This is a genomic window from Nocardioides gilvus (assembly GCF_003194605.1).
Taxonomy (GTDB): domain Bacteria; phylum Actinomycetota; class Actinomycetes; order Propionibacteriales; family Nocardioidaceae; genus Nocardioides; species Nocardioides gilvus.
The window spans coordinates 230687-459084 of record NZ_QHKY01000001.1 but is presented as its reverse complement, the minus strand read 5'-3'; the positions used below and the strand labels follow the sequence as shown (position 1 = coordinate 459084).

At 68.7% G+C, this 228398-nt stretch carries 218 protein-coding genes, 3 tRNA genes and 1 pseudogene (2 of these 222 running past the window's edge); 156 read left to right on the top strand and 66 right to left on the bottom strand.

All coding sequences use genetic code 11. The features are described from left to right. The 5 genes from tig to DNK52_RS02115 all read left to right on the top strand — a co-directional run. Window positions 1–1099: the 3' portion of a trigger factor gene (gene tig, locus DNK52_RS02135; protein ID WP_110239067.1), read on the top strand. 275 nt of this gene lie to the left of the window's left edge; 1099 of the gene's 1374 nt are visible here — the last part of the coding sequence; the start codon falls outside the window, past its left edge; it ends in the stop codon at window positions 1097–1099. 190 nt (window positions 1100–1289) lie between these two features. Beyond that, window positions 1290–1907 carry an ATP-dependent Clp protease proteolytic subunit gene (locus DNK52_RS02130; RefSeq protein ID WP_110239923.1) on the top strand — a complete coding sequence of 206 codons (618 nt, stop codon included), beginning with the start codon at window positions 1290–1292 and terminating at the stop codon, window positions 1905–1907. 4 nt (window positions 1908–1911) lie between these two features. After that, entirely contained in the window at window positions 1912–2520 is a 609-nt protein-coding gene (locus DNK52_RS02125) for an ATP-dependent Clp protease proteolytic subunit (RefSeq protein WP_110239065.1), read from the top strand. Window positions 2521–2674: 154 nt separating this feature from the next. Then, entirely contained in the window at window positions 2675–3946 is a 1272-nt protein-coding gene (gene clpX / locus DNK52_RS02120) for an ATP-dependent Clp protease ATP-binding subunit ClpX (RefSeq protein WP_110239063.1), read from the top strand. Between the two features lie 140 nt (window positions 3947–4086). Continuing rightward, window positions 4087–4851, top strand: coding sequence for a hypothetical protein (locus DNK52_RS02115; RefSeq protein WP_110239061.1), 765 nt, complete (start codon window positions 4087–4089; stop codon window positions 4849–4851). Window positions 4852–4971: 120 nt separating this feature from the next. Here the strand turns inward: DNK52_RS02115 and valS are convergent, their stop codons facing one another. The 3 genes from valS to DNK52_RS16085 form a co-directional block, all read right to left on the bottom strand. Beyond that, window positions 4972–7587, bottom strand: coding sequence for a valine--tRNA ligase (gene valS, locus DNK52_RS02110; RefSeq protein WP_110239059.1), 2616 nt, complete (start codon window positions 7585–7587; stop codon window positions 4972–4974). Between the two features lie 10 nt (window positions 7588–7597). Continuing rightward, entirely contained in the window at window positions 7598–8887 is a 1290-nt protein-coding gene (locus DNK52_RS02105; protein ID WP_162598557.1) for a M48 family metalloprotease, read from the bottom strand. Window positions 8888–9057: 170 nt separating this feature from the next. Then, window positions 9058–10170, bottom strand: coding sequence for a hypothetical protein (locus DNK52_RS16085; RefSeq protein WP_204163334.1), 1113 nt, complete (start codon window positions 10168–10170; stop codon window positions 9058–9060). A 147-nt stretch (window positions 10171–10317) separates the two neighbouring features. Here DNK52_RS16085 and DNK52_RS02095 point away from each other — a divergent pair, with 147 nt between their 5' ends. Beyond that, entirely contained in the window at window positions 10318–11715 is a 1398-nt protein-coding gene (locus DNK52_RS02095; protein ID WP_110239055.1) for a bifunctional folylpolyglutamate synthase/dihydrofolate synthase, read from the top strand. Next, complete coding sequence (locus DNK52_RS02090) at window positions 11715–12173, top strand: DUF4233 domain-containing protein (protein ID WP_239455328.1); 459 nt, start codon at window positions 11715–11717, stop codon at window positions 12171–12173. Before DNK52_RS02095 ends, DNK52_RS02090 begins: the two co-directional genes overlap by 1 nt. A gap of 31 nt (window positions 12174–12204) precedes the next feature. Here DNK52_RS02090 and pdxR read toward each other — a convergent pair whose 3' ends face one another. Beyond that, window positions 12205–13551, bottom strand: coding sequence for a MocR-like pyridoxine biosynthesis transcription factor PdxR (pdxR, locus tag DNK52_RS02085; RefSeq protein ID WP_110239053.1), 1347 nt, complete (start codon window positions 13549–13551; stop codon window positions 12205–12207). A gap of 104 nt (window positions 13552–13655) precedes the next feature. Here pdxR and DNK52_RS02080 point away from each other — a divergent pair, with 104 nt between their 5' ends. The 8 genes from DNK52_RS02080 to rodA all read left to right on the top strand — a co-directional run bounded on the left by DNK52_RS02080 (window position 13656) and on the right by rodA (window position 21334). Continuing rightward, window positions 13656–14252 carry a pyridoxamine 5'-phosphate oxidase family protein gene (locus tag DNK52_RS02080; protein WP_110239051.1) on the top strand — a complete coding sequence of 199 codons (597 nt, stop codon included), beginning with the start codon at window positions 13656–13658 and terminating at the stop codon, window positions 14250–14252. Between the two features lie 9 nt (window positions 14253–14261). Then, on the top strand, window positions 14262–14669 hold the full coding sequence (gene ndk / locus DNK52_RS02075; protein WP_110239048.1) for a nucleoside-diphosphate kinase: 408 nt from the start codon (window positions 14262–14264) through the stop codon (window positions 14667–14669). A 14-nt stretch (window positions 14670–14683) separates the two neighbouring features. Further along, window positions 14684–15400: a hypothetical protein gene (locus tag DNK52_RS02070; protein ID WP_110239046.1), complete on the top strand. Its 717-nt coding sequence runs from the start codon at window positions 14684–14686 to the stop codon at window positions 15398–15400. Between the two features lie 127 nt (window positions 15401–15527). After that, complete coding sequence (locus tag DNK52_RS02065; protein WP_110239044.1) at window positions 15528–16556, top strand: rod shape-determining protein; 1029 nt, start codon at window positions 15528–15530, stop codon at window positions 16554–16556. Then, window positions 16556–17479, top strand: a complete 924-nt coding sequence (mreC, locus tag DNK52_RS02060; protein ID WP_110239042.1) for a rod shape-determining protein MreC — start codon at window positions 16556–16558, stop codon at window positions 17477–17479. Before DNK52_RS02065 ends, mreC begins: the two co-directional genes overlap by 1 nt. Beyond that, window positions 17476–17997: a rod shape-determining protein MreD gene (gene mreD, locus DNK52_RS02055; RefSeq protein ID WP_110239040.1), complete on the top strand. Its 522-nt coding sequence runs from the start codon at window positions 17476–17478 to the stop codon at window positions 17995–17997. The genes mreC and mreD overlap by 4 nt, the downstream gene beginning before the upstream one ends. Then, complete coding sequence (gene mrdA / locus DNK52_RS02050; RefSeq protein ID WP_110239038.1) at window positions 17997–20150, top strand: penicillin-binding protein 2; 2154 nt, start codon at window positions 17997–17999, stop codon at window positions 20148–20150. The genes mreD and mrdA overlap by 1 nt, the downstream gene beginning before the upstream one ends. Then, the gene (rodA, locus tag DNK52_RS02045) at window positions 20150–21334 is read left to right on the top strand and encodes a rod shape-determining protein RodA (protein WP_110239036.1); all 1185 of its coding nucleotides are present in this window, start codon (window positions 20150–20152) and stop codon (window positions 21332–21334) included. The genes mrdA and rodA overlap by 1 nt, the downstream gene beginning before the upstream one ends. On the opposite strand, the gene DNK52_RS02040 is transcribed toward rodA, so the two are convergent. Beyond that, a complete protein-coding gene (locus DNK52_RS02040) occupies window positions 21335–23386 on the bottom strand; it encodes a sensor histidine kinase (RefSeq protein WP_162598556.1) in 2052 nt (683 codons plus the stop codon). A gap of 137 nt (window positions 23387–23523) precedes the next feature. Between DNK52_RS02040 and DNK52_RS02035 the strand changes: the two genes are divergently transcribed. Both DNK52_RS02035 and DNK52_RS02030 read left to right on the top strand, forming a co-directional pair. After that, window positions 23524–25521, top strand: coding sequence for a TIGR03960 family B12-binding radical SAM protein (locus tag DNK52_RS02035; protein WP_110239032.1), 1998 nt, complete (start codon window positions 23524–23526; stop codon window positions 25519–25521). 60 nt (window positions 25522–25581) lie between these two features. Then, window positions 25582–25755 carry a hypothetical protein gene (locus tag DNK52_RS02030; RefSeq protein ID WP_162598555.1) on the top strand — a complete coding sequence of 58 codons (174 nt, stop codon included), beginning with the start codon at window positions 25582–25584 and terminating at the stop codon, window positions 25753–25755. Window positions 25756–25758: 3 nt separating this feature from the next. Here the strand turns inward: DNK52_RS02030 and DNK52_RS02025 are convergent, their stop codons facing one another. Beyond that, window positions 25759–26949, bottom strand: coding sequence for an MFS transporter (locus DNK52_RS02025; RefSeq protein WP_239455326.1), 1191 nt, complete (start codon window positions 26947–26949; stop codon window positions 25759–25761). Between the two features lie 42 nt (window positions 26950–26991). On the opposite strand from DNK52_RS02025, the gene DNK52_RS02020 reads away from it, so the two are divergent. From DNK52_RS02020 to DNK52_RS01965, 11 genes and pseudogenes are all read left to right on the top strand, one after another. Then, window positions 26992–28191 (top strand): winged helix DNA-binding domain-containing protein, encoded by a 1200-nt coding sequence (locus DNK52_RS02020; protein ID WP_110239028.1) that lies wholly within the window; start codon window positions 26992–26994, stop codon window positions 28189–28191. A gap of 69 nt (window positions 28192–28260) precedes the next feature. Continuing rightward, window positions 28261–28986 carry a TIGR03936 family radical SAM-associated protein gene (locus DNK52_RS02015; protein WP_110239026.1) on the top strand — a complete coding sequence of 242 codons (726 nt, stop codon included), beginning with the start codon at window positions 28261–28263 and terminating at the stop codon, window positions 28984–28986. Window positions 28987–30103: 1117 nt separating this feature from the next. Continuing rightward, window positions 30104–32008 (top strand): annotated as a pseudogene (locus tag DNK52_RS16490) (Rne/Rng family ribonuclease); the annotation flags it as partial. 949 nt (window positions 32009–32957) lie between these two features. Then, entirely contained in the window at window positions 32958–33260 is a 303-nt protein-coding gene (gene rplU, locus DNK52_RS02005; RefSeq protein WP_110239022.1) for a 50S ribosomal protein L21, read from the top strand. Between the two features lie 41 nt (window positions 33261–33301). Further along, on the top strand, window positions 33302–33556 hold the full coding sequence (gene rpmA / locus DNK52_RS02000) for a 50S ribosomal protein L27 (RefSeq protein WP_110239020.1): 255 nt from the start codon (window positions 33302–33304) through the stop codon (window positions 33554–33556). A gap of 89 nt (window positions 33557–33645) precedes the next feature. Beyond that, on the top strand, window positions 33646–35181 hold the full coding sequence (gene obgE, locus DNK52_RS01995) for a GTPase ObgE (RefSeq protein WP_110239018.1): 1536 nt from the start codon (window positions 33646–33648) through the stop codon (window positions 35179–35181). Beyond that, window positions 35178–36305, top strand: coding sequence for a glutamate 5-kinase (proB, locus tag DNK52_RS01990; RefSeq protein WP_110239016.1), 1128 nt, complete (start codon window positions 35178–35180; stop codon window positions 36303–36305). The genes obgE and proB overlap by 4 nt, the downstream gene beginning before the upstream one ends. A 94-nt stretch (window positions 36306–36399) precedes the next feature. Then, window positions 36400–37593 carry a cysteine desulfurase family protein gene (locus DNK52_RS01985; protein ID WP_110239014.1) on the top strand — a complete coding sequence of 398 codons (1194 nt, stop codon included), beginning with the start codon at window positions 36400–36402 and terminating at the stop codon, window positions 37591–37593. Then, window positions 37590–38687 carry a tRNA 2-thiouridine(34) synthase MnmA gene (gene mnmA / locus DNK52_RS01980; protein WP_204163333.1) on the top strand — a complete coding sequence of 366 codons (1098 nt, stop codon included), beginning with the start codon at window positions 37590–37592 and terminating at the stop codon, window positions 38685–38687. Before DNK52_RS01985 ends, mnmA begins: the two co-directional genes overlap by 4 nt. After that, window positions 38684–39703, top strand: coding sequence for a uroporphyrinogen decarboxylase/cobalamine-independent methonine synthase family protein (locus DNK52_RS01975; RefSeq protein WP_239455325.1), 1020 nt, complete (start codon window positions 38684–38686; stop codon window positions 39701–39703). Before mnmA ends, DNK52_RS01975 begins: the two co-directional genes overlap by 4 nt. 1404 nt (window positions 39704–41107) lie before the next feature. Continuing rightward, entirely contained in the window at window positions 41108–41536 is a 429-nt protein-coding gene (locus tag DNK52_RS01965) for a GNAT family N-acetyltransferase (protein ID WP_110239010.1), read from the top strand. Between the two features lie 4 nt (window positions 41537–41540). Here DNK52_RS01965 and DNK52_RS01960 read toward each other — a convergent pair whose 3' ends face one another. From DNK52_RS01960 to DNK52_RS01940, 5 genes are all read right to left on the bottom strand, one after another. Beyond that, window positions 41541–42014 carry an SRPBCC domain-containing protein gene (locus DNK52_RS01960; RefSeq protein ID WP_110239008.1) on the bottom strand — a complete coding sequence of 158 codons (474 nt, stop codon included), beginning with the start codon at window positions 42012–42014 and terminating at the stop codon, window positions 41541–41543. Continuing rightward, complete coding sequence (locus tag DNK52_RS01955) at window positions 42011–42673, bottom strand: dihydrofolate reductase family protein (protein ID WP_110239006.1); 663 nt, start codon at window positions 42671–42673, stop codon at window positions 42011–42013. The genes DNK52_RS01960 and DNK52_RS01955 overlap by 4 nt, the downstream gene beginning before the upstream one ends. Continuing rightward, window positions 42673–43005, bottom strand: coding sequence for an ArsR/SmtB family transcription factor (locus DNK52_RS01950; protein ID WP_110239004.1), 333 nt, complete (start codon window positions 43003–43005; stop codon window positions 42673–42675). The genes DNK52_RS01955 and DNK52_RS01950 overlap by 1 nt, the downstream gene beginning before the upstream one ends. Before the next feature lie 104 nt (window positions 43006–43109). Next, window positions 43110–43247 carry a hypothetical protein gene (locus DNK52_RS15940; protein WP_162598554.1) on the bottom strand — a complete coding sequence of 46 codons (138 nt, stop codon included), beginning with the start codon at window positions 43245–43247 and terminating at the stop codon, window positions 43110–43112. Window positions 43248–43866: 619 nt separating this feature from the next. Next, the gene (locus DNK52_RS01940; RefSeq protein ID WP_162598553.1) at window positions 43867–44271 is read right to left on the bottom strand and encodes a DUF1330 domain-containing protein; all 405 of its coding nucleotides are present in this window, start codon (window positions 44269–44271) and stop codon (window positions 43867–43869) included. Between the two features lie 214 nt (window positions 44272–44485). On the opposite strand from DNK52_RS01940, the gene DNK52_RS01935 reads away from it, so the two are divergent. After that, a complete protein-coding gene (locus tag DNK52_RS01935; RefSeq protein WP_110238998.1) occupies window positions 44486–44995 on the top strand; it encodes a hypothetical protein in 510 nt (169 codons plus the stop codon). Between the two features lie 71 nt (window positions 44996–45066). Next, window positions 45067–46797, top strand: a complete 1731-nt coding sequence (locus DNK52_RS01930; RefSeq protein ID WP_110238996.1) for a DEAD/DEAH box helicase — start codon at window positions 45067–45069, stop codon at window positions 46795–46797. A 28-nt stretch (window positions 46798–46825) separates the two neighbouring features. Here the strand turns inward: DNK52_RS01930 and DNK52_RS01925 are convergent, their stop codons facing one another. Beyond that, a complete protein-coding gene (locus tag DNK52_RS01925) occupies window positions 46826–48526 on the bottom strand; it encodes an MFS transporter (RefSeq protein ID WP_110238994.1) in 1701 nt (566 codons plus the stop codon). A gap of 146 nt (window positions 48527–48672) precedes the next feature. Here DNK52_RS01925 and ligA point away from each other — a divergent pair, with 146 nt between their 5' ends. Together ligA and DNK52_RS01915 are read left to right on the top strand one after the other, a co-directional pair. Beyond that, a complete protein-coding gene (gene ligA, locus DNK52_RS01920; RefSeq protein WP_110238992.1) occupies window positions 48673–50817 on the top strand; it encodes an NAD-dependent DNA ligase LigA in 2145 nt (714 codons plus the stop codon). A gap of 63 nt (window positions 50818–50880) precedes the next feature. Beyond that, the gene (locus tag DNK52_RS01915; protein ID WP_110238990.1) at window positions 50881–51348 is read left to right on the top strand and encodes a GNAT family N-acetyltransferase; all 468 of its coding nucleotides are present in this window, start codon (window positions 50881–50883) and stop codon (window positions 51346–51348) included. A 21-nt stretch (window positions 51349–51369) separates the two neighbouring features. On the opposite strand, the gene DNK52_RS01910 is transcribed toward DNK52_RS01915, so the two are convergent. Next, the gene (locus tag DNK52_RS01910) at window positions 51370–52308 is read right to left on the bottom strand and encodes an SGNH/GDSL hydrolase family protein (RefSeq protein WP_110238988.1); all 939 of its coding nucleotides are present in this window, start codon (window positions 52306–52308) and stop codon (window positions 51370–51372) included. A gap of 150 nt (window positions 52309–52458) precedes the next feature. On the opposite strand from DNK52_RS01910, the gene gatC reads away from it, so the two are divergent. The 8 genes from gatC to DNK52_RS01870 all read left to right on the top strand — a co-directional run bounded on the left by gatC (window position 52459) and on the right by DNK52_RS01870 (window position 62284). Next, the gene (gene gatC, locus DNK52_RS01905) at window positions 52459–52758 is read left to right on the top strand and encodes an Asp-tRNA(Asn)/Glu-tRNA(Gln) amidotransferase subunit GatC (RefSeq protein WP_110238986.1); all 300 of its coding nucleotides are present in this window, start codon (window positions 52459–52461) and stop codon (window positions 52756–52758) included. Further along, window positions 52755–54284 carry an Asp-tRNA(Asn)/Glu-tRNA(Gln) amidotransferase subunit GatA gene (gene gatA, locus DNK52_RS01900; protein WP_110238984.1) on the top strand — a complete coding sequence of 510 codons (1530 nt, stop codon included), beginning with the start codon at window positions 52755–52757 and terminating at the stop codon, window positions 54282–54284. Before gatC ends, gatA begins: the two co-directional genes overlap by 4 nt. Next, complete coding sequence (gene gatB, locus DNK52_RS01895) at window positions 54281–55792, top strand: Asp-tRNA(Asn)/Glu-tRNA(Gln) amidotransferase subunit GatB (RefSeq protein ID WP_110238983.1); 1512 nt, start codon at window positions 54281–54283, stop codon at window positions 55790–55792. The genes gatA and gatB overlap by 4 nt, the downstream gene beginning before the upstream one ends. Before the next feature lie 349 nt (window positions 55793–56141). After that, complete coding sequence (locus DNK52_RS01890) at window positions 56142–57755, top strand: prenyltransferase/squalene oxidase repeat-containing protein (RefSeq protein ID WP_110238981.1); 1614 nt, start codon at window positions 56142–56144, stop codon at window positions 57753–57755. Further along, window positions 57752–58648 carry a hypothetical protein gene (locus DNK52_RS01885; RefSeq protein WP_110238979.1) on the top strand — a complete coding sequence of 299 codons (897 nt, stop codon included), beginning with the start codon at window positions 57752–57754 and terminating at the stop codon, window positions 58646–58648. The genes DNK52_RS01890 and DNK52_RS01885 overlap by 4 nt, the downstream gene beginning before the upstream one ends. Window positions 58649–58665: 17 nt before the next feature. Then, entirely contained in the window at window positions 58666–59826 is a 1161-nt protein-coding gene (locus tag DNK52_RS01880; RefSeq protein WP_110238978.1) for an energy-coupling factor transporter transmembrane component T, read from the top strand. Then, window positions 59823–61442, top strand: coding sequence for an ABC transporter ATP-binding protein (locus tag DNK52_RS01875; RefSeq protein ID WP_110238976.1), 1620 nt, complete (start codon window positions 59823–59825; stop codon window positions 61440–61442). Before DNK52_RS01880 ends, DNK52_RS01875 begins: the two co-directional genes overlap by 4 nt. Beyond that, window positions 61439–62284: an ECF transporter S component gene (locus tag DNK52_RS01870; protein ID WP_110238975.1), complete on the top strand. Its 846-nt coding sequence runs from the start codon at window positions 61439–61441 to the stop codon at window positions 62282–62284. The genes DNK52_RS01875 and DNK52_RS01870 overlap by 4 nt, the downstream gene beginning before the upstream one ends. Here the strand turns inward: DNK52_RS01870 and DNK52_RS01865 are convergent. Then, on the bottom strand, window positions 62231–63523 hold the full coding sequence (locus DNK52_RS01865; RefSeq protein WP_110238973.1) for a PQQ-dependent sugar dehydrogenase: 1293 nt from the start codon (window positions 63521–63523) through the stop codon (window positions 62231–62233). The genes DNK52_RS01870 and DNK52_RS01865 overlap by 54 nt on opposite strands. A gap of 299 nt (window positions 63524–63822) precedes the next feature. Between DNK52_RS01865 and DNK52_RS01860 the strand changes: the two genes are divergently transcribed. From DNK52_RS01860 to DNK52_RS01830, 7 genes are all read left to right on the top strand, one after another. Continuing rightward, a complete protein-coding gene (locus DNK52_RS01860; protein ID WP_110238971.1) occupies window positions 63823–64815 on the top strand; it encodes an ATP-binding cassette domain-containing protein in 993 nt (330 codons plus the stop codon). Further along, on the top strand, window positions 64812–65648 hold the full coding sequence (locus DNK52_RS01855; RefSeq protein WP_110238969.1) for an ABC transporter permease: 837 nt from the start codon (window positions 64812–64814) through the stop codon (window positions 65646–65648). The genes DNK52_RS01860 and DNK52_RS01855 overlap by 4 nt, the downstream gene beginning before the upstream one ends. Before the next feature lie 27 nt (window positions 65649–65675). Next, complete coding sequence (locus tag DNK52_RS01850) at window positions 65676–66698, top strand: LLM class flavin-dependent oxidoreductase (protein WP_110238967.1); 1023 nt, start codon at window positions 65676–65678, stop codon at window positions 66696–66698. A gap of 65 nt (window positions 66699–66763) precedes the next feature. Beyond that, on the top strand, window positions 66764–68440 hold the full coding sequence (gene ilvD / locus DNK52_RS01845; RefSeq protein ID WP_110238965.1) for a dihydroxy-acid dehydratase: 1677 nt from the start codon (window positions 66764–66766) through the stop codon (window positions 68438–68440). 9 nt (window positions 68441–68449) lie between these two features. Continuing rightward, window positions 68450–69007, top strand: coding sequence for a pyridoxamine 5'-phosphate oxidase family protein (locus DNK52_RS01840; RefSeq protein WP_110238963.1), 558 nt, complete (start codon window positions 68450–68452; stop codon window positions 69005–69007). Window positions 69008–69037: 30 nt separating this feature from the next. Beyond that, the gene (locus DNK52_RS01835; protein WP_110238961.1) at window positions 69038–70033 is read left to right on the top strand and encodes a hypothetical protein; all 996 of its coding nucleotides are present in this window, start codon (window positions 69038–69040) and stop codon (window positions 70031–70033) included. Window positions 70034–70144: 111 nt separating this feature from the next. Continuing rightward, window positions 70145–71164, top strand: coding sequence for a S66 family peptidase (locus DNK52_RS01830; RefSeq protein ID WP_110238959.1), 1020 nt, complete (start codon window positions 70145–70147; stop codon window positions 71162–71164). 37 nt (window positions 71165–71201) lie between these two features. Here the strand turns inward: DNK52_RS01830 and DNK52_RS01825 are convergent, their stop codons facing one another. Further along, window positions 71202–72029 (bottom strand): class I SAM-dependent methyltransferase, encoded by an 828-nt coding sequence (locus DNK52_RS01825; protein ID WP_110238957.1) that lies wholly within the window; start codon window positions 72027–72029, stop codon window positions 71202–71204. A 320-nt stretch (window positions 72030–72349) separates the two neighbouring features. On the opposite strand from DNK52_RS01825, the gene DNK52_RS01820 reads away from it, so the two are divergent. From DNK52_RS01820 to ilvC, 3 genes are all read left to right on the top strand, one after another. Continuing rightward, entirely contained in the window at window positions 72350–74113 is a 1764-nt protein-coding gene (locus DNK52_RS01820) for an acetolactate synthase large subunit (RefSeq protein ID WP_239455399.1), read from the top strand. Further along, window positions 74113–74658: an acetolactate synthase small subunit gene (ilvN, locus tag DNK52_RS01815; protein ID WP_110238953.1), complete on the top strand. Its 546-nt coding sequence runs from the start codon at window positions 74113–74115 to the stop codon at window positions 74656–74658. Before DNK52_RS01820 ends, ilvN begins: the two co-directional genes overlap by 1 nt. Before the next feature lie 98 nt (window positions 74659–74756). Further along, window positions 74757–75782: a ketol-acid reductoisomerase gene (gene ilvC, locus DNK52_RS01810; protein ID WP_110238951.1), complete on the top strand. Its 1026-nt coding sequence runs from the start codon at window positions 74757–74759 to the stop codon at window positions 75780–75782. 126 nt (window positions 75783–75908) lie between these two features. Here the strand turns inward: ilvC and DNK52_RS01805 are convergent, their stop codons facing one another. Both DNK52_RS01805 and DNK52_RS01800 read right to left on the bottom strand, forming a co-directional pair. Beyond that, a complete protein-coding gene (locus DNK52_RS01805) occupies window positions 75909–76766 on the bottom strand; it encodes an ABC transporter permease subunit (RefSeq protein ID WP_110238949.1) in 858 nt (285 codons plus the stop codon). Next, complete coding sequence (locus DNK52_RS01800; RefSeq protein WP_204163332.1) at window positions 76763–77662, bottom strand: ABC transporter ATP-binding protein; 900 nt, start codon at window positions 77660–77662, stop codon at window positions 76763–76765. Before DNK52_RS01800 ends, DNK52_RS01805 begins: the two co-directional genes overlap by 4 nt. Window positions 77663–77813: 151 nt before the next feature. On the opposite strand from DNK52_RS01800, the gene DNK52_RS01795 reads away from it, so the two are divergent. The 4 genes from DNK52_RS01795 to yczE all read left to right on the top strand — a co-directional run bounded on the left by DNK52_RS01795 (window position 77814) and on the right by yczE (window position 82187). Next, the gene (locus DNK52_RS01795) at window positions 77814–78581 is read left to right on the top strand and encodes a DsbA family oxidoreductase (RefSeq protein WP_110238945.1); all 768 of its coding nucleotides are present in this window, start codon (window positions 77814–77816) and stop codon (window positions 78579–78581) included. Between the two features lie 25 nt (window positions 78582–78606). Beyond that, window positions 78607–79719 carry a hypothetical protein gene (locus DNK52_RS01790; protein WP_110238943.1) on the top strand — a complete coding sequence of 371 codons (1113 nt, stop codon included), beginning with the start codon at window positions 78607–78609 and terminating at the stop codon, window positions 79717–79719. A 93-nt stretch (window positions 79720–79812) separates the two neighbouring features. Continuing rightward, window positions 79813–81399, top strand: a complete 1587-nt coding sequence (gene serA / locus DNK52_RS01785; RefSeq protein ID WP_110238941.1) for a phosphoglycerate dehydrogenase — start codon at window positions 79813–79815, stop codon at window positions 81397–81399. Window positions 81400–81506: 107 nt separating this feature from the next. Beyond that, window positions 81507–82187: a membrane protein YczE gene (gene yczE / locus DNK52_RS01780; protein WP_239455323.1), complete on the top strand. Its 681-nt coding sequence runs from the start codon at window positions 81507–81509 to the stop codon at window positions 82185–82187. On the opposite strand, the gene DNK52_RS01775 is transcribed toward yczE, so the two are convergent. Further along, complete coding sequence (locus DNK52_RS01775) at window positions 82168–82734, bottom strand: O-methyltransferase (RefSeq protein ID WP_110238939.1); 567 nt, start codon at window positions 82732–82734, stop codon at window positions 82168–82170. The genes yczE and DNK52_RS01775 overlap by 20 nt on opposite strands. Before the next feature lie 578 nt (window positions 82735–83312). On the opposite strand from DNK52_RS01775, the gene DNK52_RS16405 reads away from it, so the two are divergent. From DNK52_RS16405 to DNK52_RS01755, 5 genes are read left to right on the top strand one after another with little or no spacing between them, the layout of a single operon-like run. After that, window positions 83313–83441: a hypothetical protein gene (locus DNK52_RS16405; RefSeq protein WP_275426126.1), complete on the top strand. Its 129-nt coding sequence runs from the start codon at window positions 83313–83315 to the stop codon at window positions 83439–83441. An 11-nt stretch (window positions 83442–83452) separates the two neighbouring features. Beyond that, window positions 83453–84511: a 3-isopropylmalate dehydrogenase gene (locus tag DNK52_RS01770; protein ID WP_110238937.1), complete on the top strand. Its 1059-nt coding sequence runs from the start codon at window positions 83453–83455 to the stop codon at window positions 84509–84511. 9 nt (window positions 84512–84520) lie between these two features. Beyond that, entirely contained in the window at window positions 84521–85594 is a 1074-nt protein-coding gene (locus DNK52_RS01765) for a branched-chain amino acid aminotransferase (protein ID WP_110238935.1), read from the top strand. Window positions 85595–85616: 22 nt separating this feature from the next. After that, a complete protein-coding gene (locus DNK52_RS01760) occupies window positions 85617–87461 on the top strand; it encodes a serine/threonine-protein kinase (RefSeq protein ID WP_162598552.1) in 1845 nt (614 codons plus the stop codon). Window positions 87462–87485: 24 nt separating this feature from the next. Beyond that, window positions 87486–88862 (top strand): amidase, encoded by a 1377-nt coding sequence (locus tag DNK52_RS01755; RefSeq protein ID WP_239455398.1) that lies wholly within the window; start codon window positions 87486–87488, stop codon window positions 88860–88862. Window positions 88863–88907: 45 nt separating this feature from the next. Here DNK52_RS01755 and DNK52_RS01750 read toward each other — a convergent pair whose 3' ends face one another. The 3 genes from DNK52_RS01750 to DNK52_RS01740 are packed head-to-tail and all read right to left on the bottom strand — an operon-like array spanning window position 88908 to window position 90882. Next, window positions 88908–89528: a CbiQ family ECF transporter T component gene (locus tag DNK52_RS01750; protein WP_110238930.1), complete on the bottom strand. Its 621-nt coding sequence runs from the start codon at window positions 89526–89528 to the stop codon at window positions 88908–88910. Window positions 89529–89536: 8 nt separating this feature from the next. Next, entirely contained in the window at window positions 89537–90226 is a 690-nt protein-coding gene (locus DNK52_RS01745) for an energy-coupling factor ABC transporter ATP-binding protein (protein WP_110238928.1), read from the bottom strand. Then, window positions 90223–90882: a biotin transporter BioY gene (locus DNK52_RS01740; protein ID WP_204163331.1), complete on the bottom strand. Its 660-nt coding sequence runs from the start codon at window positions 90880–90882 to the stop codon at window positions 90223–90225. Before DNK52_RS01740 ends, DNK52_RS01745 begins: the two co-directional genes overlap by 4 nt. Window positions 90883–91023: 141 nt before the next feature. Between DNK52_RS01740 and DNK52_RS01735 the strand changes: the two genes are divergently transcribed. Continuing rightward, on the top strand, window positions 91024–91599 hold the full coding sequence (locus DNK52_RS01735; protein ID WP_110238926.1) for a TetR/AcrR family transcriptional regulator C-terminal domain-containing protein: 576 nt from the start codon (window positions 91024–91026) through the stop codon (window positions 91597–91599). Window positions 91600–91627: 28 nt separating this feature from the next. Here DNK52_RS01735 and DNK52_RS01730 read toward each other — a convergent pair whose 3' ends face one another. Together DNK52_RS01730 and DNK52_RS01725 are read right to left on the bottom strand one after the other, a co-directional pair. Continuing rightward, on the bottom strand, window positions 91628–92233 hold the full coding sequence (locus DNK52_RS01730; protein WP_110239916.1) for a pentapeptide repeat-containing protein: 606 nt from the start codon (window positions 92231–92233) through the stop codon (window positions 91628–91630). Continuing rightward, a complete protein-coding gene (locus tag DNK52_RS01725; RefSeq protein WP_110238924.1) occupies window positions 92230–92790 on the bottom strand; it encodes a 2'-5' RNA ligase family protein in 561 nt (186 codons plus the stop codon). The genes DNK52_RS01730 and DNK52_RS01725 overlap by 4 nt, the downstream gene beginning before the upstream one ends. A 117-nt stretch (window positions 92791–92907) precedes the next feature. Here DNK52_RS01725 and DNK52_RS01720 point away from each other — a divergent pair, with 117 nt between their 5' ends. Next, window positions 92908–94347: a CAP domain-containing protein gene (locus tag DNK52_RS01720; RefSeq protein ID WP_110238912.1), complete on the top strand. Its 1440-nt coding sequence runs from the start codon at window positions 92908–92910 to the stop codon at window positions 94345–94347. Between the two features lie 87 nt (window positions 94348–94434). On the opposite strand, the gene DNK52_RS01715 is transcribed toward DNK52_RS01720, so the two are convergent. Beyond that, window positions 94435–95316: a 3-methyladenine DNA glycosylase gene (locus DNK52_RS01715; protein WP_110238910.1), complete on the bottom strand. Its 882-nt coding sequence runs from the start codon at window positions 95314–95316 to the stop codon at window positions 94435–94437. A 71-nt stretch (window positions 95317–95387) separates the two neighbouring features. On the opposite strand from DNK52_RS01715, the gene DNK52_RS01710 reads away from it, so the two are divergent. The 8 genes from DNK52_RS01710 (at window position 95388) to DNK52_RS01675 (ending at window position 101350) form a co-directional block, all read left to right on the top strand. After that, entirely contained in the window at window positions 95388–96197 is an 810-nt protein-coding gene (locus DNK52_RS01710; RefSeq protein ID WP_110238908.1) for a fumarylacetoacetate hydrolase family protein, read from the top strand. Then, window positions 96197–97660 carry a glutamate--tRNA ligase gene (gltX, locus tag DNK52_RS01705; RefSeq protein ID WP_110238906.1) on the top strand — a complete coding sequence of 488 codons (1464 nt, stop codon included), beginning with the start codon at window positions 96197–96199 and terminating at the stop codon, window positions 97658–97660. Before DNK52_RS01710 ends, gltX begins: the two co-directional genes overlap by 1 nt. Further along, window positions 97644–98642, top strand: a complete 999-nt coding sequence (locus tag DNK52_RS01700) for a CPBP family intramembrane glutamic endopeptidase (RefSeq protein WP_110238904.1) — start codon at window positions 97644–97646, stop codon at window positions 98640–98642. The genes gltX and DNK52_RS01700 overlap by 17 nt, the downstream gene beginning before the upstream one ends. A gap of 34 nt (window positions 98643–98676) precedes the next feature. After that, a tRNA-Gln gene (locus tag DNK52_RS01695) sits at window positions 98677–98748 on the top strand. 91 nt (window positions 98749–98839) lie between these two features. Then, window positions 98840–98912, top strand: a tRNA-Glu gene (locus tag DNK52_RS01690). Window positions 98913–99124: 212 nt separating this feature from the next. Next, window positions 99125–99197: transfer RNA gene (locus DNK52_RS01685), tRNA-Glu, on the top strand. A gap of 130 nt (window positions 99198–99327) precedes the next feature. Next, complete coding sequence (locus DNK52_RS01680; RefSeq protein WP_110238902.1) at window positions 99328–100854, top strand: DNA-3-methyladenine glycosylase 2; 1527 nt, start codon at window positions 99328–99330, stop codon at window positions 100852–100854. Between the two features lies 1 nt (window position 100855). After that, complete coding sequence (locus tag DNK52_RS01675; protein WP_110238900.1) at window positions 100856–101350, top strand: methylated-DNA--[protein]-cysteine S-methyltransferase; 495 nt, start codon at window positions 100856–100858, stop codon at window positions 101348–101350. 14 nt (window positions 101351–101364) lie between these two features. Here the strand turns inward: DNK52_RS01675 and DNK52_RS01670 are convergent, their stop codons facing one another. Next, window positions 101365–102087, bottom strand: coding sequence for an IclR family transcriptional regulator (locus DNK52_RS01670; RefSeq protein WP_110238898.1), 723 nt, complete (start codon window positions 102085–102087; stop codon window positions 101365–101367). A 93-nt stretch (window positions 102088–102180) separates the two neighbouring features. Between DNK52_RS01670 and leuC the strand changes: the two genes are divergently transcribed. Beyond that, window positions 102181–103593: a 3-isopropylmalate dehydratase large subunit gene (leuC, locus tag DNK52_RS01665; RefSeq protein WP_110238896.1), complete on the top strand. Its 1413-nt coding sequence runs from the start codon at window positions 102181–102183 to the stop codon at window positions 103591–103593. Between the two features lie 13 nt (window positions 103594–103606). Beyond that, a complete protein-coding gene (leuD, locus tag DNK52_RS01660) occupies window positions 103607–104200 on the top strand; it encodes a 3-isopropylmalate dehydratase small subunit (protein WP_110238893.1) in 594 nt (197 codons plus the stop codon). A gap of 75 nt (window positions 104201–104275) precedes the next feature. Here the strand turns inward: leuD and cofC are convergent, their stop codons facing one another. Further along, window positions 104276–104923 (bottom strand): 2-phospho-L-lactate guanylyltransferase, encoded by a 648-nt coding sequence (gene cofC / locus DNK52_RS01655; RefSeq protein ID WP_110239915.1) that lies wholly within the window; start codon window positions 104921–104923, stop codon window positions 104276–104278. Window positions 104924–104942: 19 nt separating this feature from the next. On the opposite strand from cofC, the gene DNK52_RS01650 reads away from it, so the two are divergent. Together DNK52_RS01650 and DNK52_RS01645 are read left to right on the top strand one after the other, a co-directional pair. Next, a complete protein-coding gene (locus tag DNK52_RS01650) occupies window positions 104943–105791 on the top strand; it encodes a lysophospholipid acyltransferase family protein (RefSeq protein WP_239455322.1) in 849 nt (282 codons plus the stop codon). Further along, window positions 105788–106789, top strand: coding sequence for an NAD(P)H-dependent glycerol-3-phosphate dehydrogenase (locus DNK52_RS01645; RefSeq protein ID WP_110238891.1), 1002 nt, complete (start codon window positions 105788–105790; stop codon window positions 106787–106789). The genes DNK52_RS01650 and DNK52_RS01645 overlap by 4 nt, the downstream gene beginning before the upstream one ends. An 18-nt stretch (window positions 106790–106807) precedes the next feature. On the opposite strand, the gene DNK52_RS01640 is transcribed toward DNK52_RS01645, so the two are convergent. Beyond that, window positions 106808–107920 (bottom strand): trans-sulfuration enzyme family protein, encoded by a 1113-nt coding sequence (locus DNK52_RS01640; RefSeq protein ID WP_110238889.1) that lies wholly within the window; start codon window positions 107918–107920, stop codon window positions 106808–106810. Window positions 107921–107952: 32 nt separating this feature from the next. Here DNK52_RS01640 and DNK52_RS01635 point away from each other — a divergent pair, with 32 nt between their 5' ends. Then, complete coding sequence (locus tag DNK52_RS01635; protein WP_110238888.1) at window positions 107953–109071, top strand: D-alanine--D-alanine ligase family protein; 1119 nt, start codon at window positions 107953–107955, stop codon at window positions 109069–109071. Window positions 109072–109095: 24 nt separating this feature from the next. Here the strand turns inward: DNK52_RS01635 and DNK52_RS01630 are convergent, their stop codons facing one another. Both DNK52_RS01630 and DNK52_RS01625 read right to left on the bottom strand, forming a co-directional pair. Then, the gene (locus tag DNK52_RS01630; protein WP_162598551.1) at window positions 109096–109608 is read right to left on the bottom strand and encodes a DUF3515 domain-containing protein; all 513 of its coding nucleotides are present in this window, start codon (window positions 109606–109608) and stop codon (window positions 109096–109098) included. Between the two features lie 2 nt (window positions 109609–109610). Then, entirely contained in the window at window positions 109611–109844 is a 234-nt protein-coding gene (locus DNK52_RS01625; RefSeq protein ID WP_110238885.1) for an Lrp/AsnC ligand binding domain-containing protein, read from the bottom strand. Between the two features lie 119 nt (window positions 109845–109963). Between DNK52_RS01625 and DNK52_RS01620 the strand changes: the two genes are divergently transcribed. The 20 genes from DNK52_RS01620 (at window position 109964) to DNK52_RS01525 (ending at window position 133019) form a co-directional block, all read left to right on the top strand. Continuing rightward, window positions 109964–110914, top strand: a complete 951-nt coding sequence (locus tag DNK52_RS01620; protein ID WP_110238883.1) for a thiamine-phosphate kinase — start codon at window positions 109964–109966, stop codon at window positions 110912–110914. A 180-nt stretch (window positions 110915–111094) separates the two neighbouring features. After that, entirely contained in the window at window positions 111095–111280 is a 186-nt protein-coding gene (gene rpmB / locus DNK52_RS01615) for a 50S ribosomal protein L28 (protein ID WP_110238881.1), read from the top strand. A 133-nt stretch (window positions 111281–111413) separates the two neighbouring features. Beyond that, window positions 111414–113057, top strand: coding sequence for a DAK2 domain-containing protein (locus DNK52_RS01610; protein ID WP_110238879.1), 1644 nt, complete (start codon window positions 111414–111416; stop codon window positions 113055–113057). Window positions 113058–113061: 4 nt separating this feature from the next. Continuing rightward, window positions 113062–115314 carry an ATP-dependent DNA helicase RecG gene (locus DNK52_RS01605; RefSeq protein ID WP_204163329.1) on the top strand — a complete coding sequence of 751 codons (2253 nt, stop codon included), beginning with the start codon at window positions 113062–113064 and terminating at the stop codon, window positions 115312–115314. Next, entirely contained in the window at window positions 115311–115904 is a 594-nt protein-coding gene (gene rsmD, locus DNK52_RS01600) for a 16S rRNA (guanine(966)-N(2))-methyltransferase RsmD (protein ID WP_110238877.1), read from the top strand. The genes DNK52_RS01605 and rsmD overlap by 4 nt, the downstream gene beginning before the upstream one ends. Before the next feature lie 13 nt (window positions 115905–115917). After that, window positions 115918–116409: a pantetheine-phosphate adenylyltransferase gene (gene coaD, locus DNK52_RS01595; RefSeq protein WP_110238875.1), complete on the top strand. Its 492-nt coding sequence runs from the start codon at window positions 115918–115920 to the stop codon at window positions 116407–116409. An 81-nt stretch (window positions 116410–116490) separates the two neighbouring features. Beyond that, window positions 116491–117045 (top strand): YceD family protein, encoded by a 555-nt coding sequence (locus DNK52_RS01590; RefSeq protein ID WP_110238873.1) that lies wholly within the window; start codon window positions 116491–116493, stop codon window positions 117043–117045. A gap of 64 nt (window positions 117046–117109) precedes the next feature. Beyond that, complete coding sequence (gene rpmF, locus DNK52_RS01585; RefSeq protein WP_110238871.1) at window positions 117110–117295, top strand: 50S ribosomal protein L32; 186 nt, start codon at window positions 117110–117112, stop codon at window positions 117293–117295. A 68-nt stretch (window positions 117296–117363) separates the two neighbouring features. After that, window positions 117364–118044, top strand: a complete 681-nt coding sequence (rnc, locus tag DNK52_RS01580; protein WP_239455321.1) for a ribonuclease III — start codon at window positions 117364–117366, stop codon at window positions 118042–118044. Between the two features lie 5 nt (window positions 118045–118049). After that, window positions 118050–118898: a bifunctional DNA-formamidopyrimidine glycosylase/DNA-(apurinic or apyrimidinic site) lyase gene (gene mutM, locus DNK52_RS01575; RefSeq protein WP_110238867.1), complete on the top strand. Its 849-nt coding sequence runs from the start codon at window positions 118050–118052 to the stop codon at window positions 118896–118898. Between the two features lie 120 nt (window positions 118899–119018). Next, a complete protein-coding gene (locus DNK52_RS01570) occupies window positions 119019–119222 on the top strand; it encodes a hypothetical protein (RefSeq protein WP_110238865.1) in 204 nt (67 codons plus the stop codon). 68 nt (window positions 119223–119290) lie between these two features. Continuing rightward, on the top strand, window positions 119291–122833 hold the full coding sequence (gene smc, locus DNK52_RS01565) for a chromosome segregation protein SMC (protein ID WP_110238863.1): 3543 nt from the start codon (window positions 119291–119293) through the stop codon (window positions 122831–122833). Between the two features lie 150 nt (window positions 122834–122983). After that, window positions 122984–123154, top strand: coding sequence for a hypothetical protein (locus tag DNK52_RS01560; protein ID WP_162598550.1), 171 nt, complete (start codon window positions 122984–122986; stop codon window positions 123152–123154). Between the two features lie 21 nt (window positions 123155–123175). Then, window positions 123176–124342, top strand: coding sequence for a signal recognition particle-docking protein FtsY (gene ftsY / locus DNK52_RS01555; RefSeq protein WP_110239912.1), 1167 nt, complete (start codon window positions 123176–123178; stop codon window positions 124340–124342). Between the two features lie 15 nt (window positions 124343–124357). Further along, the gene (locus DNK52_RS01550) at window positions 124358–126766 is read left to right on the top strand and encodes a glycosyltransferase family protein (RefSeq protein WP_162598549.1); all 2409 of its coding nucleotides are present in this window, start codon (window positions 124358–124360) and stop codon (window positions 126764–126766) included. Between the two features lie 155 nt (window positions 126767–126921). Continuing rightward, entirely contained in the window at window positions 126922–128241 is a 1320-nt protein-coding gene (locus DNK52_RS01545; protein WP_110238857.1) for an ammonium transporter, read from the top strand. Next, window positions 128238–128576, top strand: coding sequence for a P-II family nitrogen regulator (locus DNK52_RS01540; protein ID WP_110238855.1), 339 nt, complete (start codon window positions 128238–128240; stop codon window positions 128574–128576). Before DNK52_RS01545 ends, DNK52_RS01540 begins: the two co-directional genes overlap by 4 nt. A gap of 175 nt (window positions 128577–128751) precedes the next feature. Beyond that, the gene (locus tag DNK52_RS01535) at window positions 128752–130980 is read left to right on the top strand and encodes a [protein-PII] uridylyltransferase (RefSeq protein WP_162598548.1); all 2229 of its coding nucleotides are present in this window, start codon (window positions 128752–128754) and stop codon (window positions 130978–130980) included. A gap of 85 nt (window positions 130981–131065) precedes the next feature. Beyond that, window positions 131066–132628 (top strand): signal recognition particle protein, encoded by a 1563-nt coding sequence (gene ffh, locus DNK52_RS01530; RefSeq protein WP_110238852.1) that lies wholly within the window; start codon window positions 131066–131068, stop codon window positions 132626–132628. 13 nt (window positions 132629–132641) lie between these two features. Next, entirely contained in the window at window positions 132642–133019 is a 378-nt protein-coding gene (locus tag DNK52_RS01525; RefSeq protein ID WP_239455320.1) for a PIN domain-containing protein, read from the top strand. 5 nt (window positions 133020–133024) lie between these two features. On the opposite strand, the gene DNK52_RS01520 is transcribed toward DNK52_RS01525, so the two are convergent. Next, window positions 133025–133585: a GtrA family protein gene (locus tag DNK52_RS01520; protein WP_239455319.1), complete on the bottom strand. Its 561-nt coding sequence runs from the start codon at window positions 133583–133585 to the stop codon at window positions 133025–133027. Between the two features lie 38 nt (window positions 133586–133623). On the opposite strand from DNK52_RS01520, the gene DNK52_RS01515 reads away from it, so the two are divergent. From DNK52_RS01515 to DNK52_RS01450, 14 genes are all read left to right on the top strand, one after another. After that, window positions 133624–134694, top strand: coding sequence for an amidohydrolase family protein (locus DNK52_RS01515; RefSeq protein ID WP_110238850.1), 1071 nt, complete (start codon window positions 133624–133626; stop codon window positions 134692–134694). Between the two features lie 192 nt (window positions 134695–134886). Further along, window positions 134887–135408, top strand: a complete 522-nt coding sequence (gene rpsP, locus DNK52_RS01510) for a 30S ribosomal protein S16 (protein WP_110238848.1) — start codon at window positions 134887–134889, stop codon at window positions 135406–135408. A gap of 2 nt (window positions 135409–135410) precedes the next feature. Beyond that, window positions 135411–135653: an RNA-binding protein gene (locus DNK52_RS01505; protein WP_110238846.1), complete on the top strand. Its 243-nt coding sequence runs from the start codon at window positions 135411–135413 to the stop codon at window positions 135651–135653. Between the two features lie 166 nt (window positions 135654–135819). Beyond that, complete coding sequence (locus DNK52_RS01500) at window positions 135820–137517, top strand: ABC1 kinase family protein (protein WP_110238844.1); 1698 nt, start codon at window positions 135820–135822, stop codon at window positions 137515–137517. Window positions 137518–137575: 58 nt separating this feature from the next. Continuing rightward, complete coding sequence (gene rimM / locus DNK52_RS01495; RefSeq protein ID WP_204163328.1) at window positions 137576–138148, top strand: ribosome maturation factor RimM; 573 nt, start codon at window positions 137576–137578, stop codon at window positions 138146–138148. Between the two features lie 4 nt (window positions 138149–138152). After that, window positions 138153–139319: a tRNA (guanosine(37)-N1)-methyltransferase TrmD gene (gene trmD, locus DNK52_RS01490; RefSeq protein ID WP_110238842.1), complete on the top strand. Its 1167-nt coding sequence runs from the start codon at window positions 138153–138155 to the stop codon at window positions 139317–139319. A 183-nt stretch (window positions 139320–139502) separates the two neighbouring features. Next, window positions 139503–139853, top strand: coding sequence for a 50S ribosomal protein L19 (rplS, locus tag DNK52_RS01485; RefSeq protein WP_110238840.1), 351 nt, complete (start codon window positions 139503–139505; stop codon window positions 139851–139853). Between the two features lie 37 nt (window positions 139854–139890). Beyond that, the gene (gene lepB / locus DNK52_RS01480) at window positions 139891–140715 is read left to right on the top strand and encodes a signal peptidase I (RefSeq protein WP_239455318.1); all 825 of its coding nucleotides are present in this window, start codon (window positions 139891–139893) and stop codon (window positions 140713–140715) included. 3 nt (window positions 140716–140718) lie between these two features. Further along, on the top strand, window positions 140719–141477 hold the full coding sequence (locus DNK52_RS01475; RefSeq protein ID WP_239455317.1) for a ribonuclease HII: 759 nt from the start codon (window positions 140719–140721) through the stop codon (window positions 141475–141477). Beyond that, a complete protein-coding gene (locus DNK52_RS01470) occupies window positions 141474–141782 on the top strand; it encodes a DUF2469 domain-containing protein (protein ID WP_110238836.1) in 309 nt (102 codons plus the stop codon). The genes DNK52_RS01475 and DNK52_RS01470 overlap by 4 nt, the downstream gene beginning before the upstream one ends. A 170-nt stretch (window positions 141783–141952) precedes the next feature. Continuing rightward, window positions 141953–142315: a YraN family protein gene (locus DNK52_RS01465; RefSeq protein ID WP_110239907.1), complete on the top strand. Its 363-nt coding sequence runs from the start codon at window positions 141953–141955 to the stop codon at window positions 142313–142315. After that, window positions 142315–143892 (top strand): YifB family Mg chelatase-like AAA ATPase, encoded by a 1578-nt coding sequence (locus DNK52_RS01460; protein WP_239455316.1) that lies wholly within the window; start codon window positions 142315–142317, stop codon window positions 143890–143892. The genes DNK52_RS01465 and DNK52_RS01460 overlap by 1 nt, the downstream gene beginning before the upstream one ends. Beyond that, complete coding sequence (dprA, locus tag DNK52_RS01455; protein WP_239455315.1) at window positions 143889–145046, top strand: DNA-processing protein DprA; 1158 nt, start codon at window positions 143889–143891, stop codon at window positions 145044–145046. The genes DNK52_RS01460 and dprA overlap by 4 nt, the downstream gene beginning before the upstream one ends. 170 nt (window positions 145047–145216) lie before the next feature. Further along, window positions 145217–146116 (top strand): tyrosine recombinase XerC, encoded by a 900-nt coding sequence (locus tag DNK52_RS01450; RefSeq protein ID WP_110239905.1) that lies wholly within the window; start codon window positions 145217–145219, stop codon window positions 146114–146116. Here the strand turns inward: DNK52_RS01450 and DNK52_RS01445 are convergent. Continuing rightward, on the bottom strand, window positions 146079–146729 hold the full coding sequence (locus DNK52_RS01445) for a murein hydrolase activator EnvC family protein (protein ID WP_110238834.1): 651 nt from the start codon (window positions 146727–146729) through the stop codon (window positions 146079–146081). The two genes, DNK52_RS01450 and DNK52_RS01445, sit on opposite strands and share 38 nt — an antisense overlap. Window positions 146730–147143: 414 nt before the next feature. Between DNK52_RS01445 and rpsB the strand changes: the two genes are divergently transcribed. The 7 genes from rpsB to rlmN all read left to right on the top strand — a co-directional run bounded on the left by rpsB (window position 147144) and on the right by rlmN (window position 152960). Beyond that, the gene (rpsB, locus tag DNK52_RS01440; protein WP_110238832.1) at window positions 147144–148109 is read left to right on the top strand and encodes a 30S ribosomal protein S2; all 966 of its coding nucleotides are present in this window, start codon (window positions 147144–147146) and stop codon (window positions 148107–148109) included. Between the two features lie 41 nt (window positions 148110–148150). Further along, window positions 148151–148963 (top strand): translation elongation factor Ts, encoded by an 813-nt coding sequence (gene tsf / locus DNK52_RS01435; RefSeq protein WP_110238830.1) that lies wholly within the window; start codon window positions 148151–148153, stop codon window positions 148961–148963. 123 nt (window positions 148964–149086) lie between these two features. After that, window positions 149087–149803, top strand: coding sequence for a UMP kinase (gene pyrH / locus DNK52_RS01430; protein WP_204163327.1), 717 nt, complete (start codon window positions 149087–149089; stop codon window positions 149801–149803). A gap of 103 nt (window positions 149804–149906) precedes the next feature. Continuing rightward, window positions 149907–150461, top strand: coding sequence for a ribosome recycling factor (gene frr / locus DNK52_RS01425; protein ID WP_204163380.1), 555 nt, complete (start codon window positions 149907–149909; stop codon window positions 150459–150461). Window positions 150462–150473: 12 nt separating this feature from the next. Continuing rightward, window positions 150474–151349, top strand: coding sequence for a phosphatidate cytidylyltransferase (locus DNK52_RS01420; RefSeq protein WP_110238824.1), 876 nt, complete (start codon window positions 150474–150476; stop codon window positions 151347–151349). 77 nt (window positions 151350–151426) lie between these two features. Then, window positions 151427–151795 (top strand): hypothetical protein, encoded by a 369-nt coding sequence (locus DNK52_RS01415; protein WP_239455314.1) that lies wholly within the window; start codon window positions 151427–151429, stop codon window positions 151793–151795. Between the two features lie 40 nt (window positions 151796–151835). Further along, complete coding sequence (gene rlmN / locus DNK52_RS01410) at window positions 151836–152960, top strand: dual-specificity RNA methyltransferase RlmN (RefSeq protein WP_110238822.1); 1125 nt, start codon at window positions 151836–151838, stop codon at window positions 152958–152960. On the opposite strand, the gene DNK52_RS01405 is transcribed toward rlmN, so the two are convergent. Continuing rightward, entirely contained in the window at window positions 152954–154033 is a 1080-nt protein-coding gene (locus DNK52_RS01405) for an LOG family protein (RefSeq protein WP_110238820.1), read from the bottom strand. The two genes, rlmN and DNK52_RS01405, sit on opposite strands and share 7 nt — an antisense overlap. A gap of 78 nt (window positions 154034–154111) precedes the next feature. Here DNK52_RS01405 and DNK52_RS01400 point away from each other — a divergent pair, with 78 nt between their 5' ends. After that, on the top strand, window positions 154112–155557 hold the full coding sequence (locus tag DNK52_RS01400) for a M1 family metallopeptidase (RefSeq protein WP_110238818.1): 1446 nt from the start codon (window positions 154112–154114) through the stop codon (window positions 155555–155557). 79 nt (window positions 155558–155636) lie between these two features. Next, window positions 155637–157520: a propionyl-CoA synthetase gene (locus DNK52_RS01395; protein WP_110238816.1), complete on the top strand. Its 1884-nt coding sequence runs from the start codon at window positions 155637–155639 to the stop codon at window positions 157518–157520. Window positions 157521–157594: 74 nt separating this feature from the next. Here DNK52_RS01395 and metZ read toward each other — a convergent pair whose 3' ends face one another. After that, window positions 157595–158791 carry an O-succinylhomoserine sulfhydrylase gene (gene metZ, locus DNK52_RS01390; protein WP_110238814.1) on the bottom strand — a complete coding sequence of 399 codons (1197 nt, stop codon included), beginning with the start codon at window positions 158789–158791 and terminating at the stop codon, window positions 157595–157597. Window positions 158792–158878: 87 nt separating this feature from the next. Between metZ and DNK52_RS01385 the strand changes: the two genes are divergently transcribed. From DNK52_RS01385 to DNK52_RS01365, 5 genes are read left to right on the top strand one after another with little or no spacing between them, the layout of a single operon-like run. Further along, window positions 158879–160009 carry a 1-deoxy-D-xylulose-5-phosphate reductoisomerase gene (locus DNK52_RS01385; RefSeq protein ID WP_239455313.1) on the top strand — a complete coding sequence of 377 codons (1131 nt, stop codon included), beginning with the start codon at window positions 158879–158881 and terminating at the stop codon, window positions 160007–160009. Further along, entirely contained in the window at window positions 160006–161355 is a 1350-nt protein-coding gene (locus DNK52_RS01380) for a M50 family metallopeptidase (RefSeq protein WP_110238812.1), read from the top strand. Before DNK52_RS01385 ends, DNK52_RS01380 begins: the two co-directional genes overlap by 4 nt. A 59-nt stretch (window positions 161356–161414) precedes the next feature. After that, entirely contained in the window at window positions 161415–162566 is a 1152-nt protein-coding gene (ispG, locus tag DNK52_RS01375) for a flavodoxin-dependent (E)-4-hydroxy-3-methylbut-2-enyl-diphosphate synthase (protein ID WP_110238810.1), read from the top strand. A gap of 11 nt (window positions 162567–162577) precedes the next feature. Continuing rightward, window positions 162578–163405: a GNAT family N-acetyltransferase gene (locus DNK52_RS01370; RefSeq protein WP_239455312.1), complete on the top strand. Its 828-nt coding sequence runs from the start codon at window positions 162578–162580 to the stop codon at window positions 163403–163405. A 47-nt stretch (window positions 163406–163452) separates the two neighbouring features. After that, entirely contained in the window at window positions 163453–165222 is a 1770-nt protein-coding gene (locus DNK52_RS01365; RefSeq protein WP_110238805.1) for a proline--tRNA ligase, read from the top strand. Window positions 165223–165466: 244 nt separating this feature from the next. Here DNK52_RS01365 and DNK52_RS01360 read toward each other — a convergent pair whose 3' ends face one another. Next, window positions 165467–165892, bottom strand: a complete 426-nt coding sequence (locus DNK52_RS01360; protein WP_110238803.1) for a DUF4439 domain-containing protein — start codon at window positions 165890–165892, stop codon at window positions 165467–165469. Beyond that, on the bottom strand, window positions 165889–166419 hold the full coding sequence (locus DNK52_RS01355; RefSeq protein WP_110238799.1) for a hypothetical protein: 531 nt from the start codon (window positions 166417–166419) through the stop codon (window positions 165889–165891). Before DNK52_RS01355 ends, DNK52_RS01360 begins: the two co-directional genes overlap by 4 nt. A 90-nt stretch (window positions 166420–166509) precedes the next feature. Between DNK52_RS01355 and rimP the strand changes: the two genes are divergently transcribed. From rimP to DNK52_RS01305, 10 genes are all read left to right on the top strand, one after another. Continuing rightward, window positions 166510–167034, top strand: a complete 525-nt coding sequence (rimP, locus tag DNK52_RS01350) for a ribosome maturation factor RimP (RefSeq protein ID WP_110238796.1) — start codon at window positions 166510–166512, stop codon at window positions 167032–167034. Continuing rightward, on the top strand, window positions 167034–168005 hold the full coding sequence (gene nusA, locus DNK52_RS01345; RefSeq protein WP_110238793.1) for a transcription termination factor NusA: 972 nt from the start codon (window positions 167034–167036) through the stop codon (window positions 168003–168005). Before rimP ends, nusA begins: the two co-directional genes overlap by 1 nt. Window positions 168006–168116: 111 nt before the next feature. Then, on the top strand, window positions 168117–168464 hold the full coding sequence (locus DNK52_RS01340; protein WP_110238790.1) for a YlxR family protein: 348 nt from the start codon (window positions 168117–168119) through the stop codon (window positions 168462–168464). Between the two features lie 94 nt (window positions 168465–168558). Further along, on the top strand, window positions 168559–171444 hold the full coding sequence (gene infB / locus DNK52_RS01335; RefSeq protein WP_110238788.1) for a translation initiation factor IF-2: 2886 nt from the start codon (window positions 168559–168561) through the stop codon (window positions 171442–171444). A gap of 68 nt (window positions 171445–171512) precedes the next feature. After that, window positions 171513–171998: a 30S ribosome-binding factor RbfA gene (gene rbfA, locus DNK52_RS01330; protein WP_110238786.1), complete on the top strand. Its 486-nt coding sequence runs from the start codon at window positions 171513–171515 to the stop codon at window positions 171996–171998. Continuing rightward, window positions 171995–172879 (top strand): tRNA pseudouridine(55) synthase TruB, encoded by an 885-nt coding sequence (gene truB / locus DNK52_RS01325; protein WP_110238784.1) that lies wholly within the window; start codon window positions 171995–171997, stop codon window positions 172877–172879. The genes rbfA and truB overlap by 4 nt, the downstream gene beginning before the upstream one ends. Before the next feature lie 91 nt (window positions 172880–172970). Continuing rightward, complete coding sequence (locus DNK52_RS01320; protein WP_275426125.1) at window positions 172971–173906, top strand: bifunctional riboflavin kinase/FAD synthetase; 936 nt, start codon at window positions 172971–172973, stop codon at window positions 173904–173906. A 253-nt stretch (window positions 173907–174159) separates the two neighbouring features. Next, window positions 174160–174435 carry a 30S ribosomal protein S15 gene (rpsO, locus tag DNK52_RS01315; protein ID WP_110238780.1) on the top strand — a complete coding sequence of 92 codons (276 nt, stop codon included), beginning with the start codon at window positions 174160–174162 and terminating at the stop codon, window positions 174433–174435. Between the two features lie 283 nt (window positions 174436–174718). Then, window positions 174719–176935, top strand: a complete 2217-nt coding sequence (locus DNK52_RS01310) for a polyribonucleotide nucleotidyltransferase (protein ID WP_110238778.1) — start codon at window positions 174719–174721, stop codon at window positions 176933–176935. Window positions 176936–177009: 74 nt separating this feature from the next. Further along, a complete protein-coding gene (locus tag DNK52_RS01305) occupies window positions 177010–178308 on the top strand; it encodes a M16 family metallopeptidase (protein ID WP_239455310.1) in 1299 nt (432 codons plus the stop codon). 22 nt (window positions 178309–178330) lie between these two features. On the opposite strand, the gene DNK52_RS01300 is transcribed toward DNK52_RS01305, so the two are convergent. From DNK52_RS01300 to DNK52_RS01290, 3 genes are all read right to left on the bottom strand, one after another. Next, on the bottom strand, window positions 178331–178867 hold the full coding sequence (locus tag DNK52_RS01300) for a hypothetical protein (RefSeq protein WP_110238774.1): 537 nt from the start codon (window positions 178865–178867) through the stop codon (window positions 178331–178333). Beyond that, on the bottom strand, window positions 178864–179523 hold the full coding sequence (locus tag DNK52_RS01295) for a transposase (RefSeq protein ID WP_204163326.1): 660 nt from the start codon (window positions 179521–179523) through the stop codon (window positions 178864–178866). Before DNK52_RS01295 ends, DNK52_RS01300 begins: the two co-directional genes overlap by 4 nt. Window positions 179524–179591: 68 nt before the next feature. Continuing rightward, the gene (locus DNK52_RS01290; RefSeq protein WP_110238772.1) at window positions 179592–180107 is read right to left on the bottom strand and encodes a class I SAM-dependent methyltransferase; all 516 of its coding nucleotides are present in this window, start codon (window positions 180105–180107) and stop codon (window positions 179592–179594) included. Window positions 180108–180197: 90 nt separating this feature from the next. On the opposite strand from DNK52_RS01290, the gene dapB reads away from it, so the two are divergent. Continuing rightward, the gene (gene dapB, locus DNK52_RS01285; protein ID WP_110239902.1) at window positions 180198–180956 is read left to right on the top strand and encodes a 4-hydroxy-tetrahydrodipicolinate reductase; all 759 of its coding nucleotides are present in this window, start codon (window positions 180198–180200) and stop codon (window positions 180954–180956) included. Window positions 180957–181021: 65 nt separating this feature from the next. Here dapB and DNK52_RS01280 read toward each other — a convergent pair whose 3' ends face one another. The 3 genes from DNK52_RS01280 to DNK52_RS01270 form a co-directional block, all read right to left on the bottom strand. Beyond that, the gene (locus DNK52_RS01280; protein WP_110238770.1) at window positions 181022–181228 is read right to left on the bottom strand and encodes a hypothetical protein; all 207 of its coding nucleotides are present in this window, start codon (window positions 181226–181228) and stop codon (window positions 181022–181024) included. A gap of 88 nt (window positions 181229–181316) precedes the next feature. Further along, window positions 181317–181868: a GNAT family N-acetyltransferase gene (locus tag DNK52_RS01275; protein ID WP_110238768.1), complete on the bottom strand. Its 552-nt coding sequence runs from the start codon at window positions 181866–181868 to the stop codon at window positions 181317–181319. A 35-nt stretch (window positions 181869–181903) separates the two neighbouring features. Next, on the bottom strand, window positions 181904–182506 hold the full coding sequence (locus DNK52_RS01270; protein ID WP_110238766.1) for a DUF3043 domain-containing protein: 603 nt from the start codon (window positions 182504–182506) through the stop codon (window positions 181904–181906). Between the two features lie 210 nt (window positions 182507–182716). Here DNK52_RS01270 and DNK52_RS01265 point away from each other — a divergent pair, with 210 nt between their 5' ends. Genes DNK52_RS01265 through nadA form a run of 6 tightly spaced genes read left to right on the top strand, consistent with a single transcriptional unit; the run spans window position 182717 to window position 187601 of the window. Next, window positions 182717–183496, top strand: a complete 780-nt coding sequence (locus DNK52_RS01265) for a PspA/IM30 family protein (RefSeq protein ID WP_110238764.1) — start codon at window positions 182717–182719, stop codon at window positions 183494–183496. Beyond that, complete coding sequence (gene pspAA, locus DNK52_RS01260; protein ID WP_110238762.1) at window positions 183496–183774, top strand: PspA-associated protein PspAA; 279 nt, start codon at window positions 183496–183498, stop codon at window positions 183772–183774. Before DNK52_RS01265 ends, pspAA begins: the two co-directional genes overlap by 1 nt. A 4-nt stretch (window positions 183775–183778) precedes the next feature. Further along, the gene (gene htpX / locus DNK52_RS01255; protein ID WP_110238760.1) at window positions 183779–184684 is read left to right on the top strand and encodes a zinc metalloprotease HtpX; all 906 of its coding nucleotides are present in this window, start codon (window positions 183779–183781) and stop codon (window positions 184682–184684) included. A 7-nt stretch (window positions 184685–184691) separates the two neighbouring features. Further along, window positions 184692–185267, top strand: a complete 576-nt coding sequence (gene pspAB, locus DNK52_RS01250) for a PspA-associated protein PspAB (RefSeq protein ID WP_110238758.1) — start codon at window positions 184692–184694, stop codon at window positions 185265–185267. After that, complete coding sequence (locus tag DNK52_RS01245; protein WP_110238756.1) at window positions 185264–186370, top strand: sensor histidine kinase; 1107 nt, start codon at window positions 185264–185266, stop codon at window positions 186368–186370. The genes pspAB and DNK52_RS01245 overlap by 4 nt, the downstream gene beginning before the upstream one ends. A 58-nt stretch (window positions 186371–186428) precedes the next feature. Beyond that, the gene (gene nadA / locus DNK52_RS01240) at window positions 186429–187601 is read left to right on the top strand and encodes a quinolinate synthase NadA (protein ID WP_110238754.1); all 1173 of its coding nucleotides are present in this window, start codon (window positions 186429–186431) and stop codon (window positions 187599–187601) included. A 26-nt stretch (window positions 187602–187627) separates the two neighbouring features. On the opposite strand, the gene DNK52_RS01235 is transcribed toward nadA, so the two are convergent. Together DNK52_RS01235 and DNK52_RS01230 are read right to left on the bottom strand one after the other, a co-directional pair. Next, entirely contained in the window at window positions 187628–188524 is an 897-nt protein-coding gene (locus DNK52_RS01235) for a GNAT family N-acetyltransferase (protein ID WP_110238752.1), read from the bottom strand. A 12-nt stretch (window positions 188525–188536) separates the two neighbouring features. Beyond that, window positions 188537–189031, bottom strand: a complete 495-nt coding sequence (locus tag DNK52_RS01230) for an SRPBCC family protein (protein WP_110238750.1) — start codon at window positions 189029–189031, stop codon at window positions 188537–188539. A 96-nt stretch (window positions 189032–189127) separates the two neighbouring features. On the opposite strand from DNK52_RS01230, the gene DNK52_RS01225 reads away from it, so the two are divergent. Both DNK52_RS01225 and erpA read left to right on the top strand, forming a co-directional pair. Continuing rightward, a complete protein-coding gene (locus DNK52_RS01225; protein ID WP_110238747.1) occupies window positions 189128–190216 on the top strand; it encodes a glycerate kinase family protein in 1089 nt (362 codons plus the stop codon). A gap of 110 nt (window positions 190217–190326) precedes the next feature. After that, complete coding sequence (gene erpA, locus DNK52_RS01220; protein ID WP_110238745.1) at window positions 190327–190689, top strand: iron-sulfur cluster insertion protein ErpA; 363 nt, start codon at window positions 190327–190329, stop codon at window positions 190687–190689. A gap of 90 nt (window positions 190690–190779) precedes the next feature. Here the strand turns inward: erpA and DNK52_RS01215 are convergent, their stop codons facing one another. Then, window positions 190780–191019 carry a hypothetical protein gene (locus tag DNK52_RS01215; protein ID WP_110238743.1) on the bottom strand — a complete coding sequence of 80 codons (240 nt, stop codon included), beginning with the start codon at window positions 191017–191019 and terminating at the stop codon, window positions 190780–190782. A gap of 64 nt (window positions 191020–191083) precedes the next feature. On the opposite strand from DNK52_RS01215, the gene DNK52_RS01210 reads away from it, so the two are divergent. Beyond that, on the top strand, window positions 191084–192067 hold the full coding sequence (locus DNK52_RS01210; protein WP_110238741.1) for a carbohydrate kinase family protein: 984 nt from the start codon (window positions 191084–191086) through the stop codon (window positions 192065–192067). Window positions 192068–192091: 24 nt separating this feature from the next. Here the strand turns inward: DNK52_RS01210 and DNK52_RS01205 are convergent, their stop codons facing one another. Together DNK52_RS01205 and DNK52_RS01200 are read right to left on the bottom strand one after the other, a co-directional pair. Then, window positions 192092–192340, bottom strand: a complete 249-nt coding sequence (locus DNK52_RS01205) for a sulfurtransferase TusA family protein (protein ID WP_239455309.1) — start codon at window positions 192338–192340, stop codon at window positions 192092–192094. Continuing rightward, window positions 192337–193479: a cysteine desulfurase family protein gene (locus tag DNK52_RS01200; RefSeq protein ID WP_239455308.1), complete on the bottom strand. Its 1143-nt coding sequence runs from the start codon at window positions 193477–193479 to the stop codon at window positions 192337–192339. The genes DNK52_RS01205 and DNK52_RS01200 overlap by 4 nt, the downstream gene beginning before the upstream one ends. 186 nt (window positions 193480–193665) lie before the next feature. Between DNK52_RS01200 and ctaC the strand changes: the two genes are divergently transcribed. From ctaC to DNK52_RS01185, 3 genes are read left to right on the top strand one after another with little or no spacing between them, the layout of a single operon-like run. After that, complete coding sequence (gene ctaC / locus DNK52_RS01195; RefSeq protein WP_239455307.1) at window positions 193666–194541, top strand: aa3-type cytochrome oxidase subunit II; 876 nt, start codon at window positions 193666–193668, stop codon at window positions 194539–194541. Next, window positions 194538–196232 (top strand): aa3-type cytochrome oxidase subunit I, encoded by a 1695-nt coding sequence (gene ctaD / locus DNK52_RS01190; RefSeq protein WP_110238737.1) that lies wholly within the window; start codon window positions 194538–194540, stop codon window positions 196230–196232. Before ctaC ends, ctaD begins: the two co-directional genes overlap by 4 nt. Then, window positions 196229–196627: a cytochrome c oxidase subunit 4 gene (locus DNK52_RS01185; RefSeq protein ID WP_110238735.1), complete on the top strand. Its 399-nt coding sequence runs from the start codon at window positions 196229–196231 to the stop codon at window positions 196625–196627. Before ctaD ends, DNK52_RS01185 begins: the two co-directional genes overlap by 4 nt. Before the next feature lie 87 nt (window positions 196628–196714). Here the strand turns inward: DNK52_RS01185 and DNK52_RS01180 are convergent, their stop codons facing one another. The 6 genes from DNK52_RS01180 to ctaE all read right to left on the bottom strand — a co-directional run bounded on the left by DNK52_RS01180 (window position 196715) and on the right by ctaE (window position 202631). Continuing rightward, window positions 196715–197743, bottom strand: a complete 1029-nt coding sequence (locus DNK52_RS01180; RefSeq protein WP_110238733.1) for an LLM class flavin-dependent oxidoreductase — start codon at window positions 197741–197743, stop codon at window positions 196715–196717. 68 nt (window positions 197744–197811) lie between these two features. Next, a complete protein-coding gene (locus DNK52_RS01175; protein WP_110238732.1) occupies window positions 197812–198162 on the bottom strand; it encodes a tetratricopeptide repeat protein in 351 nt (116 codons plus the stop codon). 151 nt (window positions 198163–198313) lie between these two features. Continuing rightward, window positions 198314–200011: a cytochrome bc1 complex cytochrome b subunit gene (gene qcrB / locus DNK52_RS01170; protein ID WP_420812328.1), complete on the bottom strand. Its 1698-nt coding sequence runs from the start codon at window positions 200009–200011 to the stop codon at window positions 198314–198316. Beyond that, window positions 200008–201078 (bottom strand): cytochrome bc1 complex Rieske iron-sulfur subunit, encoded by a 1071-nt coding sequence (gene qcrA, locus DNK52_RS01165; protein WP_110238731.1) that lies wholly within the window; start codon window positions 201076–201078, stop codon window positions 200008–200010. The genes qcrB and qcrA overlap by 4 nt, the downstream gene beginning before the upstream one ends. Continuing rightward, complete coding sequence (gene qcrC / locus DNK52_RS01160; protein WP_110238730.1) at window positions 201075–201947, bottom strand: cytochrome bc1 complex diheme cytochrome c subunit; 873 nt, start codon at window positions 201945–201947, stop codon at window positions 201075–201077. Before qcrC ends, qcrA begins: the two co-directional genes overlap by 4 nt. 33 nt (window positions 201948–201980) lie before the next feature. Next, window positions 201981–202631 (bottom strand): aa3-type cytochrome oxidase subunit III, encoded by a 651-nt coding sequence (gene ctaE, locus DNK52_RS01155; RefSeq protein ID WP_110238729.1) that lies wholly within the window; start codon window positions 202629–202631, stop codon window positions 201981–201983. Window positions 202632–202787: 156 nt separating this feature from the next. On the opposite strand from ctaE, the gene DNK52_RS01150 reads away from it, so the two are divergent. Beyond that, complete coding sequence (locus tag DNK52_RS01150; RefSeq protein WP_110238728.1) at window positions 202788–203210, top strand: Rv3143 family two-component system response regulator; 423 nt, start codon at window positions 202788–202790, stop codon at window positions 203208–203210. A gap of 6 nt (window positions 203211–203216) precedes the next feature. Further along, a complete protein-coding gene (gene trpD, locus DNK52_RS01145) occupies window positions 203217–204245 on the top strand; it encodes an anthranilate phosphoribosyltransferase (protein ID WP_110238727.1) in 1029 nt (342 codons plus the stop codon). Between the two features lie 92 nt (window positions 204246–204337). Here the strand turns inward: trpD and DNK52_RS01140 are convergent, their stop codons facing one another. After that, complete coding sequence (locus DNK52_RS01140) at window positions 204338–208081, bottom strand: fibronectin type III domain-containing protein (protein ID WP_162598547.1); 3744 nt, start codon at window positions 208079–208081, stop codon at window positions 204338–204340. Window positions 208082–208263: 182 nt separating this feature from the next. On the opposite strand from DNK52_RS01140, the gene DNK52_RS01135 reads away from it, so the two are divergent. Next, window positions 208264–208542, top strand: coding sequence for an Lrp/AsnC family transcriptional regulator (locus tag DNK52_RS01135; RefSeq protein ID WP_110238725.1), 279 nt, complete (start codon window positions 208264–208266; stop codon window positions 208540–208542). A 3-nt stretch (window positions 208543–208545) separates the two neighbouring features. Here DNK52_RS01135 and DNK52_RS01130 read toward each other — a convergent pair whose 3' ends face one another. Further along, the gene (locus DNK52_RS01130; RefSeq protein WP_110238724.1) at window positions 208546–210351 is read right to left on the bottom strand and encodes a DEDD exonuclease domain-containing protein; all 1806 of its coding nucleotides are present in this window, start codon (window positions 210349–210351) and stop codon (window positions 208546–208548) included. Between the two features lie 91 nt (window positions 210352–210442). Here DNK52_RS01130 and DNK52_RS01125 point away from each other — a divergent pair, with 91 nt between their 5' ends. From DNK52_RS01125 to DNK52_RS01110, 4 genes are all read left to right on the top strand, one after another. Next, on the top strand, window positions 210443–211720 hold the full coding sequence (locus DNK52_RS01125) for an NYN domain-containing protein (RefSeq protein WP_110238723.1): 1278 nt from the start codon (window positions 210443–210445) through the stop codon (window positions 211718–211720). An 88-nt stretch (window positions 211721–211808) separates the two neighbouring features. After that, the gene (locus tag DNK52_RS01120) at window positions 211809–212015 is read left to right on the top strand and encodes a hypothetical protein (protein WP_110238722.1); all 207 of its coding nucleotides are present in this window, start codon (window positions 211809–211811) and stop codon (window positions 212013–212015) included. Window positions 212016–212090: 75 nt separating this feature from the next. Continuing rightward, window positions 212091–213107 carry a C40 family peptidase gene (locus tag DNK52_RS01115; RefSeq protein ID WP_110238721.1) on the top strand — a complete coding sequence of 339 codons (1017 nt, stop codon included), beginning with the start codon at window positions 212091–212093 and terminating at the stop codon, window positions 213105–213107. Window positions 213108–213202: 95 nt separating this feature from the next. Beyond that, entirely contained in the window at window positions 213203–214381 is a 1179-nt protein-coding gene (locus DNK52_RS01110) for a M48 family metalloprotease (protein WP_239455305.1), read from the top strand. On the opposite strand, the gene DNK52_RS01105 is transcribed toward DNK52_RS01110, so the two are convergent. The 10 genes from DNK52_RS01105 to DNK52_RS01060 all read right to left on the bottom strand — a co-directional run bounded on the left by DNK52_RS01105 (window position 214362) and on the right by DNK52_RS01060 (window position 224721). Then, complete coding sequence (locus tag DNK52_RS01105; RefSeq protein ID WP_110238719.1) at window positions 214362–214571, bottom strand: Flp family type IVb pilin; 210 nt, start codon at window positions 214569–214571, stop codon at window positions 214362–214364. The genes DNK52_RS01110 and DNK52_RS01105 overlap by 20 nt on opposite strands. A 79-nt stretch (window positions 214572–214650) precedes the next feature. Beyond that, complete coding sequence (locus DNK52_RS01100) at window positions 214651–214845, bottom strand: Flp family type IVb pilin (RefSeq protein WP_110238718.1); 195 nt, start codon at window positions 214843–214845, stop codon at window positions 214651–214653. Window positions 214846–215005: 160 nt separating this feature from the next. Then, window positions 215006–215683 (bottom strand): response regulator transcription factor, encoded by a 678-nt coding sequence (locus tag DNK52_RS01095; protein ID WP_110238717.1) that lies wholly within the window; start codon window positions 215681–215683, stop codon window positions 215006–215008. Between the two features lie 11 nt (window positions 215684–215694). After that, a complete protein-coding gene (locus DNK52_RS01090) occupies window positions 215695–217281 on the bottom strand; it encodes a sensor histidine kinase (protein WP_110238716.1) in 1587 nt (528 codons plus the stop codon). Next, window positions 217281–218213 carry a type II secretion system F family protein gene (locus DNK52_RS01085; protein WP_110238715.1) on the bottom strand — a complete coding sequence of 311 codons (933 nt, stop codon included), beginning with the start codon at window positions 218211–218213 and terminating at the stop codon, window positions 217281–217283. Before DNK52_RS01085 ends, DNK52_RS01090 begins: the two co-directional genes overlap by 1 nt. A gap of 1 nt (window position 218214) precedes the next feature. Then, a complete protein-coding gene (locus DNK52_RS01080) occupies window positions 218215–219222 on the bottom strand; it encodes a type II secretion system F family protein (protein ID WP_110238714.1) in 1008 nt (335 codons plus the stop codon). After that, window positions 219222–220781: a TadA family conjugal transfer-associated ATPase gene (locus DNK52_RS01075; RefSeq protein WP_110238713.1), complete on the bottom strand. Its 1560-nt coding sequence runs from the start codon at window positions 220779–220781 to the stop codon at window positions 219222–219224. Before DNK52_RS01075 ends, DNK52_RS01080 begins: the two co-directional genes overlap by 1 nt. A 4-nt stretch (window positions 220782–220785) precedes the next feature. Next, the gene (locus DNK52_RS01070) at window positions 220786–222024 is read right to left on the bottom strand and encodes a CpaE/TadZ family protein (protein WP_110238712.1); all 1239 of its coding nucleotides are present in this window, start codon (window positions 222022–222024) and stop codon (window positions 220786–220788) included. Between the two features lie 9 nt (window positions 222025–222033). After that, the gene (gene cpaB, locus DNK52_RS01065; RefSeq protein WP_110238711.1) at window positions 222034–222774 is read right to left on the bottom strand and encodes a Flp pilus assembly protein CpaB; all 741 of its coding nucleotides are present in this window, start codon (window positions 222772–222774) and stop codon (window positions 222034–222036) included. Window positions 222775–222930: 156 nt separating this feature from the next. Further along, window positions 222931–224721 carry an AMP-dependent synthetase/ligase gene (locus DNK52_RS01060; RefSeq protein ID WP_110238710.1) on the bottom strand — a complete coding sequence of 597 codons (1791 nt, stop codon included), beginning with the start codon at window positions 224719–224721 and terminating at the stop codon, window positions 222931–222933. A 135-nt stretch (window positions 224722–224856) separates the two neighbouring features. On the opposite strand from DNK52_RS01060, the gene DNK52_RS01055 reads away from it, so the two are divergent. From DNK52_RS01055 to DNK52_RS01045, 4 genes are read left to right on the top strand one after another with little or no spacing between them, the layout of a single operon-like run. Next, window positions 224857–225294, top strand: a complete 438-nt coding sequence (locus DNK52_RS01055) for an SRPBCC family protein (RefSeq protein WP_110238709.1) — start codon at window positions 224857–224859, stop codon at window positions 225292–225294. Window positions 225295–225313: 19 nt separating this feature from the next. Further along, a complete protein-coding gene (locus DNK52_RS01050) occupies window positions 225314–226483 on the top strand; it encodes an ArsA family ATPase (RefSeq protein WP_110238708.1) in 1170 nt (389 codons plus the stop codon). Next, the gene (locus tag DNK52_RS16225; protein ID WP_239455304.1) at window positions 226480–226968 is read left to right on the top strand and encodes a hypothetical protein; all 489 of its coding nucleotides are present in this window, start codon (window positions 226480–226482) and stop codon (window positions 226966–226968) included. Before DNK52_RS01050 ends, DNK52_RS16225 begins: the two co-directional genes overlap by 4 nt. Further along, window positions 226965–227888, top strand: coding sequence for an ROK family protein (locus DNK52_RS01045; RefSeq protein WP_239455303.1), 924 nt, complete (start codon window positions 226965–226967; stop codon window positions 227886–227888). Before DNK52_RS16225 ends, DNK52_RS01045 begins: the two co-directional genes overlap by 4 nt. 3 nt (window positions 227889–227891) lie before the next feature. Here DNK52_RS01045 and DNK52_RS01040 read toward each other — a convergent pair whose 3' ends face one another. Together DNK52_RS01040 and DNK52_RS01035 are read right to left on the bottom strand one after the other, a co-directional pair. Then, window positions 227892–228338, bottom strand: a complete 447-nt coding sequence (locus tag DNK52_RS01040) for a hypothetical protein (RefSeq protein ID WP_110238706.1) — start codon at window positions 228336–228338, stop codon at window positions 227892–227894. Further along, on the bottom strand, window positions 228335–228398 hold the 3' portion of the coding sequence (locus tag DNK52_RS01035) for an alpha/beta hydrolase (protein WP_110238705.1). Its footprint extends 731 nt past the window's final position; only the last 64 of its 795 coding nucleotides appear in the window; its start codon lies off the right edge, out of view; it ends in the stop codon at window positions 228335–228337. The genes DNK52_RS01040 and DNK52_RS01035 overlap by 4 nt, the downstream gene beginning before the upstream one ends.

Genomic DNA, 228398 nt, shown 5'->3' with positions numbered 1-228398 from the left:
GATCGAGGTCACCAAGATCGAGGACAACGACCTCATCGAGTTCACCGCCGAGGTCGACGTCAAGCCGAAGTTCGAGGTTCCGTCCTACGACAACCTCGAGGCCGAGGTCGAGGACATCGTCGTGACCGACGCCGATGTCGAGGAGCAGGTCGAGGCGCTGCGTGAGCGTTTCGGCACGCTGGTCGACGTCGAGCGTGCAGCCGCTGACGGCGACTTCGTCACCATCGACCTGCGCGCAGCCGTCGACGGCGAGACCGTCGAAGGTGGCGAGGTCTCCGGCATGTCCTACAAGGTCGGTCGCGGCGGCATGCTCGACGGACTCGACGAGAACCTCGTCGGCATGTCTGCCGGCGACGAGAAGACGTTCGCCTCGCAGCTCGTCGGTGGCGACCTGGTCGGTGAGGACGTCGAGGTGACCGTCGCCGTCTCCGGCGTCCAGGAGCAGCAGCTGCCCGAGGTCGACGACGAGTTCGCCCAGATGGCCTCCGAGTTCGACACCGCCGAGGAGCTCACCGCCGACGTGCGCGAGCGCCTGGGCCGGGGCAAGCGCCTCGAGCAGGCGGCTGCCGCGCGTGACGCCGTCCTCGAGGTCCTCCTGGAGAAGGTCTCCATCCCGCTGCCCGAGACGATGGTCACCGACGAGCTCAACGCCCGCCGTCAGAGCGTCGAGCAGCAGATCATGATGGCCGGTCTCACCATGGAGCAGTACCTCGAGCAGGAGAGCCAGACCTCCGAGGAGTTCGAGGCTGACCTCGAGCGCCGGGTGAGCGACGCGATCACCGCCCAGTTCATCCTGGACGAGGTCGCCAAGACCGAGGAGATCGGTGTCGACCAGAACGACCTCTCGCAGCACATGGTGATGCGTGCCCAGCAGTCCGGTCAGGACCCGCAGGAGTTCGCCAACCACATGTTCGAGCACAACCACATCCCCGAGATGGTCCAGGAGATCCTGCGCGGCAAGGCGCTGGCCCAGATCGTGGAGGCCGCTGTCGTCAAGGATGCCTCCGGCAACGTGGTCGACCTGAAGAACCTTCGCCCCGACGGCACCATCGGTGAGCCCACCGAGGACGCCGTCGAGGACGCTGCCGACGAAGACTGAGGAGTTCGGGTCAGCCCGGCTCTCGTCGAGAGAACCCCCACCGTCCCCCTCGGGACGTGGGGGTTCTCCCATTTCCGTACGAGTGGCGGGTGGCTGTGCGCTGTGGGCGAACAGGCGGTGTCTTCCCGTGGAAGTGTCGGTCCTTCGGGCTAGTGTCATCGACGTGAACCTGAACTCCAGTGCATCCCAGATGGCGCCGCAGATGAACGGTGGCGGTTCCTACGGGCTCGACGACCACATCTACCAGCGCCTCCTCAAGGAGCGGATCCTCTTCCTCGGGTCCGAGGTCCGTGACCAGAACGCGAACGCGATCTGCGCGGCCCTGCTCCTCCTCTCCGCGGAGGACCCCGAGGCCGACATCTTCCTGCACATCAACAGCCCTGGTGGCTCTGTCGATGCGGGCATGGCGATCTACGACACCATGAACTACATCCCCAACGACGTCGCAACCGTCGGGATGGGCCTGGCGGCCTCGATGGGCCAGTTCCTGCTGTGCGCCGGCACGAAGGGAAAGCGCTACGCGCTCCCACACGCCCGCATCATGATGCACCAGCCCTCCTCGGGCATGGGCGGCTCTGCCTCGGACATCAAGATCCAGGCCCAGCAGTCCCTGCACATCAAGAAGGTGCTTCTCGACCTGATCTCCGAGCACACCGGCCAGCCGGTCGAGCAGGTCATCGCCGACGCCGACCGCGACCGCTGGTTCACCGCTGACCAGGCCCTGGAGTACGGCCTCGTCGACAAGGTGATCGCCAGCGCCCGCGACGCGGCCGACGAGGGTCGCCCGGCCCGCAACAAGAAGGACTGACCTGATGAACTACTACATCCCGCAGTGGGAAGAGCGCACGTCCTACGGGGTCCGCCGCATCGACCCCTACGCGAAGCTCTTCGAGGAGCGGATCATCTTCCTCGGGTCCCCGATCTCCGACGACGTGGCCAACGCCGTGATGGCGCAGCTGCTGTGCCTGGAGACGATCAACCCCGACCAGGACATCTCGATCTACATCAACTCGCCCGGTGGCTCCTTCACGGCACTCACCGCGATCTACGACACGATGCAGTTCATCAAGCCCGACGTCCAGACCGTGTGCCTGGGTCAGGCGGCCTCCGCAGCGGCGATCCTGCTCGCGGCCGGCACGCCCGGCAAGCGTCTGGCTCTGCCCAACAGCCGGATCCTGATCCACCAGCCCTACACCGAGGGCACCTTCGGCCAGACCTCGGACATCGAGATCCAGGCCAACGAGATCCTGCGGATGCGTGAGTTGCTGGAGAAGATGATCTCCGAGCACAGCGGCAAGGACATCGAGACGGTGAGCCGCGACATCGAGCGCGACAAGATCCTCACCGCGCAGCAGGCCGTCGACTACGGATTGATCGACGCGATCCTGCAGAACCGCAACGCCCTGCCGGTCCTCGGCTGACACAGCACGACGCAAGGTCAACCACGCGCAGGGTCCTCCCGGCGCATGAAGGTCCCCGTGTCCCGCCTCCGCCTGAGGCGGGACGGGGTACCTTCGAAGCAGTTGTTCAGCACGACGCCGGGTTCCACCGGCCAACCTGGAGGAATGATCACTCGTGGCTCGTATCGGTGACGGAGGCGACCTGCTGAAGTGCAACTTCTGTGGGAAGAGCCAGAAGCAGGTCAAGAAATTGATCGCCGGGCCCAACGTCTACATCTGTGACGAGTGCATCGAGCTGTGCAACGAGATCATCGAGGAGGAGTTGGCCGAAGGCAGTGAGCTGGGCCTCCAGGAGTTGCCCAAGCCGCGCGAGATCTTCGAGTTCCTCAACTCCTACGTGATCGGCCAGGAGCAGGCCAAGAAGTCGCTCGCGGTCGCGGTCTACAACCACTACAAGCGCATCCAGTCGATGGCCGCCCCCGGCACGAAGCAGAAGGACGACGCGGTCGAGGTGGCCAAGTCCAACATCCTCGTCATCGGCCCCACCGGGTGTGGCAAGACCTACCTGGCGCAGACCCTGGCCCGGATGCTGAACGTGCCGTTCGCCATCGCCGACGCCACGGCGCTGACCGAGGCGGGCTACGTCGGCGAGGACGTCGAGAACATCCTGCTCAAGCTCATCCAGGCCGCTGACTACGACGTCAAGAAGGCCGAGACCGGCATCATCTACATCGACGAGATCGACAAGGTGGCCCGCAAGGCGGAGAACCCGTCGATCACGCGCGACGTCTCGGGTGAGGGCGTCCAGCAGGCACTGTTGAAGATGCTGGAGGGCACGACTGCTTCGGTGCCCCCGCAGGGTGGCCGCAAGCACCCGCATCAGGAGTTCATCCAGATCGACACCACGAACATCCTCTTCATCGTGGGTGGCGCCTTCGCGGGCCTCGAGCACATCGTGGAGCAGCGGGTGGGCAAGAAGTCACTCGGCTTCACGGCCGAGGTGCGCGGCCAGGCCGAACGCGAGGCGGAGGAGTTGCTCTCCCTCGTCCGACCCGAGGACCTGACCAAGTTCGGTCTGATCCCTGAGTTCATCGGGCGCCTGCCCCTGATCGCTGCCGTGAACAAGCTCGACAACGACGCCCTGGTCCAGATCCTCACCGAGCCCCGCAACGCCCTGATCAAGCAGTACCAGCGGCTCTTCGAGATCGACGGGGTCGAGCTCGAGTTCACCGAGGAGGCGATCACCTCGATCGCGGACAAGGCGCTCGAGCGCGCGACCGGCGCCCGTGGCCTGCGAGCCATCATCGAAGAGGTGCTGCTCCACGTCATGTACGAGGTGCCCTCACGTGGCGACATCGCGAAGGTCATCGTCACCCGCGAATCGGTCGACGAGGGCGAGGCCCCGATGCTGATGCCTCGTGAGCCTGAGAAGAAGAAGAGCGCCTGACCCAGGCGCTCTCGAGTGGCGACGGGGGAGCCCGGAGCCTGGAAGACAGCCGATTTCTCCGTTCGCCAGCACAGCGTGCCGGGTGAGGGAACAATGGGCCGAGAACAGTATTCATCTCGGGTGAGAAAGCCGGCACTTCCATGAGCACCGAGCACAAGCGTCCGCTGTACGCCTTCGCGATTCTCGCCCTGGCGTGCGCTCTCTTCGTGGGCAACGGGCTTCGCAGCGACGCCATCGGTGGTGTGCTCCGCGCAGACGACCGTGTGGCCGCCATCCTGTCGGTCCTGCCTGCTGCGGAGAAGAAGGTCACCTCGGTGCCCACACCGTCCGAGGCCGACACGCCGAGCGTGCGCATGGTCGTGGCGAGCTCGGCCAGCGCATCCACGCCCGAGGTCGCTCCGGCTCAGCGCGTGATCGCCACCGCCGAGGTCGCCCGCGCCAAGGCGGCCGAGCACAAGAAGACATCGCGGGACGCTGTGACCAAGCCGCAGCCCAGGCCGAACGGCCACGCCGGGCGCCACGGCCACGGGGCCAAGCACGACCGGGCCAAGCACGACCGGGCCAAGCACGACCACCGGGGCCAGGGTGCCGCCCAGGTCCACTCGACCGGCAGGTCCAAGGGCCATGCTCGCGGGCAGGGCGGGTCGCACGGCAAGAGGTCCCGCGACGCCCACGGCCCCCGCGCCCAGGGGCACCGCAGTGACCGTGGTCAGCAGCACCGGCCGCGCCAGAGCAGCCAGCAGGGTCGAAGCGGGGAGAAGAAGCAGCACGGCAGAAGCGGGCAGGGCCACGACTCCCGCCAGGACCGAGGCGCCCACGGTCAGGGCAGCAAGCAGACCGGCAAGAACCAGGGCCATCGTGGGGGACGAGGCAGCTCCGCCTCCCACTCGCGGCACCGCGTCTGACCCAGTCACCGGGAGGGCGCGTCAGCTCCTGGACCGAGCCACAGGCAGTAAGAAGGGCACGGGCCCCACCACAGAGGTGAGGCCCGTGCCCTTGTCGCGTTCAGCGTCGGGGGAGCGTCTTCACCCGGGAACGGGAGCCAACTCGGCCTCGATGACCAACTCGCCTGCTCCGTCCGTGACCGTGAAGATGAGCTCGCCGGTGATCTTGCCGGCCCGCTTCAGGTCGTCAGCGGCGCACTCGGCACCCTGGACCAGCCCGGCCGGGCCGGAGATCTCGACGCGGGTCAGCTCGTGGCGCATGGAGACCTTCGCCTTGGACTTCGCGCCGCGGATGCCGCCCAGCGCCGCCGCGACTCCCACGAGGGCGTCCGAGGAGGTTGCAGCAGCGGAGCCGAGGTCAGTCCCGACCGGCCAGGCGGCCGTGTGGATCGACCCCTCGTTCCACCACGACCAGACCTCTTCGGTCACGTAGGGCAGGAAGGGGGCGAGCAGGCGCAGCTGGACGTCCAGGGCCTGGGCGAGTGCAGCTCGCGCCGACTCCGTGGGCAGTCCGCCGTCCTCGGCGTACGCCCGCTCCTTGACCAGCTCCACGTAGTCGTCGCAGAACTCCCAGAAGAAGCGCTCGGAGACCTCCAACGCGGTCGTGTAGTCGTAGACCTCGAAGGCGTCGGTCGCCGCGCGCACCGTCTCGGCGAGGCGGCCCATGAGCGCGCAGTCCACCGGCTCGGAGATGGCGACCGGGTTGGGATCGACGGCACCCACGTTGCTGAGCACGAACTTCGCGACGTTGAGCACCTTCATCGCGAGCCGGCGACCCACCTTCATCTGGGTCTCGTCGAACGGTGAGTCCATCCCGGGGCGAGCCATCGCCGCGCGCCAGCGCACGGCGTCCGCACCGAACTTGTCGAGGATCTCGTTGGGCACGACGACGTTGCCTTTCGACTTCGACATCTTCTTGCGGTCAGGGTCGACCACGAAGCCCGAGATCAAGGCGTGCGACCACGGGACGACGCCGTTCTCGTGGTGGGCGCGGACGACGCGGGAGAAGAGCCACGTACGGATGATGTCGTGGGCCTGGGTGGCCAGGTCCATCGGGAAGACGCGCTCGAACAGGTCGTTGTCGCTCTCCCACTGGCCTGCGATGTGCGGGGTCAGCGAGGAGGTGGCCCAGGTGTCCATCACGTCCGGGTCGCCGATGAAGCCGCCGGGCTTGCCCCGCTGCTCCTCGGTGTACTCGCCCGGGGCGTGGGTCGACGGGTCGATCGGGAGCTGGTCCTCGCTGGGGAGCAACGGGTGGTCGTAGTCGGGCTCGCCGTCGGCGTCGAGGGCGTACCAGACCGGGAAGGGGATGCCGAAGAAGCGCTGACGGCTCACGAGCCAGTCACCGTTGAGGCCGCCGACCCAGTTGTCGTAGCGGTGCTTCATGTGCTCGGGCACCCAGGTGATCTTCCGGCCCTCGCCGACCAGCTCGTCGCGCAGGTCGGCGTCCCGGCCGCCGTTGCGGATGTACCACTGGCGGGTGGAGACGATCTCGAGGGGCTTGTCACCCTTCTCGAAGAAGTTGGCCATCCGCTCGGTCGGCTTCGGGTCGCCGTCCAGGTCGCCGCTCTCGCGCAGCTTGGCCACCATCGCCTCGCGGGCCGAGAAGGGCGTCTTGCCGGCGAGGTCGGCGTACTGGGCCGAGGCCTGCTCGCTGGCGAGCCACTCCGGGGTGTCACGGGAGAAGCGGCCGTCGCGACCGATGACCGTACGCACCGGCAGCTGCAACTCGCGCCACCACAGGACGTCGGTGAGGTCACCGAAGGTGCAGCACATCGCGATGCCCGCGCCCTTGTCCGGCTCGGCCGCCGGGTGGGCCAGGACCGGCACCTCGACCCCGAAGACCGGTGAGGTGACGGTGGTGCCGAAGAGGTGGGCGTACCGCTCGTCGTCGGGGTGCGCGATCAGGGCGACGACGGAGCCGATGAGCTCGGGACGGGTGGTCTCGATGTGGATCGGTGATCCGTCAGGCAGGTGGAAGGCCACCCGGTGGTAGGCGCCGGGGTAGGAGCGGGCCTCGAGCTCGGCCTGGGCGACGGCGGTCTGGAAGGTGACGTCCCAGAGGGTGGGGGCCTCCTGCAGGTAGGCCTCGCCCCGCGCGAAGTTGCGCAGGAACGCCCGCTGGCTCACGACCTGGGCCCGGGGGCCGATGGTCGTGTAGGTGGTGTTCCAGTCGACCGAGAGGCCGAGGGTGCGCCACAGGTCCTCGAAGACCTTCTCGTCCTCCTCGACCAGACGCTCGCAGAGCTCGACGAAGTTGGGCCGGCTGATCGGGATCTGCTTCTTCGCGTCCGGCTTCTCCGGAGGCGTGAAGTCGGCGTCGTACGGCAGGCTCGGGTCGCAGCGGACGCCGAAGTAGTTCTGCACGCGTCGCTCGGTCGGCAGACCGTTGTCGTCCCATCCCATGGGGTAGAAGACGGACTTGCCCTTCATCCGCTGGTAGCGGGCGACGACGTCGGTGTGGGTGTAGGAGAAGACGTGACCGACGTGGAGCGATCCGGAGACCGTCGGGGGCGGGGTGTCGATCGAGTAGACGTTCTCGCGGGGCTGTGTGCGGTCGAAGGCGTACGTGTCGTCAGCCTTCCACTGCCCTGACCACTTCTCCTCCAGACCTTCCAGTGCCGGCTTGTCCGGTACGACGACGGTGCGCCCAGCAGGCGGCGTCGTGGACGGGTCGGGAAGTTGGTTGTCAGTCATGCCCCGAAGTCTAGGAGGCGCCTGCTCCCTGCAGGAAACCAGTTCCGGGTGCCTTGCGTGGACCCTTCGTGGTGAGGAAGGTCTGCAGCGCCCGGTCCTCGGCCGTGCCCTCGTCGGTCGGGACCCAGGTCGGCGCGACCTTGTAGTCGCGCAGGATGTCGCGCAGGAAGGGCACCACCGTCCTGTCGTCCACGATCTGACGCGCGACGCCGGTCAGGTCCAGGGCGCCTTCGGTCGGGCTGATCAGGTCGATCATGCCTCCCCAGGAGCAGGTCAGCTCACCGGCGCCGTGGGACGCGAAGGCATCGCCGAGCAGACCGGTGAGCAGGAAGACGCAGTCCTCCTGCTCGGCTCCACCACGGGACCGCAGGGCGTTGGCCACCCGGGCGGTGAACTCGCCACGTTCGATCAGGGTGAGCATCTCGTCGATGGAGGTGATCGTCGGGCTGGCTGCGCGGAAGAGGATGATCGAGGCGGCGCGGGCTCGGCGGTGGGCCCAGCGCGACATCGCCTCCTCCCAGTACAGCTCCGAGGTGCCCGGCGGGAGGCCAGCCTCGGCGACCCGGTCGAAGAGACCGTCCGGGTCCGTCAGCAGGAAGAGCGCAGGGTCGCCGGCCTGGGGATGCTGCGGGTCGTGGGGTCGTTCGCCCAGCTCCGCGTGGTCCGCGATCTCTCCACCCCGCTCCATCAGGAGCTCGGCGAGGCCGAGGTAGACCGGTCGGGGGACCAGATTGTCCGTGAGGTCGGGGAGGACGAACTCGTCGATCCACCACTGGGTGGCGATGGCGATGGCGTCCTCGAGTCGACTGCGCGAGGGGCCATTCGAGCTGCCGCCGGAGTGGGTGTGGGCCGACTCGCCGCGGAGCTTGGCCGACAGACGCCCTCGGCGTCGGGACTGCCTCGAGTTGGGGCGGGGCGCGGTCTTCTCGCCGCGTGCCTCCAGCCGCTCGGAGAGCGAACGGGCCACCACTTCGCCCAGGTCACCCTGGTCGAGGGCCAGCAGGAGGGGGACGCCGATGTCGATCGAGAACGGGTCCTCGTGGGTCTCGACGTGGGCCTGGCCGACGACGCGAATCGCGTCGGGCATGCCGGAGCCGACCTCCAGTGAGATCTGACGCACGAACTGCCACAGTTCAGGCTGCTCGAGCGGGCTCACCACGGTGGCGCCGTCGAGCATGGAGGAGGCGTCCGCGGTGTAGACGTCCTGCCAGAGCGAGGTGAGCCAGGCGTCACCGGAACCGGCACCACGCTGACCGGGATTCGAAGGACCTTCGGTGAAGTCGAGGTTGCCCACTGACATGTTCACGCGCCTTCCAGGAGCAGGCGATTTCTCGGGACCTTCCCGAGAATTCGATGGTAGGTGCCGGGGCCCGGCGTGTCCGGTGGACTGAGGAAGTCGTCGCGGTCGACGGGCCTGCCACGCTGCGCCCCACACCGAGATGTGGGGCGCAGCACGTTCCGGCGACAGGTTCAGCGCTTGACGCGCACCTTCACCGACCGGCTGATCGATGTGTGGGCAGTGCCCTTCTTCGGGGTGAAGGTGACCTTGATCTGGTGGCTCCCGACCTTGAGCGTGCGGGACAGGGAGACCCGGAACGACTTCGGCCCCTTGACCTTGATCCGGGCGACGGTGCGCTTGCCGACCTTCACCACGACGGTGCCCCGCGGCGCGAGGGTGCTCTTCTTCGCACGCTTGAGGGAGACCTTCACGGTGGCGGGTGCCTTGCGGAACTTCTGGGTCTTCTTGGTCAACGACACCTTGAGCACCGGGGACTGCTTGGCGCTGGGGACGGGCGCCGGGATCTGTGTGGGAGTCGGTACGGGAGTCGGCGTCACGGTCGGCGTGGGTACGGGCGTGGGCGTCACGGTCGGCGTGGGTACGGGCGTGGGCGTCACGGTCGGCGTGGGTACGGGCGTGGGCGTCACGGTCGGCGTCGGTACGGGCGTCGGGGTCACTGTCGGCGTCGGCGTCGGCGTGGGCACCGGGGTCACGGTCGGCGTCGGCGTCGGCGTCGGCGTCGGCGTCACGGTCGGGGTCGGCGTCGGAAGTGGGGCACTCGGGTCCGTCACCGGCACCGTGATCGTCACCGGCGCATCCAGCGTGCAGTTGATCGGCACCTTGAACGCGGAGTAGTCCACCGTGAGGGTCAACGCGCCCAGCGCGAGCTGCAGGGACGTGGCCGGGGTGTTCAGGGTCGCGGTCAGGACCGGCAGGTCGACCGGCGTGTCAGGCAGGAACGACACCGTGCCGCCCCCGGTCAGGGCCGTCGACGTGCCGTTCGCGGTCGCCCTGAGATCAGTCGAGAGCCCGACGTTCTCCAAGGGATCGTCCAGCGCGAGGACCGGCTTCCCCATCGACATCTCGACCTTGACCGTCGATCCGGTCCGTAGCGCGGTGACCCCGGCGTCCAACGCCATCGGGAACGGCTCGGCATCGGGCAGCAGCCAGAAGTTGACCTTGCACGTGTACGCCGCCTGCAGCGGCGTGCTGGCCGGCTGCGCGATGGCGGTGCCTGCCGTGGGCACGAGCAGGGCGCCCACCAGGGCGGTGCTGGACAGAAGTACGGCGCGACGAAGACTCACGGCAAAGGGCTCCTCAGGGCGGGCTGCAAGAGCGAAAGTCTCCGTCCGGTCACTGTCTCGGCGCAGCGACTCGGCTGTTTGTCCCAAATGTTGGGTATGAGTGGGCGATATGGGGGTCCGGGGCCCAGCGCCTAGACTTCAGGAGCGATGAGCCACACTCCTGATGCCCCTGAGGGCCCCCGTCTTGCACAGACCTTCGACGAGGTCACTGACGCGTTGCTGTCCCGTTGGCCGGAGACCCGCCTCGAGCCTTCCCTGGACCGGATCCAGGCCTTCACCGACCTGCTCGGAGACCCTCAGCGGGCCTACCAGGTCATTCACCTGACCGGCACCAACGGCAAGACCTCCACCGCCCGCATGGTCGACGCCCTGTTGCGCGCGCTCGACCTGCGTACGGGCCGCTTCACCAGCCCGCACGTGGAGAAGATGAGCGAGCGGATCTCCATCGACGGCGAACCCCTCAGCGACGAGGCCTTCGTCGACGCCTTCAACGACATCGCTCCCTACACGCACCTGGTCGACCAGATGCAGGAGCACCCGCTCTCGTTCTTCGAGACCGTCGTCGGGATGGCGTACGCAGCCTTCGCCGACGCCCCGGTCGACGTCGCGGTGGTCGAGGTCGGGATGGGCGGGTCGTGGGACGCCACCAACGTCGTCGAGGCCCAGGTCTCGGTGATCGGGCCGATCTCCGTGGACCACTCCCAGTACTTGGGCGACACCGTCCTCGACATCGCTGCCGAGAAGGCCGGCATCATCAAGCCGGGCGGCCGGACCGTGATCGCCCAGCAGAGCCCCGAGGTCACCGAGCTGCTGGTGGCGCGCGCAGCCGAGGTGGGGTCGCAGGTCGTGCGCGAGGGCGAGGACTTCGGCGTCATCTCCCGGGTCCCCGGCATCGGTGGCCAGCTGGTGTCGTTGCAGGGTCTGCGGTCGCGGTTCGATGACCTCTTCCTGCCCCTGCACGGTGCCCACCAGGCCCAGAACGCCGTGGTTGCGCTGGCCGCGGTCGAGGCGCTGATCGGCGACGAGCCGCTCGACGAGGAGATCGTCCGTGCGGCGTTCGCGGAGTTCACCTCTCCCGGCCGGCTTGAGGTCATCCGTCGCTCTCCGACGATCGTGCTCGACGCCGCGCACAACCCGCACGGGGCCGCGGCCACGGCGGCGGCCATCGAGGACTCGTTCTCCTTCAGCCCGCTGATCGGCGTGATCGGGGTGATGGGGGACAAGGACTTCGAAGGGCTGCTCGTCGAGTTCGAGCCGCACATGGAGCACCTCATCGTCACCCAGAACTCCACGCCGCGCTCCATGTCGGCCGCCTCGTTGGGCGAGGTCGCCAAGGGAGTCTTCGGTGAGGAGCGGGTCACGGTCGTCCCCGACCTGGCTGACGCGATCGACCGTGCGGCTGCCCTGGCCGAGGCCGGGGAGGCCTTCGGCAACCCCCTGGGCTCCGGTGCCGTGCTGGTCACCGGTTCAGTGGTGACGGTCGGCGAGGCGCGCGTGATGCTGCGCCGGATCGGACGCGACCGCACGATGAAGGGCGAGAAGTGATGTCCGGAGACCTGTCGGACACCCCTGGGGCGGAAGCCTCGGAGCACCAGGAGACTCGCGAGGAGACCCCCGAGGAGATCGTGGCCCGGGAGACGGCGAAGTCCCCTCGGCGGGCGATGTGCGCCGCTGTCCTGACGCTGCAGTCCGTGGCGCTCGGACTGACCACCCCCGTCATGATCACCGTGGCCGGAGTGCCGCGGACCACCGCGCTCGTGGTGGGTCTCGGCCTCGCCGTCCTGGCGCTGCTGACCGCCGGCCTGTTGCGCAAGTCCTGGGGCTACCACATCGGGTCGGCCATCCAGGTGGCCTCGATCGGTCTCGGCTTCGTCATCGACCTGATGTTCGTGGTCGGAGGGGTCTTCGCCCTGTTGTGGTTCGGAGCCGTCTACCTCGGTCGCAAGATCGAGCGCGAGAAGTCGGCCGCCTGGCACGCCTGGCTCGCGGAGCAGCAGGCCTGAGCCTTCTCGTAGGGGTGCAGTCCACCCCGGCTCATTCGGCCAGGGCCGCGGCGAGCACCCTCAGGGCGGTGTCGAGCTGCGCGTCGGTCGGTCCGCCGAACCCCACCACCAACCCGCTGAGTCGGGCACTGCGGCAGTAGGTGCTGAGCAGGTTCACGCGGTAGCCGGCCTCCTCGGCCCTCCGGTGCACGCGCACTGCCCGCGCCTCGTCCATCAGCCAGGTGGAGTACATCCCCGCCACCGGACCCGCGAGTTGGGCGTGCGGCGAGAGGGCCTCGACCACGCGCGGCGCCCGCTCTGCGTACGCCCGTCGTGCGGCCCGCACGACGGCGTCGACGTGCCCTTCACCCAGCAGCGTCGTGAAGGCGTGCTGGACCGGCCACGGAGCCGTGTCGTGGGTCAGCGAGCGGTAGGCGTCGAGGGCTTCGCGCAGGTGGGCCGGGACGACCATCCAGCCCAGACGGAGCGAGGGCAGCACCGACTTGGACGCGGTGCCGAGAAGAGCGACGCGTTCGCGGTCGAGCGCAGCCAGGGCCGGGACGGGTGCGACGTCGTAGCGGAACTCGGAGTCGTAGTCGTCCTCGATCACCAACGCGTCCGCCCGGCGAGCGGCCTCGAGGAGGGCGAGGCGGTCCTCGGCAGGCATCACCCGGCCGAGAGGGTGCTGGTGGGCCGGGGTGACGTACGCCGCGGCGCACCCGCCCAGGTCTGTGACGGGGGCCAGCGCGGGCAGGTCGACGATCTCTCGTCCGGTCTCCAGGACGGTGGCGGCCGCTGCTCGGTAGCCCGGGTCCTCGAGCGCCACCGGGGTGCGGGGGACGACGGCCAGCAGGTGTCGGAAGCCAGCGGTGGTGCCCGAGGTGATGAGCACCTCATCGGGGTCCACCTGGAGTCCGCGCGTACGACTGATCCGCTCGGCCAGCGCAGTTCGCAGGGCCGGGAGGCCGCGCGGGTCGTCGTAGCCGCGAGGAGGAGTGGCGGCCGAGACCTCGCGCCAGGCACGGCGCCATCCGGCCATCTCGTGGCCGGGCGCCTGGTGCGGCGACCACGGCGTGCCGGCGTCCAGCATGACCAGAGGTGCCGGAGCGCTGGCAGGGGGTCTGGCGCGCGGCCGGACACTAGGCGTGTGGGCTCCGCCGCTGACCCAGCTCCCCGATCCCCGACGAGCCTCGAGCCACCCTTCGGCCCGCAGCTGGTCCCACGCCTGTTCGACGGTGCCACGCGCCAGACCCAGCTCGCGGGCCAGCGCGCGACTGCTGGGCAGGCGGGTCTCCGGGAGCAGGGTCCCCTCGAGCACCAGACGACGTACGTGGTCGGCCAGTTGCACTGCCAGGGGTCGCGGATCGCTTCGGTCAACGGAGACGGGGAGGGTGCTCATCTGACTCCTGACGCTGACCGGCCTGACGCTGACCCCTCCAACCCACGGCGCGGACCACCGGGACCCGGCTCAGCCTCCGCACGGTCACCGAGCGCGCGCGGTTCATGGCCCTGATGCGAGATGGGTTGGTTGCCCACGTGGGCGTCGACATGGGCAGCCACCCGGTCGTCCTGCCGAGCGCGTACGCCGTCGACCCGGACGGCCCCGACGAGGGCGGGACCCTCTATCTGCACGGGTCGGTCGGTGCGGGCTGGATCCGGGCCGGGCGGAACACGACGCTCTGCGTCACTGTGACCGAGCTGGACGGTCTCGTGGTAGCCAGGTCGCCCTTCCACCACTCGATGAACTACCGCTCGGCGGTGGTGATCGGGACCGCGCGTGTGGTCAGCGACGAAGCTGAACGCGACCATGCGCTGGCCCTGATCATCGACCACATGATCCCCGGGCGAGCGGCCACCCTGCGGGCGAGCACCCGCAAGGAGTTGGCCGCGACCGAGGTGCTGGCGATGGGTCTGGTCGAGGCCTCGATGAAGGAGCGGCAGGGTGGGCCGGGGGACGACCCGGAGGACGTGGCGGCGGGGGGATGGGCGGGCCACGTCCCGTTGCGGCGAATCGCGGGGGTTCCGTTGACGGCCCACGACGCCGAGGGGGAGATCCCCGTCGAGGTGGCCGACCGAGCCCGGGCGTTGGGGGCTGGCTAGTCTGGCTCCATGACCCAGCGCACTCTCGTCCTGTTGAAGCCCGACGCCGTCAAGCGCGGTCTGGTCGGTCAGATCCTCGCTCGTTTCGAGGCCAAGGGACTGCGGGTGGTCGCGCTCGAGCAGCGCACCATCGACGCGGCCCAGGCCGACGCCCACTACGCCGAGCACGTGGAGCGCGACTTCTACCCGCCGCTGCGCGACTTTGTGACCTCCGGCCCGCTGGTGGCCGTGGTGCTCGAGGGCGACGAGGCCATCGACGTGGTCCGCGCGATCAACGGGGCCACCGACGGACGCAAGGCGGCGCCCGGCACGATCCGCGGCGACCTGTCGCTCTCCAACCGCGAGAATCTGGTGCACGGCTCCGACGGCCCGGAGTCGGCGGTGCGCGAGATCGCGCTCTGGTTCCCGAACCTCTGAGCAGGAGCTCACCCATGGCCGAGCACCTCGAAGAGGCACCTCTCGCCGAGCGGGTGGCGGCGTGGCTGGAGGAGCTCGGGCTCGACGAGTACCTGGCCGAGGCCGGCCTGCCCACCTTCGTACGTGACAAGGACGGTCGCGTGCTGTGGCACGAGGTCGGCGGCCAGGAGCCGCTCAGCCCCGAGCGCCTCGAGCTGCTGAGCACGGCCCTGCGCAGCCAGGGCGACGAGCCGCAGCACGCCGTGCCCGTCCCGCTGGTCCTGCTGGCCCGCAAGGCTCGCCTGCGCGCCGCGCTCAGCGCGGCCCAGGCTCCGGGCTACGACCGGGTGGCCGCCCTGCGCGGCGCCACGGTCAACGCCACCCGGTTCGCGGTGCACAAGGCCAAGGCAGCGGGGGAGCTGCTGCTCGTCGTGGCCGGGGAGCGCGTCCTGCTGCCGGACTTCCAGTTCGACGCCTCCGGCGAGGTGCGAGCCGAGCTGCGTCCTGTCCTGGCTCCCTTGCTCAACGCCGGGATGGATCCCTGGGACGCCTGGATCTGGCTCACCCAGCCCGCCGGACTGCTCGGCGGGGACGTCCCGGAACGGCTGGCGGCCGACCCCGAGGAGGCGTCGCTGGTCGCGCACGCGGCCGTACGTCTGGCCGAACGCGTCGCCGCCTCGCCCAGGCCCGCACCCCGACCGAAGCCTGCGCCGCTGCCCTCCAAGGGCTGTGGCTGCGGGGGCCACCACTGACCTGACGACTCGCCGCGGGCAGCGGTCGCGTGTCCTGCCCGATTCTCGGGCTCTGGCTCCCTAGGCTGGTTCAGTCGCGCCTGCGCGGCGCATCCTCCAGCGAGAACGACCAGCGAAGGCACCGCACATGGCGAACAGTGTCATCGGCCGGGACATGGCCGTGGACCTCGGAACGGCCAACACGCTGGTCTACGTCCGCGGCCGGGGCATCGTGCTCGACGAGCCCAGCGTGGTGGCGATGAACACCGAGACCGGTGAGGTGCTCGCGGTGGGCCACGAGGCCAAGCGGATGATCGGTCGTACGCCCGACTCCATCACCGCGATCCGCCCGTTGAAGGACGGCGTGATTGCCGACTTCGACGCCACCGAGCAGATGCTGCGGTACTTCATCCAGCAGGTCCACCGGCGTCGCTACTTCGCCAAGCCCCGGATGGTCATCTGCGTGCCCAGCGGCATCACCGCCGTCGAGCAGCGAGCGGTGAAGGAGGCGGCCTACTCCGCCGGCGCCCGTCGGGTCTACGTCGTTGAGGAGCCCATGGCGGCCGCGATCGGCGCCGGTCTCCCGGTGCACGAGGCGACCGGCAACATGGTGGTCGACGTGGGTGGCGGCACCACCGAGGTGGCCGTGATCTCGCTCGGCGGGATCGTGACCAGCCTGAGCGTGCGCACCGCCGGCGACGACCTCGACCACGCGATCATCTCGTGGATGAAGAAGGAGCACTCCCTGATGCTCGGGGAGCGCACCGCCGAAGAGGTCAAGATGACCCTGGGCTCGGCCTTCCCGCTGCCCGACGAGCCCGAGGCCGAGATCCGCGGACGCGACATGGTCTCCGGCCTACCGCGCACGGTCACCGTCTCGACCGCAGACGTACGCCACGCCCTCGAGGAGCAGGTGCAGGACATCGTCGACGCGGTCCGGATGACGCTCGACCAGACGCCGCCCGAGCTGGCCGGCGACATCATGGACCGCGGCATCGTGCTCACCGGAGGAGGCGCCCTGCTGCGCGGCCTCGACGAGCGCCTGCGCCACGAGACCGGTATGCCGGTCCACGTCGCCGAGCACCCGCTCGAGTCGGTGGCCTTCGGCGCCGGTCGGTGCGTCGAGGAGTTCGAGGCGCTCCAGCAGGTGTTGGTCTCCGACCGTCGGAGGTATTGATGGCCGCGCGTTTCGTCGGCGAGAAGCGGTGGCGCGGGTTCGAGCAGCGCCAGCAACCTCCGCGCTCGACCCTGATCGCCCTTGTCCTGGCCTCCGCCACCTTGATGGTCCTCGACCAGCAGACCGGTGACAGTTCCCCGCTCGAGCCTGTCCGCTCCGTCGTGGGTGAGGCCTTCGCGCCGGTGGAGGCAGTGACCTCCACCGCAGTACGCCCGTTCACGGCCGTCCCGACCTGGTTCCGGAGCAAGTCCGACCTGCGCCGTGAGATCAGTGACCTGGAGGCGGAGAACGCTTCCTTGCGCGCCACCGTGGCCACGTCTGCCTTCGACGCCAACACGTTGGCCGAGTTCGAGTCGCTCACCGCTGCTGCCTCGGACCTGGGCCGCGCCCTGGTCCCGGCCCGGGTGATCGGCCACGGCGCAGCCCAGTCCTTCAGCCGCACCGTGACGATCGACGCCGGCAGCAGTGCGGGGTTGGCCCCCGACATGACCGTGGTCAACAGCGACGGCCTGGTCGGGCGGGTGCTGCGGGTGACCCCCAACACCGCGACGGTGCTCCTGATCCTCGACCCGGAGTCGGTGGTGGGTGGTCGGATCGGTGAGTCCATGGAGGTCGGTTTCCTCAAGGGCCACGGCATCCTCGGTCGCGAGGGCCGACTCGACCTCGAGCTGCTCGACCAGAAGCTCGTCCCCGCCAAGGGGGACACCGTGGTGACCTGGGGCAGCGACGGTGCCGGTCCGTACGTGCCCGGCATCCCGGTCGGTCAGGTCTCCGACGTCTTCGCCAGCGTCCGCGAGCAGAGCCACCGCGCGGTCATCGTGCCTTTCGTGAACTTCTCCGCCCTCGACGTCGTGGGGGTCGTGGTCGCGGCCGACACCACCTCGGACCGCGCGCTGGTGCGGGCCGATGGGAAGATCGGATGAACGCGCTGCGCGCCCTGGTGGGCCTGGTCGCCGTGGTCGTGGCCCTGGGTCTGCAGACCTCCCTCTTCCCGCACCTGGCCTGGAACGGCGTCGTCCCCAACCTCGTGCTGCTCGTCGTGGTCGCCGCGGCCCTGACCCGTGGGCCCCAGTTCGCGGTGCTGCTCGGTTTCACCGCCGGCGTGCTGATGGACCTGGTCCCACCGGCCGACCATCTCGCCGGTCGCTGGGCGCTCGCCCTGGTCGTGGTGGCCTGGATCGCCGGTCGGATGCGTTCCGAGACGCGACCCTCCGTCCCGATGGTGGTGGCGACGGTCGCTGCCTCCTCGTTCGTCGGGACCTCGGTCTTCGCGCTCACCGGCCTGCTCCTGCGTGACCCGGCCATCGGGGTCACCGAGATGCTCGGAGTGATCGCCGTGGCCCTGGTCTGGGACCTGGTCCTGACTCCGGTCGTGCTGCCGCTGATGATGCGCCTCTTCGACGGCATCCCTGAGCGCGGCGCCGAGCGGGTGCGGATCTGATGGCCGTCTCCGGTGCCGAGCGCAGTCGCCTGCGGATCCTCGTGCTGCAGGCGCTCGTGCTGGCGCTCTTCGCCACCCTCTTCGTACGTCTGTGGACCCTCCAGGTGGTCAGCGCGGACGACTACCGGGCCAAGGCCGCGGACCAGTCGGTGCGTGACGTCGTCGTGCAGCCGCAGCGCGGACTGGTGGTTGACGCGATGGGCCGGCCGCTGGTGGCCAACCGGCTCTCCTGGGTGGTCGCGGTGGACCGCTCGGTGCTGGCCAAACTGACCGAGTCCGAGCGCGAGGCCCTGGTGACCCGCGTCGCCGCGGCCGTCGACCTGAAGCCGGCGCGCGTGGAGAAGGTCCTGCTGGACTGCGGGGACGACGGGGCCGAGACCGGCACCTGCTGGAACGGTTCGCCCTTCCAGGCCGTGCCGGTGGCCACCGACGTCGACCAGGCGGTCGCGCTGCGGATCCTCGAACAGCCCGAGGACTACCCGGGTGTGGTGGTGGAGCAGCAGAACGTCCGGTCCTATCCGGCACCGTTCGGGGTCAACCTCGCGCACGTGCTCGGCTACATGAGCCCGATCACCGAGGAGGAGTTCGACGGCGCGCAGGAGAAGGACGACCGGTCCCTCAACGGCGCCTCGGTCGTCGGTCGCGCGGGGGTCGAGCGCCAGTACGACGAGTGGCTCCGCGGGATGCCGGGTTATCGCCGGGTCGCAGTCGACTCGATGGGCCGGGTGCTCGGCGACGACAGCGAGATCGCCAGCACCCCCGGGGACACCCTGGTGACCTCCATCGACGCCAAGGTGCAGTCGGTGGTGGAGAAGGAGCTGGCCCGCTCGATCCGGACCCAACGAGGGGTGGTCGACAAGGTCACCGGCCGCAAGTACGAGGCCGACTCCGGCGCTGCGATCGTGCTGGACGCGAAGAACGGCCGCGTCGTCGCCATGGCGAGCCAACCGACGTACGACCCCGAGGTCTGGGTGGACGGCATCTCGTCCTCGGAGCTGAGCCGCCTCTACTCGGAGAAGGCCGGCACCCCGCTCCTGGCTCGCGCGACGCAGGGCCAGTTCGCGCCCGGCTCGACGTGGAAGCCCTTCATGACGGCGGCCGCACTGCGCAACGGCTACAGCACCGAGAGCCGGTTGCCCTGCGGCTCCGGCTACCAGGTCGGCAACCGCACCTTCAAGAACTTCGAGTCCGGCGCCTACGGCGTCATCGGCTTCGACAAGGCACTTGAGGTCTCCTGCAACACCTTCTTCTACCGGATCGGGCACGACTTCTGGAAGAAGTACGGCTCCGACGTCGCTGACGTCGAGGCGCGCGACCCGCTCGTCGAAGGAGCCAAGAAGTTCGGCTTCGGCTCCGAGACCGGCATAGACCTGCCCGGTGAGGCGTCTGGGCGGATCGCCGACCGCGCCTGGAAGCGCTCCTACTACGAGGCGCAGAAGGACTACTACTGCGAGATCGCCGACCGGCCGAAGAGCGCCAAGACCTCTGACTTCCTGTACCGCTTCTCCCGCGAGTTCTGCGTGGAGGGTTTCGCCTACCGTGCCGGTGACGCGGTCAACTTCTCCATCGGGCAGGGCGACACGATGGTCACCCCGCTGCAGCTCGCCCGGGCGTACGGAGCGCTGGCCAACAACGGCATCCTGTGGGAGCCGCGCATCGGCAAGGCGATCGTCAGCCCTGAGGGCAAGGTGCTGGCCGAGATCGAGCCCAGCAAGGCGGGTCAGGTCAAGCTCACCAAGAAGCAGCTCTCCTACATCGACTCCTCGCTCAAGGGCGTCTCCCGGGTCGGCACCATGAGCTGGAAACTCGGCGGCTTCCCGTTGGACGAGGTGACGATCCGGTCGAAGACCGGCTCGGCGGAGGTCTTCGGCAAGCAGACCACTGGCTGGGTGGCCTCCTACAGCGAGGACTACGTGGTCGTCATGATGATCAGCCAGGGCGGGACGGGGTCGGGCTCCACGGGTGACTCGATCCGCACGATCTGGGAGAACCTCTACGGCATCAAGGGGTCCGAGGTCGTGCGGTCCAAGGCAGCCATCCCCGGCGCGCTGCCGCCGTCGGCGCTGCCGACCTTCTCCGACGACGGCTCCATCCTCCCCCCGGTCGCCGCAGCCAGGCGTACGAAGAGTTCACCCACCTCGGGAGGCAACTGATGATGCCGACCACCCGCACGCGTGGCCTGCGCGCCCCGGGCCTCGACTGGGTGCTGATGGTGGCGGTCCTCGGGCTGCTGGTCATCGGCACGCTCGTGGTCTGGTCGACCACGGCGTCGCGGGAGAACCTCACCGGCGGTGACTCCACCTCGTACCTGCGCAAGCAGATGGTCAACGTCGCGATCGGGGCCGTGCTGATGGTCCTGGTGATGGCGTGTGACCACCGCTGGGTGCGGATCCTGGCGCCCGCGGTCTACCTGGCCTCCGTCGTGGGACTGGTGCTGGTGCTCGTGATGGGCACGGAGACCAACGGCTCGAAGTCCTGGATCCGGATCCTGGGGATGTCGATCCAGCCCTCGGAGTTCGCGAAGCTGGCGGTGGTGATCGGCATCGCGCTGCTGGTGGCCGAGCGCACCGAGGGCAACTGGCGTCGCCCCGTCGGCTCCTCCGACGTCCTCGCCATCCTGCTGATCGCCGCGGTGCCGGCAGCGCTCATCATGTTGCAGCCCGACCTCGGCACCATGCTCGTCCTCAGCGCCACCGTGTTCGGCGCCCTGGCCATCTCGGGTGCCTCACGCCGGTGGCTCGGAGGCCTCGTCGTGGGGGCGGTGGCGGCTGCCACGGTGGCCGTCACGGCGGGCGTGCTGAAGCCGTACCAGCTCGACCGCTTCATGGCGTTCACCGATCCCGGCCTCGATCCTCTCGGTGCCGGCTACAACACCGAGCAGGCCAGGATCGCGGTCGGCAACGGCGGCCTCTTCGGCCAAGGTCTCTTCGACGGATCCCAGACCCAGTCGGGCTTCGTCCCTGAGCAGCACACCGACTTCATCTTCACTGCCGTCGGGGAGGAGTTGGGCATGGTGGGCGCCGGCCTCGTCATCGCCCTGACCGCGGCCGTGGTCTGGCGCGCGCTCTCCATCGCCCAGCAGACCGAGGACATGTTCGGTCGGGTGGCGGCTGCCGGCATCGCCTGCTGGTTCGGTTTCCAGGCGTTCCAGAACATCGGCATGTGCCTGGGCATCATGCCCGTGACCGGTGTCCCGTTGCCCTTCGTGTCGTACGGCGGTTCCTCGGTCTTCGCGGGGATGCTCGCGATCGGACTGCTGCAGAACATCCACCTGCGCTCGTCGACCGCGTTGCCCACGCGATTCCTGTCGGCTTCGCGCACCCTCGTGACTCGCTGACTACCCCGCGGCGACGGTGCGGGGCGACCTGATCCTGGCGCCCGTCTCGGCAGCCGGCAGGGTGAACGTGAACGTGGCTCCGCCGTACTCGTTGGTGGCAGCGCTGATCTGACCGCCGTGCCGCTCCACCAAACGACGGCAGAAGGCGAGCCCGATCCCGAAGCCGTCGAGCTTCTGGGCGGCCCCCGCGGCGCGGTGGTACTCGTCGAAGATCAACTCCTCCTCACCCGGCGGCAACCCGATGCCGCGGTCGATCACCTCGACCCGGATCCAGCCGGGCTCGGCCAGTGAGGACCTGACCTCGATGTTCGGGGTCTCGCCGGGGTGTACGAACTTGGAGGCGTTGCCGATGAGGTTGGCGAAGACCTGACGCACCAGGCCGAGGTCGGCCCGCACGTCGTGGAAGGTGTTGAGCGTGAAGATGTGGGGCCCGCTCTCGGCGACCGCGGCGGCGGTGGCCCGCAACGGGACCGACAACGGGAACTCGGTCGACGCCAGGGTGCCCTCACGCTGGACGGTGTAGTCGAGCCAGTTGCTGATCACTTCTCGCATTCGCCTGTTGCTGGTCTGTGCTCGCGTGAGCAGCACCCCGGCCTTCTCCTGGTCGCCGGCCTCCAGCGTCTCCTGCGCCATCTCGAGCCAGCCCTCGAGGCTGGTCAGCGGCGTACGCAGGTCGTGGGCCACGATCCCGGCGAAGCCGCTCAGCTCCTGGAGGCGGTTCTGGTGGTCGGTGATGTCGGAGAGGCAGACGATCCATCCGTCACGGTGGTCGTCGCTGAGCGGGGTCACGGTCTGTCGCAGGGTCAGCGAGGAGCCGGCGACGGAGAAGGTGAGGAACTGGGCGGCGAGCAGTTCCCGATCGGTCAGCGCAGAGCCGTCAACCTTGGTCATCGAGAAGTACTCGGTCCAGGAGGGCGGCTTCTCGTCGGGGAACGCCCTGCCGAGCAGTTGCACCGATGCGGCGTTGTGCAAGCGCACCCCCAGGTCCCGATCGAGGACGACGAAGCCGTCCGGCATCGACTCGAACATGTTGCGCTGGATCTCGATCTGCCGGCGGGCCAGGTGGCGCTCGGCCTCGAGGTCCTGCACGAGCTGGTCCCGACGCTGGTTGAGCTGGGCCAGGAGCAGCGAGACGATGATCAGGGTGGAGACCAGCAGGTCCATCACGACTCCGAGGGGGATCGGGCCGATCGGGGCGTCGAGGGTGTTGAGGGTCGGTGAGAAGAGGATGCTGACCAGCCCGACGAGGATGCCGAAGGTGCTGGTCGTCCAGAGCCGGTAGGACATCGCCACGTAGAGGATCGGCAGGACGCTCAGCCAGGCCATCGTGACCGTGCCGGTGGTGTAGACCCACGCCAGCAGGGCGACCGAGGTGAGCCAGAGCAGGAAGACCTTTCCCCACGGCTGGTTCAGGTCAGCCGGCTGCCAGGTGGAGAAGGTGATCAGGATCGTGGCGCCGCCGACGGTCGTGGTGACGAATACGTGCGAGAGCCACTGCAGGGCGAGCGCGCTGCCGACCGCGCCGAGGTGGAGGCCGGGCGCGGCGCCGATGAGCAGCGAGACGAGGCCGCTGAGGGTGGCGGCGAACCCGAGCGCCGCGATGTCGCGGGAGTCGGTCGGCGCCCATTCCCTTGCCCACTGGTTGCGCCAGGCGCCCACTTCCGGGAGGTGCGGATGTCGCGGGCTGTCGAGGAGGCGGGTGCGGGCCCACCGGTAGCCGAGAGCCATGACGTACGCCTGGATCGGCACCCCCACGGCGGTGCGTACGCAGTCGACGAGGGAGGCCTCCATGCTGAAGGCCGTCACGAACCCGATCGCCGAGATCGCGGCGACCGTCGCCGCGGTGCGCAGCGAGGCCGACGGGTGGAGCCCTGCGGGCCAGTCGAGGGTGAGCCAGACGAAGGAGATGGGGGCGAGGAGCCAGATGTGTGGCAGCTCTCCTGCAACGCCGAGCAGGGATGCGCCAGCACCGGAGGCCCCCATGAATCCTGCGGCTGTCCACCACAGGATCTGGTACCCCCGGTCAGGGCCTGCATTGGCTCCACCTGACACGCCGTACTCCTCCCGGGCCACTGCCCGCCTCAACGGCGGCCATTCTAGGCCGGGCCCCCGCTCGGGCTGCGGTCAATGCGTACTTCCGACGTAGGCTTTACTCTCGTCCCGCTCTCTAGCTCGTGAGGTTCTCCTCCATGTCTGCCGCCACCGTTCACGCCGGCTCCGACGCCTCGGTCTTCCATCTGCTCGAGCCCCGGCTGCCGTCGGTCTCCAAGCCGATCCAGTACGTCGGCGGCGAGCTGAACTCGGTCGTCAAGGAGTGGGATTGTGGCGCTGCGTCCGAGCAGGGCGAGACCGTCCGGTGGGCGTTGATGTACCCCGACGCCTACGAGGTCGGTCTTCCCAACCAGGGCGTACAGATCCTGTACGAGGTGCTCAACGAGCGCGACTGGATCCTCGCCGAGCGCACGTACGCCGTGTGGCCCGACATGGAGGCCGTCATGCGCGAGGACGGGATCGGCCAGTTCACGGTCGACGGTCACCGTCTGGTGCGCAACTTCGACGTCTTCGGCCTGAGCTTCTCCACCGAGCTCGGCTACACCAACATGCTCAACGCCCTCGACCTGGCCGGCATCGCGATGCATGCCGTGGACCGCGGCGAGGACGAGCCGATCGTGCTGGCCGGTGGCCACGCCGCCTTCAACCCCGAGCCGATCGCCGACTTCATCGACGCCGCCGTCCTGGGCGACGGCGAGGAGGTCGTGCTGAAGATCTCCGAGGTCGTGCGGGAGTGGAAGAGGGACAAAGCAGGTCCCGGAGGCTCTGCCATCAACAGGGACGAACTCCTGCGCCGCCTCGCCGTCAGCGGCGGCGTCTACGTGCCCAAGTTCTACGACGTCACCTATGCCGCCGACGGCACCATCGAGGCCGTCGTGCCGAACCGTCCCGGCATCCCGTTCCGGGTGCGCAAGCACACCCTGATGGACCTCGACGCCTGGCCCTACCCGGCCGCCCCGCTGGTGCCGCTGGCCGAGACCGTGCACGAGCGCTTCAGCGTGGAGATCTTCCGCGGTTGCACCCGCGGCTGCCGTTTCTGCCAGGCCGGCATGATCACCCGTCCGGTCCGCGAGCGTTCGATCACCACGATCGGTGCCATGGTCGAGAACGGCATCCGCAAGTCCGGCTTCGAGGAAGTGGGCCTGCTCTCGCTCTCGAGCGCGGACCACAGCGAGATCGGCGAGGTCGCCAAGGACCTGGCCGACCGTTACGAGGGCTCCAACGTGTCGCTCTCGCTGCCCTCGACCCGCGTCGACGCCTTCAACATCTCGCTGGCCAACGAGTTCTCCCGCAACGGTCGCCGCTCGGGCCTGACGTTCGCCCCCGAGGGCGGCAGCGAGCGGATGCGCAAGGTGATCAACAAGATGGTCACCGAGGAGGACCTGATCGCCACGGTCGCCGCGGCCTACTCGCACGGCTGGCGCCAGGTGAAGCTCTACTTCATGGTCGGCCTGCCGACGGAGACCGACGAGGACGTCCTCCAGGTCGCCGACCTGGCACGTCGCGTCATCCAGAAGGGCCGCGAGGTCTCGGGCCGCAACGACGTGCGTTGCACCGTCTCGATCGGTGGGTTCGTGCCCAAGGCACACACCCCCTTCCAGTGGGCCGCGCAGCTCGACCACGAGACCACGGACGCTCGGCTCAAGAAGCTGCGCGACATCGTGCGCGACGACAAGAAGTACGGCCGGGCGATCGGTTTCCGCTACCACGACGGCAAGCCCGGCACCATCGAAGGACTGCTCTCCCGCGGCGACCGCCGGGTCGGCCGGGTCCTCGAGCAGGTCTGGCGTGACGGTGGCCGCTTCGACGGGTGGAGCGAGCACTTCTCGTACGACCGGTGGGAGAACGCGGCCGCCCAGGCGCTGGCCGGCACCGGCGTCGACCTCGACTGGTACACCACCCGCGAGCGCACCTATGACGAGGTCATGCCCTGGGACCACCTCGACTCCGGTCTGGACAAGGACTGGCTGTGGGGTGACTGGGAGGACGCGCTCGCGGTCGCCGAAGGGGCCGACGTCGAGATTGAGGACTGTCGCTGGACTCCCTGCTACGACTGTGGCGTGTGCCCGGAGATGAACACCGAGATCCAGATCGGCCCCACGGGCCAGCGTCTCCTGCCGCTCAGCGTGGTCTGAGTGACACCTGAGCGGGGCGATCAGCTTTCGCCTGCCTCGCAGAGCTCTGCGGGGGGCCTCATGGTCGGCTGTCTCGCTATCCTTGCTCTGCTCCTAGGGGCGGCGGCTCTGGTCGTGGGTGCCCTGCTCGCGCTGCGTTTCGGCGCGCCTGCGTGGGCCGTGGCGCTGGGCGGGATCGCCCTGCTTGTCGCGGGCTTCATCTGGTTGCAGAGGTCCGCCGCGCGCAATCGCTGAGTCTCAGCGACGGTCGAGCTGGTCCTCGAGGTAGGTCGGCCGACCGACGTACAGACCGAGCGCGAAGAGCGGCACCAACAGTCCCAGCAGGAGCACCAGCGGCCAGGTCCAGCCGTTGCTGGCGCTGTGCACCAGGCCGATGACGAAGGGGCCGGGCGCGGCGATCAGATAGCCCACCGACTGGGTGAAGCCCGACAGGGCGGCGGTGCCCGCTGCCGTACGGGCGCGCAGGCTGATCATCACCAGGATGATCGGGAAGGTCGTCCCGCCCGCTCCGAGCAGGATGGCCCAGAGCACCCCCCACTGCTCCGGGGCCACGAGCAGACCGACGAAGGCCACCGGATAACAGGCCATCACCGCCACCATCAGGATCCGCTGGTCGCGGATCCTGGCGATCGCCGCCGGGAGCACGAAGGAGAGCGGGATGCCGACGGCTGCGATGACGCCGACGAGCATGCCCGCCTGGGTGGCCGTGTAGCCGTTGTCGCGCCAGAGCTGTGCGAACCAACCGAACATCGTGTACGCGATCGCCGACTGCACGCCGAAGTAGGCCGCCAGCGCCCAGCCGAGCCGGGTGCCGGCGACCTGGCCGAAGGTGATCGTCCGGGTCCCCGCCTCGGGGCGCTTGTCGTGGGCCACCAGGGCAAACCACGGCAACGCCGCCAGCAGCGCCACCACGGCCCACGTGCCCAGGCCCCAGCGCCAGGTGCCGAGGGCGTCCGAGATCGGCACGGTCGTGGTGAAGGCCAGGGTGAGTCCGACGGCCATCGAGGTCGTGTAGAGCGCGGTGGCCGTGCCGATCCGGTCCGGGAAGTGGAGCTTGACCAACGAGGGTGCCAGGACGTTGGCGCAGGCCATGCCGGAGACCGCGACGAAGGTCCAGAGCAGGAAGCGCCCGCCGGAGTCGGTGAGTGCGCGCGCCGTCAGGCCCAGCACGACCGCGCCCAGGGAGAGCAACGTGACACGGTGCATGCCGATCTTGCGGGCCAGCCACGGAGCGGCTGCGCCGACGAGGGCGAAGGCCACCACCGGCAATGTGGTGAGGATGCTCGTGGTGGCCGGAGACAGGTCGAGCCCGCGGCGTACTTCCTCCAGCACCGGCCCCACGCTCACGGCAGCCGGGCGCAGGTTGAGGGCCAGGAGAGCGAGGCCGACCAGCAGCAGTGTGCGGCGACCCGCAGCGGGAGAGGGCATTGCCTGAGTTTCTCAGGTGCGCCTTCCTGACATGCTGGGCGGGTGCGACACATCAGCGACACCGAACGCCGCGTCCGACTGGCTCGCCGGCACGGGATCGCCCCGACCTGGCGACTCGGCGACGTCGAGTCAGCCACCCGAGCGATGACCGTGCTGCACGCCACCGAGGCGCCCTCTGTCTTCCTGTCGCTCTTCGCTCGGGTCGACCGCCTCGAGGTGGGAGACGTCGAGAAGGCCTTCTTCGTCGAGTGGACCGTCGTGCGACAGCTCGCCATGCGCCGGACCCTCTTCGTCTTCCCCCGTGATCTCCTGCCGGCGGCGCTGGGCAGCGCCTCCGCGCGTACGGCGGCTCAGGAGCGGCGCGCGCTGCTGAAGTACGTCGCGGCCAGTGGCATCACCACGGACCCCGACGAGTGGTGGACCCGGACCAGCGAACTGTTGCTCCAGCACCTGGCAGAGGGCGGCCCGGTGACCGCCGCGGAGGTGGCAGGGCTCGATCCCCGCTTCGAGGGACGGATCACCGTCGGCACGGGCAGGTGGACCACGGAGGTCCCCCTCGGGCCGAGGCTCCTGACTCTGCTCGGTGCGGAGGGCCGGGTCGTGCGCGCCGGCAACAGGGGCCACTGGCGCCAGGCGCGTCCGACCTGGGGAGTCACCGAGCAGGTGCTGGGGGAGCCGGTGACCCCGCTCGACTCCCACGACGGCTACCGCGAACTCGTACGCCGGTGGCTCGCCACCTTCGGTCCCGGCACCGAGGCAGACATCGTGTGGTGGCTGGGTGCCACCAAGACCGTCGTACGCCGCGCGCTCGCCGAGCTCGACGCAACGCAGGTCTCGCTCGACGCCGGCGACGTCGGGTGGGTACTTCCCGACGACGTCGAACCGCCCGCAGACCCAGACGAAGAACCCTGGGCGGCGCTGCTGCCCGTGCTCGACCCGACCACCATGGGCTGGAAGCAGCGCGACTTCTACCTGGACCCCGACGACAAGGCGTACCTCTTCGACACCAACGGAAATGCGGGCACGACGGCCTGGTGGAACGGAAGGATCGTGGGCTGCTGGGTCCAGGACGACGACGCTCGGGTCCGGGTCGTCCTGCGCCCCGGTCGCGCGGAGGAGATTGGTCCCGGCGGGGTCGCGGCGCTGGACGTCGAGTCGGAGCGGCTCACCGACTGGCTCGACGGTGTGGTGATCTCCAGTGTCTACAAGTCGCAGCAGATGAAGTCGGCCACACTTCCCTGACCTGCTGTCGCGGCCCTCGAGCAGCCGAGCGAATCGGTGGCGACGCAGTGTGGGGGCTAACGTCTGTCCGTGCGCAAACAGCCCGAGCAGCAGGCCCCGCCCGTCCAGCGACTCCGTGTCCGGTACGCCAAGCGAGGCCGGCTCCGCTTCACCAGCCACCGTGACTTCAGTCGAGCCTTCGAGCGCGCCATCTTCCGGGCGGGTCTCCCGATGGCCTACTCCTCGGGCTTCAACCCCCACCCCCGGATCTCGTACGCCGGGGCTGCGCCGACCGGCTCCGCCTCGGAGGCCGAGTACCTGGAGATCGGGCTGGCGAAGGTCCTCGACCCGGCCGACGTCCATGTGACGCTGGACGAGTCGTTGCCCACCGGGCTCGACGTGCTCGAGGTCGTGGAATCACCGGGCGGTTCGCTCTCCGACCTCCTCGAGGCCAGTCGCTGGGAGATCACGCTCCAGGGGGCCGGTGACCTGTCGGCGCTGGTCGAGACCTTCCTGGCCACCGAGACGGTCGAGGTCCAGCGGATGACGAAGAAGGGCCTGCGGGTCTTCGACGCCCGGGCCGCAGTGCTGGGGATGGAGGTGCGCGTGGACGGCGACACCACCGTCCTCGACGTGGTCCTGGAGCACGTGGTCCCGGCCGTGCGCCCCGACGACGTCCTGTCCGCGCTCGCTGCGGTCGGGGTGTACCCGATCGACGTGGTGCCGTTGCTCACCCGTGTCCAGCAGGGGCCGCTGGACCGGGAGAACGCCCTGGTGCGCGACCCGCTGTCCGACCCGCTGTCCGGGCAGTCATAGGGACGATCGCGAGCCCATGTGCCAGAATGACGCTTGGTCCCACTGGGTGACGCAAGTTACTGGGTGAGACTCGACGACGTTCTCGCCGTTCTGATCCGTCAGGCCGGCACGAAGCTTGAAGGTCGTCACCAGACCGCGACGCGGCCCGGGGAGTCAGTGACAGTGGCCCTCCGAATGAGACGCCGGGCAACCGGAAGACCACTAGGGCGAGCGACCGCGGCAGGTGGCCGACGTCCATTCTTCGACGCGCACGCGGGGGAAGTCGCCGCCACCGAAGGCTTTGCGTCTGGATTCTGAGCACCCGGATCCCGGCGTCCTACACACACCGGTGCTGCGCACCGGCTGAGGAGCGCACATGCTCGACGAAACCAACCCTGCAGACTCCGCGGACACCACGGCGGAAGGTTCCACGGCGGACGCTGCGGTCGACACCGCTGCAGCCGCGCCGGCCAAGAGGGCCGCTGCCAAGAAGGCTCCCGCCAAGAAGGCCGCTGCCAAGAAGGCCCCGGCGAAGAGGGCGGCTGCGAAGAAGACTGCTGCCGCGGCCGAGGTGCCGCAGGCTGCAGTGGACGCCCTGGCCGAGGCCACGTCCGCGCCCGAGGCCACCGCAGAGGCCGTCCCGGCGAAGCCGGCTGTGACGCGACGCACCCGCAAGGCCCCTGCGAAGAAGACGGCCCCGGCCACCGAATCTCCGGCCACCGAGTCCCCGGTCAGCGAGCCGACCGAGGCCGTGGAGACCACCGCCGCCGAGGCGCCGGAGGCCGACGCCGCGCCGGCGAAGAAGACCGCTGCGAAGCGCGCACCGGCCAAGAGGACCGCTGCGAAGAAGGCGCCGGCCAAGAAGGCCGCTGCGAAGAAGACTGCTGCTCCCGAGGTCCCCGAGGCCGCGGTGGACGCCCTCGCCGACGCCACCTCTGCGCCCGAGGCGACCAACGACTCCGGCACTCTCCCGCTCTTCCAGGCCCCCGAGGCCGTCAAGAAGGCCCCGGCACGCCGCACGCGCAAGCGAGCTGCTGCTGCTCCCGTGGAGGAGTTGCCGGTCGAGGAGGAGAAGACCCCGATCCAGCTCGCCGAGGAGGCCGCCCTCGCCGCAGCTGCCGCTGAGGTCGCCGACGACGTCGCGCCCGTGGAGACCACCGAGTCGAGGGAGTCGACCTCCCCGGACGCCGCCGAGGACGACTCCGAGGGTGACGACGAGGACGACTCCGAGGACGGCACGCCGACCCGCCGCCGCCGTCGCCGTGGCGGTCGCCGCCGTCGCAGGTCCGGTGACTCCAACGGCCAGGGCAGCGACGACTCCTCCGATGGCGACTCCGACAACGCCGACGGTTCCCAGGACGCGGATGCGAGCGCCGAGAGCGCCGAGAGCACCGACAGCACCGGCCAGGACGGTTCGGACAACTCCGACAGCTCCGAGGGGGAGTCGGGCTCGTCGAGCTCACGTCGCCGTCGCCGTCGTCGCCGCTCGGGCGACAACGACGCCGAGACCCAGGACCCGGAGAACACCGTCGTACGCGTCCGCAAGCCGCGCAGCGCCGAGGACCAGATCACGTCCCTGGCCGGTTCCACGCGTCTGGAGGCGAAGAAGCAGCGTCGTCGCGAGGGCCGCGAGGCTGGTCGCCGTCGCGCGCCGATCGTCAGTGAGGCCGAGTTCCTGGCCCGTCGCGAGGCCGTCGAGCGTGTGATGGTCGTGCGTCAGCGCAAGGACCTGACCCAGATCGCCGTCCTCGAGGACAAGGTCCTCGTCGAGCACTACGTGGCCCGTGAGTCCCAGACCTCCCTGATCGGCAACGTCTACCTCGGTCGCGTGCAGAACGTCCTGCCCTCGATGGAGGCCGCCTTCGTCGACATCGGCAAGGGCCGCAACGCCGTCCTGTACGCCGGTGAGGTCAACTGGTCCTCGCTCGGCCACAAGGAGGGTCAGGCCCGCAAGATCGAGTCCGTCCTGAGCCCGGGACAGCCCGTCCTGGTCCAGGTCAGCAAGGACCCGATCGGTCACAAGGGTGCCCGCCTGACCAGTCAGATCAGCCTGGCCGGCCGCTTCCTGGTCTACGTGCCGGACGGCACCACCAGCGGCATCTCCCGCAAGTTGCCCGACACCGAGCGCAGCCGCCTCAAGGCTCTCCTCAAGGAGATCGTGCCGGACTCGGCGGGCGTCATCGTGCGCACCGCTGCCGAGGGTGCGAGCGAGGAGGAGCTCACCCAGGACGTCGAGCGCCTCAAGGCCCGCTGGGAGGACATCGAGGCCAAGGGTCGCGGCAACGCGCCGCAGCTGCTCTATGGCGAGCCCGACCTGACGTTGAAGGTCGTGCGTGACCTCTTCACCGAGGACTTCACCAAGCTCGTCATCGAAGGTGACGAGGCCTGGGAGACGGTTTCCAACTACGTCGAGCACGTCGCGCCCGACCTGGCCGAGCGTCTCGAGCGCTACGCCCCGGCCGACAACGCCTCGGCCCAGCAGGGTGACAGCTTCGCGGTCTACCGCATCGACGAGCAGATCGCCAAGGGTCTGGACCGCAAGGTGTGGCTGCCCTCGGGTGGTTCGTTGGTCATCGACCGCACCGAGGCCATGACCGTGGTCGACGTCAACACCGGCAAGTTCACCGGCTCCGGGGGCAACCTCGAGGAGACGGTCACCAAGAACAACCTCGAGGCCGCCGAGGAGATCGTCCGCCAGCTCCGGCTGCGCGACATCGGCGGCATCATCGTCGTCGACTTCATCGACATGGTCCTGGAGTCCAACCGCGACCTCGTCGTGCGCCGCATGGTCGAGTGCCTGGGCCGTGACCGTACGCGTCACCAGGTCGCCGAGGTGACCTCGCTGGGTCTGGTGCAGATGACGCGCAAGCGCATCGGTACCGGTCTCCTGGAGTCGTTCTCCAGCGACTGCGAGCACTGCCAGGGTCGAGGCGTCATCACGCACTCCCACCCGATCGAGGCGAAGCAGGGCGGTGACGACGACGGACGCCGTGGCGGTCGCCGCGGCCGTGGCCGAGGGGACTCGAAGAGCGACAACACCGGTGGCAACGCGGGCAATGACCGCAGCGCGGGCAACGACCGCAACGCGGGCAACGACCGCAACGCCGGCAACGACCGCAGCGCCGGGAACGAAGGCTCCTCCGACGACCAGCGTTCGCAGAAGTCCGAGCAGCGTGACGACAGCGGCAACCGGGGTTCGCAGAAGTCCGAGCAGCGCGACGAGAACGACAACCAGCGTTCGCGCCGAAGCCGAGGCCGTGGGGGACAGGGCAACGCTGCCCAGAAGCTCGAGTCCACCGAGACGACTGAGTCTGCCGAGACGACCGAGTCTTCCGGGGCCCCCGAGGTCGTCGCGACCGAGTCGACTCCGGCACCCGAGCCGCGTACGTCCGTCGAGACGCCCGCGGTCGAGGCCCCCGCAGCCGCACCCGAGGCGCCCGTGGACACCAAGCCCCGCGTGGTGACCCGCAGCCGTCGCCGGGGTGCTTCGCGTCCCGTCACCGAGACCTCCTCGGAGGTCGCGGCGATCGTCGTGGAGCCGTCTGTTGCGGCTCCTGCGGTGGTGACCGAGGCTCCCGAGGCGCCTGAGGCTCCCGTGGCAGCCCAGGCAGCCCCTGAGGCCATCCGGCCCAAGGTCGTGACCCGTACGCGTGGCCGCGCCGCCTCCCGCCCGGTGGGTCCGCCCGCCGGTGAGGCGACCGGTGTGGAGTCCTCTGAGGGCACCGACGCGGCCGGAGAGCCGATTGTTGAGCACGTCCCGGTGAAGAAGAAGGGGGCGCGCAAGCGCTGAACCGGCGCCGGTGCGCCTGCCGTTTTGCGCAGTCGCACCGGTCCCCGTAGTATTGCCCATCGGTGTCCCGTACACCTCTCTGCGTACTTGCGCTGGCTGCTGAAGTCCTTTCGTGACGACATGGTCTGTGCGCGGCGCGGGTGCCCTGAGTTTTGAAGTTGTTGACTGGACTGTTCAAGTCCGACGAGGAGAGTGAGTCGCGGTGTACGCGATCGTGCGCAGTGGCAGCAAGCAGCAGAAGGTTGTTGTTGGCGATGTCATCGAGATCGACAAGGTCGAGACCGCCGTTGGCGAGTCCGTCACCCTTCCCGTCGTGATGGTGGTGGACGGCGAGTCCGTCACCGCCACCGGTCTGGACAAGGCTGCGGTCACCGTCGAGGTGCTCGGCCGGACCAAGGGTCCCAAGATCATCATCCAGAAGTACAAGAACAAGACCGGCTACAAGAAGCGCCAGGGTCACCGCCAGAAGTACACCCAGGTCAAGGTCACCGACATCTCCATCTGAGTTGCGGCGACGCTCTCGACGATCCACGAAGGACTGAACTCATGGCACACAAGAAGGGTGCGGCCTCCACCAAGAACGGCCGCGACTCCAACTCCCAGCGCCTCGGCGTGAAGCGTTACGGCGGCCAGGCCGTCGGTGCAGGCGAGATCATCGTCCGCCAGCGTGGCACCCACTTCCACCCGGGCAGCGGCGTCGGCCGCGGCGGTGACGACACCCTGTTCGCGCTGATTGCTGGCGCGGTGGAGTTCGGCACCAAGCGTGGTCGCAAGGTCGTCAACATCGTCCCCGGCGAGTGACCTGACGCTTCACAGCTAGACATCATGCGAAGGGCGTCCCTGTCATTGGGACGCCCTTCGTGCTTTTCATCATCTCTCCAGGAGCATTCATGGCCGTCCCCACTTTCGTCGACCGCGTGACGCTGCACGTCAGCGCCGGTCGAGGCGGGCACGGTGTCGCTTCCGTCCACCGTGAGAAGTTCAAGCCTCTCGGCGGTCCTGACGGCGGCAACGGTGGTCAGGGCGGATCGGTGATCCTGCGCGTCGACCCCGACGTCACGACGCTGATCGACTACCACCACAGCTCCAAGCGCGCGGCCGACAACGGCGCCGGGGGAGCGGGCGACCACCGCAACGGCGCCCACGGCTCCGACCTGGTGCTCCCGGTCCCCGACGGCACCGTGGTGACCGACATGCAGGGCAACGTGCTCGCCGACCTCGTGGGTCCGGGCACGGAGATGGTCATCGCCCAGGGCGGTCGCGGAGGGCTCGGCAATGCCGCCCTCGCGTCGTCCAAGCGCAAAGCCCCCGGTTTCGCACTGCTCGGTGAGCCCGGCGAGGAGCTCGAGATCGGTCTCGAGCTCAAGGTGGTCGCCGACATCGGTCTGGTGGGCTACCCCAGCGCCGGCAAGTCGTCGCTGATCGCCGCGATCTCCCGGGCCAAGCCCAAGATCGCCAACTACCCCTTCACCACCTTGGTCCCCAACCTCGGCGTGGTCCGTGGTGGTGACACCGTCTTCACCGTCGCCGACGTGCCCGGTCTGATCGAGGGCGCTGCCGACGGCCGCGGTCTGGGCCACGACTTCCTGCGCCACATCGAGCGTTGCGCGGCCCTGGTGCACGTGGTCGACACCGCCTCCATCGAGCCCGGTCGCAACCCGGTCGACGACCTGGACGCGATGGAGCACGAGCTGCAGCGCTACGGCGGTCTCGAGGACCGGCCCCGCCTGGTGGCGCTCAACAAGATCGACGTGCCCGACGGTGCCGACATCGCCGAGATGGTGATCGATGAGTTGCGCGGGCGTGGGCTCAAGGTGTTCCCGATCTCGGCAATGTCCGGTGAGGGCACGCGCGAGCTGATCTTCGCCATGGCCGAGCTCGTCGAGGCCACCCGGGTCGAGAAGCCCGTCGTCGAGGCGACCCGCATCGTGCTGCGTCCCAAGGCTGCCGGCAAGAACGCAGACTTCGAGATCACCCGCGACGGTGACGGCTGGCGTGTCCGTGGCGAGAAGCCCGAGCGTTGGATCCGCCAGACCGACTTCAGCAACGAAGAGGCCGTGGGCTTCCTGGCCGACCGTCTCGACCGGCTCGGGGTCGAGGTGGCGCTGATGCGCAAGGGCGCCGTCGAGGGCGACGCCGTCTACATCGGTCACCCCAACAACTCGGTGGTCTTCGACTACAAGCCCAGCATCGAGACCGGTGTCGAGATGCTCGGTCGTCGTGGCGAGGACACCCGGCTGCGTGAGGACCGTCCCGCGGCCCAGCGTCGCCGTGACATCCAGGACTCCATGCCCGAGCGCAGCGACAACGAGACCCGCGCCGACGTGGCCCGTCGTCTCGACAAGCCCGAGAAGTACGGCCCTCTGGCCTACGAGATCGGCTCGAAGGACGACCCCGACTGGGCGCAGGACGACCCCGACGCATGAGCGTGGACGCCCACGACCTCCGCGAAGCCGTACTGAACGCGAAGCGGATCGTCGTCAAGATCGGATCCTCGTCGCTGGCCACGGGTGGCGGCGCGCTGGAGCCCGGCCGCATCGCCGACCTGGTCGACGTCCTGGCCGGCGTACGGGAGCGGGGCACCGAGGTCGTCCTGGTCTCCTCGGGTGCGATCGCTGCCGGGTTGTCCCCGCTCGGCCTGGACCGACGTCCCCGCGGGCTCGCCCTGCAGCAGGCGGCGGCGTCGGTGGGTCAAGGACTACTGGCCCACCACTACCAGCAGGAGTTCGGCCGGCACTCCATCACCACCGGCCAGGTGCTGATGACCGTCGACGACGTGATCCGGCGTGCCAGCTATCGCAACGCCCACCAGACGTTCGACGCCCTCCTGGGTCTCGGCGTGGTGCCGGTGGTCAACGAGAACGACACGGTCGCCACCTCCGAGATCCGCTTCGGTGACAACGACCGCCTGGCTGCGCTGGTGGCCCACCTGGTGCACGCCGATCTGCTGGTGCTGCTCTCCGACGTCGACGCCTTGTACGACGGACCCCCCAGTCGCCCGGGAGCCCGCCGGTTGGCCGAGGTCCGCTCCGAGAGCGACCTCGAGGGCATCGAGATCGGTTCGGTCGGTTCAGCCGTCGGCACCGGCGGCATGGTCACCAAGATCGAGGCGGCCAGGATCGCGACGGGTGCCGGCATCCCCGTGGTCCTCACCTCGGCCGCCCAGGCCAGTGCCGCCCTCGCCGGGGAGCAGGTTGGGACCTTCTTCCACGTCACCGGACGCCGCCGTCCGATCCGGCACCTGTGGCTGGCCCACGCCACCGAGGGCAAGGGGAGCCTGAGCCTGGACGCCGGCGCCGTACGCGCTGTCGTCGAGCGGGGCGCCTCCCTGCTGGCGGCCGGCGTGACCGACGTCGACGGTGCCTTCGTCGCGGGCGACCCGATCGACCTGGTCGGTCCCGACGGCACGGTGGTGGCGCGCGGACTGGTCAGCTTCGACGCGGTCGAGATCCCCGGGCTGCTGGGCCGGTCGACCCCTGAGCTGAAGGAAGAGTTCGGCGATGTCTACGACCGGGCACTGGTGCACCGTGACGACCTCGTTCTCCTCTGAGACGGTTCTGGCGCGTAGTGCCACGCGGTGTGGCGCAATCGGTCTCCGCCACGCTTCTCGCAGGCGACGGTCCCTCCCGTAGGCTGGCCAGGACATGAACAGTTCGACCCCGCCCAGGATCTACCTCGACCACGCTGCGACCACGCCCATGCTGCCCGTCGCCGTGGAGGCGATGACGCGCCAGATGGCCGAGGTCGGCAACGCGAGTTCGCTGCACGGTTCGGGCCGTCGCGCGCGCCGGGTGGTCGAGGAGAGTCGTGAGGCGATCGCCGCAGCGATCGGGTGTCGTCCCGGTGAGGTCATCTTCACCTCCGGCGGCACCGAGTCCGACAACGTCGCCCTCAAGGGTGTGCTGTGGGCGCGCCAGGCCCAGGATTCGCGGCGCACGCGCATCCTCACCTCCGCCGTCGAGCACCACGCCGTCCTCGACCCGCTGGAGTGGCTGGCCAAGCAGGGCCAGGCCGAGGTCGAGCTCATCGCCGTCGACGAGCTGGGACGCCTCGACGTGGAGGCGCTGCGTGAGTCCATCGAGCGGGACCCGGGCTCGGTTGCCCTGATCTCGCTGATGTGGGCCAACAACGAGGTCGGCACCCTGCAGCCCGTCACCGAGGTGGTGGCGCTCGCCGAGGCGCACGGCATCCCGGTGCACACCGACGCCGTCCAGGCCGTCGGCGCGGTCCCGGTGGACTTCGCGGCCTCGGGTGTCGACGCGCTGACCTTCACCGGCCACAAGCTGGGGGGCCCGTACGGCATCGGCGCCCTGGTGGCGCGTCGTGAGCTCCGCGTCGTACCCCTGCTGCACGGCGGGGGCCAGGAGCGTGGCATCCGCAGCGGCACCTTGAACCCGCCCGCCATCGCCGGTTACGCCGCCGCGGTGCAGGCGGCCGTCGCCGGCCAGGCCGAGCACGCGGCCCGGATCTCGGCCCTGCGTGACGAACTCGTACGCCGGGTGGTCGAGGTCGTCCCTGACGCCCACCTGCACGGTGACCCCGCTGCGCGGCTGCCCGGCAACGCCCACATCGGTTTCCCCGGCTGCGAGGGCGACTCGTTGCTGATGCTCCTCGACGCCCAGGGCATCGAGTGCTCGACCGGCTCCGCCTGCTCGGCCGGGGTCCCGCAGCCCTCCCACGTGTTGTTGGCGATGGGGTGCGACCCGGCCCAGGCCCGCCACTCCTTGCGTTTTTCGCTCGGTCACCCGACCACCGCCGCCGATGTGGACGCGGTGGTGGCCGCGATCGGTCCCGCCGTCGAGCGCGCTCGTCTGGCCAACCGGAAGGCTGTCCTGTGAAGGTCCTCGCTGCGATGTCCGGGGGAGTGGACTCCGCCGTGGCTGCCGCGCGCGCCGCCGAGGCCGGCCACGACGTGACCGGCGTCCACCTGGCGTTGTCGCGCAACCCTGCGTCGTACCGCAGCGGTGCTCGTGGCTGCTGCACGATCGAGGACAGCAACGACGCGCGCCGGGCCGCCGACATCATCGGCATCCCGTTCTACGTGTGGGACATGTCGGACGAGTTCCACGAAGGCGTCGTCGAGGACTTCATGGACGAATACGCCGCCGGCCGCACTCCCAACCCGTGCCTGCGCTGCAACGAGAAGATCAAGTTCGCCGCCGTCCTCGACCGGGCGTTGGCGCTCGGCTTCGACGCCGTCGCGACCGGCCACTACGCCCAGCTGCGCACCGGTGACGACGGCCTGATCGAGATGCACCGCGCGGTTGACCACGGCAAGGACCAGTCGTACGTGCTCGGGGTGCTCACCCAGGAGCAGCTGGCTCACTCGTACTTCCCGCTCGGGGACTCCATCAAGCCCGACGTACGCCTCGAGGCGGAGCGCCGCGGTCTGCTGGTCGCCGACAAGCCCGACAGCCACGACATCTGCTTCGTCGCCGACGGTGACACCGCCGGTTGGCTGAAGGAGAAGCTCGGCGACCGGGCCCCCAACCACTCCGGCGAGATCATCGACGACGAGACCGGCGAGGTCCTCGGCGAGCACGAGGGCACGTACGGCTTCACGATCGGTCAGCGCAAGGGCCTGCGGATCGGGCGCCCTGCGGCGGACGGCAAGCCCCGCTTCGTGCTCGACATAGAGCCGGTCGCCGGCACCGTACGCGTCGGCTCACGGTCGCGGCTGGCCGTCGACGGACTCCTGGGCGACCGGGCCCGCTGGTGCGGCACCGTCCCCGAACGACTCGAGGGCACCGTGCAGTTGCGGGCCCACGGCGCCGAGCACCGCGCCGTGGTCGTGACCGACGGCTCCAGCGTCACCGTCGAGCTGCTCGACCCGGCCGAGGGCATCGCCCCCGGTCAGGCGGTCGTGATCTACGAGGGCACCCGCGTGGTCGGCTCCGCCACGATCACCGAGACCCGACGGGTCACCGCGTGACGTTGGCGACCGGCATCGGCTCGATGCCCGGGGGAGCGCCGCTCGGCCAGGAGGCCGACAACGCCCGTGCCTACACCGAGGCGGTCAAGGTCGTGCTCGGCCAGCTCGACCAGGGCGCCCACCTGCCTGAGATGCCGGGGCGTGGCGCGATCGCCGACATGGTGGGACGCAGCCTCGCCGTCGTCAGCGGTCTGGCCGCTGATCTGCAGCCCGCCGGATGGCGGCTCACCGGTGGTGGCGTCGGCATCGACCAGCGTCGCGCGCGTTCACTGCTCGCCCAGGATCTCGACACCGTCGAGGAGTTGGCCCAGGACTACGACGGCACCTTCAAGGTGCAGGTCGCCGGTCCGTGGACGCTGGCTGCGACCGTGGAGAAGCCGCGCGGCGACAAGGTCCTCTCCGACCACGGGGCCCGTCGCGACCTGGCCCAGGGCTTGGCCGAAGGGTTGCGCGACCACGTCGCTGACGTACGCCGCCGCCTGCCCTCCGCGGCCCGACTCGTCGTTCAGATCGACGAACCCGCGCTGCCCGCGGTGATGCAGGCGAAGGTCCCCACCGCGAGCGGCTTCAGCCGCCACCGCCGCGTCGACCCGCCCGAGGCCTCCGCGCTGCTGGCCCACGTGCTGAGTGCGATCACCGAGGCCGGCGCAGAGGCGTGGGTGCACTCCTGCGCCGAGGACGTGCCCTGGGACCTGGTCAGTGATGCTGGCGCAACCGGACTCCTGTTTGACCTCGACCGAGCGGGCGCCGCCGCGATCGACCACCTCGCCACCCATCTAGAGGGCGGGGGAGTGCTAGGACTGGGCGTCGTGCCGAGCACGGACCCAACGAGCGAGATCAGCGACAAGACCGTCACCGAGCGGGTGCTTCGTTGGCTCGACATGCTCGGCTTCGATGCCGAGGAGTACGCCGGTCAGCTTGTGGTCACGCCGGCCTGTGGGTTGGCGGGGGCGAGTGATGTGTGGGCGCGGCGGGCTTTGGAGTTGGCGGGGGCGACGGCGCGGCATCTGTCGTAGTTGCCGCGCCGCCGTGCGGAGTGGTTGGTCAGGCGCTGCGGCTTCCAGCGCAGGCATCCGCAATGACCATCGACGCCCCCGCTCCAAGCAGACACACCATCAGGGGGTTGAGGCCGTCCCTGCCATCCACGAGGTCGAACACCGCGATAAGTGTGGCAACTACCAACAACAGGTAGCCAATGCTCAAGGTGCTACGCATGTTTACGCTCTCCAGCCTCTGAGGTCAGTTGTAGTTACTGTACTTGGCCGACTTGGTTAACTCGAGTTTGGGTGCGTCCTTTTGGTAGTTGAGACTGAAGATTCCGAGAGAGACGGAGGCCGACCATCCACCTGATCCCTTTAAATTGTGAACATGGTGGAAGCTGCCCGCCTTGGCTCCGCCACATTTCTTCTTCCCGACCTTCTTCATGTGGATCCATGCCAAGCCCATATCGGTTTGGAGTCGGAAGTCCTTGGCTCTGTCGTGGACATTTCAGACAGATTTCTGGTGTGTGGACCACTTGAGGCTGTGGAGTTTGGTCTTTCTTCCCTGAGAGTCTTGCGTGATGAGGCCCGTAGCTGCATTCCGCCAACACCTGGACTTGAACCCTTTGATTGCCATACCGGCGGCGTCATATGGGGCGCCGGCGCCGATTATATCGTCGCGATAGTTCCAACGGCCATAGAAGGCGACGAACTTCTTGCCCTTCTTCGTCCAACTTGCCCAAGAACTTGACACTGTGAAGAGATCTGCCGGCAGTGGCTTTGCGTAGCGATTATTCGCAGCCACTTGAGAGGCGTGAAAAGGTCTGACCTTGACGTTTTGGGCGCCAGACGACTCAAGGGCTAATTTGATTTCAGAACGCGTCGGAACGGCCGACCATTCGATCGTGCGGGCGGAAGTTGACTGGAGGACCTTCTTATCATCTGCTCGCGCATCCTCAGGGACCGTCACGGATAGTGACACCCCTGTCAAAGTCAATAGTGCCAACACTGCGGCGATGGCAGTGATTCCTTTGAATCTCCGAGATTTTATCTGGCAAACGTAGAACCACGGCACCGTCATATTGCGTCATGTCAAGCCGTGAGATCCACAGGATTCGTATGCTCGTGCTGATAACGGGAGATTTGCCCCCTACGACCCAGCCCCGAAACGACCGACGCGCTCTGGTCCAGGCAGTTCGAGTTCGGGGCATCGGCCGACGTGATCGTCGAGCCTGCTGCGGGGGCGGCGCCTCTGCGTGACGCCGACGAGCCCGGCGTGGGCAAGACCCGTTCGGCCAGCTCGACCAAGGCGCCCACCCGCCCGAGATGCCGGGCCGCGGCGCGATCACCGACATGGTTGGGCGCGGCCTCGCCGTCGTGAGCGGTCTGGCCGCCGACCTGCAGCCGGCGGGCCCTCCCGGCAAATGACATGGTTCATGCGTGATCACCACTCTCACGACCGACGCCCTCGACGCTTGTGTCGCCCTCTATGTGGACACCTTCAACAGGCCACCGTGGAACGAATCCTGGAGTGTCGAAGATGCTGCGCAGCGGCTCGGCGATTTCCTCGCCACGCCTCGTGCCCACGGCGTCTGCTCGTGGGATTCCGACGGCACACTGGTCGGGTTCGCGGTGGGGCATCTGGAACGCTCAGGAGCCGAGGATCACTTCTTGCTCAAAGAGATGTGCGTTGACACAGGCGCGCAACGCAGGGGGCACGGCACCAGGCTCCTTGAGGCTCTCGCCGAGCAGCTGGGAGCCGTGCAGCACTGGTATCTCCTGACTGCGCGGGACAGCGACGCGTCAGCCTTCTATGAAAGGAACGGCTTCCGCCCCGCCGGGCGGATGGGCGTCTTCGTGCGCCCGTGACCGATCATGCGACCCACTGCCTGAAGTGATCGGCCAACGCGTCGAGCAGACCCCGGCTACCGGCTTCCCGTCCGGGCCCGTCGGCCCAGAACTGGTCGAGGAAGACGCCGTGCTCGGAGTGGGTGAACCTGGTGCCCATCTCGGTCGGCTCGAACTCGAAGGACGCCACCGACGTGGACATGTGGGTCCCGTCGAGCCACATGTCGTACGTCGTCACGATGCGGGTCTGCTCCACGATGTCGGTGTAGGTGGCTTCGTAGCGCGACACCGGACCCTCGTGGAATGCCCCTACCGCGATGTCGCGGCCACCCACACGGAAGTCGAACTTCCACTCGCCGGGCTCAAAGCCGTCGCCGTCGTGGAACCAAGCCAACTTCTGGTCCTCGTTGGCGAAGGCGTTCCAGACCTGGGCCACAGGAACGGCGTAGTCACGGGTCAGGGTGAACCCGGAGTGGGCGAGTCGGCGTTCGGTCGTCATCGGCGAGAACCGTCCTGTCGCGTGAAGGTGACGTGAATGGTGCCGCTTTCGGCCACTTCGCTGCGCACCTCGTGGGTGAGCTCGAGGCCACGCAAGTCATCCCAGAGTTGGGTGCCGCGCCCCAGCACGATCGGGGCGATCGCGGCGTGCAGGTCGTCGACCAGACCTGCGCGCAGGAACGCCCGGCCCGTACTCACGCCGCCCCCGATGCGTACGTCCAGGCCACCTGCGGCCTTCGTCGCCTCGGCGAGCACGTCCTCGACCGGGGCGCTGCGGAAGTGGAACGTCGTGCCGCCCTGCATCTCCAGGGCCGGCCGCGGCGCAGTGTGAGTCAGGACGTAGACCGGGCAGTGGAACGGGGGCTCCTCGCCCCACCAACCCTTCCAGTCGGGGTCGTCGGGGAAGGTGTGGAAGCCGAACATGGCGGCACCGAGGATCTCGGCGCCGACGCCTTCGAAGTACGTGGCCGCGTACGAGTCGTCCACGCCGGTCGTGCCCGCTCCAGTGGTGTCGCCGAAGGTCCGTTCGCGCACGGTGCGGGTGGCGATGTAGGAGGCCATGAGTCGGTCCCAGTCCTCACCCATCGGTTGCTCCGGGCTCTGGCCGCCGGAGGTGAATCCGTCGAGCGAGATGTTCAGATCGAGTCGAACGCGCGTCATCAAGTGTCCTTCGTGCGGGTCAGGTGGATGCCGAGTCGATCGGCTTGGTGTTCTGCAGGCGTCCGTTGCTGCCCCAGCCACAGATGCAGAACGTCGAGCGAGCCCGGGCGCAGGCTGGCCGTGCGGACGCGTCCCTGCTTCTCGGACATGACCACGCCCGCCTCCTCGAGGACCCGCAGGTGCTGCAGCAGCGATGGCAGGGTCATCGAGAACGGCTCGGCGAGGTCGGACACCACCGCCGGGCCTTTGGCGAGGCGCTCCACGACCGCTCGTCGGGTCGGATCCGCGAGGGCACGGAGGACGGCATCGACTTCGTCGAGATACTTAGGCATTTGCCTAAGTATCTCCATGGGGATGCGACCCGGTCAACCGTTCCGCGTGATCAATCCAGTACGAAGGTGCAGGTGTCGATCACGGCAGCGCAGACGGCCCGACGTCAGCGCTCAGGCTTGAAGGTGCCCGCCCGGATCTGGGCTGCAATGGCCAGGGCCGTGGATCGCCCTTCCTCGAAGTCGCGGACGGGGACGTCATGGATGTCCTCGCTCTTCTTGCCGACGACTCGATAGACGATCACGATCGCCTCTCTGACGGGATCGGGCTCGCGTTGAACACGTGCCAACACCCAATTGATCGCCCTGAGTGCAGGACCTGGTCTGCCGCCCAACGGCGTCCCGATGAAGACGCGACTCACAGCCCCGAACATGGGGACCACATCGACGGAATATGCGGCGCCGCTGGGGTCGCTCGCCAGACACGAGAAGGACTCGAACTCTGCGTCCTCTGATTCGGTCACGGGCACATGTTTGCACGGGCAGAAGGCGATTCGGTGAGCATCGCGCTTCTGGTCGCCGCGGCCAACGTCCCGAGACAGACAACACCACGTCCATGGCGACTCCGTTGTGCAGGAGGGACTCGATGTCACCCTTCTGCAAGAGCCTCTCCCTCAGAGCGCCCGGGCGAGCCGACTCCGTTCGAGATGGCGACGCGGATAGCGTCCGGGGATGGCCACCTCTCGCCGATCCGGCACCCGCCGCCGCAGCACATGGCGCGGCAGCGCAACGCGCCCGGCGCAGCGCCCACTGCCGGCCGCCGGTGCGGCGGAGCGGCTCTGGGTCCTCGGCGCGACGTCGCGGGGTGGGCGGGCAGCCTACGCGCCTGACTGGGGCGAATTCCGCAAGGAGCGGGGTGACCGGTCAGCGGGAGGTCGGGATGAGGCGGGAGTCGACCAGCGCGGCCGTACGGTGCGCAGCCGCCTCCACGTATGCCGGCTGGTTGATCATTGACCGGAAGGCCGCCGGGTTCGGGTATCGCACGGTGAGCATCGCGTCCCACTGCTCGCCATCGGGTCCGATGAACGTGGGTTTGCACATCCTGAAATGCTCGACCGAGCCGCCGATCGCCTCGAGCGAGGCATGCGCTGTCTTGGTGTACCGCCGGTACGCCTCGGCCCCGGAGATCGGTGCTTCGGGGGCCAGGTCCGGTCGGCCCGAGTAGTCGGCGATGTCGCGGAACCGCACCAGGTTGAGCATGACGACCGAGCGGTCGGCGTCCAACTCTCTCAGCGCCCCGAACTGCGCAGCGTGGGCTCGACACTGCAACGCTCCGAAGGCGGTAGGTCTGTGGTCATGGGCGCACACGTTAGCGCTGTTCGAGTCCTCGTGGGGGCTCGCCCGAGGCGAGCCAGGAGGCCGGCTGTTCCTCCTAGCTGACGAGCCGGGCGTCGGGCAAGACGATCTCCGCGGGCTGCATCAGATGAGTTCAGGCTTTCGGAAACCGGTCCACGACCCGCGCTCCTACTACAGACTTCGTCGCATGCATGACATCGCTCTGACCCATCGGTGGGTGGCAGACGCCGCCGCGGCCCGCCGCGCCTCGAGAGCCTGGCTCGGACACATCGTGCGGGACCGTCGTCTGTGGGTGGCCGGCGTCGTTGTCGAGTTGGGCGTCTTTGGTTGGTACATGTGGGAGTTCTCCGACTTGGTTCTGCCGCTCCGGGTGGCCTTCTGCCTCGTTGCCGCACTGGTGATGACGCTGACGATCTTTGGGATCGTGCTGGGTGGGACCTATGTGCTGAGCCGCGTGAGGCTGCGAACCGTGCTCGCGCCGGGTGTGGTCCTCGAGTCGGGCTTCGGTGATGGCTCCGTGGCGATGCGTTCGCCGGACGCCGAGTCGATACTGTCCACGAGCGGGATCGTGCGGGTGGCCACCCATCGCGAATGGGTGTTCGTGACGCACAAGGGCAGCGCCCTGAGCATCTGGCCGGCAGAGTTGTTTCCGCCAGCCGAGGTGAGCCGTGTGCGCCGGGAGATCGCGTCCCGCTGACGCATCCGTTGGCGCGAGTCACTGTGGCGAGCCAACCCTGTTCGCGACCCGACCCCGGATAGCGTCCTCGAGTGGCCACCTCCCGCCGTCCCAGTGCTCGCCGGGGCAGTTCGTCGTCCCGCGGTGGCAAGCGCCAGAGCGTACGGCCACTGCCTGAGGCTGGCTCGGGGGAGCGGCTCTGGGTGCTCGACGTGCCGTACGGCACCCAGGTCGACGGCGCCACCTGGCACTCCGCGGTCAAGACCCATCTGTACGTCGGTCCCACGCTGCCCGATCACCTCGCTCCCTACCCGCCGGGGCCGTACACGCTCGGTCGGTTCGTCGAGAACACACTCAACCCCGACGACCCGACGCCCAACCCCGAGGCGACCGACGCGCTCGAGCCCCGGCAGATCCAGTTCGAGGCTGCCGACGCGATTGCCGAGCGCGCCGCAGCTGGCGGACGTCTGTTCCTCCTGGCCGACGAACCCGGCGTGGGCAAGACGATCTCGGCGGTCCTGGGGGCGACGGCGGTGGGCGACCTCCGCGGCGCCAAGCGCGTGCTCGTCGTGGCCGACCGCCCCGCCGCGATCACCATCGGCCACTGGTGCCGCACGATTACTGCGCTCGGCGGCGGCGGTCTGGACTGGGTCGTCATCACCTGGGACCGACTCGAGAAGGTCAAGGACCACACCTGGGACGTCATCATCGCCGACGAGGCGCACGCGCTGCGGCGGACGACGACCAAGCGTTGGAAGCTGTGGGCGAAGATCTCCGGGCACGGAAAACCCCACGACAAGGCGCCGTTCGTCATCGCGACGACCGCGACGCCCGGACACACGCCCCTGGAGCTGCCGTACCTCGCGCCTGCCTACGCGCAGGTGCTGGATGAGCCGATGAAGGAGTGGACCTCGGCGACCCAACCCGGCCCTGCGTTCGCCAGCGCGCTCGAGCGCCACGGCGTCGAGGTCGAGCACGGTCGCTACGGCGCGACCTGGACCACCGATCCGGCGCGACGCGCCTCCGACCTCAAACTGGTCCGCGGCTGGCTGACCGACGTACGCCCGCCCGCGATGTTGCACCGCGCCGCACCTTGGGGGCCGGTGCCGATCTCCGGGATGCCAGTGACGCTCACGCCAACCGAGCGGGCCGCGTACGAAGCCGAGTGGGGAGAGTTCTGTCGCGAGATGGACATCGCCCGACGCGGCCGCAACACCGCCAAGGGTCGGGCTGCGCTGCTGCGGTTCCGGCAGAAGGCCGGGCTGATCCGGGTCGACTCGACGGTCGACTGGATCGCCCAGCAGGTCCAGGCCGAGCGACAGGTGGCCTGCTCGGTCGAGTTCGTCGGCACCGCCGCCGACCCGATCACCGACCGGTTGCGCGACGTCGGCATCGAGGTGGCCACGATCTACGGACGCGATCGGTTCGACCCAGAGGCTGAGCGGCTGAAGTTCCAGACCGGAGAGGCGAAGGTTTGCGTCTTCACCACGGTCGCCTCCATCAGCCTGCACGCGGGCGAGACCCTGGCCGACGGACGGCAGGCGAGCACCGAGCCGCGGGTCGGTGTCTTCCACCAAGCCCGCTTCTCGGGCATCGCGGGGCGCCAGGTGACCGGACGTACGCACCGCGACCACCAGGTCTCGCCGTGGCACATCGCGTACGCCGAGGGCACCGTCGAGGAGCAGGTCGGGAAGGTGATGGTGGAGCGGATCGCCGCGGCCTCCGACACGGTCGGGAGCGACACCACCGGTCTCACCGAGTTGGCCGAACTGCTCGGGGCTGACTGGTTGCCGCCCGCGGCGTTGACCGAGGGCGACGCCTGAGCCTCGTCTGCAGGAGGGGCAGGTCAGGTCAGGACTGGGCCGGTGCCCCGTCCATCGTGTCCGTGTCGACAGCGCCACCGCGCTTCTTGCCCTGACCCAGCTCGTGCGGCTGGATCCGCATGAAGGTGAACATGATCACCGAAGCCAGCACCATCATCCCGGCGGCGGCCATGAAGGCCGCCGTGGCGCCCTCGGTGAAGGTGGCCTGGAAGAGCACCAGGTCGAGCATGCTCGTGCCGGTCCCGGGAGCCACCTGATCGGGGTTCATCCCGGCCGCCTCCAGACCGGCGCGGACCGAGTCGGAGACCTCGTCGGAGCGACGGTTGACGAACTGCAACGAGATGGTGCTGAGCAGGCCCAGTCCGAAGGCGCCACCGATCTGGGTCACGGTGTTGAGGACGCTGGAGCCGACGCCGGCCTCCTCGGCCCGGATCGCGTGCACCGCGGTGAGGGTCATCGGCACGAAGGTGAGCCCCATCCCCAGGCCCATCAGGACCAGGAAGGGGAAGAAGTCTGCGATGTAGTTGAAGGAGTCCGCCCCGACGCTCTGGCTGGCCAGGAACTGCGACACCGCGTGCTCGGGGGAGTCGTCGACCGAGTAGCGGGAGAAGCCGAGGAGCGCGCCGGCCGCCAGCAGGGTCCCCACCCCGGTGATGTAGCGGATCGAGACCTTGGCGACCAGCTTGGCGGCGACGATCGTGCCGACCATCACCGACATCGAGAAGGGCAGGAAGGCGAGGCCGGCCTTGAAGGGCTCGTAGCCCACGATGCGCTGCACGAAGAGACCGTTGAAGTAGAACATCGACATCATCGCCATGGCGGCGAAGAACATCGCGGCAAACGACGTGCCACGGGTGCGGTCCATGACGATCCGCAGCGGCAGCATCGGTTGGGCCACCTTGCGCTGCACCAGGATGAAGCCCACGAGGAGCAGCACACCGGCGGCCAGGAAGAAGATGGTCTCCGGGGCGGTCCAGCCCGCGTCGGCATCGCCCGCCCGGGTGAGCCCGTACACCAGCGAGAACATGCCGAGCGTTGCGGTCAGCGCGCCTGGGATGTCGAGTGGGTTGCGGTTGCGTGCCGACTCGGCCAGCCAGCGGGGAGCCAGGAAGGCCCCGATGAAGCCGATCGGCGCGTTGATCAACAAGGTCAGACGCCACCCCGTGACGTCGAAGCCCAGCAGCGAGTCGATGCCGGTCAACCAACCACCCAGGAGCAGGCCCATCGCGGCGCCGATCCCGGACATGGCGGCGTACACGCCCATCGCCTTGTTGCGCGGCGGACCAGCCGGGAAGGTGGTGGTGACCAGCGCCAGTGCGGCCGGGGAGGCCAACGCGGCCCCGACGCCCTGGAGGGAACGGGCTGCCAGGAGCATCCAACCCTCGGTGGCGAAACCACCGAGGAGTGAGGCGACGCCGAAGATCAGCAGGCCGATGGTGAACGTACGCCGCCGGCCGAGCATGTCGCCGAGGCGCCCGCCCAGGATCAGCAGGCCACCGAACGCCAGCGCATAGCTGGTGACCACCCACGTCAAGGTGACCTGGGTGAGCCCCAGGTCGCGTGAGATGTGGGGGAGCGCGATGTTGGTGATCGTGCTGTCGAGGACCAGCATCAGCTGGACCACCGAGATCAGGACCAGCGCCTTGGTGAGGTTGATCCCCGGAGGTGCCTGGGTGTCCAGGGTGGTGGGGCCCTCGGCCGGCGTGCTGGAGGGGCGGGTGTCGGTCATGTCGTCCTTTGGCAGTGCTCACGGGGCGCCTGGGACGGCCCTTTTCGTAGATCATATAGCGGAGCGTCGAGGGGGTGTGCGGCCATCAGTAAAGGACGCGGCCACCCGTCGTCGAAATTGACGGTGCCAGCAGGCAGGATTCATCCATGACCTCAGAGCAGCCAGCCGTCGTCCCCGCCCCACCCGAGGCGCTGGAGCGACATGCCGAGTTGGCGGAGATCATCGAGACCGCGCGCTGGCAGTACTACGTACGCAACGCCTCCGACCTCTCCGACGCCGACTTCGACGCCAAGATGCGCGAGTTGGAGGCGCTCGAGGAGCAGTTCCCCGAGTTGATGACCCCGGAGTCCCCGACCCAGCAGGTCGGCGGCGCGGTGGAGACCCTCTTCACGCCGGTGGACCACCTCACCCGGATGGAGTCGTTGGACAACGCCTTCTCCGACGAGGAGCTCGACGCTTGGTACGAACGCGTCCTGCGCGACACCAACGCCACCCCGGCGCTGCTCTGCGAGCTCAAGGTCGACGGGCTGGCCATCAACATCCTGTACGAGGACGGCAAGCTGGTCCGCGCCCTCACTCGCGGTGACGGCCGCACCGGCGAGGACGTCACGCCCAACGTCCGTACGATCGACTCGATCCCACACCGACTGCGCGGCACCGACGAATTCCCGGTGCCCAAGTTGGTCGAGGTTCGCGGCGAGGTCTTCCTGCCGGTGGCTGCCTTCGAACGGCTCAACGCCTCCATGCTGGACGCCGGCAAGCCCCCCTTCGCCAACCCCCGCAACGCTGCCGCCGGATCGCTGCGGCAGAAGGACCCCCGCAAGACCGCCACCCGTGACCTGGGCATGGTCTGCCACGGCATCGGCGCCCGCGAGGGGTTCGAGCCGGACACCCAGTCCCACGCGTACGAGGCCTTGGCCGCATGGGGACTGCCGACCAGCACTCGCACACGCGTCCTCTCGACTCTGGACGAGGTGCGCGACTTCATCACTCACCACGGCGAGCACCGTCACGAGGTCGAGCACGAGATCGACGGAGTGGTGGTGAAGGTCGACGACATCTCGTTGCAGCGTCGCCTCGGATCGACCAGCCGCGCCCCCCGCTGGGCGATCGCCTGGAAGTACCCGCCGGAGGAGGTGCACGCCAAGCTGCTCGCCATCGAGGTCAACACGGGTCGCACGGGCCGGGTCACCCCGTTCGGACGGATGGAGCCCACCAAGGTCGCCGGCTCCACCGTGGAGATGGCCACGCTGCACAACTTCTACGAGGTCAAGCGCAAGGACGTACGCCCCGGCGACACCGTCATCCTGCGCAAGGCCGGCGACGTGATCCCCGAGATCCTCGGCGCCGTCCCGGGCCTGCGCCCCGAAGGGCTGGCCGAGTGGGTCGCCCCGACGCACTGCCCGGCCTGCGGCACCGAGCTAGTCGAGAAGAAGGCCGGCGACAAGGACCGCCGTTGCCCCAACCACCAGTCCTGCCCCGCCCAGTTGATGGAACGCGTCTTCCACGTCGCAGGGCGCGGCGCCTTCGACATCGAGGGTCTCGGCTACGAGGCTGCGCGAGCACTCCTCGACGCAGGCGTCCTGACCGACGAGGGCGACGTCTTCGCCCTCACCGCTGACGACCTGGCGCGTACGCCCTTGTTCACCCGCGCGGCGAAGAAGGGGGAGGAGGGGCCTCAGTTGACCGCCAACGCGCACAAACTTCTCGACAACCTCCAACTGCGGACGAAGGCCCCGCTCTGGCGCGTGCTGGTGGCCTTGTCGATCCGTCACGTCGGGCCCACAGCGGCCCGGGCGCTTGCGACCGAATTCGGCACCATGGACGCAATCCGCTCGGCCGACGAGCAGACGCTGGCAGAGACCGAAGGCGTCGGCGCGATCATCGCGGCCTCGGTGCGCGAGTGGTTCGACGGCGCGGAGTCCGAGTGGCATCGCGGGATCGTCGACAAGTGGGCGGCCGCCGGCGTCACGATGGCCGACGAACGCGACGAGAGCGTCGAGCGGACCCTGGAGGGGCTGACCATCGTGGCGACCGGATCGCTCGAGAACTTCACCCGCGACTCGGTCAAGGAAGCGATCATCGCCCGCGGCGGCAAAGCCGCCGGGTCGGTGTCGAAGAAGACCGACTACGTCGTGCTGGGCGAGAACGCCGGCTCCAAGGCCGCCAAGGCCGAGGAGCTCGGGCTGAAGATCCTCAACGAGGGAGAGTTCGAGACCCTGCTGGCCCAGGGACCTGCCGGGCTGGGTGATGCCGGAGCCGACGAGACGACCGAATCCGCCGAGGCCTGAGTCAGCCAGCATGTGTTGCTGATGCCGTGGATGGCAGGCGCGGGCCGCTGTCAGACTGGCCGCATGCCGATCACACTCGTCCCGATCACCGCACAACGGTTTCCCTCGTGGTGGGAACGGAGCCAGGCCGAGTACAAGGCGGACCTGATCGCTGTAGGGGAGACGCCACGGGCCGCTGAAGAGCACGCCAGTGATGCGTTCCACCGGGCCTTCCCAGCGGGTACTCCCACCCCTGACAACGCTGTGTTCGACCTCGTCGACGACACGGACGACATCGTCGGGTATCTCTGGATCGGCCGCGACAACTCGGGCGACGGCACCTCGTGGTGGGTCTGGGATGTCGTGGTCGAGCCAGAGCGCCGAGGCCAGGGTCATGGGCGAGCAGCGATGCAGCTCGCTGAAGGCCATGCACGGGCGCAGGGTGCGCGCACGTTGGGACTCAGTGTGTTCGGGTTCAACGCGGTCGCGCGCGCGATGTACGAGTCAGCCGGATACGAAACGACCAGTGTGAAGATGCGGAAGCAACTCTGAACCACCCGCACGAGAGCCCTGTCAGGACAGACCGAGCGTCTCCAACACCAGGTCGGCCGCGGCCCGCTGTCCCTCCGCGAACGGGTGGTACTCCAACGCCCGGGCGAAGTCAGTGAGCGACCCGTTGGTCCACGGCTCGTCGGAGCAGATGTCGTGGCCCTCGCTGGCGCTCCAGAGGTCGACCAGCTCGACCTCGGTCTGCTCCGCCACGTCGCGCAGCACGCTGTCGAGACGGCCACCGACCTCGACGCTGTAGGCGTAGTCACCGCGAGCCAGGGGGAGCGCCTCACACCTGCCCTTGGTCGGCGTCAGCTGCGGATAGTTGACCAGCAGGATGCGGGCGTCCGGGCTCCGCTCCCGGATCCCCTCGACGACCTTCGTCACGCGCTTGCCGGTCCGCTCGATGCTGGCGAGCAGGGTGTCCTTGCCCCCGCGACGCATCTCGTCGCGGCACGGTGCTCCGCGCTGGTCCTCAGCAGCCAGGGTGGGACAGGTCGACGTCATCGTGCCGTAGACCTCGAAGTCGTTGCCGCCGATACCGACGGTGACCAGGTCGGTCTCCTCCGTCAGCGCCTCGAACTGCGGCGGCACCTGCCCGCCGAGGGCAGTGCTCTGGGGGCCGGTCAGGTGAGTGGTGTCAGCTCCGGAGCAACTGACGTCGACGACCTCGGTCTCCGGCAGCTCCTTGGCCACCAGGGCGGGATAGTTCCCGGTCGAGCGGAAGCACCCTTCCGCGCTGAAGGAATCAGGGACGAACGGTGCCGACGTGAAGGAGTCACCCAGCGCCACGTACCGCTTCGGGGTGACGATCTTGTCCTCGACGGCGGAGGTGGCGTCGTCGGACGACGACCCCGGGTCCGCGTCGTCGAGGGTCGAACAGGCCGCCGTGCCCGCCAGCGTCAGGGCCAGGAGCGCGGCGCCGAAGCTCCGCCTCAGCCCTCGTCGTACGGGGTGGTCCATCGTGTTCCTCTTCCTGGTGCGCCTTGATGCTGGTGAGCCTGTGGTGCGGGCGGGTCCCGCGGAGTTGGTGCCCTGAGCGGAGTCAATAGGATGAGCACCAGGTGCCACCGGAGCACCGCACCAACCGTGAGTCGGCGACAAAGGATCTCCATGCCTGAAATTACCCGTGACGAGGTTGCGCACCTGGCCGATCTGGCCAGGATCGACCTCAGTGACGCCGAACTGGACCACCTGGCCCCCCAGCTGAGCGTGATCCTGGAGTCGGTCGCCTCGTTGAGTGAGGTGACGAGCGCCGACGTGCCGCCCACCTCCCACGCGCTCCCGCTGACCAACGTCTTCCGTGAGGACGTCGTACGCCCCGGCCTCACTGCCGAGCAGGCGCTCGCCGCCGCTCCCGCCTCGGAGCAGCAGCGATTCATGGTTCCGAGGATTCTGGGGGACGAGCAGTGAGCAGCTGGATCAAGAAGAGCGCCGCCGAGCTGGCTGACGCCCTGGCCGCCGGTGAGGTGACCAGCGTCGAGCTGACCCAGGCCCATCTCGACCGCATCGCTGCGGTCGACGGTGACGCAGACTCCGGCGTGCACGCCTTCCTGCACGTCGACGCCGAAGGAGCGCTGGCCCAGGCCAAGGCCTCCGACGAGCGCCGCGCCGCGGGCATCCCGGCGTCGCGCCTCGACGGCGTACCGATCGCGGTCAAGGACATCCTGACCACCATCGGCACGCCGACCACCGCCGGATCGAAGATCCTCGAGGGCTGGATCCCGCCCTACGACGCGACCGTGGTCAAGAAGCTGAAGGACGCCGGTCTGCCGATCCTGGGCAAGACCAACATGGACGAGTTCGCGATGGGATCCTCCACCGAGCAGTCCGCTTTCGGCCCCACCCGCAACCCCTGGGACCAGAGCCGGATCCCCGGTGGCTCCGGTGGTGGCTCGGCCGCCGCCGTGGCCGCCTTCGAGGCGCCGCTCGCGATCGGCACCGACACCGGCGGCTCCATCCGCCAGCCCGGCGCCGTCACCGGCACGGTCGGCGTCAAGCCCACCTACGGCGGGGTCTCGCGCTACGGCCTGATCGCCATGGCCAACTCGCTCGACCAGGTCGGCCCGGTCACCCGTACGGTCCTGGACTCCGCGCTCCTGCACGAGGTGATCGGCGGTCACGACCCGCTCGACTCGACCTCGATCGACGCCCCTGTCGGCGACCTCGCCGACGCCGCCCGTCACGGCGCAGGCGGCGACCTGACCGGCGTACGCGTGGGTGTGATCACCGAGCTCGGCGGCGAGGGCTACCAGGCCGGCGTGCTCGCCAAGTTCAACGAGTCGCTGGAGCTGCTGCGCTCGGCGGGTGCGGAGGTCGTCGAGGTCTCCTGCCCGCACTTCGTGCACGCGCTGGCGACGTACTACCTCTTGATGCCGAGCGAGGCGTCGTCCAACCTGGCCAAGTTCGACGCGATGCGCTTCGGCCTGCGCGTGGTGCCCGACGGCGACCCGAGCGCGGAGGACGTGATGCGGGCCAGCCGCGACGCCGGCTTCGGCGACGAGGTGAAGCGCCGCATCATCCTGGGCACGTACGCGCTGTCCAGCGGCTACTACGACGCCTACTACGGCCAGGCGCAGAAGGTCCGCACGCTCATCACCCAGGACTTCGACAAGGCCTTCGAGTCGGTCGACGTGCTGGTCAGCCCGACGTCGCCGACCACCGCCTTCAAGCTGGGCGAGAAGACCGACGACCCGCTGGCGATGTACCTCAACGACCTCGCCACGATCCCGGCCAACCTGGCCGGTGTCCCCGGGATCAGCCTGCCCAACGGCCTCGCCGAGGAGGACGGGCTGCCGTCCGGCTTCCAGATCCTGGCTCCCGTGACTGAGGATGCGCGCCTCTACCGCGTCGGTGCTGCGTTGGAGGCCCTGCTCGAGAAGAACTGGGGTGGCCCGATCCTGGACCGCCTCCCTGAGTTGGAAGGTGTCCAGGCATGAACGCCGCGACCCTGATGGGCCTGGACGAGGTCCTGGCGACGTTCGACCCGGCGCTGGGCCTGGAGGTCCACGTCGAGCTGAACACCAACACCAAGATGTTCTGCGGCTGCCCGGCCGTCTTCGGCGGCGAGCCCAACAGCCAGGTCTGCCCGACCTGCCTGGGGCTTCCCGGCGCGATGCCGGTGGTCAACGCCAAGGCGGTCGAGGCCGCCATCCGGATCGGTCTCGCGCTCAACTGCGAGATCGCTGAGTGGTGCCGCTTCGCCCGGAAGAACTACTTCTACCCGGACATGCCGAAGAACTTCCAGACCTCGCAGTACGACGAGCCGATCGCCTTCGAGGGCTACATGGACGTCACCATCGAGGGCGACGACGGCGAGCCCGAGGTCTTCCGGGTGGAGATCGAGCGCGCCCACATGGAGGAGGACACCGGCAAGTCGCTGCACGTCGGCGGCGCCACCGGTCGCATCCATGGCGCCGACTTCTCGTTGGTCGACTACAACCGGGCTGGTATCCCGCTGATCGAGATCGTCACCAAGCCGATCCAGGGCGCGGGCGCGAAGGCCCCGGCCATCGCCAAGGCGTACGTCGCCCAGCTCCGCGAGCTGATCCTGGCCCTCGGCGTCTCGGATGCCCGCATGGACCAGGGGTCGATCCGCGCCGACGTCAACCTGTCGTTGGCTCCGAAGGGTGCTGACAAGCTCGGCACCCGTACGGAGACCAAGAACGTCAACTCGCTGCGCAGCGTCCAACGTGCCGTGATCCACGAGATGCAGCGCCACGGCGCGATCCTGGCTGGCGGCGGCTCGATCCTGCAGGAGACCCGCCACTGGCACGAGGACACCGGCGTCACCACCAGTGGCCGCGAGAAGTCGGACGCCGACGACTACCGCTACTTCCCCGAGCCGGACCTGGTCCCGGTCGCCCCGTCACGCGAGTGGGTCGAGGAGTTGCGAGCCACCCTTCCGGAGAACCCGACCGAGAAGCGGGCTCGCCTGCAGATCGAGTGGGGCTTCAGCGACCTCGACATGCGCGACACCGTCGGCGCGGGTGCCCTGGGCCTCGTCGAGGAGACGATCGCCGCCGGCGCCGCACCCCAGGCCGCCCGCAAGTGGTGGCTCGGAGAGCTGGCCCGTCGCTCCAACGAGGACGGCGTTGAGATCGGCGCCCTGGGCGTCACCCCCGCCGACGTGGCCCGGGTGCAGGCGCTCGTCGAGGCGAAGACGATCAACGACAAGCTCGCCCGTTCGGTCTTCGAGGGGATCATCGCCGGCGAGGGCACCCCGGACGAGGTCATCGAGAAGCGTGGTCTGGCCATGGTCTCCGACGACGGTGCGCTTTCCGCAGCGGTCGAGGCGGCGATCGAGGCCAACCCCGACGTCGCCGACAAGATCCGCGACGGCAAGGTCGCCGCTGCCGGCGCCCTGATCGGTGCGGTGATGAAGGAGATGCGCGGCCAGGCCGACGCCGGCCGGGTGCGCGAGCTGATCATCGAGAAGCTCACCTGAGGTAGATCCGCCCTGCCCAGAGCCACGTCCACTTCCTGCCCGTGCAACGTGTGACGATCCGGTTGCCTGAGTGGCCAGATCGTCACACGTTGCGCCGTGGGCAGCTGCCAACGGCGCCCCGAATCAGGGGTACAGTGCAGAGGTTGCGGCAACCGCCGCCACACCTTTGAACGCCCGTCACGGGGAAAGCCGGTCCAAGTCCGGCGCTGACCCGCAACCGTAGGCACGGTCCCGACCGTGTGAGCCGGAACGCCCTTGACGACGCGTACCGAACAGAACGCTGTCGTGGAAAACAGCGGGTTCGTCTCCTCGTCGGAGCCTTCCCGCTGGTGCAGCGGGAAGGAACCACATGCACACCCTGCGTCGCACCGTCGCAGTCCTGGCCAGCTCCGCCGTCGCCCTCAGCGCGATGGCCATCACCGGCCCCGGCACCGCCGCCACTCCTTCTGCGGCACCCTCCGACCCCGCGCCCGCCGCGGCGTCCGCGAAGTGGCTGGTCGGCGAGCTCAACGCCGACAGCCTGCTCGAGATCGCCTCCTCGTACGACGGTGAGACCTTCTCGGGGCCGTCCTACGGCAACAGCATCGACCTGGCGCTGGCCCTCTCGGCCGTGGAGCAGGATCAGCCGAAGGTCTCCGCCATCACCGACGCGATCGCCGCGAACCTCGGTTCGTACGCCGGCTCCGACGGCGAGGTGTACTCCGGTTCCTCCGCCAAGGCGCTGGCGCTCGCAGTGGACCAGAAGCGCGATCCGGCAACCTTCGGCGGCGTTGACCTCACCTCACGCGTGGAGGACACCGTGCTCTCCGAGGCTCCGGTCTCCGGCCGTCTCCAGGACGCCTCCGCCTACGGCGACTACGCCAACTCCATCGGCCAGGCTTTCGCGGCCAGCGCGTTGACCGAGGTCGGTAGCACAAAGGCCGCCGCGGTCACCGACTACCTCCTCGACCAGCAGTGCGACGCCGGTTTCTTCCGCCTGTACTTCAACACGGACAAGTCATCCACGGCTCAGTCGTGCGACTCGGCCTCACCGGCCGAGCCGGCGAAGCAGAGCCCCGACACGACGGCCATCGTCGCGATCCAGCTCGCCTCGCTCGCGGCCGGCGATCCTGAGATCAAGGCGGCCCTCGACCAGGCAGGCGCCTGGCTGCTGGCCCAGCAGGCCAACGACGGCGGCTTCACCGACCCCGGCAACGGGACGAACGCCAACACCACCGGACTGGCTGGGTGGGCGCTCGCGGAGCTCGGTCACGACACCGCCGCGGCGAAGGCTGCGACCTGGCTGCGCGCCCGCCAGGTGGTCAGCGGCTGCGACGGCAAACTGAGCAAGGAAGCCGGCGCCGTTGCCTATGACGACCTCGGTTGGACGGACGGCGTCACCTACGGCATCGCCGACCCGCTCGACCGCTCGCAGTGGGTGATCGCCGGAGTCCAGGCGCTTCCCGCCCTCGCCGCGGCCCCCGCGGCCACCGCGAAGGACGCAGTGACCGCTGCCAAGTTCGCCAAGGCCGGCAGGACCGTCACCTACACCGTCACGGGTCTGGCTGCTGGGGAGCGTGCTTGCGTGACCGGCGCAGCCGGCACGAAGTCGATCATCGGCACCGGCAAGACCCTGACCGTCAAGCTGGCCAAGGCCAAGGCCGGCAAGCGTGCCGTCGCGGTCCGCAGCGCCAGCGGCAAGGTCAAGGACACCGTCCGGGTGCTCGGCAAGAAGAAGTTCAAGGTCAGGGCCGCGAAGAGCGCCAAGGCAGGGTCGAAGAGGAAGGTCACCGTACGCGGGCTCGCCGCCGGCGAGAAGGTCACCGTGAAGGTGCGCGGCAAGAAGCGGGCGAGCGGCAAGGCCAACTCGAAGGGTGTCTTCGCCAAGAAGGTCTCGGTCGGCAAGAAGCGCGGCATCGCGAAGGTGAGCGTCACAGGTCAGTACCAGACCCGCAAGGGCGCCACCAGGATCCGGGTTCGATGAAGTCACGCCGTCTCCTCGTCGCCGTCGCGCTCTTTTTGGGCGCGGCGGTGACGCCGTGGCTGGCCACCGCGCCGGCCCAGGCTGCAGCCTGCTCCGGGAGCGGGGGAGTCACCGTCGTGGTCGACTTCGCCGAGCTCGGTGGAGGTCTCACAGCAGGTTGTGACTCCTCGACCGGAGGACAACGGGCGCGTGCGATCCTCGCCGACGCCGGCTACTCGCTGACGATGGCGACCAAGTCGCCGGGCTTTGTCTGCCGGGTCAACGGCGCCCCGGCCTCCGACCCCTGCGTCGAGGCCGCTCCGGCTGATCGTTACTGGGGTGTCTGGTGGGCCGACGGCAAGGGCGGCAACTGGGTCTACTCCTCCCGCGGGGTCGACTCACTGCGGGTCCCCGAGGGTGGCTACGTGGCGCTGGCCTGGCACCAGGGCAGCGGTCGTTCCCAGCCGCCTGCCACCGTGCCCGGCTCACGGGTCCCGAAGGCGGAGCCGACGAAGGCCCCGAAACCGAAGCCGACCCCGAGCAGGGCCAGCGCGCCGAGGCAGAGCCAACCGAAGGCGCCGGCCTCGAGCCCGAACCGGGGCGGCGTGGCTGCCTCCCCGAGGGCCTCGGCGGACGCGACACCGAGCGCCGAGGCCAGCGATGGGCCCAGTGACGCACCCAGCGATGGACCCAGCGCGAGCCCGTCACCGGACTCCGAGACCCCCTCACCGGGAGAGTCGGTGGAGGTCGACCCCGGCCTGCCCACCGCGGACCAGATCGAGTCCGGACCCGAGGACGTACAGGCGACCTCGGCAACGACCGACGACGGTCTGCCGCTGTGGGTCCCGGCGTTGGTCGTCGTGGCGGTCCTCGTCGCTGCCGGAGCCGTCGTCGTACGTCGACGCGTGTCCTGAGGCGGACGGGACCTGACATGAGTACGTCGCCGAAGAGGGTGCGGTTCCCCAGGGAACTGCACCCGGTGGCCTGGTGGACCTGGGCGGTGGGCATTGCTGCCGCCGCCTCGATGACCACCAGCCCCTGGCTGCTCGGCCTCCTCGTGGCAGTCACCTGCCTCGTGGTGGTCAGCTGTCGGGGGGACGGACCGTGGGCGCGCGCGTTCAAGTTGTACCTCTGGTTGGCCGTCATCACGGTCGTCATCCGGGTCTTCTTCCGGGTCCTGCTCGGCGGCTCCGAGGTGGGGCACGTGCTCTTCCGCCTGCCCAGCGTGCCGCTGCCCGAGTGGGCCGCAGGCATCCAGCTGCTCGGCCCGGCCACCCGCGAGCAGATCCTGGCCGGCCTGTACGACGGCATGCAACTGGCCTGCATCCTGTTGGCCTTCGGAGCAGCCAACGCGCTGGCGAATCCCAAGCGCCTGCTCAAGGTGATGCCCCCGGCCCTGTACGAGATCGGCAGCGCCATGGTGGTCGCCGTCTCCGTGCTGCCCCAACTGGTCGACAGCGCGCGCAGGGTCAAGCATGCCCAGGAGTTGCGTGGGGGAGAGCCCGGTCGGATCCGTGGACTCCGCCGGCTCCTCGTCCCGGTCCTGGAGGATGCTTTCGACCGGTCGCTGGCCCTGGCTGCGGGCATGGACGCGCGCGGGTACGGGCGAGCCGGCGGGACCGACCCGAAGGCGCGGCGCGTCACGGGGGCGCTGATGGTGACGGCGCTGCTCGGCACCTGCGTCGGGGTGTACGGCTTCCTCGACTCGACCACACCGGCCTGGATCGGGCTCCCGATGCTCGGCCTCGGTGCCCTGTGCGCGGTGCTCGGCATGGCCAGCGCAGGGAGGCGGGTGCAGCGCACGCGCTACCGCCCCGAGAAGTGGCAGCAGGCCGAGCTCCTGATCGCGGGCTCCGCGGTCCTCACCGCCGTCCTCGTCTGGTGGGTGGGGCGTACGTCCGGCTCCATCGCCCACCCCGGGGTCGAGGTGCTGCCCCAGATCACCCTGCTCGCACTGTGCGCTCCGCTGGTGGCCCTGGTGCCGATCCTGGTGGCGCCACCGGCCCCGACGGTCGCCAACCGGACCGTGCCGCGCAGCGCCCCGGATGCGGCTTCTCGTCGCGCGCGCACTCCCGAGGAGGTGGCCCGATGATCCAGTTGAAGGGCATCGAGTTCCGCTACGAGGACCGCACGGTCCTCGACCACGTCGACCTCGAGATCACCGACGGCGAGTTCGTCCTGCTGACCGGTGCCACGGGCTCGGGGAAGTCGACGCTGCTCGGGGTGGTCGCGGGTCTCGTCCCCGACTACACCGGCGGCACCCTGGTCGGAGAGGTCCTCTGGGACGGGATGAGCATCCTCGAGCTCCCGGCCCGCGAGCGCGCCGACCGGATCGGCTTCGTCGGGCAGAACCCGGCCGCCTGGTTCGTCACCGACACGGTCGAGGAGGAGTTGGCCTACGGCATGGAGCAGTTGGGCCTGCCGCCCGCCACCATGCGACGCCGCGTCGAGGAGACCCTCGACCTGCTGGGCATCGCCGACCTGCGCCATCGGGACCTGCGGACCCTGTCGGGAGGTGAGCAGCAGCGCGTCGCCATCGGGGCGGTCCTGACCATGCATCCACGCCTGCTCGTGCTCGACGAGCCCACGTCCGCCCTCGATCCCACGGCGGCCGAGGACGTGCTCGCGATCCTCACCCGCCTCGTCCACGACCTCGGGGTCTCGGTGCTCGTCGCCGAGCACCGGATCGAACGCGTCGTCCCCTTCGCCGACCGGATGGTGCTCCTGCGGCCCGACGGCAGCGTTCAGGTCGACGAGCCGCAGACCATCCTGGAGACCTCGCCGATCGCCCCGCCGCTGGTCGACCTGGGGCGCCTGGCCGGCTGGCGGCCGCTGCCCCTGACCGTACGTGACGCGCGCCGTCGTGCGGTCTCCCTGCGCGAGCGCCTCGATGAGTCGATCCAGGACGGCCGACCAGCTCCCGTCGACCGCGACCAGCCGACCGGCCCCCCGGCGTCGTCGGCGCGCTCGCTGGTGGTGGCCCAGGGGCGTACTCCCGTGCTGACCGGGGTGGACCTCACCCTGCACCCCGGCCGGGTGATTGCGTTGATGGGTCGCAACGGTGCCGGCAAGTCGACCCTGCTGTGGGCCTTGCAGGGCCGGCTCGGGCGGGTCTCCGGCACCGTCGAGACGGCGGGCCTCGACCCCCACACGGTGGGCGGCGACCGGCGCCGGCTGCTGAGCGGCATGGTGCCGCAGACGGCCGCCGACCTGCTCTACCTGGAGAGCGTCGTCGACGAGTGCCGGGCAGCCGACGACGCGGCCGGGGCCCAGCCGGGTCACTGCCGCGACCTGCTCGAACGCCTCGCCCCGGGCATCGATCCGACCACCCATCCGCGCGACCTCTCCGAGGGCCAGAAACTGGCGCTGGCCGTGGCCGTGGTGCTGACCACCAGGCCACCGGTGCTGCTCCTGGACGAGCCGACCCGCGGGCTCGACTACCCGGGCAAGGCAGCGCTCGCCTCGATGCTGCGTACGTTGGCCGACGAGGGGCACGCGGTGCTCGTCGCGACCCACGACGTGGAGTTCGTGGCCCAGACCTGTGACCGGGTCGTGGTGCTCGCCGAGGGCGAGGTGGTCTCCGACGGGCCGACCCGCGCGGTGGTCGCCGAGTCGCCGTCGTTCGCCCCGCAGGTCACCAAGGTGCTCGGCGCGCCCTGGCTGCGGGTGGACGAGGTCGCCGCTGTGCTGGACGAGGTCCTCGGATGAGTGCGGACGAGGCCACCGCCACGGCAGCCGTGCCCCGGCGCGACAACTCGATGCGGATCGGTCCCCGTTCCGCCCTGATGCTGCTGCTGGTCTCCGTGGTCGGGGTGATGATGCTCGGCTGGCCCCTGCTGCTGGAGGTGCCGGACGGCGTGCGCGTCGACCCGCCCTTCCTCTTCCTGGCCCTGATGCCGTTGCTGTTGCTCATGGTCCTCGCCGAGATGACCGAGGGCGGGATGGATGCCCGGGTGCTCGCGATCCTGGGCCTGCTCTCCGCGATCAATGGAGTGATGCGTGGCCTCGGAGCGGGGGTGGCCGGGATCGAACTGATCTTCTTCCTGCTCATCCTCGGCGGCCGGGTCTTCGGCCCCGCCTTCGGGTTCGTGCTGGGCTGCACGTCACTCTTCGTCTCCGCGCTCTTCACCGCAGGCGTCGGACCGTGGCTGCCCTTCCAGATGCTGGTCTCGGGATGGGTCGGGATGGGAGCAGGGCTGCTCCCTCGCCGCGTGGGTGGCCGCGCCGAGATCGCGATGCTGGTCGTCTACGGGATCCTCGCCGCCTACCTCTACGGCCTGGCGATGAACATGTGGGGATGGCCGTTGGCGTTGGGCATCGAGGTGCCCGGCTACGAGGCCACCGAGCTGTCGTACGTGACCGGAGCGCCGTTGATGGAGAACCTGCACCGCTTCGGGCTCTACTCGCTGGTGACGTCCACCGGCAGTTGGGACACCGGCCGGGCGATCACCAATGCGCTGGCGATCGGCTTCCTGGGTCCGGCGGTGCTGACCACGCTACGGCGTGCTGCCCGTCGGGCGGTCGTTGTCAGGAGTCGGACCGCCTCCTGAGGTCGGGGACGCGTCCTCTGGGGTGGGGGACGCGTCTTCGGGGGTGGGCGTGGGCGACGCGTCTTCTGAGGTCGACTGTCCCGTCCCGGGGGCGACCTGCATGATCTGGTCGTCGTCCGGGGCCGGATCGCCGCGCCCGTCGCGGTTCGAGGTGGTGACCCACAGGTTGCCCTCGGGCGTGGTGACGACGGTGCGCAGTCGGCCGTACTCACCCACGAAGTGGGGCGTGGTCCTGGCGCCGCCGCGAGGATCGATGGTCACCTGCCAGAGCCGGGTGCCGCGCAGCGCTCCCAACCACAGGGATCCGTCGGCCCACGCCAGACCGGACGGGGAGGCCTCGTCGGTCGTCCACGTCGCCACGGGGTCGACGAAACCCTCACTGCCCTCGGCGGTGGCGTTGTCTGCGGCGCGCCCCTCGAGCAGGGGCCAGCCGTAGTTGCCGCCGGACTCGATCTTGTTCAGCTCGTCGAAGTTGTCCTGGCCGAACTCGCTCGCCCACAACTGGTCGTCGTCGTCCCAGGCGAGACCCTGGATGTTGCGGTGGCCGAGCGACCAGACCGGTGAGTCGGCCGTCGGATTGCCGGGAGCAGGCTCACCGTCGGTGTTGATGCGCAGGATCTTGCCGGCCAACGACTGGGTCTCCTGGGCCAGTTCAGGCTCGCCCGCGTCGCCGGTGGCCACGTACAGGAAACCGTCGGGACCGAAGGCGATGCGTCCACCGTCGTGGTAGTCGGCGCGGGGGATCGAGGTCAGCACTGGCTCGAGGTTGCGCAGCCGGCCCCTGACGAACTCCCCACGCAGGACCCGGTTGTCGGTCCGGGAGGTGAGGTACAGGAACACCTGCTGGTCGTCCGCGAAGGTGGGGGAGACCGCGATGCCGAGCAGTCCGCCCTCCTGGCTGTCACCCACCCCGTCGATCGTCGCGACTCGCCGGGTGTCCCACTGGTCCCCGTCGGGAGTCAGGTGGAGGACGCGCTGCCGGTCCCGCTCGGTCACGAGCGCTGATCCGTCCGGCAGGAAGGCGAGCCCCCAGGGGACGGCCAGGTCGGTGGCGATGGTGTCGGTGAGCTCGACCGGTGCGGGGGTCGGCTCAGCCGACTCCGTGGGCGACTCGGACTCGGCAGGAGTGGGGGTCGGTTCGGTGGTCGGGTCGGTCTCCGGAGAGCCGGTGCAGCCACTCAACGTGAGGGCAAGGGCAGCCGAGGCGGCGATGCCGGTGAGTCGGTGTGCGGTGAACATCAGGCCTCCTGAACGCGCGTCTCTTTACCCTAGCGAGGCGTTCCACCGGGAGCCCGGCGTGGTGGCCACTCAGCAAAACGCCCCGGTCGCCCGCCACGACGCTGTGGGAGGGAGACCGGGGCGGCCCTTGCAGGAGCCCTGTGAAGAGGTTAGGAAGCGCTCGCTGCGTCCATGTGACGCTCATGTGACGTCTGTGTGAACTGGTCTCGGGCCATCAAATAAACCTATTGGCGGCGCCCTGCGATCCGCGTACGGTGGTGACTCGGGCGTCGAGGGGCGGCGCACGACTGGAGACATTGATGACAAGCACCGCAAGGTCGGTCGAGACCGCGATCGAGGCGGTCGACCTCGTGAAGCACTTCGGCGACACCGTCGCCGTCGACGGAGTCAGCTTTTCGGTGCCGACGGGGTCGGTGCTGGGGCTCCTGGGCCCCAACGGGGCCGGTAAGACGACGACCGTACGGATGATGACCACCCTGACCCGGCCCACCAGCGGCACGGCCCGGGTGGCCGGGTTCGACGTCACGAAGGACCCGGACGGCGTACGACGCTCGATGGGCCTGACTGGCCAGACGGCGACCGTGGACGAGCTGCTCACCGGCACGGAGAACCTCCAGCTCGTCGGGCGCCTCTACGGGCTGGACCGGGCCACGGTGAAACGGGTCTCCGACGACCTGTTGGAGCGCTTCTCGCTGACCGATGCCGCCCGCCGCGTGGTCAAGACGTACTCCGGGGGGATGCGGCGCCGACTGGACCTCGCGGTGAGTCTGGTCGCGACTCCGCCGGTGCTCTTCCTCGACGAGCCGACCACCGGGCTGGACCCGCGCAGCCGGGTCGAGCTGTGGGAGGTGCTGCGCAGTCTCGTCAACGACGGCACAACGCTGCTGCTCACCACCCAGTACCTCGAGGAGGCCGACCAGTTGGCCGACAACATCGTGGTCATCGACCGCGGCACAGTGATCGCCGAAGGGACGCCACTGCAGCTGAAGGATGCGTCCGGACGGGCTGCGCTGGTGGTGACGGTGTCGAGCGCCGAGGACCTGGGCAGGGCCGAGGGCCTGCTGCGTGGCATCAGCGCCGAGGTGCACGTCGACGCCGCCGCGCGACGGCTGACCACCCCGGCCGAGGGGTTGGGCGACGTCACGAAGGCCGTCGCGGCCTTCGACGGCAGTGGTATCGATCTGGACGACCTCGGGCTCCAGCGCCCCAGTCTGGACGACGTGTTCCTCCACCTGACCGGTCGCCGGGCCGAAGACGTGGCCGACACTGCTGAGGAAGAGGTGCCGGCATGAGCCCGGGAAGCATCGTCGAACGCCCCCAGATCCAACGCACCTCGCTGTGGCAGCAGTCGTGGGCGATCACCCGCCGCAACCTGATCCACATCCGCCGGATGCCGGAGATGCTGCTCGACGTCACCCTGCAGCCGGTGATGTTCGTGCTGCTCTTCGCGTACGTGTTCGGTGGCGCCATCGCGGTCCAGGGCGCCCCGGACGGCTACCGCGAGTGGCTGCTGGGTGGGATCATGGCCCAGACGATGGCGTTCGCCTCCTTCATCGTGGCCGTCGGGCTGACCGCCGACATCGAGAAGGGGATCGTCGACCGGATGCGGTCGCTGCCGATCCATCTCTCGGCCGTGTTGGTGGGGCGCAGCCTGTCGAGCCTGGTCCACTCCTCCCTGGGCATCGTGGTGATGAGCTTCACCGGGTTGGTCGTGGGGTGGCGGATCCGCGGCTCCTTCCTCGACGCGGTGCTTGCGTACGGGCTGCTCGTCCTGTGGGCCTTCGCGATGATCTGGCTGGGGATCTTGGTGGGCTCGTCGATGAGGTCCGTCGAGGCGGTCAACGGGGTGATGTTCACCGTGATGTTTCCCATCACCTTCCTCTCCAACGCGTTCGCGCCCACCGAGCGGATGCCGACCTACCTGCGCGTCGTGGCCGAGTGGAACCCGATCTCGTCCCTGGTCCAGGCCATCCGCGAGCTCTGGGGGAACACAGTGCCGGTCGGCCCCGACGCGGCCCTGCCCCTGCAGCATCCGGTGCTCTCGACGTTCATCTGGACTGTCGCCCTGACCGTGGTGCTCGCCCCGTTGGCGCTGAACGCGTTCCGGAGAAGGACGCGGGAATGAACTGCATGGTTGATTGTTGAACCAGTCATGAAGAAGATTGGGTTCCTCAACTTCGGTCACTGGACCGACTCCCCGCACTCGCAGGTGCGCTCCGCCGCCGACACCTTGCTGCAGTCGATCGACCTCGCGGTCGCGACCGAGGAGTTGGGTGGGGACGGGGCCTACTTCCGCGTGCACCACTTCGCGCGGCAGCTCGCCTCGCCGTTCCCGCTGCTCGCCGCGATCGGCGCGAAGACCTCGCGGATCGAGATCGGGACCGGCGTGATCGACATGCGCTACGAGAACCCGCTCTACATGGCGGAGGACGCCGGCGCGGCCGACCTGATCTCCGGTGGCCGGCTCCAGCTCGGCATCAGTCGAGGATCACCGGAGCAGGTCGTCGACGGATGGCGCTACTTCGGCTACGGGCCGGGGGAAGGCGAGGACCACGCGGACATGGCACGTCGTCACACCCGTGTCTTCCTCGACGTGCTGCGTGGGAAGGGGTTCGCCGAGCCGAACCCGCGCCCAATGTTTCCCAACCCGCCCGGGCTGCTCCGCGTGGAGCCCCACTCGCCTGGCCTGCGGCGACGGATCTGGTGGGGCGCGGCCTCGGAGGCGACGGTCCGCTGGACCGCACAGCAGGGCATGAACTTCATGAGCTCCACCCTCGTCGCCGACGAGTCCGGTGAGCCCTTCCACGTCCAGCAGCGCAAGCAGATCGACGCGTTCCACGACGAGTGGGCCAAGGCCGGCCACGACTGGGAGCCCCGGGTCTCGGTGAGCCGGTCGATCATGCCGATCACCACCGACCAGGACCGCGCCTACTTCGGCCGCGACGGCAACAGCCGCGACCAGGTCGGACAGATCGAGCCGCAGCTGCGGGCCGTCTTCGGTCGTTCGTACGCCGCCGAGCCCGACGTGCTGGTCGAGCAACTGGCCGACGACGAAGCGATCGCTGCTGCGGACACCCTGCTGCTCACCGTCCCCAACCAGTTGGGGGTCGACTACAACGCCCACCTGCTCGGGTCGCTGCTCACCGAGGTGGCTCCGGGGCTCGGCTGGCGCTGACCCCGGGTGGCCTGACCTGCGGTCCGCCCCCGAGCCGGTCGGAGACCCGGACTAAAGTCAGGCCCATGAGCGACGCCCCCGACATGAAGCCCCGGTCCCGCGACGTCACCGACGGTCTGGAGAAGGCTGCCGCGCGCGGCATGCTCCGTGCCGTCGGGATGGGTGACGACGACTGGGTCAAGCCGCAGATCGGGGTGGCCTCCAGCTGGAACGAGATCACCCCCTGCAACCTGTCGTTGGACCGGTTGGCCAAGGCCGTGAAGAACGGCGTGCACGCCGGTGGCGGCTTCCCGCTGGAGTTCGGCACGATCTCCGTCTCCGACGGCATCTCCATGGGCCACGAGGGCATGCACTTCTCCCTGGTGAGCCGCGAGGTGATCGCTGACTCGGTGGAGACCGTGATGATGGCCGAGCGCCTCGACGGCTCCGTGCTGCTGGCTGGCTGCGACAAGTCACTGCCCGGCATGCTGATGGCAGCTGCCCGCCTCGACCTCGCCAGCGTCTTCCTGTACGCCGGGTCGACGATGCCGGGTCAGGTCGACGGCGAGGACGTCACCATCATCGACGCCTTCGAGGCCGTCGGTGCCTGCCTGGCCGGCAAGATCACCCGCGAGGAGGTCGACCGGATCGAGCGCGCCATCTGCCCCGGCGAAGGCGCCTGTGGCGGCATGTACACCGCCAACACGATGGCGTCGGTCGCCGAGGCGCTGGGCATGAGCCTTCCCGGCAGCGCCGCCCCGCCGGCGGTCGACCGTCGCCGTGACGGGTTCGCCCACCGCTCGGGTCAGGCCGTGGTGGAGATGCTGCGCCAGGGCATCACCGCCCGCCAGATCATGACGCGCCCCGCCTTCGAGAACGCGATCGCCGTCGTCATGGCGCTCGGTGGCTCCACCAACGCCGTGCTGCACCTGCTCGCCATCGCTCGCGAGGCCGAGGTCGACCTCACGCTGGAGGACTTCAACCGCATCGGCTCCAAGGTGCCGCACATCGGCGACCTCAAGCCGTTCGGGCGCTTCGTGATGAACGACATCGACAAGATCGGCGGCATCCCGGTCGTGATGAAGGCACTGCTCGACGCAGGCCTCATGCACGGTGACGTGCTGACCGTGACCGGCAGGACGATGGCCGAGAACCTCGAGGCGCTGGCCCCCAACGGTCTGGACGGAGAGGTGTTGCGCGCCTTCGACGCCCCGATCCACGCCACCGGCGGAATCACCGTCCTGCACGGTTCCCTGGCGCCTGAGGGCGCCGTGGTCAAGAGCGCCGGCTTCGACGACACCACCTTCACCGGCACCGCTCGCGTCTTCGACGGCGAGCGCGCCGCGCTCGACGCGCTCACGGCCGGCGAGATCAAGGCGCGCGACGTCGTGGTCATCCGTTACGAGGGCCCCAAGGGCGGCCCGGGCATGCGCGAGATGCTCGCCATCACCGGTGCGATCAAGGGCGCCGGTCTGGGCAAGGACGTCCTGCTGATCACCGACGGTCGCTTCTCCGGCGGCACCACCGGCCTCTGCGTCGGCCACATCGCACCCGAGGCCGTCGACGGTGGCCCGATCGCCTTCGTCCGTGACGGTGACCCGATCACCCTCGACGTCGCCAACGCGTCCCTGGACGTCGTCATCGACGACCTCGAGGCGCGCAAGGTCGGCTGGGAGCCCAACAAGCCCAAGTTCACCCGCGGGGTCCTGGGCAAGTACGCCAAGACCGTGCAGTCCGCCGCCCACGGCGCCGTCACGAGCTGATCTCCACCGATGGGGAAGACGTACGGGAGCATCGACGAGCGCCTGAAGGCCTTCGTCGAGGCCCAGTCCGTCTTCTTCGTGGCCACCGCGCCCTCCGGCGACGGTGGCCACGTCAACCTCTCGCCGAAGGGCTTGGCGGACACGTTCGCGGTCATCGATGAACACACGGTCGCCTATCTCGACCTGACCGCGAGTGGTGCTGAGACGATCGCCCACGTGCGCCAGAACGGGCGGATCACCGTGATGTTCTGCTCGTTCGACCGGACACCCAACATCGTTCGCCTGCACGGACGGGGACGAGTGGTCAGCCGCTACGACGACGACTTCGACGCATGGGCAGGCCGGTTCGCGCCCAATCCGGCTGCTCGAGCGGTGATCGTGGTCGACGTCGAGCGGGTCAGTGACTCGTGCGGCTTCTCGCTGCCGCTGATGAGCCTCGACGCCGAGCGGGACCTGCTCACCCCCAACATGGAACGCCGCGGAGCGGACGGCATCGTCGCCTACCGGCAGCAGAAGAACCGGACCAGCATCGACGGTCTACCCGCGTTCGACGACGATCCCGTCTAGGGTCGCCACATGTTCCGGGGGAGACGCGCTGTGTCCGCGTACGTGTCCGCGCTGCTGGTCCTCTGCTGTCTGGTGGCGGCCGTGTCGATCGCAGGCCTGGGCGCCGACGAGTCGACGACCGAGTCGAGGAGCCAGTCGACCAAGGGGTCGACCAGCGAGGCACCCGAGAACGTCACCCAGGAGACGCCCGCGCCCACCCCCGCGGTGACGACCAAGGTCGCCAACGAGACTGCGTCGATGTCGACCTTGCCCGGGGGCGGCACCAAGGTCTTCGGACGCAAGCGGTTCCTGGTCGCCTACTACGGCACCGCGGGCACCGACGCGCTCGGCGTGCTGGGCGAACGTCCACCCGACCAGATGCACCGTCGGCTGCGCCGGGCGGCCCGCGACTTCAAGCGTCGCGGGGAGCAGATCCTGCCGGTCTACGAGTTGATCGTGACCGTCGCCGACGCCACTCCCGGCAAGGACGGCGACTACAACCACGACATCTCACGTCGGGCGGTGCGGAGTTACATCAAGGCCGCCGAACGCAACGGCGCGTTGGTCGTCCTGGACATCCAGCCCGGTCGCGACGACTTCCTCACCGTCGCCAAGCGCTGGGAGTGGGCGCTGGAGCATCCCCTGGTCGGACTGGCCCTGGACCCGGAGTGGCGGATGGGTCCGCGCCAGGTCCCCGGGAGGGTGATCGGCTCGGTGCGGGCACGTGAGGTCAACCAGGTCTCGGCCTGGCTCGACCGCCTCACCCGCCGGCAGGACCTGCCCGAGAAGGTCTTCATGCTGCACTCGTTCCGCAGCTCCATGATCGTCCGTCCCGACCGGCTGGTGGACCGTCCGGAGCTGGCCGAGGTGCTCCACATCGACGGGTTCGGTACGCCGTCGCAGAAGCTCGACACCTACCGGGCGCTCGCGCGGCCGCGACAGTTCAGGATGGGCTTCAAACTCTTCTACGACGAGGACGTCCCGATGATGCGCCCGCGCGCCGTCCGGAAGATCCGACCCAAGGTGCGGTTCGTCAGCTTCCAGTGACCTCCGGTTGCCCGTCGGCGTCGGCCGTCGTCTCGGGGGAGTGGCGCTTGCCGGCGCCCTGGATCAGGGGGCCCGGTTGCCCGTGGACGGTGACGCGGACAGGATGGCCGAATGATTCGCTACCCCCAGCCCCTGAGCCCCGGCGACCGGATCGGCATCACGAGTCCCTCCAGCGGGGTGCAGACCGCCCTCCGCGGCCGTCTCGATGTCGCGATCACCTGGCTGCGCGACGCCGGGTACGAGGTCGAGGTCGGTGACTGCATGGGCGGCGACGCCGGACACCTCAGCGCCCCGGTGGAGAAGCGAGCCGCGGAGCTCAACCGCATGCTGCTGGATCCGGCGATCCGCGTGGTGCTGCCGCCGTGGGGAGGCGAGACCGCGATCGACCTGGTCGACCACCTCGACTGGGACGCGTTGGCCACCGCGGAACCCACCTGGTTGGTGGGCTACAGCGACATCAGCACACTCCTCCTGCCCCTCACGCTGCGACTGGGCTGGGCCACGCTGCACGGTGCGAACCTGATGGAGACGCCGTACGCCCCGGCCGACGGCGTACGCCACTGGACCGACGTGCTCGCCGGCACCGGACCGATCACCCAGCACGCCCCGGGAGTCCACCGCAGCGGTGGTCACGACGACTGGGAGGCGGACCCGGCCATCACCACGTACGACCTGGACGCCACGGGCACCTGGGAGGTCGCGGGCGGCGGCGGGGTCGACGTCACAGGCCGTCTGATCGGTGGCTGCATCGAGACGATCAGCAACCTCGCGGGGACGCCCTACGGTGACGTGGCGGCGTTCGGTCGCGAGCACGCGGACGAGGGGCTCATCGTCTACCTGGAGGCCTTCGGGGACCCAGCTCTGGAGATCTGCCGCAACCTGCACGGCCTGCGACTCGCGGGATGGTTCGACGAGGCGGAGGCGATCCTCATCGGACGCACCACGGCGCCCGCCTCGGGTGACTTCAGCCAACGTGACGCGGTCCGCGACGCGCTCGCGATGCTGGACCTGCCGATCGTCTTCGACGTCGACTGCGGCCACGTGCCGCCATTCCTCCCGTTGGTCAACGGGGCGCTGGCCCGGGTCACCGTGGCGGGTGCCGAGCGGAGCCTCACCCAGGAACTGATCTGACGTCGCTGTCCCGGTGCCGTGCCGCCGTGGGCAGGCGTCAGAGGCGGTAGATCTGCGGCTCGAGGACAGGGTTGTCGCTGCGCTGGAACTCGGTCTTCACGACGTCGTTGAAGCGGATCCCGCGGCGGGCCAGGCCGCGACGGGTCCGCCACGTCAGCACGTCGGTGGCTGCCAGGATGACCCGGGTGGCGAGGTCCTTGGAGTGCCCGGGCTCGGTGAGCGCCCGCGCCATGAAGTCGGCGGGCACCTCACCCTTGACCTCGTACTTCACCTTGTCCTGCCAGTGGAGCATGACCACCCGGTCCTCGAAGCGACTGTCGAGCACCTTGCGTACCGGCACCTCGAGCCCGGTCCGGGCGAGGTACTCGCCGACCTCGTCGTCGAAGAAGCGCTTGGTCTTGGGTTCGAAGACCAGGGTGCCTCCCTCCATCCGGCACCACCACACATGGCTGGGGAAGTCCACGATCTTGGCGCTGGCGGCCTCGGGGACCTCGATGTAACCGGCGCGGGAGACCCGCATCAGCTCCTCCAGCACCGCGGCCGGGTCCGGCACGTGCTCCAGCAGGTTGGAGCAGATCGTGTAGTCGAACGCGCCGTCGCGGAACGGCATGTTGCTCGCGTCGGCGTCGAAGAGGGGGCGGCTCACCTTGGCGCCGTGGGAGCCGGAACGCTGGGAGGCGTACTCCTCGCCGGGGTAGAGGTCGAGCAGGACGTCGGCCCGCCACGAGGGCTTGTCACCGCTGCCGACATCGAGCACTCGCGCGTCTGCCGGGATTGGCAGGGCGATGCGGCGCTCGTGGAACAGCTTGATCTGGGTCGCGATCGACATGACAGGGATGGTCTCACGCTCCGTGGTCTGCGTCACGATTGTTCGTCACGCGGACGCGGTGGAACCCTGCCCACCGCTCAGGCAGCGCTGCTGGAGGCCCTCATCATCTGGACCGCGGTACCACGATCTGGGACGCGTGGCAGACTAGGTTGACGTTGGGTGCCACGACGGCGACCGTTGGTCTATGCGCATGGACCTTCTTGTACGCACTGGACGCGTGAGCTGAGGAATCTGAATTCCCCAGACGCACGCGTCTCCCCTCGTCGCCGACTCCGGCCGAGGGGTTTTTTGTTGGGCACACACCGATGGCGGCCGACCGGGCCGCCGACGAGCAGGGCAGTGAGGAAGAGACAGAGATGAGCGAGCAGGGCGGCGCGATCACCGGCGCACAGAGCCTGGTGCGATCACTGGAGCACGCTGGAGTCGAGCACATCTTCGGGATCCCCGGGGGAGCGATCCTCCCGGCGTACGACCCCTTGATGGACTCCAAGAAGATCCGCCACATCCTCGTTCGCCACGAGCAGGGTGCCGGCCACGCGGCCCAGGGTTACGCCGCAGCCACCGGCAAGGTCGGTGTCTGCATGGCGACCTCGGGTCCCGGCGCGACCAACCTGGTCACCCCCATCGCGGACGCCCACATGGACTCCGTGCCGATGGTCGCCGTCACCGGGCAGGTGGGTGCCTCGATGATCGGCACCGACGCCTTCCAGGAGGCGGACATCCGCGGCATCACGATGCCGATCACCAAGCACAACTTCCTGGTCACCGACCCGGCCGACATTCCCCGCACCATCGCGGAGGCGTTCCACATCGCCTCGACCGGTCGCCCCGGGCCCGTGCTGGTCGACGTCGCCAAGTCGGCCCTGCAGTCGATGACCGACTTCGACTGGCCCTCCGAGATCAACCTCCCCGGCTATCGGCCCGTCACCCGTCCGCACAGCAAGCAGATCCGCGAAGCCGCACGCATGATCCTCGCTGCCAAGCGTCCGGTCCTGTACGTCGGTGGTGGCGTGATCCGCTCGCGCGCCTCCCGTGAGCTGCTCGCCCTGGCCGAGTTCACCGGCATCCCGGTCGTCACCACCTTGATGGCTCGCGGTGCCTTCCCCGACTCGCACCCGCAGCACCTCGGCATGCCCGGCATGCACGGCACGGTGCCCGCGGTGGCCGGTCTGCAGCGCTCCGACCTGATGATCAGCCTCGGTGCGCGCTTCGACGACCGCGTCACCGGCAACCTGGACTCCTTCGCGCCCGGCGCGCTGGTCATCCACGCCGACATCGACCCGGCCGAGATCGGCAAGAACCGTCACGTCGACGTGCCGATCGTGGGCGACGCGCGTGAGGTCATCTCCGAGCTGCTGATCACCCTCCAGCTCGAGTCCGAGCAGGGCAACGTGGGTGACTACGAGCAGTGGGTCGCCTTCTGCGCCGGTCTGAAGAAGCGTTACCCGCTGGGCTACGACAAGCCCTCGGACGGCAGCCTGGCCCCGCAGTACGTGCTCGAACGACTCGGCAAGATCGCCGGCCCCGAGGCCATCTACGCCTCCGGCGTGGGCCAGCACCAGATGTGGGCGGCGCAGTTCATCGGGTACGAACGCCCCAACACCTGGCTCAACTCCGGCGGTCTGGGCACGATGGGCTACTCGGTCCCCGCTGCCATGGGCGCCAAGGTCGGTCGTCCCGACGCGACCGTCTGGTCGATCGACGGCGACGGCTGCTTCCAGATGACCAACCAGGAGTTGGCCACCTGTGCGATCAATGACATCCCGATCAAGGTGGCGCTGATCAACAACGAGGTGCTCGGCATGGTCCGCCAGTGGCAGACCCTCTTCTACGGTGAGCGCTACTCCAACACCGACCTGCACACCGGCCCTGCGCGTCGGATCCCTGACTTCGTGAAGCTGGCCGAGGCGTACGGCTGCGTGGGTCTGGCCGTCGAGTCCGAGGACGAGGTGGACGCCACGATCGAGAAGGCCATGGAGATCAACGACCGCCCGGTCGTGGTCGACTTCCGGGTCAACCGTGACTCCATGGTGTGGCCGATGGTGGCCGCCGGCACCAGCAACGATGACATCAAGTACGCCCGGGACATGGCGCCCCAGTACGACGAGGACGACCTCTGATGAGCAAGCACACCCTTTCCGTCCTGGTGGAGAACAAGCCCGGTGTCCTGACCCGGATCGCGGCGCTCTTCAGCCGCCGTGGGTTCAACATCGACAGCCTGGCCGTCGGACCGACCGAGCAGCCCGACGTCTCTCGCATGACGATCGTCGTCGAGGTCGAGGGGTTGCCGCTCGAACAGGTCACCAAGCAGCTCAACAAGCTGATCGAGGTCCTCAAGATCGTCGAGCTCGACGGTCCCTCCTCGGTGCGCCGCGAGCTGCTGATGGTCAAGGTCAAGGCCGACCACGACACCCGCGGCCAGGTGCTCGACGCCGTGCAGCTCTTCAAGGCCAAGGTCATCGACGTCGCTCCCGAGGCCGTCACCATCGAGGTGACCGGCAACTCGGCCAAGCTCAAGGACTTCCTCGCGGTGCTCGAACCCTTCGGCATCCGCGAGCTGGTCCAGTCGGGCATGGTGGCGATCGGCCGCGGATCCCGCTCCATCACCGAACGCACCGCCAGGCCGGCCCCCGTGCCGGTCGCGCAGCCCGACCCCTCCGCCTGACTCCCGCCGCCCCGGGGGAGACCCCGGGTGGTGGCGTACGACCTGCCCGTTGCGAAACTTTCACAACGGCATCACCCCCTCAAGAAGGAGAGCCCGACGTGGCTGAGATGTTCTACGACGACGACGCTGACCTGACCCTGATCCAGGGCAAGAAGGTCGCCGTGATCGGTTACGGCAGCCAGGGCCACGCCCACGCCCTCAACCTGCGCGACTCGGGCGTCGACGTCCGCATCGGTCTGCCCGAGGGTTCCAAGTCCCGCGCGAAGGCAGAGGACGAGGGCTTCACCGTCCTCAACCCGGCCGACGCTGCGAAGGACGCCGAGGTCATCGTGATCCTCGCCCCCGACCAGCACCAGCGCAAGCTGTACGCCGACCACATCGCGCCCAACCTCAACGAGGGCGACACCCTGGTCTTCGGCCACGGCTTCAACATCCGCTTCGGCTACATCACCGCCCCCGAGGGCGTCGACGTGATCATGGTCGCCCCCAAGGCTCCGGGCCACACCGTGCGCCGTGAGTACGTCGCGGGTCGCGGCATCCCGGACATCATCGCGGTCGAGCAGGACGCCACCGGCGCTGCCTGGGACCTCGCGAAGTCGTACGCGAAGGGCATCGGCGGCACCCGCGCCGGCGTCATCAAGACCACCTTCACCGAGGAGACCGAGACCGACCTGTTCGGTGAGCAGGCCGTCCTCTGTGGTGGCGCCTCGCAGCTCGTCCAGTACGGCTTCGAGACCCTGACCGAGGCCGGCTACCAGCCGGAGATCGCCTACTTCGAGGTGCTGCACGAGCTCAAGCTCATCGTTGACCTGATGTGGGAGGGCGGCATCGCCAAGCAGCGCTGGTCGGTCTCCGACACCGCTGAGTACGGCGACTACGTCTCGGGCCCGCGCGTCATCGACCCGTCGGTGAAGGAGAACATGAAGGCCGTCCTCGCGGACATCCAGAGCGGTGCCTTCGCCAAGCGCTTCATCGACGACCAGGACAACGGTGGCAAGGAGTTCCTCGAGCTGCGTGCCAAGGGTGCTGCCCACCCGATCGAGGCCACGGGCAAGGAACTGCGCAGCCACTTCTCGTGGAAGCAGCAGGACGCTGACTACACCGACGGCTCCGCTGCACGCTGATTCCACTGCTTCACGAACGACCCCCGTCGAGAGATCGACGGGGGTCGTTCCGCGCTTCTTTCCCGGGACGTCATCACCTCCGGTTGCTCCACCGACCGGGACTGATGACCTCCCGGGAGGGACGGGCTACTTGATCTCGCTGCGGAACAGGAAGCGCAGGCCCACCAGCAGCGGTACGCCCATCCAGATCACAGTCGTGACGGCCAGCTGGACCCACTCCTGGTCGGAGGGGACGCGCTCGAAGAGGGACGTGACGTTGTAGAACTGGTCGACCCAGGGCCACACGTCGGCGAAGGACTCCTGGTAGAAGGCGAGCGCGCCGAACACGTTCGGCAGGATCAGGCTGTAGACGAAGTAACCGACGATGGCAGCGGGGGAGTTGCGCAGCACCACACCGAGGGTGAAACCCATCAGCATGCCCAGGACATTGGCCAGCATGACCATCAACAGGTCGGTGAAGCCGAACTCCCACACCGGGTCGATGTCGTGCACGGCTGCCCCGAGCAGGTTGCCCAGGGCTCCCACACCCATGGCGACGAGGATGCCGACGATCCCGATCGACACGGTGACGAGGGCCTTGCCCGTGATCACGCGCCCCCGGTGGGGCACCAGGGTGAAGGTCGTGAGTCCGGTGCGCTGACTCCACTCGGAGGTGACCGAGAGGATGGCCAGCATCGGCAGGAGGATGGCGATCGGCATCCCGACGGCGGCCGAGAAGTTCGCGTACGTGATTGCGTTCTCACCGCCGAACAGGATCACTGCCCCCGAGGCGAGCACCGACAGGATGGCGATGCTGGCCATCAGCCAGAAACCCGAGCGGGTGTTGAACATCTTGACGAACTCGACCCGCACCAGTGCGGTGAAGGTAAGGGCGGGAACGTCGTCGCGTGGTCCGCGACGCACCGGGCTGCCCGCAGGGCCGATCTGGGTGGAGGGCGAGTCGTACGGGGTGGGTGCGCGGTAGGTGGCCGGTGTGGTGCTCATGCTGCGACTCCTTCACGCTGCGAAGCGGCGGTGAGTTCGAGGAACATCTCCTCCAGGCCGGCGCCATCGGCGGACCTGAGCTCGGTGAGGGCGACCCCGGCGGCGAGGGCGACGCGGCCGACCATGTCGGGGGAGGCATCGGTGTGCAGGGCCTTGTCGGGAGTACGCGTGACGTGCAGGCCAGCGGCCTTGAGTGCGACGGCGAGTGCATCGACGTCGGTGCCGCGGACGACGGTGCCGGCAGCGGCCAACAGGTCAGTCTTCGTGCCCTGGGCGACGATGCGACCGTTGCCGATCAACACCAGGTCGTCGGCGATCACCTCGATCTCGTGCAACAGGTGGGAGGAGAGGAGCACGGTCCCACCGTCGTCGGCGAAGGTCCGCAGCAGATCGCGCATCCACCGGATTCCGGCGGGGTCGAGACCGTTGGCCGGCTCGTCGAGGATCAGCACGTGGGGGTCACCCAGCAGCGCTGCGGCGATGCCGAGGCGCTGGCGCATCCCCAGTGAGTAGTGCCTCACCCGCCGGGTCGCCTCCTCGTCACTGAGGCCGACCAACCCGAGCATCTCGTCGACGCGGCTGAGAGGCAGACCCATCGTGAGTGCGGCGACCTTGAGGATGTCGCGGCCGGTACGACCCGCGTGCTGCGCGGAGGCGTCGAGCAGCACGCCGACCTCGCGGCCGGGGTTGGGGAGGTCTGCGAAGTGGCGGCCGTTGACCAGCGCGGCACCGGTGGTCGGCGGGGTCAGACCCACCATCACCCGCATCGTCGTGGACTTGCCGGCGCCGTTGGGCCCCAGGAAACCAGTGACTCGCCCCGGCTGTGCCGTGAACGAGACGTCGTCGACGGCGAGGAATCCGCCGTACCTCTTGCTGAGTGCGTCGATGGTGATCATGAACCTCACCTTCGCGTCCGGACCTGCCCGGCCACATCGGTGAAACCAACCGCCTCGACCCCCGAGCAACCCTGAGAGCGCTCAGGGTTGCCCCCTGCCCCGTTCAGGGGACGCCGGGGAACAACGCGTCGCGCCGGCGCGTTTGAGGCACATGCGCATCGAGATCTGGAGTGACGTCGTCTGCCCGTGGTGCTACATCGGCAAGCGTCGTCTGGAGACCGCCCTGTCCACGTTCGAGCACGCCGACGACGTGGAGATCATCTGGCGCTCCTACCAGCTGGACCCCACCGCGCCCCGCGACCAGTCGCTCACCACCCTCGAGGCGCTGGGCGCGAAGTTCCCCGGTGGTCCCGACCAGGTGCGCGAGATGCTGGCCCGCACCCGTGGTGTCGCTGCCGAGGAAGGGCTGGAGTTCGGTGACCACTCGTTCCACGCCAACACGGTGGACGCCCACCGGGTGCTCCACCTGGCTCTGGTCGAGGGCGGACCGACGCTCCAGGGCGCCCTCAAGGAGGCGCTGCTCGCTGCACACTTCGTGGACAACGCGAACGTGGGCGACCACGCAGTGCTGACAGAGGTCGCCGTACGCACCGGGCTCGACGCCGCGCGCGTCACCGCGGTCCTGGCGGGGGACGAGTTCGCGGACGCTGTCCGGGCCGACATCGACCAGGCGCGGGCGCTCGGCGCCACCGGGGTGCCGTTCTTCGTGCTCGACCGCAAGTACGGCGTCTCCGGTGCCCAGCCGGCGGAGTCCTTCACCCAGGTGCTCGAGCAGGCATGGGCGGATGCTCACCCGCAGATCACGATGGTGGGCCAGACCCCGGATGGCCAGACCCAGGATGGCCAGACCCGGGATGGCCAGACCCAGGGTGACGAGACCGGCGACGTGGCTTGCGGGCCGGACGGCTGCGCCATCTGAATGCGTCGCCCGGCATGATGTCGGTGTGACCCAAGGTTCTCTCGCCCCCAGCCGGTCCCGGGCTCGCGAGATCGGGGTCGACCTCGCCCGAGGCGCCGCGATCATCTCGATGTTCGTGGCCCACACCGCTCCGAGCGCTGGTCCAGGCGGGCTCTTCCAGCTCTCGGAGTTCCTGACCTTCCCGCTCTTCGCCCTGCTGGTGGGGGCCGGCGCCGAGCTGGCCGCACGACGACACGGCCCCGGGGTCCATCTCGTCGGAGCCGTGGTGCGGGCGGTCGCGCTGCTCGGTCTCGGCTGGTTGCTGGCCCAGAGCGCCGCCCTGGTGGTCATCGTGCTGGCTCCCTTGGGACTGCTCACGCTGCTCTGCTGGGGGATCTCGCGTGCTCCCTCCTGGCTGGTGGGTCTGGTGGCAGTCCTCGCCGCGGCGATCGCCCCGTGGACGATCGACAGCTCCCGCGAGGTGTGGTCCGACGCGGTCACGTCCGGCGACACGACCCGGATGTGGTGGCTCGAACTCCTCATCAGCACCTCCTACCCCCAGGCCGTGCTCGTGCTGATGGCCGCCGTGGGGATCCTCCTCACCCGGCTGCTGCTCCCGCGCGAGCGGCCCAAGCCTTCTGCCTGGCTGCCGGCCGCGGTCACGGTGGCGGCTGTGTGCGCGACCGGAGCGATGATCGTGGGCAGGCTCCTGGGCCAGATCGACTTCCTGGCCTACCAGACGACGTGGACCGAGCAACTCTTCGTGGTGGTGCTCGCCAGCGCGGTCTACGCCGGGTGCGTGACCTTCGCCTCCCTGCCGGTGGCAAGGGTCGCTCTGCCGCTGGCCTGGGTGGGCGCGATGACGTTGACGCTCTACTCGCTCCATGTCGCTTGGTTGGCGTGGTGGGTGGACCTCTTTCCCGGCCGCTCGGACGACACCTGGCTCAACGTGGTCGGGATGAGTGTCGTGGCCGTCGTCGTCGCGTCGGCGTGGCGGGCGGCGCGGTTGCCGCACGTGTGGAGGCGCGGACCGGTGGAGGGTGTGGTCGGGCTGGTCGCCGAATTCGCGATCCGTGTGACCGGGGTCGCAACGCCGGATACACCCGAGCCGGTCTCATCGAGGCAGACCTCACGCTCCGACGCAGAGGCCCGCAGGTAGGATCGCCACAGGCACAGCGTTGTGCACACCGCGTTGACGACCCATCCGCGGGATCCGCATTTCCACCAATTTTGACTAGCTGAGGACCCAGCTGTGACCAAGCCCGTCGTACTCATTGCCGAAGAGCTCAGCCCCGCCACCATCGAGGCGCTGGGCCCGGACTTCGAGATCCGCAACTGCAACGGTGCCGACCGGGCCGAGTTGCTCGCCGCGATCGTCGACGTGGACGCGATCCTCGTCCGGTCCGCGACCAAGGTCAACGAGGAGGCCCTGGCCGCGGCGAAGAAGCTCAAGGTCGTCGCCCGCGCCGGCGTCGGTCTGGACAACGTCGACGTGAAGGCCGCCACCCAGGCCGGTGTCATGGTCGTCAACGCCCCGACCTCCAACATCACCAGCGCCGCCGAGCTCGCGGTCGCTCTCATGCTGGCCGCCGCCCGCCACATCAGCCCGGCCCACGCTGCGCTGCGCAACGGCGAGTGGAAGCGCTCCAAGTACACCGGCATCGAGCTGTTCGAGAAGACCGTCGGCATCGTCGGGCTCGGCCGCATCGGCGTCCTGGTCGCCCAGCGCCTCGCCGCGTTCGGCATGAAGGTCATCGCGTACGACCCCTACGTGCAGGCCGGTCGCGCCGCCCAGCTGGGCGTGCGTCTCGTCGACCTCGACGTGCTGCTCGCCGAGGCCGACTTCATGAGCGTGCACCTGCCCAAGACCCCCGAGACCGTCGGTCTGATCGGGGCTGCGGAGCTGGCGAAGGCCAAGCCCGAGCTGGTCCTGGTCAACGCCGCCCGTGGTGGCATCGTCGACGAGGCCGCCCTCTACGAAGCACTCAAGTCCGGCCAGATCGCCGCCGCGGGTCTCGACGTGTTCGACAAGGAGCCGTGCACCGACAGCCCGCTCTTCGAGCTGGAGAACGTCGTCGCCACGCCCCACCTGGGCGCCTCGACCGACGAGGCCCAGGAGAAGGCCGGCGTCTCGGTCGCCAAGTCCGTGCGCCTGGCCCTCTCGGGTGAGCTCGTGCCCGACGCCGTCAACGTCCAGGGCGGCATCATCGCCGAGGACGTACGCCCCGGCATCCCGCTCACCGAGAAGCTCGGTCGGGTCTTCACCGCGCTGGCCGGCGAGGTCGCCCAGTCCCTCGACGTCGAGGTGCGTGGCGAGATCACCCAGTTCGACGTCAAGGTGCTCGAGCTGGCGGCCCTCAAGGGCGTCTTCGCCGACGTCGTCGAGGACCAGGTCTCCTACGTCAACGCCCCGCTGCTCGCTGCCGAGCGCGGCGTCGAGGTCCGCCTCATCGCGGAGTCGGAGAGCCCGGACCACCGCAACCTGATCACGATCCGCGGCACGCTCGCCGACGGTGAGCAGATCTCCGTCAGCGGCACCCTGGTCGGGATGGCCCAGAAGGAGCGCCTCGTCGAGGTCAACGGCTTCGACCTCGACATCGAGCCCACCGACAACCTGGCCTTCTTCACCTACGTGGACCGTCCCGGCATGGTCGGCACCGTCGGCCGCATCCTGGGTGAGGCGGGCGTCAACATCGCCGGCATGCAGGTCGCCCGCGACGCCAAGGGCGGCGACGCCCTCGTGGCACTCTCCGTCGACTCCGCGATCTCGGTCGAGTCGCTCGCGGAGATCAAGGGCGCCATGGATGCCACCAAGGTGCGCGCGGTCAGCCTCGTCTGATCCTGCGTTCGTCCCGACGGCCCGGTGGTGCACCTGCACCGCCGGGCCGTCGGCGTTCCAGCAGCCCGCGATGAGCCCCCCGGCTCCTATTGGGGGAGAATCGCCCGGTGTTCCGCTCACCCGTGCCCTCTCCTGCCACCGCCCTGCTCGACCTGGGACCGATGGCCCAGTTGCGGGCCGGTCGGCTGGCCAGGCGCTTCTCGCAGCTGACCGTCGGCCTGGTGCTCTTCGGGGTCTCCCTGGCGTTGATGGTCGAGGCCACCTTGGGCCTGGCGCCGTGGGACGTCCTGCACATGGCGTTGACCGACTACCTGCCGCTGACTCTGGGCCAGATCGTGGTCCTGATGAGTTTCGTGGTCCTGCTGCTGTGGATCCCGCTGCGCGAGAAGCCCGGCATCGGGACGGTGGCCAACGCGATCGTGGTCGGCCTGGCTGCGGACGCGACCTTGGCGCTGGTCACCGGACCCGAGACCCTGTGGGCCCGGATCGCGCTCGTCCTGCTCGGCGTCGGGCTGAACGCCGTGGGCGGCGCCCTTTACATCGGTTCGCAGTTCGGACGCGGCCCCCGTGACGGGCTGATGACCGGGTTGTCACGGCGTACGGGGCTCTCGCTGCGGCTGGTCCGCACCGGCATAGAGGTGACCGCGGTCGTGCTCGGTGTCCTGCTCGGTGGCGCCCTCGGGGGAGTGCTGGGCCTGGGGACCGTGCTCTACGCGGTGGGGATCGGCCCGCTCACCCAGGCGATGCTGCCTGCGTGCACCGTCGACATCAGCGCCGCGTCGCGATGATGACCGAGGCGTCGGACGCGATCATCACCTCGACCGCGGTGAAGCGCTCGTCGGTGAGCCACTCCTCGCGCAGCGTGTCGACCCGACCGAGGTAGATCGGGGGCCACGACTCGCACGGCGTGAAGTCGTCGAGGACCACGATGCCACCGGGCTCGAGCAGGTCGGCGACCTTGTCGACCCGGACACTGCTCGGGTCGCCCGAGTCGAGGAACAGCAGCGAGAAGGGACCCTTGCCGGCGAGCGTCGACCAGTCGGCCTCGAAGACCTCGACGGTGTCGTCGTCGCTGAAGATCTCCGCAGCCGCCTGGGCGAGGCGCGGGTTCAGCTCCGCGGTCAGGATCCGTGCGTCGGTGCGTACGCCGGAACGCAGCCAGGCCGTGCCCACGCCGGCGCCGGTGCCGAACTCGGCCATCACGCCACTGCGGGTGGCGGCCAGCGCAGCCAGGAGGCGGCCGGTCTCGTTGCGGCAGAAGGAGACGTACCCCGCGCGACGCGAGACGTCGAATGCGCGCCGGACGATCTCGGGCAGATCTGGTGAGGCGCTCATGGGTTGCATTCTTCCACCGCAGGCAGGCCGGTCCTGACACCGTCCAGCGGCGGACGTACGCCGGGGCGACCGGTGTGGGATCCAGACCGCGCCGCCGTACCCGCGCGCGAGGTGGACGTGGCCCAGAACACGTACGGAAAGTACTCGACATCGCAGGTGGCGCTGCGTATGGTCACTCCATCATGCGGAGCATTCTCGTAGTCGTCTGCCGCGGCGAGGCCTGAAGAGGGCCACCTCGCCGCGGTGGTTCGGCGAGTACGAGGCCCTCGAACCAGCAGCCTCTCTCCTTGCTCCGCGACAGATCATCTGACACGAGTCGGCGCGATCCGCTCTCTCAGGTCCGATGGTCGGGCACACCCGACGTCATCACCGCACGGCGTCGACAGCCTCGCGATCAGCGAGTGCCACCCCGACCCGGACCTCACCTCCGCCACCTGACCGGTGATGAGGAGTCCTCCCCACTTGTGCGTGGGGCGCAGGGCAGCACCCGGCGCGACCCGGAACGACGGTCGCGCCGACGCATCCACATCTGAAGAACTCCACCCCGGTTTCCGGGGTCATCACCCACAGGAGCGATCATGTACACGTTGAACCCGGCCGACTGGGGCCCCGGACGTCACAACCCGCAGAGCCCCCACAGCCACCACGCCCTGCAACTCGTCGCTGACCAGCGTGACGCGGCGGACCAGCGACCCGACGACAACTGATCTGTGGAGCCATGACCCTCACCTCGCCCGAGTCCCCGATCAACCTCGCCGTCATCCCCGGCGACGGCATCGGACCCGAGGTCACCACCGAAGCGCTCAAGGTGCTCGACGTGGTGGCCCCCAACGCCTTCTCCACCACCCACTACACCTTGGGTGCGGAGCACTACCTCGCGACCGGCGAGGTGCTGCCTGACTCGGTCCTGGACGAGGTGCGTGGACAGGACGCCATCCTGCTCGGCGCGATCGGCGGCAAGCCGAACGACCCCAACATCCCGCCCGGGCTCCTGGAGCGTGGGCTGCTGCTCACCCTGCGCTTCGAGCTCGACCACCACGTCAACCTGCGTCCCTCCAAGCTCTACCCCGGAGTCGGTTCGCCGCTGGCGAACCCCGGTGAGATCGACTTCGTGGTCGTGCGTGAAGGCACCGAGGGTCCGTACACGGGCAACGGGGGTGCCATCCGGGTCGGGACCCCGCAGGAAGTGGCGACCGAGGTCAGCCTCAACACTGCCTTCGGTGTCGAGCGCGTCGTGCGCGACGCCTTCGCCCGAGCGATGCGTCGTCCGCGCAAGAAGGTCACGTTGGTCCACAAGACGAACGTGCTGGTGCACGCGGGATCGATCTGGTGGCGCCTGGTCAACGAGGTCGCCGAGGAGTTTCCCGAGGTCACCGTGGACTACCTGCACATCGACGCAGCCACGATCTTCATGACCACCGACCCCGGCCGCTTCGACGTGATCGTCACCGACAACCTCTTCGGCGACATCATCACCGACCTGGCCGCCGCCGTCACTGGTGGCATCGGCCTGGCGGCGTCGGGCAACCTGAACCCGTCGCGCAGCACGCCGTCCATGTTCGAGCCGGTCCACGGCTCTGCCCCAGACATCGCGGGTCAGCAGAAGGCGGACCCGACGGCGGCGATCCTGTCGGCCGGGATGCTCCTGGACTTCTTCGGCAACACCGAGGGCGCCGCGCGCATCGAGGCGGCCGTGGCCGCCGACATCGCCGAGCGTGTCGCCGGTGGGCCCCGTACGACTTCTGCGATCGGCGACGCCATCGCCGCACGAGTGTAGGTTCGAGACATGGAGATCAGCACCACGCTTTCCGACACCCCCGTCTCCGAGGCCAGGCTCTCCGAGATCCTCGTCGACCCCGGCTTCGGCGTGCACTTCACCGACCACATGTTCACCGTCGAGTGGACTCCGGAGAAGGGGTGGCACGACGCCCGGATCACCCCCTACGGTCCGCTCGTCCTGGACCCCGCGACCGCCGTCCTGCACTACGCGCAGGAGACCTTCGAGGGGATGAAGGCCTACCGCCACGCGGACGGCTCGGTCCACCTGTTCCGTCCCGAGGCCAACGCTGAGCGGATGATCCGGTCCAGCCAGCGTCTGGCGCTGCCCGAGCTGCCCGTCGACGACTTCCTCGCTGCCGTCGAGGCCCTGGTCAAGGTCGACGCGCGCTGGGTCCCCGAGGCCCAGGGGGAGAAGAGCCTCTACCTGCGTCCCTTCATGTTCGCCAGTGAGAAGTTCCTGGGGGTGCGCCCCAGCCAGCACGTCACCTTCATGGTGATCGCCAGCCCCGCCGGCTCCTACTTCAAGGGCGGTCTGAAGCCGGTCAGCCTGTGGCTCACCGAGGACTACACCCGCGCGGGGCGCGGCGGCATGGGCGCAGCGAAGACGGGCGGCAATTACGCCAGCTCGCTGGTCGCCCAGCAGGAGGCCACCGCCAACGGCTGCGACCAGGTCGTCTTCCTCGACGCCCAGGACGGGCTGTACGTCGAGGAGCTCGGCGGGATGAACATGTACTTCGTGTTCCGCGACGGCTCGATCGTCACCCCGGCCACCGGCACGATCCTCGAGGGGATCACCCGGTCCTCGATCATTGCCCTGGCCGAGCAGCTGGGTCACGAGGTCACCGAACGACGCTTCGCCATCGACGAGTGGCGCTCGGGCATCGCGTCCGGTGACATCGTCGAGATCTTCGCCTGCGGCACCGCCGCCGTGGTCTCACCGGTGGGGGAGTTGCGCTCGGCCGCCGGGACCACCGCGGCCCCGGCGTCGACCGAGTTGACGATGAAGATCCGCTCCGCGCTGGTGGACGTGCAGTTCGGACGCGCCGAGGACACCAACGGCTGGTTGCGCCAGGTTCTGTGATCGGCGCGGTTAGCCTCGTGACGTGAGCGTCACACCTCGACCACCAGCGCCCCCTCGCGGGTTGACGGTCGGCGGCTACCAGCTGCTGACCCGACTCGGTGAGGGCGGCATGGGGGTCGTCCACCTGGCGCGACGTCCCGGTCAGGAGCGGGTCGCCCTGAAGGTGATCCGCCCCAACGTGGTCGGTGACGACGAGTCCCGCGCGCGGTTGGCCCGCGAGGTCAACTCGCTGCTCAGGATCCGGAGCCGTCGGGTCGCCGAGATCATCGACGCGGACCCGTGGGGCGACATCCCGTACGTCGCGACCCGCTACGTGCCCGGGTACTCGCTGTACGACCAGGTCGCGCAGGAAGGTCCGCTGCTCGGCGACGAGCTGGTCTGGTTCGCCCGCTGTCTGGCCCAGGCCATCGAGGCGGTGCACCGGGTCGGTGTCGTGCACCGTGACATCAAGCCGTCCAACATCCTCATGGTGGGTCGCAACCCCGTCCTGATCGACTTTGGTCTGGCTCGCCTCGCCGACGACCCACGGCTGACGGCGCAGGGGTGGTTGCTGGGCACACCCGGCTACCTGGCCCCGGAGATCCTGCACGGCGAGGACGCCAGCCCCGCCTCCGACATCCATTCCTGGGCGGCGACCGTCGCCTACGCGGGGACCGGACGGGCACCCTTCGGCAGCGGTCCGTCGATGGCGATCATGGACCGGGTCCGTCGCGGTGAGCACGACGTCTCCGAGTTGCCCGAGGAGGTGCAGGAGGTCGTGAGCGCCGGGCTCGACCCGGAGCCCCGCAATCGGCCCACCGTCGCCGCGATCCTGACGTGGATGGAGTTGGAGGACGAAGGCTTCGCCGCCGACGAGAGCGACCTCGACCCCGACGACGGGACGGAGTTGGTCGACCTCCACGACGACACCGCCACCAGGCCGGTGCCGCTGACACCCTTTCCGGTGACCCGGCCCTACACGCAGGTCGTCCAGGCGCCACACGAGCCCACGACGCCGCCGGTGGAGTGGTGGGAGCGGCATGAGGAGGAGTGGGCCGAGGACACCACCGTCCACCTGCCCCTCGACTCGCACCACGAGCCCGAGCCCGACGAGGAGTGGCTGCACTCCACTCCGGTGGGCGACCGGGAGTTCGCCGAACGACATGACGTGGCCGAGTTCACCGACGACGACCCCGATGATGGGGACGACCTCGACGGGGACGATCGCTACGGGGGCGATCTGGACGGGGACGACCTGGACGGGGACGACGAGGTCGAGTTCACCGACGACCCGTGGACGGCGCCCGAGACCCCGACCGAGCGCGTACGGCTGGGTGTGCGGCTGCGGAGAGCCACCCTCTTGCTCACCCTCGGCGCCGGAGTCAGTCTGGCCTTCGTGGCCGCGCCCTACGTGACGACGGCGCTCCTGACAGCGCTGGTGTGGTTGCTGCGGACGCTCTCGCACAGCATGAGCGCGAGCGCTGAACGCCGCCGGCTGCGCGGCTCGAAGTGGTACGACGGTGTCCAGAGCGTCGCGACCACGCCGGTCCACGTCTTCTCCTCGATCCCCGGCACGCTGGCCCTCCTGCTGTGGGCCGCCGGGTTGAGCGCGGTCGCCGGGTTGATCTGCTTCACGGTCGCGGCCCCGGTGCAGAGCTCTCTGCTCGTGATGGGCGCCGGCCTCGTCCTGGGGTTGTGGGTGGGACCCGGCGCCACCCGGGTGCGCCGCGCGGTGTCCCCGGTCGTACGACCCTTCGCTGCGCGGGGCTGGCTCTGGCTCCTCACCTGGGCGTTGTTGGTCGGTCTGCTCGTCCTGCTCGTCGGCGACTTCCAGGGACAGCCCACCGACTGGTCGCCCGCGGTGGGTGCGCCGTGGGACAACGTCTGAGCGGCAGGAGCCACCGTGTCCGAGATGCATGACCTCACCGCCCTCGAGCAGGGTGCAGCAGTGCGTGCCGGGGAGCTGTCCCCGGTCGAGTTGGTCGAGCACTACCTCACCCGGAGTGACGACGTGGGCGCCTTCGTCACCCGGGTCCCCGAGCTGGCCCTGGCCCGGGCGGCTGCGCTGCCGCGCCACGGGCTCTCCCCGCTGCACGGCGTGCCCACGGCGATCAAGGACCTGAACCCCACCGCAGGGGTGCGCACCACGTTCGGGTCGGCCGCCTACGCCGACTTCGTGCCCGAGTTCTCCGACAACGTGACGCTGTCGATCGAGGCCGCGGGGATGGTGTGGCTGGGCAAGACCAACACGCCGGAGTTCGGTTCTCCCTGCTACACCGAGCCCGACGTCGCGCCGCCGGCGGTGACACCGTGGGACCACACCCGCACGGCAGGCGGATCCTCAGGCGGTGCGGCAGCCGCGGTCGCGGCTGGACTCGTGCCGGTGGCCCAGGGTTCTGATGGTGGGGGATCGATCCGGATCCCCGCTTCCTGCTGCGGCCTGGTGGGCCTCAAGCCGTCACGCGGCCGGATCAGCGCTGCGCCCACGTACGGCGACCCGGTCGGTCTCTCGACGGCCGGCACCCTGGCCCGTACGGTCGCCGATGCCGCCGCGATGCTCGACGTGCTCGCCGGCCACCGGGTGGGTGACCCGTCCTGGGCGCCTGAGCCGCAGGGCACCTTCCTCAATGCCGCCCGGCGGGAGCCGGGACGACTGCGCGTCGCGCGTTTCTCTGCGCCGGTCATCACCGACGTCGACGTCGCGCCCGCACCCCTGCAGGCGTGGGAGGACGCCTCCGGCTTGCTGGAGGCACTGGGCCACGAGGTCGTGGACATCGAGGTGCCGTTGGATCGGTCGGCAGTCGCCGTCTTCGAGATCTGCTGGGCGGTGCTGACCGCCCTCTCGACCGCCCCCGCCGGACGCGAGCACCAACTGCGACCGTTGACCACCTGGTTGAGCGAGAAGGGACGCGCGGTCAGCGGGCCCGACTTCGGCCTGGCGATCGGCGAGATGCGTCGCCACGCGGCGTTGGCTCTCGAGGCGCTGGCGCCCTACGACGTGGTGCTCACTCCGACCCTGGCCTCGCTGCCGGTTGAGGTCGGTGCGATGCGTGACGACGAGAACCCTGAGGCCGACTTCGAGGCCCAGAAACGATTCACCCCGTGGACCTCCGCGTGGAACGTCACCGGCATGCCGTCGATGTCCTTGCCGACCCACTGGACGCCAGAAGGGCTGCCGGTCGGGGTGATGATCGCGGGTCGCCCCGCCGAGGACGAGTTGTTGATCTCGCTGGCCGCCCAGGTCGAGCAGGCCAGCGACTGGGTCGGCCGTACGCCGCCGGGCTGGTGAGTTGCTCGGCTCGGCGACTTTCGGCGTACGTCAGTCGTCACCCAGTCAGTCGTCACCCAGTCCGCGCGCGTGCAGGGCGTCCCCGGTGTCGCGGGCGTGGGCGATCGCGCGGATCACGAAGGGCGTGAGCCAGACCCGCGGATCGCGCTCGAGTCCGCGGGCGCGGGCGGCGTCGCGGGTCTCGCCAGCGATCGTCAGGACCAGGGGCACGGAGCGGATCATCAGGCTGAACGCGAGACCGACCCGTTCCGGGTTCACCCCGAGTCGTCGCAGCGGCCCCAGGGCGCGCACGATCACGTCCAGGATGTCGTCCACCGCAGTGGTGGTGGTGACGACCGTGGCCAGGAGGATCAGGGCGACGAGATCGGCGGCCTGTTCCAGGGCCACCTGCCACGACGCCCGCCACAGCGAGTAGGCCACCAGGACGACGAGCAGGACCAGGAGCGGTCGCAGGGTCCGCAGCACGCGGCGTACGCCCACCCCGGCGACGGCGAGCAGCACCAGGGCCAGCGCCACGAAGGCCAGGCCGACCCACCACTCGCGCACCAGCACCACGACCAGACCCACGAGCATCAGGACGCCCAGCTTCGCCCCGGCCCGGAGTCGGTGCAGCCAGGACGCGCCGGGGGTGTAGTCACCCAGCAGGCTGGGCGTCGGGGAGGACACGTGGCTTCTCAGGCCGTGGCCCGGTAGTGGTCGACGGCGTCGGGGGCGGGGCCGTCGAAGACCACCCGCCCGCCCTCGATCAGCAGGGCCCGGTCGCACCGTGCGGCGAGATCGAGGTCGTGGGTGCAGAGGACCAGCTGTTGGGGCAGGCCCATCAGGAGGTCGCCCACGAGTCGGCCGTTGGCCAGGTCCAGCAGGGTGGTGGGCTCATCGGCCACCACGACCTGCGGATCGCAGGCCAGGACCCCGGTGAGGGCGACGAGTTGGCGCTGGCCACCGGAGAGGGTGTGCACGCTGCGGTCCGCGAGCTCGGCGAGACCGCGCGCCTCCAGGATCGCCAGCGCGGCTGCCCGGCGTTCACCCTTGTCGCGGTGGGTGCGGCGCAACGAGAGCATGACGTCCTCCAGCACGGTCGGCATCACCAGCTGCGCAGAGGGATCGGTGAAGGCGAAGCCCACGTGCTGGCGTGCTCGGCGACCGTCCTGGGCGACGTCGATCCCGTCGACGACGACCCGGCCGCTCGACGGAGTCACCAGCCCGTTGAAGAGCCGCGCCAGGGTGGACTTGCCGGAGCCGTTGGGTCCGATCAGCGCGATGCTGGGCTCGGTGATCTCCAGGGAGGTCTCGGAAAGGATCTCGACGACGCCGTCGACGCCAGCCGCAGAGACGACCACGCGGTCGAGGACGAGTGAACTCACGTGTTGATGATCTCGCGCCCCGCGGCGTCGTCACTGACGGGGGAGGTCCCGGGCGTCTGGGGGGCTGGCGTGGTCGCCTTGCGGCGCACCGGCAGCAGGTCGGGGAAGGCGCGGTGCACAGCCACGGCCACGAGCGCCATCGCGATGTTCTTCGCCACGTCGCCGGGCCAGTAGGCCATGTCGGCGACGATGGCCTCGCGCCACGTCTCGAAGGCCTCGACGCGGTAGTACATGCCGACGATGCCGAGCGGGTGCACCACCAGGAAGCTCGCCGCCAGGCCCGCCAGCGTGATGGCGAGCACGGGCCAGCGGAAGCCGCGGCTGCGGACCCACATGACGAGCAGGCCACAGAGGAAGGCCGCGATGGGGAAGGCGATCAGGTAGCCCGCCGAGGGCTTGGCCAGGACGCCGAGCGTCGCGCCGCCCTGGGCGAAGACCGGCAGACCGGCAAAGCCGACCGCCATGTAGAGCGCCACCGCCAGGAAGCCGCGCACCGGTCCGAGCACGGCGCCTGCCAGCATCACGCCGAACGTCTGGAGAGTGATCGGCACTCCCGACCCCATCGGGATACCCGGCAGGATGCTGCACACTGCGATGACTGCGGCGAAGACGGCGACCAGGGCCAGGTCTCGGGTGGGGGTGCGTGTGCTGCTCACGGAAGATGCCTCTCGACTCAGAACCTGAACGGTGGTCAGGTGAACGGTGTTCAGGTTATGGTTGGCCTCACGAGACGTCAACCAATCTGACGCCTTGTGAGGCAGGTCTCACCCGCCGAGGTGAGTTCGAGGAGGAATGCCATGCGCCACCACCGCACCGACGTCGTCGAGCACGCCATCGGTGTGCTCGACCAGTACGGACTCTCCGACCTCACGATGCGCCGTCTGGCCTCTGAGCTGGGGGTGCGCCCCAGTGCGCTGTACCACCACTTCGACAACAAGCAGACGCTGCTCGCAGCGGTCGCCGACGAGCTGCTCGCCCGCGGCCTGCGACCGCTCGACGAGGGGGAGTGGGACGTACGTCTGACCCGCGCTGCCACCCAGCTGCGCGACGCCCTGCTCGCCTGGCGCGACGGTGCCGAAGTGGTGGCGACCGTGCACGCCTTCGGGCTCGGCGGACAGGCCGCGTACGCCCACCTCGCCGCGGCGCTTGAGGGCAGCGGTCTGGACGCCCAGTGGTCGGCGACCGCGGCGCGTACGGTCCTGCACCTCGTCTTCGGTCACGCGACCGCCGAGCAGACCCACCTGCAGGCCAGCAGCGTGGGGGCCATCGATGCGCAACCCGGAGACCGGGGGAGCGATGCCGACTTCGCTGCCGGACTGGCGCTCGTGGTCGACGGGATCCGGGTGCACGTCAGGACCCACGTCCAGGACTGAGAGGCTCTCGACGTCGACTCAGGTCGACTCAGGTCGAGGTGTCGACCAGTGCTCCACTCAACTCGGCCAGCAGCACGGCGCCGGCCAGGTCCACCTTCGTACGGAACAGATCGGCGTCGCGCAGGTCGACCTGCTCGAGGGTGGCACCTCGCAGGTCGGCCTCACGCAGATTGGTCTGCGCGACGCCGGCGCCGGCGAGCTGGGTGCCGCGCAGGTGGGCCTTGGTGAGGTTGCAGAGCGAAAGGTCAGCGTCGCGCAGGTCCAGCCCCGACAGGTCGACGCCGGTGAGGTCGTTGCCGCGCAGCACGACCCCGCGCCACAACCCGCCCCGGATCTTCATCGGTTTCATCGTGCACTCGTCGAAGAGTGAACCGGACACCTTGCAACCAGCCAGGGTGGCGTCGAAGAAGTTGCAGCGACGGAACTCGCAGGCGATGAAGGCCGACGACTCGTGGACCGAGGAGTTGAAGCGGCATCCGTCGAAGACACAGTTCTCGAAGTGGGTCCCACTGGTGCGGACCTCGCTGAGGTCGACGGCCGAGAAGGTGCAGTCGACGAACCTGCGACCGGAGAGGTCTTCGCCGTACCAGTCCTCGTCACGGTAGCTGGCGCCGCGGGTCGTCGAGTCGGTCATGTGGCCACGGTAGGCGCCGGGGTCGCAGGGTCGCCGAGCGGCCACCGGTGGACCAGGTGACAGGCGCCGGCCTCGTACCACGCCAGGTCCAGCCACTCGGCGCGACTGCGCACCGGCACGACCGTGCCCAAGAGGTCGCGGGTGGAGGATTCGGTGACGTCGCCGTGACGCAGGTCCAGGGTGAGATGGGGGACGGGCGCGAAGTCCCCGCCGTAGGGCGGGTGGTCGGGGAAGGCCGTCACCAGCAGGTTCGTCAGGCGTACGAACCCCTCGGCGGGCTCCGGAAGCAGGTGGATGATGCCGCTCGGGAAGGTGTCGAGGCGCCTCAGATGGAAGTCGAACGGCTCCACCTGGGCGGCGATGGCTGCCACCGCCGCGCTGGTGGCCTCGTCGAGTCGGTCGACGAAGGGACCCAGTGCAGTGACGTGGGCATGGGTGAAGTCGGGGTCCGCGGAGAGGTAGTCGACGTCGTAGTGGGCCGTACGGGCCCTGACCCACGCCTCCAGGGGAGGGACCGGCACCTGCAGCACGCTGTGGCCGGGGTGTGGCGCGGTCATCGCGGGTCGGTCAGCGGGAGGGTGAAAGGCACGTGCCATTGTCCCTGACCCCAAGTCTCGGGAGCGTATGAGGAGGATCTCCTATCGCTCCTACCCAATATTGGGCATGATGGGGTGATGCGACAACGCTTCTCTCCCTTTCTGTTGGTCCTTGCCCTGCTGAGCGGACTGCTCCTGGTCGGTCCCGCCGCGTCCGCGGCCAAGCCGAAGAAGGTCAAGGTCACGGCGAGTGCCTCGGTGAGCACGGCCAAGATCGGCGCCGCCCTCAAGGTCACGGGCAAGGTCACCGGCCGCTCCGCCCGGGCCAAGGTGGTGCTGGTGAAGAAGGTGAAGAAGCGCTGGGTCGTGGTGAAGTCCGCCAAGGTCAGCGCCAAGAAGCGTTACGCGCTGAAGACCAAGGTGGCCAAGGGCACCACGACCTACCGGGTCAAGGTGCGCAAGAACAAGCGGGTCAAGGCTGCGGCCTCGCGCACGTTCAAGGTCCGCGGGATCACGGTCGGCAGTCCTGCGCCTGTGCCCACGGTCGGCGCGGACCAGACGGCCGTCGACCAGATCCTCGCCGAGACGAACGCGTTCCGGGCGGCCAACGGCAAGGCGCCGCTGCAGCTCTCCGGGCCGATGACGACGGTGGCCCGCAACTGGAGCCAGACGATGGCTGACACCGGGACCTTCCAGCACAACCCGAACTACTCCAAGCAGATCCCGTCGGGGTGGACCCGGGCTGGCGAGAACATCGCGGCCGGACAACTGCTCGGTAGCGTCGTCAAGGCCTGGATCAACAGCCCCGGGCACCGCGCCAACCTGCTGGGCGACTTCACCCACATCGGAATCGGCTACGTCTCCAAGCCGGGATCGAAGTACACCCGCTACTACACGCAGGTCTTCGCCAAGTACGCCGCCGCGACGCCTACGCCCACCGCGACTCCCACGCCGACACCTACGCCGACCGCCACGCCGACGCCGACCGCCACGCCGACGCCTACCGCGACCCCGACGCCTACCGCGACTCCTACGCCGACGCCGACGCCTACCGCGACTCCCACGCCTACGGCGACGCCGACGCCTACCGCGGCCCCCACGCCTACGGCGACGCCGACGCCTACCGCGACCCCCACGCCTACGGCGACGCCGACGCCTACAGCGACTCCCACGCCGACGCCGACCGCGACCCCCACCCCGACGCTCAGTCCCGAGCAGGTGGCGATCAACCAGATCCTTGCCGAGACGAACGCCTTCCGGGCGGCCAACGGCAAGGCGCCGCTGCAGCTCTCGACGCCGATGACGACGGTGGCCCGCAACTGGAGCCAGACGATGGCTGACACAGGCACGTTCGTGCACAACCCGAACTACTCCACGCAGATCCCCTCAGGGTGGCGCCGGGCCGGCGAGAACATCGCGGCCGGTTACTCGCTCAGTGCAGTGGTGCAGGGCTGGATCGACAGTGCCGGCCACCGGGCCAACCTGCTGGGTGACTTCACCCACATCGGCATCGGGTACGTCTCGAAGCCGGGCACGCAGTACACGCGCTACTACACGCAGGTCTTCGCCAAGTACTAGGACCAGTACCGCCAGGGCCATTGGTCGCCGTGGCAAAAACGCGGACGTTCGCAGTCACCCACCCGTGACTGCAGACGTCCGCGTTCTTCATCGCGCCACGGTGAGCAGTCGCTCGCACTCCGCCAGCAGTCGCTCGCGCAGCGGCCCCGAGCGTTCGGTGAAGCTGCGCTGGGCAGCGGCGTACTCGCGCTTGCCCTCCGGGGTCTCGATCTGGACCGGGGTGAACTCCTCGTCCTCGATCCACAGGCCCGTGAGGTCGTACGGGGCCGCGCGCATGTCGAGGACCCGGACGTCGCGTGCGAGCTCGAAGCAGTCGGCGACCAGGTCCGAATTGATCATGGGGCTGAGACGGAAGGCGTGTTTGTAGAGGTCCATCGCAGCGTGCAGGCAGCCCGGCTGCTCGAAGTCGGCGCGGTCGTCACGTCCGGGGCTCAAGGTGTTGAGTCCGCGGGCGGGGGGAGTGAAGAATCGGAACGCGTCGAAGTGGGAGCACACGATCTTGTGAGACTCCACCACCTCGTCGGTCGCGGCGCCTCCCAGGCGCAGTGGCCAGGCTGCGTGACGGGTCTCGTCCTGCTCCAGGCGGTAGACCATCGCCCACTCGTGCAGCCCGAAGCAGCCGAAGTGGGCGGGCCGAGCCAGGGTCGCGCGGAGCAGACGTACGAGTGTGGTCAGCAGCACCGTCTGGGACGCGACGTGGGCCTGACTGACGCGTACGCCGCCGTCGACGACCTCGTACCCCTTGAGGCCGCCGTACTCCTGCGCCGCGTCGGCGAGCGCGACGCCGTAGCCCGGGTGCCAGCGGCGCAACTGTCCCGGCTTGTGGGAGTAGTAGACGAAGAGGAAGTCGTGGACCGGGTGCTTCACCCGTGACGTGCGCCGGGCCAGGTGTGCATCGAGAAAGCCCTCGAGCCGAGCGGCGTGCTGGGTAGCACGCGGTCGCCACTGGTCCACCGACAGCACTCGCACCCCTCCACGGTACTGGCTGCTCAGCACTGGCCGAACACGGGATTGTCACGGGCTGGCGCTAGGGTTCAAGGGTGCGTATCGCCAGATTCACCACCGGAGAAGAGCCCATGTACGGCGTCGTCACGGGCGAGCTCGACCAGTTCGGTCAGCCCGACGAGGACGCGATGGTCGTTGCCCTGGCAGGTGACCCTCTGTACGTCGGCGTCAAGCTGCTCGAGCAGCAGTACAAGCTCTCGGACGTACGACTGCTCGCACCGGTGCTGCCCCGCAGCAAGGTGATCGGGATCGGTCGCAACTACGCCGACCATGCCGCCGAGATGGGCAACGACGTGCCGGCCGAGCCGTTGATGTTCATGAAGCCGAACACCTCGGTGGTCGGTCCCGGTGACCGGATCTTCTACCCGGCCCAGTCCGAGGACGTCCACTACGAGGGCGAGCTCGCCGTCGTGATCGGTCGGATGTGTCGCGACGTCCCGATCGAGCAGGCCACCGACGTGATCCACGGCTACACCATCGCCAACGACGTCACTGCGCGTGACCTGCAGAAGAGCGACGGCCAGTTCACCCGGGCCAAGTCGTTCGACTCCTTCTGTCCGCTCGGTCCCTGGATCGAGACCGACCTGGACCCGCAGACCTTCATCGACGGCGTCACCATCCAGACCCACCTCAACGGTGACCTGGTGCAGGACGGCAGCACCGCCGACCTGATCTTCGACGTCCCGACCCTGGTCTCCTACGTCTCCAGCGTCATGACGCTGCTCCCGGGCGACGTCATCCTCACCGGCACCCCCGCGGGTGTCGGCCCCATGCAGGTCGGTGACGAGGTCGAGGTCTCGATCGCCGGTCTGGGAACCCTCACGAACAAGGTGGCCAAGCGCTGATGAATGCCCCGATCAAGACCCCCGTCCGTGTCCGCATGGCCCCCAGCCCCACCGGCAGCCCGCACGTCGGCCTGGCCCGTACGGCGCTCTTCAACTGGGCCTTCGCCCGTCACCACGGTGGCACCTTCGTCTTCCGCATCGAGGACACCGACAAGGAGCGCAACACCGAGGAGTCCTACGAAGGGCTCATCGAGGTCATGCGCTGGCTCGGCCTCGACTGGGACGAAGGCGTCCTCGTCGGCGGGCCGTACGGTCCCTACCGCCAGTCCGAGCGGACCGAGATCTACGCCGACGTGCTCGAAAAGCTGCGCGGCTCCTCCTACACGTACGACTGCTTCTGCACCGGCGACGAGCCGACCGCCCGCCGCAAGGCAGCCGGTTCGAAGGTGATGGGCTACGACGGATTCTGTCGCGACCTCACCGCCGAGCAGCGTGCCGCCTTCGAGGCCGAGGGACGCTCCAGCGTGGTGCGGTTCCGGATGCCGGACGGCGAGATCGCCTTCACCGACCTGGTGCGGGGAGACATCTCCTTCCAGTCCGAGTTCGTGCCGGACTTCGCGCTGGCCCGCGCCAACGGCGACCCCCTCTACACGCTGACCGCTCCCGTGGACGACGCGACGATGGAGATCACCCACGTCCTGCGTGGCGAGGACCTGCTCTCCTCGACGCCGCGCCAGATCGCCCTCTTCGAGGCGCTGAAGGAGATCGGCGTCGCCAAGGAGACGCCGCTCTTCGGCCACCTGCCCTACGTGATGGGCGAGGGCAACAAGAAGCTCTCGAAGCGGGACCCCGAAGCGAATCTGCTCGGCTACCGCGACGCCGGGTTCGTCCCGGAAGGGCTGCTCAACTACCTGGCTCTCCTGGGCTGGTCGATCGCTGCCGACCGTGACGTCTTCACGCTCGCGGAGATGGTGGAGGCGTTCGACATCGCCGACGTGCAGCCCAACCCGGCTCGTTTCGACCTCAAGAAGGCTGAGGCGATCAACGCCGACCATCTGAGGATGCTCTCGCTCGACGACCTCACCCACCGGGTCCTGCCGTTCCTCAAGCAGACCGGGGTGGTCTCCGACCCGGTCAGCGACGCGGACGCACAGATGCTCGAGCTGGCGATGCCCCTGATCTCGCCGCGGATGAACAAGTTGACCGAGGCGCCGACCCTGCTCGGTTTCCTCTTCGTCGATGAGGCGTCCTTCGAGCGCATCGACGCGATCGGTGAGGCCGACAAGGAGGTGCTGCAGGCGGCGTACGACGCAGTCTCCGCGCTGGAGACCTGGTCGACTGCTGCCATCGAGGAGGCGCTGCGTACTGCTCTGATCGAGACGATGGGTCTCAAGCCGCGCAAGGCCTTCGGTCCCGTGCGCATCGCGATCAGCGGCCGCAAGGTCTCCCCGCCGCTCTTCGAGTCCATGGAGCTGCTGGGCCGCGAGCGCAGCATCGCGCGCCTCCATGACGCACTCCTCTGACGTCGTGGGTGAGGTCGCGGTCGTGACCCCACCCCAGGCAACCGCCTACGGCTACCACCAGCTCCACCAGTTGCGGGGGCGAAGTGTCTGGCGTGCGCTGGTGGGTGCCCTGCTCGTCGCCGCTGTCGGCCTCGGTCTGATGCCCGTGCTGTGGATGCTGGTCTTCGTGATCGGTGGTGCCCTCGCGGGGATGGAGCAGGGGGCGCTCATCGACCAACTCTCCCTCACTGGTGAGGCGACGCCGTTGGCACTGGCGTTCCTGATGGTCTCGCTGGCCAGCGCCATTCCGGTGGTGTGGCTCTTCAGTCGTCTCCTGCACGGATTGCGGCCTGGGTGGACGACCTCGGTCTTCGGCCGGATGCGGTGGAAGTACTTCGCCGTCTGCATCGGCCTCTCGGTCGTCGCGTTGGTCGCGACGCTGGTGGTGGGGGCGCTCATGCCGGCCACCGCGCAGACGCCCGAGATGACGGGGGTCAACGAATTCACCTCGACCACGCGCAACTTCTTGCTCGTGGTGATCTTCCTGGTCCCGTTCCAGGCAGCGGGGGAGGAGTACCTCTTCCGCGGTTACCTGACGCAGGCGTTCGGCGGTCTCTTCAGCGATCCGTGGATCTCCCGAGTCGCGGCCGTCCTCGTCCCCGCCCTGCTCTTCGCGCTGGCCCACGGTCCGCAGGACCCGCCGATCTTCGTCGACCGCTTCGCCTTCGGCCTCGTGGCCGGTGTGCTGGTGATCGCGACCGGTGGGCTCGAGGCGGCCATCGCCATGCACGTGCTGAACAACTTCGTCGCCTTCGGGCTGGCGCTCGCCTTCACCGACATGACCAGCGCGTTGAATCCCACCGGGGGCACCTGGTGGAGCCTGCCCTCAACGTTGACGCAGTCGTTCGTGTACCTCGGACTGGCCGTCTGGGCGGCTCGACGGATGGGCCTCGCCAACCAGGTCTGGGGGGCCGTTTTGCTGGCTCCGAAGGGTGCCGTGTAATGTTCTTTCTCGGTGCCACAACGGGCCAAAACAGTGGGATATGGTGTAATTGGCAGCACTAGGGATTCTGATTCCCTCAGTCTAGGTTCGAGTCCTAGTATCCCAGCGAGGACCGGGTGCAGACCCGGTTCTGGACAGTGACACTGGCTCCACAGGGTCACGGTTCGTTGCTCATGCCTCGGTTTCGAGCAACACATGCCCCGGTCGTCTAGCGGCCTAGGACGTCGCCCTCTCACGGCGGTAGCGTGGGTTCAAATCCCATCCGGGGTACAGCACCGCAAAGGCTCGGTCTCTGACCGGGCCTTTCGGCATTTCCTCGTCCTCACCTCTGTCGGTGGGCCGGCCCCACGGATCAGTCCTGACCCAGGAGGACGGGGGATTAAGCGTGGTCAGCGTCATGTTTCCCCCGACTGGGAGATGTCGTCGGAGGGCTGGTAATGTTCCCTTCGTCGTCAGGTCCTGCGGGGTCGGACGGCAGGCAAGCCCCGGTCGTCTAGCGGCCTAGGACGTCGCCCTCTCACGGCGGTAGCGTGGGTTCAAATCCCATCCGGGGTACACATCAGCCAAGGCTCGGTCCACGGACCGGGCCTTTCGGCATTCCCGGCTGCCCAGCCGTCCGCCGGTTGGAAACCGTCGTGTCCGATTCCCGCGAGAAGTTGTCGTCGAGGTGAGTCACACTGGAGGCATGGAGCAGCAGACCCCGGGTGACCTCGACGCGAGTCGTTGCTACCGCGCGGTGTCGAGCCGGGACCGCCGGTTCGACGGAGTCTTCTACACCGCGGTCCACACCACCGGCATCTACTGCCGCCCGTCCTGCCCCGCGCGCACGCCGGCGGTCGCCAACGTGACGTTCCACCGTACGGCCGCCGCGGCACAGGCCACCGGTTGTCGAGCCTGCAAACGATGCGCCCCCGACGCCACTCCCGGGTCGCCCCAGTGGGACGTGGTCGCTGACGTGGCGGGGCGGGCCATGCGCCTGATCGCCGACGGCGTCGTCGACCGTGACGGCGTGGAGGGTCTCGCCGCCCGACTCGGCTACACACCGCGCCACCTCGGGCGGCTGCTGAGGGCGGAGCTCGGCGCGGGACCCTTGGCGTTGGCCCGGGCGCGTCGGGCCCAGACCGCGCGCACGCTGATCGAGGAGAGCCACCTCCAGTTCGGTCAGGTCGCGTTCGCAGCGGGCTTCTCGAGCGTCCGGCAGTTCAACGACACGGTCCGCGAGGTCTACGCCGCCTCGCCGAAGGAGCTGCGTACGGCGCGCTCACGCAGTCGCGGCACACCCTCGCCGGTCCCGGGTCGGGTGCAGCTCCGGCTGCCGGTGCGGACACCGTACGCAGGCGACGCGCTCCTCGACTTCCTGGCGGTGCGGGCGATCCCGGGCGTCGAGGTCGTCCGCGACCAGACGTACGCCCGCACCCTGCGCCTTCCCCGCGGGCCGGGCACCGTCGAGTTGTCCTTCCCGCAGGAGGAGCGAGAGGGGGTGCCGGCCCACGCGCTTGCGTCCTTCGCGCTCACGGACCTGCGCGACCTCACGGCCGCCACCGAACGCGTACGCCGTCTTCTGGACGCTGACTGCGACCCCGTGGCGGTGGCCGACGTCCTGGGCCGGGAGCCGCTGCTGGCCGAGGCCGTACGCCGGGTCCCCGGCCTGCGGGTGCCCGGCCACGTCGACGGGTACGAGGCAGCCGTGCGCGCCGTTCTCGGCCAGCAGGTCACGATCACGAGCGCACAAGGACTCACACGCCGTCTGGTCGAGAGACTGGGGGAGAAGGTCGTGACCGATGTCGAGGGGCTCGATCGACTCTTCCCGACGCCCGAAGCGGTCGCCGCCCTGGCGCCCGGCGACCTCCCCATGCCCGCCTCGCGCGCTCGCGCGCTGGCGCTGCTGTCGCAGGCGGTGGCAACCGGAGCCACCCCGCTCGACCGCGGTGCTGACCGCCGAGCTCTGCGTGCGGACCTGCTGGCCCTGCCGGGGATCGGACCCTGGACGTGCGACTACGTCGCCATGCGGGCGCTGGGTGACCCCGACTGCTTCCTGCCGAGCGACAGCGGCACCCGAGCGGCGCTCAGGGCGATGGGAGAGGATCCTGCCAGGGCCACCGCGCTGGCGCAGCAGTGGCGACCGTGGCGGTCCTACGCGCAGATGTACCTGTGGCAGAGCCTCACGCGCCCGACCCCGCCCACCGATGACCACGACGAGAAGGACGACTGACGTGTGGACAGTGATGGAGACCCCAGCCGGTGAGCTCAGGGTGGTCTCGGACGGCACGGCGGTGACAGCCGCCTACTTCGCCCCCTTCGAGAAGGCGAAGATCGCCGCTCCGCTCGGGGAACGCGACGACACCCACCCGGTGCTCGTCGAGGCCGTACGGCAACTGCGTGCCTACTTCGCCAAGGAGTTGGTCGAGTTCGACCTTCCGCTGGCGCCGGTCGGCACGGCCTACCAACAGCGCGTCTGGGACGAGCTGCGCGCGATTCCGTACGGCACCACGGCCACCTACGGCGAGATTGCTCGCCAGCTGGGTCAGACGTCTGCGGCTTCCCGGGCCGTTGGTCTGGCCAACGGGCGCAACCCGATCGGGATCATCGTGCCGTGCCACCGGGTGATCGGGGCCAACGGTCGCCTCGTCGGCTACGCCGGGGGGTTGGAACGCAAGCAGATGCTGCTCGCACTGGAGTCGGACGGCTCCCAGAGCGAACTCTTCTAGAGAGCCCTCACAGGTCAGTCGGCGGCGGCGCGACGCAACGACTCGGAGAGTCGTTCCGCAGCGGCGAGCACGGCCGGTGCGTGCATCCGTCCGGGCTGGCGGGAGAGACGCTCCAGCGGACCGGAGACGGAGACCGCGGCGATGATCTTGCCGCCGGGGGAGCGTACGGGGGCGGAGACCGAGGCCACGCCCTGCTCACGCTCTCCGACACTCTGGGCCCAACCACGGCGACGGATGCCTGACAGGGCAGTCGCCGAGAAGGCGGCGTTCTGCAGGCCCCGGTGCATGCGCTCGGGGTCCTCCCACGCCAGCAGCACCTGGGCCGCCGAGCCGGCGCGCATGGTCAGCTGCGACCCGACCGGAATCGTGTCACGCAGACCGCTCGGACGCTCGGCGGCGGCGACGCAGACGCGGTGCTCGCCCTGGCGGCGCCACAGCTGGGCGGACTCGCCGGTGATGTCGCGCAGTCGGGCCAGCACCGGGCCCGCAGCAGCCAGCAGACGGTCCTCGCCAGCGGCCGCGGAGAGCTCGGCCAGACGCGGCCCCAGGACGAAGCGTCCCTGCATGTCACGGGCGACCAGGCGGTGGTGCTCCAAGGCGACGGCAAGGCGGTGCGCGGTCGGTCGGGCGAGACCGGTGCCGGCCACCAGTCCGGCCAGCGTCGCCGGGCCGGCTTCGAGGGCGGCAAGCACCAGAGCGGCCTTGTCGAGCACGCCGACTCCACTAGAGTTGTCCATATTGCAATACTGCCGTCTCACACAGTGGGATGCAAGAGGTACGATTGAGAAAGCGCCCAGACCGGGCCGATTTTGCACAGAGAGGAGCGAGTCATGGGCAAAACCCTGGCCGAGAAGGTGTGGGACGAGCACGTCGTCCGTAGCGCAGACGGGGAACCCGATCTGCTCTACATCGATCTCCACCTCATCCACGAGGTGACCAGCCCGCAGGCGTTCGACGGCCTGCGCCTCGCCGGACGCAAGGTCCGCCGCCCGGACCTCACGCTGGCCACCGAGGACCACAACGTCCCCACCCTCAACTGGGACAAGCCGATCAAGGACCCCGTCTCGCGCGCGCAGATCAACGCGCTGCGCGAGAACTGTGCGGAGTTCGGCATCCGTCTGCACCCGCTCGGCGACATCGAGCAGGGCATCGTCCACGTCGTCGGCCCGCAGCTCGGGCTGACCCAGCCGGGCATGACGATCGTGTGCGGTGACTCCCACACCGCCACCCACGGCGCCTTCGGAGCCATTGCCCACGGCATCGGCACCTCCGAGGTCGAGCACGTCCTGGCCACCCAGACGCTCTCCTCGATCAAGCCGAAGACCTGCGCGGTCACCGTCAACGGCGAGCTCGCCGACGGTGTCACCGCCAAGGACCTCATCCTCTACCTGATCACCAAGGTGGGCACCGGCGCCGGCATGGGCTACGTCGTGGAGTACCGCGGCGAGGCGATCCGCAAGCTGTCGATGGAAGGCCGCATGACGGTCTGCAACATGTCCATCGAGTGGGGCGCCAAGGCTGGCATGGTCGCGCCCGACGAAAAGACCTTCGCCTTCCTCGAGGGCAAGCCCGAGGCGCCGAAGGGCGCTGAGTGGGACGCTGCGGTCGAGCACTGGAAGACCTACTTCACCGACGCCGACGCCGTCTTCGACAAGGAGATCGTCATCGACGCCTCAGAGGTCACCCCGTGGGTGACCTGGGGCACCAACCCGGGTCAGGGCGCGCCGCTGGCCGGCCACGTCCCGGTCCCGGCCGAGTTCGACGACAAGATCGAGCGCACCGCCGCCGAGAACGCCCTGGAGTACATGGGCCTCGAGGGTGGCACCACGCTGCGTGACATCGCCGTCGACCACGTCTTCATCGGCTCGTGCACCAACGGTCGTCTCGACGACCTGCGCGCAGCTGCCGAGGTGCTCAAGGGTCAGCAGGTCGCCGACAGTGTCACGATGATCGTCGTGCCGGGTTCGGCCCGGGTCCGTCTCGAGGCCGAGGCCGAAGGGCTCGACAAGGTCTTCCTGGCCGCCGGCGCCGAGTGGCGCGGGGCGGGGTGCTCCATGTGCCTCGGCATGAACGACGACAAGCTGGACGGCCCGGTCCGTACGGCCTCGACCTCAAACCGCAACTTCGAGGGGCGCCAGGGCACCGGCGTACGCACCCACCTGGTCTCGGTCCCCGTGGCAGCGGCCACGGCCGTCCGCGGCACCCTCTCGTCCCCGGCCGACCTGGCGTCGGTCCCGGCCTGAACGGAGCACTGACATGGAGAAGTTCATCAGCCACACCGGTGTGGCCGCTCCGCTGCGCCGCAGTGACGTCGACACCGACATGATCATCCCGGCCGACTTCCTCAAGCGGATCACCCGGACGGGCTTCGAGGACGGCCTCTTCTTCGGCCTCTTCAAGGACCCGGAGTTCGTGCTCGCCCGAGAGCCCTACACGCAGGCGTCCGTGCTGGTCGCCGGTCCCAACTTCGGCACCGGCTCCTCGCGGGAGCACGCCGTCTGGGCGCTCCAGGACTTCGGCTTCAAGGCCATCATCTCGCCGCGGTTCGGTGACATCTTCCGCAGCAACTCGGGCAAGTCCGGGCTCCTGACCGTCCAGGTCGAGGAGTCCGAGGTCGTCGCGCTGTGGGACCTCCTGGACGCCGACGTCGGCCTCGAGGTGACCATCGACCTGGAGCACCGCACGGTGAGTGCCGGGGAATGGTCCACGTCCTTCCAGATCGACGACTACACCCGCTGGCGCTTCATGGAGGGTCTCGACGACATCGGGATCACGATGAGCCACGACGACGACATCGTGACTCACGAGGCCGCGCGTCCTTCCTGGAAGCCCGCCACGCTCGGACGGTGACGTCCGTGTGAGCAGCGCGTCCCACTGGCCTCTCCGCAGTTGCGGGGAGGCCAGTTCGCGTTCAGCCGCAGTTCCTCAGGGCAACGTCGTCGAGGCGCGTCCGGCGACCTCGGTGGTGTGCGGACCAGCCCCGAGGGCGAGTGCCCGGTCGAGGTCCGCCACCACGTCGACGTCGCGTCGTACGCCGGCCGCCGCATCCACGATCTCGAGGGCGCCGGCCTCCAGGTGGGCTCGTCGTGAGGGTCCTCCGAAGCGCGGGGCGAAGAGGGCGTGCGGAGCGCTGTAGAGGGTGGTGCCGACACCCGCGGCGTCCGGCACGAACGCAGGGCGGTCCGAGGCCCGTACGTCGATCCGGGCCAGCACCTGGGCCAGGTCCGCGGGGACCAGCGCTGGCAGGTCCGAGCAGAGCGCCACGGGACGTGCTCGGGGCCAGTGGCGGTGCGCCTCAGCCGCCGCCTGGACGAGCGAGCCGTTGAGGTCGCCGGTGACCCCGTCCGGGACCACCAGGCATCCGTCGCGGGCCAGCGAACGGGCCAGGCGCGCGTCATCGGTGACGACCACGACGCTGAGTACTCCAGGCGTGCCCAGGGCGGCGCCGACGGTGTCCCGCGCGAAGGCCTCCGCCAGGGCCTGCCGGTGGGCGGGGTCGACGCCGACGAGTCGTGACTTCCCCCGGGAGAGGGGTTTCACCGGCACCACGGCCACGAACTCTTGAGCACGCATCGCTGCCATTCTGCCAGTCGTGAAGTCCACTCGGGCGGGCGCGATGGGAGTAGCCTCGGTGAGCGTGGAGGACAGGACGGCAGCCGTGCGGGCCCGCAGGCTCAGGTCGCGGCAAGGCGTGGGCTGGGGCTTCGCGCTCGCCACCTCGCTGCTGTTGCCGCCCACCCGGGCATTGAGCCGGCGGACGTGGATCGACTCTGAGAAGATCCCGGAGTCCGGAGCGTGCATCGTCGTCTTCAACCACCTGTCCTACCTGGACCCGATGATGACCGGCGACCTGCTCTGGGGACGAGGGCGACTGCCCCGCTACCTGGCCAAGTCCACGCTCTTCACGACTCCTTTCGTGGGCCGGGTGCTGCGATCGGCCAAGCAGATCCCGGTCGCCCGACTCACGCCCCACGCGCTGGATGCCTACTCGGCCGCGGTGGAGGCGTTGCGCACAGGGGAGTTGTTGGCGATCTATCCGGAGGGCACGCTCACCCGGGACCCGGACCTGTGGCCCATGCGGGGCAAGTCGGGGGCGGCGCGCATCGCTCTCGCCACCGGCGCTCCGGTCATCCCGGTGGGTCACTGGGGTGCCCAGGACACCTTGAGGCCGTACTCGAAGCTCCCGCGGCTCTGGCCGCGGGGTGCGGTCACCCTCAAGGTCGGGGATCCGGTGGACCTCGACGACCTCGTCGGGGACGATCCCACCGCCGAGGTGGTGCACGAGGCGACCGATCGCATCATGGCGGCGATCGTCGCGATCGTGGAGGATCTGCGCGGGGAGCCGGCTCCACCGGTACGGTTCGACCCCAGGACCGCCCATCTGCCGCAGATCGGGAATCCCAACCGCCGCCGACGCAGGAAGAAGGACGACAGTCGATGACCAAGGTCGCAGTGATCGGTGCCGGATCATGGGGGACGGCCTTTGCCGTCGTGCTGGCCGACGCCGGCAACGACGTGACGCTGTGGGCGCGTCGGCCCGAGTTGGCCGAGGCGGTCAACTCGGAGCACCAGAACCCCGACTACCTGCCCGGAATCGTCCTGCCGGACAACATTCGGGCCACCAGCGACGTGGCAGCTGCGATGGCCGACGCGGCGGTCGTGGTCTTCGCCACGCCGTCCCAGACCTTCCGCGAGAACCTGGCCCAGTGGGCCCCCTCGATCCCCGGGTCCGCCGTGATGGTGAGCCTGATGAAGGGTGTCGAGCTCGGCACCCTGAAGCGGATGAGCGAAGTGATCGCCGAGGTCACCGGCGCCGGCCCCGAGCGGATCGCCGTGATCAGTGGTCCCAACCTGGCAAAGGAGATCGCCCGTCGCGAGCCCGCCGCCTCCGTGGTCGCCTGCGCCGACGGAGACGTGGCCCAGTGGCTCCAGGGCCTGTGCCACGGACCGGCCTTCCGCCCCTACACCTCCACCGACGTCGTCGGGTGTGAGCTGGGAGGCGCCTACAAGAACGTGGTCGCGCTGGCGGTGGGCATGGCCGTCGGCCTCGGTTTCGGAGACAACACGACCGCCTCGCTGATCACCCGTGGGTTGGCCGAGACCGCACGGCTCGCTGCGGCCTCCGGTGCCAACCCGCTCACCCTGATGGGCCTGGCCGGTCTGGGCGACCTGGTCGCCACCTGCTCCTCGCCGCTGTCGCGCAACCGCACGTTCGGCGAGAAGATCGGGCAGGGCATGACGACCGACGAGATCTACGCCTCCACCCGGCAGGTGGCCGAGGGAGCCAAGTCGTGCTCCTCGCTCAAGGCGTTGGCCGAGCAGAGCGGCGTGGACGCGCCGATCGCCACCGCCGTCGAGCTGGTCATCGCCGGCAAGATGACGGCCACCGACATGATGCAGGCCTTCATCGCCCGGGACACCAAGGCCGAGACCGACTGATTGACCCCGCCCGGGAGGTCAGACGACCAGGTCGTCGAGCGCCTTCTCGAGGTCGTGCCACAGGTCGTCGACGTCCTCGATGCCGACCGAGAGTCGGACCAGGCCGTCGGGGATCGTGGCGGGCTCGAGCTTCCACCTGCGGCGGCGTTCGAAGGTGGACTCCACTCCGCCCAGCGAGGTGGCGTGGAGCCAGATCTTCGTCTTGCGGGTCAGCAGGTCCGCCGCCATGGCACCCTCTGTCAGCACCACGGAGACGATCGCCCCGAAGCCCGGATAGCGGACCTCGGAGATCGCCGGGTGGGCACCCAGTCGCTGCGCCAGCTCGGCTGCGTTGGCCTGGCCGCGCTCGACCCGCAGCGGCAACGTACGGAGCCCACGCAGCGTGAGCCACGCCTCGAACGGGCCGGGGACCGCGCCGAGCATGTCGCGGCGGCCCTTGAGGACGCGGTAGAGCTCGTCGTCCTGCGTCACCAGGGCTCCCATCAGGACGTCACTGTGACCGGCCAGGAACTTGGTGGCCGAGTGCACGACCAGGTCCACCCCGTCCTCGAGGGGACGTTGGAGGATCGGTGTGGCAAAGGTGTTGTCGACGACCACGTAGGCGCCCGCCTCGTGGGCGGCAGCCGTGATCGTCGCGATGTCGGCGATCTCCAGGGCAGGGTTGGTGGGGGACTCGAGCCAGACGAGGGCCGCTCCCTCGCAGGCCGCCACGACGGCTGCGGTGTCGGTGATGTCGACGAGTTCGCAGACCAGCCGTCCGCGGGACTCGTGATCGGCCAGCTGCATCACGGTGCCGTTGTAGGCGTGCCGAGGTGCGACCACCTTGCCGCCGAGGCTGACCAGGTCGAGCACGCACGCCACGGCCGCGAGCCCGGAGGCGTACGTCAGACAGCGCCCGCCCTCGAGCCCGCCGATGGCCTCCTCCAGCGCGGTCCACGTCGGGTTGCCGTACCGGCCGTACTCCACGTCGCCACCGGCCACGTACGTCGAGGCCATGGTGATCGGGGTGTTCAACGGCGCGTCGGGCTCGCGTGCCGGGCGACCCAGATGGACCGCCAGGGTGTCCGGCCGCAGGGTTGAACCCGTCTCGAGGGAGTCGGCAGTGGAGTCTGCTGGGATGTCGAGTGCCATGCCACGAGCGTAGGCCGATAGGGTCTCCTCCGATGAATGCACCCGTCCGCAAGCCTCGCGTCGCCGTCGTCTTCGGTGGCCGCTCCTCCGAACACGCCATCTCGTGCGTCACCGCTGGTGCCGTCATCGACGCCATCGACCGCGACAAGTACGACGTCGTGCCGGTGGGGATCGCGCGTGACGGACGGTGGGTGCTGGAGTCCGACGACACCTCGCGCCTGCGCATGGCCGACGGGCAGTTGCCGGCCGTGAACGGGAGTCGTCCCTCGGTGCAGCTGCTGGCCGAGGAGTCCCACACGGACCTTGTCGTGAGCGAGCCGCACCAGCCGCCGGTCACCCTGGGCCAGGTCGACGTCGTGTTCCCGGTGCTGCACGGGCCGTGGGGCGAGGACGGCACCATCCAGGGCATGTTCGAGATGGCTGGCGTGCGTTACGTCGGAGCCGGAGTCCTGGCGAGCGCCGTCAGCATGGACAAGGCGTACATGAAGATCGTCCTCGAGGCCGCCGGGATCCCGGTCATGCCCGGGATCGTCGTCACTGCCCGTCGCTGGGCACGTGAACCCCAGACCTGCCGGGACGAGATCGAGGCCCTCGGTTACCCGGTCTTCGTGAAGCCTGCCCGTGGCGGGTCCAGCATCGGCATCAGCAAGGTGCACGACGCCACCGAACTCGACGCTGCGATGGCGCTGGCCCAGGCCGAGGACCCCAAGGTCCTGGTCGAGGCCGGAGCTGTGGGGGCCCGCGAGGTCGAGTGCGGAGTGCTGGAGGGGCTCGACGGAGAGCTCCTCACCTCGAGCCCGGCGGAGATCCGGATCGGTGGCGACCACGAGTGGTACGACTTCGAGGCCAAGTACCTGCCCGCCGAGCACACCCAGCTGGACATCCCAGCCGTGCTCCCTGACGAGGTCGCGGCGCGGATGCGAGACCTGGCTGCCCGGGTCTTCGAGGCCGTTTCGGGCGAGGGCCTCTCGCGGGTGGACTTCTTCGTGATGCCCGACCACTCGCTGGTGGTCAACGAGCTCAACACGATGCCAGGCTTCACCCCGACGTCGATGTACCCGCAGATGTGGGCCGCCGCCGGTATCTCCTACGGCGAGCTGGTCGACCGGCTCATCGAGTTGGCGCTGCGTCGCGACACCGGTCTGCGCTGAGCCCAGCCGCGCGGACGCCACTCCTCAGAGACAGGGGGAGGTCTCCGTGAGGTGCTCGATGATCAGGGGCGCGATCGTACGCAGGTAGGTGTCGGGCGCGTCCGTGCGGCGCTCGGCAGGGATCGAGAGACTGACTCGGGGAGCGTGGCTCTGCGCCGACATCACCAGGTCGCGCTCAGGGTCCTTCAGCTCGGCATCGGGGATGAACCAACCGACGCCCTCGATGTCGCTGCACCGGGAGAACGCATCGAACTCCTCAGGAGCCGGCGCGCTGCAGGTCAGGACCACGGGCGGCTCGCCCCAGGCAGCCCCGATCCCCTCACCCGTGACCTCGCGACGCTCAGAGGCGAAGAAGTCGTCGGGCAGGTCGTTGACCAGAGCGGTGCAGGCGTCGATGACCTCCTGGTCCATGGGTGTGGAGGTGATCTCGACGTCCGAGGAGCAGGCCGACAGAACGGCGACCGTCAGGATGACGACAGGGGCAGCGAGGGCATGCCGGAGCAGGGTGCCGCGGAGGCGGCGGGAGGAACGGGTCACCGTCAGATGTGGACGACGGGACACGTGAGGGTGCGGGTGATGCCGGGCTGGTTCTGCACCTGGGAGACCACCAGTCGTCCGAGCTCGTCGACGTTGCGGGCCTCGGCGCGCACGATCACGTCGTACGGTCCGGTGACGTCCTCGGCCGAGGTCACGCCCTCGATCGCCCCGATGGCAGCAGCCACGTCGGCCGCCTTGCCGACGTCGGTCTGGATCAGGATGTACGCCTGCACCATGGTGGCCTCCTGGACTCGAATTCCGTGGACGTGACGCACCTCAACCTACAGCCCGGCCGTACGCGCCGGAAGGGCTGTGGATGCGTGGCAGGCGACCGGTTGTCTGGTGAGATGGGCGCATGGCGTTGTCTGAGGAGAGCCCGTTGTCACAGGTGGGCGAGTTCGAACTGATCGAGGCCTTCATCGGTCTCTACCCGCAGGGCGAGGACGTCGTCGTGGGGCCGGGGGACGACGCAGCCGTGCTGCGGATCCGCAACGGTCACGTGGTGGTCTCCACCGACCTGATGGTCGAGGGCCGGCACTTCCGCAAGGACTGGGCGGGCGGCAGGGACGTCGGCCACCGCGCTGCCGCGCAGAACCTCTCCGACATCAACGCGATGGGGGGAGTGGCCCACTCCATGACCGTCGGCCTGGCCCTCCCCGCGGAGCTCCCCGCGAGCTGGGCCCTGGAGTTCGCCCGAGGCTTCGCGGACGAGTGCGCCAAGGTCGGCGCCACGGTCGTGGGCGGTGACACCACCCGCGGCAGCGAGATCGTGGTCGCGGTGACCGCGATCGGTGCCTGCACCGAGTCCCCGGTGCTGCGCTCGGGAGCGAAGCCCGGAGACGTCGTGGCCCTGTGTGGTCGCCAGGGGTGGGCGGCCGGTGGCCTGGCGGTGTTGACCCGCGGCTTCCGTTCGCCCCGGGTCCTGGTGGAGGCGTACCGGTGCCCGGCACCTCCGTACGAGGCCGGGACGGTGGCGGCCAAGGCTGGTGCCACCGCGATGATCGACGTCTCGGACGGACTGGTGGCCGACGCCGGACACATCGCCGCCGAGTCCGGGGTGGGCATCGACCTGGACACCGGCGCCTTCGAGCTGGCCGAGCCGCTGCAGGCCGTGGGGGCTGCGCTGGGCGTGGACCCGATGCAGTTCATCCTGTCGGGCGGCGACGACCATCCGCTGCTGGCGACCTTCCCGTCGGCCCTCAAGGTGCCCCAGGGATGGACCGTGGTGGGCGAGGTGCGTGAAGGACAGGGCGTCACCGTCAACGGGGCGGTCCACGAAGGGGCCGCCGGATGGACCCACTTCTGAGTCTCCGGGGAGGCGCCCCACGCCCCTGCGACCGAGCCCACGACCCTCGATTTCACCCGCCGAGCGTTGTCGGATAGTCTGATCCAGTTGCTCGACGGCGTGAGCATGCACAAGCAAGAACCAGTGCGTGCACTACGTCGAGCGCATTCGAAACTTCCAACGAACTGATCGGAGTGCACGGTGGCTGCCGTCTGCGACATCTGCGCCAAGAAGCCGGGCTTCGGCAACAACCGTCCGTGGTCCCGCAAGATCACGAAGCGGCGCTTCAACCCCAACATCCAGCGCGTCCGCGCCACGGTCAACGGCACGCCCAAGCGCGTCAACGTGTGCACCGGTTGCCTGAAGGCCGGCAAGGTCTCCCGCTGATCTGACAGCGTACGAAGGACCCCGGTGAGCCCCGCGCTCCCGGGGTCCTTCTGATTTCTGATGCCCCTCTGACCTCGTTGGGCTCCGGGCCACTACTGTGTGGTCTCACCAGACGACAGCCAGGAGCAGACGCATGGAGACGGTGCCGCACGGGATCACCCTCGGCACGGTGCTGCGATTCGTCGACGTCGCCACGGATGCGCTCAGCGCGGCCCGTGAGGAGATCGACGCCCTCAACGTCTACCCGGTGCCCGACGGTGACACCGGCACCAACATGTTCCTCACGTTCTCCGCAGCTCGGGACGCGATCCGCGAGGCGGCCGCGGACGGGGCCGACCTCCTCGCCGGTCTGGCGGCGTTCCGCAGGGCCGCCCTGCTGGCCGCGCGCGGCAACTCCGGGGTCATCCTCAGTCAGATGCTCGGTGCCACCGCACTGCGCATCGAGCGGGCACAGGTCGGGGAGGACCCCGCCGAGGTGATGGCCGACGCGCTGCGGCTCGCCACCGACGCGAGCTACGAAGCGGTGGGGACCCCGGTCGAGGGCACCATCCTCACCGTCGCTCGCGCCGCCAGTGACGGGGCGGCCGCCTTGCTCGCCAAGGAGGACGGACCCGTACGCGCGGCCGACATCTTCTGCGCGGCCGCCGGTGCGGCGCGCGAGGCCCTGGCGCTGACGCCCACCCAGCTGAAGGTCCTGGCCGACGCCGGGGTGGTCGATGCCGGCGGGCGCGGTCTCAGCGTCGTGCTCGATGCCGCGGAGCGCGTCCTCACCGGGCGGCTGCCGGTCTCCCAGGACGGCCACCGCAGGACGAGTCGGATACCGGTGCTCGCCACGGGGGACGACCTCACCGAGTCGGGACCGTCCTACGAGGTCATGTATCTCCTCGACGCTCCGGAGTCGGCAGTGGCCACCCTGCGCGCCACGCTCGCCGGTCTGGGCGACTCGTTGGTGGTGGTCGGCAACGAGCCCCTGTGGAACGTGCACGTGCACGTGGACGACGTCGGGGCCGCCATCGAGGCCGGCATCGTTGCCGGCCGCCCGCACCGGATCAGGGTCACCCACTTCGCCGAGCAGATGGCCAGGGCGCGAGGTCACGAGGCGGGCCGTACGGGTCGTCGGGTCGTCGCTGTCGCGGTCGGGGCAGGGCTTCGCGAACTCTTCACCGGCGCCGGTGCGCTGGTCGTCGAGGCAGCAGTCGGCCGGCGCCCCTCCACCGGGGAGATCCTCGAGGTCATCAACTCCAGCCAGGCTGCGGAGATCGTCGTGCTGCCCAACGACCCGGACTCGGTCCGGGTCGCGGAGATCGCAGCGCGCACGGCCGAGGAGGCGGGCAATGTCCGGGTCGCGGTCATCCCCACCCATGCCCAGGTGCAGGGGCTGGCGGCGCTCGCCGTGCACGAGCCGGGTCGCGCCTTCGACCAGGACGTCCTGGAGATGACGGCCACTGCGCGCCACGCGAAGCACGGTGCCGTCACCGTCGCGGCCAAGCAGGCGTTCACCACCGCTGGCCCGTGCGAGGTCGGTGATGCCCTCGGCGTGATCGACGGTGACTTCGCGGTCGTCGGCTCCGACCTCCTCGAGGTCGCCACGTCGGTGGTGGGTCGCCTGTTGGGTGCGGGCGGTGAGCTCGTGACTTTGGTCTCGGGCGAGGACGACGAGGCGGGCGAGCTCGCAGAACGCTGTGCCGCTTGGGTCGAGGAGACCCATCCTCTGGCCGACGTCGTGATCTACGAGGGCGGCCAGGAGCGGTACCCGCTCCTGATGTCCGTGGAGTAGAGCGTTGGTTGCCATCACCCCCGAGTCCCCTGTCGCCGCAGTCTTCGGCAAGTCGGTCCAGAAGCGCCGGACGGTCGAGGAAGGGCTGGGCATCAGGACCGTCGGCGACCTGCTCTGGCACTTCCCCCGCCGCTACGTGAAGACCACCGAGCTCAGCGAGGTCGCGGAACCCGTCGAGGGGCAGTTGCTCAGCGTCGTCGGTGAGATCACCGCGAGCGTGGTGAAACCGTTCCTCAACCGGCGCACCAACAAGATGAGCCAACGGCTCGAGGTGCGGGTGGCGACCAACGGCCCGCAGTTCACGATGACGTTCTTCCTCCCGCACCAGAGCCTGGCCGAGCGGGAGCAGCGCCGCATGGCTGTCGGGAGCCGCGGCATGTTCACCGGCAAGGCCCAGGTCTTCAACGGTTCCTGGCAGCTGGCGCAACCACACAGCGTGGTCTTCGGGGGAGGCGACAGCGAGAGCGACGGCGACGTGGCCGGGAGTGAGGGGCTCGCGTCGAGCCTCAAGGGCCTCATGCCGGTCTACCCGTTGAGCGGCAAGCTCTACTCGTGGGACCTGCAGAAGACCGTCCAGTTCGCGCTGGACGTCGTCTCCGGCGTGCCCGAGACCTTCCCCGACGACCTGCGCGAGCGCTTCCGGGTCTGCGACGTGATGACCGCACTCAGGTGGATCCACGGACCTGACGACCACGCCCAGCTCGGGGCTGCGCAGCGACGCTTCCGCTTCGAGGAGGCACTGGTCCTGCAGCTGGTGATGGCGCGTCGCCGTGCCCTCCTGCGGGCCCAGGGTGCCCAGGCGCGTACGGGCGAGGGGGGAGCGTTGCTCGCGGCCTTCGACGCCCGCCTGCCCTTCGAGCTCACCGCTGGTCAGCGCGAGATCGGTGCGGTGCTCGAGGGCGAGTTGGCCCAGCCGCACCCGATGAACCGCCTCCTGCAGGGTGAGGTCGGCTCCGGCAAGACGTTGGTGGCGCTGAGGGCGATGCTCCGCGTCGTCGACTCCGGTGGCCAGGCTGTGCTGCTGGCGCCCACCGAGGTACTCGCCCAGCAGCACCACCGCTCGGTCACCGCGATGCTCGGTGACCTGGCTGCCTCCGGGATGCTCGGAGGGGCCGAGGAGAGCACGCGTGTCACCCTGCTCACCGGCTCCATGGGCAAGGCCCAACGCCAGGCCGCGATGCTCGAGATCGCCACGGGCGAGGCGGGCATCGTGATCGGCACCCACGCCCTGCTCGAGGGCAACGTCACCTTCTTCGACCTGGGGCTCGTCGTCGTCGACGAGCAGCACCGCTTCGGGGTGGAGCAACGCGCTGCGCTGACCGACAAGGCCCTCAGCCCACCGCACGTCCTGGTCATGACGGCCACCCCCATCCCGCGCACCGTGGCGATGACGGTCTTCGGCGACCTCGAGACCTCCGTCCTGCGCGAACTGCCTGCGGGCCGGGCCCCGATCACCACCCACGTCGCCCCGCTCGCCGAGCAGCCGCACTGGGAGGGGCGCGTCTGGCAACGCGTCGCCGAGGAGGTCGCCCGGGGGCACCAGGCGTACGTCGTCTGCCCCCGGATCTCCGGTGACGTCCAGGAGACGGGGGAGCGCGACCAGCTCGACGTCGACGAGAACGGACGTACGCTCGCCCCCCGGCGTCCGTTGTCGGCCGTCGAGGACGTCACCGCGCACCTGACCGCGGGTCCGTTGGCCGACCTCCGGGTCGAGATGCTGCACGGAAGGCTGACGCCCGAGGCGAAGGACGCGGTGATGCGACGCTTCGCGGCGGGCGAGGTCGATGTCCTGGTCTCCACCACCGTGATCGAGGTCGGGGTCGACGTCGCCAACGCGACCGCCATGGTGATCCTCGACGCCGATCGCTTCGGCGTCTCCCAGCTGCACCAACTGAGGGGCCGGGTGGGTCGTGGCGGTCTGCCCGGGATCTGTCTGCTGGTCAGTCATGCCGAGGTCGGCAGCGACGCCCGCGAGCGGCTCACCGCAGTCGCAGCGACCACCGACGGCTTCGAGCTGAGTCGCGTGGACCTGGAGCAGCGGCGTGAGGGCGACGTCCTGGGACGCAACCAGAGTGGGTTCCGTTCCAGCCTGGAGAACCTGCGCGTGCTGCGCGACGAGAAGACCATCGTGGAGGCTCGTGAGGCCGCCGAGAAGCTGCTGGGGCACGACCCCGAGCTGAGTGGAGCGCCGGAGTTGGCGCGTCTGGTGCGGGAGACCGAGATGAGCAGCCGCACAGAATTCATGGAGAAGGCATGACCAGGATCATCGGCGGACAGGCCCGCGGGCGCCGTCTCGCGACCCCTCGGGGCACCGCCACCCGCCCGACCAGCGACCGGGTGCGCGAGGCTCTGTTCTCCGCCGTCGAGTCGTGGTGCGGTTCCTTGGTCGGGCTGCGTGTCCTCGACCTGTACGCCGGCTCCGGCGCCGTCGGGCTCGAGGCCTGGTCGCGCGGGGCCGGGGTGGTGACGTTCGTGGAGCAGGATCGCCGCACGGCAGCCCTGATCGCGACGAATGCGCGCGAGATCGGCTTCACGAAGGCCGACGTCCGGGCTGCGTCGACGAGAGCAGTGCTGGCCAAGGCCCCGAGCGCGCCCTACGACGTGGTCTTCTCCGACCCGCCCTACCCCTTGACCGGCGAAGAGGTCGAGGCCGACCTGGTGGCCCTCCTCGCCCACGGCTGGCTGGTGCCCGAAGCGCTGGTGGTGGTGGAGCGGGGCAAGCGGGCCGCGCGGTTGTCCTGGCCCGAGGGCCTGGAGGCGGGTCGCGAGAAGAAGTACGGGGAGACCACGCTTTGGTACGGTCACGCCACGCCTGAGGACACCTCCGAGGCGTCCCCCACCGCCTGAGGAGGACCGACACGTGCGACGCGCTGTCTGCCCCGGTTCCTACGACCCTGTGACCAAGGGGCACCTCGACATCGTGCGCCGCGCCTCGCGCATCTTCGACGAGGTGATTGTCGCGACCGGGGTGAACGTGTCCAAGAGTCGGTTCTTCTCGCCCGAGGAACGACTCGGCATGCTCGAGACCGCCACGGCCGACCTGCCGAACGTCCGGGTGGCGGGTTTCACCGGCCTGTTGACGGATTTTTGCCGCGACAACGACGTCCACGCGATCGTGAAGGGACTGCGCGGTTCCGGTGACTTCGAGTACGAACTGCCGATGGCCCAGATGAATGCTCACCTGGCCGACGTCGAAACCGTCTTCATCCCGGCGGACCCGGCGCACTCCTTCGTCTCCTCCAGCCTGGTGAAGGAAGTGGCCAGTTTCGGAGGGGACGTGGCGGCCTTCGTGCCCGACTTCGTGCTGGAGCGGCTGAACGCACGCGCCGCGGAGCGGTCCCGGGGGGCGTGAGCGAGCACCCTGTTTTGCTCCTGTGACCCGACGGCGGTTAGGCTCCTCTAGTTCTGTTGTGCCGATCATGGAAGTGGGCCAGTGACCAGTCTGGACCCGAAAGCGCCGCTCGTGCTGGATACGCACGAGCTCGGCCGCCGCCCGGGAAACCAGCGTGAGTTGACCCTTGACGTGTCGGCGCCGGCAGAGCTTGGCATCGAAGTGCTCCGTGTCCCCGAAGGGGAGCAGATCCACCTGGAACTGCGCCTCGAGGCGGTCATGGAGGGCGTGTTGGTCACGGGGACGGCGGAAGCCGACCTCGTCGGAGAATGCGTGCGTTGTCTGGAGACCATCGAGGACGAGTTCCTCGTCGATCTCCAGGAGATGTACGTCTACGACGACAACCGGCGCGACCAGTCCGACGAGGATCTGGACGACGAGGTCAGCACACTCGAGGACGACCTGCTCGACCTCGAGCCCTTGTTGCGGGATGCGGTGGTGCTTGCACTGCCGTTCCAGCCGCTCTGCCAGGACGACTGTCCCGGGCTGTGCACCGAGTGTGGTGCCCGGCTCGCGGATGACCCCGACCATGGTCATGAGGCTGCGATCGACCCGCGCTGGGCGGGCCTCACGGCCCTGCAGCAGGACGAAGACTGAAGATCCGGTCGGACCCGACCGGACAAGCAAGTGGCCATACGGGCCCAGGCATGAGGAGATAACAGTGGCTGTTCCGAAGCGGAAGATGTCGCGCAGCAACACGCGCCACCGTCGCTCGCAGTGGAAGGCTGTCGCCCCTTCGCTGGTGGCCTGCGCCAACCCGGCGTGTGGCGCCAAGCACCTCCCGCACCGTGCGTGCGGCGAGTGTGGACAGTACGGCGCCCGCGCCGACCGTCGCCAGGTCCTCTGACCAGGTTCTGACCACTGACCACCCAGCGTCTGCGCGAACAACTCGGGGATCCAGTACTGGACCCCGAGTTGCTTGAGCGCGCACTCACGCACCGCTCGTACGCGTACGAGAACGGTGGTCTGCCCACCAATGAGCGGCTGGAGTTCCTCGGGGACTCGGTGCTCGGAGTGGTGGTCACCCAGAAGCTCTACTCGACCCACCCGGACCTGTCCGAGGGTCGTCTGGCCAAGTTGCGGGCTGCCGTGGTCAACGCGCGAGCGTTGGCCGGGGTGGCCCGCAGCATCGGTCTGGGTGAGCACATCAAGCTCGGTCGGGGTGAGGAGAGCACGGGCGGACGCGAAAAGGCGTCCATCCTCTCCGACACCGTCGAAGCAGTGATCGGTGCGATCCACCTCTCCGGTGGCTTCGAGGCCTCCGCCCAGGTCGTCCACCTGCTCTTCGACCCCCTCATGGAGGCGGCCGCCGACATGGGCGCCGGCCTCGACTGGAAGACCTCCCTGCAGGAGTTGGCCGCGAGCCACTCGCTGGGGGTCCCTGAATACGTGATCCAGGACGACGGTCCCGACCACATGAAGACCTTCACCGCGCAGGTGCGCGTCGGTGACGCCCTCTACGGCCACGGTGCCGGTCGTTCGAAGAAGGAAGCCGAGCAGGCTGCCGCGCAGACCGCCTACGGCGAGATCAGCGCCGCCCATGCCGTCGAGACGGCTGCCGACGCTGAGCCGGCTGCAAACCAAGCGCTCACCTGAGTTCGGTGCCTGAACTCCCCGAGGTCGAAGTCGTACGACGAGGCCTCGAACGCCACGTCATCGGCGTCACCATCGACGCCGTCGAGGTGCTGCACCCGCGACCGTTGCGGCGCGACCCTCTCGGACCCGACGGCTTCGCCGAGGCGGTGCGCGGTCGTACGATCACGGCCGTTCGACGGCGTGGCAAGTACTTCTGGCTCGCACTCGACGATACCGACGCCGTCCTCGGACACCTCGGCATGAGTGGGCAGATGCTCATCCAGGCGCCCACCGCTGCGGTGGAACGTCACCTCCGAGTGAGTTTCGCGCTGTCCAACTGTGCGCAGATGCGCTTCGTCGACCAGCGCATGTTCGGCGGAGTGTCCTATGCCCCCGGCGGAGCCGACCTGCCCGACGAGATCACCCACATCGCCCGGGACCCTCTCGACCCTGAGTTCGACGTCGATGCAGTGGTGAGGAGGATGCGCGGGCGGGGGAGTGCCGTCAAGCGTCAACTGCTCGACCAGACCCTGGTCTCCGGCGTCGGCAACATCTATGCCGACGAGGCCCTGTGGCGCACCGGCCTGCACGGCGAACGTCCGGGCGACCGGCTGACCCGCGCCCAGGCGACGCAGGTCCTGGGTCATGCCCGGGAGGTGATGGGTGAGGCGCTGGTCCAGGGCGGCACCAGCTTCGACGACCTCTACGTCAACGTGAACGGGGAGTCCGGGTACTTCGACCGCAGCCTGCACGCGTACGGCCGTGAGGACGAACCCTGCGATCGGTGCGGGACCGCCATCCGTCGCGCCTCCTTCATGAACCGGTCCTCGTACTTCTGTCCGAAGTGCCAGCCGGTGCCCAGATTGCGACGCTGAGGCAGCGCTCAGGCGACCGTGAAGACGGTGTCGAACGCCAAGAATTGACCCCGGTGCGGCCCGGTGGGACTCTTGGATGAGGTCCGCGACGGGCCAGACGTACTCAGTGAAAGGCATGCGATGGCGAAGGCCCTCCTCGGACATCTCCACACCGACCAGCGTGGCGCGTCCCGACTCGTTTCCGAGAACGCACGACTCCGTCTCCGGGTCCGTGACCTCGAAGCCCTGGTCCTGCGTCTGCAGGACGAGAACACCAGGCTCTCCGACCTCCAGGCGACCGCTCTCCTCGAGCAGGAGTCCCTGCAGGAGATGCTCCCGGCCTAACTCCGTGGGAGTCCCTCGAACGGTAGTGTGAGCGACGCCGCACTGCTGCTGAGTTGTCGAGGAGTCCTGTGTACCTGAAGAGCCTGACCCTGAAGGGGTTCAAGTCCTTCGCGTCCTCGACCACCCTCCACCTCGAACCGGGCATCACCTGCATCGTCGGCCCCAACGGCTCCGGCAAGTCCAACGTCGTCGACGCACTTGCCTGGGTGATGGGTGAACAGGGCGCCAAGTCGCTGCGCGGCGGCAAGATGGAGGACGTCATCTTCGCCGGCACCACCGGCCGCCCTCCGCTGGGTCGGGCCGAGGTGCAGCTGACGATCGACAACAGCGACGGTGCCCTGCCCATCGACTACTCCGAAGTCACCATCAGCCGGACGATGTTCCGCAACGGCGGCTCGGAGTACGCGATCAACGGGACGTCGTGCCGCCTTCTCGACGTCCAGGATCTGCTCAGTGACTCCGGCATCGGGCGCGAGATGCACGTCATCGTGGGCCAGGGCCAACTCGACTCCATCCTCCACGCGACGCCTGAGGACCGGCGTGGGTTCGTGGAGGAGGCCGCCGGCGTGCTGAAGCACCGCAAGCGCAAGGAGAAGGCGCTTCGCAAGCTCGGCTCGACCGAGGGCAACCTGACCCGGCTCGACGACCTGCTCACCGAGATCCGGCGCCAACTCAAACCCCTGGGTCGCCAGGCTGAGGTGGCTCGTCGCGCCGCGACCGTCCAGGCGGACGTACGCGACGCACGCGCCCGAATCGCGGCCGATGACCTGGTGCAGGCCCGGACCGTGCTCGAGCAGGAGATGGCCGACGAGTCCGTGCTGGTCCACCGGCGCGGCGAGGTGGAGGCCGAGCTCGCCGGGGCCCGGGAGACGGAGGCCTCCCTGGAAGCGGCTCTGCGCGAGGACCTGCCGGCGTTGGCTGCTGCCCAGGAGACCTGGTTCGCCCTGTCGGGGCTGCGGGAGCGCCTGCGTGGCACCCAGTCCCTGGCAGCCGAGCGGGTGCGCAACGCCCGCAGCAGCGGGCACGACCAGATCGACACGGGTCGCGATCCTGACCGTCTCGAAGCAGACGCGGCGCGAGCCAAGGAGGCCGAGGAGGCCATCTCGGTCGAGGTCGAGCAGTTGCGCACGGCGCTCGAGGAGGCCATCGCGACGCGGCGTCAGGCAGAGGACGCCGCGGCTGAGGAAGATCGCCGGATCGCGGCATTGGTGCGAGCCGCCGCCGATCGACGTGAAGGGTTGGCCAGGTTGACCGGGCAGGTCAACGCCCTGAAGAGCCGGTCCGCTGCGGCGGACGAGGAGATCGGACGGCTGCGGGCCGCCCGCGCCGAGGCCCTGGCCCGCGCGGAGGAGGCCAACCGGGAGTTCACCGCGCTGGAGACCCGGGTCGCCGGTCTCGACGCGGGCGAGGAGGGTCTGGACGCTGAGCACGAGGACGCGGTCAACGCCCTCGACGAGCTCGACGAGCGCCTGGGTCGTCTGCGGGAGGACGCGGCCCAGACCGACCGGGACCGTGGTGCGTTGCGCGCTCGCAAGGAGGCGCTGGCGCTGGGTCTCAACCGCAAGGACGGGGCGGGGGCCCTGTTGTCGGCGGCCGAGAAGGTCTCCGGCCTGCTTGGTTCGGTCGCTGCGTTGCTCGACGTCGAGACAGGCCACGAGGTGGCAGTCGCTGCTGCGCTGGGAGCCGCTGCCGACGCAGTGGCCGTCCGTGACGCCGGCTCGGCCGCTGCAGCCATCGCCTACCTGAAGGACGAGGACCTGGGCCGCGCCGGGCTGCTGCTGGGCGGAGGGCCGGCCGTGGGCCGTGACTGGCCTGCACTGCCGGCGGGGGCGACGTACGCCCTGGACGTGGTGAAGGGGCCCGAGGCCCTCGAGTCGGCACTGACCCGTCTCCTGGAGCGGGTCGCGCTGGTCCCGGACCTGGACACGGCACGAGCCGTCGTCGCGGAGCTCACCGACGTGGTCGCGGTCACCGCCGCGGGCGACGTCATCGGGGCGCACTTCGCCTCTGGTGGATCGTCCTCGCAGCCCAGTCTGCTCGAGGTGCAGGCGGCGCACGACGAGGCCGAGGCCGCGTTGGTCGAGGTCACTGCCCGCACCGAACGGCTCGGTTTCGAGCTCTCCGGTCTCGAAGCCGAGCGCCTCGAGGCGGTGAAGCGGGCCGACGTGGCGCTGGCCCGGCTGCACGAGTCCGACGCGACGTTGGCTGCGGTCGCCGAGGAGCTCGGTCAGCACGGCTCGCGGGCGCGGGCAGCGCGGGGGGAGGCCGAACGACTCGAGCGAGCCGTGCTGAAGGCGACCGAGGCCCGGGAGAAGGACCTGGCCGGTCTGGCCGATCTCGAGCTCCGGCTGGCGGCTGCGACCGAAGCCCCTGAGGTGGAGCCGGACACCAGCACCCGCGAGGCGCTGGCCGAGGCCGCACGCGCTTCGCGGCAGGCCGAGACCGAGGCGCGACTGACGCTGCGTACGTCCGAAGAACGAGCCCGTGCCAGTCACGGTCGCGCCGACTCTTTGCTGCGTCAGGCCCGAGCCGAGCGTGAGGCGCGAGCCAAGGCCCAGGCCCACCGCGCCCGGCTGCTGCGCGAAGGGAGAGCGGCTGAGGCGGTGGGCGCGGCCGTCGCCGTGGTCCTGCACGCCCTGGAGAGCTCGGTCAACGCGGCGGCCGAGGCCCGAGCCGAGGTCGAGCGCTCCCGCCACGATCGCGAGCAGCGCCTGCTCACCGTACGAGCGCGGCTGCGAGACCTCGGCCGGGAGCACGACGAACTGGTCAACTCCGTGCACCGAGACGAGATGGCCCGGACGCAGCAGCGGATGCGGATCGAGCAGATGGAGGAGAAGGCGATCGACGAGCTGGGTCTCGACCCCCAGGTGCTCGTCGACGAGTACGGCCCCCACACCCTCGTGCCCTTCTTCGGGGAGGTCGCCGAGGGGGCCGAGACCCCGGAGCCGGTGTCGTTCGACCGGGACGAGCAGAGCAAGCGGCTGCGGGCCGCCGAGCGGGTGCTGGCCCAGCTGGGGCGGGTCAACCCGTTGGCCCTGGAGGAGTTCAACGCGATGGAGGAGCGGCACAAGTTCCTCACCGAACAGCTCGATGACCTGCGGCGCACGCGCAAGGACCTGCTCGACATCGTCAAGGAGGTCGACCAGCGGGTCGAGCAGGTGTTCACCGAGGCGTACGCCGACGTGGAGAAGGCCTTCGATTCCACCTTCTCGCGGCTCTTCCCGGGAGGTGAGGGACGCCTGGTCCTCACCGATCCCTCCAACATGCTCACCACCGGCATCGAGGTGGAGGCCCGGCCTCCGGGCAAGAAGGTGAAGAGGCTTTCGCTCCTCTCCGGCGGTGAGCGCTCCTTGGTGGCGGTCTGTTTCCTGGTCGCCCTCTTCAAGGCGCGGCCGTCGCCGTTCTACATCCTTGACGAGGTCGAGGCAGCGCTCGACGACACCAACCTGGGCCGCCTGCTCCAGATCTACGAGGAGTTGCGCGAGAATTCCCAGCTCCTCGTCATCACCCACCAGAAGCGCACCATGGAGGTCGGGGACGCCCTCTACGGCGTCACGATGCGAGGTGACGGGGTTTCGGCCGTGATCAGCCAGCGACTCAAGGAGAGCTGAGCAGCCCCCTTGTGGTGATCACCACTCCCGGGTTGGTGATCGGACCGCGCTGGGTGTGACACCCTTGGTGCCGGGGAACAGAACTGGTCGCGGGGGCCGGACCAGCTGCCCCGCGGACAGGGAGTGACGCAGTTGTTTGCCGTCGTTGTGATGACGTTGTTGAGCGTGGTTGTCGGGGTTCTGGTCCTGACGTACGTCGCCTTCCCCCACCGTGGTGAGGACGTGCCGGGCGCCCCGTGGCTCGGTCAGGCGATGCGGCGTGGGATCGAGCGACTGCCCGCCCGGGAGACCGATGAGGAACCGCTTCTCCGTCGACGCTGACTCTCTGGGAAGATGCACCCCATGAGCGAATCAGTCTTGATCTTCCTGGGTGTCGCCCTGGCGATCCTCGTGGTCGCCGGCCTCGTCGTCGCTGCCACCGCAGCCTTGCGCCGTGGCCCCGGCAAGTCAGTCGGACCGTCGACGTCCACCGATGTCCTCGAAGCCCCCCCTGAGGGGCGGACGGAGGCTCCGTCGGGTGAGGTCGACACAGCTGAACCAGTCGCCGGGCCGACCCTCGAGGAGCCCACGGCACCCGCGCTGGAGAAGCCGGAAGGCACCGCGTCGCGGCTGGTCCGGCTGCGTCAGCGACTGTCTCGTTCGCAGGGCACCCTGGGACGCGGGCTCCTGGCCCTGCTCTCCAGCGACAAGCTCGACGAGGACACCTGGGAGTCGATCGAGGACACCCTGCTCACCGCCGACATCGGGGTCACCCCGACGACGGAGCTGGTCACCAACCTGCGCAAGCGACTGAGGGTCGAGGGCGGTACTGCTTCCGAGGCCCGTACGGTCCTGGGCGAGGAGCTGCTCGAGCTCGTCGGCCCCGACATGGACCGCCGCCTCCGCGTCAGCGGTGAGGACGGCAAGCCCGGTGTCATGCTGGTCGTCGGTGTCAACGGTGTCGGCAAGACCACGACCGTCGGCAAGATCGGGCGCATCCTGGTCGCCGAGGACCGTACGGTCCTGATGGGTGCCGCCGACACCTTCCGAGCGGCAGCTGCCGAGCAGCTCGGCACCTGGGGCGAGCGCGTCGGCGTCGAGGTCATCCGTGGTCCTGAAGGGACCGACCCCGCCAGCGTCGCCTTCGAAGCGGTCAAGGAAGGCATCGCCCGCGAGATCGACACCGTCATCGTCGACACGGCCGGGCGTCTGCAGAACAAGGCCGGACTGATGGACGAGCTCGGCAAGGTCAAGCGCGTCATCGAGAAGCTGGCGCCGGTCACCGAGGTGCTCCTGGTCCTCGATGCCACCACCGGGCAGAACGGGATGATCCAGGCCAAGGTCTTCTCCGAGGTGGTCGACGTGACCGGCATCGTGCTGACCAAGTTGGACGGGTCCGCCAAGGGCGGCATCGTCGTGGCGGTCCAGCGTGAGCTCGGCGTGCCGGTCAAGCTGGTCGGCCTGGGCGAAGGCGCCGACGACCTGGCTCCCTTCGACCCCCGGGCCTTCGTCGACGCGCTGCTCGGCTGAGTCGCGGGGAGCGAGGTGGCTGTGGGGGAGGACCGGCCTGGCCCGATCCGCAGGATGTTCGGGGCGGGCCGTAGGGCCCGGGCCGCAGCCGAGCAGACCGGTCCGGTCGATCCGGGCACGAGCGGCACTGCGCCTGCGGCACCTGCACGCCTGCGGGAGGAGGACCTACTTCTCCAGAGCCCGCTCTTCGACGCCGAGTGGTACGAACTGGTCGCCGGGGTGGGCGGCGACCGCGAGACCCTCGTACGGCACTACCTCTCCCGCCCGGTGGGGCAACGGGTATCCCCGCACCCCCTCTTCGACCCGGACTGGTTCCGGCACAACTTCTCCGGTGACGTGGGAGAGCGCGACCCCTTCCTGGTCTACCTGCGCCGACAGGCCTGGAGCAGCGCCACCCATCCACTCTTCTCAGCCAGTTACTACCGCCGCACGGTGCCCGCGGCGAAGCGGCATCCGTACGGTCCTCTCGGGCACTACGTGGAGTTCGGCGCCCCGGCTGGAGCAGCCGGCCACCGATGGCTCCAGGGGGACGGAACCGCTCCTGCGACTGACGTCCGCGCCCTGGTCCTGGACAGCCGGCGGGCATGGATGGAACGTCGCGACCGTGCCGCCTCCGGCGCGGCATTGCAGGCCACTCCTGACTGGGAGGGTGAGCAGGCCCGTGAACGCGATCCGCAGTTGACCTCGGTGGTCATCGACACCGGCTCCGACTGGGAGTCGACCGCCCGAGCCGTACGTCGGGTGGTGGAAGGTGCCGGTGCGCGCCGGGTACAGGTCGTGCTCATCGCCCGCGCCAGCGACCCCCTGACGTCGCTGGTGCTCGACGCCCTCACCGTGCGCCACCCCCAGGTGGAGGTCCTGCACCAACCGATCGACCACGGCCCGGCGCAGGGCATCGCAGCGGCGGTGCCACGCCTGCGAGGCAGCACCTTGCTCCTCCTCGACCCCGTCATCGACCTCGACCCGGGTTGGTTGGACCCGTTGCTCGCGCCGCTGGACGACGAGGGGGTGCTGGGCAGTCAACCCCTCCTGCTCCGTCCTGATCGCACAGTCCGATGTGCGGGCCTGGCCTTCGCCGAGGAAGGAGAGGTCCACGAATTCCTGCAGGGCTTTCCGGTCGAGGACGCCGAGGGAGTCGAGCGGCTCTCCTTCCAGGCGCTCAGCGGCGCCTGCCTCCTCCTGCGCACCGCACACTTCGCCTCCGTACGCGGCCTGGATGCGGCCGTGCCTCCCGCCGAACAGGACGTCGACCTCTGCCTCCGTCTGACCGGGGCGAAATCAGGACGCTTCGCGGTCCGGGTCGAGGCCACCGCGGTCCAGCACGACGCCCCTTCGCGGCCGCGCGTCAGGTCGGGGGCACCGCAGGTTGCGGCGGACCACGACGCGCTCTGGGCGAGCAGAGGTTTCACGATCGTCCACGGTGAGCCCTCGGATCAGGCCGGCGGCCCGGCGCTGGTCCGAGTGCGACCGGTGGTCACCGAGGGAGACCCGCGTCTGCGCTGGGCCATCAAGAACCCCGCCACCACCGGTCCGTACGGCGACCGGTGGGGCGACACGCACTTCGCCGAAGCCCTGGCCAGTGCGCTGCGGGGCCTGGGTCAGGAGGTGGTGATCGACCGCCGGGACGCCTTCCACCGACCGACCGGTCGCCATGACGACGTGAACCTCGTGCTGCGGGGACTCACCCGATTCGAGGCGGTGTCGGGCACCGAGACCGTCACGCTCGGCTGGGTGATCTCGCACCCCGACGAGGTGACCCCCGACGAGCTGCGGACCTGGGACCGAGCCCTGGCAGCCTCGACCCACTGGGCCGCGCAGAGGACGCGGGAGTGGGGCATCGAGATCGAAGCGTTGCTCCAGGCATGCGACCCGGCACGCTTCCGGCCTGACCTGGCGGTCCCGGACAGCGGCCACCCAGTGCTCTTCGTGGGCAGTTCGCGCAAGCAGTACCGCCCGATGGTGCGTGACGCGGTCGAGCAGGGACTGCCCCTGGCGGTCTACGGCACGGAGTGGGAGGGTCTGCTGCCGGCAGAGTTCCTGGCGGCGACCTACCTGCCCAACGACCAGTTGGGGGCGGCGTACGGCGCGGCCGGTGTCGTGCTGAACGACCACTGGGAGGACATGCGGGTCGACGGGTTCCTCTCCAACCGGCTCTTCGACGCAGTCGCCAGCGGCGCCCGGGTGATCACCGACGACGTCAAGGGCCTCGAAGGACTCTTCGGTCGTTCGGTGCAGGTGGCACGCACGCCCCGCGACCTCGTCGAGCTGAGCTCGGCGCCGGACCCCGACGCACTCTTCGGGGACATCGCCGAGCGCAGCGCCGTGGCGGGGCGGGTGCGTCGCGATCACTCCTTCACCGCCCGGGCCCGGCGACTTCTCGACCTCGCCGTGGCGGCACGGGTCGCGCGGGGCCTCAGGATCTGAAGGGTCCCGGGCCCGACCAGTTCACACGGACGTAACGTCCGGGGGACCAGACGTTTCATGGATGCAACGTCGCAAGGGCGGCTCGGAAACCTCGGCATCGGAATCTTCTACCTACAGACAGATCCGAACCACCACCCGAGAACCCTGGAGGTCCGATGGAAACCGGAATGCACGCGTGGACGCTGATTGCAGCGTCCCTGGTGCTGATGATGACCACACCAGCACTGGCGTTGTTCTACGGCGGCATGAGCCGCTCCAAGTCAGTGCTGAACATGATGATGATGTCCTTCTCCGCAGTGGGCATCGTGGGCATCATCTACGTCCTCTGGGGCTGGTCGATGTCGTACGGCGAGCAGGACGTCGCTCTGCTGTTCAACAACCCCTTCGAGACCTTCGGTCTGCAGGGCGTCGGGGGAGCCAGCCTCATCGCGGTCGGCTTCCAGATGACGTTCGCAATCATCACGGCGGCCCTGATCTCGGGTGCGGTCGCCGATCGACTCAAGTTCTCGGCCTGGGTCCTCTTCCTGCCGCTGTGGCTGACGTTGTCGTACTTCCCCCTCGCCCACATGGTGTGGGGCGGCGGTTTCCTGAGTGACGCCACCAACGGCCTCGCCGACCTCCTCGGCTCTGCCGCGCCGATCGACTACGCCGGTGGCACCGTGGTCCACATCAACGCCGGTGTGGCCGGTCTGGTCCTCGCGATCATCCTGGGCAAGCGCCTCGGGTTCGGCAAGGAGCCGATCAAGCCGCACAACCTGCCGCTGACCATGATCGGCGCCGGTCTGCTCTGGTTCGGCTGGTACGGCTTCAACGTCGGCTCCATCGTGATCGACACCGAGCTCGACGCTGCCGGCCAGACCGCGCAGTTCCTCTCCGAGACCTCCCTGGTCTGGCTCAACACCACCGTCTGTGCCGCAGCTGCGGTCGTCGGTTGGATGGTCGTGGAGAAGATCCGTCACGGCAAGGCCACCTCGCTCGGTGCCGCCTCCGGCGTCGTCGCCGGTCTGGTCGCCATCACTCCTGCGTGCGGCTCCTTGTCGCCCGTCGGGTCCCTGGCCCTGGGCGTCGTCACCGGTGCTCTCTGCGCCCTGGCCGTCGGCCTGAAGTACAAGTTCGGCTACGACGACGCGCTCGACGTGGTCGGCGTCCACCTCGTGGGTGGTCTGGTCGGCACCGTGGCGATCGGTCTGCTCGCCACCGACGGTGGCCTGTTCTACGGTGACGGTGTGTCGCTCTTCGTCACCCAGGTCGCGGTCGCCCTGTTCGCCATGCTCTGGTCGGCCGTCGCCACGCTGATCGTCGCCCTCATCGTGAAGGCCGTGATCGGTCTGCGGGTCGACGAGGAGACCGAGATCGAGGGCGTCGACTTCGCCGAGCACGGCGAGACCGGCTACGACTTCGGCGCCAGCACCGGCCGCGGTCGCGGCACCCTGGGCACCACCTCCACCAAGGTCAAGGAAGGAGCGGGCGCATGAAGCTCGTCACCGCAGTCATCAAGCCCCACAAGTGGGAGGACGTCCGTGAGGCGTTGGAGACCTTCGGCGTCGCCGGAATGACGGTCTCCGAGGTCAGCGGGTACGGCCGCCAGAAGGGTCACACGGAGGTCTACCGGGGTGCCGAGTACGACATCGCCCTGGTCCCCAAGATCCGCATCGAGATCGTCGTCGAGGACGCTGACGCCAGCGACATCGTCGACATCGTCGTCAAGACCGCCCAGACCGGGCGTATCGGTGACGGCAAGGTGTGGGTCATCCCGGTCGACTCGGTGGTCCGCGTGCGCACCGGCGACAAGGACGAGGCTGCGCTCTGACGCCTGCACCGACCCCTGCGTGAGCACTGTCGTCCCGTGCCACCACTGAGTCAGGCCCACCCCGGCCACCACCCGGGGTGGGCCTGATTCGTTGCCCTGATTCGTTGCTCCGATTCATTGCCCGGCGTCACCGAGCACCCCACTGATCCCCATGCCCGCGAGGAGCACCCCCCCCATGACCGCAGAACAACGGGCCGTCCGTACCGAGCGGGCCGACGAGGCCTGTCGCGCGGCGTACGGACGCATTCCGGGCCCCGAGACCGGGGTCGCCCTGGTGGCGGTCGGTGGGTACGGACGCGGTGAGCTCGCCCCCTACTCCGACCTCGACGTGGTGCTGGTCCACGACGACGGGGTCGACATCAGTGCGTGGGCCGGTGAGCTCTGGTACCCGCTCTGGGACGCCGGCTTCAAGGTCGACCACGCGGTCCGTACGTTCTCCGAGATGATCGCGGCGGCCGAGGACGATGCCCGGGTCGCCCTCGGTCTGCTCGACCTGCGCCACCTCGCTGGCGACCCCCACGTGACCCTGCGCCTTCGAACGACCATGCTCGCTGGCTGGCGCAGGGCCGCGCGGCAACGACTCGGTGACGTGCACGCCCTGGTGAACCGGCGCCACGAGCTGGTGGGTGAGTTGGCCCACGTCGCGGTTCCGGACCTCAAGGAGGCGGCGGGGGGCCTGCGCGATGCCGGTGTGCTGCGCGCCCTGGTCGCCACGTGGCTCGTCGACGTGCCGCACGTGGACCTCGAGCGTCGCCGTCTGGCACTGCTCGACGTGCGTGACGAACTGCACCAGATCACCGGTCGCGCCTGTGACCGGATCGCGCCGGAGTCGTGGACACCGTTGGCCCAGGCACTCGGTATGCCCGACGCGGAGGCCGTGCAGCGGCACGTACGCGGCAACGGGCGGCGCCTGGCGCACCTCAGCCGGCTCACCTGGCGTCGCGTCGACGCAGTGCTGGCGACCCAGGCCCGTCGCGGCGGACGTCGACCGCAACTGGTGCCCCTGGTCCCCGGCCTGGCCATCTCCTCCGGCGAGGTCGTCCTGGACGGGAAGGTGGCTCCCGCGGAGGACTCGTTGCTGCTCCTGCGGGCCGCCGCGGAGGCTGCCGAGCGCGACCTGGTGCTGTCGCCGGTCAGTGCTGCCCGGATGGTCGCCGAGTGTCCGCCGCTGCCGGAGATCTGGCCGGGGGAGGCCCGTGAACTCCTGGTGCGATTGCTGGCCTCGGGCCACGGACTGCTGGGCGTGTGGGAGACGCTGGAGGAGACCCGGGCCATGGACTCGCTGCTCCCGGAGTGGGAGCTGATCCGCCTGCTGCCGCATGCCTCGGCGATCCACCGTTTCACCGTCGACCGGCACGTGGTCGAGACCTGCCTGGAGGCCTCACGACTGATCCGCAAGGTGGCCAGACCCGACCTGCTGATGGTGGCCGCACTGCTCCACGACATCGGCAAGGGAGAGGTCGGCGACCACAGCATCGCGGGTGAGCGGCTCTCGTGGGCGGTGAGTCGTCGTCTGGGGTTCAACGAACATGACCAGGCCGTGATCGCCCGCTTGATCCGCTGGCACCTCCTTCTCGCCGAGACCGCCACCACCCGGGATCCCGACGACCCGGTCACCCTGGAGGACGTCGCGAGCAAGGTCGGCTCCTCGTTGGTGCTCTCCCTCCTGGTCTCCCTGACCGAGGCCGATGCCCTGGCGGCGTCGCCGAAGGCCTGGTCGGCGTGGCGTTCCCAACTGGTCGTCGGGCTCGCAGCGCGGGTCGACGCCGTCCTCGCCACCGGCCCCGAGGAGCCGGAGGAGACCTGGGCTGAGGAGCCTGACCCCGCCGTCAGCGACGACCTCGCTGCGGGACGTGCGCAGGTCCAGTTCGAGGTGGCAGCTCACGGCACCGGGGCGACCGTGACCGTGATGGCGGCGGACCGGGTCGGCCTGCTCGCCGACGTGTCCGCCGTACTGGCCCTGCAGAAGGCCCGGGTGCGCGGGGCGCGTGCCTGGTCGCGCGGCGCCTGGGGTGTCTCCGTGTGGGAGACCGGCAGCGAGAGTCTCGACCCGGGGTTGCTGCGCACGCGATTCGACCTGGTCGCCAGCGGTCAGGCAGACCTCGGTCGGCTGCGAGGCGGCAGTGACGCCCTGGACCCGACCGTCCAGGTCCGCCCCGAGGCATCGCGTCGCGCCACCGTGCTGGAGGTGCGGGCGGGAGATCGGCCAGGGCTGCTCCACACGGTCTTGTCGGCCGTGGCGGAGCTCGACATGACCGTACGTTCGGCTCACGTCGACACGCTCGGCCCCCAGGCCGTGGACGTCTTCTACCTCTGCGAGGTCGGGGCCGGGGCGCTCAGCGACGAGAGGGCCGCGGAGGCTGCCCACGTCGTACGCGGTGCGCTCGCGGGACCACCACGTTGAGGCGGGGATGAAGATGGACACCACCCCGGGCCGATAGGCTGGGTCCGTCACCCCGCACCGTCACTACGCCCACGAGGGAAGAGCCTTGTTCGCCACACTCTCAGACCGCCTTGCCGACACCTTCAAGAACCTGCGTGGCAAGGGCCGGCTCTCCGAGGCTGACATCGACGCCACGGCACGCGAGATCCGCATCGCGCTGCTCGAGGCCGACGTCGCCCTGCCCGTCGTCAAGGAGTTCGTCGGCGCCGTCAAGGAGCGGGCCCGCGGCGAAGAGGTCAGCCAGGCCCTCAACCCGGCCCAGCAGATCGTCAAGATCGTCAACGAAGAGCTGGTCACCATCCTCGGTGGCGAGACCCGTCGTCTGCGGTACGCCAAGACCGGCCCGACCGTCATCATGCTCGCGGGCCTCCAGGGTGCCGGCAAGACGACGCTGGCCGCCAAGTTGGCGTTGTGGTTGAAGGAGCAGAACAAGACCCCCCTGCTGGTCGCGGCGGACCTGCAGCGTCCCAACGCGGTCAAGCAGCTCCAGGTCAACGGTGAGCGGGTCAACGTCCCCGTCTACGCTCCCGAGCCGGGCAACGGTGTGGGCAACCCGGTCGACGTGGCGCGTGCCTCGATCGAGGAGGCCAAGCGCAAGCTGCACGACGTGGTCATCATCGACACCGCGGGACGTCTCGGCGTGGACGCTGAGCTGATGCAGCAGGCCGCCGACATCAGGGACGCAGTCCAGCCCGACGAGGTCCTCTTCGTCGTGGACGCGATGATCGGACAGGACGCCGTCAACACGGCCCAGGCGTTCCTCGACGGCGTCGGTTACGACGGTGTCGTGCTGACCAAGCTCGACGGCGACGCCCGCGGTGGTGCTGCGCTGTCGATCGCCTCCGTCACCGGCAAGCCGGTCATGTTCGCCTCGGCGGGCGAGAAGATGACCGACTTCGACCTCTTCCACCCCGACCGGATGGCCTCGCGCATCCTCGACATGGGTGACATGCTCACGCTGATCGAGCAGGCCGAGAAGAGCTTCGACGCCGAGCAGTCCGCGAAGGCTGCGGAGAAGTTGCTCTCCGGCAAGGGCGACTTCACCCTCGACGACTTCATGCAGCAGATGGAGCAGCTGCGCAAGCTCGGGTCGATGAGCAAGATCCTGGGCATGCTGCCCGGGATGGGCCAGTACCGCGAGCAGCTCGACAACTTCGACGAGCGGGAGCTCGACCGCATCCAGGCGATCATCTCCTCGATGACTCCGGCCGAGCGGGACAACCCGAAGATCATCGACGGCTCCCGCCGCGCCCGGATCTCCAAGGGGTCCGGCACCCAGGTGAACGACGTCAACCAGCTCGTCGACCGCTTCTTCGAGGCGCGCAAGATGATGCAGCAGATGGCCAAGGGCGGTGGCATGCCCGGCATGCCAGCGATGCCCGGGATGCCGGGCATGCCGGGTCCGGGCAAGAAGGCAAAGGCCCCGAAGAAGGGCAAGGCCAAGCGGGGCTCGGGCAACCCCGCGAAGGCCGCTGCGGAGAAGAAGGCCAAGGCCGAGCAGGCCAAGGCTGCTCCCTCGAACCCGTTCGGCGGCGGCGAGGAGATCGACTACGAGTCCGCCGCGGCCGCCCTCGACCTGCCGAAGGACTTCTCCAAGTTCCTGAAGTGAGGGCGCAGAGCGGGTGAAGAAGTTGGCAACGGTCCTGGTCGTCGATGCGGCCAACGTGGTCGGCACGCGGCCGAACGGGTGGTGGAAGGACCGGGCGGGCGCTGCGCGCAACCTCCACGAGGCGCTCCTGGTGGGTGACACCACCTTCGACGAGATCGTCCTGGTCCTCGAGGGAGGCGCCAAGGGTGGGGTCAGGGCGGGCCGCGACCAGCACGTACGCACGGTCCACGCGCCGCGCGACGGGGACTCTGAGATCGAGCGGCAGACAGCGGCGGCAGTGGCTGCTGGCAGCCAGGTGACCGTCATCACCGCTGACGGCTTCCTGCGCGCTCGGGTCCAGGGGCTCGGAGCGCTGGCCATGAGCCCCAGTTGGTTGCTCGACCAGCTCTGAGTGCGTCAGAGGGAGTCGACGTTGCCGGTCTGCTCGGGGACCTCGAGTCGGTGCGTACGGACCGCGGAGAACGTCCACAACTTGTGCAGCACGAACGACAGCGGCGTGACCGCGGCGATCACCAACAGCTGACCCCAGTAGAGCCGGGTGCGCAGACCACTGGAGTCGTCCAGGAGCCCGGTCGGCAGCGCCAGAGGTGAGCCGGAGTGCATGAGCAGGGTGAGCAGGCCCAGCCCGACCACGTGCGCGAGCAGACCGACGGTGAAGAAGGGCGTGAACTCCGCCCACCAGCGTGCGCGCCCGGCCGAGTGGAAGGTCCAACTGCGGTTGAGCTGGAAGTTCCACATGATCGCCACCAGGAAGGCGCCGGTCGAGAAGACGTGGTACCAACGCACGTTGAAGCGGGTCATCGGCAGGGAGAGGAAGAGCTCCTCGATCCCGGGACCGATCCGCTTGAGGATGATGAGCACCACCATGTTGACCAGGACGCCCGACGCGCCCACAGCCGCGAAGCGGAGGAACAGCCCCAGGTTGCGGCGGTTGCGCTGGGAACTCGTCAGTGGCACGCAGGAGAGGGTATCCGCACCGACGATAGTGTCGGGACATGACTGCCATGAGGTTCTCCGGGCCGCTGCTCCCCGAGGGTGAGGCAGCTGACCTGTACGTCGTCGACGGCCGTGTCACCTTCGAGCCGCAGGCCGGCGCCGAGACCCGGGCCCGAGGGTGGATCGTGCCCGGGCTCGTCGATGCGCACTGTCATCTGGGTCTGGACGAGGCGGGTGCTGTGGGGGACGAGGAGACGGTGGCCCAGGCGCTCACCGACCGGGACGCCGGAGCCCTGCTGATCCGGGACTGCGGCTCGGCGGCCGACACCCGTTTCGTGCACGAGCGCGAGGACCTGCCACGTCTCATCCGGGCCGGGCGTCACATCGCGCGCACCCGTCGCTACATCCGCAACTACGCCCATGAGGTGGAGCCCGAAGACCTGGCCGCTGCAGCCGCCGAGCAGGCGAGGAACAGCGACGGCTGGATCAAATTGGTCGGCGACTGGATCTCCCGAGAGGCCGGCGACCTGACCCCGTCCTTCCCCGCAGCCGACTTCGCGGCGGCCATCGAGGCGGCGCACGCCCACGGCGCCAAGGTGACCGCACACTGCTTCGGGCCCGACGTGCTCCCCGGGCTCCTGGACGCCGGCATCGACTGCATCGAGCACGGCACCGGCCTCAGTGAGGACCTGATCGCGCAGATGGTCGCCCAGGGCACTGCCCTGGTCCCGACGGTGATGCAGCTCGACAAGTTCCCTGACCATGCTCGACAGGCGAGGGAGAAGTTCCCGGCCTACGCCGAACGCATGGACGACCTCCACGCCCGCCGGCCGCAGACGCTGATGGCGGCGTACGAGGCGGGGGTGCCGATGTTCGCCGGATCCGACTCCGGGGGAGTGGCGCGCCACGGCAACCTGCCGGGGGAGGTCCTCGCCCTGCGCCGACTGGGGTTCTCCGCCCACGACGCCTTGGGGGCCGCCTCCTGGCGCGCGCGGGAGTGGTTGGGATTCTCCGGTCTGGTGGAGGGCGCCGAGGCCGACTTCGTCGTGTACGACTCCGACCCGCTCGCCGACCTCGAGGTGCTCCGTCGTCCGTCCTGCATCGTCCTGCGGGGCCGGGTCGTGGCCTGATCGCGTCGGCCCTGTCCGCACGAGGGAGGCGATTGGTGCGTTGGGCGAAGTCTCTGGCAGACTTGCCCACTGTGTCCTGTGCGGACGGACCCTCTCATCCGGCCGCGACAGAGCCCATCGAGTGACCTGACCCGGTCCCCACCTGGTTGAGGGTCACTCATCAACCACGACTTTCGAGGAGACACCACAACCGTGGCCGTCAAGATCCGTTTGAAGCGCCTGGGCAAGATCCGGGTGCCGCAGTACCGCATCGTCGTCGTCGACTCGCGCAAGAAGCGCGATGGTCGCGTCATCGAGGAGATCGGCAAGTACCACCCCAAGGAAGAGCCGTCGTTGATCGACGTCACCTCCGACCGGGCGCAGTACTGGCTGGGTGTCGGCGCGCAGCCGACCGAGGCCGTCGAGGTCCTCCTCAAGATCACCGGCGACTGGCAGAAGTTCAAGGGCCTGCCGGGCACCGAGGGCACTCTCAAGGTGGCCGAGCCCAAGCGCGACAAGCTCGAGATCTTCAACGAGGCCCTCAAGGAGGCCGCCAACGAGCCCAAGAGCTCCGCGACGACCAAGAAGGCCGACAAGAAGGCCGACAAGAAGGCTGACGACAAGGCTGAGACGAAGGCCGACGACAAGGCCGACGACAAGGCTGAGGCGAAGACCGAAGAGGCTCCGGCCGCTGACGTCGCGACTCCTGCTGAGACTCCCGCCGAGGAAGCCTGAGCATGCTGACCGACGCGCTCGAGCACTTGGTCCGCGGAGTGGTCGACCACCCCGATGACGTCAGCGTCAAGGACAAGCAGCTCCGTCGTGGTTCGATCCTCGAGGTCAGGGTCCACCCCGACGACCTCGGCAAGGTGATCGGCCGCAACGGTCGCACCGCAACGGCTTTCCGCACCGTTGTCTCGGCCCTGGCCGGACGCGGTGGGGCACGCGTCGACTTCGTCGACGTGGACCGCCGTCGCTGAGCGCACAGCACTTCACGCCACGGGCGTCACCCCTCGGGGTGGCGCCCGTGGTGCGTTTTGGGACCATCGTCCTCGGGAAGACCGTGGGTTCCCCCACACTGGTCTCCCGACCCCGGGTCCTGCGTGAGCGCAGGGGGTCCGTGCCCGACAACGAGAGGTCCAACGCGTGAGCACTGCAGAGAGCCCCGACGCCGTCACGTCCGTGCGGTATCGAGACCTGGCCCGGCTGGCGTGGCGCCATGGCCGCTCCGACCTCCTGTCAGGGTCGGCTCTGGGGGACTTCACCTTCTCCGACGAGGAGGCTCACGAGGGGGATCACGGCAAGGCTGAGCAGTTGAGCCACGACCTCGAGGCGATGGGGCCGACCTTCGTCAAACTCGGTCAGCTGCTCTCGACCCGCTACGACCTCCTGCCCTCGGCGTACACCACTGCTCTGGCCCGGCTCCAGGACGAGGTGGCGCCGTTCGGGTTCGAGCAGGTGCAGGAGATCGTTGAGAGCGAGTTGGGGGCCGACCTGCGTCACCTCTTCGCCGACTTCGACCCGGAGCCGCTCGCCGCTGCCTCACTGGGACAGGTGCACCGGGCCACGTTGCGCAACGGACGTGACGTCGTGGTCAAGGTCCAACGCCCCGGCGTGCGCGACGTGGTGCGCTCCGACATGGAGATGCTCGGTCGTCTGGCCGCCACTGCCGACAAGCGCACCGAGGCCGGGCGACGCTACGGGCTGGAGAAGCTGCTCGGGCAGTTCGCCCGCTCGTTGGCCGGCGAGCTGGACTATCGCCGCGAGGCGCGCAACCTGCTCAAGTTCCGCGACATGGTCAAGGGCTTTGACCTGTTGCTGGTGCCGAAGCCGGTGAGCACCCACACCAGCGGCCGGGTCCTGACGATGGACTATGTCGAGGGCCGCAAGGTCACCGATGTCGGACGGTTGGGTCTGCTCGACGTCGACGCACAGCCGATCGTGGAGCAGCTCTTCTCGTTCTACCTGACGATGATGCTCGACAAGGGCGTCATCCACGCCGACCCACACCCCGGCAACCTGATGCTGACCGACGACGGACGGCTGGCGCTGATCGACTTCGGGATGGTGGCGACCGTGTCGCCCCGGCTGCAGGACCACGTGCTCAAGTTGTTGCTGGCCATCAGTGACGGCGACGGGGAGGGGACGGCGCGTGTCCTGGCCGGGATGGGCCACCCTCTGCCCGACTACGACGCCGCCGCGTTCCGTGACGACGTCACCCACCTGATCTCCGAGGCCATCAATGCGGGCAGTGACCTGCAGGTGGGGACCGTGCTCGTCGAGCTCAGCCGCCTGTCGGGATCCCACGGCCTGCGTCCCCCTGCCGAGATGTCGATGATCGGCAAGGCGTTGCTCAACCTCGACGAGGCGACCCTGCACCTGGACCCGGACTTCTCGCCGACCGAAGCGCTGCGTGACAACGTGGGAAAGATGATGGCCGGAGGGCTCAGCGTCAGCCCCGCCGGACTGATGGCTGCAGCGGTGGAGGCCAAGGAGTTCACCGCGATGCTGCCCAAGCGGGCCAACCGCATCCTGGACAACCTCGCTGAGGGGGAGTTCCACCTGCAGGTGCACGCCATCGACGAGGAGCGACTGCACACGGTGCTCCAGCGCATCGCCAACCGGATCACCTTCGGCATGGTGATCGCGGCGACGATCCTCGGCGCGGCGCTGCTGGCCCGGGTGCCGGGTGGCACCCGGCTCCTGGGGTTGCCGGTGGTGGCGCTGGTCTTCTTCCTGCTTGCCGTGAGCGCCGGCGTCGCACTGACGGCCTGGATCATCAGGACCGATCGCAAGGTGGCGCGTACCGAACGGGAACGCCGCGGACGCCAGGGCGTGGTGTGAAGTCACCCTCGCGGACTGCAGCGTCCCCGTCCCGGACACGGCCATCTAGGCTGGGCACGTGAAGAACATCGATGTGCTCGTGGGTCGGATCGGCAAGCCGCACGGCCTCCGTGGCGAGGTGACCATCGACGTACGAACCGACGAGCCGGAGCTGCGTTTCGCGGCGGGCTCCACCCTCACGGCCGTGGCGCCGAAGGGCTCGGCCGCGCAGTGGCGGACGTTGACCGTGCGTTCTTCTCGCTGGCACCAGGGCACTCTGCTCCTGGCCTTCGAGGAGTTGCCCGGGCGCAACGAGGCAGAGGCCGCCCGGGGCATCATGCTGCACGTCGAGCTGGCGCCGGACTCAGCCCCGTCCGCTCCGGACGAGTTCTACGAGCATCAACTCCGCGATCTCACCGTCCGTGACCTCGACGGCCGGGAGATCGGCACGGTGGTCGGCCTGGTCCCGGGTGCAGCCCAGGACCTCCTGAGCATCCGTTCGGCCGACGGACGCGACACCCTGGTGCCGTTCGTCGAGGCGCTCGTGCCCGAGGTCGACGTCACTGCCGGGTTCCTCGTCGTGGCTGACCGTCCCGGACTCGTCAGCCCGTTCCCGGACGACGACGTCGAGTCGGCACCGCCCGAGGCCTGAGCCCGTGCGCATCGACATCGTCTCGATCTTCCCCGACTACCTCGCTCCGCTGGAGCTGAGCCTGCCGGGCAAGGCGCGCGACAAGGGACTGCTCGACGTGGCCGTGCACGACCTGCGGGACTGGGCCACCGACCGCCACCGGACCGTCGACGCGCCCCCGTACGGCGGTGGCGCGGGCATGGTGATGAAGCCGGAGCCGTGGGGGGCGGCGCTCTCCCAGCTGAGTGCCGAGAGCTCCCCGGTGATCATCTTCACCACCCCCAGCGGGGAGCCGTTCACCCAGGCTCTGGCCCGCGAGCTCAGCGCCGAGGAGCACCTCGTCTTCGCGTGCGGTCGTTACGAGGGGATCGACCAGCGCGTCATCGACCACGCCTCCTCCCTGGGCCGGGTCCGTGAGATCTCCTTGGGCGACTACGTCCTCAACGGCGGTGAGGTCGCGGCGCTGGCGGTGACCGAAGCCGTCGTACGTCTGCTGCCCGGGTTCATGGGCAACCCCGACTCGCTGGTGGAGGAGTCCCACGAGGACGGTCTGCTGGAGTACCCGGTCTACACCAAGCCGGCGTCGTGGCACGGGCGCGAGGTGCCGCCGGTGCTGTTGAGCGGCAACCATGCCGCGGTGGCCCAGTGGCGCCACGAGCAGCGCGTACGACGCACGGCTCGACGACGACCTGACCTCGTGCACGCGAGCGCACTGCCCGAGGACACCTCGCTGCGCCTGGCACAACCGGCCGATGCCGGAGAGTTGATGACACTGCAGCGGGCCTGTTGGGTCACGGGCCATGACACCGCCCCCGGAGTGGAGGTCCCGGCAGCGCTGACGGAGTCACTCGACGACGTACGCGCCTGGCTGGGGGAGTGGACCGTGCTCGTGGCGCACCGTGGCGGGCGCCTGGTCGCGGCCGCGCGGGGACGGCTCGAGTCACCCGACACCTGGGACATCGGCCGACTGATGGTCGCCCCCGACCTCCAGGGACAGGATCTCGGGCGGTGGATGCTCGAGCGCATCGAGGCGGTGGCCCCTCCCGGAGCGCGCCGCGTCACGCTCTTCACGGGAGCCGGAGCGAGCGACACCCTGCGGATGTACAAGAAGGCGGGTTTCAGGATGACTCCCGGGACCACTGCGCCTCCCGGGACCGTGGGTCTGCGGAAGGCCCGAACGATTACGGACTGAGGCTGCCGTTGTGGCAGAATCCTCTCTTGGTCCGTGCTCGACCGCGGCCGCCCGGAGAAACGCACCGGGGGTCGGCGTACTCACCTGCCACAGAGGGTGTGTCCGCATCGTCATCCAGGACGGACCTTCTTCCTGTGAACCACTTCAATCCGCGATCGATCTGTGGCGATCGTGAGGAGCAACATGACCAACGTCATTGCCGAACTCGGCAACGCAGTCAAGCGCGACGACGTCCCGGCGTTCCGCGCCGGTGACACCATCAAGGTCCACGTCAAGGTCATCGAGGGCAGCCGCTCCCGTGTCCAGGTGTTCCAGGGTGTCGTCATCAAGATCCAGGGCTCCGGCGTCGGCCGTACCTTCACGGTCCGCAAGATCTCCTTCGGTGTCGGCGTGGAGCGGACGTTCCCGCTGCACTCCCCGATCTTCGAGCAGATCGAGGTCGTCTCCTACGGTGACGTGCGTCGCGCCAAGCTGTACTACCTGCGTGAGCTTCGCGGCAAGAAGGCGAAGATCAAGGAGCGTCGTTCGTTCTGATCGCGTCCTGCGCCCACTTCATGGGTAGCATCTGCGCGTGACTTCTGAAGACCGCGACTCCCCCCATCACTACGACGGGGCGGGGTCGCGGTCTTCTGCGTCTGTCACCGGTCAGGGGGCGGGTCGGGGCAGTGACAAGCCGCCGAAGCCCAAACGGAAGCAGTTGCCGCTGTGGCAGGAGAGCATCCTGTTGATGGCCGTGGCGTTGGTCATGGCGGTGCTGGTGAAGGCGTTCTTCGTCCAGGCCTTCTACATCCCTTCGGAGTCGATGGAGCCCGGTCTGGTCGAGAACGACCGGATCCTCGTCCAGAAGATCTCCTACTGGGGGAGCGGCGAGGCCGAGCGTGGCGACGTGGTCGTCTTCAAGGACCCGGGATCGTGGCTGCCCGAGGCAGCGGCGGCCGGCTCGTCCAACCCGATTGTCAAGGTGATGACCAAGATCGGTCTCTACCCCGAGGGCGGACACCTGGTGAAGCGGGTGGTCGGCGTGGCAGGCGACGTCATCGAGTGCTGTGACGACGACGGCAACCTGCTGGTCAACGGTGAGCCCGTCGAGGAGTCCGCATACGTCAAGGACAACCCCAACGCCAACTGCAACGGACCCATGACCGGCAACTGTTCCTGGAAGGCTGGGCCCGTGCCCGAGGGGCACATCTTCGTCATGGGGGACAACCGTGCCGCGTCGGCCGACTCCTCCTACCACCTGTGCCGCGACGGGGCCACGGAGTGTGTGGGAGGTCGCGAGTTCGTGCCCACCGACCTGGTGGTGGGTCGTCTCTTCACCGTCATCTGGCCCTTGACCAACATGCGGTTGGACAGGCGTCCCGATTCCTTCGACGCCGTGCCCGCTGCCGAGAAGTAGGCCGTGGCTCCCAGCAACCGACCGACCCTGCGTCTCGAGCGGAGCCTGCTTCGCGACGGGATCACTCACCTGGCGTGTGCCGACGAGGTGGGGCGAGGAGCTCTCTGTGGGCCGGTGACGATCGGCATGGTCGTGATCACCCTCGAGACTCGCAGTGCGCCGGTCGGGGTGAAGGACAGCAAACTGCTCTCACCCGCGCTGCGCGAGACCTTGGCGCCCAAGGTGCGTCGGTGGGCAACCTCCTACGCTGTGGGCCACGCCTCGGCCGAGGAGATCGACGCCCACGGCATCATCGCGGCACTGCGCATGGCCGGGCACCGGGCCCTTGCCGGCCTCTCGGTGGCGCCGGACCTGGTCCTGCTCGACGGCAACCACGACTATCTGAGCAGGCCCGACCAGCAGCTCCTCTTCGACACGGTGCCTGACCTGCTCGACGAGGTGCCGCGGGTCCTCACCGCGGTGAAGGGTGACATGCGTTGCGCAGCGGTGGCCGCGGCGAGCATCCTCGCGAAGACGGAGCGCGACGCCATGATGGTGCGGTTCGCGGAGCAGCACCCCGAGTACGGGTGGCGGGAGAACAAGGGGTACGCCGCGCCGGAGCACGTCGATGCGTTGCGGCGCCTGGGGCCGTCGCCCCTTCACCGCAGGTCGTGGAGCCTGCCCGGAGTGGAGAGGAACGCACCCGTCGACGTGTTCGCGACTTCGGTTGCCGACGGTCAACTAGGGTCGGCGATGAGCCTGCCAGCAGAGGAGAACGCATGAGCGCCGAGGATCTCGAGAAGTACGAGACCGAGATGGAGCTCACCCTCTATCGCGAGTACCGCGACGTCGTCTCGATCTTCAAGTACGTCGTGGAGACCGACCGGCGCTTCTACCTGTGCAATCAGGTCGACGTGAAGGCGCGGACGGAGAGCGGTGAGGTCTTCTTCGAGATCACGATGAGCGATGCCTGGGTGTGGGACATGTACCGCCCTGCCCGCTTCGCGAAGAACGTGAAGGTGCTCACCTTCAAGGACGTCAACGTCGAGGAGCTCAGCCAGCAGGAGATCGAGCCTCCCGAGGACTGATCGCTCAGTCCCAGGGACTTCCCGGGCCACTGCACGTGCACAGGCAGACCGGTTGAGGAGGCGTACACAGGAGGCCTCCTCGGTCTCTCACCTGTACGGCACGGATGGTCGAGGGTGGTGGACGACCGGTCGGAAGGATCGGCGTCATCGACACCGAAGCGAGGCGACCCATGCCGAGATCACACAACGCTGCCCTGGGGACCTACGGCGAGACCCTCGCCGAACGACACCTGACCGGACTCGGCATGGTGGTGCTCGAGCGCAACTGGCGCTGCGAGCTCGGCGAGATCGACCTGGTGCTCCGCGAGGGTGACGTCCTGGTGGTCTGCGAGGTGAAGACCAGGTCCAGCGACGCCTACGGATCACCCCACGAAGCCATCACCGCGACCAAGGCGGCCAGACTGCGCAGACTGGCGGCGCGGTGGGTCAGCGAGCACGACGTACGCCCCCGCGACGTACGCATTGACCTGGTGGCCGTGCTGCGTCCCCGGCGCGGCGCCTCGAACATCGAGCACGTTCGGGGGATCTGCTGATGCTCGCCACCGCCCACACCGTCGTGCTGCAGGGGTCCCTGGGTCACCTGGTCGAGGTCCAGGTCGACATCTCACCGGGGGTGGTCGGCGCGACGATCGTCGGACGTCCCGATGCCTCCCTCCTGGAGTCACGCGACCGGGTGCGGATGGCCATCACGCACTCCGCCGCACCCTGGCCCGCCACACGCAGGGTCACGATCCTCCTGGCGCCCGCAGACCTGCCCAAGCGCGGCACCCACTTCGACCTGGCCATCGCGCTCGGGATCAAGGCGGCTGACGGCACCCTGCCCCAAGGTGCGCTGGCGGGCACGGTCTTCATCGGCGAGCTGAGTCTGAGCGGCGCCCTGCGACCCGTCCCCGCCGTGCTCCCGATGGTGATGGCGGCGGCTGATCGCGGGATCCGGCGGGTCTTCGTGCCCGAGCCGCAGGCACCCGAGGCCGCCATGGTGCCCGGCATGGAGGTCTACGGCGTGCGGTCGTTGGCCCAGGTGATCGCCCAGCTGTGCGGCGACGAGGTCCCGGTCGCCGAGCCCGTCGCTGCCGTCGGGGGAGCGAGCCTGCTGTCGTGGCGAGGGGAGGACCGCACCGACGACATCGACATGGCCGACCTGCTGGGGGTGGCCGACGCGCGGTTCGCGCTCGAGGTCGCGGCGGCCGGCGGGCACCACGTGATGCTCTCGGGACCGAAGGGGTCCGGCAAGACGAGCCTCGCCGAGAGGCTGCCCACGATCCTGCCCGACCTGACGCGGGAGGAAGCCCTCGAGCTGACCGCGGTCCATTCACTGGCGGGCAACTTCGAGATGACCGGTCTCTTCGCCCGCCCGCCCTTCTACGCTCCCCACCACGACGTCTCCAAGACCAGCCTCCTGGGCGGTGGGTCCGGCAGGGTGCGACCCGGCGAGCTCTCCAAGGCTCACTGCGGCGTGCTCTTCCTGGATGAGTTCCCGTTGTTCCGAGCCGACGTGATCGAGGCCCTGCGCCAGCCGCTGGAGAGCGGGGAGATACGGGTCGTCCGCGGGGACGAGTCAGCCGTCTTCCCGGCGCGAGGGATGGTGGTGCTCGCCAGCAACCCCTGCCCCTGCGGCGACTACCACCCGATCGCCCGCCAGAATCGCTGCACCTGCTCTGAGGTCGCGCGTCGTGAGTACCGCCGCAAGATCACCGGACCGATCGCGGACCGCATCGACATCGTCCGTCACGTCCTGCCGGCCGGTCCTGCAGACGGGGGACCCTTCGCCCTGCGGGAGGGTTCCGCGGACATCCGTGCCCGAGTCACCGCCGCGCGCCAGGTCCAGTCGCGACGCTTCGAAGGGCGAGGTTGGCGGTTGAACTCCCAGGTGCCGGGCCATCTCCTCCGCGAGGAGTGGCCGTTGGCGGCGACGCTCCAGCGCCGTCTGGACGACGAGGTGTACGCGGGGCGCCTGAGTCGTCGTGGCGCAATCCGGGTTCATCGTCTGGCCTGGTCCGTGGCTGATGTCCTGGGGCTGGAGGCCCCCGACGGTGTCGCCTTCGAGTCTGCGCTCCAGCTGCGCACAGCGGCACCCCTCGTCCTCGGCGCCCTGGGGCGAGCCGGGTGAACGCGGAGGTGACGGAGTCGGCCGTCGATCCGGCCGAACGACTGGCCCGGGTCGCACTGAGTCGGCTCGCGGAGCCCGGCGACGTCCGGATGACTCGACTGGTCGCGGACCTCGGTGCCCGCGCGGTGCACGAGCACCTGATGGAAGAGGGCGGCAGTTCTGAGTTGCGTGATGACGTGGCGACCCGACTGGCCTCCCTCGACCCCGCAGCCGAGTTGGACCGAGCGGAACGCCTCGGGCTCCGCTTTCTCGTCCCGGGTGATGAGGAGTGGCCTGACCAGGTCGACGGACTCCTCGGTGCAGGCGCCGTGAACGTTCGAGGTGGTGTGCCGATCGGGCTGTGGGTCAAAGGACCGTTACGTCTTGACCGGGTCGCCCGGTCGGTGGCGATAGTGGGGGCGCGGTCAGCCACCTCGTACGGCAGCCACGTCGCGGCCGAGATCGCGGCAGGACTGTCCCGCTCTGACACCTGCGTGATCTCAGGGGCAGCGCTCGGGATCGACCAGGCCGCTCATCGGGGCGCACTCTCTGCTGAGGGACCGACGGTGGCCGTCCTGGCCTGCGGGGCCGACCGGATCTATCCGGCCGCTCATCGCGAGCTGATCTCATGGATCGGGGACCATGGTCTCGTGGTCTCCGAGGCGCCGCCGGGGGGAGCCCCCACTCGAGTCCGATTCCTGGCGCGCAACCGGCTGATCGCAGCTCTGGGGGCCGGCACGGTGGTCGTGGAGGCCGCGCTGCGATCCGGCGCCCTGAGCACCGCAGCGTGGACCGAACGCCTCGGGCGCCCGCTGATGGGGGTGCCCGGACCGGTGACCAGTGCCCAGTCCCAAGGAGTGCACGAGCGGATCAGGCTCGGGGCCGCCCATCTGGTGACCTGTGCCGACGACGTTGCCGAGCTCGTGGCCCGGGCCGGAGAAGCGATCGTGGAGGACCGCAGAGAACCGGTGCGGCCACGAGACCGCTTCACCGTCCGCCAGCGTCAGGTCCTGGACGCCCTTCCGGTCTCTCGCGGCGTCGGCGCCGACATCGTCTCCTGGGGTGCGGGGATCGGGCTGCGGGAGGTGCAGTCGACCCTCGTGGGGTTGGAGACCGGGGGATGGGTGCTCAGGGACGGTCACGGGTGGCGACTGGCGCCGTCCGACGGTGCCTGAACCCGGCCTCTCCGACGCCTACGATGAGTCGTATGTCCTCGAGCCACGACCGGCTGGTCCCTGCCGCGCAGTCCACTGCGCCCGCCGCCCAGGAGCGTCCGGGCGCCGCGGCCGTCGAGGAGCCCTTGGTCGCCCCCGTGGACCAGGACGATCCGGGGCTGCCCGAGTCGATGGCCCGAATCCTGGGGGAGTACGAGCGCCACCTCGTGAGTGAGCGAAACCTGACGGCCCACACCGTGCGCGCCTACGTCAATGACGTCGCCGGGATGCTTGAGCACGCCCGCCGGATGGGGTGCGACAACGTCGACCAGGTGGACCTGCGCACCCTGCGGAGCTGGCTCGCCCGGCTCCAGTCGACCGGTCGGTCGAAGGCCACGGTCGCTCGCCGAGCGAGCGCGGTCCGGGTCTTCACGAACTGGTTGTCCCGCACAGGTCGGGCTGCGCAGGACTCCGGAGCGCTGCTCCTCTCTCCCAAACTCGCTCGTACGCTGCCCCCGGTCCTGCGGGTCGACGAGGCCGCGGACCTGATCGCCGGAGCGAGTGCAGCCGCCGATGACGGCAGCGCGGTGGGGGTCCGCGACGTGGCCATCCTCGAACTCCTCTACGCCACCGGCGTCAGGGTCGGCGAGTTGGTCGGCCTCGACATCGACGACGTCGATGGTGACCGGCGTGTCATCCGGGTCTTCGGCAAGGGGCGCAAGGAGCGGAGCGTTCCGTACGGCCTCCCCGCCAGTCAGGCGGTGGAGCGGTGGTTGCGCACCGGTCGCCCGCAGTTGGCCACCGAAGCCTCAGGTCCGGCCCTCTTCCTGGGGGCGCGCGGGGGACGCATCGACCCTCGGGTGGTGCGCGAAATGGTCCACCGGCGGATGGAACAGGTCCCCGGAGCGCCTGACATCGGGCCGCACGGACTGCGCCACACCGCTGCGACGCACCTGCTCGAGGGTGGTGCGGACCTGCGTTCGGTCCAAGAACTGTTGGGTCACTCATCCCTCGCCACCACCCAGCGGTACACCCACGTCAGCACGGATCGCCTCAGGAAGGCCTACGGCCAGGCCCACCCACGGGCCTGAACAGAGCCCAGGGGTGCTGTCCGGGCCCGTACGCCAGCGTGCCCGCTCCGGGAAGCAGCGGAGGGCGGACCGCTTGGCGCGTCGATCCCGCCGACCCAGCGCTCCACAGGGGCAGCAGCCGGATCCGGGTACGTCCCACCAGACCCATCGGGTCGAGGTACTCGGATCCGCGACGCCATCCCCAGTGCAAACAGGTCCGTGGTGCGCAGTGCGAGCCGGTGGGGTGCAACCACCCGATAGGTTCTCCGGCCGTCACGGCAGTCCCCACCCGGAGGTTGCTCAGGACCGGTTCGTAGGTGGTCCGGGTCTCTCCGTGGGACAGCGTCACCACACCGCGTCCCGCGATCCTCCCGGCGAAGGAGACGGTCCCCGCGACGGGTGCTCGCACAGATTGGGCTGGGCGACCGAGCAGGTCGACCCCGCGGTGACCTGCCTCCCAGCGCGCTCCCGGCAGGTCGAAGCCCCTGCTCACCGGCGGATCCGGGTCGAGTGGCCACACGCCGGACGCGGTCAGGTCTCGCGGCGGCGGGTCGGTGTCGGCGACAGCCGCCGGTGCCTGGAGGACCCCCAGCAGGAGAGCGGAAATGCTGACTGTGGTCAGAAAGGGACGCATGGAAGGATCGTGTCGGCCCGCCGCTCCGCACAGGGGGTGCAGCGTCAGGCCCCTGTGGAGGACGCCGGACCACGCAGGCCTGTGGGACTGTCGTGGCGACGCCCATGGGGGACTGGCCGCAGGGAAACCGGGCCGCCTGTGCGATTGGTCCCGGGGAGTCCCGGTGTCGTACTCTGTGCGAAGCAGCCCTCACGGGCTGACTTCGCACGCCTGCACACCACGACGGGGTTGAGTCAGACCCCGGCAACTCGTGGGCACGGTCCTCAGTTCCGCTCCCTCGGGAGCGGGTCGGGTCGCGCGCGGGCGTCAGGGCAACCGACAACCGTCGCGCGCACCAACTGAAAACACCACGCAGCGCCCGTACGCCCGGCTCGCCGGAGCGGGGGTGACCTGCGCCTGACACAGGAGAATCACATGGCAGTCGTGACCATGCGCCAGATGCTCGAGAGTGGTGTCCACTTCGGACACCAGACCCGTCGCTGGAACCCGAAGATGAAGCGCTTCATCCTCACCGAGCGCAACGGCATCTACATCATCGACCTGCAGCAGTCGCTGGGCTACATCGACCGCTCGTTCGCCTTCATCAAGGAGACCGTCGCCAAGGGCGGCACCGTGATGTTCGTCGGTACGAAGAAGCAGGCCCAGGAGGCCATCGCTGAGCAGGCCACCCGCGTCGGCATGCCCTACGTCAACCAGCGTTGGCTCGGCGGCATGCTCACCAACTTCCAGACGGTGCACCAGCGCATCAACCGTCTCAAGGAGCTCGACGAGATCGACTTCGAGGACGTCGCCGGCAGCAGCCGCACCAAGAAGGAGCTGCTGCAGATGCGTCGCGAGCGCGACAAGCTCAACAAGTCGCTCGGCGGTATCCGCGAGATGACCCGTACCCCTTCGGCCATCTGGATCGTCGACACGAACAAGGAGCACCTCGCCGTCGAGGAGGCCCGCAAGCTCAGGATCCCGATCATCGGTATCCTGGACACCAACTGCGACCCCGACCAGGTTGACTTCCCGATCCCGGGCAACGACGACGCCATCCGCGCCGTCGGCCTGCTGACCCGCGTGGTCGCCGACGCCGTCGCCGAGGGTCTCGTCGCCCGCTCCGGTGCCAAGACCGGTGCCCAGGCTGCTGAGCCGCTGGCCGAGTGGGAGCGCGAGATCCTGGCCGGCGAGTCGACCGGTGCGCCTGCCTCGACCGAGACCGCCGCTGCTGAGACCACCGAGGCTGCTCCGGCCGCCGACGAGACCCCGGCCACCGAGGCTGAGGTCACCGAGGCTCCCGCCGCTGAGACCACCGAGGCCGCTCCGGCTGCCGACGAGGCCCCGGCCGCCGAGGCTGAGGTCACCGAGGCTGCTCCGGCAGCCGACGAGACCAACTGACCTTCGTCAGCCCGCGAACGACAACTTCGAGGAAGAGGATCATGTCCAACTTCACCGCAGCCGACGTCAAGAAGCTCCGTGAGCTCACTGCCGCCGGCATGATGGACTGCAAGAAGGCGCTCACCGAGGCCGAAGGTGACTTCGACAAGGCAGTCGAGCTGCTCCGCGTCAAGGGTGCGGCCAAGGCCGCCAGCCGTGCCGCCGAGCGCGAGACCTCTGCCGGTCTCGTGGTCAACGCCGGTGGCGCCCTGGTGGAGCTGAAGTCGGAGACCGACTTCGTCGCCAAGAACGCCGACTTCATCGCCACTGCCCAGAAGATCGCCGAGGCTGCTGACGCTGCCAAGGCCAGCGACGTCGACGCCCTCAAGGCGGTCGAGCTCGACGGCAAGACCGTCGGTGAGGTCGTCGAGGGTCTGGCCATCACGATCGGCGAGAAGATCGAGCTCGGTCAGGTCGCGTACTTCGACGGCAACGTCGTCACGTACATGCACAAGCGTGCCGCTGACCTGCCGCCCGCAGTCGGCGTCCTCGTCGAGTACGAGGGTGACGAGAGCGCTGCCCGCGGTGCCGCCATGCAGGTGGCCGCCATGAAGGCGCAGTTCCTGACCCGCGACGAGGTCGACGCCGACGTCGTCGCCAAGGAGAAGGACGTCCTGACCAAGAAGACCATCGAGGAGGGCAAGCCGGAAGCGGCTGTCGCCAAGATCGTCGAGGGTCGTCTGGGCGGGTTCTTCAAGGAGATCGTGCTTCTCGAGCAGGAGTCGGTCACCGAGAGCAAGAAGACTGTCAAGCAGGTCCTGGACGCTGCTGGCACGACCATCTCGCGCTTCGCTCGCTTCGAGGTCGGTGCCTGAGTCCTTTGCGGCTCGCATGACCAGTCACAAATCCGAGGAGGCCGGTTCGATGGATCATGCAGTGATCTTCGAGCCGGCCTCCTCGTGTCTGCTCCACCAGTGATCGACCCGAAAGGAACCGGCGTGACCGCCTACAACCGCGTACTGCTCAAGCTCTCTGGTGAAGTCTTCGGAGGGGGCCAGGTCGGCGTCGATCCCGACGTCGTCGCCAAGGTCGCCCGGCAGATTGCCGAGGTCGTCCGCACCGGCGTCGGCGTCAGCATCGTCGTGGGCGGGGGCAACTTCTTCCGCGGGGCCGAGATGCAGCAGCGCGGCATGGACCGTACGCGTGCCGACTACATGGGCATGCTCGGCACGGTCATGAACTGCCTGGCCCTCCAGGACTTCCTGGAGAAGGAGGGCATCGAGACCCGGGTCCAGACCGCCATCACCATGGGTCAGGTCGCGGAGCCCTACATCCCGCGCAAGGCGATCCGGCACCTCGAGAAGGGGCGCGTCGTGATCTTCGGCGCCGGCGCCGGTATGCCGTTCTTCTCCACCGACACCGTCGCCGCGCAGCGCGCGCTCGAGACCCACTCAGAAGTCGTCCTGATGGCCAAGCAGGGTGTCGACGGGGTCTACACCGCCGACCCGCGCGTCGACCCCACCGCCACCAAGCTCGACACCTTGAGCTTCCAGGACGCTCTGCAGCGCGGCCTCAAGGTCGCCGACGCGACCGCCTTTGCCCTCTGCATGGAGAACGACATGCCGTTGATCGTCTTCGGCATGGAGGACGAGGGCGCGATCCTCAAGATCGTGCAGGGTGAGAAGATTGGCACGCTGGTGAGCAAGCAGGGCTGACCGGCACCTGCAGGACCCAGCGACACACGAGCCACACAGCGACATCGCGGAGCGATCCGCACCAGACCGCGCCACGAGTGCACATCGAGAGTAGGTAGCCGTGATCAACGACATCCTCCGCGAAGCCGAGCAGAAGATGGACAAGACCGTCGAGTCGACCCGTGAGGACTTCACGACGATCCGTGCCGGGCGCATCAGCCCGACCGTGTTCAACAAGATCCTCGTCGACTACTACGGTTCGTCGACGCCTCTGCAGTCCTTGGCGACCTTCACGTCGCAGGACGCCCGGACGATCCTGATCGCTCCCTTCGACCAGAGCGCTGTCGACGCTGTCGAGCGCGCCGTGCGCGACTCCGACCTGGGGGTCAACCCCTCCAGCGACGGTCGCGTCCTGCGTTGCGTCTTCCCCGAGCTGACCGAGGAGCGTCGCAAGGAGTACGTGAAGCTCGCCCGGAGCAAGGCCGAGGACGGCCGCGTCGCGGTACGCAACGTGCGTCGTACGGCCAAGCAGAACCTCGAGAAGCTCGAGAAGGACGGCGAGGTCGGCAAGGACGAGGCCTCCGGTGCTGAGAAGCGCCTCGACGGCCTCACCAAGGCTCACACGGACGCCGTCGACGAGATGCTGAAGAAGAAGGAAGCTGAACTGCTCGAGGTCTGAGCGGCACCCACGATGACGAACCCAGCACCTGTGGCCCAAGGGCCCAAGAAGGACCACGGCCGAGCCGGTCGCAACCTCCCGGCTGCGATCACGTCCGCGGTGATCCTGCTCGCGGGCGTGGCAGCGAGCCTGTGGTTCTGGAAGACCGCGTTCATCTTCGTGGTGGCGGTCGCGATCGTGGTCGGGATCTGGGAACTGGGCCGCGGGCTGCGGGCCAAGGAGATCGACGTCCCGGAGCAACCGCTCATGATCGGTGCCGTGGTGATGATCCTCGTCGCCTACTTCTCCGGAGCTCCCGCCCTCGTGACAGCCACCGCGGTGACCGCCCTGGTCACGATGTTGTGGCTCCTGAGGCGCGGTGTCGACGGGTTCGTGAAGAACGCCACGGCGTCGGTCTTCGTGCTGATCTACCTGCCCTTCCTGGCCTCCTTCGTCGGCCTGATGCTCTCCGAGGGTGGCGCCGTCGACTTCGAGCGGTGGGACAACGGCGTCAAGGGCATCGTCGTCTTCATCCTCGTGACGGTCGCCTCGGACACCGGCGGATACGTCGCCGGTGTCCTCTTCGGCAAGCACCAGATGTCTCCGGTGATCTCGCCCAAGAAGTCGTGGGAGGGCTTCGCCGGCTCGGCGATCGCCTGCGTCGCAGCGGCTTGGTTCCTCATCACGACCTTGCTCGACGGCGAGGCCTGGGTCGGCGTCCTGGCCGGCCTGATCGTCGTGGCCATGGCCACCATGGGAGACCTGATCGAGTCGGTCATCAAGCGCGACCTCGGGGTCAAGGACATGTCCCAGGCCATCCCCGGACACGGGGGCATCATGGACCGCCTCGACTCGTTGCTGGCCACGATCGCCCCGGTCTGGCTCCTGCTGCACTACCTGGTCTTCTGACGCAGGCCCCTTCCCGCGGCCACGCCCGGGAGCGGCACGAACGCGACTGGGCCGGTCGGCGCGCCTAGGATGCTCGCATGAGCGAGATCCAGGACGAGCAGGCACGCGACCTGGTGCCCGAGCCTGACCAGACCTCTCCCACGGACTGGTGGCACCGGGACCACCCCACGTTCACCGCCCTGAGCGGCTTCTTCTCGGGCATGTTGTTCGTCACAGCGGTTCCGGGTGGATTCGCCGGCGTGCTCCGCCTCCTGCTGCCTTTCGAGCAGGCGGAGCGCTGGTTCCCCCTCGTCGCGCTCGCGCTCGTGCTGCCCGCAGGGCTCCTTGTCGCTCGGAGGACCCGGCGGTTCGGCACCTACATGCTGATCGGGATGGTCCTCACCGGCCTCGTGGTGCTGGGCGTGGCTTCCCTCGTGCTGTGGTTCATGGTGGAGCTCGACAGCTGAGGTTTCGCCTCGACCGGGTGCGGGTGGGAGGATGGGGGAGATGTCTGACTCGCCTTCACTCCTGCCTCTCGTCTTCGACGAACCGCGCGGCCGCAAGAAGCCTCCGCGCCACCTGGCCGACCTCGACGAGGCCGGGCGCAAGGAGATGCTCGTCGACGCCGGCCTGCCCGGCTTCCGCGCCAAGCAGCTCTCCACCCACTACTTCGCCCGTCTGGTCAACGACCCGGCCGAGATGACCGACCTGCCCGCTGGCCAGCGGGACGAGTTGGTGGCCGCACTGCTGCCGAAGTTGATGGACCCCCTCAAGGTCCAGACGGCCGACAGGGGGACCACCGTCAAGACCCTCTGGAAGCTCTTCGACGGAGCCCTGGTCGAGTCGGTCCTGATGCGCTACAAGACCCGCACGACCGTCTGCGTCTCCAGCCAGGCCGGTTGTGGCATGGCCTGCCCCTTCTGTGCCACCGGCAAGGGCGGTCTGCAGCGCAACATGTCGACCGCCGAGATCGTGGAGCAGGTCGTCTCCGCCAACCGGACCATGGCCAGCGGCGAGGTTCCGGGTGGGCCGGGTCGGATCTCCAACGTCGTCTTCATGGGCATGGGCGAGCCCCTGGCCAACTACAAGGCAGTCGTAGGCGCCGTACGCCGCCTCACCGATCCGACCCCGGCCGGACTCGGCATGAGTGCCCGGGGCGTCACGGTCTCCACCGTGGGCCTGGTGCCGCGGATCAACCAACTGGCTGACGAGGGCATCCCGTGCACCCTCGCACTGTCTCTGCACGCGCCCGACGACGAGCTGCGCAACGAGCTGGTGCCGATCAACACCCGGTACTCGGTCGCCGAGACCGTCGAGTCGGCGTGGAACTACGCGCGCAAGACCAAGCGCCGGGTCTCCATCGAGTACGCGATGATGCGCGACATCAACGACCAGGCTCACCGTGCCGACCTGTTGGGCGACGTCCTGAACTCGTACGGCGACTGGGCGTGGGTGCACGTCAACCTGATCCCGCTCAACGAGGTGCCGGGTTCGAAGTACACCCGCTCGCGGGACGAGGACATGCGCGAGTTCGTACGCCGCCTCGAGGCCAAGGGGATCAGCACCACGATCCGCGACACGCGTGGCGACGAGATCGACGCTGCCTGCGGTCAGCTGGCCGCCACTCAGTGACCGGCCACCACCTCGGTGGCCTCCTCCACGGTGTCGACGAGGTGGACGTGCTCCTCCATCGCGCGGCCGCGTGACAGCGCCTTGAGGAGATTCCACGCCGGGACGGTCTCGGTCCAGTGCTCGCGGCCCACCAGCACCATGGGAGCGACGGCCGACTCGTCGGCGTAGTAGTTCTCGCAGGCGTCCTGGAAGACCTCCTGGAGTGTTCCTGCGGCGCCCGGCAGGAAGACGATCCCGCGGTCGCAGACCGCCAGCAGGATCGCCTCGCGGGTGGCGTTGCGAAAGTACTTGGCGATCGCCGTGGCGAACGGGTTGGGCGGTTCGTGGCCGTAGTGCCACGTCGGGATCCCCAGGGTCTGGCGTCCTTCGGGCCAGGCGGCGAGCACGTCGAAGGCAGCCTTCGCCCAGCTCCCGACATCCGGGGTGAAGGAGGGTGCGGCGGCCAGCGTCCCGAGGGCCTCGGCGAGCACCTCCGTCGGCTCGTCCGCCAGGTAGGCGCCGAGGTTCGCTGCCTCCATGGCCCCCGGACCCCCACCGGTGGTCACGACCTGCCCCTGCCCCAGGGCGTGCCCGAGCCGGGCCGCGAAGGCGTACTCCGAGCGTCCTCTCTCCAGTGCGTGCCCGCCCATCACGCCCACCAGGTGACGGCCCTCGATCCACCGGGTGAGTGCCTGGTCGATGGCGTGGTCGTGCAACGAACGGGCCAACTCGGGGTCGATCCCGGCGCACGACCAGGCGTACGCCCGGGCGTCCAAGGAGTCGGGATAGTGGGGAGTGTCGAAGAGCTCCCCCGGGGTGTAGAGCTCGGTCCGGTAGGTGTTCACCGGGGTACCCGGCAGAGCCGGGAAGACGATGGCACCGCGTTCGACCAGGTCCTGTGAGACACCCTGCGCGAAGGTGCACCCCAGGAAGAGGGCGCCGTCGACCCGAAGGTTGGCAAGGACGTCAGTCCGCTCCTCCAGATCGATTCCGCGGAGGCGCCACCCGCTCAACGAACTCGCTCCTCGAGTCAGCCGCAGGTCGAACTCGGCGAGTGAGTCGACCTCGAGCACCCGTCCACGCATCTGTCGCATCCGAGGAACTTAGCGCCCTCCGGGGTCCGTCGCAGGCCTTGGGCGGTCGGTCGTGGTGGGAGCGATTACCTTGTGAACATGATGACTGGGGCAGTGCGGTTGAAGGCGATGGCGCTGGGGTGCGTCGCCGCAGTCCTGATCGGGCTGTGCGCACCTGTCCTGGGCGCTGCCGGGCCGGGGACGGGAGCTCGCGGGATCGGAGACTCCTACTTCCCGCTGGACGGCAACGGTGGTGTCGACGTCACCCACTACGACGTACGGGTCCGGTACAGCTTCTCGTCACGTCGGCTCGAGGGGCGCGCCGTCCTCACCCTGGTGCCGACTGTCGACCTCGCACGTTTCAACCTGGACCTGCTTCTGCGTGCCACCGGGGTGTCGGTCGACGGAAGGCCCGCCCGGCACCGCAGGGACGGCAAGCACGAGTTGGTCATCAGGCCCGCTAAGCGTCTCCAGGCCGGGGTCCCGGTCAAGGTGGTCGTCCGTTACCGCGGCCGTCCCGGGGAGGTCTCCTACCGCGGGGAGAAGAGCTGGGCCGCCACCAGGCACGAGGTGGCGGCGGTCAACCAGCCGCACGTGGCCGCGTTGTGGTTCCCGGCGAACGACCACCCCAGCGACAAGGCGACCTTCGAGATCGCGGTGACCGTGCCGCGCGGCAAGGAGGTCATCTCCAACGGACACCTCGTACGCAAGGTCAAGCGGTCCAGGACCGCGACCTGGCACTGGCGTTCCCGTGATCCGATGGCCACCTACCTGGCCTACTTCGTGGCGGGGGACTTCACCATCGAGAAGGGGGAGCGGGCGGGTCGCCCTTGGTTGAACGCCGTCTCGCAGCGACTGGGCAGGTCCCAGCAGCGCGTTGCCCTGCGGCAGCTGCGTCGCGGCGCAACAGTGGTGGCCAGGCTCGAGAAGGACCTCGGTCCCTATCCCTTCGAGACGACCGGGGGCGTGGTGACCTCCCTGGACCTCGGCTTCGCCCTGGAGAACCAGACCCGACCCGTCTACGCCGGCCTGGCCCGGGACGAGGAGTGGTTGGTGGTCCATGAGTTGGCGCACCAGTGGTTCGGAGACAGCGTCTCCCTGCGACGTTGGCGCGACATCTGGCTGAACGAAGGGGCCGCCACCTTCATGGAGCTGCGCTCCGACGAGCGGACCCGAGGAATCGACGCCGAGGCGTGGCTGGACCAGGAGTGGGGCTCGTACGGGCCCGGCCACCCGATGTGGCGGATCCGGATCGGCGACCCGGGCCCCTCGCGGCTCTTCGCGGACGCGGTCTACGTGCGCGGCGGCATGACCATGCAGGCACTGCGCAACAGGATCGGCGAGCGAGACTTCTGGACGCTCCTGAGGACGTGGCTCGCCGAGCACCGCAATTCGACCGCGACCGGACGTGCCTTCGAGAAGATGGCGGCCAGCGTCAGCGGTCAGGACCTGGACTCCTTCTTCGACGCATGGTTGCGGACGCCGCGTCGTCCCGCGCGCACGGCTGACAACGGGCTGGCTGTCTCCGGACCGGCCACCGGTTGAACCTGCCCGTTCGTCGCGCGCACGCGACGTTTCGGCGGTGAGGGTGTCGCTCGTCCCACGAGGAGGGCACGATGGGCACATGGATTATCGCGAGGCGTACCAGCAGTCGGTCAGCGACCCTGAAGCCTTCTGGGCCACCCAGGCCGGGCTCGTGGACTGGTTCCGCAAGCCGAAGCAGATCCTCGACTCGAGCGGTGCGCCGTTCCACCGGTGGTTTCCCGACGGCACCCTCAACACCTGCTACAACGCTCTGGACCGCCACGTCATCAAGGGTGCCGCGGAGCGCACCGCGCTGATCTACGACTCCGCGGTCACCGGCAACAAGCGCTCCTACACCTACGCCCAACTCCTCACCGAGGTGGCTGCCTTCGCCGGTGTGCTGCAGAACCTGGGCGTGGAGCAGGGCGACCGCGTCGTGATTTACATGCCGATGATCCCCGAGGCCGTGATCGCCATGCTGGCGTGTGCCCGGATCGGCGCGGTGCACTCGGTGGTCTTCGGTGGGTTCGCCCCCCACGAGCTCGCGATCCGCATCGACGACGCGGCCCCCACCGTCGTGGTCAGCGCCAGCTGCGGGATCGAGCCGTCCCGGGTCATCGAGTACAAGCCGATGCTCGACAAGGCCTTGGAGCTGGCCACCCACGTGCCCGCTGCAGTCGTGGTCAAGCAGCGCCCCCAGGCCGAGGCGACGCTGGTCGAGGGCCGTGACGTCGACTGGGACGTCGCCATGCACGTCGGGCGGTCGGACCCGGCAGGCTGCGTCGAGGTCAAGGCAACCGACCCGCTGTACGTGCTCTACACCTCCGGGACGACGGGCAAGCCGAAGGGGATCGTGCGCGACAACGGCGGTCATGCGGTCGCGATGGCGTGGTCGTTCCCGAACATCTACGGCTGCGACGCAGGAGACGTGTGGTGGGCGGCTTCCGACGTCGGCTGGGTGGTGGGCCACTCCTACATCGTCTACGGCCCGCTCATCAGCGGGGCCACGACGGTCCTGTACGAGGGCAAGCCGGTCGGCACCCCGGACGCCGGCGCGTTCTGGCGGGTGATCGACGAGCACCGGGTGAAGGCGCTCTTCACCGCACCGACCGCGATCCGGGCGATCAAGAAGGAGGACCCCGACGGGTCCTTGGTCGCCGAGCACGACATCTCCAGCCTGGAGACTCTCTTCCTCGCCGGTGAGCGGCTCGATCCCGACACCTGGGCATGGGCGGGGGAGAAGCTCGGCGTCCCGGTGGTCGACAACTGGTGGCAGACCGAGACCGGGTGGCCGATCGCCTCCAACCTGCGCGGTCTCGAGCCGATGGAGATCAAGCCCGGCTCGCCGTCGGTCGCGGTCCCCGGCTTCGACGTCCGTGTCCTCGACGGGGCAGGGACGGAGGTGCCGCCCGGCACCGAGGGTGCGATCTGCATCAAACTGCCGATGCCGCCCGGCACCCTGGCGACCCTGTGGGGGGACGATGACCGGTACGTCTCCTCCTACCTCTCCACCTTCGACGGCTTCTACCTCTCCGGTGACGGCGGGTACGTCGATCCCGACGGCTACCTCTACGTGATGGGCCGCACCGACGACGTGATCAACGTCGCCGGGCATCGACTCTCGACCGGATCGATGGAGGAGGTCATCTCGCAGCACCCCGCCGTGGCGGAGTGTGCGGTGATCGGGGTCGCCGATCCGATGAAGGGACAGCTCCCCCGCGGCTTCGTCGTCCTCAAGAGCGGCGTGGAGGCCGACCCCGACGACATCCGGGAAGAGCTCGTGGCCCTGGTGCGCTCCGAGATCGGCGCGGTCGCGGCGTTCAAGGAGGTCGTGGTGGTCGGCGGGTTGCCCAAGACCCGGAGCGGCAAGATCCTGCGTCGCACGATGCGCGAGATCGCGGACGGCAAGGAGACCCCGGTGCCCAGCACCATCGAGGACGAGGGCGTCCTCGACACCCTGCGCCCCGTCCTGCGCGGCGAGTAGACCCGACGCGCCGGGCTCAGCAGCCCAGCGCGCCCGACGTACTGGCTCAGTCCAACGCGCTCAGTCCCACACGTTCAGTCCAACGCGCTCAGGGCCTGCTCGAGGTCGGCGACCAGGTCACGGACGTCCTCCAGACCGACGGAGAGACGCACGGTGCCGTCGGTGATGCCCGCGGCTGCTCGTCCCTCGGGGCCGATCCGGCGGTGGGTCGTGGTGGCCGGGTGGGTCACCAGTGACTTCGCGTCGCCGAGATTGTTGGAGATGTCGAAGACCTCGAGCGCGTCCATGAACGCGAAGGCCTCGGCCTGGCCGCCGTCGACCTGGAGGGTGACGACGGTGCCGCCCCCGGTCATCTGACGTGCGACCAACTCCTTCTGGGCGAAGGAGTCGAGCAGGGGGTGCATCACCTTCGTGACCCGCGGGTGCTCCTCGAGCATGCGCGCGATCGTCTCGGTGTTCGCAGCCATCTGGCGCACCCGCAGGTCCAGGGTCTCCAGTCCCTTGAGCAGCACCCAGGCGTTGAAGGGGGAGAGCGAGGGGCCCAGGTTGCGCAGGATCATCTCGATCTCGTCCTTGATGAACTCCTGCGGCCCCAGCACCGCGCCGCCCATCACCCGACCCTGACCGTCGATGTGCTTGGTGGCGGAGTAGACGACGACGTCGGCCCCGTGGTCCAGCGGTCGGGAGAAGACCGGGGTGCCGAAGACGTTGTCCACGATCACCAGCGCGCCGGCGGCGTGCGCCAATTCGGAGACCGCGGCGATGTCGACCAGTTCCAGCATCGGGTTGGACGGGGTCTCGAAGAAGACCGCCTTCGTCGGCACCGAGAGGGCCTCGGCCCAGGCTGCGTTGTCGGTGGGGTCGACCAGGACGGTCTCGATGCCCCAGCGCGGCAGGTACTCGTTGACCACCACGAGGCAGGCGCCGAACATGGAACGGGAGGCGACCACCCGGTCGCCCGCACGGCAGGCGCCGACCAGAGCAGCGAAGACCGCTGCCATCCCGGAAGCAGTGGCGCGGCACGCCTCGGCACCCTCGAGCGCGGCCAGACGGTCCTCGAACATGCGCACGGTCGGGTTGGTGTAACGGGAGTAGACGTCGTGCACCAGGTCACCGGCGAAGGTGTCGGCCGCCGCCTGGGCGGTGGGAAAGACGTAGCCACTGGTGAGGAAGAGTCCCTCGGAGGTCTCGTCGAAGCCGGTGCGCGCCAGTCCAGCTCGTACGGCCTGGGTGGCCGGGTGCCAGTGGGACGTGGGTCGCTCATCACTCATGTCACGAGATTGCCACACCTCGAGCAGGAGAACCCACGTCGGTGTGCGAGGCGATACTTCGGCGCCCACGCCTGAGACACTGGTGCGGTGAAGCGACGCGACGTGGTCATCCTCGGCAGCACTGGTTCGATCGGCACCCAGGCCCTCGAGATCGTACGGGCCAATCCGGAGAGGTTCCGGGTGGTCGGAATGACTGCGGGGGGCGGCAACAGGGAGCTCTTCGAAGCTCAGGTGGCCGAGTTCTCCCCGGTCCGCTCCGGCCTGGGGGAGGAGGCCTCCGTCGAGGCGGCCTCCATGGAGGCTGCCGTGGTCCTCAACGGCATCACCGGTGCGGTGGGCCTCCGCCCGACGCTGGCTGCCCTCGAGGCCGGCAACGTGCTCGCCCTGGCCAACAAGGAGTCGCTGATCATGGGCGGTGAGGTGGTGACGCGGGCAGCCGCCCCCGGCCAGATCGTCCCGGTCGACTCCGAGCACTCAGCCCTGGCCCAGTGCCTGCGTTCGGGGAGCGGTGGCGAGGTCGAGAAGCTCGTCCTGACTGCGTCCGGGGGACCGTTCCGCGGACGTACGCGCGACCAACTCGCCGACGTGACGCTCGCGGAGGCCCTCAACCATCCGACCTGGGACATGGGTCCCGTCGTGACGATCAACTCGGCCACCCTGGTCAACAAGGGCCTGGAGGTGATCGAGGCCCATCTGCTCTTCGACATCGGCTTCGACCGGATCGAGGTCGTCGTGCACCCCACCTCGGTCGTGCACTCGATGGTCGAGTTCACCGACGGTTCGACGTTGGCCCAGGCCAGCCCGCCGACGATGCTGATCCCGATCGCCCTCGGTATGGCGTGGCCCGACCGCGTGCCCGGTGCCGCCCCCGGCGTCGACTGGACGACCGCGCAGACGTGGGAGTTCATCCCGCTGGACGACGAAGCCTTCCCCGCGGTCTCCCTGGCTCGCCGGGCCGGCGAACAGGCCCGGACGGCCCCTGCTGTCTACAACGCGGCCAACGAGGTGTGTGTGCAGGCGTTCCGTGACGGCGACCTCGGGTTCGTCGACATCATTGACGTGGTGGGTGCCACGCTGACCGCGCACGACGTAGGCTCCTACGAGCAGCCCCTGACGCTGGATGAGGTCTTGGCTGCCGACGCCTGGGCCCGCGAGGAAGCGGGCCGGTTGGTCGCCGCCACGCAATCGTCCACGCACGGGGAGAAGCACCGCCGATGACCGTTCTGCTCTACGCCCTCGGGGTGGTGATCTTCGCCCTCGCGTTGGTGATCTCGATCGCCCTGCACGAGGTCGGGCACATGGTGTTCGCCAAGAAGTTCGGCGGCAAGGTCACGCAGTACTTCGTCGGCTTCGGGCCCACCGTGTGGAGCAAGCAGGTCGGCGAGACGGAGTACGGCCTCAAGGCCATTCCTCTGGGCGGCTTCGTGAAGATCGTGGGCATGCTTCCTCCCGGTGCGGAGGAGATCGCGGAGCCCGTGGGCTTCGACGAGGCCGGAGAGCCGATCCACCGGATCCGCAAGTCCAACACCGGCATGTTCACCCAACTGGTCTCCGACGCCCGCACCGCCGAGTGGGAGACGATCACCGCCGAGGACGAGAGCCGCCTCTTCTACCGCATGGCGTGGTGGAAGAAGGTGACCGTGATGGCCGCCGGCCCCGCGGTCAACATCGCGATCGCGTTCGCCATCTTCGCCCCGCTCTTCGCGACCTACGGCAACTCCACCGACATCCGGGTGGACCCGGTGGTCGCCGACGTCTCCGCCTGTGTCGTGCCGGCCGCCGAGAACGAGCGGGTCTGCACGCCCCAGGATCCGGTCGCGCCGGCTCGCGCAGCTGGCATTGAGCCGGGTGACGAGATCCTCTCCTTCAACGGCGTCCCCGCCGCCGACTGGGAGTCCCTCCAGGAGACCATTCGCGCCAACGACGACGGCCGGGCCGAGATCGTGATCCGACGCGACGGGGCCGAGCAGACGGTGGTCACCAACACCACGGTCGCTGCTCGTCCCACGTCGGCCGACGACGCGACGCTGGTCCAGGTGGGCTTCCTCGGAATCAGCCCGACGACCTCGCTGCAGACCGGCGGTGTGCTCTACACCCTGGACCAGATGGGGACGATGACGGTGCGCACCCTGAACGCGCTGGTCGACCTGCCCGCCAAGGTGTGGGCAGTCGGGAAGGCGATCGTCGGCCTCGAGGATCGCGACCCGATGGGTCCGGTCTCCATCGTCGGCGGAGGTCGCCTGGCCGGTGAGGCGGTGTCCCACGACGTGATCGAGTGGGCCGACAAGGGCGCCTACCTGCTGATGCTCATCGCCGGCTTCAACTTCTTCATCGGCATCTTCAACTTCGTACCTCTGCTTCCGCTCGACGGCGGACACATCGCGGGAGCCCTGTACGAAGCAGTACGTCGGGGCCTGGCCAAGCTGTTCCGGCGTCCGGACCCCGGTCACTTCGACGTCGCCAAACTGCTGCCTGTCGCCTACGTCGTCGGCATGTCACTGCTCGTGATGGGTGTGGTCCTGATCGTCGGCGACCTCGTGGTGCCGGTCCGTCTCGACGGCTGAGCCCATCTGCCACGCACCGGATGGGGAACGGTCACCGCTTCGGCAGTAACCTTGGCCTCATGACTTCCATCGGTCTGGGCATGCCCGCACTTCCGCCCCCGGTCCTGGCTCCGCGTCGCAAGACCCGACAGATCAAGGTGGGGTCGGTCGGGGTCGGCAGCGACCACCAGATCTCCGTCCAGTCGATGACCACCACACTGACCTCGGACATCAACTCGACCCTGCAGCAGATCGCCGAGTTGACCGCCGCCGGATGCGACATCGTCCGCGTCGCCTGCCCGAGCACCGACGACGCCGAGGCGCTGCCCGCGATCGCGGCCAAGTCGCAGATCCCGGTGATCGCTGACATCCACTTCCAGCCGAAGTACGTCTACGCGGCCATCGACGCCGGCTGTGCGGCTGTCCGGGTCAACCCGGGCAACATCCGCCAGTTCGACGACCAGGTCAAGCAGATCGCGAAGGCCGCCAAGGACCGCGGCACCTCGATCCGGATCGGCGTCAACGCAGGTTCGTTGGACAAGCGGCTGCTCGAGAAGTACGGCAAGGCCACCCCGGAGGCTCTCGTCGAGTCGGCCGTGTGGGAGGCCGGCCTCTTCGAGGAGCACGACTTCCACGACTTCAAGATCTCGGTGAAGCACAGCGACCCCGTCGTGATGGTGCGCGCCTACGAGATGCTTGCCGAGCGCGGTGACTGGCCCCTGCACCTGGGCGTCACCGAGGCCGGGCCGGCCTTCCAGGGCACCATCAAGTCGGCCACCGCCTTCGGGGCGCTGCTGGGACGAGGCATCGGCGACACCATCCGGGTCTCTCTCTCGGCCCCGCCGGTCGAGGAGGTCAAGGTCGGCCTGCAGATCCTGCAGTCGTTGAACCTGCGTGAGCGCAAGCTCGAGATCGTCTCCTGCCCCAGCTGTGGCCGTGCCCAGGTCGATGTCTACACCCTCGCCGAGCAGGTCACGGCCGGTCTCGAGGGCATGGAGGTGCCGTTGCGGGTGGCCGTCATGGGGTGCGTGGTCAACGGACCCGGTGAGGCCCGTGAGGCCGACCTGGGGGTCGCCTCCGGCAACGGCAAGGGCCAGATCTTCGTGAAGGGCGAGGTCATCAAGACCGTCCCCGAGTCGATGATCGTGGAGACCCTGATCGAGGAGGCCATGCGCATCGCCGAGGGCATGGAGGCCGTCGAGGGTGCTGCTGCGGAGGTCTCGGTCTCCTGAGCAGCGAGCACGTGCGCGTCCTGGGTCGCGCCGACCTCGCAGCGTTCCTGGCCCTCTCGGCGCAGGATCCGACGGTCAACGTCTTCGCCGAGTACCGGGCTCGCAGCACGGCCCTCGAGCCGCGCTGGTTGGGCGGGGAGGTGTGGGGCCGGTTCGTCGACGGAGAGTTGGTGGCAGCGTGCCACGCGGCCGCCAATCTGGTGCCCGTCGGGTGCGACGAGGAGTCGGCGCGCGTGTTCGCCCGTCACGCACGGGAGCAGCGGCGGCGGCCGACGACGATCGTCGGGCTCAGCGACGCGGTGGGCTGGTTCGTGGACGAGCTGGACGGCGCGTGGGGGACCCCGCGTGACGCCCGCTGGCAGCAGCCCCACCTGGAGTACGTGGGCCCGTCGAGGATCGACCCCGACCCCTGGGTGCGCGTCAGCACGATGGCGGATCTCGAGGTGCTCTACCCGGCCTGCGTGGCGATGTACACCGAGGAGGTCGGCACCTCGCCCGAGGTCGCCGGGGGTGCCGAGCTCTACCGCGCCCGGGTCAAGCAGTTGATCGGACGGCGGTGGTCGTTCGTCAGGTTCGACGACGACGGTCGTCTGCTCTTCAAGGCGGAGGTGGCCTGCGCGTCGCCGTACGCCGCCCAGGTCCAGGGGGTCTGGGTCCCGCCCGAGCTGCGCGGCCGAGGCCTGGCGAGCGCGGGGATGGCGGCGGTGGCCGAAGCCGTACGGGAGGAGATCGCGCCCGTGGTCGCGCTCTACGTCAACGAGTGGAACACTGGCGCTCGGCGTGTCTACGAACGAGTCGGCTTCGTGGAGACGGCCCGCTTCTCCACGCTGATGTTCTGATCACCGCTGGTTCACGGCCACGGAGGCCGCGCCAGTAGCCTGAGCCCATGATCATGCGGATGTCACAGCTCTTCGTACGCACGCTCCGTGACGACCCGGCTGACGCTGAGGTCCCGAGCCACCGTCTGCTCGTGCGAGCGGGCTACATCCGCCGGGCGGCGCCGGGCATCTACACCTGGCTCCCGCTGGGGCTCAAGGTGCTGCGCAACATCGAGGCCGTGATCCGCGAGGAGATGAATGCGATCGGTGCGCAGGAGATGCTCTTCCCGGCGCTGCTGCCCAAGGAGCCGTACGAGGCCACCGGACGGTGGGAGGACTACGGCGACAACCTCTTCCGCCTCAAGGACCGCAAGGGCGGCGACTACCTGCTCGGCCCGACGCACGAGGAGATGTTCACCCTCACGGTGAAGGACCTGTACAACTCGTACAAGGACCTCCCGCTCTCGATCTACCAGATCCAGACGAAGTACCGCGACGAGGCCCGGCCGCGCGCAGGCGTGCTTCGCGGTCGCGAGTTCGTCATGAAGGACTCCTACTCCTTCGACATCGACCAGGCCGGGTTGGACCGTTCGTACGGCGCGCACCGCGAGGCCTACATCAAGATCTTCGACCGGCTCGGTTTCGACTACGCGATCGTGAAGGCCACGGCCGGTGCGATGGGGGGCTCGGCGAGCGAGGAGTTCCTGGCCAGGGCCGAGGTGGGCGAGGACACCTACGTGAAGTGCTCCCACTGCACCTACGCGGCCAACGTCGAGGCCGTGACGGTGCGCCCGCCGGCTGCCCGGGAGACCGATGGTCTCCCCTCCGCCCACGTCGAGGACACCCCGCAGACCCCCACCATCGGCGCCCTGGTCGATCACCTCAACGAGGCGTACGCCCGGGCTGACCGCCCCTGGACCGCGGCGGACACCCTGAAGAACGTGCTCGTCATGCTGAAGCACCCCGACGGCAGGCGTGAGCCGCTCGCCATCGGCCTCCCCGGTGACCGCGAGGTCGACGCCAAGCGTCTGGAGGGACAGCTCGAGCCGATCGAGGTCGAGCCCATGGACGACGTGGAGCTGAAGAAGCACGCTTCGCTCGTGCGGGGATACATCGGCCCGCGGGTGCTGGGGGAGGAGTCGACCTCCGGCATCCGCTACCTGGTCGACCCTCGGGTCGTCGACGGGACCAGTTGGGTCACCGGTGCCGACGTGGAGGGCAAGCACGTCATCGACCTGGTGGCAGGACGTGACTTCACTGCGGACGGCACGATCGAGGCCGCCGACGTCCGGGACGGGGACGAGTGCCCGAACTGCATCGAAGGGACGCTCTCCTCTGCCCGCGGCATCGAGATGGGCCACATCTTCCAGCTCGGCACCCGTTACGCCGAGGCCCTGGGGCTCCAGGTCCTCGACGAGAACGGCAAGCTCCGCACGGTGACGATGGGCTCGTACGGCATCGGCCCCTCGCGCGCCGTCGCCGCCATCGCCGAGGACACGCTCGACGAGATCGGCCTCTGCTGGCCCCGTGAAGTCGCCCCCGCCCAGATCCACATCGTGGCCGCGGGCAAGGACGCGGGCATCTTCGTCGAGGCCGAGCGCATCGCGACCGCTCTCGACGCCCAGGGGATCGAGGTTCTCTACGACGACAGGGCCGGCAAGATCAGCCCCGGGGTGAAGTTCAAGGACGCCGAGCTCATCGGAGTCCCCACCATCGTGACCGTGGGTCGAGGGCTGGCCGACGGCACCATCGAGGTGAAGGACCGCCGCAGCGGCGAGCGTACGGAGGTGGCGGTGGCCGACGCAGTGGAGCACCTGGTCGACCTCGTGCGTGGCTGACACGGAGTGTCACACAGTGTTGCGCGTTTACGCACTGCAAGAACATGCAACTCCAGACCCCTTCCGTAGGGGGCCCGCATGCTGCAAACTCATGTCAGTGGCGAATCCTCGACCCAGATTTGTCCACAGGGGTTGTTGCTGACCAACCCCGACAGGTGGCCCGCGTGTCTCGTTGCGTCGGGGGGGATCTCGGGACTCCCCGCGACGCACGAGACCGCGGGTCGCTCTTCGTAGCCGGGGAGGCTCAGAGTTCGGGTGCCCCCGGGAAGGGCTCGGCAGGGGCTCCCCACTGGGTCAACGCCACCGCGGACTCCGTGAGTGCGGCGATCGCCCAGGTGCGTACGTCGTCGGTGCTCTGGCCCACCAGGGCGGCGTACGTCTGGGCGCACCGCCGTTCGGACTCCGTCCCGCTCGCGCGGACCGCGGTCGCCGTGCTGAGGTCGGTGGGGAGCAGGTACGCGCTCTGAGCTGCGACAGGGTCGACACCCAGGCCGCGCAGCACGGAGGTCAGGTATTCCCGACGCCCGCGGTGGGCGCGGTGCCGAGCGGTGAGCAAGGCGTGCAAGACCGGGTCGTCGGCCACCGAGGTGATCCCGCCCAGGGCCGCGAAGAGGTGCACGGTCGCGTGCTCGGCGCCGAGGGAGTCCTGGAGTGCCGAGGTCGTGCTCATGACTCCCCCGTTCCGGTCAACACAGCCAGATGCTGCTCAACGCCAGCCGCCAGCACCGCGAACAGTCTGGCCAGGGCGCCGCTCTGGGACATCGCTGCTGCAGCCGCCAGGGCTGAGACGTGCGCCTCTTCAGTGGTGCGGACACGAGTCATCGCAGCGCGTGCCGAGGCCGGCACGGTCGCAGGGTCGGCGGAGGACGGATCGTTGGGCACGGTGCTGGGCGTACTGCTGGGAGTGGGGGTGGCGTCACCGACCAGCACCCGGTGGTGCGCCGTGTGACACTCGCGCAACGCGGCGAGCCGCGTGCCGAGAGGCGGGTGCGCGAGGGCCGTGGCAGCGAGAAGTGCCTGCAGCTCCTCGATCTGGGCCGCCATGGCCTCCACCCGTCGCCGGTCCGGGTCGGCAGCGCCGGAGCGCTCCTGGTCAGCACCGTCCAGAGGCAGGCAGGCGCTCGTGGACCCGGCCGCCAGAACGGCCCCGGCGCCCACCATCACGGCGCGTCGGGTGGGGTGCGAGATGGAGGACACATCGCGGAGCCTAGCGGCGTGCGCGGACGTGGCCGGGCAGGGGCAACCGGGCTAGTGTTGCCTGCGACAACAGAACAGGAGGTCCAGCCAGTGAGCAATGCCAAGACGGACGCCACCAGGGAGCGGGTCGAAGAAGCACTCCTCGTACCCCTCGGTGAGCTCGACCTGGACGTGGAGGCCGTAGAACTCTCCGCCGCAGGCAAGCGCAGCGTGCTGCGCGTGGCCGTGGACAAGGACGGCGGAGTCAACATGGACGACGTCGCCGAGGCGACCCGAACGATCTCCGACCTGCTCGACGAACAGGACCTGATGGGCCTGACCCCCTATCTCCTCGAGGTCACCTCGCGCGGTGTCGACCGTCCGTTGACGCTGCCGCGGCACTGGCGTCGCAACGAGACCCGCCTGGTGAAGGTGACCCTGGTCGAAGGTGGAGTCGTCACCGGTCGTGTCGGAGCGAGTGATGACGAGAAGGTCGTCCTCGACGTGGACGGCGCCGCGCACGAAGTCGTCTACTCCGACATCGCGAAGGCGATCGTGCAGGTCGAGTTCAACCGCAAGAAGGTCGTCGAGCCAGAGCTCGACGACGACCAGGACGACGAGGACGAGGACTTCTGATGGACATCGACCTGAGCATCCTGCGCATCCTCGAGCGCGAGAAGGAGATCCCCTTCGGTGTGCTGGTGGAGGCCATCGAGCAGGCACTTCTCATCGCGTACCAGAAGACCCCCGGGTCGCAGCCGCGGGCGCGGGTGGAGGTCAACCGCAAGACCGGCCATGTCGCGGTCCTCGCCCCTGAGCTCGACGACGAGGGCAACCAGGTCGCCGAGTACGACGACACCCCCGACGGCTTCGGTCGTATTGCGGCGACGACCGCCAAGCAGGTCATGCTCCAGCGGCTACGTGACGCCGAGGACGACCGGCACTTCGGTGAGTTCGTCGGCAAGGAGGGTGACATCATCTCTGGCGTCATCCAGCAGGGACGCAACCCTGACGACGTCATGGTGGACCTGGGCAAGGTCGAGGCCATCCTTCCCGTCAGCGAGCGGGTGCCTGGCGAGGAGTACACCCACGGCACCCGGATCAAGTGCCTGGTCATCTCGGTGCGCAAGGGGATGCGCGGTCCGCAGATCGCCCTGTCACGCACCCACCCCAACCTCGTCAAGAAGCTCTTCGCGCTCGAGGTCCCCGAGATCGCTGACGGCACGGTGGAGATCGCAGCCATCGCCCGGGAGGCCGGCCACCGCACCAAGATCGCCGTGCACTCCCAGGTCGAGGGCGTCAACCCGAAGGGCGCCTGCATCGGCCCGATGGGTCAGCGGGTGCGCAACGTGATGGCCGAGCTCGCCGGCGAGAAGATCGACATCGTCGACTGGTCCGACGACCCGGCCGAGATGGTTGCGCACGCGCTCTCCCCGGCGCGGGTCACGTCCGTGGAGATCCTCGACGCAGGCGCCCGGGCGTGCCGCGTCATCGTTCCCGACTTCCAGCTCTCGTTGGCCATCGGCAAGGAGGGGCAGAACGCCCGCCTGGCAGCCCGTCTGACCGGCTGGCGCATCGACATCCGTTCTGACGAGGACGAGGCCTGAGCTGTCCGTTCCCCTGCCCGTGGCGCGCCCAGCGCGTCCGGGTGGGGGTCGGCGGCCTGCGGCGAGGCGCCCGGTTCGGATTGTGGCCGCTCACCCGGTAGGGTTGGGTCAGTGGTCCGTGCACCGAACAAACCGTCAGGACGTCCATTCCGGACGTGCGTCGGGTGTCGAGCAAGGGTCACCAAGAGTGAGTTGTTGCGCGTGGTGGTGGGCCCGGGGCCCGATGGTCGAAAGGCCGTCATCCCTGATCCTCCTGCCACAGCACCAGGTCGTGGAGCGCATCTGCACCCCACGATCGAGTGTCATGAACTCGCGGTGCGTCGCCGGGCGTATTCCCGGGCCCTGAGGGCCGGGGAAGGACTGGTGCTCACACCGCTGGAAGAGTTCCTCAACTCTTCACCAGAATCACCCATGAATCCGACGAATCACCGACCAGAAATTGGAGCAGGCAGCTCATGAGCACTCAATGAGTACTTTCCGATGAGCCAGCACCACCAATAGCGGTCCGAAACACCCCACTCGGGGCTCGGGCCAGAAGGAGCAGCGTTCTAACGTGGCCAAGACCCGAGTCCACGAACTCGCCAAGGAGTTCGGAGTCGAGAGCAAGTTCGTTCTCGAGAAGCTCAAGGAGATGGGGGAGTTCGTCAAGTCGGCATCGTCGACCGTCGAGCCCCCCGTCGAGATGCGTTTCAAGAAGCAGTTCAGTGATCTGCTGAAGGCAGAAGGCGCCTCCGCGCCTGCCGAGCAGGCCAAGCCCGCCCCCAAGCCCTCCGCCGCCAAGCCGGCCGCCCAGGACGCTGCTGCCGCAGCCCCGGCTGCCTCAGCGCCTGCAGCCGAGAAGTCCGGCGCCCCGCGCCCGGGTCCGAAGCCCGGCCCGAAGCAGCCGGCCAAGCCCGCATCGGCCCCCGAGCCCGAGGCCCCTGCGGCCCCGGTTGCCCCGGCCGCCCCGGCCGAGTCCGTGCAGGAAACGGCTGCCCCGGCCGCCGCCGAGCCGGCCGCCCCGTCGGCCAAGCCGGCAGGAGCCAAGCCCGGCGCTCCGGCGCCCAAGGCCCCGGCCCCGCGTCCGGTCGGCAAGCCGACCAAGCCCGGTGCTCCGCGTCCCGGCAACAACCCGTTCGCCCCGAGTCAGGGGATGGGACGACGTCCCTCCGCACCTCCGCAGGGTGGGGCCAGCGAGGACACCCGTCCTCCCCGTCCCCCGGCTGCGCGTGACGGTGCTGCCCCCGGGCCCCGGCCCGGCGGTGGTGGCGGGATGCCTCGCCCCAACCCGGCGATGATGCCGAAGTCCCCGGCTGCGTTCGGCCGTGGCGGTCCCGCCGGTGCCTCCAACCGCGGAGGCGCTCCGGGTCGTCCCGGTGCCGGTGGCGGTGCCCCCGCGCGTGGCGGTGCCCCGGGTCGCCCCGGTGGTGGTCCCGGTGCTGGTGGGGCCCCCGGTGGCGGTCGTCCCGGCGGTTTCGGTGGCGGTGCCCCGGGTCGTCCCGGCGGCGGCAACCGGCCCGGCCAGCGTGGTCAGACCCAGGGCGCGTTCGGTCGTCCCGGTGGTCCCTCACGTCGTGGTCGCAAGTCGAAGCGGGCGCGTCGCCAGGAGTTCGAGGCGATGCAGGCCCCCACGATCGGTGGCATCCGCGTCCGCAAGGGCGACGGGGAGATCATCCGCCTCGCTCGTGGTGCATCGCTGACCGACTTCGCCGAGAAGATCAACGTCGACGCAGCTGCGCTCGTGCAGATGCTCTTCGGTCTCGGCGAGATGGTCACCGCGACCCAGTCCGTCGGTGACGAGACGTTCGACCTCCTCGGTGAGGAGCTCAACTACGTCGTGCAGATCGTGTCCCCCGAGGACGAGGACCGCGAGCTGCTCGAGTCGTTCTCCCTGGAGTTCGGCTCCGACGAGGGCGACGAGGACGACCTGGTCATCCGCCCGCCCGTCGTCACCGTCATGGGTCACGTCGACCACGGTAAGACTCGCCTGCTCGACGCGTTGCGCAAGGCGAACGTCGGCGACAAGGAAGCCGGTGGCATCACCCAGCACATCGGTGCCTACCAGGTCGCGACCCAGGTCGATGGCGACGACCGTCGCATCACCTTCATCGACACCCCCGGTCACGAGGCGTTCACCGCCATGCGTGCTCGTGGTGCCCAGGCCACCGACATCGCGATCCTCGTGGTCGCGGCAGATGACGGTGTCATGCCGCAGACGGTCGAGGCGCTCAACCACGCCAAGGCCGCCGGTGTCCCGATCGTGGTCGCGGTCAACAAGATCGACAAGCCTGACGCCGACCCGACCAAGGTCCGCGGACAGCTGACCGAGTACGGCCTGATCCCCGAGGAGTACGGCGGCGACGCGATGTTCGTCGACGTCTCGGCCAAGTCCGAGCTCAACCTGGACAAGTTGCTCGAGGCCGTGGTGCTCACCGCCGACGCCTCGCTCGACCTGCGTGCCAACCCGACCCAGGACGCCCAGGGTCTGGTCGTCGAGGCGCACCTGGACCGCGGTCGCGGCCCGGTCGCCACGATCCTCGTCCAGCGCGGAACGCTGCGTGTCGGTGACTCCATCGTCGCCGGTCCGGCCCACGGCCGAGTGCGGGCCATGCTCGACGAGCACGGCAACGAGCTCACCGAAGCCACCCCGTCGCGTCCGGCCATGGTGCTGGGTCTCAGCACGGTGCCCGGCGCAGGTCAGACGTTCATCGTCGTCGACGATGACCGGATGGCTCGCCAGATCGCCGAGAAGCGTGAGGCACGGGAGCGCGCGGCCATGCAGGCCAAGCGTCGTGTCCGTCGCACCCTCGAGGACTTCATGGCTTCCATGGAGAAGGGCGAGAGCCAGGAGCTCAACCTCATCCTCAAGGGCGACGTGTCCGGTTCGGTCGAGGCCCTCGAGGACTCGTTGGCCCAGATCGACGTCGGCGACGAGGTCACCCTGCGCGTCATCGACCGCGGTGTCGGTGCGATCACCGAGACCAACGTCGACCTGGCCGCCGCGTCCGACGCGATCATCATCGGCTTCAACGTCCGGCCCCAGGGCAAGGCGGAGAAGATGGCCGAGAAGGAAGGTGTCGAGATTCGTTACTACTCGGTCATCTACCAGGCGATCGAGGAGATCGAGGCAGCACTCAAGGGCATGCTCAAGCCCGAGTACGAAGAGGCTCGTCTGGGCCAGGCCGAGATCCGCGACATCTTCCGGTCCTCCAAGACCGGAAACATCGCGGGCTGCATGGTCACCGACGGTGTCCTGCGTCGCAACGCCAAGGTGCGGGTGCTCCGCGACAACAAGATCGTCGCTGACAACCTCGACCTGGCTTCGCTGCGCCGCGAGAAGGACGACGCCTCGGAGGTCCGCGAGGGCTTCGAGTGTGGTCTGGTGCTGAAGAACTTCCAGGACATCAAGATCGGCGATGTCGTGGAGTCGTTCGAGATGCGCGAGATCCCGCGTTCCTGATCAGTCCCAGGGGTCGGCGCCGGTCGTGAGACTGGCGCCGACTCCCATTTGCCCCGAGAGTAGGAACCATGAGCAGCCCCCGAGTTCGCAAGATCGCCGACCGCATCCACGTGATCGTGGCCGAGATGCTCGAGCGTCGGGTCAAGGACCCGCGCCTGGGCTTCGTCACCGTCACCGACGTACGGGTCACGGGTGACTCCCAGCACGCGACCGTCTTCTACACGGTCCTGGGCGAGGAGGACTCCATGGAGTCCACTGCCGCGGCGCTGGAGTCGGCCAAGGGCCTGATCCGCTCCGAGGTGGGCAAGCAGCTCGGTATGCGGCTCACCCCGACGCTGGAGTTCATCCACGACGCGCTGCCCGAGACGGCCCGCGCCCTCGACGACATCCTGGCCGCCGCCCGGGCCGCCGATGCCTTGGTGGCAGCCCAGCGTGAGGGGGCCCAGTACGCCTCCGACGAGGACCCGTATCGCAAGCCTCGTGTCGACGAGACCGCGGACGACGACCCGGCGGGGGAGCCCAGCGATGCAGAGGCCGGTGACGAGGACGCGTGAGCGTCCCTGAACCGACCGTCTCTGGGTTGGTCGTCGTCGACAAGCCCGGAGGCATCACCTCGCACGGCGTCGTGGCGCGCGTACGCAAGTTGGCCGGCACCCGCAAGGTCGGTCATGCCGGCACGCTCGACCCGATGGCCACCGGTGTGCTCGTGCTGGGCACCAACCGGGCCACCCGTCTGCTGGGCCATCTGATGTTGACCCGCAAGGGCTACGACGCGACCGTGGTCCTGGGAGTCGCGACCTCCACGGACGACGCCGAGGGCGAGGTCGTCTCCCAGATCCCTGCCCACGTCACCGAGAGCGCGGTCCGAGAGGCCCTCACCGACTTCGTCGGCGACATCGAACAGGTCCCCACGGCGGTCTCGGCGATCAAGGTCGACGGCAAGCGCGCGTACGCACGTGTGCGGGCCGGCGAGGAGGTCGTGCTCAAGGCGCGGCCGGTCACCATTGACGCGATCGACGTGCACCGGGTGGAGCAGGTGGGGGAAACGGTCGAGGTCGACATCTCGGTGCGCTGCTCGTCCGGCACCTACATCCGTGCCATCGCGCGTGACCTGGGGGCAGCACTCGGGGTGGGCGGCCACCTCAGCGCCTTGCGGCGTACGGCTGTGGGCCCCTTCACCCTCGACATGGCCCGCACGCTCGACGAGCTCGGGGAGGAGTTCGTCCAGGTTCCGATCGCGGTCGCGGCTCGCCTGTCCTTCCCGTCCGTCGAGCTGGACGAGGTCGAGACGATCGGGATCCGCTTCGGCCAGGGTCTCGGTCGGGCGCTTCCCACCGATGACCTCCACGCCCTCTTCTCACCCGAGGGGGAGTTCCTGGCGCTCCACCAGAACGCTTCGGCCGACTCCACCCGGGCCGTCGCCGTCTTCGTCTGAAGGCTTCTCGATCACTTGCTCGCAGCCCTGCGGTGTCCGTGGGGCGCCCGCGGTGTCGGGTTTCGGGGACAGGTGTGGAAACCTTGTCCTCGTGCATGTCTGGCGTCAGTTCAACGAGGTGCCCCGCGATCTGGGGAACACCGTGGTGAGCATCGGAAACTTCGATGGAGTCCACCGCGGTCATCAGCATGTCCTCCAGCGAGCTCGCGAGGTCGCCGAAGGGCTGGGGATCGACAAGGTGGTCGTGGTGACCTTCGACCCCCACCCCATCGCTGTGCTGCGCCCGGACCACGCGCCGCCGACACTGACCTCGATCGACACCCGGGTCGCGCTGATGGCCGAGCAGGGCGTGGATGCGGTGCTCGTCGTTCCGTTCGATCGCCAGATAGCCGCGTGGACCCCGCACGAGTTCATCGATCGGGTGCTCGTCGAGCCGCTTGCGGCGAAGGCGGTCGTCGTCGGTGCCAACTTCCGGTTCGGCAGTCGTGCGGCCGGTGACGTGGCCCTGCTCGGCTCGGCCGGCCAGGACCGCGGATTCACCGTGGAGGGTGTGCCGCTCGACGGTGGACCGCAGGTCTGGTCCTCGACGTACGTCCGCAACTGCCTCTCCTCGGGTGACGTGGCCGGCGCGGCCGAAGCCCTGGGCCGTCCGTTCACCGTTCGCGGTGAGGTCGTGCGGGGGGACCAACGCGGCCGCGAGCTCGGCTACCCGACCGCCAACGTCCCGACCCCCAGTGGGGAGGCGGCTCCCGCCGACGGCGTGTACGCCGGTTGGCTGACCCGTCGCGACACCGGGGAGCGTCACCCCGCCGCGATCTCCGTGGGCACCAACCCGACCTTCTCCGGTGAGCGTGCGCGGCGCGTCGAGTCGTACGTCCTGGACCGCGACGACCTGGAGCTGTACGGCGTCGAGGTCGAGGTCGCCTTCACCGAGCGCCTGCGTGGCATGGTGCGCTTCGACAGCGTCGAGGAACTGGTCACGCAGATGCGCCACGACGTCGACCAGGCACGTAAGCTGCTGGTCTGACCCAAGAACGTCCCTCCCTCTCGCCAGGGACGGGAAACGAGGAAGTGCCCCGGGAGTCGTGAGACCTCCGGGGCCTTCTGCATCCGGGGCCCGCAGGGCCGCTCGCCCCTGATTGGGAGCGCGAGCCGTCACGCTGCTAACCTCACAGGGTTGCCCTGAACAAGGTGACACCTGCCGTCCAACGGCCGCGGAACCATAGTGCCCGGGTGAACAGGCCCCGGCGCGCCGCGCAACGAACCGAAGGGAGCCCCGTATGTCGATCGGAACCGACGCGGAGACCAAGAAGAAGATCATCGCCGAGTACGCCACGACCGAGGGTGACACCGGTTCGCCCGAGGTGCAGATCGCTCTCCTGAGCTTCCGCATCAGCCACCTCACGGAGCACCTCAAGACCCACAAGCACGACCACCACAGCCGTCGTGGTCTGCTGCTCCTGGTCGGCCAGCGTCGCCGCCTTCTCAACTACCTGCAGAAGACGGAGATCGCCCGCTACCGCTCGATCGTCGAGCGCCTCGGTCTGCGTCGTTGATGTCGCGAAGGGCTCACCCCGTGCCGGGGTGGGCCCTTCCGCGCATTTGTCGATAGCATCACCCTGTGTGGCGGCACGTCATCACGTGCTGTCCGCGAAGAACTGAACATCTCACTCACCAGGAACGACACCCGCGTTCAGCTCGGTCCTCGGTAGTGGCCTTCAGGAGTCTGCCCTCGGGCCGGCATGCCTGTGGGCCTCGATCGAAGACCGGCCCACGTCCCCAGCGAGGGAGTGGCACCTGCGGGCTGCGTTCCACGTACAGAAAGGGACCACTTTGTCTGTGGAACCCATCATCTCCGCCGTCGAGACCGTTCTCGACAACGGCAAGTTCGGCACCCGCACCATCAAGTTCGAGACCGGCCTGTTGGCCCGTCAGGCGGCCGGCTCGGTCACCGCCTACCTCGACGAGGACACCATGCTCCTCTCGGCCACGACGGCCGGCAAGACGCCGAAGGACCACTTCGACTTCTTCCCGCTGACGATCGACGTCGAGGAGCGGATGTACGCCGCGGGCAAGATCCCCGGCTCCTTCTTCCGGTCCGAGGGTCGCCCGGGCGAGGACGCGATCCTCACCTGCCGCCTCATCGACCGCCCGCTGCGCCCGACCTTCAAGAAGGGTCTGCGCAACGAGGTCCAGGTCGTCATCACCGTGCTGGCGCTCAACCCGGACCAGCCCTACGACGTCCTGGCGATCAACGCCGCCTCGATGTCCACGCAGCTCTCCGGCCTGCCGTTCTCCGGCCCGGTCGGCGCCACCCGGATGGCCCTCATCGAGGGTCAGTGGGTTGCCTTCCCGTCGCACGAGCAGCTCGAGAACGCCGTCTTCGACATGGTCGTCGCCGGCCGTGTCACCGAGACCGGTGACGTCGCGATCATGATGGTCGAGGCCGAGGCGACCGAGCAGACGATCGAGCTCGTCCGTGGCGGCGCGCAGGCCCCGACCGAGGCCGTCGTGGCCGGCGGTCTGGACGCTGCCAAGCCCTTCATCAAGCAGCTCGTCGAAGCTCAGGTCGAGCTCGCCAACGTGGCCGCCAAGCCCGTCGCCGACTTCCCGATCTTCCTCGACTACGAGGACGACGCCTACGCCGCCGTCGAAGGTGCCGTCTCCGAGGCCACCGCGGCCGCGCTGACGATCGGCCCGAAGCAGGAGCGTGAAGAGCGTCTCGACGAGATCAAGGCCGAGCTGCTCGCCAAGGTCGGTGCTGACTTCGTCGGCCGCGAGAAGGAGATCGGGGCAGCGTTCCGTTCGCTGAACAAGAACCTCGTGCGCGAGCGCGTGCTGCGCGACAAGATCCGCATCGACGGCCGTGGCCTGGCGGACATCCGCCCGCTGCACTCCGAGGTCGGCATCGTCCCTCGTGTCCACGGTTCGGCCCTCTTCGAGCGTGGCGAGACCCAGATCCTGGGCGTCACCACCCTCGACATGCTGAAGCTCGAGCAGCAGCTCGACACGCTCTCCCCGGAGCACCACCGCCGCTACATGCACAAGTACGTCTTCGCCCCGTTCTCCACGGGCGAGACCGGTCGCGTGGGTTCGCCCAAGCGTCGCGAGGTCGGCCACGGTGCGCTGGCTCGCCGCGCCCTGCTGCCGGTGCTGCCGACGCGTGAGGAGTTCCCCTACGCGATCCGCCAGCTCTCCGAGTGCATGGGCTCCAACGGGTCCACCTCGATGGGTTCGGTCTGCGCCTCGACCCTGTCACTGCTCCAGGCCGGTGTGCCGCTGAAGGCTCCCGTCGCCGGTATCGCGATGGGCCTCATCTCCGGTGAGGTCGACGGCAGGACCGAGTACGTCGCACTGACCGACATCCTCGGTGCCGAGGACGCGTTCGGCGACATGGACTTCAAGGTCGCCGGTACGCCCGACTTCATCACCGCGCTGCAGCTCGACACCAAGCTCGACGGCATCCCCGCCGAGGTGCTGGGCAAGGCTCTCAACCAGGCCAAGGACGCCCGCATGGCGATCCTCGAGGTCATGGCTGAGGCCATCGACGCCCCGGAGGCCATGTCGGAGTTCGCTCCGCGCATCATCACGGTGAAGGTCCCCGTCGACAAGATCGGCGAGGTCATCGGGCCGAAGGGCAAGATGATCAACCAGATCCAGGACGACACCGGTGCCAGCATCAGCATCGAGGACGACGGCACGGTCTACATCGGGGCCACCAGTGGCGTCGCGGCCGAGGCAGCCAAGTCTGCGATCAACGCGATCGCCAACCCGACTCTGCCCGAGATCGGCGAGCGCTACCTCGGCACCGTCGTCAAGACCACCAACTTCGGTGCGTTCGTCTCGCTGATGCCGGGCCGCGACGGCCTCCTGCACATCACGAAGCTGAAGGCCCTCAACGGTGGCAAGCGGATCGAGAACGTCGAGGACGTCGTCTCGGTCGGCCAGAAGATCCAGGTCAAGATCGCGGAGATCGACGACCGCGGCAAGCTGTCGCTGGTCCCCGTGACCGAGGGTGACGACGAGGCTCCGGCCGAGGAGTCAGACTCCGAGTGACGCAGAAGAACCACCGCCCGACCGGTCAGCAGGCTTCTGCTGGCCGGTCGGCCGTTTCCCCCCACTCCCAGCCCGTGGGTTCGACGCAGACCCTCCAGACGGTCACCGACGCCGAGGGGCGCGTGACGTCCTTGGTGCGGCGTACGTTGCTGCCCGGCGGCCTGCGCGTGGTCACCGAGCAGATGGCCGGCGTCCGGTCCGCAGCGGTGGGTGTCTGGATCGGTGTGGGGTCCCGTGACGAGACGCCGACCCTGCACGGTTGCTCCCACTTCCTCGAGCACCTGCTCTTCAAGGGCACCCGCGAGCGCTCTGCCATGGACATCTCGGTGGCCCTCGACGAGGTGGGCGGCGAGTTCAACGCCTTCACGGCCAAGGAGTACACGTGCTTCCACGCGCGGGTGCTCGACGAGGACCTCGACCTCGCGGTCGACGTGCTGGGCGACATGATCACCAACTCACTGATCGCCGCAGATGACGTGGAGGCCGAGCGTGAGGTGATCCTCGACGAGATCGCCATGCACGACGACGACCCCGACGACGTGGTCCACAACCTCTTCGCCGCGCAGGCGTGGGGTGACTCGCCGTTGGGGCGAGGGATCGCCGGCACCGCCGAGTCGATCACCGCGATGAGCCGTGAGCAGATCCGCCGCTTCTACAAGCGGCACTACCGACCGGCCACCATGGTGGTCACCATCGCCGGCAACGTCGACCACGCGAGCGCGGTCCGGACGGTGCGCAAGGCGTTCGGGCGCAACAACTTCCTGGTGGGTGAGGAGGCGCCTCTGCGTCCCCGCATCACCGCCACGGCCCAGAAGGTCAAGGCCGGCGCCAGCGCACTGCATCGGCCGCTCGAGCAGGTCAGCCTGGTGCTCGGGGTCAAGGGCATGACCCGCAACGACCCGCGACGCTACGTCCTGAGCGTGCTCAACACAGCCTTGGGTGGCGGCACCTCGTCGCGGCTCTTCCAGGAGGTGCGGGAGAAGCGGGGGTTGGCCTACTCCGTCTACTCCTTCGCCTCGCACCACGACGTGGCCGGGCTGGTCGGGGTGGGTGTGGCCTGCCTGCCGGCCAAGGTCGACGACACGTTGGCGGTCGTACGCGCCGAGCTCGCCCGGCTGGCCGCCGACGGCATCAGCGCTGCTGAGTTGACCCGCGGCAAGGGCCAGTTGCGTGGGGGAGTGGTGCTCGGGCTGGAGGACAGCGCGGCGCGGATGTCCAGGCTGGGCAAGGCCGAGCTGGTCCACGACGAGCTGCTCAGCATCGACGAGGTGCTGGCCCGGATCAACGCGGTCACCCTCGAGCAGGTCAACGAACTCGCCGCGGAGCTCTTCACGCAACCGGAGATCCTGGCGACGGTGGGTCCCGAGGCCTGACCTGACTTCGCGTCAGGTCAGGTCAGGCGAGGGCCAGCGCGACGACGCCGGCGCAGGCACAGGCCCACAGGACGCTCACGAAGGTGCCGATGAGGAAGCGCTCAGCGATCCCCGGTCGGTCCTGGTGCCGCAGCTCCGGATAGCGGCCCAGACCCTTCAACGCCAAGGTCAGCGCGAGCCCTTCCGGCCACCCGAGGAGGAGCGCGACGAAGATCGACGTGCGTTCGAGTGCGCCGATCCAGGCACCGCCACGCAGCACGTCGGCCGCACGCCGTACCGACCCGCTCGCCGGGGCTCCGGAGCCGTCCACCAGGGCGAAGGTGGCCGTGGTCAACGGACCTCCCCCCGCGACCGCCAGGACAGCCGTCACCAGGAGCAACGGCACCGTGACGGTCTCGGGGAGCGTACGGTCCTCGAGACGCCACAGGAGGGCGCTGGCGGCGGCGGTGGCGAGCAGGACCAGCGCGGCCGTGAGTCGACTGCCGCGGACGCGCCAGCCGACCAAGGAGGTGACCAGAGCCGTGACGAGCAGGGCCAACGAGAGCCAGGCAAGAGTCATCGATCATCTCCGGCGTCGGTCTCGGTCACGGTCTGGGCTGCCACGGTCTGGGCTTCTACGGTCAGGGCCGCCCCGGTCTGGGCTTCTACGGTCAGGGCCACCACGAGCTCGCGGGCGCGGGCTGCGTCGACCAACGCTGCTGCAGCGGCACGTTGACTCACTGCGGACTGGCTGATCGTCAGGCGCTCGGCGATGGCGTCGTGGGTCAAGCCGTCGGCTGCCAGGTCGGCAACCTCCCACCCCTTGGGCGTACGTCGTTCGAGTAGGCCCGCCCACAGCCACAGGGCGGACTCGAGGTGCCGCACCCACTGCCCGGGCCCGCTGACGCGCAGGTGGTGAGGTGCTGTGTGGGCCGCGGTCACGGCCGTACGGGCGGCGAGGAAGGCGGCCCCTCGGCCCGCGCGGGTGGTGGGGGGCAGGGGGTGCTCGACCTCGTCGATGCCGATCCCGATGTGCCAGCGCCCGTCGCGCAGAAGCCGCTCGATCGCGGTGGCCAACCCGTCAGCCGACTCGACGAGGGCCTGGAACTCGTCACCCGCTGTGCGTTCAGGCTGACGCAGGGTGGGGACGTCATCGAGGAGGCGGAGCGCCTGGGGCACGGCGTCGGCGTTGGACCGGCTGCGGCGCTGATCGACGGTGAGCACGATGGTCTGCACATTGACCTCCTGACAGAGGCAAGTATTAGACAAAAGCCTTATGAAGGCAAGTCATAAGGGTTTTTACTTCACCGGCGGCCGATGATGCCGATGACCGCGGGGGCCTTGTTCTCCACGATCGAGACCCGGAAGCCACCGTCGACCAGTGCCTTCGACGCCTTGGTGACGATGTTGGGCACCAGCTCGGGACGGGTGGCCTCGTAGTAGAGATGGACCGTGCCGCCCGGCACCACTCGCTCGTGCAGGAGGGCGATCTCCTCGGGGCACTCCCGGACCCAGAACAGGTTCACGTTGAAGGCGAACACCTTCGTGAGTCGCTTGACCGGGACCCGCAGCGTGGCCAGGTCGATCTGGCGCACGGTGAGGCGACCTGACTCGACGTGCTTGGCGTTGCGTCGCTTCGTCCGGTCGACCCCGGACTCGGAGCGGTCGATCGCGAAGAGCTTTCCGGTCTCGAGTTTGGCGCAGATCAACTCCGCGCCAGCCCCCGGACCACACCCGATCTCCAGCACCTGGTCATTGGGCTGGACGTCCATCACGTCCACCGCCCACCTGAGCCGGGGCGGAATCGTCTGCTGAGCCATGGGGTACAGACTGCCACTACCCACCTGCGGAGTCAGGCACCGCCACTGTGTCTTGCTCGGTCGGGCGCTAGGTTTGTCGCCGTGGACACCATTGCTGGAAGCCTTCGCGTCGCCGTCCTGGGAGCCCGAGGCAAGGTCGGGAGCGAGATATGCCGTGCGGTCGAGGCGGCCGACGACATGACCTTGGTGGCTCGCATCGATGCCGATGACCCGATCGAGCAGTTGGTCGAGGTCGGCGCCCAGGCCGTCGTCGACTTCACCCACCCCGACGTCGTGATGGGCAACCTGGAGTTCTGTGTCGGCCACGGAATCCACGCGGTGGTGGGCACCACCGGCTTCGACGACGAGCGACTCGCGGCCCTCGAGGGTTGGCTGACGCGCACGCCTGCGACCGGGGTCCTCATCGCGCCCAACTTCTCGATCGGTGCGATCCTGATGATGCGCTTCGCTGCCCAGGCTGCTCCCTTCTTCGACTCCGTGGAGATCGTCGAGCTGCACCACCCTGACAAGGCCGACGCGCCCTCGGGCACAGCACGACGTACCGCTGAGCTCATCGCAGCGGCCCGGCGTGAAGCCAACTCACCTGCGATGCCGGACGCCACGTCCACCCTCATCGACGGGGCGCGTGGGGCAGACGTCGAGGGCATCCCGGTGCACGCCCTACGGATCCGAGGCCTGGTGGCCCACCAGGAAGTTGTCCTCGGCGAGCTGGGGGAGACCCTGACGATCCGTCACGACTCCTTGGATCGAGCCTCCTTCAGTCCGGGGGTGCTGGCCGGCCTGCGGGCCATCGCTGATCACCCCGGGCTCACCGTGGGCCTCGAACACTTCCTCGATCTGCCGCGCTGACCCGTACGTCGCTCACGCGGCCTGCCAGTTGGGTGAGTCCGGCAGGCCAACCCCGTGGGGGCTCGTCACTGCGAGCGGAAGTGGTTGTGCCGCGCCGTGTGCACCGCCAGCCAGGAGAGCACCAGGCCGGTGGCCAGACCCATCGCCAGACCTCCTGAGACGAGGACCGGCACGGCCGGGGACGCCCCCATCCACAGCCCGGCGGCGAGACAGATCGCCAAGACGGCGAAGGCAATCACGTGGCTGTGGCGTCGGGGCAACGGTCCGAACATGGGAGCTCCTGGGACGAGGCGGGAACTGTGGCGTGCCTCACACCATCCTGCTGTCTTTCCCGAGAAAATCAAGACCTCGGTCGGTGGTTCAGACTGCTCCGATGGCGGTGTGGAGTCGCACCTGCTTGATGCTCTGGGCACCGGAGTCGTCGATCGCGAGCTCGCGGTGGGCTCCGTCCGGCGCCCAACCCGCCTGGGTGAGGAACGTACGCAGGGCGTCGTCGGTGCTGGCGGTCCAGGTGACTGCCCGGGTGAAGCGGTCGGCGACCAAGGTGTCCACCGCTGCCTGGAGCAGCCGCGAACCGTGTCCCTTGCCGCGCTCGTCGACCTCGAGGGTCAACTCAGACATCTCGCCGACGGTGACCCGATCGCAGTCGGGGTCCTGCGCCGCCGAGGTGAGGACGAAACCGACGACCCGGTTGCGTTCCAGGGCGACGAGCACCCGGTTGCGGGCGTCCTGGGGACGGGTCAGGGCGGCCAGCCAGACCGGCTCCAACTCAGCTGGGTCGCTGGGCAGGGAAGCGAGGGGTGCCACGTCGGCGTACACCCGGGCCCATGTCCTCACCTGCAGCGCAGCGATCGCCGGGGCATCGTCGGCCCAGGCGACCCGGACGGAGACATCGGCAGTGGGAGAGCTCATGCGTGCCATCCTGCCCGCATGGCGTGCGGTGTCGTTCAGCGGTAGGTGTCGGGGAGACGCTCACCGATCTTGAACTGGGCCTTGGGCAGGCGCATGAACTTCATCTGCATCGCACGCATGACGGCGTAGTAGGTCGTTCCCTTGACGGACTCGCCGGGGAACCGCTTGGCGAGCTCTCGGCGCAGTTTCATCCGGAGGAAGACCATGTCCATCACGATCATGACCATCGCGCCGAGCAGGATGATCTCGCTCATGCCCATCAGGGCCTGGTTGCCCGACCAGCCCATGACCAGGCTGACCAGCATGACGGGGATCAGGAGTTCGATGAAGGAGAACCGGACGTCGATGTAGTCGCGGATGAAACGACGCATCGGGCCCCGGTCACGGGCGGGCAGGAAACGCTCGTCCCCGGTCTTCATGGCCTCCCGGACCTTGCCACTGTTCTCTGCGCGGGCCGCGCGCTGGGCGGCTGCCATCTCCTTGCGCGTGCGCGGCACCTTGGCGCGTGCCTTGGCCGCCGCCTCGGCCTCCTTGCGCGTCGGGGTCGGACGCCCCTTGCCGCCGGGCTTGGGAGCAACGCTCGCGCCCACTGCGGGGGAGGCGGTGGCGACGGATTCGGACTTGGTGCGACGGAACAACGCAGAGGCCTTTGATCAGTGCTGACAGGGGCTGACAGGGGCTGGACAGGGGCTGGACAGGGGTCTCGCTCGCCTGACTGGTCCACACGGGCGTGACAGTCTCACTCTACCGGGGCCATCGGTGCGTCGCGCCCCCTCGCTCTCCTTGGTCTTTGGACCTAGGGTTGACCCACTGTCACTGTGACCAGAACGAGGAGGGGCCTCCACCCCATGAGTCTCATGAAGCGCATCAGCCTGATCTTCCGGTCCAAGGCGAACACCGCACTGGACCGCGCCGAGGATCCCCGCGAGACCTTGGACTACAGCTACCAGCGCCAGCTGGACCTGCTCAACAAGGTGCGCCGAGGCGTGGCCGACGTGGCCACCAGCCGCAAGCGGGTCGAGCTCCAGCTGAAGCAGCTCGAGGGCCAGGCCGACAAGTTGTCCGGTCAGGCACAGAAGGCGATCGACGTCGGGCGCGAGGACCTCGCTCGCGAGGCGCTGACCCGCAAGTCGGGGCTGGCCACCCAGATCAACGACCTCCAGACGCAGCACGCCGCGCTCCAGGCCGAGGAGGAGAAGCTCGTCCTGGCCCAGCAGCGCCTGCAGGCAAAGGTGGAGGCCTTCCGGACCAAGAAGGAGACCATCAAGGCGACGTACAGCGCCGCTGAGGCCCAGACCCGCATCAACGAGGCGATGTCCGGCATCGGTGAGGAGATGGGCGACGTCGGCATGGCCATCCAGCGTGCGGAGGACAAGACTGCCAACATGCAGGCCCGCGCCGGTGCCATCGACGAATTGCTGGCCTCCGGAGCGCTCGAGGACGTCACCGCGATCGGTGGCGGTGACGACATCAGCCGTGAGCTCGACGCCCTGAGTTCGGTCTCCGACGTGGAGTCTGAGTTGGCCGCGCTCAAGGCGCGCAAGGGTCCCGACGCACTCGAGAGCGGTGCCTCCGGTGAGATCCTCAGCGCCGAGGAGAACCGCCGCACGGAAGGGAACAACGCCTGATGATCATCCGTATCCTCGGTGAGGGTCAGTACGACGTCTCGGAAGAGTCGATGGACGAGCTCAACGAGCTCGACGCCGTCGTGGAGTCAGCTGTCCGGGCGGGCAACGAGCCAGCCTTCGCCGACGCCCTGGTCGAACTCCTCGCCGGCGTACGCCGTCTGGGCACGGTCCACGACGTCGACTCACTGGACTCCTCCGACCTGATCCTGCCGATGCAGGACGCGAGCCTGGCGGAGGTCCAGGAGATGCTGGCCGACGACGGTCTCATCCCCGGCTGAAGACATGGCTCATTCCCGCTTCATCAAGGATTCCGGCCTCACGGCGAGGATGACGCTGGTGATGTTCCTGCTCGGGGCGCTGTTGGTCGGGCTCGTCGTCGCCGTCATGTACATCCTCCCGGTCGGGTTCGCGCCGTTGGTGGCGGTCATCGGCATCGGCGTCGCCTTCTACCAGTGGTGGTCCTCCGACAAGGTCGCCATGAAGGCCATGCGGGCCAGAGAGGTCACCCCGGCCGAGGCGCCCGAGCTGCACGCGATGATCGACCGCCTCTGCGCGATGGCGGACATGCCCAAGCCCCGGGTGGGCATCGCCGACATGGCGATCCCGAACGCATTCGCCACCGGCCGCTCGCCCGACCGCGCCGTGGTCTGCGTGACCACCGGCATCCTGGGCCAGTTGACAGCCGAGGAGTTGGAGGGCGTCCTGGCCCATGAATTGGCCCATGTCGCCCACCGCGACGTGCTGGTGATGACGGTCGCGGCCTCGGCGGGCATCATCGCCGGACTGCTGACGCGCGGGGCCCAGTTCGGCTCCATGGCGCGGGGCCGCAACAACAATGCCGCGGCGATGATCCTGGTGACCCTGGTGGTGAGCATGGTGGTCTACGCCATCAGCTTCGTGCTGATGCGCATCCTGTCGCGCTACCGCGAGCTCTCCGCCGACCGCGCAGGTGCCTACCTGACCATGAATCCGGCAGCTCTCGGGTCGGCGTTGCAGAAGATCAGTGGCGGCATGGCTGCGATCCCCGAGGGCGACCTGCGTGCCGCCAAGGGGATGAACGCCTTCTTCATCGCCCCGGCGATCAAGGGGGTCAGCTTCTCCACCCTCACCGCCACCCACCCTCCTCTGGAGCAGCGACTCGAGCAGCTGGCGCGGATCCAGACCGAGCTCGGCCGGGCCACGGGCTGATTCGCGGATGGGTCTACTCGATGCCTTTCTCGGGCGCAGCCGCCCCAAGGCCCCCAATCTGGACTCCCTCTTCGCGGTGCCCAGCGCTGCGTTCACGTTGCAGGCAGCTCTCGACCTGCGTCCCACCGGGACAGGGTCGGTCTGTTTCAGGTCCGCGAGCGGTGCTGCTTTCGCACAGATGCAGGAGGAGATCCTGGGTCTGATCGAGGCAGATCCTCAGGCCCCCAGCGTCAAGGTGACCCAGGACGGCTACGGCTTCACCTGGCTCAACGTCGAGGCGGCCGACGAGGACCTCTCCACGCTCTGCACCCACCTGCACGCCGTCAACAGCACCCTGGAGTCCCAGGGGTTCGGCCACGGACTGCTGTGCACGATGGTGCCCTTCGAGTCGGGCGACGGCCGTCGGGTCGGGCTGGTCTACCTCTACAAGCAGGGCACCTTCTACCCGTTCGCGCCCTTCCCCGGTGAGCAACGGCGTGACAACCTCCTCGAGATGCAACTGCGAGACGCCCTCGCCGGCGACCTCCCGATGGAGAAAGACCTGCAGCGCTGGCTCGCGTTGTGGAATGCTCCGGGACTGTGACCAGTACGCACCCCGAGGTTCCTGCCCCAGAGTCTCCTGAAGCCGAGTCTCCTGAAGCCGAGTCTCCTGAAGCCGGGACGCCCGACCCGCTGGACCAGTACGGGTTCGCCGACGGTGGGCGACCCGAAGGTCTCGAGCAGCTCTGTGCCGTGGCCTGCGCGGCGACCGGCGCGGTGGCGGCCTCGATCGAGCTGGCCGGTCCCCGGGCGCGTACGGCTGCCGTGCACGGCGCCCCGGAGGGTCTCCCGGTCACGGGCGAGGTCGAGCTGACCGCGAGCACCGGCGTACGTCTGGGCGTCCTGCGGTTGTTCGGTGGCGAGGTCGGCGACTCGGGCGGCAGGGCAACCCACCTCGAGGCCCTGGCGCAGGCCGTTGTCGCGCTCTGCGAGTTGGAGGCTGCGCGGGCCCAGGTCTTCGACCTGGAGGACGAGGTGGCCCGGTCGGCGGAAGCGGTGGCCCAGGCCTCCGGCCAGATCGTGCACGACCTCAACAACCCGCTGGCAGGCGTGGCCATGTGCCTGGAGATCGCCCGGGACCAGGTGCCGGACGGCGAGTTGCTGGCCTCCCTGCTGGACCGAGCGAGCGGGAGTGCGGACCGGATGAAGCGGATGGTCGTCGACCTCATGCAGTACGGCCAGCAGCCGTCTGCGGGGGTCACGGACCTGGCCGTCGAGGTGCCCGAGCTGCTCTCCCAGTTCAGCCCGTTGCTGGACGAGACGGTGGAGGTGCTCACGCCCCTGCCCGTGGTGGCAGCCTCACCCGGCGACGTACGCACGGTGCTGACCGCGCTCTGGGAGAACGCGGTGAAGTTCGCCCCCGACGACCGCGCACTGAGCATCGAGGTGGCGGCCGAGGAGGTGCCGACCGGGTGGCGGATCCGTGTCACCGACAACGGTCGAGGCTTCGAGCCCGACGAGGCGACGAGGATCTTTGCCCCGACCGTACGGCTCGACAAGCGCATCCCGGGCATGGGGCTCGGGCTGGCGACGGTGCAACGCATCGTGGCTGCTGCTGGCGGACGTGCGGGTGCCGAGGGCAGCCCGGACGCCGGGGCCACCGTCTGGTTCGAGCTGCCTGCCCCGGTCCCGGAGGCCAACCAGTAAGTCCCGGAGGCCAACCAGTAAGCAGGCCCGGTGGGGGAGGCGGACTAGGATCGGTGGCATGACGACGATCGACCTGCCGCTGCTTCCCCTGGGCAAGGGGCGTGACCTCGACTCCGAGCGTGGCGTGGAGTGCCCCGGCGATCTGCCGGTCCCCTCCGACCCCACCCTGGTGGCCCGTGCGCGTGCTGCCAAGGCGGCGCTCGGGGACCGACTCTTCGTCCTGGGTCACCACTACCAGCGCGACGAGGTCGTGGAATTCGCCGACGTCCTGGGTGACAGCTTCAAGCTGGCCCGGGAGGCCGCGGCTCGTCCGGCCGCCGAGTTCATCGTCTTCTGCGGCGTGCACTTCATGGCAGAGTCGGCCGACATCCTCACCTCCGCCGACCAGCAGGTGATCCTCCCCGACCTGGCTGCTGGTTGCTCCATGGCTGACATGGCGCGCCTTTCGCAGGTCGAGGACGCGTGGGACGCCCTCGCCGACGCGGGCATCCAGGACTCCGTCGTGCCGATCACCTACATGAACTCCTCGGCAGACATCAAGGCGTTCTGCGGACGCAACGACGGCGCGGTGTGCACCTCCTCCAACGCCGAGGTGGCCCTGGAGTGGGCGTTCGCCCAGAAGCCTGACGCCAAGGTCTTCTTCTTCCCCGACCAGCACCTGGGCCGCAACACCGCGGTCCTGGAGCTCGGTCTCTCGCTGGACGACTGCGTCGTGTGGAACCCGTTCCTGCCCAACGGCGGGCTCACGGTGGAGGAGTTGCGCGCCGCCAGGATGATCCTGTGGCGTGGCCACTGCTCGGTGCACGGTCGCTTCACCCCGGACGTGATCGACGAGTTGCGCGCCAAGCACGATGACATCAAGATCCTGGTGCACCCCGAGTGCACGCACGATGTGGTCACGAAGGCTGACTTCGTCGGATCCACGGAATTCATCATCAACACCATCGAGGCGGCAGAACCGGGCAGCACGTGGGCCATCGGGACCGAGCTCAACCTGGTGAAGAGGTTGGCGGACGCCCACCCGGACAAGAACATCGTCTTCCTCGACCGCAACGTCTGCTACTGCTCGACGATGAACCGGATCGACCTGCCCCACCTCGTCTGGGCGCTGGAGAACCTGGTGGCCGGCAACGTGGTCAACCAGATCACCGTCGACCCCGAGACCGAGAAGTGGGCGCTGGTGGCGCTCCAGCGGATGCTCGACCTGCCGGGGAAGACCACCAGGGACTGAGCCCCACCCGCGGCGTGGCCGCTGGCTCACAGCAGCGTGCCGTGGTGGACGTACGCCTGAGGTGGACGCAGGCCGGCCACGCCCAGGTAGCCCTGGGTGCTGACCTGCAGGCCGGCGGCGGTCGCGGTCCGCAGGGCCCACTGGTTGGCGCCGGTGACGTGGCTCTGGGTGAAGGGCTGCCCGTGGCGCTGGACGAGTGCGTCCACGAAGAGGTCGTTGGCCGTACGTCGGTCCGAGGCGGCGAGCAGCGCGATGCTCCCGTCGTGGGTCAGGTGGGCAAAACCTCGGCGTCCCGCCCGGTCCACGACGCGGAGGTCGCCGGCCGCGCCCAGGAGCTCGTGGTCGGACGCGCTGTGGGCGGCCCCGCGGGCCTGTCGCACCAGCGAAGTCATCCACTCCAGGTCGCTGCGGTGGCCGTCGCGGACCCGATCCACTCGCGGGAGATCGACGGCGTCCACCTGGCCGTGGAGGGTCATCTGGGGGTGCAGGTCGAAGCCGACGCGAATGTAGTGACGCACGGCGTTGGGGTCTGCCGACGACGAGACCATGCGGCGCAGCGTCCCGGAGGCGTACGACAGGCTCGCCTCCAGCAAGGGACGCCCGGTCCCACGCCCGCGCCACTGGGGCAGCACGGCCCAGGTGGACAGCGCCCAGAGGGTGTCGCGTCGGATCGAGGTGGCCACACCGAGCACCTCGCCGTCGCGCTCCATGACCCAGCACCCGGGCCCGTCCTCCTGCACCGCGCGTGCGGTGCGCACGTTCCACAGTTCCCGGCGTTCCGCGTCACGCCCCGGCGAGCCGTCCTGCCGGTGCTCGTCGAAGGCCAGGGCGGAGACCTGCTCGGCGGCCTCCACGTCCTCGAGACGCATCCGACGCAGCACCAGGCCGTCGCCCTGGGGTTGCACGGTGAGTCCAGCATCCATCGTGACCTTCCTTCACTCCGCCGTCTCGTCGCCCGAAGATCGGGGATATCCGCGGCGCACGGCCCGTTCCAGGAGGCCCAGTGAGGCACGCAACGCCTTCTCGTCGATGACCGGGAAGATCGGCTTCCACTTCGGGTGGGCCTGCGACCAGTCGCAGTAGGAGGTCACCCGGGTCATCGCCGGACCGATCTCCTCCAGTTCATAGCCGTACACGTGCCCGATGGGCGGCTTCAGTTCACCGTCGATCGTCCATGCGATCGCCGTCGGACGGCTCAGCTCGGTGATGTGGACCTCGACGTCGTAGGTCCCCATCGGGTAGTCGCCGAGGGATTCGCGGTCCATGTGGCCGGTGAACCACTCGCCGACCGCCCCCACCGGACGCCCGGTGACCCCCTGCAGCATGCCGCTGGAGTCGACGGCGACGTGTCCGTCGGGGTCGGTGAGGACAGCGAAGATCGCCTCGGGGGTGGCAGGAATGGTTCGGGAGGCCGAGATGCGCTCGGTCATGGTGTTCCTTCCGCAGGGTTCGACGTGGGGGAACGATCTTGTCAGCCGGAGCCACCCACGACATGGGACGCGCCCGTGGCACGGCATCATGTGGGGATGCACGTGCTGATCGCCCCCGACAAGTTCGCCGGCACCCTGACCGCGGTCGAAGCTGCCGGGGCGATCGCCGCGGGGTGGCACCGTCAGGCTCCGGTCGACACCGTCGAGCTCGTCCCGATGGCCGACGGGGGACCCGGATTCGTCGACGTACTCCACGCCTCGCTCGGAGGAGTCCTGCTCCCCGCTCTCGTCAGGGGCCCCTTCGGGACCCCGGTGGAGGCTCGAGTGCTGCTGGTGGGGGAGACCGCGTACGTCGAGTCGGCCCAGGCCTGCGGGTTGCACCTGACCGAGCGCAAGGAGCCGCAGCGAGCGACCACGTTCGGCGTCGGCGAAATGCTGCTGGCGGCCCTGGCTGCCGGGGCCCGCAGGATTGTCCTCGGAGCCGGAGGATCGGGCACCACGGACGGTGGGGCCGGGATGCTCGCCGCCCTCGGAGCCACGGCTGACGCACCGCTCGATGCCGGACCCGAGGGGTTGCGCACAGTCACCCGGGTCGACCTCGCCCCCGCCCGCGCGCGCCTCCGGGACATCGAGCTGGTGCTCGCCAGCGACGTCGACAACCCCCTGACCGGACTCTTCGGCTGCGCCAAGGTCTACGGGCCCCAGAAGGGCCTGACCGAGGAGGAGCTGGTGGCCGTGGACGCGGTGCTGGAGCGGTTCGCCGCATTCTGCGACCGACGTGTCTCCCTGGCACCAGGCGCCGGCGCCGCGGGCGGGCTCGGGTACGCCACGCTGCTGCTCGGTGGGACTCGGGAGGCGGGGCTCGACGTCGTCGCCAAGGCCGTCGGCCTCGAGCAGCGACTCCGCTCCGCGGACCTGGTGATCACCGGTGAGGGATCCTTCGACTTCTCCAGTCGCGCCGGCAAGGTGCCCTACGGTGTCGCGCAGTTGGCCAGCGCAGCTCTGCGACCCTGCATCACGGTGGCAGGTCAGGTCCTGATCGGTTCGCGGGAGATGCGGGCCCTCGGGATGGACGCCGCGTACTCGATGGTCGAGCTGATCGGTGAGGAGCGTTCCTTCGCCGACCCGAGCGGCGCCCTCACGGACCTTTCCGCCCGCGTCGCCCGGAGTTGGTCGACCTCCTGAGCGGGCCGGTCGCCCCCTCGTTGTGAGCCTGCTTTCGCCGGGAGGAGGAATCACCGGGGGTGTGAGACGATGGAACCGGTAACAACCCGACCCACCCCCTGGGAGTCAGCATGACCGAGCAGGTCGAGACCACCGAAGAGCGCCGCACCGACCAGATCAACCTCAGTGCGGTGGCTTCCACCAAGGTGCGAACCCTTCTCGAGCAGGAAGGCCGCGACGACCTCGCGCTGCGCATCTCCGTCCAGCCCGGCGGTTGCTCAGGACTGCGGTACCAGCTCTTCTTCGACGAGCGGACCCTGGACGGCGACGCTGTCACCGACTTCGACGGTGTCTCCGTCGTCGTCGACCGGATGAGTGTCCCCTACCTGAACGGCGCGATGATCGACTTCGTCGACACCATCGAGAAGCAGGGCTTCACGATCGACAACCCGAACGCCACCGGCTCGTGCGCCTGCGGCGACTCGTTCAACTGAGTCCGTAGGTCACCACCCGCAGTACAAGAAGAAGCCCCCACTCCGAGCGAGTGGGGGCTTCTGTACGTCCACAGTTGTGGACGGTGGGGCTCAGTCGAGATGCAGGTGCAGAGCATTGGCGATCCGGGCAGCTGCCGCACTGACCTGGATCTCCTGCTTGACCATTTCGCGGGGGTAGTCCTCGAAGTGGATGCTCGGCGCCGGCTCGACAGCCGCCGTGACCACTCGTTCCAAGCGGAGGGAGGACACAACCTGGCGTGCATCCGCGACCAGTTCAGGGGTCGGCGACAATTCTGCATGGGTCAGGTGTGAGCTCGGAATGAAGGTCATGTCTGGGACGCTAGGCGTTACCGATTGGTAGTGAAACCGGTACTGAACGGTAGTGTTCCGGAACATGTCACTGCTGATTGCTGGCTCCGTCGCCACCGACCATCTGATGTCCTTCGGGGGACGTTTCTCCGACTCACTGGTCGTGGACCAGTTGGACAAGTTGTCGGTCTCCTTCCTCGTCGATGACCTCGAGATCCGCCGCGGGGGATGCGCTGCCAACATCTCCTTCGGTCTCGGCAGTCTGGGACTGCGACCGGTCCTGGTCGGGGCGGTGGGGCAGGACTTCGCCGACTACCGCGCCTGGCTCGAGCGCCACAACGTGGACTGCGACTCCGTGCACGTCTCCGAGACCCGGCACACCGCGCGTTTCGTCTGCACCAACGACTCCACGATGGCTCAGATCGCGTCGTTCTACCCGGGCGCGATGAGCGAGGCCCGTGAGATCGAGCTGAAGCCGATCGTCGACCGGGTCGGGGCCCCCGACTACGTGCTCATCGGTCCGGACGACCCGGACGCGATGGTTCGTCACACCGAGGAGTGCCGCCAGCTGGGCTACCGCTTCGTCGCAGATCCGTCCCAGCAGCTGGCCTTCGGCGACGGTGACCTCATCCGCCAGTTGGTGGAGGGCGCAGACATCCTCTTCTCCAACGAGTACGAGGCCTCGTTGATCACCCAGAAGACCGGGTGGAGCGAGGCCGAGATCCTCGATCGCGTCGGCACCTGGGTGGTGACCCTGGGCGCAGCCGGTGTCCGCATCCAGAGCCGCGACGGGGAGACGCTCAGCGTTCCGGCCCTCAGTGAAGTCACGGCCGTGGAGCCGACGGGCGTCGGCGACGCCTTCCGTGCAGGCTTCCTGGCGGCTCTGGCCTGGGGTCTGGGACAGCAGCGTGCCGCTGAACTGGGCTGCTTGCTGGCCGCGCACGTGGTCGAGCGAGTCGGCACCCAGGAGTACACGCTGAGCCGCGAGTCGTTCCTCAAGCGGTGCGCGCAGGCGTACGGCGACGAGGCGACCGCCGAGCTCGCGCCGCACCTGACCGCCCTGGGCTGACTCGCACTGCAACTCCTCCGGGCGTCAGGAGGAACGACGTACGAGGTGGCGTGGCGCGCCGTCGTCGGCGAGGTCCTCACCGACGTACTCCTGACCGCGCATGCGGCACCAGGCCGGAATGTCGGTGCGAGCCGCGACGTCGCGGGTCACCACCGCCACCACGGCGCCGACAGGGACTCCCGGGAAGGCCTTGGCGAGCTCGATGACCGGCAAAGGGCACAGCATCTGACGGCAGTCCAGCTCGAGGTGGACAGGCTCCGGACGCGTGCTCACAGGCCGACCCGTGCCCGCAGCGCGGTGACCACCGAGGGAAGTGCCTCGAGGAAGCGCTCGACCTCGTCCTCGCCGGTCTCGGCATGGAGCGACAGTCGTACGTTGCCGTGGGTCAGGGCCCCCATGGCGGCGAGCACGTGCGACGGGGTGAGGCTCGAGCTCGTGCAGGCAGAGCCACTGGCGACTCCGAAGCCCAGTCGATCCAGCTCGGTGACCAGCGACTCCCCGTCGAGGTAGAGGAACGAGAACGTCACCAGGTGGGGGAGTCGGTCCTGCTCGGCACCCACGACCTCGACGTCGGGCAGCGCCGCGACGCGTGAGCGGATGCGATCAATGAGGCGGTGCTGGCGTGCGTTGACCTCGTCCCGCTCGGCCAGTACGGCCCGTAGTGACGCCGCCGCAGCGAGGGCGCCGGGTACGTTCTCGAAGCCGCTGATCCGTTCGTCGCCACGGTCGTCGCCCGGGAAGGGGTTGCGCCAACGTGACCCCTTGCGGACGAGGAGCAGTCCGATCCCGGCAGGGCCGCCCCACTTGTGGGCTGAGGCTGCGGCTGTGGCCCAGCCGTTCGGGAGGTCCAGGCGCCCGACGCTCGCGCACGCGTCCATGAAGAGCGGCACCTGCCCCAGGACCTCGGAGACCCCTTCGATCTCGTGCACGGTGCCGACCTCGTGGTTGGCGCTCTGCACCGCAGCCACCGCCACCGGGACGTCCACCGTGGCGAGGTGGCGGGCCAGCGCCGTGGCGCTGACCAGGCCCTGCGCAGTGACGGGGACCTCCGAGGTCGGCGCGTCCGCCCACCGTGCCGCGTGCAGGACCGAGGAGTGTTCGACGGCGGAGTGGACGATCAGGTCGCCCCTCCCCCGGGCGCCCCGGTGCAGCCCCAGGAGCCCGCGCTGGACGGCTTCGGTGCCGGAACTCGTGAACGAGACCTCGTCCGGGCGAAGGCTGAGGCACTCGGCCACGACCTCGCGGGCATTGTCGAGCAACATCCGCGCCCGTCGGCCGTCGTGGTGCAGTCTGCGAGGGTCCGCGAACCCTTGGTCCAGCGCGCTCAGCAGGACCTCCTTCGCAGCGGGGTGCAACGGCTCCGAGGAGGATGAGTCCAGGCTCACGCGTCGGACCGGGGGATGCTCACTCACCCCTAGAACCTAGTCGTTGAGGCTCCCTGGTGGGCCAGGGGCGGGGGTGGCTGGCGTAGCGTCCGAGGCATCAGGGGTCACGGCGACGCGCCCAGCTCGACGGAAGTGACCCTGCCTCCACTCGCCGAACGGATTCCGATAGTGTTCAGGTCTATACGTGACTGCCCTAGAGAGAGAGGCTCGTACGTGAGTCTGCAACTTCCCTCGCGCGCAGCGGCATCCGTCAAGACGGGTGCCAGAGCCGCTGTGCTGGGTCTTGGCCTGCTTGCACTCGGTGCCTGCTCAGCCGAGGACAAAGACCAGCTCGGACGTCTGGCGATGCCCATCCCGGCGTCGGAACAGGCTCCCGCCACCTACGACCTGTGGAAGTGGGCATGGGTCGCGGCCATGGTGACCGGCGTCATCGTCTGGGGCCTCCTGTTCTTCGCTGCCTGGCGTTACCGCCGTCGCAGCACGAACCTGGTTCCGGTGCAGACGCGCTACAACCTGCCGCTCGAGATCTTCTACACCGTCGCGCCGATCCTGATGGTGATCGTGTTCTTCTTCCACACGGTCCAGACGCAGAACGTGATGACCGAGATCAAGGACGACCCCGATGTGACGATCGACGTCGTCGGTCAGCAGTGGTCGTGGACCTTCAACTACACCGAGCAGGGTGAGGGGGGTCAGACCCCGTACACCGTGGGTACGACCAACGACCGTCCGACCCTGGTGCTGCCGGTCGACCAGACCGTGGCGTTCCAGTTGCACTCACCGGACGTCATCCACTCGTTCTCCATCGACGTCTTCCTGACCAAGCTGGACATCATCCCCGGGCGCGTCAACGTGCTGCAGGTGACGCCCACGCGGATCGGCGACTTCCGGGGCAAGTGCTTCGAGTTCTGCGGCGCCTACCACTCGCGCATGATCTTCGACGTGAAGGTCGTCTCCGCTGCCGACTACCAGGCGTACCTTGCTGAGCTGCAGGAGAAGGGCAACGTCGCCCCTGCTCCGCTCCTCGGTGGTTCGGCCGTGAACACGCAGCCCGGCCTCAACACTGACGCAGAAGGAGAACACTCGTGACGACTCAGGCTCACGCTGAGGCTGGCGGCACGAAGCCGCTGGGTCAGCAGGTCGTCAACCTGCTCACCACCACCGACCACAAGCTCATCGGCAAGATGTACCTGGTCACCTCGTTCGTCTGGTTCATCCTGGGTGGACTGATGGCCATGTTGATCCGCACGGAGCTCGCTTTCCCCGGTCAGCAGGTCGTCAATGACGAGCTGTACAACCAGCTCTTCACGATGCACGGCACGATCATGCTGCTGCTCTTCGCGACCCCGCTCTTCTTCGGCTTCGCCAACGTGATCATGCCGATCCAGATCGGTGCCCCTGACGTGGCGTTCCCGAGGCTGAACATGTTCAGCTACTGGCTCTTCCTCTTCGGTGGACTGATCGCGGCCTCCGGATTCCTGACCCCCTCGGGCGCAGCCGACTTCGGATGGTTCGCCTACACCCCGCTCTCCGACGCAGTGCGTTCGCCCGGCGTGGGTGGAGACCTCTGGATCATGGGTCTCTACATGGCCGGTCTGGGCACGATCCTGGGTGCGGTCAACTTCATCACCACCATCATCTGCATGCGTGCCCCCGGCATGACTATGTTCCGGATGTCGATCTTCAGCTGGAACACCCTCATCACCTCGTTGCTGGTGCTGATGGCCTTCCCGATCCTCGGTGGCGCACTGCTCTCCCTCGAGGCTGACCGACTTCTCGGTGCCCACATCTTCGACCCGTCCCACGGTGGACCGATTCTGTGGCAGCACCTGTTCTGGTTCTTCGGACACCCAGAGGTGTACATCATCGCGCTGCCGTTCTTCGGCATCGTCTCCGAGATCCTGCCGGTCTTCTCGCGCAAGCCGATCTTCGGTTACGTGGGTCTGGTTGGTGCGACCCTGGCCATCGCGATCCTCTCGGTCGCCGTGTGGGCCCACCACATGTTCGTGACAGGCGCCGTCGACCTGCCGTTCTTCTCGGGCATGACCTTCCTGATCGCGGTGCCGACCGGCGTGAAGTTCTTCAACTGGATAGGCACGATGTGGGGAGGGTCCATCTCCATGGACACTCCCATGCTCTGGACCATGGGCTTCTTGACGACCTTCCTCTTCGGTGGACTCACCGGCGTCATCCTGGCGAGCCCGCCGCTGGACTTCCACGTGTCCGACTCCTACTTCGTGGTGGCGCACTTCCACTACGTGGTGTTCGGCACGGTCGTCTTCGCCATGTTCGCCGGGTTCTACTTCTGGTGGCCCAAGTTCACCGGGCGCATGCTCGACGAGCGGCTCGGCAAGATTCAGTTCTGGCTCCTGTTCATCGGTTTCCACACCACCTTCCTGGTCCAGCACTGGCTGGGTGTCGAGGGCATGCCGCGTCGTTACGCGGACTACCTGGCGGAGGACGGCTTCACCGTGCTCAACCAGATCTCGACGGTGGGAGCCTTCCTGACGGCGATCTCCACGCTGCCGTTCCTGTGGAACGTCTACCAGTCCCGCAACGCACCGTTGGTCAACACCGACGACCCGTGGGGCTGGGGCCGCTCGCTGGAGTGGGCCACGTCCTCGCCGCCCCCGCGCCAGAACTTCCACGTGCTCCCGCGAATCCGCTCGGAGTCGCCGGCCTTCGACCTCCACCACCCGGAGCTCGCTGCTCACGACGATGACGAGGTGGCGGCTCAGCCGGTCACCGCAACGAACAAGAAGGGCGGTGGCGCTCGATGAAGGTCGAAGCCTGGATCTTCGGAATCTGTGCAGTCTTCTTCGGACTGGTGGCCCCTGCGTACTGGGTCATCACCCACGACTGGACCGGCACCTCTGCCCTCACCATGGTGTTCTTCCTGGCACTGATGGTCGCGGCCTACCTGGGTTTCCACGCCTCGCGCATGGATCCCCGTCTGGAAGACCGCAAGGACGCCGAAATCGCTGAGGGTGCCGGCGAGTACGGTTTCTACCCGCCCTACTCCTGGTGGCCCCTGTGGTGCGCCATGCCGCTCTCACTGGGCATGTTCGGTATCGCCATGGGCGCCTGGTGGCTCGTCATCATTGCCTTCGGCATCGGTATGGCCACGGCGATCGGTTGGGTGTTCGAGTACTACCGCGGTGAGTTCGCCCACTGAGGTCTGCAGTCAACGACGCAACGGGCGGGGAGAGCTGAGGCTCTCCCCGCCCGTTTTGCATGTGCACCGACGTACCCGCACGGGTCCTCAGTCCTGCAGGAGGCGCCGCACCCTGGGAGCCACCTCTTCGCCGTAGAGGCGAATGCACTCCAGGAGTTGGTCGTGCGGCATGGTGCCGTTGCTGAACTTGAGGTCGAAGCGCTGGGCACCCAGGGCCTTCAGAGCGGCCGCGATCTTGGTGGCCACCGTGTCGGGCGAGCCGACGAAGAGAGCACCGTGGTCAGCCTCGGACTCGAACTGCTCGCGGGTGGCCGGACCCCATCCGCGTTCGGCACCGATGCGGTCACGATTGGCCTTGAAGTGTGGGAAGAGTGCCTCGCGTGCCTCGTCGTCTCGTGCGGCGACGTATCCGGGGGAGTGGACGCCGATCGGCAGGGCAGGTGATCCGAACTCCTCACACGCACGCCGGTAGAGGTCGGCGTACGGCGCGAACCGCTCCGGCGCACCGCCGATGATCGCCAACATCATGGGCATCCGATGCCTCGCTGCGCGTACGACGGACTCCGGCGACCCTCCGACGCCGATCCAGGTGGGAAGGGTGCCGGCTGCGGTCTTGGGGTAGACGTGGGTGGGGTCCAGAGGTGCTCGGGTGGTCCCGCGAAAGGAGACAGGACCTTCCGTGCGCAGTGCGGAGAAGAGCTCCAACTTCTCCTCGAAGAGGGTGGCGTAGTCGGCCAGGTCGAGTCCGAAGAGGGGGAACGACTCGGTGAACGAACCACGACCGAGCGTGACCTCAGCGCGTCCGTTGGAGAGTGCGTCGAGCGTGGCGAAGCGCTCGTAGACGCGGATCGGGTCGTCCGAGCTGAGCACCGTGACAGCGCTGCCCAGCAGAATCTGCGATGTCTGCGGAGCGATCGCGGCGAGGACGACCTCAGGAGCCGTCACGGCGAAGTCGTCGCGGTGGTGCTCGCCGATGTTGAAGGCGTCGATGCCCACCTGGTCGGCCAGCACGGCCTGCGCGACGACGTCGCGGATCACCTGGTGGTGGGGGAGAGGTGTGCCGTCGGCATCGACGGTGACGTCGCCGAAGGTGTCGAGTCCGAGTTGGACGGTCATGGAATGCCTTTCGTGGGCGGCAGGTGCGCCGCCAGGGTGCGTGTGTGGGCGGCTCTGGTCCTCAGGTGTCAGGCGTCCACGCCCAGCGCGCTGGCGCGAAGGCGGTACCGCTGGGCGCCCACCTTGTCACCGGAGCGTTCGAGCGTGCGGCTCATCAACAGCGCCAGGTAGCCATTGGTGGGCTCCAGACGGAGCGCCTCCTGGGTCACCCGTGCCGCATTGTGAAGCTGGGCGGAGTGGTAGTAGCTGCGGGCCAGCAACTCGCGGACCTGGGCGTGCTCATGGGTGAGCTCGTCGACCTCCAGGAGATCTTCCAAGGCCTTGGCGGCACCCCTGTAGTCACGGTCCGCGAAACGGTCCTCGGCCCAACGCCACACGTCGTAGGGGGACTGCGCTCCGATGTGTCCGATGATGCTCATGCCGACTCCTCACTGTCGCTCACCGTTGAGAACCGAACTACTGTGGTGTTCATTCCGTGGCTGTCGACGGTGTGCGTGCCGGGACGCGCAAGAGGCCCGCCTCCCACAGGAGACGGGCCTCTTGCCACTTCAGATTGTCACCGGGTGCGGGTCAGTGGAGCTCCTTGGAGCCTTCCCCAGCGCCGACCTCGGCGTGGTCGCCGTGGTGGTGTGCCTCGTGGAAGTCCGCCGCAGTCGGCTTCTGGACGGCGGGGCCGTACCAGAACTTCGACAGCTTGGCCCGCAGACGGTTCTTGCGGGTGTCGGGGGCCGGGACGCCGTTCTCGTCGACGTCGCTTTCAGAGGTGTACGTCTTCTCCTCGTCGCGATCGCGAGCGGTGAGGGCGTACTGCTTCTCCTGCGTGTACGGCAGGTGGAGCTCCGAGAAGCCACCGTCTGCCGAGCGACTCACGACACCGGTCTCCCAACCGTGCAGCAGGCGCTCGTTGTCGTGACGCTGGAGCGAGATGCACCAACGGCGGGTGATGATGAAGGCGATGACCGGTCCGACGAACACCGCTCCACGCATGAAGTACGTGATGGCGTTGATGCTCATGTCGAACTTGATCGCGATCAGGTCGTTACCACCCGCGGCCCACATCAGGCCGTAGAAGGTCATCAGCGCGACCAGCAGTGCCGTACGCGTGGGTGCGTTGCGGGGGCGCTCGAGCAGGTGGTGCTCACGCTTGTCCCCGGTGATCCAGGCCTCGATGAACGGGAGCATCATGACGATGACCCAGAGCAGGATCGGCAGGATCAGGATCGGGAGCAGGATGTTCCAGGAGAGGGTGACCCCCCAGAACGCGGACTCCCAACCCGGGATGATGCGCAGCGCGCCGTCCGGCCAGCCCATGTACCAGTCAGGCTGCGAGCCAGCGGTGACCTTCGAGGGGTCGTAAGGGCCGTACTTCCAGAGCGGGTTGATGGTCATCAGGCCACCCATCAGGGCGGTGACGCCGAAGACGATGAAGAAGAAGCCGCCTGCCTTGGCTGCGTAGACCGGGAGCATCGGGAATCCGACGACGTTCTGCTCCGTGCGTCCGGGGCCGGGCCACTGCGTGTGCTTGTGGTAGACGAGCAGCAGCATGTGAGCCGCGATCAGGCCGAGCAGCAGGGCCGGGATCAACAGCACGTGGATGATGTAGAGACGCGGGATGATCGACTCACCCGGGAACTCGCCACCGAAGAGGAAGAACGACATGTACGTCCCGACGACCGGGGCCGCCTTCATGAAGCCGTCGGCGGCTCGTACGCCCGTGCCCGAGAGCAGGTCGTCGGGGAGCGAGTAGCCGGTGAAGCCCTCGAGCGTGCCCAGGAGGAGCAGCAGCATGCCGATGACCCAGTTGATCTCGCGGGGCTTGCGGAAGGCGCCGGTCAGGTAGACGCGCATCAGGTGGACCATCATGGAGGCGATGAAGATCATCGCGGCCCAGTGGTGCATCTGGCGCATCAGGAGACCGCCACGGATGTCGAACGAGATGTCCATGGTCGAGACCATGGCCTCGCTCATGTAGACGCCCCGGAGCTGCTCGTACGAGCCCTGGTACGCGACCTCGTTCATGCTGGGGACGAACCACAGGGTCAGGAAGACGCCGGTGAGCAGCAGGGTGACGAAGCTCCACAGAGCGATCTCGCCCAGCATGAACGACCAGTGGTCGGGGAACACCTTGCGGATGTTCTTCTTCATCATGCTGCCGATGCCCAGGCGTTCGTCGGCCCAGTTCGCAGCACCCCCCAACTTCGAGGGCTTCGCCGGAGTGGCGGCAGCGGTGGCGTTGCTCTTCGCCACCTTGGTGGTGTCGACACTCACTTCGAGTCACGCTCCCAGTAGCTCGGACCGACGGGTTCGGTGAAGTCGCTCTGCGCGACGAGGTAACCCTCGCCGTCAACTGCGATCGGCAGCTGCGGGAGGGCGCGGGCTGCGGGGCCGAAGACCACGCGTCCGCTGTCGGCCAGGTCGAAGGTCGACTGGTGGCACGGGCAGAGCAGGTGGTGGGTGGTGCGCTCGTTCAACGAGATTGGGCAACCGACGTGGGTGCAGATCTTGGAGTAGGCGACGATGCCGTCGACGGTCCAGTTCTCGCGGCCCCTGCCGTGCGTGATGTCGTCGGGCTCCATGCGCAGGAGGATGAGCGACGCCTTCGACTTGCCGACCTGGACGTCGACACCGTGCAGGATGTGGTTGCCCCGCTCGTCGGTGGCGAGCAGGATCTCGGGCTGGCAGTTCACCAGGTCACCGACCTGCAGCTCGGAAGCCAGGATCGGGGTGCCGATGACGTCGCGCACGATGCGCTCGCCCTTCTTCCACAGCGTGTGTTCCAAGCCCTTGCCCCGCTCGGGGTCGACCACGTCCTTGGGCAGCGGGCCGAGGTCGCGCAAGAGCACGACGGCCGGGAGGCCCAAGGCTGCGACGGCGCCGAGGAGCGAGTTGCGGACGAGGGGTCGTCGCGAGATGCCGGACTCGGCGATGCCCAGCTCCAAGGACGCCAGGACGTCCTCGCGGTCCTCGGGGGAGGAGACGGCTGGGTGGCGCTGTTCCGAGATCTCGTGGTCGCCCATGAGTTTGCGGGCCCACTGGATGATGCCGACACCGATGAGGAGGAGCGCCATGCCCAGGGTCACGCCCAGGGCAGCCGTGGACGCTCCGAAGCCCATGAAGACGTCCCAGTCCTCACCGATCTCGAGGGTGAAGTAGGCGACCACGAAGAGGATCGCGAAGACGATCGAGGTGATGAAGAAGGCGGCGACCTGACGCTCAGCGCGCTTGGCGGCCTTCTCGTCGAGGTCGGTGGGGCGCCACTGGTGGGCGGGCAGGCCCGGGTCCGCGATGGGCTCCGCCTCGGCCTGCTCGTGCGGGGTGATCTCGTTGGGGCTCACGCTTCCACCTTGTCCTTCGTAGAGCGCGTCGTGTGCGCCGCGATCCACACTGCGAAACCGACCAGGCCGCCGATACCGATGAGCCAGCCGAACAGGCCTTCGGAGACCGGGCCGAGCCCGCCCAGCGTGAAGCCGCCGTACTCGGGCTGGTCCTCGATGGCGCGGAGGTAGGCGATGACGTCCCGCTTCTGCTCGGGCGACAGGTTGCCGTTGGAGAAGTTGTCCATCGACTGGGGGCCGGTCAGCATGGCCTGGTAGATGTGCTTCGACTCGACGCCCTTGAGCGACGGGGCGTAGCCACCTTCGGGCATGGCGCCACCCTGGCCGTTGAAGTTGTGGCAGGCGGTGCAGTTGGTGAGGAAGATCTGGCTTCCGCGGGCCACTGCGGCGACGCGCTCTTCTTCACTGAGGTCGTCGATGCTGTAGTCCTCCGGGGACGGGATCGCCGGGCCGGGGCCCAGGCTCGCCACGAAGGCTGCCATGGCGGCAATCTCCTCGTCGTTGTAGAGGACTTCCTTGCGCGGCGCCTGCTGCTCGGGGCGGGCCATCGGCATCCGGCCGGTGTCGACCTGGAAGTCGACCGCGGCGGCACCCACACCCACGAGGCTGGGGCCCTTGATCTGGCCCTCTCGCTGGGTGCTGACGCCCTCGCCGTTCTTGCCGTGGCACGACGAACAACCCACGAGGAAGAGCTCACGCCCCTGCTGGATGAGTTCAGCGTCGGTCTTGGTCTCCTGCGCGGTGGCAGGGGAGAAGGCCGTGTACAGCCCACCGGTCATCAAGAGACCGATCAGGAGCACGGAGAGTCCCGCGAGCGGGCCCCGGCGATGCCGGGAAAGCCGTCCGGCGGTGCGGTTCAGGAAACGCAATTGTCTAAATCCTCTTCAGATCCGGATCGGGACTTACTGGATGAGGTAGATCGCCGCGAAGAGCGCGATCCACACCACGTCGACGAAGTGCCAGTAGTAGGACACGACGATCGCGCTGACTGCCTGCTCGTGCGTGAAGCGACGCGCCACGTAGGTGCGCCCCAGGACGAAGAGGAAGGCAACGAGGCCGCCGATCACGTGGATACCGTGGAAGCCGGTGGCGAGGTAGAACGCCGACCCGTAGGCCGAGTCCTGGATGGTCACTCCGTGGTGCACCAGTTCGACGTACTCCAGCGCCTGTCCTGCGACGAAGACGGCACCCATGACGTAGGTCAGGATGAACCACTCGCGCAGGCCCCAGAGCTTGACGTTGAACAGTGCCCCGGTGCGTCCGACCTGTCCCCGCTCGGCGGCGAAGACGCCGAGCTGGCAGGCGACAGAGGACAACACGAGGATGGTCGTGTTGCCGAGGGCGAACGGCACGTTGAGCAGCGCCGTCTCCTGTGCCCACAGTTCGGGGCTCGCAGCGCGAATCGTGAAGTACGACGCGAACAGAGCCGCGAAGAACATCAACTCGCTTGCGAGCCAAACGATCGTACCCACGCTGACCATGCTGGGTCGGTCGTGCTGCCCGTGAAGTCGGGATGCCGGAATAGCCGTCGTTGCAGTCGCCACGGTGATCATTATGTAGGTAGTCGGGAAGAAGGGCACCTCCACCCCCGTAGTTTGGGCCGGGCGAGTCGTGTGCTGGCCGATTTCCCGGCTTCGCGTGCCCCTCGGACGCTGCTCAGGGGCGCACTCGCGGGCTCCCCGGTGGCCGGGAGCGGTACAGTCGGCGACGTGACTGACACGACAGCCTCGACGCCCGCCTCGCTGAGGGTCCTTGTCTACTCGGACGACATCGACACCCGGCAGCAGGTCATCCTCGCCCTCGGCCGCCGGCCGCACCCGGACCTGCCCGAGTTGGAGTACGTCGAGGTCGCGACCGAGCCCGTCGTCATCCAGAACATGGACGCTGGGGGGATCGCTCTGGCCATCCTCGACGGAGAGGCCGTGCCCGCTGGTGGCATGGGGATCGCCAAGCAGTTGAAGGACGAGATCCACGCCTGCCCGCCGATCCTCGTGCTCACCGGTCGCCCCCAGGACGCCTGGCTCGCCACCTGGTCGAGGGCCGAGGCGGCGGTGCCACACCCGCTCGACCCGATCCACCTGGCCGAGGTTGCCGTGGGGTTGCTCCGGGGCAACGTCGCGGTCACTGCCTGATCCGTGATGGGCAACTCATGGCCTGAACTGCTCTCCGCCCTCGTCTCCGGTCAGGATCTCTCGACGGCCGAGACCGTGTGGGCGATGAAGGAGATCCTTGACGGAGCAGCGACCCCGGTGCAGATCGCGGGTTTCGCGGTGGCCCTGCGGGCCAAGGGCGAGACCGTCGACGAGGTGCTGGGTCTCTCCGACTCGATGCTCACGGCCGGCAACGCCATCGCCGTTCCCGGTCGCCTGCTCGACATCGTCGGCACCGGGGGAGACCGATCGATGTCGGTCAACATCTCCACCATGTCGGCCATCGTGGCGGCCGCGGCTGGCGCCAAGGTGGTCAAGCACGGCAGCCGCTCGGCTTCGTCGGAGTGTGGCTCGGCGGACGTCCTCGAGGCGCTCGGCGTACGGCTCGACCTCCCGATCCAACGGGTGGCGGAGATCGCGGACGAGGTCGGGATCACCTTCTGCTTCGCGGTGGCCTTCCATCCGGCCATGCGCCACGCGGCGGTGCCGCGTCGCGAATTGGGCATCGGCACCACCTTCAACTTCCTGGGACCGCTCTCCAACCCGGCCCGGCCCGCCGCGCAGGCCATTGGCTGTGCCGATGAGCGGATGGCGCCGATCATGGCCGAGGTGTTCGCCCGACGCGGACTCGACGCGTGGGTCTTCCGCGGCGACGACGGCCTCGACGAACTGACGATCACCACCACCTCCCGGGTCTGGGTGGTCGAGGGCGACCGCGTGGTGGAGCACCGCATCGACCCGCGCGACTACGGGATCGAGTACAGCCCGGCAGATGAGCTGCGCGGCGGGTCGCCCGCGGTCAATGCCGAGGCCGTACGCCGCTTGCTGGCTGGCGACCGGGGGGCGGTGCGCGACGCCGTGCTGCTCAATGCCGGCGCTGCGCTCGCTGTGCACTCACCCGTGGGTGAGGGTCTCGAGGAGCGGCTGCGCCACGGGATCGCCGAGGCGCGCAGGGTCATCGACGACGGATCCGCCGCGCAACTGTTGGAGCGTTGGGTGGCAGCGACCGCGCAGTAGGGGACTGCTGCGGCTGCTTGAGTCGCGAAACTGCAATGCACGAACCGGCCTCGCTCCCGTAGGAGCGAGGCCGGTTCTGTGTCAGCACCAGGTCACTTGACGCGCAGCACGACCTTCTTCGACTTGGACTTGTTGATCTTCGAGGTGCCCTTGAAGTACAGACGGAGCACGTGCTTGCCCTTCTTCAGGCTCTTGGGCAGCTTGATGGTGATGCGGCCCTTGTGCCTCGTCTTCACCTTGACCGACTTGATGGTCTTCTTGCCGCGCTTCACCTGGACGGTGCCGGTGGGGCTCTTGGTGGTTGCGACCTTCAAGGTGGCGGTCACGGTGACCTTCTGACCCCGCTTGACGCTCTTCTTGGAAAGCTTCGCAGCGATGGTGGAGCTGGCCTTGGGCACCTTCACCCGGGCGGATGTGCTGGTGCTGGAGCCACCGTCGGTGGCGGTGCCGGTCGCCCGGACCTGGAGCCACGTGGTGGCGTCGGCCAACTGCACGGTGTACGAGGCGGCGGTGGCCCCCTTGATCGCCTTGCCGTTGCGCAGCCACTGGTACGTGGTCTTCAACTTCGCCGGCCACTCAGGCGCAATCGCCGTGACTTTGCTCCCGACGCGTGCCTTGCCGGTGACCTTCGGTGGAGCCAACGCAGTCAGGTCGACCACGACCTTGAAGCTGCTCGTGGCAGTGCTCAGAGTCTTGCCGGTGCCATCGAGTGCAGTGACGCTCCAGGTGTGCAGTCCGCTGCCCATTGCCTTGTAGGGGGCGAAGGCGGTGGCTCCGGTGGAGAAACTCTCGACCCGCTTGCCGGCAGCCGTGCTCACCTCCACCTTGTAGGTGGCCGCACCCGGTACGGCCCGCCACGTGAGCATGGTGCCGTTCGCGTCCTGGATGCTGCCCGCCGTGGGCGAGGTCAGCTGGACGGCTTCGGCAGCCACGTTGAACCTGACGGCCGGGGACCAGGCGCCGTTGTTGCCGGCAGAGTCAATCTGGCGGACCCTCCAGTGGTAGTCGTTGCCGACCGGGAGTGATGACGTCCACGCGTAGGCGGTCGTCCACACCTTGGTGCTGAAGAGTCGCTTGGTCGGTGAGAACTGGGCGTCTCGGGCGACCTCGATCTCGTAGCGTCCCGCGAATCCGGCGGTGGACCACCGGAACGGTGTCGTGGGACTCACAGTCGAGCTGCGCGCCGGCGTGGTCGGCGTCGGGACTGCGGAGCTCTTCGTGAACGATCCCACCGACGAACTCAGTTCGTTGCCCGAGACGTCCACGGCAGCCACCCGCCAGTAGAGCTTGCCCTCGGGGTAGAGGGTGCTGAAGGCGGTATAGGTCGGTTGGTCCACGAGCCTGTTGTCGACCAGGTTGGTGAAGGTCGGGTCAGTGGCCACGCGGATCCGGTACTGCATGGCGCTCTGGTTGCCCTTCTCCTGCTTCGTCCCGGCCGCGAACGAGGTTGCCCGGTTGCTGTCGAAGTAGTCGCGCCACGAGAAGGTGACCTCGGTGGATCCCACCGTCACGTTGCCGGGTGAGGTCAGCTGCACGGTGGGGGAGATCTTGCGGAAGGCGTTCTTGGCCAGACTCGTGGAATTGGACACTGGATCCGGAGCGCAGACGCCTGCGGTCTTGCAAGGACGGATGTGCCAGTAGTAGGGGACCCCGGAGGTGTTGTCGGCCAGCGTCGGGTTGGTGTTGGCAAACGTGTATGCGTACTTGGTGCTGTAACTGGCCGGGATGCGCTTGGGCTCGGTCAGGTTGGTGAAGTTGGCGTCCTGGGAGACGTAGACCCCGTAGAACGAGTAGTCACTGCTCGGATCCCAGGAGAAGACCGGCGTGGTCGGCACCTGGGGGCATCCGGCGCCGGCAAGAGTGGCGGCGCAGCCACCGCCGCCCTCCAAGGTCTTGCCGTCGATGGCGATCCGCTGCCCGGTGACCTCCTCGAAGTCCGCGATGCGCACCGTGTTGGCGCTCGAGCGACGGATGCGCCGGTTGTCGGCGTCATACGACTCGACCCGCCAGTAATACGTGCCGGGCACCATGACGCGCGTCCCGGTGTCCGTGACCGTGGGGTAGTGGAGGTCCTTGCCGAACGACTCATGGCGCTCGGGGGTCCAGTAGAAGTTGGTGCCCTCGTCACCCATCCACACCCGGTAGTGGTCGGCGTCCGGGTCCGGGACCCAGGAGAGCTGGGGAGCCCGCATGGAAGGGGCGTCCGAGGCGATGCCGGTCAGAGCCGTCAGCGGCGGCTGCGATGTGGTGACGGGGTCAGCCTCCGGTGCGAGGCGGAAGCCCCGGGTCTCACGGCCGGACTCCTCTCCGCTTGCAGCAACGGCTGTCAGGTCCCACTCGAAGGGGCCGTCGGCGGGGTCGAGCTTGACCCCGACCGGAGTCCAACTGGTGGCATAGGTGGTACCAGAGGCGACGCGATTGCCGTTCTTGTCCCGCACCTCGATCTTGTATTGATCGGTCGGGAGGGCTGCCTTCCAGGAGAAGGTGGGGGTCTTGACGTCTGTCTCACCGTTCTCGGGGCTGACGGACTCGAACATTTCCGGGTCCCACACGAACCGCTGGGTGGGGGAGTAGATGCCCTGGATCCCGTCCTTGCTGAACGGCTTGTCCATGGGACGCACCCTCCAGTAGTAGACGATCCCCTCCTGGATGCGGCACTTCTCGTCCGTCGACTCCTTGAGCGGCGGCTTAGCAGCGAAGACCGCGTTCTTCGGTGTGTAGGTGGTCCCGGCCACGTTGCAGGTCGTCACCTTGGGTGATGCGAAGCCAGGAGTGGTGTCGAGCTGGAGTTGGTAGTGGCTGGCGTGACGCACCGGCGTCCACTGCAGGTAGGGCGAGAGATCCGTGATAGTGAAGAGCGGGTTGAGGTTCGGGTTGGGGTTCGTCCCGGACTGCTTGGGGAAGACCGGCTGCGGCCGGTCGGGCCACTCCCGCTTGAAGTTGTAGCGGGACTCCGACCACTGCGAGGGCGCGCCGGCCGCGTCGACGGAGCGGACGCGCCAGTAGTACTGGTCGTTGTCGTAACCGGTGGGTGGCGAGTAGCGCGTACCGGTGATCTTGGTCCGGCTGTCGATGATGTCGGTGCGCTCGAAGGTGCGGTTGGTGGCGACCTCGAGCTCGTAGTACTTGGCTCCGGAGACCGGGCTCCAGTCGAGGACGACGTCCTGGACGGATTCGTCCGGGCTGTTGACCGGCGAGACCAAGGCAGGCGCCGCGAGCTGGAGCACCGTGAAGGTCCGCGTCTCGGAGGGACGCGAGAGGATGCCTCCGGTGGTGGTGGCGGTGACCCGCCAGTGCCAGGTGCCCGGAGCCAGCGGTTCGGTCGGCATCGTGGACGTGATGCCCGTGGTGAGGCTCTGGGCGCCGATGAAGTCGCTGGCGTCGTCGATCTCGACCTTGTACGACTTCGCGCCGGGGACCTCGCTCCACTGCAGGAGCGGTACGTCCTCGGGCTGTTGGAGCTGGGCGCGGGGGGCCGGAGCCACCAGTGTGGGGGTCTGGGGGTCGGGCACGGCGACCTGCTCGCGAGGGCTCCACTCGGAGAGGTCGCCGCTCGTCGACACTGAGCGCACCCGCCAGTAGTTGGTGCCCGGGAGCAGCGTCGTGTGCGGGACAGCTCGGTTGTTCGCGGTGGTGGTGGTGAACTCCGGAGAACCGAAGCTGCTGTCGTTGTCGACCTGCACGGTGTAGTGGCTCGCGCTCCGGGCGCGCTGCCAGGAGAGCACCGTGGTGGTGCTGTCAGTCTGCTGTGCGGCGAGTCCGCCGGGGACCGGTGGGGCGGAGTGAGCGCCGGGAACGGTGCTCCCCAGGGCTGCGACCACGGCCAGCGAAATCATCGCGCTGAGTCGTGTTCTGCGTGCAAGCGTGGGTGCCATGTGGAGTCTCCCGTGTCTTCCTGTTCCGGACCGCACGAGCCTAGGCCCGTTGGTGAGGATGGCGCGGTGGAATCAGGGAGCATGACCCGAAGTGACTAGGCCGAGCTGCGATCGCCCGATGAGCACTTCGCTACGGTGTCCCCATGATCACCGCCATCGTGTTCGTGAAGGCTGACGTCGCTCGTATCCCGGAGGTCGCTGAGGCGATCGCCGCGCTGGAGGGGATCAGCGAGGTCTACTCGGTCACCGGCGGGATCGACCTGATCGCGCTCGTTCGCGTAAGGAACCATGACGAGATCGCCGCTGTCGTCGCGGACCGACTCAACAAGGTGCCTGGGGTGAGCGAAACCGAGACGCACATAGCCTTCCGGGCGTATTCCAAGCACGACCTCGAATCGGCCTTCTCGATCGGCCTCGACTGAGCTTCACCGTGCCGGTCGGTGGAGCGTGCCTGGCAGGCGTTGCTCATCGAAGGGCACGACCGCACGACGTGACTCCTCGATCGCCTCGTGGATGTTCACATGACGTCCGGCGCCGTCCGTGGGACAACTCCACTCACCGACCACGTCGACGAGGCGTATGCCGGGTTGTTCCAGCCATCGAAGCATCTCCTCGGACTCCTCGCGAGCGCCAGCGGGCAACCCGGCTGCGGGGGCGTCCACCGTCTCGGCGCTTGCCACGAGTCCGTCGACCCAGGTCGGGGCGTGCGCGCCCGGCGGGATCACTCCCGCAGCGGCCAGTCGCCCGTACCTGATCACGTGGACGGCCCACCGTCCGTCGTCCTCGCGCCTGGCGGCCACGAGTTGGGCGCAGCGGGCGAAGGCTCGCAGACGCTGGGAGCGGGCGGCGGAGCGTACGAAGGTGGAGAGTCGATCGCGGTGTTGGCCGGCCTCCTCGAATCGTTCTCCCTCTGCACAGGCAGTCATGCGGGATTCCAGTGCCTTGATCACTGGGGTCGGGTCACCGTTGAGGGTGGCACCCACACGGTCGACGAGCGCTGCGTACGCCGCCGTGTCGCTCGAACCGTCGCAGGGGGAGAGGCAGCGCCCCATCTGGGCCAGGGCGCAGGCTGAGCGTGAAGGTGCGAGCGGCAACCGGCCGGAGCACTGACGCAGCGGAAAGGCCTCGTGCAGGGCTGCCATGCACTCCTCGGCCACCCTGCGCGATGAGAAGGGCCCCAGGAGTTGGGTGCGGTCGTCCTTCACCCGGCGGACGAGGGAGAGTCGCGGCCAGTGCTCACGGGTCAGGGTGATGAAGTGGGTCTTCTCGGGAAACTTGGAGCGGCGATTGAAGTGTGGCTTGTGGGTCGCGATGAGGCGCAACTCACGGACTCGGGCCTCCAGGACCGTGGCGCACTCGATTGCGGCCACCTCTTGGGTCAGGGTGATCATCTCGCCCATCCGGCTGCGGGTCTCCGAGGCCGTGAAGTAGGTGCGTACCCGTTGGCGCAGGTTGCCGGACGTGCCGACGTACAGCACTCGTGCGCCCGAATCCTTGAAGAGGTAGACACCCGGAGCCTGCGGCAGGGCATCCGCCAGATGGCGCTTGCGGCGTTGGGCGGATGAGACCTTGGCGCTGAAGGTCCGCAACTCCTCAAGGGTGTGGACACCCTGGTCGCCCAGGCGCTCCATCAGGCCGTGCAACACGTCCACGGTGGCCCGGGCATCAGCGAGGGCGCGGTGGTTCGGCGTCGTGGAGGCCGAGAAGAGAGCGGCCAGGCTCGACAACTTGCAGTTCGGCGTCTCGTCGCGGGTCACCACACGTCGAGCGATCTTGGCGGTGTCGAGCACCTCGAAGGGTGGCCAGGGCCGTTCCTGCTCGTGGGCGAAGTGCTTGAGGAAGCCGACGTCGAAGGGCGCGTTGTGTGCCACCAGGACGGTGCCTGCCGCGAACTCCAGGAATGCAGGCAGCGCTGCGTCGATGGAGGGGGCGTCGATGACCATCGTGTTCTTGATGCCCGTCAGGACCTCGATGAACGGCGGGATGGCGGAGTGCGGATTGACCAGTGTCTGGAACTCGCCCAGGACCTCACCTCCACGCACCTTCACGGCTCCGATCTCGGTGATCATCGAGCCGCCCGCGGGGGAGCCGCCGGTGGTTTCGAGGTCGACCACCGTGAAGGTCAGCTCTCGCAGTGGACGCCCCAGGTCGTCGAAGCCACGTTGGGACTCCCAGCGAGAAGGAGTCTGACCCTTCTGGAAACGGTCCGCGCCGTGTACTGCAACACTCATGCCACCTGACGTTAGGCAGCACCACCGACAATTGCGGTCAGGCGCGCACGACCCGTCGGAGCGAGACCCGGACCGGTGAAGGGATGGACTGATGCAGGAAACGCCATCGCCCTCGCTGTCTGAGTTGCCGGAGGAGGTCCGCACGCGTCTGGCCACCGTGGTCGCCGAGGTCTTGCCGAGTGTGGGGTCCCTGCCCGTCGGGCTGCGCAAGGTGGCCGCCTTCGATTCTCGGCGCAGGGCCCGCCTGGGACGTGGCGCCGTCCTCACGGCGCTCGAGGACGAGGAGTTCCGCTCTGCGGCTGCCGTCCAGGTGGCTGACGCCCGTCCGGACTGGGCCGCTCAACCGGACGCGCTCGCCCCCGTGGACCGGACAGCCGCTGCGTGGTTGTTGCAGGCCGACGGCTGGCAGAGTGCAGTGGCTGAGCACCTCATCACTGTCTCGGCCGCTGGTGAGGCGTCGCGGGAGCGTGAGCTCGAGCAGGTGCGCGGACAACTCGCCCGGGCCCAGGAGGGTGCCCGTGTCGCGGCCGAGGAGCACCGTGCCCAGATGGAGAAGTTGCGAGCCGAGAACGCACTGGTCCGTCAGCGTCTGGGGGAGGCACGGGCGCAGGTCCGTGCACTGGACCAACAGGTGCGGGAGACCGTGGGGGACCGTGAAGAGGCGGTGTCGAGCACTCGAGCTGAACTCACCCGGGTGGAGAAGGAGTTGCGACAACTACGTGCCCAGGCGGCTCAGCTGGCCGCGGGCAGCGCCGCCGAACAGCGCGCACGCAAGCGGATGCGTGCCGATGAGTCCGTACGCGCTCGGGTACTCCTCGAGACGCTGCTGGACGCAGCCGTGGGGCTGCGCCGCGAGTTGGCTCTGCCGCCCGTCGCGGGCCTGCCCGCAGATGCCGTCGACGAACGACACCGGGTCTCCGACTCCGATGCCCTGCCCACGGGCGTCGGGGGAGTGCCGGAGTCGCAGGTGCTGCCGCACGTGCTGGCGATGCCGCGGGCTCGACTGCTGGTGGACGGCTACAACGTCAGCAAGTCCGCGTGGCCCGACTCGACGCTGGAAGCCCAACGGATCCGGCTGTTGGGTCTCCTGGCGCCACTGGTGGCGCAGAGTGGAGTGGAGACCACGGTCGTCTTCGACGGACAGGGGAGCACCCATCGCCCGCCGGTGAACGCGCCACGCGGCATCAAGGTGGCTTTCAGCCCCCACGGTGTGATCGCCGACGACGTCCTGGCCGACTACGTCGAGGCGGAGCCCGAAGGGCGCGTCGTGGTGCTGGTGACCAGTGACCAGGCACTCGCAGGGCGTGCCCGGCGCCTGGGCGCGCGAGTGGTCGGATCGACGACCCTGGTTGAACTTCTCGCTCGTTGACCCTGTGGCCGAGCAGCCCTGAACGCCGACACGCCGCGTGGGCTCGTCTCGGGGCAACTTGTCGGTGGTCCCTGTTTGAGTCCCTGTCATGACCACGAGAATCGACTGTGACACCTGTCTGGTCCGCGGGCTGCACTGCCACGACTGTGTGGTGACGGTGCTGCTGGGCCCACCCTCCGAGTTGGCGTTCGAGGACGACGAACGCGCTGCCCTCGACGTCCTGGCCATGGGAGGACTGGTGCCACCGCTGCGCATGGTGCAGTCGGTGCCCGGGGTCGTCGTCGACTCCGCGTGAGACGGCCGTTTTGATCAGTCGACCCCCCGGGCGCTAGCCTGCCCGAGGAGCAACTCGACGTATCAACCTGAGGAGATGCCGCGCGTGACTCACGACCGGAAGCGCACCAGCCGGGCAGTAGCTGTCCTGAGCGTCCTCGCCGTGGCAGGTGTCGTCTCCATCGTCCCTGCGCAGGCTGAGCCTGACGTCCAGGACGTGCAGACCCGGGTCGACAAGCTCTACCATCAGGCCGAGCAGGCCCAGGAGCGTCACAACGACGCGGCCTTGCGGCTCGAGGCTCTCAACCAGGAGCTCGGCTCGCTGAAGGCTGACGAGAAGCGGCAGAACCGTCGCCTCGGTGTGGTCCAGGAGCAGGTGCAGGACCTCATCGTTCGCCAGTACCAGGGCGAGGGAGTCTCCACCGTCGGCCAGGTCGTCGTCTCGGATGATCCGAGCAACTTCCTCGGTCAGTTGACCACGATGCAGGCCTTCACCGATCTGCAGACTGAACTTCTCGACGACTTCACCACCGAGGTCGAAGCGTTGGATCTGCGACAGGACGTCGCCACGGAGCGGCGCGCGGAGATCCGCCGCGTGACCGCGCAACTCAAGGACGACCGAGTTCAGGTCGAGAAGAAGCTCGACGAGGCCAAGAGCCTTCTGGGTCGACTCCGTGTCGAGGACCGGGAGCGACTGGCTCCGTCGCGCGAGACCGTGTCCCGCGACGCCGAGAGGCAGAAGCCCCCCGCCGACGTGCCGGTCTCCGGACGGGCAGCTGCCGCTGTGAACTTCGCATTGGCCCAGGTGGGCAAGGCGTACTCCTACGGCAGCGTCGGTCCCAACGCGTACGACTGCTCCGGCCTGACCATGGCTGCGTGGGCCACTGCCGGCGTCTCGCTGCCGCACTCGTCCTCCGCCCAGTTCGGCTCCGGCACTCGGGTGTCCGCCGATGCGCTGAAGCCAGGTGACCTGGTCTTCTACTACAGCCCGATCAGTCACGTCGGGATGTACATCGGCAACGGCAAGATCGTCCACGCGGCCAATCCGCGCACCAGGGTGGCCATCGCCGGCCTGCACCAGATGCCGTTCGTCGGCGCTGTCCGTCCGGGCTGATCCAGAGACCCGACATCGTGCAGGGGTCGCGGTTCTGGGCGTGGCTGACCACGCTCCTGGCCGGGTCGCTTTTCGTGGGACTCGCCTGGTGGTTGGTGCCTTGGGATCCCGTCCCCGGCGGCGTCGGGCCGCTGCCTGAGGCAGAAGCCCTGTTCACCACCGAAGAACTGGCCGCGGCCGAATCGTTGGCGATGGGCCTGCGGGCGTGGAGCTGGTCCTCTCTGGCGGTTTCGCTACTCTTCTTCGCGTTCCTGGGCTTCACCCGCGTTGGGCCGTGGTTGATGGGGCGGCTCCCCGGGCGTTGGTGGCTGCGGGTGATCCTGGGGTGCGTCCTCGTCCTCGGGACCGAACGCCTGGTGACCTTGGTCTTCAGCGTGCAGGTCTGGCGGCTGCGCACCGACTACGGTCTCAGCACACAGTCGTGGACCGGCTTCCTGACAGACCTGCTGCGCTCCAGCGCGGTGTCGATACTGGTCACCACGTTCGTGGTGCTGGTGCTCGTGGGGCTGGCTCGTCGTTGGCGGCGGGCCTGGGTCCCCGTGGCCGCGCTGCTCCTGGCGGGGTTCCTGGTGGTTGGCTCCTGGCTCTACCCCGTCGTCGTGGAGCCGCTCTTCCACGACGTCGAACCGCTGGCCGCTGGCGAGTTGCGGGAACAGATCCAGGCACTGGCCGCCGAAGAAGGCGTCGAGCTGAACGACATCGTGGTCTCGGACGCATCGCGTCGCACCACCACCCTCAACGCGTGGGTCTCGGGTTTCGGCAGCACACGCCGGGTCGTCCTCTATGACAATCTGGTCGAGGACGTGCCGCAGGAGCAGGCACTGGTCGTGGTGGCCCACGAGTTGGCCCACGCGCGTCATCAGGACGTGCTGGTCGGCACGGCACTGGGAGCAGCCGGAGTGGCCGCTGCAGTGGGACTGCTCGGGCTGCTGCTGCCCGCGGCAGCGAGCGGGGGGCGCGTACGGGCCGGGAGTGCGGCGGTGGTGCCGCTGGTGCTGGCCCTGGTGGCCGTGGGGAGCCAGCTCGTGGCGCCGGTGCAGAACGGCATCAGCCGGGCAGTGGAGCTGCGGGCTGACGTCACCGCGCTCTGTCTCACCGAGGACCCGGATTCGTTCAGTGAGGTCCAGCTGGCCCTGGCGCGAAGATCGTTCAGTGACCCGACACCACCGGCGTGGTCACAGTGGTGGTGGGGGAGTCACCCCGGAGTGTTGGTGAGGGTGGCGTTGGCGGAACGAGCTAGCTGCGAGCGCCAGCTCAGCAGTCGGCGCCGTTGACCCAGGCCGTGATGGTGCCGCAGGACTCGCCCATCAGTTCGTTGAGGGCACCGCCGAAGCCGAAGACCGCAGTGACGATGATGGCGGCGACGCCGGCGACCAGGAGCCCGTACTCGACAGCGGAGGCGCCGCGCTCGGATTTCTCTGCCTCGAGCCGGGAAACGGCCAATCGGATGAGGAGGAGAAGCATCGGAACTCCTTGCATTGTCTAGGGTTGAAACGAAGCGAGGCGCGGCCCCACCAGTGGTGAGGCCGCGCCACGGAGTCGATCAGGCGCCGCCGCCCTCGATGTCAGCAGCAGTGTCGTTGAAGATGCCCTCGACGAGGCCACCGAACGCGAAGACCGCGAGGACGATGATGGCGGCGATGCCGGCAACCAGCAGGCCGTACTCGACGGCGGAGGCGCCGCGCTCGTCCATCTTGGCCTTCTGAGCGGTGAGCATGATGGTGAGGTACTGGATCATGGTGGTGGTCCTTTCGGGAATGCACTGTGAGTGGTCCGGCAGGCATTCGCCTGTTCCGTTGAGATCAATCCTGTGCGACTTGTCCCGGCAGTGCGGTCGGAGGATCAGTCAGGCTCTTCTAGTCATAAGTGACTATGCCGATGGTGGTAATTCTGACCACTCACTGTGCCGTGGGGTTCATGGACGAGAGCAATCCGCTGCGCATCGCCGTCACCAACGCCTGGGCGCGGTTCGTGGCGCCCAACTTCTGGTAGATGCGCGTGATGTGGGACTTGGCGGTCGACTCGCTCATGAACAGGGTGCTGGCGATCTGGCCCGCCCCCAGCCCATCAGCAAGGAGCACCAGGACCTCCTGCTCGCGGTCGGAGAGTCGGTTGGTCTCCCCGCTCATCCGACGGATCATCGCGGCGGAGAGACCGGCACACATGAAGGTGCGCGGTGAGACCGCCGCGTGCTTCGCCGCCTTGACGACCTCGGTCGAGGGCGCGTCCTTGCCGACGAAGGCGGAGGCCCCCGCCTCCATCGCGGCGAAGATCTGTTCATCACCGGAGTGCATGGTGAGCACAACGATCCCGGTCTGCGGCGCACCGCGGCGGACCGCACGCACGATGTCGAGCCCTGTGCCGTCGGGAAGTTGAAGGTCCGTCACGACCACCTGAGGCTGCTCCCGGGCGAAGTCCTCCAACGCCTGGGTCACCGAGGCCGACTGGGCGACCACCTCGGTCTGCGGATCCAGGGAGAAGGCGGTCGCCAGACCGTGACGGATCAACTCGTGGTCGTCGACCAGGAGCACCCGGGTGGGAGCGGCGCTGCCTGCGAGGTCGTTGGTCTGGGTCATGGGTGCTCCTGTTAGAGGCCGCGAGAGGGCCGTGAGGGGTGTGCTGACGAGGGGACGGGTGGGCCGTTCGTGTGGTGTCCCACGCGGACGCTGACCGTGGTGCCCCTCGACGGGCTCGACCGCACGTCCAGCACTCCGCCGATCAGTCCAGCGCGCTCACGCATGATGGAGAGTCCGTGGGAGTCGCGCCGGCCCGCCTGGAGGCCCAGCCCGTCATCGGAGACCACGATCTCGGCGTACGGGGCCTGGACGCTGCAGCGAACGTCGATGAGGGTGGCCTTGGAATGCTTCACGGCGTTGTTCATCGCCTCCTGCGCGATCCGCAGCAGTTCGGCCTCGATCTCGTGGCGCAGCCGGGACGTTCGCTCGTCAACTGTCACGGTGATCGGAATCCCCGAGACGTCACTGAGGTGGCGGGCGAGCGTGGCGATCGCGGCGCCGAGGCTCTCGCTCGAGCCGGCCTGGGTGCGCAGCGTCATCACCGACCGACGCACCTCGGCCACCACTCCGGTGATCATCGCGCGCAACTGGATGAGGGCTGGTTCCTGGACCGGTGTAGCGGTAGAGATCAGTGCGTCGACCACGTAGCCCATCGACGCAATGTCCTGGGCCATGCCGTCGTGCATCTCGCGCGCCAGACGGCGCCGCTCCTCCGACATGGCTGCGTCACGAAACGAGGCGAAGAGCTGAGCGGTGTCGAGCCGCAGTGCCGAGGGACCCAAGCGGGTGGCCAGCTGGTCCAGCGCCAGAGCGAGTGAGGCCGGGTCCGTCTCGACCGTGGCAGCGAGGCGACCGCTCACCACAGCGATGGGGGTGCCGGAGCTCAGGACGGGAAAGGCGAACTCTGGAACGATCACCCGGGTCTCGCCGTGCTCCCACACCAGAGCGGGCAGGCTGCTGTCCATGGTCTCCTCGCCAGTGGTGGAGCGCCGGACCAGCGGAAGCAGCACACCGTCGCGGTGGACGTGCAGCACCACCGCTTCGAGCGGGAGCGCGTCGCTGACCTCCTCGAGGATGCTTCCGCCCATGCTGGTGGGGTCCAGGCCGCCCTCGAGTTTGGCCGACAACTCGTTGAGTTCGTTGATCAGCGCCCGGGCCTCGTGATAGGCGGCAGTGCCGTCGTCGGCGGGGGTCGCGAAGATGAGGAAACTAGCGACCAAGCCCAGACCCAGCCCGGTGACGAGCCAAGTGAAGAGCTCAGCGATCTGCGACGGGTCGGGGGTTCGTCCCAGGAGGGCCAGGAGGACCGCCAGCAGGAGGATCTGGACGAGCAAGGTCTCCGCGACGCCGCGGAGTCCACGAATGAGGCCGTGCACGAACGGTGCCGTGACCAGACTGGCGAGCAGCACCGGAGCGGTGTCCAGGTAGAGACCTGCGAGGAGTGCGATCAGCGCCGCCTCCACGAGGGAGGCAAGCACAGGCGGCGCCGCGCTGCGCATGACCCAGGAGGAGGCCACCCAGATCGTCGCCAGGGAGAGCAGCCCGGAGAGGGCCGCGCCGTCCCTGGTCCAGACCACGGCGGCCGCCACCGAGAGCAGCACGAAGGCTCGGGAACCCTCGATCAGACCCGCGTGCTGCACTTCGGGTCGGCGCACCATCAGCCGAAGGAGTCCATGATCGAGAGCGCGGCCGGTCCGATGACGATGATGAAAAGGACCGGAAGGATGCAGAAGATCAGCGGGATCGTCATCTTGACCGGCACCTGCTGTGCCTTCTCCTCGGCCTTCTGACGACGTTTGACGCGCATTTCCGAGGACTGCACCCGGAGCACCTGGGCGATCGGGATGCCGAAGGCATCGGCCTGGACCATGGCGCCGACGAAGCTGCGCAGGTCGTCCAGGTTGGTGCGATCCGCCAGTCCACGAAGCGCCGCTGCGCGGCCCGTACCGATCTGCATCTCACGCAGGACCCGGGAGAACTCCTCGGAGAGGGGACCGTGGGTGTTCTGGGCCACCTGCTTCACCGCCGCGTCGAAGGCCAATCCTGATTCGACCGAGATCGTCAACAGGTCGATGGCGTCGGGGAGCTCGCGACCAAGCTGCTTCTGCCGGTCGTACCCCTTCTGGTAGAGGTACATGTTCGGACTCATGTAGCCGGCGAGCAGGCCGGCCGCCACGAAGAGGATCTGCATGAGCGGGGAGAGGCTGAGCAGGAAGGAGAAGAGGAAGAACCCGACCAGACCGCCAACAGCGCCGATCACCTTCATCGCGACGATGCGTTCGACGGTCAACCCTGGCGGGTTTCCGGCAAGTTCGAGTTTGCGGTAGTACCGCTCGGAGGAGTCTCCTCCGGAGAGCCGCTGGCCGATGGCGAGCGCACGTCCTTGGAACGGCTCGAGGACCCGCTCCGCGAAGGGGCGGTCCAACTCTTTGACCATCTCTTCCGGGAGAGTCTGGCCCAGGGCCTCAAGGGCGGCAATGGAGCGACCCAGGCCGCCCTGAGCAGCCTTGGGAGCTTTCTGCGTGGCCATGCTGACGAGGATGATCGCCATCACCACCAGTAGGGTGCCGAGCACCAGGAGCATCGTCATCTCAGACCTCCACCTTGATCAGTCGGCTCATCCAGAAGGCGCCGACGCCGAGCATGACGACGCCACCGACCAACATCAGGATCCCCAGGGGACTCTCGAACATGGGGTTGATGTAGCCCGGCTGGGTCAGGAACAGGTACAGACCGAAGATCGGGGGTAGTCCGCCGATCACGTAGGCCGAGATCTTTCCCTCCGCGGCCAGGGCCGCTACCTGTCCTCGCATGTACTCACGCTCGCGAATGGTGCCGGCCACGGTGTCCAGCAACTCGCCGAGGTTGCCACCGACCTGCCGTTGGATCTTGATGGCCATCACGATCCAGCCGAAGTCCTTGCTCTCGAACCGTTCGGTGATGCCCTCCATGGCATCTTCCAGATTGACACCGAGCCTGGTCTCGACCAGGACCCGCTTGAACTCGCTCGACATCGGCTCGCTGCCCTCGCGAACGATGGTGTCCAGCGACTGCGCGAGCGAGAGGCCCGCGGAGAGTGACCCGGACATGAGTTGCAGCGTGTCGGGAAGTTGCGTGTTGAATCTCTTCACCCGCTTCTTCTTCATCCTGCCCAGGTAGAGCCATGGGAGGACGACGCCGCCCGCGAGGAAGAGGATCCCGAGGATGAGGCTGCCCCCACCGAGCACCAGCCCCACGAACCCGCTGACGAAGACGATGCCACCGTGGAGGAGCACCCACTCCGGGGCCCGGAACCCGCTGCCCGCTGCATCGAGTCGAGCACCGATGCGGTCCTCCAGCGACTTGTTCCGCTTGAGCATTGCGTTGGCGGCACCCTTGAACTGGGCGAACTGGTCAACACTGGGCACCTGCTTGGCGGTCGCCCGACTGGCGGTGTCGCCCGAGGCGTACAGGGTGACCCGCTCCTCGAGGGTGAGCTCGACTTCCTCGGGTTTGCTGAAAGCTGCCAGCACGAAGACCAGGAGACCGATGCCCACCAGACCCACGGCGAGCCACAGGCCCCAGGACGGGAGATAGAGACCGGCGTCGAAGTTGGGCATCAGAACCCCTCGGAGGCGAAGACCCGCGGGTCGACAGTGACGTTGTTGTAGGCCATCTTCTCCAGGAACTTCGGACGCAGACCGGTTGACTTGAGGCCACCCAGGGTCTTGCCGTTGGCGTCGAAGCCGGCCGAGTGGTCGTAGACGAAGATGTCCTGCAGCGTGATGATGTCGCCCTCCATCCGCTCCACCTCGGTCACGTGGGTGATGTGCCGCGAGCCGTCCTTGAAGCGTGACTGGTGCACGATCAGGTCGACTGCGGAAGCAACCTGCTCGCGGATCGCCCGGATCGGGAGGTCCATGCCAGCCATCAGCACCAGGGTCTCCATGCGCGCCAGGGTGTCGCGTGGTCCGTTGGAGTGCAGTGAGGTGATCGAGCCGTCGTGACCGGTGTTCATGGCCTGCAGCATGTCCAGTGCGCTGGCGTCACGGACCTCACCGACGATGATGCGGTCGGGTCGCATACGCAGACTGTTCTTCACCAGGTCGCGGATGGTGACCGCGCCCTTGCCCTCGATGTTGGAGGGGCGCGACTCGAGTCGCACGACGTGCTCCTGCTTGAGCTGGAGCTCGGCGGCGTCCTCGATGGTGACGATGCGCTCGTCGGCGGGGATGAAGGACGACAGCACGTTGAGGGTGGTCGTCTTTCCGGCACCGGTCGATCCCGACACGATGATGTTGAGCCGCCCACGGACGCAGGCGTCCAGGAACGCCTTGGTCTTCATGCTGATCGAGCCGAAGCGGACCAGGTCGTCAGCGGTCAACGGGTCGGCCGCGAACTTACGGATCGTGAGGCAGGAGCCGTCGATCGCCAGCGGGGGAACGATGGCGTTGACACGGGAACCGTCGGGCAGTCGGGCATCCACCATGGGGCTGGACTCGTCGATGCGTCGACCGATCCGGGACACGATCTTGTCGATGGTGCGGCGCAGGTGGGCCTCGTCCTGGAAGATCGCCTCGGCGGCGACCAGCCTTCCCTTGCGCTCCAACCAGATGTTGTGGGCGCCGTTGACCATGACCTCGGAGACGTCCGGGTCGCGCAGGTAGGGCTCGATCGGTCCGTAACCGAGGATGTCGTCGGTGATCTCGGCGGTGACCTGCTGGCGGTCGCTCGCACTGATCGGGCGGTCCTGCTTGGTGAGCACGTCGGCCAGCGCCGCGCGGACCTTCTGGTCCAGCTCGCTCTGCTCCAGGTTGGAGTCGTAGAGCTGGGGTCCGAGCTGGCGCAGCAGCTCGGCGTGGACGGAAGCCTTGAGCTCCTCGATCTTGTCGGCCGCCGTCGGCAGCGCTCGACGTGCGCCACCCCCCGAGGTCTCGGTGCCCGGCCCGCGACGATCCTGCAGGGGCGAGGCAGACGCCTTGGCGGACTTCGGGGCCGCGACCTTGGGCGCGACCGGCGCGGCCGGTGCAGCGGGAGCGCTCGGAGTCCCATCGACCGCCGGCAGGGTGGTCGTCGGGGCGGCCGTGGTGGGAGCGGCGGGAGCCGGGGCCGCGGCGGCTGCGAGTGCTGCGGCTTCGGCTTCGCGGCGCGCCGCGAGTCGCTCGGAGAGGTTGCTCATCTGGTCATCTCCTGCTGAGGCGGAAACGTCGGGGAGCGTCCTTGTCCGACGAGGACGCTGCGGGGGACGGAGCGGCTGCTGAAATCGGCGAGCGTGATCCCACGCCGGCCGACTCGGGTGCACCCGACGGCGCCAGTCCCATCAGCCGGTCGGCCAGGGAGCGGATCGCCTTCGAGGAGGGGTGCGAGGGGGAGGAGAGCATCAGTGGTCGCCCCGCGTTGGTTGCCTTGGCGATGTCCAACGAGGTGGCGACCTGGACGGACACGTTCATGCCGAGGATGCCCTCGACCTTGTCTGCACCGATGCCCACCTGGTCGTCGGCTCGGTTCAGCAACAGGTGTCTGCGACCCTCGGCGACCCCGAGCACGTCGAGGGTCTCCAGTGCCACCTTCACGTTCTTCAGTGTGGGCACGTCGAGGGTGGCCACGATGATGCACTCGTCGGTCTCGTCCAGCGCGGTGAGTGTCTGCTCGTCGAACGCCGGCGCGGTGTCCAGGACCACGAAGTCGTAGTGTTCCTTGAGCGTCTGCAGCAGTCGTGCGACCAGCACGCCGCTGACTCGCTCGCGGGCGTCCGGCGCGCTGGGCGCCGCCAGCACCATCAGACCGCTCTCGTGCGGCGTCATGAGCTCCTGGATGAACGCCTGGTCCATCGCGTGTTCGCCGCCGATGGCGTGCTCGATGGAGTGCGACGGGAAGAGTTGCAGCGTGATCGCGATGTCGCCGAAGGCGAGGTCGAGGTCGACCACGCAGACCTTGTTGGCCCCTCCACGCATCAACGCGATGCCCAGGTTGACCGACATGGTCGTCTTGCCCACGCCGCCCTTGGGGGAGAAGATCGTGATGACCTTGCCGCCCGAGCGCCCCGAGCCTGCAGACTGGCTCCCTCGCAGCGCCATGGAGAGGGCGTGAGCCCGCTCCATCGCTCCGCTGACCTGCGCCAGGTCGTTGGACGGAAGCACCTCACGCACGCCGGCGTGCATGGCCTGGGTGAGGACGGTGGTGTCGACCTCGTGGCGAAGGAGCACCACCGTGGTGGTGGGCATCGCGGTACGCAGCCGCTCGGCAAGGGCGATCGCCTCCGGCACGGGTACGCCGGGTCCGATCAGGACGGCGTACTCGTCGGGGTGGCTCGACAGCCAGTTGAGCAGGCGGTCAGCCGAGTCGACGACCTGGCTGCCCGGAGGCAGGACGGTGAGGACGCTGGCCGCGGTCTGCGGGTCGGCACCGAGGATGATGGGCATCTGGGTCGCCTACCTGAAGAGGTTCTCGAAGGTGCGTGCGGGGCCGGGCTCCACCTTGCTCTGGGAGTTGATGAGGGCGAAGGACAGCTCCCCGATCGCGGCGGCCAACTTGATCTTCTCCGCCTGCTCCTGGTCCACGGCCAGCGTCAGAAGCGTGCGGGGCAGCTCCTCGGTGGTCGAGTTGCCCTCCTCGTCGGTGGAGGTCTGCTCCACCAGCGTGGTCGAACCAGCAGCCAGGACCTGAGCCTCGGCCGTGACCAGACGGGTGTACCACTTGCCTTCCCGGTAGACCGTCGCCTCGTCGCCGGTCAGCCAGATCGACACCGTCGAACCGGCCTGGACGAATCCAGCCACACGGGAGGGATCGGTGAGCTCGACCGCGACAGCCACGAGTCCTTCCGGAATCGGCAGCGCGCTCGCCTCGCTGACGCCACCGAACTTCTCCGTGACGATCTGCTCGCCGGCATAGATGTTGGTGTTGGCCGCCAGACCCTTGAGGGAGTCCACCGTGGCGACGGCGCTCGGCAGCTTCACGGTCTGAGGAATCCGGGTCCGCTGCAGCTTGCCGGCCTCGGCAGCCTCCGCGATGGTCTCACCGGTCATGATCGGCTGGATGGCCGTGAGGACCTCGACGGTGTCGTACTGGTCCTGGGCTCGCTTGTCCGCGCTCTGCACGTAAACGAAAACCAGGGCGGCGCCCAGCATGGCCACGATCACGGCCACGACGAGCAGAAGCTTGCGTCGATCCATTGTTTCGACCCTCTCGGTCCAAGGCGGATCGATCCACCTTGGACCGAGCGCCGGGTTCTTCAGTTCGCTGCCACCCTGCCCAAGTCATGGGGCTGGTGTGACAGGAACTTCAGATCGAACGCTAGTGGTCTGTACCGGGTCTTGTTCGCGTTTTGCTCAAGGAAGGTAGAGCGCCTCGACGTCGTCGCGGAAGTCACGCATCACGACGTTGCGTCGCAACTTGAGGCTGGGAGTCAACTGACCACCCTCCTCGGTCCACGAAGCCGGGAGGATCGTGTACTTGCGGATCGACTCTGCTCGCGAGACGGCCTTGTTGGCCTCCTCCACGGCACGGTCGATCTCGGCCTTCAGGTCGGCGTCGAACATCAACTCGGCGATGGTGCCGCTCTTGTTGTTGTTCTCGGCCCACGTGGGCATGGTCTCCGGGTCCAGGGTGATCAGTGCACCGATGAAGGGCTGACCGTCCCCGACCACGATGCACTGGTCGATCAGCAGGTGGGAGCGCAGGCGGTCCTCGAGGACGGCAGGGGCGACGTTCTTGCCGCCAGCCGTCACCAGGATCTCCTTCTTGCGACCGGTGATCCGGACGAAGCCCTCGTCGTCGATCTCGCCGACGTCTCCGGTGTGGAACCAACCGTCGCGGTCGACGGCCTCGGCCGTGGCCTTCTCGTTGTTCCAGTACCCGGCGAAGACCTGTCCACCCTTGAAGAGCAGTTCGCCGTCGTCGGCGACACGCACCGTGGTGCCTTCGAAGGGTCGACCGACGGTGCCGATCTTGTTGGCGCGGGGGGTGTTCACGGTCAGGGCCGCGGTGGTCTCGGTCAGGCCGTAGCCCTCGAGCACGACGAGGCCAATGCCGCGGTAGAAGTGGCCGAGGCGCTCACCCAACGGTGCGCCACCGGAGACGGCGTACTCGCAGCGGCCGCCCAGGGCCATGCGCAGCTTGCCGTAGACCAACTTGGAGAAGAGTGCGTGCTGCAGCGAGAGCGCGACACCCGGACGGCCCTTGTCCTGGGCGCGGGACCAGGCGATGGCCACGTCGGCGGCCCGGTTGAAGATCTTGCCCTTGCCCTCCGACGCCGCCTTCTGGGAGGCCGAGTTGAAGACCTTCTCGAAGACCCGGGGAACCGCCAGGATGAAGGTGGGCCTGAAGACGCCGAGGTCCTCGACCAGGTTCTTGATGTCGGCGCTGTGGCCGAGGGTCGCGCGAGCCTTGACCGCACCGATCTGGATGATGCGTGCGAAGACGTGGGCGAGCGGCAGGAAGAGCAGGGTGGAAGCGCCCTCGGCGAAGAGCTCCTCGAGCTCGGCCTCGACGGCGACGCCCAACTCGTACATGAAGTTGCCGTGGGTGTTCATGCAGCCCTTGGGCACACCGGTGGTGCCCGAGGTGTAGATCAGGGTGGCGAGGTCGAGCGGTGTGGCGGTCGTACGACGCTCCTCCAGCAGGTCGTCGGCGACGTCGACGCCCGCGGCGGTCAACGTGGCAACTGCGTCGCCCTCGATCGACCAGACGTGGCGCAGCTCGGTGAGGGTGGAGCGCACCTCGTCGACGCGGGCCTGGTGGGCAGGCGTCTCCAGGATCACCGCACGGGTGCCGGAGTCATCGAGGATGTGCTGGACCTGTTCGGTGGACGAGGTCTCGTAGACGGGGACCGTCACCGCGCCCACGAACCAGATCGCGTAGTCGAAGAGGGTCCACTCGTAGCGCGTCTTGGAGATCAGCGCCACCCGGTCGCCGACCTCGATGCCGTGCGCGATCAGACCCTTGGCGACGCCCTGGACCTGGGCCAGGAACTCGGCCGCGGTGACGTCGATCCACTCGCTGCCGGTGTTGCGTCGGAAGACCACGGCATCGGGTGCCTCTTGGGCGTTCCTGACCACGTCGTCGGTCAGGTTCCCTGTCTGGGGGATGTCGATGGTCAGGGGTGAGGCGTACTCACGCATTTCAGAGGTCCTCCGTGGTCCGTTGTTACCCACAGGTTACCGGCGCCCTCGCCGCACGCGTGATCCGGTAGTCTCCACGAACACACCTGACCCCCGTGCCGGGCACTGCCTCGCGGGTGATTGAGCGGAGAAGAGATGGCCGAGCAGACCACGTCCTCGATCGTCATCAGCGCGCCTGCCTCGGCGGTGATGGAAGTGATCGCCGACTTCGAGTCGTACCCCGTGTGGGCGACCGGGGTGCGTACGGCCGAGGTGACGGAGGCCGGGACCGGCGGCCGAGCCCGTGCGGTCTTCTTCGCCCTCGACGTCTCGCCGATCAAGGACGAGTACACGCTCGTCTACGACTGGGACGGTGACCGCGCGGTCACCTGGACCCTGGCGGAGGGCAAGATGCTCAAGGCCCTCGACGGTGCGTACATCCTCGAGGAGCGCGGTGACGGCACGACCCAGGTGACCTACCGCCTGGCTCTCGACGTGTCGATCCCACTGATCGGCATGCTCAAGCGCAAGGGCGAGAAGATCTTGATCGACACTGCCCTCAAGGGCCTGAAGAAGCGCGTCGAGTCGCTCTGATCTCCCCACGGGCGACGACGTGAGACTCCTCCTCTTCACCGGCAAGGGCGGCGTGGGCAAGTCGACCGTCGCCGCCGGGACCGCGGCTCTCGCCGCCTCTCGAGGCTTGCGGACCCTCGTCATCTCGACCGACACCGCCCACTCGTTGGGTGATGCCTTCGGAGCCGTCGTCCAGGGTGAGCCGCAGGAGGTGGCGCCCTCGCTCTTCGTGCAGCAGGTCGACGCCCAACGCCAGTTCGAACGCTCGTGGACGGAGATCCAGGGCTACTTGCGTGACGTCCTCGACGTCGTCGGCGTCGACCCCGTGGCGGCCGAGGAGCTCACGGTCCTGCCCGGGGCCGAGGAGGTGCTGGCCCTCCTGGAGCTGCGCGTCCAGGCGTTGAGTGGCCGGTGGGACGTCGTCGTCGTCGACTGTGCGCCGACTGCGGAGACGTTGCGCCTGCTGGCGTTGCCGGAGGCGCTCAACTGGTACATGCGCCGCCTCTTCCCGGCGGAGCGCCGCGTCATGCGCGCCCTGCGTCCCGTGCTCTCGAAGGCGGCGGGGGTGCCGATGCCCCAGGACGCGGTCTTCGACGCGGTCGAGCGGCTCCACGGTGAACTCGCCGAGGTGCAGCAACTGCTGAGCGGTCCCGACGCCAGCGTGCGCATCGTGCTGACCCCTGAACGGATGGTCCTGGCCGAGGCACGCCGGTCGTGGACCTCGCTCTCCCTGTACGGCTACACGGTGGACGGGGTCGTCGCCAACCGCCTCTTCCCCCTCGAGGGCGCCGATGAGTGGCGCCGGGGTTGGGCGGTCGCGCAGAGCGAGGTCATGGCCGAGGTCCGCGACTCCTTCGGACAACTGAGCCTCTGGACCTCGCCCTACCGCGAGCGTGAGCCGCTCGGGCTCGACGAGCTGCGCGATGTTGCCGAGCGGCTCTACGGCGATGACGATCCGTTCGCGCGGTCGACCCTGGCGCCCGCCTTCTCGGTGACGACCGTGGAGGGTGGCGCGGTGCTCACCCTGGCGCTTCCGCAGGCCGATCGGGCCGAGGTCGATCTCGCCAGGAGTGCGGACGATCTCGTGGTGTCCCACGGGTCGTATCGTCGCGTGCTCACCCTCCCGGCTGTCCTGGCGCGGATGACGGTGAGGGGCGCACAGGTCGTGGACGGGACCTTGCGTGTGACTTTCGGGGAGGAGGCGCCATGAGCACGGACGACGAGCAGGACCCGGACCAGCACGACCCGGACGAAAGTACGCGGGAACACCCGCACGTCGGTTCCCTGGGTGAGGAGGCGCTGCGGCTCCTCGGCAGCTTTGCCGGATGGGCCGGGCAGCAGGGAGCAGAGGTGCACCACGGGGTCGAGGACGTGGCACGTCAGGCCCTCGACGGTGTGCAGGCGATGACCGACGGCTTCGAGGAACACCTCGCCACCGGGGCCGCGGAGTGCACGTGGTGCCCGCTGTGCCGCACGGTTCACGCCGTGCGCGAGCTCAGCCCCGAGGTCAAGGCACATCTGGTCTCGGCAGCCTCGTCGCTGGTCAAGGCTTCGGCAGCCCTCCTGGCGACGGTCGTGCCGGAGCAGGGGGCCTCGTCGCAGCAGTCCGCTCCGCAACCGGGACCACGCAGCTCACCGGCCCAGCAGTCGAGGATCCAACACATCGACATCGACGATCCGGATCCGGCCACGTGAGTGACCCGGTCTGGGTCGGGGTCGACATCGGAGGCACCAAGATTCTGGCCGGCTCGGTGGACCCGCACGGGGGCGTCGGCGGCACCGTGCAGCGACCCGCGGGGCCCCGTGACGGCTCTGTCGAGGAGTTGGAGTCGACGATCGTCGAAGCTGCGCTCGCCGCTGCCGCGGGTGCCCCGTTGGTCGGCGTCGGTCTCGCGGCCGCCGGCTTCGTGGACGCCGCCGGGGAACGCGTCCGCTTCGCTCCACACCTGCCGTGGCGCGAGGACGACGTACGGAGGCGGTTGGCCGCCCGGCTCCAGGTGCCGGTCGGTCTGGCCAACGACGCGACCTGTGCGCTCGAGGCCGAGGTGGCCCACGGCGCTGCCCGAGGGCGGGACTCGGCGCTGCTGGTGACCGTCGGCACCGGCATCGGTGGAGCTCTCATGGTGGGGGGACGAGTCGTCCGGGGCAGTGGTGGCATGGCCGGCGAATTTGGCCACATGCGCTTCGTCCCGGGCGGCCATCCGTGCCAGTGCGGGTTGCAGGGTTGCTGGGAGCAGTACGCCTCGGGCGGAGCCCTGGTCCGTGAGATCCGCCGAGCAACCGGGACGGCCGGCTCGGACACCTTGACAGGTCCGGGGATCACCGACGCGGCCCTCGCCGGTGATCCCGCTGCCCTCAACGCCTTCGGTGTCGTGGGGCGCGCCCTCGGGCTGGGACTGGCCGGTCTGGTGGCGGCGTTCGATCCGGACTGCATCGTGGTCGGTGGAGGCGTCTCGGCAGCGGGGGAGTTGCTGCTCGCACCGGCCCGCGGCGCACTGGTGGAAGGACTGGTGGGGGCTGCGTGGCGTACGGTTCCCGACGTGCTGGTTGCGGCCTGCGGGCCGGAGGCGGGCATGATCGGTGCCGTCGTCCAGGCCCGACGACAGTGCGGTTGAGTCTCAGACCCGGGCGCCGTTGTCCCAAGGATCTCGTGGCTCCTGGGGCATGGTGAAGACCAGGTAGACCAGAGAGCCGACGAAGACGCCGATCAACGCGAGCGCGATCGTGCCGCCCAGTGCGCCGCCGGTGAACGCGGTCAGCAGGAAGAGGATCGGGGCACCGATCACGCCGAGCCAGGCTGCCCGCCGCGGGCGGGTGGTGCTGGGCAGCGGGGGTGGCACGGGCGGGACGAACCGTGCCTCGTCGTCGGTGCCCGACTCCTCCGGCGGCTCCGGACCCGCGACCTCGGCGCCCGCGTCGACGGCCTCGTACGGTTCGCTCGTCCCTGCGGCGGACTCTGCGCGCGCGGTCTGCGGTCCCGGGTCGAGCTCGTCGTCGAGCTCCGCCCGGTCGCCGTAGTTCTCGACGATGGACCGCCACAAGGCGTCCTCGTCCCGGTACGTCACCTGAGTGGACCACCCGTGTCGACGCCAGCGGTGACGCGCTCGATGAACGCCACGCTCTCG

Excerpts from the sequence above, each read along its gene's own strand:
- DNK52_RS01960 (WP_110239008.1), bottom strand. The coding sequence starts at position 42,014 with ATGACGACCGAACGCCGACTCGCCCACTCCGGGTTCACCCTGACCCGT.
- DNK52_RS01105 (WP_110238719.1), bottom strand. The coding sequence starts at position 214,571 with ATGCTTCTCCTCCTCATCCGATTGGCCGTTTCCCGGCTCGAGGCAGAG.
- DNK52_RS01175 (WP_110238732.1), bottom strand. The coding sequence starts at position 198,162 with ATGAGCATCATCGGACACATCGGAGCGCAGTCCCCCTACGACGTGTGG.
- DNK52_RS01055 (WP_110238709.1), top strand. The coding sequence starts at position 224,857 with ATGGCCGAGCAGACCACGTCCTCGATCGTCATCAGCGCGCCTGCCTCG.
- DNK52_RS01620 (WP_110238883.1), top strand. The coding sequence starts at position 109,964 with ATGGCGTTGTCTGAGGAGAGCCCGTTGTCACAGGTGGGCGAGTTCGAA.
- DNK52_RS01210 (WP_110238741.1), top strand. The coding sequence starts at position 191,084 with ATGTCACTGCTGATTGCTGGCTCCGTCGCCACCGACCATCTGATGTCC.
- DNK52_RS01265 (WP_110238764.1), top strand. The coding sequence starts at position 182,717 with ATGAGTCTCATGAAGCGCATCAGCCTGATCTTCCGGTCCAAGGCGAAC.
- DNK52_RS01730 (WP_110239916.1), bottom strand. The coding sequence starts at position 92,233 with ATGACCGACTCGACGACCCGCGGCGCCAGCTACCGTGACGAGGACTGG.
- DNK52_RS01360 (WP_110238803.1), bottom strand. The coding sequence starts at position 165,892 with ATGAGCACGACCTCGGCACTCCAGGACTCCCTCGGCGCCGAGCACGCG.
- DNK52_RS01125 (WP_110238723.1), top strand. The coding sequence starts at position 210,443 with ATGCAGGAAACGCCATCGCCCTCGCTGTCTGAGTTGCCGGAGGAGGTC.
- DNK52_RS01910 (WP_110238988.1), bottom strand. The coding sequence starts at position 52,308 with ATGGACCACCCCGTACGACGAGGGCTGAGGCGGAGCTTCGGCGCCGCG.
- valS (WP_110239059.1), bottom strand. The coding sequence starts at position 7,587 with ATGACTGACAACCAACTTCCCGACCCGTCCACGACGCCGCCTGCTGGG.
- DNK52_RS02090 (WP_239455328.1), top strand. The coding sequence starts at position 11,715 with ATGTCCGGAGACCTGTCGGACACCCCTGGGGCGGAAGCCTCGGAGCAC.
- DNK52_RS02035 (WP_110239032.1), top strand. The coding sequence starts at position 23,524 with ATGTCTGCCGCCACCGTTCACGCCGGCTCCGACGCCTCGGTCTTCCAT.
- DNK52_RS01950 (WP_110239004.1), bottom strand. The coding sequence starts at position 43,005 with ATGCCTAAGTATCTCGACGAAGTCGATGCCGTCCTCCGTGCCCTCGCG.
- DNK52_RS01805 (WP_110238949.1), bottom strand. The coding sequence starts at position 76,766 with ATGAGCACCACACCGGCCACCTACCGCGCACCCACCCCGTACGACTCG.
- DNK52_RS02025 (WP_239455326.1), bottom strand. The coding sequence starts at position 26,949 with ATGCCCTCTCCCGCTGCGGGTCGCCGCACACTGCTGCTGGTCGGCCTC.
- cpaB (WP_110238711.1), bottom strand. The coding sequence starts at position 222,774 with ATGGATCGACGCAAGCTTCTGCTCGTCGTGGCCGTGATCGTGGCCATG.
- rsmD (WP_110238877.1), top strand. The coding sequence starts at position 115,311 with ATGACCAGGATCATCGGCGGACAGGCCCGCGGGCGCCGTCTCGCGACC.
- DNK52_RS01770 (WP_110238937.1), top strand. The coding sequence starts at position 83,453 with ATGACCCTCACCTCGCCCGAGTCCCCGATCAACCTCGCCGTCATCCCC.
- DNK52_RS01420 (WP_110238824.1), top strand. The coding sequence starts at position 150,474 with ATGACGAACCCAGCACCTGTGGCCCAAGGGCCCAAGAAGGACCACGGC.
- DNK52_RS01075 (WP_110238713.1), bottom strand. The coding sequence starts at position 220,781 with ATGAGCAACCTCTCCGAGCGACTCGCGGCGCGCCGCGAAGCCGAAGCC.
- DNK52_RS01865 (WP_110238973.1), bottom strand. The coding sequence starts at position 63,523 with ATGTTCACCGCACACCGACTCACCGGCATCGCCGCCTCGGCTGCCCTT.
- DNK52_RS02065 (WP_110239044.1), top strand. The coding sequence starts at position 15,528 with ATGGCGAACAGTGTCATCGGCCGGGACATGGCCGTGGACCTCGGAACG.
- DNK52_RS01060 (WP_110238710.1), bottom strand. The coding sequence starts at position 224,721 with ATGCGTGAGTACGCCTCACCCCTGACCATCGACATCCCCCAGACAGGG.
- DNK52_RS01765 (WP_110238935.1), top strand. The coding sequence starts at position 84,521 with ATGGAGATCAGCACCACGCTTTCCGACACCCCCGTCTCCGAGGCCAGG.
- DNK52_RS01135 (WP_110238725.1), top strand. The coding sequence starts at position 208,264 with ATGATCACCGCCATCGTGTTCGTGAAGGCTGACGTCGCTCGTATCCCG.
- pspAA (WP_110238762.1), top strand. The coding sequence starts at position 183,496 with ATGATCATCCGTATCCTCGGTGAGGGTCAGTACGACGTCTCGGAAGAG.
- DNK52_RS01885 (WP_110238979.1), top strand. The coding sequence starts at position 57,752 with ATGAAGTCACGCCGTCTCCTCGTCGCCGTCGCGCTCTTTTTGGGCGCG.
- DNK52_RS01720 (WP_110238912.1), top strand. The coding sequence starts at position 92,908 with ATGCGACAACGCTTCTCTCCCTTTCTGTTGGTCCTTGCCCTGCTGAGC.
- DNK52_RS01985 (WP_110239014.1), top strand. The coding sequence starts at position 36,400 with ATGAACAGTTCGACCCCGCCCAGGATCTACCTCGACCACGCTGCGACC.
- DNK52_RS01570 (WP_110238865.1), top strand. The coding sequence starts at position 119,019 with ATGGCGAAGGCCCTCCTCGGACATCTCCACACCGACCAGCGTGGCGCG.
- DNK52_RS01840 (WP_110238963.1), top strand. The coding sequence starts at position 68,450 with ATGGGGAAGACGTACGGGAGCATCGACGAGCGCCTGAAGGCCTTCGTC.
- DNK52_RS02130 (WP_110239923.1), top strand. The coding sequence starts at position 1,290 with ATGGCGCCGCAGATGAACGGTGGCGGTTCCTACGGGCTCGACGACCAC.
- DNK52_RS01215 (WP_110238743.1), bottom strand. The coding sequence starts at position 191,019 with ATGACCTTCATTCCGAGCTCACACCTGACCCATGCAGAATTGTCGCCG.
- DNK52_RS01405 (WP_110238820.1), bottom strand. The coding sequence starts at position 154,033 with ATGCGACAGATGCGTGGACGGGTGCTCGAGGTCGACTCACTCGCCGAG.
- DNK52_RS01380 (WP_110238812.1), top strand. The coding sequence starts at position 160,006 with ATGACCGTTCTGCTCTACGCCCTCGGGGTGGTGATCTTCGCCCTCGCG.
- DNK52_RS01850 (WP_110238967.1), top strand. The coding sequence starts at position 65,676 with ATGAAGAAGATTGGGTTCCTCAACTTCGGTCACTGGACCGACTCCCCG.
- DNK52_RS01545 (WP_110238857.1), top strand. The coding sequence starts at position 126,922 with ATGGAAACCGGAATGCACGCGTGGACGCTGATTGCAGCGTCCCTGGTG.
- DNK52_RS01100 (WP_110238718.1), bottom strand. The coding sequence starts at position 214,845 with ATGATCCAGTACCTCACCATCATGCTCACCGCTCAGAAGGCCAAGATG.
- proB (WP_110239016.1), top strand. The coding sequence starts at position 35,178 with ATGAGCGTGGACGCCCACGACCTCCGCGAAGCCGTACTGAACGCGAAG.
- rpmA (WP_110239020.1), top strand. The coding sequence starts at position 33,302 with ATGGCACACAAGAAGGGTGCGGCCTCCACCAAGAACGGCCGCGACTCC.
- DNK52_RS01505 (WP_110238846.1), top strand. The coding sequence starts at position 135,411 with ATGCTGACCGACGCGCTCGAGCACTTGGTCCGCGGAGTGGTCGACCAC.
- DNK52_RS01450 (WP_110239905.1), top strand. The coding sequence starts at position 145,217 with ATGGCCCGAATCCTGGGGGAGTACGAGCGCCACCTCGTGAGTGAGCGA.
- DNK52_RS02095 (WP_110239055.1), top strand. The coding sequence starts at position 10,318 with ATGAGCCACACTCCTGATGCCCCTGAGGGCCCCCGTCTTGCACAGACC.
- mrdA (WP_110239038.1), top strand. The coding sequence starts at position 17,997 with ATGGCCGTCTCCGGTGCCGAGCGCAGTCGCCTGCGGATCCTCGTGCTG.
- ftsY (WP_110239912.1), top strand. The coding sequence starts at position 123,176 with ATGAGCGAATCAGTCTTGATCTTCCTGGGTGTCGCCCTGGCGATCCTC.
- DNK52_RS01935 (WP_110238998.1), top strand. The coding sequence starts at position 44,486 with ATGCATGACATCGCTCTGACCCATCGGTGGGTGGCAGACGCCGCCGCG.
- DNK52_RS01680 (WP_110238902.1), top strand. The coding sequence starts at position 99,328 with ATGGAGCAGCAGACCCCGGGTGACCTCGACGCGAGTCGTTGCTACCGC.
- ilvN (WP_110238953.1), top strand. The coding sequence starts at position 74,113 with ATGAGCAAGCACACCCTTTCCGTCCTGGTGGAGAACAAGCCCGGTGTC.
- DNK52_RS01115 (WP_110238721.1), top strand. The coding sequence starts at position 212,091 with ATGCCGCGCGTGACTCACGACCGGAAGCGCACCAGCCGGGCAGTAGCT.
- DNK52_RS01645 (WP_110238891.1), top strand. The coding sequence starts at position 105,788 with ATGACCAAGGTCGCAGTGATCGGTGCCGGATCATGGGGGACGGCCTTT.
- DNK52_RS01560 (WP_162598550.1), top strand. The coding sequence starts at position 122,984 with ATGACGTTGTTGAGCGTGGTTGTCGGGGTTCTGGTCCTGACGTACGTC.
- DNK52_RS01775 (WP_110238939.1), bottom strand. The coding sequence starts at position 82,734 with ATGAGCGCCTCACCAGATCTGCCCGAGATCGTCCGGCGCGCATTCGAC.
- DNK52_RS01735 (WP_110238926.1), top strand. The coding sequence starts at position 91,024 with ATGCGCCACCACCGCACCGACGTCGTCGAGCACGCCATCGGTGTGCTC.
- DNK52_RS01515 (WP_110238850.1), top strand. The coding sequence starts at position 133,624 with ATGACTGCCATGAGGTTCTCCGGGCCGCTGCTCCCCGAGGGTGAGGCA.
- DNK52_RS01855 (WP_110238969.1), top strand. The coding sequence starts at position 64,812 with ATGAGCCCGGGAAGCATCGTCGAACGCCCCCAGATCCAACGCACCTCG.
- DNK52_RS01070 (WP_110238712.1), bottom strand. The coding sequence starts at position 222,024 with ATGCCCATCATCCTCGGTGCCGACCCGCAGACCGCGGCCAGCGTCCTC.
- DNK52_RS01085 (WP_110238715.1), bottom strand. The coding sequence starts at position 218,213 with ATGACGATGCTCCTGGTGCTCGGCACCCTACTGGTGGTGATGGCGATC.
- rplS (WP_110238840.1), top strand. The coding sequence starts at position 139,503 with ATGACCAACGTCATTGCCGAACTCGGCAACGCAGTCAAGCGCGACGAC.
- gltX (WP_110238906.1), top strand. The coding sequence starts at position 96,197 with ATGAATGCCCCGATCAAGACCCCCGTCCGTGTCCGCATGGCCCCCAGC.
- DNK52_RS01080 (WP_110238714.1), bottom strand. The coding sequence starts at position 219,222 with ATGCCCAACTTCGACGCCGGTCTCTATCTCCCGTCCTGGGGCCTGTGG.
- DNK52_RS01870 (WP_110238975.1), top strand. The coding sequence starts at position 61,439 with ATGAGTGCGGACGAGGCCACCGCCACGGCAGCCGTGCCCCGGCGCGAC.
- leuD (WP_110238893.1), top strand. The coding sequence starts at position 103,607 with ATGGAGAAGTTCATCAGCCACACCGGTGTGGCCGCTCCGCTGCGCCGC.
- DNK52_RS01365 (WP_110238805.1), top strand. The coding sequence starts at position 163,453 with ATGATCATGCGGATGTCACAGCTCTTCGTACGCACGCTCCGTGACGAC.
- DNK52_RS01235 (WP_110238752.1), bottom strand. The coding sequence starts at position 188,524 with ATGGATGCTGGACTCACCGTGCAACCCCAGGGCGACGGCCTGGTGCTG.
- DNK52_RS02030 (WP_162598555.1), top strand. The coding sequence starts at position 25,582 with ATGGTCGGCTGTCTCGCTATCCTTGCTCTGCTCCTAGGGGCGGCGGCT.
- DNK52_RS01180 (WP_110238733.1), bottom strand. The coding sequence starts at position 197,743 with ATGACCGTCCAACTCGGACTCGACACCTTCGGCGACGTCACCGTCGAT.
- DNK52_RS01400 (WP_110238818.1), top strand. The coding sequence starts at position 154,112 with ATGATGACTGGGGCAGTGCGGTTGAAGGCGATGGCGCTGGGGTGCGTC.
- gatC (WP_110238986.1), top strand. The coding sequence starts at position 52,459 with ATGCCTGAAATTACCCGTGACGAGGTTGCGCACCTGGCCGATCTGGCC.
- DNK52_RS01880 (WP_110238978.1), top strand. The coding sequence starts at position 58,666 with ATGAGTACGTCGCCGAAGAGGGTGCGGTTCCCCAGGGAACTGCACCCG.
- DNK52_RS01820 (WP_239455399.1), top strand. The coding sequence starts at position 72,350 with ATGAGCGAGCAGGGCGGCGCGATCACCGGCGCACAGAGCCTGGTGCGA.
- DNK52_RS01290 (WP_110238772.1), bottom strand. The coding sequence starts at position 180,107 with ATGGCTCAGCAGACGATTCCGCCCCGGCTCAGGTGGGCGGTGGACGTG.
- DNK52_RS02125 (WP_110239065.1), top strand. The coding sequence starts at position 1,912 with ATGAACTACTACATCCCGCAGTGGGAAGAGCGCACGTCCTACGGGGTC.
- DNK52_RS01275 (WP_110238768.1), bottom strand. The coding sequence starts at position 181,868 with ATGAGCTCTCCCACTGCCGATGTCTCCGTCCGGGTCGCCTGGGCCGAC.
- DNK52_RS01915 (WP_110238990.1), top strand. The coding sequence starts at position 50,881 with ATGCCGATCACACTCGTCCCGATCACCGCACAACGGTTTCCCTCGTGG.
- DNK52_RS01470 (WP_110238836.1), top strand. The coding sequence starts at position 141,474 with ATGAGCGCCGAGGATCTCGAGAAGTACGAGACCGAGATGGAGCTCACC.
- DNK52_RS01395 (WP_110238816.1), top strand. The coding sequence starts at position 155,637 with ATGGATTATCGCGAGGCGTACCAGCAGTCGGTCAGCGACCCTGAAGCC.
- DNK52_RS01120 (WP_110238722.1), top strand. The coding sequence starts at position 211,809 with ATGACCACGAGAATCGACTGTGACACCTGTCTGGTCCGCGGGCTGCAC.
- ctaE (WP_110238729.1), bottom strand. The coding sequence starts at position 202,631 with ATGATCACCGTGGCGACTGCAACGACGGCTATTCCGGCATCCCGACTT.
- rpsO (WP_110238780.1), top strand. The coding sequence starts at position 174,160 with ATGTCGATCGGAACCGACGCGGAGACCAAGAAGAAGATCATCGCCGAG.
- DNK52_RS01875 (WP_110238976.1), top strand. The coding sequence starts at position 59,823 with ATGATCCAGTTGAAGGGCATCGAGTTCCGCTACGAGGACCGCACGGTC.
- mreD (WP_110239040.1), top strand. The coding sequence starts at position 17,476 with ATGAACGCGCTGCGCGCCCTGGTGGGCCTGGTCGCCGTGGTCGTGGCC.
- DNK52_RS01280 (WP_110238770.1), bottom strand. The coding sequence starts at position 181,228 with ATGTTCGGACCGTTGCCCCGACGCCACAGCCACGTGATTGCCTTCGCC.
- nadA (WP_110238754.1), top strand. The coding sequence starts at position 186,429 with ATGACGACGATCGACCTGCCGCTGCTTCCCCTGGGCAAGGGGCGTGAC.
- DNK52_RS01090 (WP_110238716.1), bottom strand. The coding sequence starts at position 217,281 with ATGGTGCGCCGACCCGAAGTGCAGCACGCGGGTCTGATCGAGGGTTCC.
- DNK52_RS01610 (WP_110238879.1), top strand. The coding sequence starts at position 111,414 with ATGGAGACGGTGCCGCACGGGATCACCCTCGGCACGGTGCTGCGATTC.
- DNK52_RS01535 (WP_162598548.1), top strand. The coding sequence starts at position 128,752 with ATGACCGCAGAACAACGGGCCGTCCGTACCGAGCGGGCCGACGAGGCC.
- DNK52_RS01830 (WP_110238959.1), top strand. The coding sequence starts at position 70,145 with ATGATTCGCTACCCCCAGCCCCTGAGCCCCGGCGACCGGATCGGCATC.
- obgE (WP_110239018.1), top strand. The coding sequence starts at position 33,646 with ATGGCCGTCCCCACTTTCGTCGACCGCGTGACGCTGCACGTCAGCGCC.
- DNK52_RS01095 (WP_110238717.1), bottom strand. The coding sequence starts at position 215,683 with ATGACCCAGACCAACGACCTCGCAGGCAGCGCCGCTCCCACCCGGGTG.
- DNK52_RS01465 (WP_110239907.1), top strand. The coding sequence starts at position 141,953 with ATGCCGAGATCACACAACGCTGCCCTGGGGACCTACGGCGAGACCCTC.
- DNK52_RS01185 (WP_110238735.1), top strand. The coding sequence starts at position 196,229 with ATGAAGGTCGAAGCCTGGATCTTCGGAATCTGTGCAGTCTTCTTCGGA.
- DNK52_RS02115 (WP_110239061.1), top strand. The coding sequence starts at position 4,087 with ATGAGCACCGAGCACAAGCGTCCGCTGTACGCCTTCGCGATTCTCGCC.
- leuC (WP_110238896.1), top strand. The coding sequence starts at position 102,181 with ATGGGCAAAACCCTGGCCGAGAAGGTGTGGGACGAGCACGTCGTCCGT.
- gatB (WP_110238983.1), top strand. The coding sequence starts at position 54,281 with ATGAACGCCGCGACCCTGATGGGCCTGGACGAGGTCCTGGCGACGTTC.
- DNK52_RS01415 (WP_239455314.1), top strand. The coding sequence starts at position 151,427 with ATGAGCGAGATCCAGGACGAGCAGGCACGCGACCTGGTGCCCGAGCCT.
- trpD (WP_110238727.1), top strand. The coding sequence starts at position 203,217 with ATGGGCAACTCATGGCCTGAACTGCTCTCCGCCCTCGTCTCCGGTCAG.
- DNK52_RS02105 (WP_162598557.1), bottom strand. The coding sequence starts at position 8,887 with ATGTCAGTGGGCAACCTCGACTTCACCGAAGGTCCTTCGAATCCCGGT.
- cofC (WP_110239915.1), bottom strand. The coding sequence starts at position 104,923 with ATGCGTGCTCAAGAGTTCGTGGCCGTGGTGCCGGTGAAACCCCTCTCC.
- ispG (WP_110238810.1), top strand. The coding sequence starts at position 161,415 with ATGACTTCCATCGGTCTGGGCATGCCCGCACTTCCGCCCCCGGTCCTG.
- ligA (WP_110238992.1), top strand. The coding sequence starts at position 48,673 with ATGACCTCAGAGCAGCCAGCCGTCGTCCCCGCCCCACCCGAGGCGCTG.
- DNK52_RS01670 (WP_110238898.1), bottom strand. The coding sequence starts at position 102,087 with ATGGACAACTCTAGTGGAGTCGGCGTGCTCGACAAGGCCGCTCTGGTG.
- DNK52_RS01755 (WP_239455398.1), top strand. The coding sequence starts at position 87,486 with ATGCATGACCTCACCGCCCTCGAGCAGGGTGCAGCAGTGCGTGCCGGG.
- ilvD (WP_110238965.1), top strand. The coding sequence starts at position 66,764 with ATGAGCGACGCCCCCGACATGAAGCCCCGGTCCCGCGACGTCACCGAC.
- DNK52_RS01225 (WP_110238747.1), top strand. The coding sequence starts at position 189,128 with ATGCACGTGCTGATCGCCCCCGACAAGTTCGCCGGCACCCTGACCGCG.
- rodA (WP_110239036.1), top strand. The coding sequence starts at position 20,150 with ATGATGCCGACCACCCGCACGCGTGGCCTGCGCGCCCCGGGCCTCGAC.
- DNK52_RS01445 (WP_110238834.1), bottom strand. The coding sequence starts at position 146,729 with ATGCGTCCCTTTCTGACCACAGTCAGCATTTCCGCTCTCCTGCTGGGG.
- DNK52_RS16405 (WP_275426126.1), top strand. The coding sequence starts at position 83,313 with ATGTACACGTTGAACCCGGCCGACTGGGGCCCCGGACGTCACAACCCG.
- DNK52_RS01230 (WP_110238750.1), bottom strand. The coding sequence starts at position 189,031 with ATGACCGAGCGCATCTCGGCCTCCCGAACCATTCCTGCCACCCCCGAG.
- DNK52_RS02070 (WP_110239046.1), top strand. The coding sequence starts at position 14,684 with ATGGCCGAGCACCTCGAAGAGGCACCTCTCGCCGAGCGGGTGGCGGCG.
- htpX (WP_110238760.1), top strand. The coding sequence starts at position 183,779 with ATGGCTCATTCCCGCTTCATCAAGGATTCCGGCCTCACGGCGAGGATG.
- tsf (WP_110238830.1), top strand. The coding sequence starts at position 148,151 with ATGTCCAACTTCACCGCAGCCGACGTCAAGAAGCTCCGTGAGCTCACT.
- DNK52_RS01725 (WP_110238924.1), bottom strand. The coding sequence starts at position 92,790 with ATGACCGCGCCACACCCCGGCCACAGCGTGCTGCAGGTGCCGGTCCCT.
- metZ (WP_110238814.1), bottom strand. The coding sequence starts at position 158,791 with ATGAGTGATGAGCGACCCACGTCCCACTGGCACCCGGCCACCCAGGCC.
- DNK52_RS01635 (WP_110238888.1), top strand. The coding sequence starts at position 107,953 with ATGAATGCACCCGTCCGCAAGCCTCGCGTCGCCGTCGTCTTCGGTGGC.
- pspAB (WP_110238758.1), top strand. The coding sequence starts at position 184,692 with ATGGGTCTACTCGATGCCTTTCTCGGGCGCAGCCGCCCCAAGGCCCCC.
- nusA (WP_110238793.1), top strand. The coding sequence starts at position 167,034 with ATGGACATCGACCTGAGCATCCTGCGCATCCTCGAGCGCGAGAAGGAG.
- DNK52_RS01300 (WP_110238774.1), bottom strand. The coding sequence starts at position 178,867 with ATGACTCTTGCCTGGCTCTCGTTGGCCCTGCTCGTCACGGCTCTGGTC.
- DNK52_RS01140 (WP_162598547.1), bottom strand. The coding sequence starts at position 208,081 with ATGATTTCGCTGGCCGTGGTCGCAGCCCTGGGGAGCACCGTTCCCGGC.
- DNK52_RS01625 (WP_110238885.1), bottom strand. The coding sequence starts at position 109,844 with ATGGTGCAGGCGTACATCCTGATCCAGACCGACGTCGGCAAGGCGGCC.
- DNK52_RS01640 (WP_110238889.1), bottom strand. The coding sequence starts at position 107,920 with ATGGCACTCGACATCCCAGCAGACTCCACTGCCGACTCCCTCGAGACG.
- DNK52_RS01700 (WP_110238904.1), top strand. The coding sequence starts at position 97,644 with ATGACGCACTCCTCTGACGTCGTGGGTGAGGTCGCGGTCGTGACCCCA.
- DNK52_RS01800 (WP_204163332.1), bottom strand. The coding sequence starts at position 77,662 with ATGATCACCATCGACGCACTCAGCAAGAGGTACGGCGGATTCCTCGCC.
- ndk (WP_110239048.1), top strand. The coding sequence starts at position 14,262 with ATGACCCAGCGCACTCTCGTCCTGTTGAAGCCCGACGCCGTCAAGCGC.
- rpsB (WP_110238832.1), top strand. The coding sequence starts at position 147,144 with ATGGCAGTCGTGACCATGCGCCAGATGCTCGAGAGTGGTGTCCACTTC.
- DNK52_RS01925 (WP_110238994.1), bottom strand. The coding sequence starts at position 48,526 with ATGACCGACACCCGCCCCTCCAGCACGCCGGCCGAGGGCCCCACCACC.
- DNK52_RS01860 (WP_110238971.1), top strand. The coding sequence starts at position 63,823 with ATGACAAGCACCGCAAGGTCGGTCGAGACCGCGATCGAGGCGGTCGAC.
- DNK52_RS16225 (WP_239455304.1), top strand. The coding sequence starts at position 226,480 with ATGAGCACGGACGACGAGCAGGACCCGGACCAGCACGACCCGGACGAA.
- DNK52_RS01130 (WP_110238724.1), bottom strand. The coding sequence starts at position 210,351 with ATGAGTGTTGCAGTACACGGCGCGGACCGTTTCCAGAAGGGTCAGACT.
- rbfA (WP_110238786.1), top strand. The coding sequence starts at position 171,513 with ATGAGCAGCCCCCGAGTTCGCAAGATCGCCGACCGCATCCACGTGATC.
- DNK52_RS01890 (WP_110238981.1), top strand. The coding sequence starts at position 56,142 with ATGCACACCCTGCGTCGCACCGTCGCAGTCCTGGCCAGCTCCGCCGTC.
- mreC (WP_110239042.1), top strand. The coding sequence starts at position 16,556 with ATGGCCGCGCGTTTCGTCGGCGAGAAGCGGTGGCGCGGGTTCGAGCAG.
- rlmN (WP_110238822.1), top strand. The coding sequence starts at position 151,836 with ATGTCTGACTCGCCTTCACTCCTGCCTCTCGTCTTCGACGAACCGCGC.
- DNK52_RS01955 (WP_110239006.1), bottom strand. The coding sequence starts at position 42,673 with ATGACGCGCGTTCGACTCGATCTGAACATCTCGCTCGACGGATTCACC.
- erpA (WP_110238745.1), top strand. The coding sequence starts at position 190,327 with ATGACCGAGCAGGTCGAGACCACCGAAGAGCGCCGCACCGACCAGATC.
- DNK52_RS01795 (WP_110238945.1), top strand. The coding sequence starts at position 77,814 with ATGCGCATCGAGATCTGGAGTGACGTCGTCTGCCCGTGGTGCTACATC.
- DNK52_RS01540 (WP_110238855.1), top strand. The coding sequence starts at position 128,238 with ATGAAGCTCGTCACCGCAGTCATCAAGCCCCACAAGTGGGAGGACGTC.
- DNK52_RS02080 (WP_110239051.1), top strand. The coding sequence starts at position 13,656 with ATGGCCCTGATGCGAGATGGGTTGGTTGCCCACGTGGGCGTCGACATG.
- pdxR (WP_110239053.1), bottom strand. The coding sequence starts at position 13,551 with ATGAGCACCCTCCCCGTCTCCGTTGACCGAAGCGATCCGCGACCCCTG.
- DNK52_RS01460 (WP_239455316.1), top strand. The coding sequence starts at position 142,315 with ATGCTCGCCACCGCCCACACCGTCGTGCTGCAGGGGTCCCTGGGTCAC.